Origin of the sequence: Vagococcus penaei (assembly GCF_001998885.1) — a bacterium.
Lineage (GTDB): Bacteria > Bacillota > Bacilli > Lactobacillales > Vagococcaceae > Vagococcus > Vagococcus penaei.
On the sequence record NZ_CP019609.1, the window covers coordinates 346,028 to 576,713 of the forward strand.

The following is a 230,686-nucleotide window of genomic DNA, read 5'->3' on the forward strand; positions in this document are numbered from 1 at the left end:
ACTTCCTTAGCATACTCTCTTGCTGGTACGACTGGTCGACGGTCTTCTTTTTTCAATTCCATCTCTTCCATGATTAATTGAATGCGATTTACAACTTCATCATCAACTAATCCGCGCTTATAATATGATTCAGTATCAAAACAACGACGAATAATCTCTTCTTTAGATGCCGCTTGGACTACTGCATCATCGATAATGCCAAAGCCAACACGGTTTACACCCATGTCAGTTGGAGACTTAAAAACAGATGGTTCATTTGTAATACGTTCGATGATTCGCTTAATTACAGGGAAAGTTTCCAAATCACGATTATAATTTACTGCAACTTCACCATATGCTTCATAATGGAAAGAATCAATCATATTAACATCTTTTAAATCAACAGTTGCAGCTTCATAAGCAATATTTACCGGGTGTTTTAGTGGTAAATTCCAGACTGGGAAAGTCTCGAATTTTGAATAGCCTGCTACACGGCCTAATTTATTTTCATGATAAATCTGACTAAGACTAGTAGCTAGCTTGCCACTTCCAGCTCCTGGTGCTGTTACTACAACGATGGGTTTTGTTGTTGGAATATAAGGATTTTTACCAAAGCCCTCATCACTAACAATTTGATCAATATTGTAAGGATAGCCTTCAATGGCTTCATGTGTATAAACTTTAATATCACGTTTTTCTAGTTTATTAATAAAAATTTTCGTAGCTGGTTGGCCAGTGTAACGCGTAATAAGCACACTATTGACTGATAACCCATATTCATTAAACTCGTCAATTGATTTCAAAATATCCATATCATAAGTAATTCCATAATCGCCACGAATTTTATTACGTTCGATATCACCAGCATAGACACAAATTAAAATTTCTGCTTTATCCTTTAATTTTTGTAAAATTTTAATTTTAGAATCCTCATCAAAACCAGGCAATACACGTTTTGCATGTTTATCACCAATCAATTTACCACCAAATTCTAAATATAACTTATCATAATGATTGACACGCTCTAAGATAAACTTAGACTGTTCTTCAATATATTTTTTTGAATCAAAACCTATTTTTTTAGCCATCTAAATTGCCTACCTTCAAATTAATAATCATGTAAAAAAATCTATCTTGTTATTAGAGATGTATTATCTCAGCTGATAACTACTCTATTATATATTTAAGTGTAACGCTGCCTCAACAAACGCTTTAATCAAGCGTTGTGGTCGGTTAGGTCGTGAAATCAATTCTGGATGGAACTGACAACCAACAAAGAAATCTAGCTCAGGAATCTCAACAATTTCAACCAGAGTATTATCTGGAGATACGCCTGAGAAGACCAAGCCTTTTTCTTCAAATAATTTACGATACTGGTTATTAAATTCATAACGATGACGATGACGCTCTTGGACTACATCTTCATGCTCATACGCTTTAGCCGTTTTAGTCCCTTTTTTAACTTTACAAGGATAAAGCCCTAGACGTAACGTACCGCCAAGATTCTCGATGTTTTCTTGATCAGACATTAAATCAATAATTGGATTCTTGGCATCTGGCTGTGTTTCAGCAGAATGTGCATCTTCTAAACCAACAACATTTCGACCAAACTCAACACAAGCCATTTGCATACCTAAACAAATACCCAAGAATGGTACATTGTTTTCACGAGCATAACGAATCGCTTCAATTTTACCTTCCACTCCACGATCACCAAAGCCACCGGGAACTAAAATTCCATCGACTTGACCTAAAATTTCTGATGCATTCTCGGCCGTGATTAAATCCGATTGGATCCACTCTAAATCAATATCAGCGTCAAAAGCAAAGCCTGAATGTTTTAAAGCTTCAACCACAGATAAATAAGCATCCGGTAATTCAATATATTTTCCAACTAAAGCAATTTTAACACGTTTACTTAAATTTAACACTCGGTTTTCTAAATTACGCCATTCAGTCATATCCGCTTCAGGTGTATCAAGTTTCAAATGATTACAGACAATCTGGTCCATTCCTTGAGCTTGTAAATTCAATGGAATAGAGTACAAAGTATCCACATCACGTGATTCAATAACAGCCTCAGGTGCGACATCACAGAACTGGGCTAATTTATTTTTCACACCTTGAGAAACTTCTTGTTCCGTGCGAATGACTAAAATATTAGGTTGAATTCCCAATCCACGTAGTTCTTTAACACTATGTTGTGTTGGTTTAGTTTTCATCTCACCGGCAGCTTTTAAGTATGGAATCAATGTTGTATGAATATACATCACATTATCATTCCCAACGTCCGCCTTCATTTGACGTAAAGCTTCTAAAAATGGTAGTGATTCAATGTCACCAACAGTACCACCAACTTCAGTAATAATCACATCCGCATCTGTTAAGGTTGCCGCACGCATGATTTTTTCTTTAATTGTGTTCGTGATATGTGGAATAACTTGAACTGTAGCACCTAAATATTCTCCACGTCGTTCTTTTTGCAAGACTTCCGAATAAATTTTACCCGTCGTAACATTTGAAAATTTGTTTAAGTTAATATCAATGAATCGCTCATAATGCCCTAAGTCTAAATCAGTTTCTGCTCCATCATCCGTTACAAAGACCTCACCATGTTGATAAGGACTCATTGTCCCAGGATCGACATTAATGTATGGGTCAAACTTTTGAATCGTCACTTTTAAACCACGATTTTTTAGTAGTCTACCAAGTGATGCTGCGACAATGCCTTTTCCAATTGATGAAACCACGCCACCAGTTACAAAGATATATTTTGTCATAATGTTAAAACTCCTTCGCTTCGTCAAATTAAGGAAAGTCTCAGAAAATAAGAAAAGCTCCCTATTTCATTACTGAAATAAGGAGCTCTTCGTCAACTGACTTCTGACCCTATTAAAAGGGTGCCCAAAAAGAATGATACAAGGTTACGTAGTTTAAGTCAAGGGAAATTATCAGAAAATAAGTGAAATTTTTCATTGACTATTTTTCAGTCGTTACACCATCAATCGTTATATCATCAATTGTGGTGATTCGACTGTCTTTATCAATCGTCGCTTCAAAACTAACTTTATCCCCCGGTGTTAAGAACATGCTGTACACATTATTTGAGGTGCTAATTGTATAAACAGTTGGATTATCTTTTAATAAGAAAGAAACTGTTTCATTGCCCTCAATAACCATTTTATTGACACGTCTAACTTCACCAGAGACTTTCTCTAAACCTAACTTATCAACGTTTTTATTTGAGCTACCTTTCATACCTAAGCGTAATTTATAAGCTTCTAGTGTTTTTTGAGCATCGTTTCCATCTACAACAATATCACTATCCGTTGCTGAGATATAGACATAACCTTTAAAAATACCATTGACATCTAATAAAGAGACGACCCAAGTTGGAACACCTTCAACGTTATAAAGAATTGGCATTTTTGCTTCCCATTTTTTTTCAGGATAAATTTTTTCAGCAATCTGGATAGCCCCATCACTGTCCATCATTCCTTTACCGTCACGATAATACTCCATAACACCAGTACGCGCATTAATTAGGCTATAACCTAGCGCGCTATCTTGTTTCGCATCATCACTGGTAAAATCAGTAAAGTACAATAATTCGCCAGATTTTGAGAGAAGTGGTGTTACTGCTCCTTTTGAATAAATACCGTTATTCGTTGGCTGTTTAACATCATCTTTCGTAAACAAGCTATTTAACCAACCTTTACCATATAAACCAAAATAACTATTCATACTACTTGCTACAGCACTTGTTAACGGCGCATCAATGTCCTTTGGTGTATCCTTTAGTTCATATACCTTAGTTTCACCAGTAACGCTGTTCAAAACACCAACTTTAAAGTCATCATAGCGTTTAATACCACTAACACCATACTCTTTATATAGTGTTTCCACATAATATGGCGTACCATCATTACCAATTTCTAAATTCACCGTACCAATCGTGGCATAGCGGCTAGCTTTTGCATAAATTTTGCGTTCCGCGTCTTGGCCTAAATAAGCACTCGGAATATATCTCATCTTTTTATTAATAAATTCTGGCTGGGCATTAATATCTGTCGCACTAATTTTAAAGTAACCAGGAACTTCTTTAAATCGATTCCATTTCCAAAAGCTACGATACTCCAGTGCAGCTACATATACATACTCACCATCAATCACTTGAGCTGTCGTAGAGCCTAATTGGTAGGCACTGTAATTCGGTACACTACTAATCATTTTTTGCATTTTATTTTGAGCACTTTGGATTGACATGGCGATTGGCGTCTCTTTCGTTGAAACTAATTCTTCTGTTTTTTTCACTTTTTTAACATCAATTGTGTTAAAAACGTCATCAATACTGATGATTCGTGCAATTGGTGTATAAATGATTAAACCGACTACAGCGATAACACCCCATACAAAAAACTTAGTTAATCGACGGTTAATTCCACCGGGACCATTAATAATCTGTTTATTTTTCAAACTAGGTTTGATAAAAAGATGGCTAATTTTATCTACAGAAATAAGCATCATAACGGCCATTCCAATTAAAAAGTTAATCCCATTTAACATTAATAAATTACTTAATGTTTGTGGCGGTAAGGCAAAGTAAACAATCGTCACAGCAATAATTAAATAAATAATAGAACTAATTAATGTTCGTTTAAGCATTTTGTTACGGTTAGGACTAAAGATTAAGCCTAAAATCAAAGCCAGTAAAAACCCTCCACTAAAACGACATGCGACAATCAAAAAATCTAATATTAATTCCATCATACACCCCTAATTTATGTCTTATTTTTATTCTAGTTGGTTGCTTATGATAAAACCAGAATAAAATACTTACCATTTAAATAAAACTGGCTAAACACACTATTCAATAAACTTTTTTAAAACATAGGACAATAAAAACCATAAAAAAATACTAATAAGGATGGTAATTATCCAGCCGAATGCATTATCTTCTAATGGTAATGGCATGTTCATACCAAAAAAAACCAGTGATAATCGTCGGAATTGTTAATAAAACCGATAAAACGGTTAAAATACGGATTGTTTCATTTAAATTATTATTTAAAACATTATTATAAGTACCGGATAATTGCTGTAAAATTTGCGAAGAAATTTGTGTCATCTCCATGACCTGTTTTGCTTCAATTAAAGCATCTTCTAACTCTTCTTTTTCAGCATCATTTAACTGCTTATAGACGATATGTATCTTAATTTGTTCAAGTAGGACTATATTTTGTTTAGAAGCAGAAATATAATAGACTATCCCTATTTCTAAATCAGAAAGAGATAACAAATTTTGTTTACTAGTTTTTTCCTTCAAGCGATTACTGACTTTAATTCGATCAGTATTCATTTCTTCCACATAAGGAAAAAATTGATCCGTAATCATCAATAGACAAGTAAATAAAAATTCAAACACAGAAATATTAGATGCTTTATTTAAATTATTTTGCATTTTTGAAACTAAATAATGATTACGGTTATTACTAATGGTAATTAAGGTATTATTTTTAATGATAAACGTCATTGGAATCGTTTCATAATGATTATCAATTTTCTCTTGATTTGGGACATTGTAAATTAACATAAAAATATTAGTATCTTTATCATAATCTAAATGAGCACGCTCATTCTTATCGAGTGAATAATTAATAATTTCTTCATCAATATCATAATCAGCATAAACTTTTTTTAATTGACGAGCATCATCCTGATCCGTGTTCACATTCAACCAATTATTTTTTTGTTGGTTAAATTGAATTTTCAGCATTCTCTTAACTCCTCCTCATGCACTATTAGGTTTATTTTTTTATTATACCATCTCTTGCAAACTTATTCAGTAATCATTAGATTCAATACTCAAAATAAAAAAAGAACCACTAAAAGTGATTCTCTTTACGTCCGGACAGATAGTACTCTATTAATTCAATTATTTGATTAATTATACGTGAATTGGTAAGCCTAATGCTAATTCAGCTGTATCCATAACCGCTTCAGCTAGTGATGGATGTGAATGAACTGTTAATGCGATATCTTCAGCATTCATACCAGATTCAATCGCTAAACCAATTTCAGCAATCATATCACTTGCGCCAACACCGACAACTTGTCCACCGACAATAACGTTGTCTTCTTTAGTTGTTACTAAGCGTACAAAACCTTCAGTTTGGTTTAATGATAAAGCACGGCCATTTCCACCTAAAGTGAATTTAGATGCTTTAACGTCTAAACCTTGTTCTTTTGCTTCTTTTTCAGTCATTCCGACTACTGCTAATTCAGGATCTGTAAAGGCTACAGCCGGCATCGCAATATAGTCATTGGCAACTGCTTTACCAGCAATTGCTTCAGCTGCAATTTTAGCTTCAAAACTTGCTTTGTGTGCTAATGCAGGTCCAGGAACGATATCACCAATTGCCCAAATACTTGGAACATTTGTACGTCCTTGATTATCAACGACTACTAACCCACGATCAGTTAACTCAACACCAGCAATTTCAAGTCCTAAATCATCCGTATTTGGACGACGACCAACTGTTACCATTACGTAATCAGCATCAATTGCTTCTTCTTTGCCATTTGCTTCATATTTAACAGTTACGCTATCACCATTATCAATCGCTTCTTTAGCCATTGCTTTAGTAACAACTGTAATACCTTTTTTCTTGAAGTCTGATTCGACAAATTTAACCATGTCTTTTTCAAATGTTGGTAAAATTTGTGGAGATCCTTCTAAGATAGTTACTTCAGCACCAAGGTTAGCATATGCACTACCTAATTCAGCACCGATAACTCCCCCGCCAACAATCACTAATTTTTTAGGTACTTCTGTTAAATTCAAGCCACCAGTTGAATCAATGATACGTTTACCGAATTTAAAGCCTTTAATTTCAATTGGGCGACTACCAGTTGCCACAATTGCATTTTTGAATTCATATGTTTGTGCACTATCTTCATGAATGACACGTAATGTGTTGGCATCAACGAAGAAAGCTTCCCCACGAATGATTTCGACTTTATTTTTTTTCAATAGGAATTCAACGCCCGCTGTTAATTTTGATACAACGCTATTGTTTTTCCATTCTTGTGTTTTAGCAAAATCTAAAGTGACATTCTCAGCTGTAACACCAAAAACCTCAGAGTGTTTTGCATCGTGTAATTTGTGACCAGCACTGATTAAGGCTTTTGAAGGGATACAGCCTACGTTTAGACAAACCCCTCCAATATATTCACGCTCAATGATTGCGACTTTTTGCCCCATTTGTGCGGCACGAATTGCTGCTACATAGCCACCAGGTCCTGCCCCAATGACAACTGTATCTAATTCTAATGCGAAATCTCCTACTACCATGCGTGTTTCACCTTAACCTTCCATTAATAATAATTCTGGATCTGCTAATAAACGTTTAATATTGTTCATAGCTTTTTGAGCAGTTGCTCCATCTACGATACGGTGGTCAAAGCTCAATGATAATTTCATCATACGTCCGACAACAATTTCACCATCTGCATTTACAACTGGTTGTTGTACAATCGTACCAACACCTAAAATTGCTACTTCTGGGTAGTTAATTACCGGTGTGAACCAGCTTCCACCAACAGAACCAATATTACTAATTGTTACTGTACCACCACGCATGTCAGCTGCAGTTAATTTTCCTTCAATCGCTAAAGCAGCTTTTGAATTAATTTCATCTGCAATATCAAACATACTCTTAGTATCAGCATTTTTCACGTTTGGTACATATAATCCGTGATCTGTATCTGTTGCGATACCAATATTGTAATAGTTTTTGTAGACAATTTCATCTGTTGAATCATCAATTGATGCGTTCATAATTGGGAATTTTTTCATTGTTACTGTTAAAGCTTTAACAACATATGGTAAGAATGTTAATTTTGTGTCGCGATCTGCTGCAACTGATTTAAATTTCTTACGGTGATCCCATAATTTAGACACTTCAACTTCATCGTGTAAAGTAACATGTGGAGCTGTATGTTTACTATTAACCATTGCTTTAGCAATTGCTTTACGTGTTGGTGTCATTTTTTCTCTAACTTCAGCTTCTGGTGCGCCAACAAATGGAGCTGGTGCTGCTTTTGGTGCTGCTGTTTTTGATGCTGCTGGAGCTGCTTCAGGAGTCGCTTGAGTTGAAGCTACTTCTGGTGCTGCTACCGGAGCGCCACCGAAGTTATCAATATCTTCTTTAACAACACGTCCACCTTTACCAGTTGGAACAACTGTTGTAATATCAATACCTTTTTCACGTGCATATTGTCGAACAGATGGCATTGCTAAGACACGCTTAGATGGATTACCTGTTGCTGCGCCAGTAGACGTTGCTTTTGGTGCTGCTGATGTTGAAGCTGCCGCAGGTGTTGCAGGAACTGCTGCCGGTGCATTGTTGTGACCAGGTGCATCAATCTCTACTAACACGTCACCAACATTAGCCACTGTCCCTTCTGGAACAACAACTTTAACAACTTTACCTGTTACTGGAGATGGAATCTCTTCAACAGATTTGTCGTTTTGAACTTCTAACATTGTATCATCTTCATTGATTGTATCGCCTTCTTTAACGAACCATTTTACGATTTCGCCTTCTGCAATACCTTCACCAATATCTGGTAATTTAAATTGGAATACGCCGCCTGCTGGTGCAGCTGGTGCTTCAGCTTTTGGAGCTTCCACTACTGGAGCTGGTGCACTTGCTTCGTCATCTTCATGACCAGGTGCATCAATCTCTACTAATACGTCACCAACGTTAGCTACTGTCCCTTCTGGAACAACAACTTTAATAACTTTACCTGTTACTGGAGATGGAATCTCTTCAACAGATTTGTCATTTTGAACTTCTAACATTGTATCATCTTCATTGATTGTATCGCCTTCTTTAACGAACCATTTTACGATTTCGCCTTCTGCAATACCTTCACCAATATCTGGTAATTTAAATTTAAACGCCATGTTTCATACTCTCCTTCTCTATCTGTTAAGCTCGTGATTAAAATTCGTAAACTTCTTTAACTTTCGCTTCAATGTCAGATGCATTTGGTAACCAAGTGTTTTCAGCTTGACCGAATGGGAATACAGTATCTGGCGCAGAAATACGTCCGATAGGTGCTTCTAATGAAAGAACAGCTCTCTCAGAAATTTCAGATACAACTTGTGCACCAACACCTGCTTGTTTTTGAGCTTCTTGAACCACAACAACACGGCCAGTTTTTTCAACTGATGCAATAATTGTATCAATATCTAAAGGAGCCACAGTACGTAAGTCGATAACTTCTACTGAAATATCTTGTTTTTCTAATTCTTCAGCGGCTTTAACTGATTCACGAACCATTGCACCATAAGTAATGATTGATACATCAGTTCCTTCACGAGTAACAGCTGCTTTATCTAAAGGTACTGTGTAAGCACCATCTGGCACTTCCTCACGGAATGAACGGTATAATTTCATGTGCTCTAAGAAGATAACTGGATCGTTATCACGGATAGCTGAAATTAATAGGCCTTTTGCATCATATGGATTACTTGGAATAACCACACGTAAACCAGGTGTTTGTGCCATTAAACCTTCTAAGTTATCTGAGTGTAGCTCAGGTGTATGTACCCCACCACCAAACGGAGAACGAATAGTGATCGGCATGTTACGAGTACCACTCATACGGTAACGTGTACGTGACATTTGGCCGGCAACTGAGTCAAAGACTTCAAACACAAAACCAAAGAATTGAATTTCAGGAACTGGGCGGAAACCTTCAAGTGCTAAACCAAAAGCTAAACCACCAATACCAGATTCTGCTAATGGTGTATCGAATACGCGGTCTTCACCAAATTTTTCTTGTAAACCTTCAGTGGCACGGAATACCCCACCGTTGTTACCTACGTCCTCACCAAATACTAATACATCTGGATTTAACTCTAATTCTAAAGCTAAAGCATCAGTAATTGCTTGAATCATTGTTTTTTGTGCCATGATTTATTTCGACTCCTTTGCTTCAAAAGTATCAATTTGTTCTTGAATTGATTTAGGTGTTACTTCAAACATATTTTTTAAGAAATCAGATACTTTTTGTTTTGGTGCTGCATCTGCTTCTTTAATTGCTGCTTTGATATCTTCTTTTGTTTGTTCGATGACAGCTTCTTCTTTTTCTTCAGACCATAACCCTTTTTCAGTTAAATAAATACGGAAACGAGTTAATGGGTCTTTTGCGTGCCACTCATCTTCAGTTTCTTTTGAACGATATCTTGTTGGATCGTCTCCAGATAATGTATGTGGACCATAACGGAATGTTAATGTTTCGATTAATACTGGACCATTTCCAGCAATCGCCCAATCACGTGCCGCTTTTGTCACTTGGTAAACTGCTAATGGATCCATACCATCAACTTGAATACTTGGAATTCCAGCTGCGATACCTTTTTGTGCTAATGTTTTAGCTGCTGTTTGTACTTCACGTGGTGTTGAAATTGCATACCCATTATTTTGAATAAAGAAAACAGCGTTTGCTTTGTAAGCACCAGCAAAGTTAATCCCTTCATAGAAATCTCCTTGTGATGAACCGCCATCACCAGTATATGTATAAGCAACATTGGCTTTACCGCGTTTTTTAAGTCCTAATGCAACACCAGCTGCCTGAACGTATTGTGCACCAATGATGATTTGTGGTGGTAATGCTTTCAAATCTTGAGGATAGTTGTTACCAGCTGCATGTCCTCTTGACCATAAGAATGCTTCAGTTAAAGGTAAACCATGTTTAATCAATTGAGGAACATCACGATATCCCGGTAATAAAACATCTTCCTTATCCATAGCAAATTGACTTGCTAATTGACTTGCTTCTTGACCAGCTGTTGGAGCAAAGAATCCTAAACGACCTTGACGATTTAGGGCTGTTGAACGTTGATCTAGGACACGTGACCATACCATATCAGTCATTAATTGTACTAACTCTTCATCAGTTAAATCTGGAACTAAATCTTTATCAACGATTTTACCATTCTCATCCAATACCTGAACAGTTGGAAAATCAGCATTGATATCTTCTAACAGTGCTGCAAAATCAAGTGGGTTTATTTTTTTCTTAGCCATCTTGTTACACAATCCTCTCTTTTTACAAATATTCGTGTTTGTCTTAAACAGAAAAGAAAACTGTATTACTCTTCTTGTTTCAACACCATAAATTTAACACGTTAAAACAACGATTGCAAGTAATAATACTTAATTTTTTTACCTAAAATTTGCGATATTTTAACTGTTATCAGCGATAGTGAAAACTGTAACTAACACCTGACCATTATGTCAGTTCAAAACAGTTTCTTTTTCGAACTGTTATAATCTGTCACACTTTCAAAGGTCGTCTGTTATAGGTTATTTTTCAGAAAACGCTTTTACACTAGATGTTTCCTCGATTATACCAAAAAAACAAAATTAAACAATCTTGTTTTTATAAAACGCTTTCTTTATAAACAATAAAAATGCACAAATTAAGAGCATTTTAGTTGTCAATCTTACTCTATCAGAACTTTCAACATGTGAATAAATTAATTTGTTTTTCTTTTACATTCTTAACAATTTTTTAATCAAAAAGAGCAAGCAACTATTTGTTGCTTGCTCTTGACAGCTAGATATAAAAATGAATTATTTTGTTGCTGCGTAGTTTTTATTTACTTGATCCCAGTTAACAACATTGAAAAATGCTTCAATATAATCAGGACGAACATTACTATATTTTTTGTAATAAGCATGTTCCCAAACATCAATACCTAATAAAGGCGTTTTACCTTCTGTTAAAGGTGAATCTTGATTTGGCGTTGACATAATTTCTAATTTTCCATTATTATCAACTAACCAAGCCCAACCAGAACCAAAACGGCCAACAGCTGCTGCTTTGAATTCTTTCTTGAATGTGTCAAAGTCGCCAAATGCTGATTCGATTGCACCTTTAATTGCTCCCGTTGGTTCACCACCAGCATTCGGTGCCATTACTTCCCAGAAGAAAGCATGGTTAGCATGTCCACCACCGTTGTTACGGACAGCCATCTGGATATCTTCAGGAACATCGTTTAAATTAGCAACTAATTCTTCAATTGTTTGTTTGCCTAATTCAGGGTGTTTTTCAATTGCTGCGTTTAAGTTAGTCACGTATGTATTGTGATGTTTATCGTGATGTAATTTCATTGTTAATTCATCAATGTATGGTTCCAATGCATCATAAGCATATGGTAATTCTGGTAATTTATAAGTCATAAGTAAATTCCTCCTAAAGAAATAAGTTATAATAATTCTAACATGCCTAATATAACATTATCCCTTCATAAAGACAAAATATTAGTCTGATAGATACTAACCTCTGCTTGTATCTTCTATATAAACACGATAAAATAAGGACGTATCTAAATTTGGGAAGGACGTCTTAATACCTATGAAAACACTCTTTACAACCATCAACAAGACCATTAAAAGTCCCGTTGAACTGTTACATTATCGCAATAAAAAAGGCTTCGCAGCTTTTGGTTACTTACTATTATTAACGTTAATTTTAAGCATTCCAATGATTGTTGAATCAATTAGTTTAGGCAGTATCTTTCAAAAAGATGGCGAATTAATTTTAAATAAATTACCAGATTTTTCAATTAAAGATGGGACGCTTACAACTGATAAAGAGGACTCAGGCTTTGTCTATCAAACAAACTCAATTATCTTTACTTTTGATCCAGAAAACAAACGCTCTGCCCACGACGTTACTGAAGACGGTGCAACAGGTGCCTTAGCAGTTGGCTTATTAAAAAATGAAGTAGTTGTTGGTCTACCAACAGTTGGTACAGCATCGGATATGGTCGAAAACCTAACATTTCCATATAAAAGTATGCCTTTAGCGCCTATTCTAAACAAATCAACTGTTTCGGCTATGCTAACCAATAAATCAAGTATGATAACTTTTTTAGTTGTCATGATTATAACAGCCTTTCTACTTGTCTTAGGTAATTTTGTCATGAATCTATTACTACTAACAATTGTTGCGAATCTATCAAATAAATTAAGACAGACAACTTTGACTTTTGGTCAAACATTTAAACTACTTATCTATTGCTCAACTATCCCTAGTATTCTATCGGTTATCCTGCAACTATTAGTGCCGACAGACTTGCCATATAGTACTTTTAGTGTCGTTCTAACCGTCTTTATTTATTTTAGTATGTTCCCAAGATTAACAAAAAAAAGCTAGCTTATAGCGCCTTACCTTGAGTTAGACAGCAATGTCTAACTCATTAGTATGGTACTATAGCTAGTTTTTTTATTGATACACGTAAGTTGGTTCATCATGTTCCAACTCAATTTTTAGTACATAGTCATCGAAAAACCATGCGTCAGTTTCTTCTATATAATACGTGATGCCATCTTTTTCAACGGAATAAGCTGGTTTGGTTGGCGCTGTCACGGTAATACCAGTGGATAGGCCAACATGTACATTTGTCGCTCCACCATATTTTCCATAAATACGCAAACTATCGCCTTTTTCTAATTCTAGCTCATTCACATACCAGTTATGAGCATCATTTGAAATATCTAACTTCATCTAAACAGCAACTCCATTCCATTTTCTTTAGTGACATTGTAACACACATAGAAAAAAAGCAATGAGTTATTTGCTCATTGCTAATCCATCTTATTATCAAAATAGTCGACAGCCTTGTTGTCACCAACAACTAAAAGTATGTCATTTTCTAAAATGACTTCATCGGCTTGTGGTGAAACAATCAATTCTTTTTTACCTCGGCGAATCGCTACAATCGTCAAATCAAAATTTTGACGGAAATTAATGTCTTGAATCGTTTTATCGAAGAATTTGCGATTTGTCACCATAACTTCTGCTAATGAGTAGTCCTCAGATAACTCAATAAAATCTAACATGTTATTCGACGTTAGCTTGTGACCAATCCGAATCCCCATATCACGTTCAGGATGGACAACCGTATCCGCTCCAACTTTTTCGAGTACTCGCGCATGGTACTCATTTTGTGCTTTTGCTGTAATTCTTGGCACACCCATCTCTTTTGCCATTAAAGTGACCAAAATACTCGCTTGAATATCTTCACCAATCGCAATAATGACATGGTCAAAGTTACGCAACCCTAACGAGCGCAAAGTCGCCTCATCTTGAGCATTTGCAACGACTGCGTGAGTAGCAATATTCATAAACTCATTCACTTGCTCCTCGCAGCTATCAATGGCAAGGACTTCTTGATCGGACTCGATTAATGTCCGACACACGCTACCACCAAAACGGCCTAAGCCGATAACAACAAAAGATTTTCTTAACATCTTGATTTTCCTTCTTTCTAGCTAATCCACTAAGCCATTTTTAAATGCATAAATCGTTGCTTGCGTCCGATCCTCAACATTTAGTTTTGATAAAATATTTGATACATGGGTTTTTACAGTTTTCAGCGTAATAAACAATTCATCTGCAATGTCTTGATTGCTTTTACCTTCAGTAATCAACAATAAAATTTCTCGTTCTCGGTTAGTTAAATCCTCATGTAAAACATGCACTTTTGGTTGTGAAAGACGCTCCATCATTTTATTCGTCACTTCAGGCTCTAGCACTTTATTTCCCGCATTTGCAGAACGAATCGCGTCAGCAATTTCCTTAGCAGACGACGTTTTTAATAAATAGCCAACTGCACCTGCTTCGATAGCTGGATAAACTTTTTCATCATCAATAAAACTGGTGACAATAATGATTTTGGCTTCAGGCCACTCAGCTAAAATCTTTTGTGTTGCAGTAATGCCATCCATCACATCCATCACTAAATCCATTAAAATTACATCTGGTCTCAACTCTAAAGCATGCTCATACCCTTTCAAGCCATTTTCAGCCTCTCCAACCACTTCAATATCCGACTGAATAGATAAATAAGACGATACACCTAAGCGTACCATTTCATGGTCATCAACTAACAACACTTTAATCACACAATTCACCTTCCTAAATTAACGGGATTTTAATTTCGATACTTGTACCTTGATTTTTAAAACTAACAATTTTCAGTGTGCCACCAATCCCAGTTACCCGTTCTTGGATGTTTCCTAAACCATAACTACCCACTTTATCTTGTTCCATATCAAAGCCAACACCATCATCCACGACTTTTAACAGAAGGTTTTGATCGATTGATTTTAAATACACTTCTAAAGTCGTAGCTTTAGCATGACGCAATGTATTCGATAATAATTCCTGAACAATACGGAATAAATGATCTTCAATAGCACTTTTAGTTGAAACATTTTCAATATCCCAAACTACTTCAATATTGATTTTAGTTTGTAACTCTTTTAATAATAATTCTACACCACTTTTTAGTGATTTGTTTTCTAAATTAATTGGACGTAAATGGAGTAATAACGCACGCATTTCAGATTGAGATGAATCAATAATACCAGTAATGACCTTTAATTGCTTCTCAATAATTTCCGGAATCTCACTTTCTGCGACAATCTCATTTAAAGTCGACAACATCATCGTTGCCGCAAAAAGCTGCTGGCTTACAGAATCGTGCAATTCTCTAGCAATACGATGACGTTCTTCTTTAATAATATTTTCTTTTGTTTGACCATCTACTAACTGCGGTCGTTGGCTAAGTTCTTGTAGATCTTTAGTCATATCAACTAACTTCATCCGAATCGATTGAATGTCTAAATCAATCTGTGTCGGATGATTTTCAAGACTTTCCATTGTTTTACGATGCTCATATTGACCTAGTGCCATCAAACGCAATTGCATTTCCACTTTGCCATAGATTTTATAATCGATAAAATAAAGAAAAGCCAGAACAACAAAACCCACCACAATTGAAATTAAAATGACATAAATCAAGAGAGGAATTTTAAACATTTGAACCGTTAATAATTCGCCCATCCAGTAATTTTGTTTTTTAGCAAAAAAGTACATATAAAGTGTCAAAATTAGAACTATAAACGTAAAAAGGAACGTATAAAAAAAGACTAACGGTCGATTTAATTTTTCCATCATATGCGTATTACCTCAACATCGCCAAATAATGAGTTAGTAATGACTTTTAAACGTCTTGTCGCATTATCATAGTCAGAACTATACAATTTGATTGACTCATTTGTTAGAGAATACTCTTCTCCATCAAAACTCAAATTACCAATCATTGTTGAATGCTCAACCACAATTCCAATGCCAGTTGGAACTAATAAACGCGTCCGACCAAAGCCTTTTCTCACTATCACTATATTATCATCTTTTGGCAACAAAGTATTCCCAAAATCAATAATCGTGTCTCCCGAAACAACCGCGATATTAATATCATTCCATTCGTACATTGCATCACCAAAACGTTGAGTACCTAACCATTTACGTTTAAAACGGCGACCAGATTTTGGTTCACTAGCAGTTGTCTTGACCATCATCATGTGTTTTTTATTCCACGGCGCATGAGAAAAAACGTTGACTCCTGATACTTCAATCCCTTTAGACCCAATAAAAACAATAGCGATAATGAGCATGAGCCAAATTGCTGGACTACTCAAAAGACATAAAATGACAATAATCACACTAGCAAAAAATTGAAATTGATTAAAGGATGTCCGTTGACTTTTCTTTGACACGTAATAAATATTTAAAAGTGCAAATAAGAAAAATAAGAAGATCGGTACGTTACTCAATAAGTGATAGGCTCCCCAAAGTAGTAACAATAACTCAATCACAATAAAAAACTTCCATGAGCTCTGCATGATCTATTTAACCCCTTTTCTAAGAATAACTTATACTTAATTATAACTAGCCCCTAAGTATCCAGTAAACCGCAAAAGAAGTAATCTGTACTCAGTCTTTAGTCTGATTTTCAAAAGAAAAAGCTATGCCAAAGCATAACTTTAAGAAATTTTTTGAATTTTAACGGTCATATTACCACCTGGTGTTGAGATAACGACTTCATCGCCTAATTTTTTACCTAATAAAGCTCGAGCAATTGGTGAGTCGTTAGAAATTTTACCAGAAAATGGATCAGCTTCTGCACTACCAACAATGATGTATTCTTCTTCTTCACCATCTGGTAATTCAATGAATGATACCGTACGTCCAAGTGCCACTTCATCTTTTGCTACGTTACCGTTATCAATAATTTGTGCAAAACGAATCATATTTTCAATCGTTGTAATTCGTCCTTCAACAAATGCTTGCTCGTCTTTTGCTGACTCATACTCAGAGTTTTCTGATAAGTCCCCAAAACTACGGGCAATTTTAATTCGTTCCACGATTTCAGGACGTTTCACCATAATTAAATGTTCTAATTCTTTTTCTAATTTGTCTTTACCTTCTAAAGTCATTGGATACGTTTTTTCCATTTTGTTGTCACTTCTCCTTAATCAATAATCCCTTATAATCCTTTATATAAAAGGAATAGCTTTTCTGATAAAGTATCAGAAAAGCTTAATTTGTTCAAGAAACAAGATACCACGTTCAAAAACAAAAGTAAACAAAAATTCGCAAATTAATTTTATTTGTTATTTTTTGTTATCGATATATTCTTGTTTGAGTGCTAAATGCTCTTCATATGTTTTAGCATAATAAACTTTACCAGTTGATACATCAGCTAAAAAGTAAATGTCATCGTTAGCACTTGGGTTTAAAACAGCTTCAATTGCCTGTTGACTTGGATTATTAAACGGCCCAGGACCATAACCTTTATTAATATACAAGTTATACGGTGATTCCACTTGAGTATCTTGATTTGATAAATGAACTTTATGCTCATCTAAAGCATATAAAATTGAAATATCAGATTGTAAAGGCATATCGATTTTAATCCGATTAAAGAAAACTTGGGCAATTTTTCGACGATCATCTTCATGAACGCCTTCTTTTTCAACTAATGAAGCTAAAGTTAACACTTCTTGTACCGTTAGATTTTTTTCCTTAATCGAGTCATAATAAGGGGTTAACACTTGATTTGTTTTAGCCACCATTTGATCAACTAAATCTTCTAATTTAGAATCTTCATAGTAATTATAAGTCGCCGGATATAAATACCCTTCTAAGCGGAACTTAACATCTTTCGCTTCTTTAGCACTTGTTAATAAATCCGGATACTTTTCAACTAATTGATTGAAAAACGTCTCATCTTTCATTAGTTTCAGAAAATCATCTTTTTTAACCGTTGTTTTCTTAGCTAATAAATCAGCAATTTGATCAATTGTATACCCTTCAGGAATAGTTATTTTAGCGTCAGCTAGAGCTTCTGGCTCATCTGTCCCACCTTGTTGTAAACTGCTAGCAATCTCAGATAACTTCATGCTAGGAGCCATTTGATAATATCCAGCTTGAAAATCAGATAAATTATTCATCTTCACATAATAAGAAAAAACCAAACCGCTCTTTATTACTTTATCTTTTTCTAGAATACGACCAATATCTTTACTTGAACTACCTACAGGGATTTCAACTTGAACTAATTTTTTATTATTAGGATTTAATGGTTGCAAACTAGACTTAAAAAAGTTATAAAAAGAAAATCCAGCTATTACTAAGGCCATAACAAGTAGGCCAATGACAATGGCAACAATTTTGCCAACCATTTTATTTTCTTTTTGTCGTTTATCATACTTTTTTTTACGTGAACGCTTTTCTGTATATGTTGGTTCTTGATTGTCAGTCTGCTCAGTTGCACCATTTCTAGATGTTTCTGGCTCTAAATTATTTGGGTCATGTTCATTTGCCAAAGGAGAACCTCCTCTACTTTCTTTTAAATAATTGCACTACTCATTATACATGATTCTCTATAAATTCCAACTATTCTACTTATTTTTATCAATTATTTTATTGATTATGCTACTCCCATGAAAAGTTTCAAACGTAACTAATTAAAAAAACAGATTTGTTCTTTATTTTTTTAACCACATGAGATAGAATGAGCATGACGACACAGAATAAAGGAGTGAAAGATATGGAAATGCCTCAATGCCCGATGTGTGGCTCAACATACACCTATGAAGACCGTGGATTATTTGTCTGTCCAGAATGTGGTCATGAATGGTCGGAGTCAGCTGCAGCACAAGAAGAATCAGGTTTAATCGTCAAAGATTCAAATGGGAATATTTTAACTGAAGGTGATAGCGTCACAGTTATCAAGGATTTAAAAGTCAAAGGTGCAAGCAATCCAATTAAACAAGGAACTAAAGTGAAAAACATCCGTTTAGTTGAAGGTGATCATAACATTGATTGTAAAGTCGATGGTTTTGGACCAATGAAACTAAAATCAGAATTTGTAAAAAAACTATAAACTCACCACATAAAAAACTTCGATTTGACTAGTATAATGACAGTCAATCGAAGTTTTTTATTAATTTTTTACGCTTTTTTTGTATAAAATAAAGCCTTTAAAACTGGATTTTTACTATTTGTTGCAAACATCCCTGTCGGTAAAACAGTACAAACACTAATAAATAGTGATATCAGGATAGTTATAAAAGTTAATAATGGTGATGAGACATAGTTCATCATCATTGGGATCGTCTCATGAGTACCATATGAAAATTGGTTTATCACGGAGCTAATAATACTACTATAAGATAGCATTGCCATAGTATAAGATAGCGCGAAGAAAACTAAATAAAGACCTAAAATTGTTTTACTCTGAATCCCAGTATCACGCAAGCGTCTAACCGATAAAGCTAGACTAGGAACAAGAATCGCTAAGGTAAAAAGACCTAATAACATAATACCAAAAATACTTAGTGCACTAATCGAGTCAGAAACCACCATTGTAATCATCATAATTAACATTACCACAGCATAGATAAGGCAAAGCGCTAATTGTGCCCACCAGTAGCCAGCACGTGTACTCCGACCTCTGAAGTCGATATATCCAAGCCAAAAATCTTTAAATGCTTGGCCAAAGGAAACCATTCCTTTTTCATTAATTTTTTTCATTTGTCTTTCCTCCTTATCATAATATAGTTATAGTGTACTCCAATTAATAAAAAAATGCATTTATCAAATATTAGTTTCATAAAACGTAATTTCCTAATTAGATTCAAATCAATAACCTGAAAATACAACAAAAAAATCAGTAGGTATCGAAACACCTACTGACTTAACAACTTTAGATAAGCCACCTATGAGGCTTGAACTCACGACCCCCACCTTACCATGGTGGTGCTCTACCAGCTGAGCTAAGGCGGCAAAATTAACTACAAATAGTATAATACCGATATTCAGATGGCTTGTCAATATCATATTTTAGTTTAGTCCAAGAATACTTTGGGTTTAAAATAAAGTCTTATAGAAAACAAAAAGCTAAGAAATAATTGAACTTACTCCTTAACCCTTTATCAGTATTTATTTAGCACTTGTTGAAGCTTTTTTCTTAGAGTCTGGTTTCTTTTGATATAACCCAATTGTTAATAATAAACTAATTAGCATGACACCAGAAGCAATACCAATCGTTTTTACGACGCTTCTTGTAAATGTATCATCTAATTTAGACACAATTTTTGTTTGTTCCTCTTTAGTAATGTGCATTGTTTCAGGATTGGCTTCTTTTAAAGCCTTAATCGAAGAACCAGCACTTTCTACCACAGATTTCTCTAGTGGTTTTTGCACCTCACTTGGTAAATTTAAGTTATCTAGTGAATGTGGCACATCCGTTTGTAACTGCATGACAAAAATAGTCCCAATAATCGCAATACCTAGAGCAGAGCCAATTTGACGAATCGTTGATTGAACGGATGACCCTTGACCCGATTCTTTTGGTGGTACGTCTTTCAAAACAATTGACGTTAATTGTGCTGAAGCAAAACCTAGTCCAATACCATAGACAATTAACCAAAAAATAATCCAATTAAGACTGCTTGTTGGTGAAACGGTCTTAAAGAATCCAAAGAAACCAAGCGTTTCTAAAAATAGACCAAGTGACACAACAAAGGCTGCAGACGTTTTTTGAACGATAAATGAGGCTAAACCTCCTGCGATAAATGCCCCAACACCCATCATAGCTAAAATGACACCTGATTTGATTGGAGATAATAGTAAGATGTTTTGTAAAAACAGTGGTAATAAAAATAATAACCCCGACTCACCAATTGCTACTACACCCGCAATCATATTTCCTAAAGAAAAACTCTTGAAGCGGAATAAGGAAATATCTAAAAGATGTGATTTATTCGCTTTATTTAAGTGACGTTCCCATACTAGAAATAGCACTAAGATAATGGCACCTACTCCAAGCATATAAGGAATAGCTGACAAATTACCAATTGTCCAGTGATCACCTTTTGGCTTCCACCATCCATAGTTACGACCCTCAATAATTCCAAAAATAAGTAAGCCTAATGAAACCGTTGATAAAATAAAACCAATAAAATCAAAACCATTGGTCATTTTTTGACCATACGTTTCCGGTAATACTTTTAATGCGCCAATAATAATGAAAATCCCAATCGGAATATTGATCCAAAAAATCCAATGCCAGGTTAGATAAGTAGTGAAAAAACCTCCTAACAGAGGACCAATAGCCGCCATTCCAGAAATAACCGAACCCCAGACAGCAAAAGCTGTAATTCGATCTTTACCAAAGAACAACGAATTAACAGCAGATAAAGTTGTTGGTAAAACTGTTGCTCCCCCAATCCCCTGAATTGACCGAGCAACCAACATTAACACTACGTTTGTTGAAAAGCTTGCCATGATAGAGCCAATACTAAAAATTATAATACCGGTAATCAGCGTTTTACGACGACCAATATGATCGGCAATTCGCCCCATTGTAATAAGTAAAGTTGAAAAAATGAGTGAATATAAAGTAATAATCCACTCAGCATTGGTAAATGTTAATTTTAAATCTTTCATAATGACAGGTAAAGACACATTAACAATTGTTCCATCAATAACAACCAAAGAAACCGATAATGCCAGTATGGTGAGTGCAAACCACTTATGTTTAAACTCCGTTACCTGATTTTCCATCTTCTTAGCCTCCATATTTCAATTTGTTCGTTATTAATTTTAACACTATCTCATAGTGATTGCACGATTTTAATTAAACTTAAACGCTTGATAACGTTCTCTATAAAGTTTTTTAACTTATCTAAAAAACACTTAATCAATACAGGAAACGTTTGAAGAATATAACAAGATAAAAAACAACATATCTTTAAACAGAGTAATAGTTGTCAAAAAGTATAAAACAATGTATTGTTAAATATAAATCAGACTAAATCGTTTGGGGGTTCGACGCATACTATGAAAATTAGAATAATTGGCTATGCTGGTAGCGGAAAAACATCACTCATGAAGAAACTTGAAGATAAATATGAAATCCCCGGTATTTCATTAGACGATTTTTTAAAAATTAAAGACAAACAAAAGCGATTTGACCGTGTCAATGAGACCATTTCACCACTTCCCTCTTGGATTGTCGAAGGTGTCCAAATTAGCCAGTGGACGAAATCATCGTTTGAAGAGGCTAATTTAATCGTGTTACTAGATTACCCACTATATGTGTCACAATCGCGAGTAGCTAAACGGTCAATGTCCCAATTATTAGAGCCTGGTAAAACATTAGAACAGCGAGATGCAATTATAAAAAGGATGTTTAAATTGTTTAAATGGAACCGTCGCTTTAAAGAACGCCTTCCAACTGTTAAGAGCACTTTATATAACTATCCTGTGACCATTATGATTTTGGAATCTCCAGAAGATGTCGGTCGCTTATATCGCTTTTTAAATCGAAATAAGGATAACATCATCAGTACTAAAAGAAAAAGTTATACCAAAAGCGTCGCTGTTAAAGATTAATGATTACAGCCAGATAAATAATCTTGGCTAAAACAAAAAACGTCCAACATTAGCGAGAACCAAATCTCGTCAATGTTGAACGTTTTTTGTTTTTTTAAAATTCCATTAATGCTAACATGTCATAGCCAGCGATTTTATCGCGACCATGTAGGTCCATTAACTCAACTAAGAATGCACAACCTACAACGATTCCACCTAGTTCTTCAACCATTTGAATTGTTGCTGCAATCGTACCACCTGTTGCCAATAAGTCATCACAGATTAATACTTTTTGACCAGGCTTAATAGCATCTTTATGTAAAGTCAGCGTTGCTTTACCATATTCTAAGCCATAATCTACTTCAATAGTTTCACGAGGTAATTTACCTTTTTTACGTGCGGGTGCAAACCCAATACCTAATTCGTATGCGACTGGACAGCCAATAATAAAGCCACGAGCTTCTGGCCCAACGACCATATCAGCATCCTTTTCTTTCGCATAAGCAACAATTTGACGTGTTGCTTCTTGATAAGCTGCGCCGTTACCCATCAATGGTGAAATATCTCTAAAAATCACGCCTTTTTCAGGGTAATCTGGGATACTCGCAATATAATCTTTTAAATTCATTATGTTTCCTCCTGTTGCAGCAGCCATTCTTTTATATCTGAAACATCACTATAAACAAATAGCTTTTCTGCGTCGATTCGTTTTAAATAGCTTTGATACTCTTGACTTTCTGTTAGCGGATGAGGCTCAGGGTTATCCACACGCTTCATCACACCATCATCTATTGTAACAAATCCTAATTCAAAAAACACTTTTATCATAAAAATTAATTGGTCTTTATCAATTTTTAAATAATTCGCTAAGTTAGCTAACTTGTATCGGATATCAAATTGTTGATGTTCTTTAATGACTTTAAACAATTTACCAAAATCGTCACGCTTAGGCATTCCTTTTAAATAATGCTCAACAGCCACATCACATTTTAAATAAAGACGATCTAACTGACAATAACTAACTAATTGACGAGCAGCATCTAATGACGTTGGACAATCCAATAACACAAGAGCATCATGTTTTAAACGTGCCTGTAACCCAGCATTATCTGCTATCTCAGAAAAAAGTACCACGTCTGATATCGTTGCATACCGACTACGCAACTGCTCATCAAACAACACACAGCACACGTTATGTGTATCAATGACCACATCGTTAGCTTTTTTACCTCGAATATCAAAAATCTGTAAGCCATTAATCTGGAAATCTTGCATCATTAATTGCGGTTTTTGTCGACCATTCCACTCATTAATGCTCAGTTGGCCAACCACTTCAAAAGAGTCACCAGCTAAAAACTCTGCATAGGATGACCCAGATGAAAAGCCAATACAATCGATTTGACTATCCGGTGTCGTTAAACTGAATTTTAAGTGCGACTTATCTGATCCAATTTGTTTTAATTGATCAATCCGCTCACCAACGACACGAATGATTGGCGCTTTATTATCAACACCAAATGGTCGCAAGCAATCAAATGATTTAATATAAGGAATGGTGACATCAGCTAAAGCTAATGTCTCATCAATTAATAAAGAATCCTTTTGCGTTAAATCAATTGGCATAGCTAGTAGTAAAGAAGCTAGTCGCTCCTTAACTGCTTCTAAATCAGTCAATGCAAAAGATAAGCCAGCAGCCATATGATGCCCACCAAAACCAATAAACAAATCTTTCGCTTGATTTAACAACTGAAATAAATCTAACGCTTCGATACTACGACCTGAGCCTTTAACAATTTTAGTTACAGGATCAACGGTTAAAATCAGAGCTGGCTTATGTGTCTGTTTGACTACATGATTGGCAACAATCCCTAAAACACCTTCATGCCAACCTTCTTTGACTAAAATATTAATCGGCAAATCAGCCGAATGATCAATCATGGCTAACGCTTCAGTAGTAATTTCTTTGACTATTGCCTGACGTTTAGTGTTAACCTCTTGAATCATCTCAGCCAAATTTTTAGCTTCATCCTCATCAAAGGTTGAAAGTAATTCCACTCCCGGTGTCGCATCGTCTAACCTCCCTAAGGCATTTAGACGTGGCGCAAATTGAAACCCAACTGTTTCTTCATTCGACTCAGATAATGACGTGCCAGTTACTTCGGCTAACGCATGTAAGCCAATCCGATCTGTTTGCTTCATTAAGTTTAAACCTAACTTAACTAGTATTCGATTTTCACCAGTCAAAGAAACCATATCTGCTATCGAACCAATCGCAACTAAATCTAGTGCTTCAACTGGAATTTCACCAAGTAAAGCTGTCGCAAACTTAAAGGCAACACCAACACCCGCTAAATCTTTAAATGGGTAATCAGCATCTGGATGTTTAGGATGCACAATTGCAAAAGCATTTGGCAATTCATCTGGCAACTCATGATGGTCCGTCACAATGACATCGACACCCTGTCCTTGCGCGTAAGCAATCGCTTCGTGACCACTAACACCATTATCGACTGTAATAATTAATTGAACTCCTTGTGTCTCAATCATCTCTTGATAAACTTTAAGATTAGGCCCATAGCCATCTTTAAAGCGATTAGGTAAATAGTACAAAACATTGGCACCTATTAACTCAAGCGTGTCTTTCATGACTGTTGTACTAGTAATCCCATCTGCATCATAATCGCCATAAATTAAAATCGTTTGATCCTCGGCAATTGCCTCTTGGACACGATTAATACTTTTTTCCATATCATGCAATAACATTGGATCATGTAAATCATTTAAGGTTGGCGCTAAAAAGGTCGCTAATTTTTCAGCCGTATCAACCTTGCGATGCAATAATAATGGTACAAGCTTTTCTGACAGGCCTTGCTCTTTTACCGCATCAGCCAAATCAGTCGTTGGATAATTTTGATCAAGCAACTGCCAGTCAAATTGTGAATTTCTCAAAAAAACACTCCCTTTTCAACGTAAAAAAAGACCTTTTTCAGTCCTTAGCTAATAAATTCTATCATAAATAATGGCATCTCACAATCACCAGAGTTCGACTTGCCAGCCGTTCAGAGATTTGATAAACTGAAAAGAAAAAACAAGGAGATTATCATGAAAAAATGGATTTGGCTCGTTTCAATCTTATTGATTGTTGAAGTAATGGTAGTTGGCATGTTCCTGATGAAAAACCGGACAAATTCAGCTAATCAAATAAAAAACAAATCGCAACAAGAAACAAAACTCATTGAAGTCGGTTCAGACGGGAAAATGACGACTGATACTTCAAGTGATTCCATATCTGACAAACAGAAAAAGGAAAAACCAGATACTAGTAAATGGTTATCAAGTGAAACAGAAATCGCTTTTCCTATTTTAATGTATCACAGTTTAACAACTAGTACTGATGGTAATACCTTAAAAGTACCACCAGCAGAATTCAAAGAACACCTGAAATGGCTCAAGGATAATGGCTACTATACATTATCAACTGAAGAAGCTTACCTGGTACTAACTGAACAGAAAAAACCAGCTGATAAAATCGTTTGGATTACTCTAGATGACGGTTACTTAAATAATTTTGAAGCTGGCTTCCCAGCGTTGAAAGAAAATAATCAGCATGCAACGATTAATTATATTACTTCTAAAATGGGATCTGACAACTACTTTAACTTAGATCAGATGAAGGAAATGGCCGATAGTTCGATCATCGACATTCAAAGTCACACAGTCAATCATCTTGAGTTAAACACCTTATCAGATGAACAAATAAAAACTGAACTGACTGATTCAATGGCTTTTCTAAATAAAAACTTAGATCAACAGACGTTAATGATTTGTTATCCTGTTGGACGTTATGATGAGCGTGTTGTCCAAATAGCTCAAGAAACCGGCTATAAACTAGCCCTAACAACTGAACCAGGACTGGCTCGACAGTCAGATGGGCTATTTGCTTTAAAACGTGTCAGAATTAATCCAGGATTATCTGGTGAGATGTTTGGCCAAACGATTACGGCTTACCAATAGGACAAAAAAAACACCTACACTTCAAAAAACGAATAGTGTAGGTGTTTTTTTGTCTGCATTTTTCAGTTTTAACTAAATAATTTTAGAAAAGTTAAATTCATTTTAACACTTTCCGCATATAAAAAGTTACCACCATTTTTATAAAGCATGCCTCGATTATTTAGTAAAGCCAATGGATGCTTATAAAAATATGTTTCTTTAGTATGATTACCTAGTAATGGTGCCAAGACATCTCTTGAATAGACCTTAGCTAGATCGATTGTTTCTTTGTGCCCATGACTGGCAACATAATCAATGTAGCTTGTCCCAAAGTTATAAGCCTGCACTGCTGTCCAAATATCACAATTTTTAGCCTCTGCAGCTTTGATAACTTCGGCTAAATGCTCCACACCCGAATCAATACTTTCTTCAGTTGTAGTAATTTGATTACGGACACCATAGCGGCTCTCGCTACTCTGCATCACATCAACATGATTACCCTTTGACTCAGTATAGATAATCGCTAAAGCAATTTCACTATACTCACTAATACCATATTTTTTACTAGCTTCCTCAACTTCAGGTTGCCATTTTCTAACCTGCTGCACTTGGCGATAAACGATAATTCCTGCAGCTAATACTCCACAAATAACCACTAGCAAAAATGTTATTCCTAATTTTTTGAGCCATTTTCTTTTTTTTGTCATAACATCTGCTAAACCTTTCTCTAAATAACTAGTTGATAGCTTCTAATGATTATATGCTGAACGCCAATCCTTACTCAAATATTTATCAGAATCGATACGATAATCAAGTGACTCTTGTTGTTTTAAAAACTCTTGTAATCGGGTATCTAAGTCTAGCCAACCAACCCAGCCAATATGAATGGTGTCTTGCATAAAGTAAGGCACATCTCGCTTATCCGTAAAATCAACAACTTGGTTGAAGCCTTGTGAAGTTAATTGCTCATTTATTTTTTCACTAAATGTATCTAACATTTCAGTTGATAAGCCCGTATAATTGGACCAGCGTTCATTCACAGGTGGGATCACAAATAAAGCATCAATATTATGTTTAGCAATTTCATTTAGCACAAGTTGGAAATCTCCGAACTCAGGTGAAGATAAGTAATTGAAATCTTTTTGTGAATTCTTTAATTGATTTTTAGCAGGTAATATACGTTTCGAATAAAAACTATTGCTAATCTCAAATTCGTTATTATTTGTCGCTTTTTCACCTAATTGACCAGCTAAATTTTGTAACTCAGAAAAATTATACTCAGCAGGTAGTTGTTTGGTTGTCCGTTCAATCTTTTCAATACGGTCTTTCAAGACAAACTTACTAAATAGCTTATCTTCATTGGCTAACATTTTAGAACGATACTTGATGGCACGTTGCTCTGAACGCGTCAAGTTTTTCCCAGACTTGATACGTTTTAATATCCCTTTTAATTCTGTATCAGATTTGACACTATCAAACGTTAGCAAGCGTTTAGCCAAGTAACGATCATTTTCGTCTGGTTTTTCAAGAGTTTGTAACCACTGAAAGACTTGCAAGGGAGAATAAAACAATGAAAACATCCCTTGACCAACACCCTCTTTTACAAACCACTGTGGTGAAATGATGAAAACAATTTTTTTACCATTTAACTCGTCACCCATTGAATTTAACATAAAAAAGTGTGTCAACGACTGTGTCCCAGGTGCACCTAATAAAAAAGGTGTGTAAGGTCGATTATATTTTTCGGCTAAAACAGACGGATGAAAGGCATCAATCCGGCTTAATTCAGATGAACCAAAAAATGGTAAATACTCATCAGTAGCCATTGCTGCATTTTTAACATTATCGCCTTTTAAAATATTCACCGACATAGATGAAGAAGCTTTTAATATTGACTCTGAAGACGGCTTATCAAAAAAGCGAAGTGGGGATAGAAAAATGATTCCTACTAAAATGATTGCCGCAATCAGGGGACCAATTGCTGTCCCTAATTTTTTCCATGAAATCATGACTGCAAGGCAATAATTTGGTCAATAATTTGTTGAGGTGTTCCCCATTCTTCACGCTCGTATTCAGAAACTGGTACAGTCACTCCTAGCTGACCATCAATTTCCACTAATAATTGAACCGTACCCATTGAATCTAAAATACCTTCATCATATAAATTCACATCTAATTGATCACTTACATCTGTTCCTGTTAAATCTTCTAAAATTGCTAAAATTGTTTCTTTTGTATCCATGACTGTGTCATCTCCTAATTAATTTTTTATTATAGCGCAAAAAAGTGTTTAAATAAAGTATCTAAGAATCCTGAGAAAATCAAGAAACTGAAACAAACCGCATTAAAGGTAATAAATACACCTAATGCATTAGTATAAGCATTACTTGGTAATTTGTCTTTATGTTTTTTCTTGTAACGTAGCCAAGCGTCATTAATACAAATCAAGCTAGCATGGTACAAACCGTAAACAATATAGTACCAAGTTAAACCATGCCAAACACCCATTAATAAGAATAAAGTAAAATACCCGACATTGGAAGCGACTATTCGACTTTTAAAGACTTTCTTTTTCATTAAGGTAAACATTAAGCGCATATAAACGTAATCTCTAAACCAAAATGATAACGTCATGTGCCAACGATTCCAAAATTCTTTAATATTCGCACTTAAAAATGGCTTATTAAAGTTAATCGGTGTTTCATAACCTAGTAGGTAACTAGTCCCTACTGCGAATAAACTATAGCCAGCAAAATCAAAGAACAGATACAAGCTATATACATACATATAGCCTAACGTTCCCATCCACACTCCAGCATCGGTCAAAGCGAAACTTTGAACGTGTGGCATTAATTGACTGCCTAGGAAATAGCCAATAATAAACTTATATAGAAAACCTAAGAAAATAAAGTGAATACCTTTACCCAATAAGATTGGATATTTTTCTTTATCCGGTGGATTTTTCATGTCTTTAAGGAAACGACGGTACCGATCAATCGGCCCAGATGAAATCGTTGGGAAAAAGAGTAAGAACTGAATGTAGTAACTCATTTTGTACTCTTTGATTAATCCGTCACGCATTTCCATTATTACTTGTACAGACTTGAATGTTAAATAAGAATAACCTAAAAAGCCAAACAAGGTTTTACCAATTGTAAATGGTTCAAGCTTGATGAATATCATTGGTAACAAACTAAGGAAGACGGCAAGATAGAACCAACCGGTCTTATTGTTTTTTTGGCGATACTCAAAATAAAGTTTGGTCAGAACACACTGCCAAATCACATAGACAATCAATGCAATTCCCTGGCGCAAATTAGGCCCAGCAAATCCCATCCATAAGAAAACAACGGTAATCAAATTTTGATACCATAACAGACGCTTGCCTTGCAATGAATAAATGATAGACGGTAAAACTAATATAGCAATTAAAATAAAATAATATGGCTTTTCATATGGTGTAAGATGAGGAAACCAACTAGCAAACTCACTCATCATTGACCGTTCACCTCTTGAATCAGTTTTTTCCGGTCAACCTTACCATTTGAAGTTAAGGGCAATGCATCAACTAAAACAAACTTTTGTGGCACCATATAATCCATAACTGTTTGTGATAACTGTGCTTTTAATTCTTTTACAAACTCTTTTTGTTCTAGATTAGCAAGTGATGATTCAACGACAACATACGCAATCAGCTGTTGCACTTTATGTAGTCGGTTATATTTCGGTACGACACACGCATTTCTGATACCCTCAATCGCTAGTAAGTGGTGATCAATATCACCTAACTCAATTCGGTAGCCATTCCACTTAACTTGGAAATCTAGACGTCCTTTGTAGAATAAATAACCATCTTTTATGACACCTACATCACCCGTATGATACGCTCGTTCGCCTTCATACGTAAAGAACGCTTCAGCTGTCTTCTCTGGATTATTAAAATAACCAACTGACACACTTGGGCCGACAATCACAATCTCGCCTAACTCGCCATCAGGTAAAACGTCGCCTGCGTCACTCATGATAAGTAAACGCGTATCAGATTTCACACGACCTAAAGGCAAACGGTCGACACTATCAATAATCTCAGAGGTTAACTGGACTTCTGTAATGGCAACAGTCGCCTCAGTCGGTCCATATGTGTTAAAAATATAGGCATTTGGAAAACGTTCCATCAATTTAATTGCTGTTTTGCGTGGCAATTCTTCTCCACAAAACTGGAAATTTTCTAACGTTGGTAAATGCTCGCTATCAAATTCTGGACTCAATAAACAAATTTCCATCATTGATGGGGTTGAGACCCAAACGTTTAAATCTAACGTTGGTAACATCTTAAATAGTGTTGGAAAACTGTCAACGACATCTTTTTCAAGTGGCACTAATGTCCCACCCGTCAGAAGCGCTGGATACAAATCCATTACGGACAAATCAAATGAAAATGGTGCCTGACATAAGAAGCGTTGTCCTTCAGTCAAATGAAAGTCTGCGACCATCCAATCCGTATAACTAATTAAATTATTATAAGTTATTTGGACCCCTTTCGGTTTACCAGTTGTTCCTGAGGTATAAATTGTATAATAAATTGCTTCATCCAAGACTGGTTGTAATTTAACTACGTTTGTTTCAGTATTCGCTGTCCCCTGACAAATGGCTGTTAATTGCTCTTGCTCAACAATCATTGATCCAGATGCTAACGGCCATTCTGCTACAGAAATAACAGCAGTTGCTCCCGATTCCTTAACAATCATCTCTAAACGATCAACTGGTGTATGCTGATCAACTGGAATATAGCCATGACCAGACTTAGTACATGCTAGAAAGCTAATAATCATTTGACTTGTCTGTCCTCCATAAACAACAATTCCTTGTTTATTGGGAAAATTCACAGCCAAATACTCAGCTAATTGGTTTGAATAATGTTCTAATTCTTGATAAGTCAACTGATCATTAACACCATCAAAACATAGCCTATCAGGATATGCCTGTGACCAATCTTGTATCTTTTTTATTATATGATTCATTTTTTTCACCTAACCCTACCTTAAAATTGATTATATATAAACGAGCCACCTCCAACATGGCTGTAATGATAAAGATAAATTAATCCCACTAAAATACCAGCATACAAAAAAGTTTTACCAGCAAATGTCAACCAATAGCGACTCTTGGATACTTGTTTTTCTTCGACCTTTTTCATATTACTCTCTCCTTTTCTTCATCATCTTTCTTACTAATACTAATTTACTAAATTTTGTCTAAGCTAAGAACGCACAAGAGCCCGATTATACACTACGACTTTAGTCTGATTTCATGACTCAACTTATCTATTAAATCATAGTTTGTTTACGATTTCTACTAAACTATCTATTAGTTATTAAGCAATTTTAGTACACACAAATTTCTGATTCTCACTTTTCCGAGTATACTAGATATTTACCAATTTTCAATATCTTAATTAGAAATTTTCATCTTGTTTTCATAATAAAAAGAGCAAGTAATGTCAAATCAATTACTTGCTCCCTTTTTATACATGATTGGACGATTCTTATCGTCTTGACAACTGCTGATAACGTTGATACCAAGTCTCGACATATTCGTCAGAAAAAGGCCCTTTTTCATTGTTAATCCAGTCAACTAAAGTCTTGACATTTTCTTTTAAAATCAAATCAATTTCACCAGAATAATGCATTTCTTTACGATGCTCTTCATACTCGTCAACATCTAGCAGACGCTTTTCACCATCAGGAAATACTTTAATATCCAAATCATAGTCGATATACTTTAATGCTTCCTCATCTAAAACAAATGGTGATGCTAAATTACAATAATAAGATACCCCTTTCTCACGTATCATAGCAATTATGTTGAACCAGTATTTTGTATGAAAATATAAAATCGCTGGTTCTCGCGTTACCCATCGCCTTCCGTCAGCTTCGGTTACTAAAGTATGATCATTCATACCAATCAGTGAACACTCGCTCGTCTTTAGAACCATAGTATCACGCCAAGTTCGATGCAAACTTCCATCATGCTTGTAACTCTGGATCGTTATAAACTCTCCTTCTTTTGGTACACGCATCCTGCCCCTACTTTCCTTGACATCAATCAGTCAATTTTACCATTAGGGTGTTCATTACACCGATATCAGAGTTATTATATCACAAATTAAAATTAATGGTCACTAATAATACCCTTTTTTTACAATAATCTCCCACATTTTATCTTGTGGTTTAGGAAAGGCATAATTTTTAAAATCTTCCGGTGTAACCCAAATACCATTAGGGAATTCTTGGAGCACCCTTTCTTTTGACAAGACACCATATGCGACTAAAATATGCCACTTGCGATGACTGAATAGATGCGTGATGGCTCCAACTGGTTGTGTCTGCCAAATAGCCTGAGGATAATGTGTGATTAATAGCTGATTTAAAGGGGTTAATGTCTCTAAATCACTCATCTCCTCAGCAGCTAACGCATCGAATAAATTTTCTTGACTAGGAAAAGACACAACCGCTTGTTCTTTTTCATATGATTGCCTCGATTTTTCAATCACTTGATAAGTTTCTTTAGGGACTTCAAGCATTGGAAACGTCCAAAAATTCGCTAACAAACCATCAGCTGGTCGTTGGACAAACAAGTACGCGCCCTCAGAATTTTTAAGCGCTAACCCAACATGATAACTTGGAACCGCTTTGGCTTTTTTCGTTTTAACTGGGAGCGTTGTCTCAATGCCACGTTGTCTAGCCTCACAAAAGGCTTTAATCGGGCATGTCTCACACTTAGGCTTAGTTGGATTACAAATATCTGACCCCAAATCCATCAACGCCTGATTAAAATCACCCGGTTCATTCTGGGAGATAGTCTGACGTACAACGTCATCAAATACACGACGACTTTTAACTTGTGCAATATCATCTTCTATACAGAAGAGCCGACTATAGACTCGCATCACATTACCATCAATTGCTGGCTCTGGTTGATTAAAAGCAATACTGGCAATCGCACCACCAGTATATGGTCCAATCCCCTTTAACGCTAAAATTGAGGTAATATCTGTTGGCATCTGACCTCCATGCTCGGCAACTATCATTTGTGCGGCCTTTTGCATGTTGCGCACGCGCGAATAATACCCTAAGCCTTCCCACGCTTTTAATAAACGATCCTCTTCCGCGTTAGCTAAATCAGTAATCGTTGGAAACCAATCCATAAAACGCTCAAAGTAAGGTATTACCGTCACAACTTGCGTCTGCTGTAACATAATCTCAGAGACCCATACACGATAAGGGTCAGTATTTTCACGCCAAGGTAGTACACGCTTTTCCGCATGATACCATGTTAATAAATGGTCTTGAAAGGCGGCGATTTTGGCATCAGACCACGTCACTTTATCTTTATTCTCTTTACTCATTCGTCTGTTAACTCTTTCTCACGAAGATAGTGTTGGATGGCATCATAGCTAAACCCTTTTTGCATTAATGAGCCAATAATTTTTTGTTTCCGTTTAAATCCTTCCAATTTGCGGTGACGTTGCCACAACTTATCTCCCGCTATCTGCAACAACTCTTGCTCAGATACTTCATCTTTTTCGATAGGCAACTCCGTCAGCACGTTATTAATGACCTCACTCGAAAAACCCTTGGTCATTAGTAATTGGCGCGTTTTATTTAATTTTTCTTGATGACTTTTCGTTCGATATTTTCTCAAGGCTTTTTCACCTACTTGATAAGCCACCTCAACTTGTGAATCAAAAGGATACTGTTCAAGAGCTTTTTGGAGTGTTTCTTCTATAATCCCACGTTTAATTAATTGCTGGCGAATAACTGAAGGACCTTTATCTGATGTCCTCACCATCGTCCGCACATAACTCTCAGCATAAATTAAGTCATTTAATAATGTTAATTCTCGCAGTCGAATAATAATATCAGGAATAATTTCCTCATCAATCTCTTTCCGAATCAAAAAATCACGTACTTCCTTCTCAGAACGTAATTGACTATTAAGATAGTATAAGGCTTTTTGGTAGCCGACTGTCATATTAGATTCCTTACGAACCATCTCAAGACGTGCATCATCAATCTCTTCACCCTTTAATAAACGGTGCCTGACAATCGCATCTTCTGAGACATCAAAGGCGATCCCAGACTCCATACGTAGTCGGTAGTTTTGCCCTTTTAACTTTTTGACAGATGCAATAATTTCCATGCCTAACTCATCCTTTTCTCGTAAACTGCTATTACTATACCATATCCAAGAAAATCTTACATAAAATCAATCCACTTATCAAACAACTCACGTGCCGAGAGACTCGTACTACCTTGAACATAACTTCTAAATAATTGAAATTCTTTCAAAGTTAACTTTTGAACTAACTGTATGAAGCGATTACGTTGATCAATAATATAACTTCCTTCCCAACCTTTAAAAATTAGATGAGGATACTCTTCGTCTAGTGAATGTAATTCATGAGTAAAGAAAACAGTATACAGTTTGACCGTCTGCCAAACTCGTTTTTTGATTGTTGGATAAGTCAGTGGGACTGTTATCTCAAGATGATTAGAAAACGTTAAAAATGGCAAGTCACGTGCTCGAGACGTGACATTATCCAAATAAGTCAGGTTAATTAATGTGGTATTTTTTCGAACCCCTCCATCTGTCAACATAAATAACGTTCCGACTTTCATATATGGAAACTTACGAAATTTCCGATTATACAACAAATGAATAATCTTTCGAATTGAATTGTGATTAAGTGAGCATGTTTGATCAAACTCTTTTAATAAAACTTGACTCGACTTATGCGTTAAAATCGGACAACCAACACGATTAATAATTAATGTTTGGTAGTCGGTTGCTATAGCGTTACTAGTCAAGTCAATCGCCATAATTGTATCGCCACTTAATACTGCACCGTTTTTTATGATAGCGCATTCAATTAGTGGCATCAAATTAAAATATTCCACAATATCACCATACAACACTCTTTGATACAAGTTTTCTTTTTCGACATCAGAATAACATTCTAGAATCATTTATACATCTCCTAATATTGATTTTTTGATATTAATCAGATTAATAATTAAAAATATCATAACATGTTTTATTTTGAATTTAAAGACATGTTATCGTTATTTTTTATGAATTATCAACACTTTTAGCGAATTATCGTCACGCTCAAATCTTCCCATTATTCTAAACTATTCTCGACTGGCCGGTCAGACTATTTGTCTAAAGGAGACGATCCCCATGTTGACAGAATCAGAACTAATTGAACACTATCATGTGTTACTTTTAGGTGCTTTAAAACGTTGTCATATCAAGTGTCATCATCCGGAATTTGACGATTACTTACAAATTGCCCGGTTAATACTACTGGAAACTTATCGCGAATTTAGTACCACGAATCAAGACACGTCAGGCTTTCATAATTTTGTCTACCAAAAAATTTATTGGCAACTAACTGATACCTTACGCAAGGAAGCCAGACGAACTACCACACAAGATGTCATTGACCCCTATGTCATGGATTACACTGACCTCCCAACAACAATCATTGATGAAGAAGCGATTGCTGTTAGCGAGCTAATTAGTGCCCTTAGTCCCGATTTAACTAAGCATGAGCGTCGTTACTTAATTGAGACGTATATTAATGACCTAACAGTCAAACAGCTAGCAGAAAAATATCAAGTCAATCGGACTGCCGTTTACAAGTGGCGACGTGGTGTCGCAAAAAAATATTTGAATTATTTAGCAAAACAGGGTGTACAAAATGACGACGGATTTCGTTAATAATAGTGTAAGGCGCGCAACTTACAAAACTAAAAAACAGAAAAGGAAGTGACTCAGATGGCTTCAACTTTCGCAGAGAAAAAAGTCCAACTAGTCTATGACAACTTAAACGACGAGAAAAAGAGAAAACAAGCTTTTACTAACCTCACCGAGGAGGCGAGTGATGAAAACATTATCGCATTTGCTAAAATTATTGGCAGCTTGGCTACCGACGAAGAGCCTCTTAACAGTCTATTTGTCATTGAAAGTACGCATCATACATTATAAAAGAAAGCAGGTAGATAACGATGAAAAAATTAACGATGACTTTCCAGATGAGTAACGGTAAACAGACATCCTTAAAACCAGCTGTCGCAAAAGACGACCTAGCTGCAGATGATGTCAAAAAAGCGATGGGTGAAATTTGTACCTTAGATATCTTCAAGAAAAATGGTATCGAACTATACCGAGCACCAAAATCAGCACATTATACTGAAACAATTGTCACAGAAATTTTCTAATTTCTAACTTCATTGGTTTCCCATTAAACGACAAACCTCTCAAGCTAAAAGCTTGAGAGGTTTTTTGTCCCTAAAACAAGTTAAAAAATGAAAATATTAGTCAGAATGACTGGGCTAGTATATAATAAAAGCAACTATAGAAAAAAGGTAGATTGATTATGACAACAGAAAAAAACTATATTAGTATCAAAACAAGCAAAACCAATGGTAAAAAAACTTTAATTATTAATAAAATATATGCCTTACCCAACCAAGCAGATGTCTTCGACTTAGTCACTGACCATCTAAAACTAGTCGGTTGTGTCGTTTTCTCAGAAAAAGGTGATTTATTACTTGATATTCGCCCAGAAGTAATTGATCATTTTAACTTTCAGCTAACTGAATTGCTAACAACGTATTTTGATTTAGCAAATGACACTATTTCTAATGGACAACCAGAATTTATTGCATTACATGAAAACAGTCGCATCGATGATATTTTTGAAGTTTTATTACAACACTAAAACAAAAAGCTAGGACTAATTTTTATAGTCCTAGCTTTTTGACGAATGAATATACTAAAACATATATTCCCCTTCCCATTTCATAGACGAACGAGCATCCCCTGTTTGTAAACTATCACTTAAAAGACTTTAAATGATAGTATCCCCCGATACATAATTAACACTACGTTATACAAACATCTACGATAACATTTAAGATATGTTATTGAATAATTAAATTATAACTCGAAATGTTGATTAAATCAATAACAAAATGTATTTTTTTGTGAACAAGGTTTTAAATAACTAATTAATTTAATATTATATTCGTTATTTAAATACCATATGGAAATATAAAACTACACAAAACATACTATATTAGTCAATAAAATAATAATAACACACTTTATATGAAAATGTATTTTTACAATAAAATAACCCACTATTATCACAATAAAATCTGATTTTTGTATAAGAAAATTACAAAAAATCAATAAGTCAAAATGATTACTTTGACTTATTGATTTTGTTTATTTTTTTACCATATTTTTTGTATGTAAATCTTTTTTAATTTGACTCGTTGAGATTTCTGGTGTTCGTTCTAGATAAACGACTTCAGCACCAGTTTCTTTAACAAAATCAAATTTACCTTTCCAGTCGTCCCCCATCACAAAGACATCGACTTTAAACTCATCAATGTCAGTAATTTTTTGTGTCCAACCTTCTTCAGGAATTACTAAGTCAACATAACGAATGGCTTCAAGCAACATTTTACGTTTTTCATAATCGAAATAACATTTCTTTTGCTTTTCGTTCCAGTTAAACTCATCTGTCGATAGAGCAACGATAAGGTAGTCTCCTTGCTCTTTTGCACGACGTAGTAGGTTAATATGACCATAGTGCAACAAATCAAATGTACCGTATGTAATTACTTTTCTCATGTCTTCACCTCTAATTGATATATTTCTAGGTTAGCATAGATTGGTGGGAAAGGGAACTAGGGATTATTTAACTATATACCTCTTTCTCAGGTTATCAAAAATTAATAATACATATTTTTTATTGTTTAGCATAATAAATAAGAATAAAATAAATTCGCTAAAATACATTATAATATTATTTTTAAAAATACAAAGTACTAGCCATTGTAATAAAACTATTACATTATTAAGTAAAAAAATTTTTAAATTAATATCTATTTTTATATATCTTTTTGTATCTTTTAACCTTAAAACAAACATACCTAAGAAACTCAATAAAGTTCCAATACCTGCCCCACTTATCCCTAAAAGTGGTATTAGCAACAAGTTACTACTTAAAGTTAAAAAAGCACCAAAAATTGAGGATATTAAGACACCTTTTGTATTCATTGAAGCAGTATAAACAGAACCAACAAATCCTGATAAGCTAGAATACAATGAAGCAATCAATAACACAGGTACTAATTGCCAACTTGCATAATAATCTTGAGAAACTAATATATATACTAAAAATTTTGTAAACACTATTATACCTGAACTCACTATAAATAGTATACTTGAATAAAAATTAAAAGTCTTAGAATAATATAAACTATTATCAGAAGAACTAACTTCTTCCATTGAAGAAAGTTGCCAAGCTTGAGCGAAAATACTTGTTATCATTGTTAATAAGGAAGGAATCTTGTTTGCAACTGCAAATAATCCGTTAAACGTAGCACCTAAATAATAAACTATAAAAAATCTTGTAGAGCCATTTATTAACCACCACATTATCATATTAGGTGTTAAAGGAATTGAGTATTTAAACATTTCTAAAATTAATTTTCTAGAGACTATGTTTTTAATTGATACTTTATTTTTTCTTAAATCTTTATTTACAAAATATAAATATACAATTGATACCATATTAGCAAATACTATTGATAATATAACACCATATATACCTAATTTGAATTTAATTAATAAAACCAGGTTAAAAATAAGAATGACTACTGACATTATAATACCATTTGCAGCAAAATTTTTAATCTTATCTACGGATCTAGTATACTGATCCAATTGTATTTGGAAAATTTGTAAGGCCATCAATAAAATTACCAAACTCCACAAATAATTGGATTGTAAAATAAACCAAATAAACAAAGGTAAAATAAAAATACTCGTCATAACAGTAATAACAAATAAACCATTATAATATATCGAAAACCTCTTTGTATAATCATCTTTTATAAATCTCAAAGTAGCATCTGATATATTTAAAGAAACAATTGGAATAAACAAACTTATTATAGTAAATAATAAATCAATTTTACCAAATTCAGTTGTTGTTAAATAATATGTTTGTAATGGTACTAAAAAAAAGTTTATGAATCTACTACCAAAGTTCCCAATTGCAAAAATAACAGTATTCCCAAGTAACTTTTTATATCTATTCACAATTATTCACAACCCTGTTAGTTTCTATCTTTCTGATTAAATTTTCAAATTCTAAAAGGTGTTGTTCTGAATTATTACTTTTATTTGAAATAAAGAAAGTATCCGATAATATATCTGATAGAATTCTCTGTTTATTAATTTCTAAATCACTATAATTATTAATATTACCCTTATAACCAATATCAGTCAAAAAATTGTTAGTTTTATTAGAGTAAGATATGGGATAAAAGGGGATCCCATATACGTCTGATATAATTAGAGAATGAAATCTTATCCCTATAATCCTATCACAAGATACAAAATTATTTAAAAAATTAATTTCATCATTTAAATATGGAACTATTTCAATTTCATTTGCATGTTTAGCATATTTTTTGATATAAAAAGCCGACACTAAATCATTTTCATTTTCAGAGTCAAATGAGAATAACTTTACTTTAGCCCCTCTTTTTTCAATAACATTATCGCATATATCTGCTAATACTCTATAAGATGCAATATTACTATCGCCTTTTATTGGTGATCTGTACGCTGAGATACCTAATATATATTTTTCATTGTTTGAATTAACCTTTTCCACATTTTCTAATATATAAGGTGTTTTTGCTATGTTATAAACAAAGTCATCAATTAAAAAACATGATTTTAGATTGAGATGACTTATTAATTTATAAGAATAATCATCTCTGACAGTAATTAAGTCATTTATTTTCATTTCACTCTCTAAAATTTTTTTCCAATCTTATGCTCTATTATCGGAAAATTAACTCCCATAGTCGCAACATAAATCTTTTCTTTTTTTAACTTTTTTAAAAGTCTAATTCTTTTCAAACGAAACAATTTGCCCATAATAGAATTTAGGTTATTAAATAATGAACCACCTATTGTTAGATATATAGATAAATCTTTTAACTTAGATTCAAATTCATTTTCATTATATATATATATATTATCATAATCCTTAAATTTTTCTCTAACAATGCTCCTATCAGAAAAAATAAAAAAATTATGATCTTGAAAATTTTTGACTAAAGTAATAATCATTAAATCATCACCTATATTGTTATCTAAGTATGCCGATATACAAATATTCACTAATTTTCTCCTTTATTATTATCTAAAGGTATTAATTCCTCAATAACCTTAGAAATTATTTTATCGTCAATCTTGTTATCAAACTTTCTTGAAAATAAATGACCGTGCAGTCTTGCTTTTTTTAATGTTTCATAGTCTTTTAATTTCCATACATATGGAGTTCCATCCCACCAATTAATGTATCTTAAATTACCTTGGAATTCTGTTTCTTTATTAATCATACTAACATTATAATAAATTGTATCTTCAAGTTTTTCTTTTATTATTACTGAAGGCATGAATAATTCATCCACAAGAAAACCATTGTTAAATTTTTGATATATCCATTCTTCATTTTTTAACAATTTCAATGCAAAGCTATGATTTAAAGAAACCCAATTAGAACCAAATCCCAAATACCTATCTTTTAATCTAGACTTAGTTACCATGACGGACAATTTATTTACCTTATGAAAAAAAAATTTTTTTATTTTCGAAGTTAATGTCTGATGAGATCTAAAATATTTAGTACCAAAATATTTTTTAGTTCTATTATTTAAGCTTTTTTTATCCACATCCTTAGAAAATGTAATAAATATTTTATTTTCATTCTTTTCAAAAAAATTATGAATAACTTCTTGTGAACATAATGGCAAGTCTAAACCCGACAAATAATGGTAGTAGTAGTATTCCCCGAAAATCGACTCTTTTATAAGATTTAATTGAGCTTGAACTTGACTATATGAACCCCAATAAATAGGTATTCTATCCAAAAATGTTACCTTAGAAAATTTTGTATAAATGGATAGATTTTTATCTATTTCATTTGACTTAGAGTCAATTAAAATAAATATATCATTTTTACTGCTATCTAATAAACCTACTAATAATTTTAATTGCTCTTGATTACGGTCAGCAATTATTAAATATGCATGTTTTTTTATAATGTTATTCATTTTTAAGCTCTCATTTCTTTTATAGCTTTTTCTACTCGCATACAAAAATAAAATAAGTGGAAACATTCTTTTTTCAAAATAATTTTATAAAAAATTATTCTTAGGCTAGTAGGTTTAGACTTTTTTAATAACTCGTTATATACTTTATTATTTTTTTCATTTATTAAAAATTTTTTAAAATCCCAGTAGCTATTTGATATAGCATAAAGTTTTAAACTAACAAACAGATAATTAAAATGTATATTTAAAACTTTTTGAAAATTATTTTTTTTATCATTATCAAAAGTTATAGTATTTTTAATCTGATTGTACATTAAATAATAAATATACAAATTATTTAAATTATATATTGAGCTTAAAGAATTAGATACATTATTTACTCTGTAATTATACAAACTGTCAGGAATAATTACTATTTTTTTTATATTTTTAAAATAATCTAAGTTAAATAAAAGATCTTCCCCTAGAGATATTTTTTCATCAAACATATTTTTAATAAGTTCTTTTTTATAAATTTTATTCCACGGACTATTCAACAAATTATTTTCATAAAGTGTCCCAAATATCTGATAAAACTGAGTGTTTGTTAGTATTTTTTCTTCATCTAAATAGATTTTTTCTTGTTTCATACCTTCATATGATATATTATATCCACAAATTACTAAGTCAGCATGATGAGTAACAATATACTTATACATAATATCTAAATAATTTTTCTCTATACTATCGTCAGAATCAATAAATACTATATACTTTCCATTAGCTTGTAAAAGACCATAATTTCTAGTACTTGATACCCCAGAATTATTTTTATAAAAATATTTAATATTTTTATAGTTATCTATAAATTCCTGACATATCTTTTTCGAATCATCATTAGATCCATCGTCTACTAAAATCAATTCAAAATCTTGAAAGCTCTGTTTAACTATGCTGTTAATACAAGTTTTTAATGTGCTCTCAGAATTAAAAATTGGAACAATAACTGAAATCATATTATACTCCTAAATTTAATTTTTTTAAATATTTTTAATAATATACTAGCTAATAATAAAGTAATTAAAAACGAACGAACTAATCCATAAAAAGCATCTCTCGTCCACCATAAAAAATTAACAAATAGTGGAACTATCACTACAAATTTTAAATAGCTTTTTGAACTTAAACAATTTGTAAAATAAGTTGATACGTATTGTATAAAAAAACCAATGATGGGACAGATAAAGAGACCAAAATATCTAAAATTATAATATACTTCTCCAATAATAGAGCCACCTAAAGCAGCACCTTTTAACTGTTTAACGTAATGGAGTGATTCAATCATACTCTCCATAAACAAACCTTTATTAGGAAATACTGAGAATACACTATTGATATATGTTGATCCCCAACCCATTTTACTAGAATCATCAATTTGAGATATAGCTTGATATACTGTTTGAATTGTACCACCCATCTCATTTACCAATCCTATTATAGGATTTTGTTTAAAACTTTGCATATAAATTTGAATAAATAATGATATATTTTTAGTTGTTTCTAGCCTAAAACTTGCAATAGAGACTAAAAAATTAAAAAAAATTATTCCCAATAAACTATATAAAACAATATTTTTCCAATTAATTTTTCTTATACTATTATTATATATATACATATATAATAATATATATATTACTTGTTTTCCTCTACCACCACTTGCCATACTTAATATTAAATATAAAACAACAGATATTAAAATAAAAGAAGATTTACGCTTATTATAGCAACTATAATAAAGAATTAAACCAGCAGTACCAGCAAAAAATAATAACCCTAATTCACTGACATAACCATTAACCTGATTATTAAAAACATCTAAATAATTTCCTGTAACAGCAGACTTATATTTTGTATAATCTATATAAACTTGAACAGGTAGACCTAAAATAATGAAAGCTAAACTAACCTTTTTTAAAATAAGAAAATTATCTTTTTTTCTAAAATTTTCTTTTATCTTTTCGTTTAAAAAAACTGACCCTAATAATATTCCAAAAACTATTAAATTCATAGAAATATATGAAAATAAATATGCTTTAGTTAAAATATTAAAATCTAAAATAAAAAAAAAGTTTTCTTTCATTACTTGAGCATCACCATTTGTCAAAACAAAAGATATTACTTGTCCAAAGTGAAAAAGAAAAATTAGAACAACAAACAGAAAACTTAAACTCATATAATTGATATGAAATATTTTAAACAAAAAAATTATTAAAATAAAAGTCATTAAAATTATAAAGAAAAAAATAGTAATCCATTTTTTTCCTGTTGACGTACTTAATAATAAAAAGCTTGTTGAACCAATTGTATAAATAACAAATAAAAAAAACTAATCAGCATATATTGATTAAATCTTATTTTTTCAAGCATATAATTACCTCATTTTAGATAAATAAATATTTTCCATTTTTTTATTTCTGTCATAATATCATATCCTGAACATTCAAACATTTCTTGTGTTACAATAATTCTTTTACTATCAACTATTTTTTTTATCCAAATATCAATGTTTTCTGACAAACTAATAAAATTAACATTTTTAAATATATCGACTTCACTACTAATGGTATCTGAAACAACACAGGGTAGACCATTTACCTGTGCTTCAACAAGTGTTAGGGGGACTCCTTCATATAAAGAAGGAAATACCATGACATCCATAGCAGATAAAAATTTACCAACATCCTGACGATTACCTAATAATTTAAATTGAGCATTTAAATTATTATCGGAAATTTTTTTTTGAATACTATCTTTTAAACTACCATCTCCAATTAATAAAAATTTTACTTTTATTTTTTTTTTATCAAACTGCTCGCATATTTTGATCAAAAACTCTTGATTTTTTACGACTTCCATTCTACCAACATGACCTATTAGAATACAATTTTCTTCACAAGCTAATTCATTTCTAATTTTTTTTCTATTAAACAAATCGAATTTATATAACAAAAAATCAATTCCATTATTAATAACATCGAAGGGACTATCATTATATAAATATTTACCTGCATCTACTCCACAAGAAATTAATAAATCTGAATCACGAATAATAAGCTTTTTCATAGTTTTCTCATATAAGTGATAAATAAAATTATTAGTTTCTTTGCCATTGTTTGTACTATGTGAGTGAGAAATAATTAAACGAATGTTTGTTTTTCTTGCAGCATATGCCACTACTCCGTTATTTAATAACGTATGGCTATGTATTATTTCATAATTATTATCTGTAATTATTTTTTTAATATTTTTAACAAACCTCATATAACCATCTTTTGGAAAAGGTATATGATGGACTTTACTACCTCTTTTTAATGCTTCATTTTCTAAATTACCAATCTTATCTCCAAATACTATAAAATCATTTTGAAAAATATCTTGGCTTGTATATCTTAAAATATTCATAGCGACAGTTTCTGCTCCACCCGTTCTTAATTGGCCAATAACATGAACAATTCTTATCAAAAAACATCCCACCTATAACTGATATATTATTTATACTAGAATACTAGAAAAAACTATTAAAATTAAAATTTTATATACTTCTATTTTTAGATTCAGTTAATTTTTTATTTTTTATAAAGAATAACAGTAAAGTTACATTTTTTATAAAAAAATCTTCTTAGTTTTAACAGGATAATATAAGATTCTTTCTTGTAATCCTTTTGGCTTAAAATCTTGACTAATTTGTTTAATCTTTTCGTCATTTAATAATTCATTTATTCTAGAAATTATATTGCCATCGTGTCTGTATGAATTATAAATATCTGAATAAAATATTTTAAGAAAATAAATACTTAAATCCTTCTTTACACCATAATTTGTATAAAAATTGTTCAAATGTTCCAAGGGTATTTTCCTATTATAAAATTCATTTTTTCTGATTTTAGTCGTTAAAAAACTATCTGCTGTATAATAATTTAAAACATTATATTCGATATAATGAATTTTATTAGTTGCACTAAAATATTGCAAATTAAACAGAAAATCTTCTCCAACTTCTAACTTTTCATTAAATAATAAATTATATTTTTTTATTAATATAACAGTGTACAATTTATTATTGATATTATTAAATAATTTTAACTCTCGTAAATATTCAAATTGGTCTACTTTATTGGTTACCTTAGAAAAAAGTATTTTAGGATTTTCATTTGAAATTTGTTGATTTTTTTGATTAAAAACTTTTATATTTCCAATTAATAAATCATTATTGTAACTATTTTTATAATATTTATCTAGTGTTTCACAATTATACTCATCATCTGCATCTAAAAAAGATAAGTATTCAGTATCAACTTTTTTAATTCCAAAATTCCTAGCACTCGAAACGCCACCATTTAATTTATTAAATAAATATAAATTTAAATTCGTTGTTTTTTTATATTCTTTAACTACCTTTTCACTATTATCTACTGATCCATCATTAACAACGATTACTTTAAACAGCTTTTTAGATAACGTCTGATTTTCTAAACTACTCAATGTTCTAATTATTGTATTTTCTGAATTAAACATTGGTATTACAACAGTGATTTTTTCCATTATATACTTCCTTAATAATTATTGATTTAAATTCCGGTAATCAGATAAATATCTTTCATTACTAATTCGACATTGCTTATATTAAATTGTTTAGCCAGTTCCCTACTAGAATCAGAATAATTTTCTAAAATTAATTTATCAGATTTCATATTAACTAATCTATCCATAAAATAATCTACATCATTTAGATTATAAACAAAACCATTTTCATTTGGTATTACTAAGTCCCTATTTCCCCTAATATTTGATAATAACAATGGTTTCCCCATTGCCATTCCTTCAATAACATTGACCGGTAAACCTTCTCTAAAAGATGCTGATACTAAAACATCTGTAATTTCTAATATGTTTTTTATATCTGTACGATAGCCTAATAAATATACGTTGTCTTGTAATCCTAATATATTAATTTTATCTTCTAATTCTTTTTTCAAGTCACCTTTTCCAACCAATAATAATTTGAAGTTATCACCATGTAATTTAGCATAGTTAACAACATCAACGAGAAATGTTTGATTTTTATTTGTATTAAGCTCCCCGACACAAGTTAAAATAAAATCTTCTGAATGTAGTCCCATCTCAGTTCTTATATTCTTTTTTTCACTGTCAGATAAAGTTGGTCTAAATTTTTCTATATCTACTCCAACTCCGTTTACTAGCTCAACATTTGTTTTAAACTTTGAAGAAGCAATGTCATAGTCTTCCTGATTTATTGTAATTAATTTATCCGTATACTTAGTCAAATACTTTTCTACAGGATAATATAATAACCAATTTTGTACAGGTGCACCTTTAAAAAAGTGAAAACCATGTGCTGTATAAATAACTTTTGTAGGATAATTTTTAAATACTAATCTGCCGATAACACCCCCAACTGGAGTATGCATATGAACTAGTGAATAATCCTCTGTATCTTGTAATATTTTCAACTTTTTAAATGCCTTAAAATTTGACAAGGAAAACGGCGATCTTGCAAAATCAATTTGATGATAACTTACATTTAAATCGTCTAAACTATATTTAAAATTGTTAATCAAATCGAACGTAGCATTTCCATAATCATTAAAATTACAAGCAACATGAACTTCATATCCCAATTCTTGTAGTAATTTTATATTAGGCATATTAAATTTTTCAATCATTGAAGGAACGGTTGCTAATACTAATGCTTTTTTCATGTATGCTTCCCTCCATTCTTTACAATACCATAATATACTTTATTGGATTCTTCGATATTTTGAAGAACTAATGATGCAGCACCAACAATAATATCATTTCCTATTGAAACATTATTTATTATCGTACTTCCAATTCCAATCCATGTCTGGCTTCCAATACTTACTTGACCACCTAACGCAACATTAGGCGATAAATGGACAAAATCATTTATTGTGTTCTCATGTTCAACAATCGTAGCTGTATTAATTATGCAACCTTTACCAATAGTTGAGTCTACATTTATTGTTACATTTTGATGAATACTAGTACCTTCTTTGATTAAAACATTTAAACCTATTGTAGCTGTTGGATGAATTAAAGTAGCTATTTTTTTATGCATTTTTTCCAATTCAACTATAATTTTTTTACGGACCTCATTATTACCAATAGCAACAAAATAATCGTAATCATCTGGTAGCATTGGTAAATCTTCCATACTGCCAATAATCTTAAATTCCAAGCACTTTTTTAATACTGAATAGTTGTCATCTATAAATTCAATGCTATCCCATTTTTTCATATCAAATGCTATATTAGCACAAACCTTGCCATGACCACCGGCACCTATAATAATTAATCGCTTCATTTTATTCACCTGTAAATTCTTTCATGGTAACAGAATTATCTGCAGAAATACCATCTTTTTTCACTACTTTTAATACAGTCAATAAAATAATTTTACAATCAAAAAAGAAGGATATATCATTAACGTATTGGACATCTAATTTAAATTTTTCAGACCAAGATAGCGCATTTCTACCATTAACTTGTGCCCAACCTGTCAATCCTGGCCTTACTAAATGTCTTTTTCTCTGTTCATCATTATATAGTGGCAGGTATTTTACTAATAAAGGTCTAGGTCCAACGATTGACATATCACCTTTTAGTATATTCCATAATTCAGGCAATTCATCTAGACTTGTTGAACGAAGTAATTTACCAAATTTTGTTAATCGTTCACTATCAGGTAAAAGATTCCCTTCACTATCTGTTACAGAAGTCATTGTCCTAAATTTATACATATTAAAAATTTTATCATTTTTACCAGGTCTTGCTTGCTTGAAAATAACTGGTGAACCTAATTTAGTACGTACTAATATGGCAACAATTAACAAAACTGGTGATAGAATGATCATGGCTAATCCTGATAGACTAATATCTAACAAACGTTTAACATATTTTTTATAAATCATCTTATATCTATTCTCCAAATAGTTCTTTAATAATTTTAATAACTTCTAATTGTTGTGATTCTGTCATTTTAGTATCACTTGGCAAGCATACTCCTTGATTAAACAGCGTTTCAGCCACATCAGAACCAACATAATCATACTCTTCAAAAAATGGTTGCAGATGCATTGGTTTCCAAACAGGACGACTTTCAATATTTTCTTTTTCGAGTGCATCCATCACTTCTGTTGGAGTAACTTTACCTGTTAATAGCATGGGTGACAACCAATGATTAGAATATTCATTAGGTAGTTCACTTATAAACTCAATACCTTCAATTTGACCTAATTCACGTTTATATAAATCAAAAATCGCTCTTTTTTTAGTAACACGAGCATCTAATACCTTCAACTGTCCACGACCAATACCTGCGACTACATTGCTCATACGATAATTAAAACCTAATTCAGAATGTTGATAATGTCTTGCTTGATCGCGACTTTGTGTAGCCCAAAAACGAGTTTTTTTAATAGCTTCTTCATCATTTGATACGAGCATGCCCCCACCAGACGTTGTAATAATCTTATTACCATTAAATGAGAAGATACCAAATTCACCAAAAGTTCCTGTATATTGATTATTAAATGTCGTTCCTAAACTTTCAGCAGCATCCTCAATTAATGGAACATTGTGTGCATCACAAATTTCTTTAATTTCATCAATTTTAGCTGATTGACCGTAAAGATGAACTACAAGTACTGCTTTCGGTTGATATTTTTCAAAAGCATTTTTTAAAGCAACTGGATCCATATTCCATGTATCCCTCTCGCTATCGATAAAAACTGGCGTTGCATGTTGATAAATAATAGGATTGGCTGTTGCTGAAAAGGTTAACGATTGACAAAAAACAATATCTCCTTCACCCACACCAACACTTTTTAAAGCTAAATGGATGGCAGCAGTTCCTGATGATAGCGCAGCTGCATGTTTAATACCTACTTTATCAGTTAATTCATTTTCAAACTCATTGACATTTTTACCCAAAGGTGCAATCCAATTTGTGTCAAATGCTTCTTTTACATATTCTTGCTCATATCCTTCATCGCTCATATGTGGTGATGATAAAAATAATCGGTCTTTCATTTACTTCCCCTCCACTATCCTTCACTCGATTTTTTCGCATAGGCGATTAGTTCTTTAGCTAATTCTTGGTCACTCACTGGTAAATCAGTGACTTTTTCGATGACCTCTTCATAACTAAAGCCATTAACAGTCCCCACAAATATTTTATCATGGATTTGTTCTGGCGAGCGTTCTTTATCGACTAATAACTCTTCATATAGTTTTTCACCAGGACGAATACCACTTTCAACAATTCGTATCTCATGTTCACTGTGCCCACTTAATTTAATAATTTTCTTAGCCAAATCAACAATTTTTACCGGCTCACCCATATCTAAGATAAAGATTTCGCCACCTTTAGCGACTTGTTCTTTAAAGATTGGGACTACGCTACCTCGACTACCTAGTACGTTTCCAAAGCGTACCGCTGAAAATTTGGTGACGCCATGTTTGTTTAAGCCAGTTACAATCATCTCAGCAATTCGTTTAGTTGCACCCATGACATTTGGCGGATTAACGGCTTTATCTGTAGAAATCATCACAAATGATTGTACTTGGTGTTTTAACGCCATTTCAGCGACGTTTTTTGTCCCAAAAATATTATTTTTCACTGCTTCAGATGGATTGTATTCCATTAAAGGAACATGCTTATGAGCCGCAGCATGATAGATGATTTTTGGCTGATACTTACCAATAATATCATCCAAGCGATGTCGATCTTGAATATCAGCAATCACTGGGACTAGTTCGGTGTTTTTTTCACGAAATGTTTGTTGTAATTCACGATGGATTTGATAGATACTATTTTCACCATGACCTAGTAAAATAATGCGCTCAGGTGAGAACATCATCACTTGACGACAAATCTCAGAGCCAATCGAACCACCAGCACCGGTCACCATAACTGTTTCTCCGGTTACTTGTTGTTTGATAGCATCTACGTCTAACTTAATTTCATCACGACCTAATAAGTCAACCACATCAATTTCTCTTAGTTGGGCGGGTGACGTATTACCATTCATTGATAGCTCCTCGATAGAAGGCATCGAACTTAGTTCAACATCTAAAGGATTGGTAATATCTAGTAACCGTTCGTACTGTTTAGCGGTCATTGATGGGATTGCCACAATTAATTTATCAACCTCATAGTCAGAGACTAACTCTGGCAATGCTCCAAAGGTTCCTAAAACTTTTTTGCCACCTAAAACCATACCCACTTTATTTGGATCATCATCAAGAAAACCGACAATTTTACATTGTTGTTGATGTTTTCTTAGAGCATTAAATAGTAGTTCGCCACCATCACCTGCACCAAGAATCAAGACATTTTCCATCTTTTTTTTAACGGAAATGTTTTCTCTAGCCCAAGGTGATTGATCGACAATAACACGCCAGATAATACGACTACCAATAATTAGAGCTAATGATAAAAAGTATGATGAAACAATTTGTGCGACTAATACTTCTGTATTAAAAACATCTAACATCACAAAAATAACTAATTCAAATGCTAACACAATAGTCAATGTGGTGAAAATAGAAATAATCGCATTCAATCCAGTGTAACGATTAATGCGATTAAATACGTTTAGCACTGATCCTAAAACTATATAAGCTACCCATGACACTACGACTTGATACAATACAAATCGTAGTGATACGGTAGCGTAGGATTCAATAAAAATATAACTTAGCATTGCCGAAAAAATAATAATCAATGAGTCCACACTCATTAATACGGCAATTTTCATTCGTCTCCCCATAAAACAACACTTCCTTCATTTTTTTAAAACAATCCTAAAAATTTCTTGCGGTACTCTTTCTCAGGAAGAGTATGCGTTCTATCACCATTAATCACATCTTTTGCGGTTTGTTTAAAGTATTCTAGCTTTTCTTCGCCAAATTCTTTTTCTAATTTTGCTAAAGCTTCAGCAGTGAAGAAACCACGTCGCTCAGTGTTATGAGCATCGGATGCAAGTAAGTGCGCGTAATTATGTTTGATTAATAATTTCGCTGTTTTTTCAATTTCTTTACCAAATTCACCTACATAACTTGCATTTGTTACCTGTGTGATACAACCCATTTCGATAAATGGCAATAAAATATTGGGATTATGGATAATCGCTGTATTTCTTTCGGGGTGAACGATGATTGGTGTATAGCCGTTTGTACAAAGGTCAAATAAGACTTGTTCGGCGTAAGCAGGAACAGTTGCAGCAGGAAATTCAATCAAAATATAAATATTATTCAAATCAGCAAATAATATCGTATCTTTTTTGATACGGTCTAGTAGGTCTCCAGATAGTCGGACTTCTTGTCCTTCTAGAACAATTAGTGGAATACCGGCATCGTCTAACGCATCTTGCAAGTCTTGCACTTGTGTGATGACGGTGTCTTTTTCATTCGTAAAGACGCCGTTATTGTGGTGAGGAGTACATAATATATGGGTAATACCTTCAGAGACGGCTACACGAGCCATCTCTAAAGAATCTTCTAACGTTTTTGCACCATCATCAACGCCAGGTAAAATATGACAATGAATATCAACTGTCATGTTGTCAGCCTCCTTTAGTTATATGTGTAAGCATAATAGCCATGGCTATCTTCCACACCAGTGTAAACTGCACCGATAACGTTAGCTTGTACTTGGTTCAGTAGCTCCATGGCTTTCGTTAACATAAGTTTATTAGTGATGCCTTCTCGAACTGATAGTACCACGCCGTCAACTTGGGACGCGATAATTTGTGCGTCTGTTACTTGGACGACAGGCGGCATATCAAAAATGACAAAATCATAGTATTGACTGATAATCTTGATGACTTTACGCATCCGTGCAGATGATAATAATTCAGATGGGTTCGGTGATTTAGGCCCACTAGTAATCACGGATAAATTACTGATTTCAGTTTTTTGTGTCACGTCTTGTAGTGACATGCTACGAATACTGATTAGATTAGATAACCCTTTAGTGTTTTCTAAATCAAATGTCATGTGACATGTTGGTCGACGTAAATCAGCATCAATTAATAACGTATTTAGTCCAGATTGGGCAAAAGCGACAGCTAAGTTAGCGGCAGTTGTTGATTTACCTTCCATAGAACCCGCTGAAGTCATAACAATCGATTTAATTGGATGATCACCCTGTGAAAACTTAATATTAGTCCGTAGTGTTTTATATTGCTCCGAGGTTGGTGACTTTGGATCGGCCACAGTAAATAAGACAGAGCCAGTCGGTCGACTTAATTTATTTTTTTCTTTTCTAGCCATTAGTGTAGTTCCCCCTGTTAAAATAGTTCGATAGCTATCGTGAGCGTCGAGATGGTAATTGACGATAAGGTGGTCTTGATGAATCCTCATGATCCTCTTTGATTTCAGATGTTAATTCTGAAAGATTAATATCTGATAAGTCAATAGTCTGATCATTAAACTCTAAATCACGGTCTAAGCCATCGACTTCCATCGAAATATCACGCATAACATTATCTGTCTCAAAAGTAATATTGCCTTCTTCCATGACAGAAATCTGTGTTTTTTTCAGCTGGTTCATATGACGTTTATCAAATGACGGTACTGCGGCCAAGATTGGTAGACCTAGCGTTTCTGTCACAAATTCTTGTGATTTAACCGTCCGATTAAAGAGTTCGGATAATAGTGCAATTCCCACCCCAATAATAAAACCTAAAATAACTCCAATCGCTAAATTGATTGTTTTATTTGGTGACACAGGCTGCTCGTTAACTTCGCCTTTTGAGATGATTGACACCTTATCAGCACTCGTATATTTTTTTGCTTCTTTTTGGAAAACTGATGCCACAACGTTGACCATATTAGCTGCTTCAACTGGATTTTCAGCTGTTGCTTTAATTGAAAACATTTGCGAGTTTTGTGTCTGTTCAACACTGATCATTTCGCTTAAGCTTTTACTGGTCCCCTTAAAACCAGATTCTTTTGCTAAAATATCAGTGGCTTCTTCCATAACGACGTTCCCCTTAATAAAATCTTTATAGGTATTAATCATTAATAGATTGGTATTAACCGCATCTTGCGTGACAGTCCCCGTTTTTGATTCTTGAGCTGTCGCAATCAATTGCGTTGTTGAACTATACTTTGGTGTAATAACGAAAAAAGTTAAAATAGCTGATATCCCCAAAGCAATAAAAATAAAGACCAAAATAATCAATATTTTTTTCTTTAATAATGACAAAATTTCCTGTAAACTAATTGTTTCTTCCATTTTTCCCCTCCGTAATCTGGCATAAGACAATTTTAACCATTTTAGTATATCATAACACAATCGTTATTTAATAAGAAATATCCGATTTACTCATAAAAACATCCGATTTTTAAATAAACTCTCATTATAGCAATTGTTTAATAATTGTCACGATATTCTGACTAGCATGACCATCTCCATAAGGATTATCGGCTAAAGTTGCTTGATTGTATAGGTCTTGATTCGTTAATAGCCGTTTTGCAGTTTGATACACTGTCTCGCCGTCCGTTCCAACTAAGGTCAAAATCCCCGTTTCAAGTCCTTCTGGTCGCTCTGTTGTATCGCGTAAAACAAGGACAGGTTTTTTTAACGAAGGCGCTTCTTCTTGGATGCCACCCGAATCACTCAAGATTAGGTCGACTTCCGCCATACAGTTATGGAAATCAATCAACTCCATTGGTTCAATAAGAAAGATACGTGGGTGATTAGCTAAATATTCTTCAGCTAGTGCCATCACTTTAGGATTGGGATGGACTGGATAAATCACATCAACATTTCCTAAGTCATCGACTAATTTACGGACGGCGGCAAAGACTTGACGCATCGGCTCACCGATATTTTCACGGCGATGCATGGTTAAGAGTATCTTTTGATGGCTGGCTGTTAATTTATCAGCAACCAGATGCGTAAAACCTTCACGCGTTGTTTGCTGTAAGGCATCAACAACTGTATTGCCAGTCACATAGATTTTTTCAGCGTCAATATTTTGTTTTAAAAGATTCTGACGGCTAAGTTCCGTTGGCGCAAAATAAATGTCCGTTAACACATCGGTCATTTGGCGGTTCATCTCTTCTGGAAAGGGTGCCGATTTATCCCACGTTCTAAGGCCTGCTTCAACATGACCAATTTTTATTTGGTGATAAAATGCGGCCAGACTCGCTACAAATGATGTTGTCGTATCACCATGGACTAATACTAAGTCTGGTTTTTCTTGGGTCAGAATATCGTCTAGTTGCATCAAGACACGACTTGTCAGCTGTGATAAGGATTGATTAGGTTGCATGATATTCAAATCATAATCGGGAACGATTGAAAAGCTATCAAGAACTTGGTCTAACATATCACGATGTTGTGCTGTTACCACGACTACTGAATCTAACGTATCTGACTTTTTTTCTAATTCTTTAACTAATGGTGCCATCTTGATTGCTTCAGGGCGTGTCCCAAAAATACTCATTATTTTTTTCTTCATAGTAGTTAGTTCCTTTCCAAACTTTTCTAAAAAAAAAGAGGGAAATTACTCCCTCTTGGAAATCTTTGTCAGACGTGCTTAAAACTGGATATATGCTAGATATTTTTCCAAGCCGTCTTTGACTGAGTAATGGCTCTTGTAGCCTAGACTTTGTAGCTGACTGATATCAGCATAAGATTCTTTTATATCCCCTTGACGTTCAGCTTCTTTGACTACGGGAACTGAGACATTCGTTAATTGCGCTAATAAATCTAATAAATCAGTCAAGGTGGTCTGATTGGTTGTCCCAACATTGAAAACATTTCCTCGAGCCACGTCTTTATCAGCAACTAATAGCAAGGCTTGAATGACATCCTCAATGTAGACAAAGTCGCGAGTTTGTTGACCATCGCCAAATAATGTGAAGCTTGTGTTTTCACCAGCCTTAGCCGCTGAAAAACGATCAATCATAATCGAAATTACACCAGAATATGGTGAAGCTGGATTTTGATTTGGTCCGTAAACATTAAAGAAACGGACAGCTGCTGTTGGTACCTGATATAAATTATTATAAGCCAATACATATTTTTCAGCAGCAAATTTATCAATTGCATAAGGTGTCAAAGGTCGAATAACAGATTCTTCGGCTTTTGGTAATGTTGGTTCATCCCCATAGACAGCTGCTGATGATGAAAAGACTAATCTTTTTAAATCAGGCTGATACTGACGAACTAATTCTAATAGTAAAAGAACACTCTCAAAGTTTACTTGGTGTGTTTCAACTGGACGTTCAACTGAATCAGCCACACTAGCAATCGCTGCTAGGTGGAAGATATAATCAAAGTTTGTTGTTTTTAACAATTCTGTCATTAAATGGGCATCCGTCACATTTCCTTCAATAAACTCTAAGTTTGCTGACGTCATTAGATTACTTTTTTTCCCCATTGATAAATCATCAACAACCACTACATGATGACCGTTAGTCATTAAATGATTCGCTAAGTTTGAGCCAATAAAACCGGCTCCACCGGTAATTAAGTAGTTACTCATGTATTAATTCCTCCTTGGATTCATGATTGATAAACTGGTAAAAGTGTTGAATCGCTTGTTGGTTATAAGCATAAGGATTAAATGATTCAAAGTGCACATCACCTTTAGCGACAACCGTCATGGCTTGCTTAACACCAGATACATCATTTGTCGCCGTTAAATAACCAAAGCGTCCATCCTCTAAGACATCTCGACAAGCAGGTATATCCGTTGAAATAATTGACATGCCGAGTGTCATTGCTTCTAATAATACCATTGGTTGTCCTTCATATAAAGAGGTTAAAACAAAAACATCGCATCGCTTCATGAATGGGAACGGATTAGCTATTTGTCCGACTAATTTAATACGATCTTCAAGTTGGTGTTTTTCAACAGCTTCTTTTAAAGCCTTCATTTCAGTACCAGCACCAATGATATAAAGATAGCCAGTTTGTTGCTCGGCATAATAGGCTGCAAAAGCATCAACTAATTGCACTTGATTTTTTTCGGGTGACAAACGTCCCATCGTAACAAAATTAATCTCATCAGCTTTCGGGTAAGGAATATAATAACCTTCGCTATTAAACATGCCATAGGCTAAGCTCTTTTCAGTATCCTCTTGATCTACCCAAACTAATTTATCGTGCCATTCAACTTGTAAATACACTTTAGCAGTTGTTACGACTAGCTCACGCACTACTTTCACTGTATCTAAAGATTTAACTAACTGACTTTGATTGCTTAAAATATTTTGTGGTGTCGAATACACGTTTATTTCACTAGGCAATAATGACACATAATAGAAAGTATCATTTTCTGAATAAATAGTCGGTTCATTGATTGTTGTTAAAGATAATTGATCTTGTGGCACCCAAACAAAAGTTTTATCCATTCTTTGAATTAAATACCAGTTACCGTAACTATTTGTATTTAATGAGTGAACGTACACTGTGTCCATTGTACCAAGAGAGATTTTTTCTGCTTCAGGATTTGGTGACACAAAACCTGTCAAATCAATTGGTAACGAATTGTGATAATAATCTAAGAAGTTAATTCGCTTGATTGTTTGCTCTTTTAAGCGAGCTAATTTTTTACGACGATTCACTCGATTAAACGTTGTGATGATCTTACGACCTAACTTTTTAGCGACTGAAACCTTACCTGTTGATGATTGATTAAATCGTTTTGATAAACGAATCGTTGATAGTGGTAAATAGCCGTAGTGTTTGCCATCAATTCTTACTGGAACTGATTGCATTGTATGTGTCGCGATAACATTAGGCACTGTCACATATACGTTACGCAAGTAGTGAGCATTCCCAAGCCTCACTGTTTCTTCTAAACCAATCGGCCCATCAAATAATTGATTACGAGAACTTGTCGCTATTTTACCAAAGTACGAAACTTCTTCTTGGCCCAACACACTATCTGGCAATACTTCAATATCAGTTTCTTTGACCCATCCAAGATAGCAATTAGACTGACTAATTTTATAATAGGTATCCTCGCCATCGGTAAATTCGCCTAAAACATCAACCTCTTGCTGTTTAATTTCAAGACGTTGTTCTTTAGCATAGCAAAAATCCGGTCGAGCATTATAACCGATTAAAACAGAATCCTGATCTATTAGTATACGGCCAGTTCTTGGTAAAATTTTTGTTTTAGCAATGACTGTTTCCGACTCATCGGTTACCTTGCCTAAAATACGGTCAGGATTAATCGTATTTGGGCTATAAACAAATTTTTCTGGTGCGGCATATTTTTGTAGATTGGTTACATTAACTTGTCGAGTAGTGTCAGACACCGATACTAAGTAATCAAAGCGGTGATAGAGACTAAACAAGCCGCGTAAATTAACCTTATGCACTTTACGTCCATTAACTGTACGATCCATATCAGATTGCATATCACTATGCATGTAACACATCTTAGTATTAGCTGTGCTAGCTAATAGAATTTTGGCCCAATAAAGGCTATACCCGCTAAAGTCAATAGCCACATCATAATGCTGATTACCTAATAAGCGTAAACATTCACGTTGATAAATTTCATTTGGGTACTGTGATTCGTGCTTAAATCCCCGTGCTTGAATCCGTAAATCTTGGTAAGCTTCTTTAACCGTATAATCAGATGCACCAAAACGAAAGAGTAAATGTGTGGTTTTTGGTAATTGGCGGATATTGGCAATTTGTTCAGCTGATCGTGGTTGGTCTAAGAAACACGTCACATCATATACAGTAGCATCAATATTTTGAATAAGATTAATTAAACTACTTGTAATGCCATTATTCCGCATGCCACCAGGATAAATCAATAACTTTGTTTTTTTAGGTGACTGGATAATATTAAATGGCTTTGTTTCTGGTAATTTACCATACAAAATATAGTCCACATAGCGTTTAGTCGTTTGACCGTCATCATACGGCACAAACCGTGTTTTAAATAACTCATAGTTGGCGCGACTTTTCTCAGTGACTTGCTCCAAATGACGAATATTTGTTTTTAACTCTTCTAACGTAAATGCAACAGGTCCAGGCAGTTCGTCGTACTCAAAATACTTGCCACGATCACTTGTGTATAAATCATCATCCCAACAATAAAAAAGAATTGGTTTGTCCGTAACTAAAAAATCAAAGAATATGCTGGAATAGTCTGTAATTAAAACATCCACAATACCAAGGACTTTATTTGTATCCAGACAATCTGGAATTAAGTATGGTGCTAATTTATCATATGTGCTAGCAGCTTTATATAAAAATGGGTGTACCTTAACTAAAACATTGTACTGGTCACCAAACTCTGATCGGATAGATGCCAATTCAGTATGGATTTGTTCTAAGTCATTTCGTGCACTTGAAATATTAGAGCCTTTCCAAGTAGGTGTGTACATAATAATTTTTTTACTTAAATCAATTTGTTTTTTAAATTCAAACAATAACTTTAATAGTTCATCATGATTGGTTTTAAACGTTTGATCAATTCGTGGATATCCAGCTTCTAATACTTGCCCTTCATAGCCACCACGTAAACGATAACTATCCAAGTACATCTGGCTAGTATGATCATTTGGACTAATTAAAAAAGAGGACATAAAAAAATTGCGCACAACATTTTTAGCACCAGATGGATTTCCAGGAATATCATATCCCATTGTTTTCAGCGGTGTGCCATGCCATGTATTAATATAAGTTTGCTCAGGTTTAATAATGACATATTGTTGGAATGTTGCATTATTAATTAAATACTGCGCTTGGCAAAGCCATTTTAGATACTCATCTGAATCGCGAACGACAAAATGGACATTACTCATGTTGACATATTTTCGCTGAATAATTGCTAATTCTTCTGATTGAACGACACTCCAGATAAATGTTTGTTTCTTATCGGTATCTTGCGCTAATAAATACTCAAAAATAGCAAGCGGAGAATCCGTCATTGACTGCCCGTCACGACTTTCAAATAAAAATGTCTCAGGGACGACACTCTCTGTTTTAAAATATTTTGTATACGTGTCAATAATCTTACCACTCGCAGATAACTTCGGCTTAAGCGCTGGTGTGACAAGACGTTTAACATTTTGTTTAACTCCCAATTAAATCCCTCTTTCATCTTTAAACACTTGTCGTACAATTAATTCCGCATTATGACCCGTTTCTCTTTCAGAGAATAGTTGTCTAAATTGCGTGTACGTATCAGTTTTTAGTTTTTCTGGATAGTGAATGAATTTCACTAATAAACGAAGTAAATCAGCTCGATGATTGGCAATTGGGCCAGGAATCAAGTGATCTAAATCAAAATAAAATCCTCGTAATTCTCTTTCGTATTCGGCTCTATCAGGTAAATAATAAATAATTGGTCGATTCGTTAGACTGTAATCAAACATACATGATGAGTAGTCAGTTATAAGTAAGTCACTGACAAGCAATAAATCACTCATATCTACACCAGTTGACACATCGAGAATATTGACTTGATCGCTAAAATCAAAGTCTTTCGCAACCAAATAATGCATACGGACTAGTAAAAATAAGTCATCAGTAAAATTATCCGTTATTTCATCGAATGGAAAATTTAATGTGAAATCATAACTGCGGCCATTATGTGTTTCAGTCTCACGCCATGTTGGTGCATATAAAACTACACGTTGATTAAATGGAATACCTAAGCGACGTTTAATAGCCATTATTTGTTGCCCTTGATCATCACTAGGATAAAGTTCATCATTACGTGGATAACCATATTCAAGCATAGCCCCTTGATAGTGAAAGGCTTGTCTAAAAATATCTTCACTATACTGGTTAGGCGCGATTAAATAATCCCAACGAGCAGCCTCTTGAGCAACTTCTTGATTATAGCTTTCTTTAGTGTAACCTGGAATTTTTACATCTTTAATATCACAACCAATTTTTTTTAGTGGTGTACCGTGCCACGTTTGCAGGTAAGTGGTTGTTTTAGGTTTTGTTAGCCACAACGGTGTCCGAGTATTGATGACCCACGTTTTTGCGCGTGGCATAATAAAAAACCACTTTATTGAAAAACGAGTCACATAAGGAATATGAAGAGACTCAAATAGCTCTTCATACCCTTTTGTCACTCCCCATACTAACTGATAGTCAGGATAGTTTTTTTCCATAAACTGGTAGATTGCTCGCGGATTATCACTGTATTGCTTGCCATGAAAGCTTTCGAAATAAACAAGTTTTGCTTTAGGGAAACGCCCAATAACGGTAAATAGTTGACTTATAACTTTTTCGATAAACTTTTTCATCTCTTTATCTCCTATTTTTAAATGAAATCAACGAAACGCGCTCTAAATTTCATATGAATGTGTGATCCAATAATCATTAACACCATCACGATTAACCAAAAGAAAATTGTCTGAGTTCCTTTTTCCCAGAACCACGCACGTGATAAGAAAGAATCTCTAAAACCATTAATAATATAATAAATCGGGTTTAATTCTAAAATATGGATAAACCAGGCATGTCTACCTTTAAACATTGAATTAGTCGAGAAATTCCAAATTGGACCCGAAATATAAAATAGTAACCGTAAAACTGATTGTAACATAATATGATAGTCACGCACTAAAACCGTAATTGTTGAATTTAAAATACCAAAGGCAAATAGAAAAGCAATCATACAAAAGAAATAGTATAAATACTGTAACCAATAAATCGTGGGATAAACGCCAAAGCCAAACATTGTCGCTAGTAAAACGACCATCATCGCACGATAACTCACAAAATTACTTGCCATATTAACTGTGGGTAAGATACTCACAGGAAACTTCATTTTTGAGACCATACCAACTTGCTTATAGATACTATTAGACCCACCTAAAATTGACGAGTTAATGAAAAACCAAGCAATAATCCCGATTAACATCCAAACAATATAAGGAACGCCATCTTCTTCACGTCCGTTACTTAAACCAATTCCAAACACAAGATAGTAAATCCCTATTTGAATAGCCGGATTTAAGAATTGCCAAATCAAACCTAAATAATGACTTTGATAAGTCGCCTTTTCCTCATATTTGGAAATTCGACGTGTAATACCAAAATTTTGAAACTGCTCTAATAAAACTGTCTTTACATCATTCAACTTATTAACTCTCCTTAATGTCTTTCTGTGCCGCATGCCAACGATAGGCTTTGCTAATAAACACAGGAATTTGACCCATTCGATTTAGTCGTTTTAAATCACTACAAGATCGGTAGACCCATTCTAAATTGGTCTTGATAAAAAAGTCGGGCGCTCGTTTGACGAACCCACTGATTACATCAAAACTGCCACCAACTGTCTGATAAATTAAACAAGGTAGAGCGTCAATATGCTCGGCTAACCATAATTCTTGACGTGGTGAGCCTAGTCCAACAAATAGCATATCTGCTTGACTTTCTTGAATCTTATTAACGATGGCTTCATCAGATAAATCAGTATAGCCATCTAGATAGCCACCTAATGTTAAACGAGGGAAGTCTTTTTGAATATTAGCTGCTGCTTGTTTTATCACGTCTGGCTTAGCACCAAAAAGAAAAATTGATTTTTGATGACGATTCGCATAGGCTAAAGCCTCATGCATGACATCGATTCCCGCAACTCTTGTGTGAATATTGCCACCAGTCCATTGAGACATTTTAACAATCCCGATACCATCAGGAAAACGATGTGTGGATGTTTCAATAAATTGCTTCACTTGAGGGTTTTCCTCAGACATTAAAATAATTTGTGGATTAACACTAGTTAAAGTCATCTTTTCATTTAAATTGAAGGCACGAGAAAAGTCAGCAATAATATCATTCATTGTCACAATATCAATCGTCGTATTTAAAATTTTCTCTGTTTGATACGCCATAGTTATGCGTCACCCATTTCTCTTGTAATTTTATCTAATAAGCGCTCAATTGCCTGCCCATCATTATAAGTATGCCACATTTGTTTGAAATCTGTTAAATCAGTGGTCTTTTCATCTAAAATACGAGCGATGACATCTGTTGTTGTGTGACACACTGTTGGTGGTAACATCGCTTTAATATTAGGTTGTAGACCAGTCGTTTGACCGTAAGTCGCTTCATCATACCAATAAAAGACTAAACGCCCATGTGGTTTAATAAGTGCGTAATCAAAGGCAACTGATGAATAATCAGTTAGTAAGACATCGGCTTGTTGAACCAAATCATCTGCGGAGACACTTGCATTCGCATAAGTGACAAATGATGATTGATACAATTCAGCTGTTTGCCACAAACTATGTGGATGCTCTTTAATAATCAATCGGTAATGATCACCAAGGGCTTGTTCCAGTTGCTGAATATCTAATGGGTAAGTTGGAGACAAATTCTCCCGATATGTTGGTAAATAAACGATGGTTCGTTTAGACATCTCATGATCAGTCTCCACACTTGTCTGCATTGCATTGACTAAATAATCCGTTCGTGGAAAACCAGTGAGCCAAATTTGCGAAGCGGCCACACCGTAGCTACGTTCAAAAACATCCGCCATAGCCTCGGATCCTACCACAATGTAGTCCATAGCTTGATAGACCCTAGTAAAGCGTGCCCTATCTTTTGAGGAACGCTTTTGAGCTGTCAAATCTTCATAACCAAATTGCTTGATTGCACCTGTTGCATGCCAAATTTGAATGACTCTTAACCCATTAGATTTATCAATATCACCTAAAAAAGCAAAATAGTTGTCACAGACACACACACGAACTTTTTTTAGCTGTCTAATGCAACGTGTCAGATGACTTAGCCCATCCAATGGAAGACAGGTTACAGCGACCAATCCTTGCAAACGCTTGACGTCTGGCAAACAATTCTTAGTATAAAAAACTGTCACTTTATAGCGCTCACTTAACGCGGCAATAAGGCCATAATCATTATTAGGAAAACTCATCAAATAGACAATTTCTTTTTGCTGTTCACTTTTACTCAAACGCGAGACAGCTCTAACATATTTGTCATAGATTTGTTTCGACGCACTAATCAATGTCGCTTTCATTTGGCTACACATGCTCCTCAATGGTTGACGGCTTGTCATTTATGTCGTCAGTTAGTTGAGAAAAAAGTTGACCTGGGTTAGTAATCACAGAATTAAATGATTTGCCACTAATATAAATTCCTCCAAAGAAAAATAAGCCAAGAATCATTAACACAAGCGAAATTTTGGTTAATAAGGACATTTTACCAATTGAAGGACCTTTAAGCGCTACGGCCTCGTGACCTCTTTCAGTCGCGACCTCCGCTAATTGCTCACGGTTAAAGTTCCGTTGTTTTTTCTTATAGTCTGCTTGATAATTCTTTTTTGTTTCCGCATTTTGGGCACGGAACCATTTAATAAATTCATTGTAATGAGCGACTACTTCTTTTGTTTCACCGTACTCACGTAATTCACCATAGTGAATCCAAGCAACTTTGTCACATAGTTTTTCAATTTGACCAATCGCATGAGACACAAAAAAGATTGTCTTCCCTTGTTCTTTAAAACTTAAAATACGATCGACACATTTTTGATAGAATGTATCATCACCAACCGATAGTGCCTCATCAATGATTAGCACGTCAGGGTTATTATGCACAGCGATTGAGAATCCTAGTCGAGCTTTCATCCCACTAGAATAGTTTTTAACGGGCTGATCAATAAAATCACCCAAATCAGCAAAGGCTTTAATATCTTCTAACATATCGTCGATTTCTTCGTTCGTAAATCCACTCATCAGACATTTTAAACGAATGTTTTCTAAGCCAGTTAATTGGCCTTTAAGTCCAGCACCAATTGCAATGATTGATGTCTCACCATTAATCGTCATTTGGCCAGTTGTTTGAGGGATAATACCGGCTAAAATATTTGATAGCGTTGACTTACCAGAACCATTGATACCAATTAAACCAATTGTTTCACCAGAATAGACGGTTAAATCAATTCCTTTGAGTCCCCAGAAATGTGGAACATCTTTTTGAGAAAACTTAAATAACGCTTTAATTTTGTCAGATTTCTTTTTATATAAATCAAATTCTTTTGTCACCATTGTTAATTTTACTTTGATATTATCTTCTTGTTTCACTTCGATCCATCCTATTCTGTCATACTGATCTATTGTATTGAAACCTCATAGAGATTTTACACTAATTCGTTGCATTTTTCAAAAATACTCTTTAAATTTATTAGAAACTAAAGATATTAGTAACAAAAAAGCCATTTTCCCCGAAAGAAAAACGGCTCTTAGTGTTAGTTGTCGACCGCTAATCCATCTTGCGGATACGTCTCAGGTGCTACAACACCATTGGATTCAAATTTAAATCCAGGTTCATCACGTTCATCTTTTTGATCTAATCCTAAAGATACGCGCATTTTGTGTGAAATATATTCAATACTATCTTTGTGTAAACCGACCATGCTAACTGGTTCGCCATACGGATTATAGTCAAAACTCATCCAAGAAAAGGTATAAGAATTAAATTTATATTTTTTCGTTAAACCAGATTGTACCACAGATAAAATCTTATCAGACGGCATATCCGTTTGAATATGACCATCCAATGCATTTAAAATATTTTTATACTTAGCAATCGATCCAACATCCATCGCCTTATGGGCAACAGCCTCTAAGACTTCTTGTTGTCGTTTTCCACGTTCGACATCATTATCAACATAACGTGTCCTTGCAAAGGCTAAAGCTTGTTCGCCATTTAATTTGTGACGCCCTTCTTTTAACTCGACAACTTTTTTACCTTGAGCATTTTGTTCAGTCAACGTAAATGGTACGTCAATGTCGACACCACCAAGTGCATTAACTACCTCTTCAAACGCCTGGAAATCAACTGTCACATAATAATTAATTGGAACGTCTAGTAAACTTTCGACAGAATCAATAGTCGTATCAATGCCACCGTAAGAAAAAGCTGAATTAATCTTATCTTTACCAGTAAATTCATTCGAATTAATCTGGGTATAGGTGTCTCGTGGAATACTCACCATATCAATAACTTCATGTGTCGGGTTCAACGTTAAAAGGAGCATCGAATCTGTTCGGGCACTACCAATATTTCGTTCATCGTTATCATCTAGTCCTAAAACTAAAATCGAAATAGGATCTTTTTGTACGTCGATATTGTCATTAATTTTATCTTTGCCACTTCGAGGATGATACGAATCATTTAAGAACTTATTCGAATCACTGAGCATTTTAACCCCATAGCCAACACCTGCCAAGATTAAAAGTAATAACATAATGCTAATTACTTGACCTATACGTACCGCTACATGTTTTGATTTTTGTTTACGACTTCTTCGTCTTTGAGTTTGCTGTTGCTCTCCTTCATTTAAGGTCGCAAGCTCATAACGCTTATGTCGATTATTTCTATCTTTTCTACTCAATGAAAAAACTCCCATATCTTCAATCTTTTTGTCCTAAGCGTTCTGTAGGTAGAACAATTATACATAATACTATACCATAGAGTTTTATTGAAATATATAACCAAATAAATATAACTAAATCTTAAATATTTTTTAAAACTTTATTTTTCCGTAATTGTGTCTCTATCACTAATCGGGTATAATAAAATTTGAATTGCGAAAGTAGGTATATGTATATGAGTTTTATAACCACCTTGCTGCTTCGCTTATTAATTACGGCAATCTTTGCGGCTGCAATCACGCCTCTCGTCCGATTATTGGCGTTTAAAATTGGTGCCGTAGATATTCCAAATAAGCGACGGATTAACAAAAAAATTATGCCTAGTGCTGGTGGATTGGCGATTTATATTGCTTTTTCATTGTCATTAGTTGTCCTTTTCCAAGACATAATCCCTTTATTTTATAGTTTAAATATCATTGCATCATCTGGTATTATTGTCATCACTGGTTTACTTGATGACGTTATTGAGCTCACACCAAGGCAAAAGCTTTTCGGGATGATTTTAGCTGCTGTTTATGTATGTTTCGTTTTTGATATTACCATTCAAACGGTGACCTTACCTTATTTTGGGACGATTACCTTAGGGATTTTAAGCTATCCTGTCACTATTTTATGGATTATCGCTTTGACCAATGCAATCAATTTAATTGATGGTTTAGATGGTCTGGCATCGGGTATTTCTATTATCGCCTTAACAAGTATTGGATTTGTTGGTTATATTGGTAGTTCGACTGGGGCCGTTAAGTTACAAGTACCCATTACGATTTTTATTTTACTATTCAGTATTATTGGTTTTTTCCCATTTAATTTCTTTCCAGCAAAAATATTTTTAGGTGATACTGGGGCACTATTTTTAGGCTTTATGATATCCGTCTTATCCATCCAAGGTCTCAAAAATGCAACGTTTATCTCTTTAATTACACCCCTAGTGATTTTAGGCGTTCCGATCACTGATACTATTTTTGCAATGCTTCGCCGAAAATTAAATAATCGACCCATTTCCTCCGCCGATAAAATGCATTTGCACCATCGTCTGTTGTCCTTAGGCTTTACGCATCGCGGAGCAGTTATTATGATTTATTGTTTAGCAATTGTTTTTTCTCTAATTGCTTTACTTTATATGTATACTAACACCTGGGCGACTATTTTACTGATTATTAGTTGTGCGTTTGGTATCGAACTTTTAATCGAGCTTTTAGGTTTACTTGGTACTGATCGACAACCGATGTTAACTTTATTTAAATTTATTGGCAATAGAGCCTATCGTCAAAAAAAAATGGCTAATTATCACGAAAAAAAGAACGATAAGTCGGAATAAGTGATACTCACTTACCTTCCAAGCTTATCGCTCTTTTTTTGTTTGTTGCCATGTCGATCTAGCACTTTTTTTAAATCAGCGTGCTCATCTTCTTCTTTGCTCAACCGATCTTCTATATAGTAGTCAATGACATTTTTCTTTTTCTGGATTTTGCCATAGACTAACTTTTCGACAGTGACATTAATAACGCCACCCAAAATAATCAATTTAGCAGCTAAATTCAACCACAGAATAAAAATAATGAATCCTCCAAGAATACCATAACTATTAATCCGTCTAAAAAAATAATTGATGTATAAGCTAAAGAATTGCGTCACAATCATCCACGACATTGTTGTAAAGATTGCTCCTGGAATAATCGTTCGTAAGTGAACTTTGGCATTAGGTACCCAATAGTAGAGCATAAATAGGATAACCAATAAAATCACAGATGTCACAGGCCAACGCAACTTGATAAATGTCGCTAAGATATCTTGTGGCAATCCGAATCGTGGCAAGGCATACTCCAATATCGTTTGACCAAAACCCATAAAAATCAATAGTAAGGAAATGACAAATAATAGGAAGAAAACCATTAAAAATGAAAAAATTCGCCGTAAAAATTGCATTTTTTGCTTAGGTATGCCGTATGCTTTGTTTAAACTAATTTGAATACCATTAATGCCTTTACTAACAGCCCAAAATGTCCCGATAGCTGAAACAGATAATAATCCACCATTGCTTTTAGCTAATAAATTTAAAATAGTATCCTTTAAAATCAAATAAATATCAGCTGGCAACAGCTCTTTGATATAGGGTAAAATATTTTCCTGACTAATATGCAGATATGGCAAGATATTTCCCACTGCAATTAGCAAAGGGAAAAAAGCCAATAATAAATAATAGGTGATAACAATTGAGTAAATCGTCATTTCCGCTTGTTTAAACGTCGTAGTAAATTCTTTCGCTGCTTGTTTAAACGTTACTTTATTCCCTTCACTAGACATAGGCTTCCCTCATTATTTCTGTTCTGTTAAAATTTGTGGGCCATCTTTAGTAATGGCAATAGTATGTTCATACTGACAACTCAATCCACCATCTCGAGTCCGAGCAGTCCAGCCATTATCATCCATTTTCATTTGCCAAGTTCCAGTATTTACCATTGGTTCGATAGTGATAACCATACCTTCTTTTAAACGCAAACCTTTTCCTGGTTCACCATAATGTGGCACTGATGGCGCTTCATGAATCGTTGGTCCAATACCATGACCGATAAAATCACGGACAACTCCAAGTTTTTCACCTTCAACGTATGTTTGGATAGCGTGACCAATATCGCCAATTCGATTGCCGACTTGTGCTTGCTCAATTCCTAGATATAAGGCTTTTTTAGTCACTTCCATTAAGTGATCGATTTCTGGTGTTGACTTACCGACAACATATGACCAACAAGAATCGCTCATTGCACCTTTTAAATCAATACACATATCGACTTTAATTAAATCGCCGTCTTTTAATTTTTCTTTACGTGGGAAACCGTGACAAATTTCATCATTAATACTGCAACACGTCGCATACTTATAGCCTTCGTAACCAATTTGTGCTGCGATCCCACCATGCTCTTCAATCATGTTACGAACGAAGACCTCAATATCCCAACTCGTAATCCCTGGTTTAATAAAACCGCGCAGCGCTTCATGGACACTTGCGAGTAATTCACCAGATTCTCTCATCATTTCTATTTCACGCGGTGATTTTAATGTAATCATTTTTACTTCTCCTCTCAATCAATACACATAACAGTCTTATTTTAGCACAAAGCTAGGTTCAGTCCAACCAATCATTCTGAGACTTTAAGAAAATGTCCTGAATTTCTTTTCATTGTTTTTCGGAACGTATCTGTTATAATTTCTTTAGATTTATAAATAAAAGGAGGCTCGTGTGAATGGCACTTGCTAAGATAGTCTATGCCAGTTTAACTGGGAATACTGAAGAAATTGCAGATGTTGTTTGTGAAGCATTAGAAGATTTGGGTCTAGATGTTGAAATGAATGAATGTACTCAAGTTGATGCAGCAGATTTTGAAGATGCTGATATTTGTATCGTGGCAACTTATACTTATGATGACGGTAATCTACCTGATGAAATAATTGATTTTTATGAGGAATTACAAGAACTTGATTTAACTGACAAACTATATGGCGTCGTTGGTTCTGGTGATTCTTTTTATGATTACTTTTGTAAATGCGTAGATGACTTTGATAAAGTCTTTGCGGCAACCAATGCCAAAAAAGGAGCAGAATCAGTTAAAGTGGAATTAGCTGCTGAAGAAAATGATATTGTCGCCTTAGAAGCTTTTGCAAAAGAGTTAGTTAGTAAACTGGGTTAGAGGACAATAAAAAAGCATAATCGTTTTTTAACGATTATGCTTTTTGTTTACATAGTTAATGCCATATTTGGATTGCTTTCAGAAAATTTCACACAATTTTCTACTATCTGGCTGATTTCTTCCTGTGTCGGATGAATTCTTTCAGATGAAATGAGTGACGCTAAACCTGTTACAATAATAAACATCCCAATGAACAATGATTCTTTTTGCTCATCACTTAAATTAACGTATTTTTCATCATTATTAATTTTTTCATAGTACAAGTTATGCGAAAATTTATTTAAATCTTTCCCACCATCATGATTTTCAACAAACAGTGACCGATATAAAATCTTTTCCCTTTTAGCAAACTCTAAGAAGTTCAGACATATATCTAATAGTGCGTCCCCCGTCACAACTTTAGAAAATACATCATCCGTTAAATATTTTTCAATATCTCTTAGAAATGCCTCACGTAAATCTTCCATATTTTTGAATTCTAAGTAAATTGGTTGCGTCGAGCTTTTCATTTTACTAGCAATATTACGAGCAGTAAAACCAGAAAATCCTTCAGTAGCGATTACTTGATACGTTGCATCTAAAATATGTTCCCGCGTAATTGTTTTTCTTCTTGCCATTTTTGTTTCCCCCTTTAAAATCTGATAGTAAAAATTTCGTGAAATTATCTACCACCATGTGAACATTGTATCATCAATCGTTACTTAAAAAAAGATGTTCTGTCAACTTTTTTGTCTTTTTAACAAAAAGTTAATGTTATACTATGACACTTTAAACAGATATAGAAATTGATACCCCTTTATAATTGTGCTATCATGATTTATTATAAATCACTTAAAAAGGAGTTTTTTTTATGACAATCAATCAATTCGATTCACTTTTAAGAAGTTATGCTCAAGTCATTACCAAAGTCGGTGTTAACGTCCAAAAATCTCACACTGTTGTGGTAACTGGTCAAGTGGAACAAGCACCTCTTGTTCGCTTAATTGTCGAAGAAGCCTATAAATTAGGTGCCAAACAAGTCATCACTCAATGGCAAGATGATATTGTTAACCGTCAAAACTTTTTATATGCCGATGAAGAAATTTTAACAACTGTTCCTGACTATAAAATTAGCGAAATGCATGATTGGTTAGATAAAGATGCTAGCCGGATTAGCATTGTTTCAAGTAACCCGGATGCTTTCTCAGGTGTTGACTCTCACCGTCTAGCTGAATTCCAAAAAGCGTCTGGCAAAGCAATGATGCCACTACGTCAAGCTACTCAAGCTAACAAAATTAGCTGGTTAGTTGTCGCAGCTGCTGGTAAAGATTGGGCAGCGAAAGTTTTCCCTGAATTAGATTCTAATGATGAGCAAGTTGACGCATTATGGACTGCCATCTTTGAAGCAACACGTATGTTTGAAGAAGATCCGATTAGTGCTTGGTATGCACATGAAAAATTACTGCAATCAAAAGCGGAAGAATTAAATGCTGAACAGTTTGATGCTCTACATTACACTGCACCTGGCACTGACTTAGTAATTGGCTTGCCTGAAGGACATATTTGGGAAGGTGCTGGTAGTAAAAATGCTCGCGGTGAAACATTTATCGCTAACATGCCAACAGAAGAAGTTTTCACAGCTCCCGACCGTTTACGTATTGATGGTGTCGTGTCTAGTACGAAACCACTTAGCTATTCTGGTACAACAATTGAAGGTATGGTTTTTACCTTCAAAAACGGTAAGGTCATTGAAGTCACAGCTGAAAAAGGCGAAGACGTCTTGAAAAAATTACTAGATACAGATGAAGGTGCGAAAAGTCTAGGCGAAGTTGCCTTAGTTCCAGATAGCTCACCTATCTCTCAATCAGGTATTGTGTTTTACAATACATTATTTGATGAGAATGCTTCAAATCACTTAGCCCTTGGTTCTGCTTATGCGTTTAATCTTAAAGGTGGAACTGAAATGACTGACGACGAATTGGAAGAAGCTGGTCTAAATCGTAGTCAAACTCATGTTGATTTTATGATTGGCTCAGACAAAATGTCAATTGATGGTATCAAAAAAGATGGCTCACGAGTACCAATTTTTAGAAATGGTGAATGGGCTTAAGGTTTAATATTTAAGACAAGTGCCAATGTAACGTTTAAAACAGACGTTACGTTGGCTTTTTTTGTACTTAAAATGAGAAATTCTCTCAACAATTTTTTATTTCTAGCCTTTTATTATATAATGGGTAATAGAATACAAGAAAGGAGATTATTATGAAAAAAATAATCGCGTTAGGAAAAAAATATAGCAATTACCTGAAAGTTATTTTTGTAGCTTCGGTAGTTCTAATCGTCATCCATGAATTAAAGGCGATTGCTAAGACCATTTCATTCAACCAGCTAAAAGATATTTTTGGCACGCTATCGTGGGAAACTATTTCACTAATGGCAATCATTGGACTTATTAGCGTTGTACCGATGTTAGGTTACGATATTATTTTAACCAAACTCTTAAATGTTGATGTTAAAAAACGTTATCTTATCGAAAGCAGTTGGATGATTAATACCACTAATAATATTGTTGGTTTTGGTGGGTTAATTAGTATGGGACTTCGATCACAACTTTATGGGCAAGGAAAACGTAATAAGGATGTTATTCAGGCTTTATCAAAAATTTTGCTCTTATTGATGGCAGGTCTTTCCGTTTATAGCCTACTAGCGTTAGTTTTAGTATTCTTTGGGCATACTACGGACTATGTAGAACAATATTGGCCTTGGCTATTAATCGGTGCCTTATACTTCCCAGTCGTCTTTGTTGTTTCCATTATCAAAAAAGATGACTATGTTGGCAACATGACCTCTGAAACACGCCTGGGCTTACTATTAACCTCATTTTTAGAATGGACTGGTGTTGCCGTTAGTTTTATTCTGATTGGTAAATTGATGGGGATTCATTTTTCGACTTGGCAAATCTTACCAATGTTTATCGCAGCATCCGTCATCGGAATTATTTCTTTGATTCCTGGAGAATTAGGCTCATTTGACGTTTTAATGATTTTAGGATTATCAGCGATGGGGATTTCTCGTGAACAAGTCGTCGCCTGGATTTTACTTTATCGGTTGTTCTACTATATCATTCCATTTTTAGTAGGTATCTTATTATTTGGCCGAACACTTAGCAGCCAATTAAACGACCGGTTTGAAGGAATTCCGGCTAAAATAACTTCCCAAGTGTCACTGAAAATAATTGTGTTTCTTATGTATTTTACTGGTTTTATGCTTTGTCTATCCGCGACAATTCCACAAGCTTTCATTGATCACACATGGTTGGTTCGCTTTGATCCATTCTACTTACCGATTATTTCACAATTCCCGTTACTCTTTATGGGTGCTGCATTCTTTATGATTGGTAGAGGCTTATCAAGTAAGATAAAACGGGCTTTTGTTCCAGCTCTAGTTGTACTCACACTCTCTATGCTCTATAGTGTTTGGCAATATTTCTACTGGCCATTTGTCATCTTTGTCTTAATTTTATTTGCATTAGCTTTTCTTGCTCGTCCCGAACTGTACCGAAAACAATTAATTTACTCTTGGGAAATGATGACGAAGGATGGAATTTTAGGCTTTGGTTTAGTTATTCTATATCTTATCGTCGGCTTCGTTACAATCAGAACACACATTTTCCATCACCATTCTAATCAGTCAAACTTTTTTATTTTCCCTTCGGATAAATTGTGGTTTGCTGGTTTAGTCTCAATCGTTATTATTTTTACCTTTATCTTGTTGTTAATGCGCTATTTTGAAAACAAGCGCGTTGTTATTGGCGACGAGTTGAATGACGAACGTGTTTTATCAGTTCTAACAACTTATGGTGGAAATACCGATAGTCAACTAGTCTTTTTAAATGATAAACGGGTCTATTTCTACCAAAATGCACAGGGTGAGGATACGGCTTACTTACAATTTGCGATTTATCGTGACAAATGTATTGTGATGTCCGATCCAAGTGGTGACTCTGCTGACTTTAAAGACTTACTGCTAAACTTCATTCAAGAGTGCGACGTGTATGGTTACTCCCCAATTTTTTATGAAGTATCTGAAAGCATTGTTTTACAACTGCATGAAGCTGGTTTTGGCTTTATCAAAATGGGTGAAGATGCACAAGTTAGACTACAAGACTTTACAACTACTGGTAAAAAGAAAAAAGGCTTACGTTCTGTGATGAATCAAGTCACCAAAGCTGGATGTACAATGGAAATGATTCATCCACCATTTTCAGCTGAAACAATGGCTGAATTACAGGCTGTCTCTGATGACTGGTTAGGTGGACGAACAGAAAAAGGCTTCTCACTTGGTTTCTTTTCTGAAGACTATTTACAGCGTGCTCCAATTGCAGTAGTTAAGGATAGTGAAGGTGCGATTGTCGCATTTGCTAATATTATGCCAACCTATACGGATGATACCATTACCATTGATTTGATGCGTTACAGCTCAAAAGCTCCTTCTGGAATCATGGATTATCTATTTATTTCGCTATTTGAACAATTGCGTGATGATAATTACCAACTATTTAATTTAGGCATGGCACCCTTCTCAAATGTTGGGACGACAAAATATAGCTTTGTTCAAGAACGAATTGCCTTTCTGATTTATAAATATGGCAATCGCTTCTATTCTTTCCAAGGTTTACGTGCCTACAAAGAAAAATATGCTTCTTTCTGGCGTCCACGCTATACTGCTTATTCTCGTCATGACTTCTTGGCTTATGTGATGTTATCACTTCTTTTAAACGATAATCGTCCTGTTACCAAAAAATCTAAAAAGAAAAAGAAAAAAAATTAATTAATTAAACTTAATAGACCAACAGACTGACAATATAAAGTTGTCGTCTGTTGGTCTATTTTTAGCGTAAAAGCAAGATTACATTCTTTCTTTAATGCCTTTTTTAATTAAAAACCAATTCATTGGATATGCTGTACAAAAACCGATAAGCATTGCGATTTGCATCATGAACCAAAAAACGGGTGTGTTTGCTTCAATACTACTACCAAACCAATTTGGGAATAACCACAACTGACAAAAAGCAACGGTTGCATACATACCCACTTGCCAGGCTGTTAATGATAACGTATCAGCTTTGATGGCAGCTTTAATTCCTTCTTTACGTCCTAGGTGTTTCATTGGCACGATAGCCAAGTATTGGAAAGTCACACCAATGATATAAGCTAGAACAAATGCCCAGACAAATCCAGCATAAAGCCGTTCTTGAAATAACCAGTGATACCCACCAATCACATATAAACTGGGGAAGAAAAATAATAAAGTTTCAATCATTAAATCAGCTAACGTACATCCTGCCCCACAATGACAGGTTCCAACAAAGACAGAAACTGGCATAGGTGATGGCGTCATATCAGACATATCCATTGGCATTGACTGATTGGTGGCACCCTCGGTCATTGTCATTTTCATCATAGAGTCATTAGATATCTCTTTCATTGACCCCAGTGATACTTGACTCATCGTCGTGTGTTTTTTCGCTTGAGGTCTGCCCCATTTTTGATAAGCTAAGACCCATAGTACAGAACCAAATAGTGTTGTAATCGGCCAAACATAAGTCATTACTTTCATCGATTGCGGATGTTTCCGAACATCATAGCTCACATAGATAAATGACACAACTGATAAAGCAAGACTTATCCAAGCAAGTATAACCAACCAATTAGGTATTGTTGATTCATTTAACATAGTATTCAACCTCTTTCTATACAATAAATCATCTTTAAATCTTATAAGATAATTATATATAGAAAAATAACGTTAGAACACTGATTTTTGTCTATTTACACGAAATTTTTGTAAAAAACGCGCCCGATACGAATTGAACGTACGACCTATCGCTTAGGAGGCGATTGCTCTATCCTACTGAGCTACGAGCGCTAGTTATTAAATCAACAGGGCTATTTTCTCACTAAATGGACAGCTTGTAAAGAGAAAAAAGATGGCTTTTGATCGCCATCTCTTTATTTGGGTTCTTTATTCCAATGAACCCCTTTATTTTTTTGTTTTTTGGTTCGGTTTTTCTTTTTCTTAGGTTTAACTGGTGTATCTGGCTGTTTATTAGTCACTTTTGATGCTGATTTAGCTGGGCGACTTTTGGGTTTCACCGTCTTAGGTGCCAAGACATCCGTTGCTAAAACTTCCGTTTCTACTTCAGACTCACCATCAGTTGGACGCTCCGTTAAAATTTGACCATGCGCTGCAAAGACCTCAATTAGTTCGCGATCAATTTCACGCATGATTTGTCTAAGGTTTCTTAACTCACGCTCATTGACTAAACTGATGACCATACCATCTTTTCCCATTCGACCAACACGACCAGCACGATGGACGTAATTTTCAGCCATTAACGGCACATCATGTTGAACGACATAATACAAATCACTAAAATCTAAACCACGTGCTCCAATATCGGTTGTTAATAATAAAGGCAAACGATTATTTTCAAAATCTTTAATAGCCGCTTTCCGTTCTGTTTGATGTTGATCAGAGGCTAATGTCGCATGAGACACATCAAAGTAATCCATTCTTTCAGAAACCGCACCTAATTCACTTACTTGATTAAAAAATACGAGAGCCTTAAAGTTAGGTGTATGGACTAAACGACGTAAAACGTCCGAACGTTTACGGCTTGGTGTTAGGATATAGGCATGCTTAATCGTGCCTTTAGTAGTGTCTTCCTTTGTCACATCAATAATCAGTGGTTCCGAAATAAAAATATGGTCTAACTCAGGAATGACAGCTTGACCTGTTGCAGATACTCCAACGATTTGGATATCTTTTTGCATTGATTTGATAATACTTTTAGCCGCATTGTATTCTGTCTGTGCCACTAAATCATCAATTTCATCAAGTACCAATGTTTTAATTAAATGTGCTTTAATACGTTTTGTTTTAATTAATTCTAATACCCTACCTGGTGTGCCAATAACGATTTCTGGTCGTTTTTTCTTTAAGCCTTCTACTTGGCGTCGAAGATTTGCACCACCTAAAATGGTTTGGACATTCAAGTTTAATGGCTTGGCCCATAAACGGGTCACTTCTGCTACCTGGGCAGCTAATTCTTGCGACGGTAATAAAATTAATAATTGGTTACCCTCATTTGGTACCAATTTTGCTAATAATGGTAATAAATAAGCAACGGTTTTCCCAGAACCTGTTGGTGAAATACCCAATACGGATTGATTGCTTGTTAATGGTTCGAACATTTTTTCTTGAATTAATGTTGGTGTTTGGTAACGTTGCTTTTCCCATAGTTCTTGCCAATTATCTGGTAATTGATTTTTCATGCTTTTTTAACTTCCTCACTCAATTTCTTATTTGTCTGCTTCAAACACTATATCATTTTGTTCGCGAATTGTCGTCATAATTTCGTGAACTTCTCGGCATAGCCCAATCCAATCTTGGTAACGTTTTTGCTCTTTGACACCATATGGATGCGTAATAATCTGACTAAACGCTCGTGCTTCGTCAATCATTGGATTTTCTTCTGGTTGAACGGCTAAACTGTGCTCAACCGTGCCATCTGACTTGCGTTTTTCATAGAGAATTTCTTCAATTGAATTAACCGCATCTAAACGAATCGTACCATCTGTTAAATAAATTTCTGATGGCAAATAGCTGTTAGCATGTTTACCTGTCATCATTGTGACGTCGAATGTTGGATAACGGAAAATCAAAGTTCCCATTACATCTACTCCAGTATCAAGTTTGCGGTCAAAATAAACGACCTCATCAGGACGACCAAACCAATCAACTGCAGCATAAATTAAATACACACCTAAATCCATTAATGCTCCACCAGAGTAAGTAGCTGAAAAAATATTAGGATTAGTTCCCTCTAAATAAGCATCATAGCGAGATGAGTATTTCATAAAGGTTAAATTAGCTCCGATAATTTTTGACTTGTCTTCTGCTAGTAATTTTTTTACCGTTTGAAAATTCACTTCATGTAGATGACGTGCTGCCTCGAACATAAAGACTTCTTTATCTTCTGACAAATTTATTAATTCTTTCAATTCACGGCTATTTGAAGCAATCGGTTTTTCAACAATAACATTTTTCCCAGCTTCCATCGCCTTCTTGGCTTGCTCATAATGCAAACTATTAGGTGAGGCAATATAAACAACATCAATCTCCGATGATTGAAAAAAAGCCTCTAAATCAGTAAATAATAACAATTCTCCAGCATTAGAGTAATGATCAGCAAAACGGCGTGCTTTAGCTTCATGTCGTGAGTACACTGCAGTCAGTTGATATTCCTCACTTTTCAAAGCCGCCTCCACAAATTCATGAGTAATCCAATTTGTTCCAATGATTCCTAGGTTTAACATATTTTGGCACACACCTTTCAAGTATTTAACATTTGATGTCACAAATACACTGAGTATCAAACGAGGGTTACACAAAAAAATGACAATTTTTCTGTCATTTTTAATTATAACAGAAAATAAGTTTTGCATAAATCATTCTGCTATTCTCGATTAAATGACAGAATAGTTAGACAACTTTTTTATATCACGAAATCGCCTTGTTCTTTTTCAGTCTCCTTAATGATTAATTTAACTCCTCTATTTTTACCAAGCAGTCAAGGAATGATTCTATACAATGACCACTAACTATGATAAAATGTACTGAGTATCAAAGGCTAATTTAGCTTTTGAAATAGACGGTGAATGAATAAAGAACCATTGATAGTGTATATTATTTGTGACTGCTTATGCATAATCATAGGCTTCTTTAGTCAATCATAGCTAACCAATTACTATTTATTAAAGGAGATATATATATGATTTTTAAAGTTTATTATCAAGAAGACAAGGCTTTTAGCCCACAAAGAGAAAAAACAAAATCACTTTACATTGAAGGTGAATCAGACGTTGCTGTACGTCGTTTAATTAATAAAAATACCCCTTACAATATCGAATTAATTCAACTACTTGAAGGCAATCATTTAGAATACGAAAAAGAAAACGCTGATTTTACATTAGTGGAGTTTGAATAATAATGAAAGTCCATATAAAAAATAACGAGACTGGTATTTTTGGTCTCGGCGGACTTGGTGAAATTGGAAAGAATATGTATGGGGTCCAATTTCAAGACGAGATTATTATTATTGATGCAGGAATTAAATTCCCAGAAGATGAATTATTAGGGATTGATTACGTTATTCCTGACTACCATTATATTTTAAAAAATTTAAATAAGGTCAAAGCGCTCGTTATCACTCATGGTCATGAAGATCATATTGGTGGCGTGCCTTTCTTACTAAAACAAGCAAATATTCCAATTTATGCTGGTCCACTTGCTTTAGCATTAATTCGTAATAAATTAGATGAGCATGGACTGCTAAGAGATGCAGAATTACATGAAGTGAATGAGAATTCTGTTATCAAATTCCGTAAGACAACTGTCAGCTTTTATCGGACAACGCATAGTATTCCTGAGGCAAATGGTGTTGTTGTCAAGACTCCATCAGGAAATATTGTGTATTCGGGAGATTTTAAATTTGATTTCACGCCTGTTGGAGAGCCAGCTGATTTACACCGAATGGCTCGCCTTGGTGAAGAAGGCGTTCTTTGTTTACTATCTGATAGTACCAATGCTGAAATTCCTGAATTCACTAAATCAGAAAAATTAATTGGCGAGTCCATTTTACGAATCGTTGAAAAAGTTGATGGGCGGGTTATTTTTGCGACATTTGCTTCAAATATCTTCCGTTTGCAACAAACTTGTGAAGCGGCTGTTAAAACAGGACGTAAAGTGGCTGTTTTTGGTCGGAGTATGGAAAATGCTTTAGTAAATGGACGAAGCCTTGGCTATATTACTGCTCCCGAAGAAACGTTTATTGATGGTCGTGATATCAATCAATATGCTGCCAATGAAATTATGATTTTATGTACAGGATCACAAGGTGAACCGATGGCTGCTTTAAGTCGGATTGCTAATGGAACTCACCGTCAAATCTCAATTCAACCAGACGATACTGTCATTTTCTCAAGTTCTCCAATCCCTGGTAACACAACAAGTGTGAATCGCTTAATCAACTTGTTATCAGAAGCTGGTGCCAATGTCATTCATGGGAAAGTTAATAATATTCATACGTCTGGTCATGGTGGTCAACAAGAACAAAAACTGTTATTACGTTTATTAAAACCAAAATACTTTGTTCCTGTGCATGGTGAATATCGTATGTTAAATGTTCACTCGCAATCGGCTCAAGCAACTGGAATCCCAAAAGAAAATTGCTTTATTTTGGGTAATGGTGATGTGTTAGCACTAACTAGTGACTCTGCTCGTCGTGCTGGTCACTTTAATGCCGATGATGTCTATGTCGATGGTAATGGGATTGGTGATATTGGCAATATTGTTTTACGTGATCGACGAATTTTATCTGAAGATGGCATTGTTTTAGCCGTGGCAACTGTTAATTATGCCACGCAAACAATCGTTGCCGGCCCTGATATTCTATCACGTGGATTTATTTATATGCGTGAATCAGGTGAATTAATTCAAGAAACACAACGGCTACTATTCAATGCTATTCGTAAAGCACTTAAACGACCAAATTGTGACGAAGCCATGTTAAATGAAGTCATCATTAGCGCCGTCCAACCTTTCTTAATCGAAAAAACTGAGCGTCATCCAATGATTATTCCAATGGTTTTAGAAGATCAATCATAAACTTAAAAACACCTTAGTTGGTAACCAACTAAGGTGTTTTCTGATTTTATTTATTCTTTTTTTGCTAAACAATCTGGACACGTTCCGTACAACTCTAAACGGTGCTCATCAATTTTAAATCCAGTTAATTGCTCAGTCGCTGCCTCAACATCTTCCAAACCTGGATAGAAAACATCAACTACTTTTCCACATTCACGACATACAGCATGATAATGTCTAGTCGAAGTAAAATCAAATCGACTTGATGCATCACCAAAAGCCATTTCCGTTACAAAACCAATATCAGTAAATAAACGCAAATTATTATACACAGTTGCGACACTCATATTTGGAAAGCGATGCTCTAGATGCTTATAAATTTCATCAGCGGTTGGATGACTATCACTTTCAACTAGATATTCTAAAATAGCATACCGTTGTGGTGTAATACGAATATCTGATTGTTTTAATTGTTCAACAACTTTTGTTACAGTTGGATTGGACATATTCACATCACCCTCATCTATTCTTTATGACTTTATATTACTATCAAATTCACTAAATAGCAAGGTGATAATTAAACCTAGGCGTCATAGATGCCGACTGATAGGTAGCGTTCACCATTATCAGGTATAACCGTTACAATGTTCGATTTAGCCCCCATTTTATCTGCTAATTGTTTCGCAGCAACTAGAGCTGCTCCTCCTGAAATTCCTGCAAGAATTCCATCGGTCTGTGCAATACTACGTGCCATTTTGAGAGCTTCTTCACTTGAAACTGGTAAGACTTCATCAATCAAGTCTTGATCTAGCACATCAGGTACAAAACCAGCACCAATTCCTTGGATTTTATGTGGATGATGTGTTCCACCACGTAATACTTCGGATTCACTCGGTTCAACCGCATAAATTTTCACATCAGGATAAACTGCTTTTAGTGCCCGTGCGACACCAGTTACCGTACCACCAGTTCCAACACCTGCTACAAAAGCATCGATTTTTTCACCAGCAAAAGCATCAATAATTTCAGGACCCGTTGTTTTTTCATGTACATTTGGATTTGCTGCATTAGCAAATTGTAATGGCATAAAGTAACCATCTTGTTGTGATAGTTCAGTCGCTTTAGCAATCGCGCCTTTCATCCCTTCAGCACCTGGCGTTAAAATTAATTTAGCACCGTAGCCTTTCATCAATAATTGACGTTCTTTACTCATAGTATCTGGCATTACAATAATGACTTTATAACCCTTAGCTGCGCCAACCATAGCTAAACCAATCCCAGTATTACCACTTGTCGGTTCAACAATGGTCCCACCAGCTTTTAATAGACCCTCTTGTTCAGCTTTTTCAACCATTGCTAGTGCAATTCGGTCTTTAACGCTACCACCAGGATTAAAATACTCTAATTTTGCATAAACCGTCCCGCTAGTATCACCAGTGTTTTTCACAGCCACTAACGGGGTGTGACCAATTAAATTTGTAATAGTTTGAACTTTTTTCATACAATTACCTCCTACGGTTTATTTTATTTGTTTGTCTTCTTTTCCTTCGATAAATAAGATGTAGACAAACATACAGATTACTCCAATATTCAATGCGATATCCGCGACATTAAAAATCGGAAAATTAATAAATTCTACTTGGAACATATCAACGACGTAGCCAATGCGTAGGCGATCGATAAAATTACCTAATGTCCCACCAATGATTAAACTCAAGCCTATCGTTAACCACTTACTACTGTGGCGATTTTTATAAAGTAATGTTGGAAAAATAATCAGAGCTACCAATGTGATTAAAACAAGTACCCACATACGTCCTTCCAAAATACTCCACGCACCTCCACGGTTTTGAATATATGTCAATGACATAACCGGATTATGACCAATTGTCTCAAATAATGGAATGTTGGCAACTGTCCACCACTTAACTATTTGATCGACAAGAATGGTTCCTAAAATTACTAATACATAAACTAGCATAACTTCCCCCTAGACTCAATTCTGGATTAACAAATAGACTCGCTTCGTCATCTACTCATAGTATATAATATATCATATTATTTATACAGTAGAAGCATTTACGACAACGTTACGACTAAAAAAACAAATCTGTTTGACGGAACTTTTTTTTAGACTTATAATGGAGTTGTGTTAAATCTTTTTTATGGAGGAATGTGAAATGAAAACAGGTACTGTAAAGTGGTTTGACGTCAAAAAAGGGTACGGATTTATTTTATTTGGTGAAGATGATGAAGTATTTGTTCATTTTACAGCCATCGATCAAGAGGGATTTAAAACATTGTTTGAAGGGCAAACAGTCGAATTTGACATAAAAGAAGGCGCTCGTGGTTTACAGGCCTCTAATGTTAAAGTACAAGAAACACTATAACTAGCCTATGCTTAATATGACTATTTTACTAACTAAACACCCCATAACTAGCTCACGGAAGCTTTAGTTATGGGGCTTTTCGGCGTGTTTAAATTTGACCATAAAGCTTTCCATTAAACATGACTTGTTGATTAATAGTTTTTACGAAAGATTTTTTCGAGGGTGGCAACATTATATACGTATATATCTGATTATCAACTATAATCGTTACACCCATTTTACCAATTGAAATTTCACTAATTTCTGATATATCAATCTGATAACAATTTTTAGGTAAAATTGCATACACCTTTAATTGGTTACCAGTTAAAATCATTTTTCGTCTTGTTCCTAGATAGCCAATTATCAAAAAAATAATGAATGTCACGATACTAAATAAGTTAATGGCACCTTGGTGTTCCAACAAGCCAATGATACTTAAAAATAATACAACACCAGTCAGTGACCAGTAAATAACGGTACCGGCTAACTCTGGCTGGTATCTGAACATCTGAATTTTACTTGTGCTCATATTGCCCTCCATGACTATTCCCTATACAATGTCCTTATACTAACATATCTTGAACAAATAAAAAATAATAAAGTGGAGGTCTTATGCTAAAAATTTATATTGATGCAGCTACGCATCCGAAAAAAGAACAAAGCGCTGGTGGTATGGTACTTGTACATAATGGCCAACAGTCCCAATTGAAAATTCCACTGCTTGCTCCTAATAATCACTTAGCTGAATTTGAAATATTGGAATACGCCTTAACTTACTGCCTAACACATCATTTAGAACAAGAAACGATTTTCCTCTATTCTGATAGCAAGATTGTCGTCCAGTCCTTAGATAAGCATCACGTTCAAAACTCTGACTTCAAATCAATTTTTGAGAGAATCTTAGCCTTACTACCCAAATTCCCAATGTTACTAATCGATTGGATACCGGAAAAAAAATAAAGGCGCTGACCAACTCGCTCGACAAGCCTTACATAAAAAAATTGGTACCTAAAAAGAACAAAATAACACCTCTTCAAGTATTTTTTGTTATAATAAAGGATATTATACTTTGGAGGTGTCCACTTTGGGAACTTTAGTCTTTACTATTTATTTACTTAACTTTATTTTTGCTTTTTACCTTGTCTTTTATCGTGAAAAAGATACCTCAGTCACTTGGGCGTGGCTACTCTGCTTTATTATGGTACCAGTCGTTGGCTTTTTACTCTACATATTCTTTGGCTATGGATTAAAAGGTGAAGTCTTTGAAGACGTAAGAAACCAGTTAAATCAAGAATTTAAAGCACTCGATTTACCAGAAAATCGTCAACATGATCTTTATAATAATCGAGCGAGTGCACACGACAATCAATTACTAGTCAATTTTTTAGATGACTTAACCGACTTTCCTCTTACTCACTACAATTCTTTTGATTTGTACACTGATGGTAAGAAAAAATTTGATGCTTTAAAAGCTGATTTGGAAGCTGCTACTGAAACAATTCATATTGAATATTACGCTTTTGTAACCGATGAACTTGGCATGTCAATTGTCGATATTTTAACTAGAAAAGCACGCGAAGGCGTGGCAGTTAAGTTACTCTATGATGCACTTGGCTCAAAAGGTACCGATGTTAAAAAGCTAAAACCGTTAAGGGATGCAGGTGGCGAAGTAACGATTTTTATCACCTCACAACGCTCACTGAAATATTTCCGTGCCAACTACCATGATCATCATAAATTAGTGATTATTGACAGTAAAATTGGTTATATCGGTGGCTTTAACGTATCTGACCAATATGCTGGAACCACTCGGAAATTTGGCTATTGGCGTGACACCCATGTCCGTTTATATGGTCCGATTGTCTCCCTTATGCAATTAAAATTTTTGACTAACTGGAATGTCTCAGTTCCTAAAGAACGACGTGTCCAATTAACGCGCAATTTATTATTTGTCGATCAATCACTTGAACTGTCCGAAGGCGTTGATATGCAATTGATTTCTAGTAGCCCTGATAGTAATCGTCAGGAAATTAAATTAACGTTTATTAAAATGATTTTTGCTGCTAAAAAAAGAATTTGGATTCAAACACCTTATCTAATACCTGATGACTCTGTCATTGATGCATTACGAATTGCTCAAAAATCAGGAATTGATATTAAAATTATGATTCCTAATAAACCGGATCACCCTTTTATTTTTCGTGTAACACAATTTTATGCGGAAGTGTTGATTAAGGAAAATGTTGATATTTTTAGTTATCAAGGTGGTTTTTTACACTCTAAAGTCATGATTATCGACGATGATATCTCGATTGTTGGTTCTGCTAATCAAGATATCCGTAGTTATAAACTAAACTTTGAAGCAAGTATTGTGAGTTTTTCAAAAGAACTTAATCATGAATTATCACAGGCCTTTGACAAAGATCTACTCATCTCTGATCAATGGACACAACAAACATTTGATCAAATGTCTGTCTGGCTTAAATTTAAACAAAAAGTATCTCGTCTTGTATCACCTATTATGTAATCTATGATTTTGATAATAGCTATGAAAAGCTTTTGATTTCCGGTTAGACTCTAACATAGGAAGCAAGAGCTTTTTTAACGTCAGCTTGATATGCATTGTTACGGACACTTTGCTATACTGTATGTAATAACTTAATGATAGAAGGTGTACTCATATTGAATCGAAAGTTACTGTTCTTCAATTTAAAACTGAATCGTGACAAATTTATCAATACACATTTTTCAACTATTCAAATTATTTTTTCTTATTATGTCATCATGACATTTGTGGCATTTATTTTGCTTAATTTGTCTTTTTTTCAAAAACCGGGTGCAAGTGTCTCCTTCTTTGATACTTTTTTTATGGCAGTTAGTACAGTTAGCGTTACTGGCCTAAGCACTTTCAATATCCATGAAGTCTATAACCAACGTGGAATCGTCCTATTAGAAATTATGTTTCAAATTGGTGGATTAGGAATCATGATGTTTTCAACCTTTTTCTTTATTTTATCTAGGCGTAAAGTCTCGTTAAAACAACGACAATTAATTATGACTGATATGAATCAACCTCGCTTAAGTGGAACTGTGCGTTTAATTAAAAATACAGTTTTTACGCTAGTCATTATTCAACTACTGTTTGGGATTATCTTCGCTATTCGTTTTTACGTGAAAGGGCTACATCCATCGATTCCTGACGCTCTTTTTAATGGATTTTATCAGTCAATTTCTGCAGTAACTAACTCTGGGTTTGACGTTACTGGTGAATCAGCAACGCCTTATGCAAATGACTACTTGTTTATTTTTATTTTGATTTTTTTAATTATGATTGGTGGGATTGGCTTTCCAGTCTTAATGGAAGTTAAAGATTGGTTAATGTCAAAACGACAAAATCGTCGCTATCCATTTCGTTTTTCACTATTTAGTAAGCTTGCAATCAGTATGTATTTGATGCTTTTTGTCTCAGGTGCGGTTTTTATTTATTTACTTGAACGTCATCATTTATTTGCCGATATGTCTCCAATAAAACAATTAGCTAATTCATTGTTTTATTCAGCAACTACGAGAAATGCCGGGCTACAATTAAACGACTTATCCTTATTTCAAACACCAACTCTGCTTCTGTTCTCCGTCTTAATGTTTATTGGCTGTAGTCCAAGTTCTGTGGGTGGTGGTGTACGGACAACTACGGTTGCGATTGTCGGGCTCTACATGTTGTCATTTATTAAAGGTGAAGAAAATGTCAATATTTTTAGCCGTCGCATTAATAAACTCGACATTCAAAAAGCCGTTATCGTTTTAAATTTGTCCTTAACCATGTGTTTTATTGCCACCTTAGTCTTAGCAATTACCGAGAATCACTCACTCATCTCTATTATTGTTGAAGTTGCGTCTGCTTTTGGGACTACTGGTCTCTCGCTTGGAATTACTGCTGACTTAACAACAATTGGCAAAATCATTATCGCCTTACTTATGTTTATTGGGCGCATCGGTATGTTATATACCTTGATGATTTTTGTTCCAAAAGAGCGACAAGACCAAGGTTACTTGTACCCAACAGAACAAATTATTATTGGCTAAACAGGCTTTGACTTATTGAATGATAAAAAATCAACAATCATGGTATCCCAGAACGCGGTTGTTGATTTTTTTGCTTTAATTTTCAATAACTTCCTTTAAACCTATCTATTTAAAACAACACTTTTATACGGATTCGACCTACTGAGCTTTATTACTAAAAAGACTTTCTAATAACTTCTTAAATCGTCATATTTTTTTACCATTTTTTTCAGAATATGATATGATAAATTAGTTATTAATGTTGAGGAGGAAACAGTATGAGCATGCGTAGTGCTTTGGCAACTTTTGTTGGTAAATCGTCGCTTTGGTTTTTAAAAACTTTTTACAAAGGTGGCAGTAGTTTACCAGGTAAAATTGCCTTGAAAATTGATCCAAGTATTTTAGATTCATTGGCTAAGGACTATCAGGTCATTGTCATTACAGGCACCAATGGTAAAACGTTGACGACTGCTTTGACTGTTAATATATTAAAACAAGAATTTGGTGAAGTTTTGACCAATACAACAGGGGCTAATATGTTGCAAGGAATTGTTTCTACTTTTTTGTCAGGCAAAAAAAATAAACATGGAAAAAACTTTGCTGTATTAGAGATTGATGAAGCTAGTTTAAGTAAGGTCACTAAATTTATCAAACCCGAGCTCTTCTTATTTACAAATATCTTCCGTGACCAAATGGATCGTTACGGTGAAATTTATACGACCTATCAATTAATTGTCGATGGTGCAAGTCAGTCACCTGATGCGACAATTTTAATGAATGGAGATTTACCAATCTTTAATTCGATTGATACCGTCAATAAGCGTGAATACTATGGCTTTAATCACGAGCTAGACCACGAACAGATGGCACACTATAATACCGATGGTGTCCTATGTCCTAAATGTCAACATATTCTACATTATAAAATGATTACTTATAGCAACTTAGGTAAGTATTATTGTCCAAATTGTGATTTTAAACGCCCGGAATTAGATGTTGCCTTAACGGAATTACATGAAATCACCAATACTTCAGCGTCATTTTCAATTGAAGGTGACACATATGGTATCGAGGTTGGTGGTTTGTATAATATCTATAATGCCTTAGCTGCCACTGCTGTTGCTAAGCACTATGATATTTCAACTGATGCTATTCGAAAAGGCTTAGCTTATGATGAGAAAGTTTTTGGTCGTCAGGAAGTAATTAATATTAATGGTAAAAAATGCACCCTTGTTTTAGTCAAAAATCCTGTTGGTCTCAATCAGGTTATTGAAACGATGAAATTGGCACCCTATAATTTCTCATTAGTTGCTTTATTAAACGCGAATTATGCTGATGGTATTGATATTAGTTGGATTTGGGATAGTCAACTCGAAGAATTAGCTGCTTTAGATATCCCAGAAGTTGTTTCTGGTGGCGAACGCCATAGAGATATGACTTTACGTTTAAAAGTAGCCGGAATCTCTGAAGACCGTCTAACAGAAGTCACTTCTTTATCTGATGTTATTAAAAAAATTGACGATTTTTCTAGTGATCATGTTTATATTTTAGCTACTTATACTGCCGTCTTAGGGCTTCGTAAAGAATTAACACAACAAGGTTTTATTAAGGAGGACAACTAAGATGACACAACCTAACTTAAAAGTTTGCCACCTTTATGGTAACTTATTAAATACATATGGTGATAATGGGAATTTATTGGTATTAAGCTACTTAGCTAAAAAAAGACAAATCAATATGGATATTGAGATTGTTAGTATTTATGAAGAATTCGACCCGAAAAAATACGACTTCGTCTTTTTCGGTGGTGGACAAGATTACGAACAAGTCGTTGTCTCGCGTGACATTCAATCAAAAAAACAAGCCTTAATTGATTATATTGAAAATGATGGTGTCTTATTAGCTATTTGTGGAGGCTTTCAATTTTTAGGTGAGTATTATATTGGTGCTAAAGGCGAAAAAATTATGGGCATCCACGCCCTCCCTCACTACACAATTAGTCAAGAAAACAATCGCTTCATTGGTGATATTGAAATCTATAACGAAGAATTCGATGAAACATACTACGGTTTTGAAAATCATAATGGTATGACCTTTTTAGGAAAAGGCGAACGACCTTTAGGAATTGTCAAAAAAGGAAACGGTAATAATGATCAAGATAACACAGAAGGTGTGCGCTATAAAAACGTCTTCGGCTCTTACTTCCACGGGCCATTGCTTGCGCGCAATGAGAACTTAGCCAAACGTTTACTTGATTTAATTGTGACTAAAAAACAAGAAAAACTGTCTTGATCGAACTTTTTTATTATATAGAAACCCAACTATTACGCTAAAAACAGATTCAAACGTCTGTTTTTAGCGTTCTTTATTGAGCTTTGAGACTTTTAAAAAATAATATGTGTGATATAATTAAAGAGTATTAAATAAACTAACTATTAGAAAAGGTGTGAAACGATGAAAATCGGAATTCCAAAAGAAATTAAAAGCAATGAAGATCGCGTATCACTAACTCCCCCATTTGTTGGAGAACTTGTTGCGAAAAAGCATGAGGTATTCGTTGAAGCAGGCGCTGGCGTTGGTGCTGGTTTTGCTGATGACGCTTATCAAAAACAAGGAGCAACGATTGTTAACTCGGCTAAAGAAGCTTGGAATGTTGATATGGTTCTGAAAGTTAAGGAACCTTTACCATCTGAATATACCTATTTTAAAGAAGATTTAATTTTATTTACCTATTTACATTTAGCTCCTCAAAATGAATTGACTGATGAATTATTAAATAAAAAAGTTAATTCAATCGCTTATGAAACAGTTGAATTACCAAATGGTAGCCTACCATTACTAACACCAATGTCTGAAATTGCTGGTCGGATGGCTCCTCAATCAGGTGCTTACTTCTTGCAAAAAATGAATGGCGGTTCTGGTGTCTTACTAGCTTCAATTCCTGGTGTTGCTAAAGGAAATGTCGTCATTATTGGTGGTGGTAACGCTGGTATGAATGCTGCAAAAGTTGCTATCGGTCTAGGTGCCAAAGTCCGTATTCTAGATGTTAACCAAGCTCGTTTAGCTCAACTCGATAATATTTTTGGTAACCAAATTGAAACAGTTATGTCAAATGCTGTCAACATTGAAGAGTCTGTTAAAATGGCTGACTTAGTTATTGGCGCTGTATTAATTCCTGGACATAAAGCGCCAATTCTTGTAACAGAAGATATAATTAAACAAATGAAACCTGGATCAGTTTTAATTGATATTGCCATTGACCAAGGTGGGATTTTCGAAACAACTGATAAAATCACAACCCTTCAAGATCCAGTTTACATTAAACATGGTGTTGTCCATTATGCTGTTGCTAATATGCCCGGTGCTGTTCCAAAAACAGCTACTTTAGCATTAACAAATAATACTTTGCCATATATCATTCAATTAGCAGATAAAGGCTTTAAACAAGCTGTGATTGATAATGCTGCCTTAGCACATGGTGTGACAACTTATCAAGGTCATCTAACGAACGAAGCAGTCGCAAAAGATCAAGATAAACCTTATACACCAGTTGATAAATTAATAAAATAATTAGTTGACTATGAAAAAGATGAACCAAACAGTATCGTGTTTGGTTCATCTTTTTTCATATTTTTCTTTTTAGCGATTTTTAAGTCCAGGTTCTGACGCAATCAACTTTAAGTCACCTTCAAAACGCCAGCTATTAATTGTATTAGGCAGAATAAAATGAATGCCTTTAGCCAATTCATAAGGACTTGGGTCATCATCACAATACAGATAACCAAAACCATCAATGACACTCACAAGTGTATATGGTGCCGATTTTGTTAACTGTAAAATACCTTGAACGTCCCATTCAAAGACATTGAAATAGTCCGATTCAATATATTTAGTAATACTTGATGACATAATATTTAATTGATTAATCGCTAACTCTGGGACTTGATTAGGAACAGTCGTTACATCAAGCGATTGCTCAATATGGAGTTCGCGTGGATTACCCGCATCGTCTAATCGATTGTAATCATAGACACGATAAGTTGTGTCACTACTTTGTTGTGTCTCTAAAATCATAATTCCTTTACCAATTGCATGAATTGTCCCACTTGGAACAAAAAAGAAATCGCCACGTTTGACTGGTACACGACGCAATAAGGCATCCCACTCACCAGAATCAATCATTTCGCTTAATTCCTCTTTTGTTTGTGCGTGGTGACCATAAATAATTTCTGCACCTGGGTCGGCATCAATGATATACCAACATTCTGTTTTACCTAACTCTCCCTCATGCTTTTGTCCATAAGCATCATCAGGATGGACTTGAACCGATAAATCATCTTCCGCATCTAAAATTTTGGTTAAGAGTGGGAAAACTGGTTCACTTGAATTACCAAATAATTCTTGATGATTCTTCCATAAATCATCTAATCGTTGGTCCTGGAATTCACCATTTAAGACTGTACAAACTCCATGTGGATGTGCGCTAATTGCCCAACACTCTCCAATAGGACCAGTTGGTAATTGATAATGAAATTCCGTTTCTAATTTACGCCCGCCCCAAATTTTTTCTTGAAAGACAGGTTTTAAAAATAATGGTTCGTTCATCTTCGTCACCTCTTCTATAAAATCACTTACAGTATAACACGCTTTCTTTAGTCAGTCTTTCTTTTTTTGTATAGACCAATCAATTCATCACGTTTAGCTAAATAATCCAAGCGCTTATCAACCGGATGGACACGATTAGACAAAAAAATAAAAGCTTCTTGACACGCTAAATCAACTATCATAAACGTACCGGTATATCCTGTATGATATAAAACATTATGTCCTTTATGATCATCAAATAATAAATCCCAACCTAATGATCTATGTCCTTGTCGTGTGGGTGTCCAATCCTGATAAAGTCCCTCAATCGTTTTAGCTTGTAAAAAAACTGCCCCATCTGGCAATTGACCTCGTTTTAACAACATGTCGACAAATTTTATACTATCTTCTAACGTACTAAATAAACCAGCACTACCGCAAGAATCTTCTAGTACAAAAGCCTTTGGATCATGCACATCACCTTGAATTAACCCCCTATTTGCAGTTAATTCAGTCGGTGCCGCAAGTGTCTTGTCAACTAATTTAAATCCACTCTGAGTCATGTTAAGCGGTCTTAAAACCTCATCTATAAAAATTTGCTGTACTGGTTTTTGATATAACTGTTCAAGTAAAAAGCCAATTAATAACGTACCAGTATCGGTATAAACAACTTTTTGACCAATACTATCTCCCGATTTTAATTGTAACAAGGCTTGACGTAACTCTTGCTTATCTAGCTGAGCACGATTCTTAATATAAGGATTGATATCAGACGTATGTGTCAATAAATGACGCAACGTCACAGCAGAATCTGTCCAACCTGCTAGATAATTTGTTAGTGGCCGATTTAAATCAATCTGTTCGCTTTCTAAAAGCTTTAACAGGACAGTCGTTGTACAAACAACCTTAGTCAATGATGCCATATCATACCTAATATTGGGTGCAATTGGTTTTGGCACTGGTAAAATTTGTTTTAGCCCCTCATAATGACAATCAATTGTTGCGCCTTTAATAACAGCATAAGACGCTCCAGGAAATACTCCGTCATGACATAATTCTTTAATTTTTTGTTGAATTATAGGATACATATACTTTACTCCAATCAGTCATTATATTTATGTGACTATTTTTACACAAATTAAGTAAAATACCAACTAAAAACCTGAATTCATAGTTGACTAGAATTCAGGTTTTTTAGGTAAAACGGTTTAATCAAGATAATCTTGGTAACTTTGGCTTATTTTTGCCAAAACTGTCGCCTTAGTCAGTGAATCTGCAAATGAGTACGTCATTGCGCACTGATTAATCTCCATCATTTCACGATAAGTTAAGCCGAAATGTGTCGCTAAAAGCATGTATTCATCAGTCAGTGTTGTATTTGATACTGTTCGATTGTCTGTACTAATCATAAAAGGCACCTGCTTGGCAAAAAAAGTACGCAAGGGAAACTCATCTAAAGATTGAATGGCTTTACTTTGTAAGTTACTAGTTGGGCACATCTCCAATAATACTTTTTCTTTGGCACAAAGCGCCATCGCTTCCTCACTGTCTTTAATTGCTATCCCATGACCAATACGTTTTGCCCCTAATTTTACAGCCTCAATAACATTTTGGTAACAGCCACATTCACCTGCATGTAAGGTTAAATTAAGACCGGATTGATGGACGACGGAAATACTAGGTGCAATTGATAAAGTATCGTGAGCCGCTTCATCACCTGCAAAATCAAATCCAACAATTGACTCTTTTGTACTAGCTAAAACGTCTGCCAACAAAGCTTCATGTTCTTGATGAGTATGATGACGCATTCCAATAATTAAAAGGTTAGTTTTCGTTAAATACTGCGTACGACCTTGTTCGACTCCTAAAACGACTGCATCAATCACTTCGGTTAGACTGAGCCCAGCTTGCTGATGCAATAGCGGTGCTACACGGATTTCAAGATAGGCAACATTCTCTAAAGCAGCTTGACGTATAACATCAAGAGTTGCCAAAGTAAGATTTTCCGCACTTTGTAAAAAAGGTAAGATGTGCTCGAAACAAGATAAATATTCTTTTAAACTGGTGCAATCATGGCTTGTCTGGACACTCTTAGGATCAAAACCTGCCACACCATCTTTTTGAGCTAACTCTTGTAACAATTCAACACTAACTGATCCATCTAAATGACAATGCAACTCGATTTTAGGTAATTCTTTCACAATACGATAGTCCATTAATATACCTCACTCCATTTTTGATTTGTAAACGCTACAAATTTTATTTATTATAGCATTCTCTATGGCTTGGGACAAATTAAAAATGAATAAAAAAACCAGGACAAAATTTGTCCTAGCTTCTAATCATTAATTGTTATGTCCACACTGTCTTTATCTTTAGCAATCATTAAAACACCATCACCTAGAGGCAAGATTGTTACGGTTAAATCTGGATGTGCTAATACAGTATCATAAAGTAAGTTTAATTTCCGATGAATCGTGCGTTGACTTTTAGGTATCTCAGAACGCTCGTGCATGACAGTACCTGCTTGAAAGATATCATCAATCATAACAACACCATCTTTTTTTAATAATCGTAAACATTCTGGTAAAAATTCAATGTATTTTGATTTGGCACTATCCATAAAAATAAAATCATATGGCCCTTCTAATGTAGGTAACACATCCTTTGCGTCACCTTCAAGTAGTGTTACTTGTTTTGCAACACCTAATTTTTCAAAATTGGCTTTTGCTTTACGAATCATTACATCAAACCGGTCAATCGTATCAACGTGTCCATCTGGGCTCATGGCTAATGCCATTAAACTACCAGAAAAACCTACTGCTGTTCCGATTTCTAAGACGTTCTTTGCTTTAATTTGTTTGACGAAAAAATTTAAAAAGGTTGCTGTTTCATTTGGTATAATTGGCACACCATCTGCAGTTGCCTGTGCTTGAAGTTCTCCAAGTTGACCAGGCATACCTGGTTGACGGTGACGCATTAATGTTAAAACGTCCTCTTGAATGACTGGACGATGCATCATTTCATTTCTCATGTGATTACGTTCTTCCTTTCTCTGATTCCCTCACTGATTATACAAATTTTCGCCACGTAATTCAAATTTCTTAGCTAAAAAATTGGTATATTTAAATTAAATGATGTATCATTGTTTTTGTAAACAAATAAAAAGAAGAGGTATAGTTTCATTATGAAAAAGGATAAGTATTATGAGTTACTAAAAAAACAATATCCAACGAAAAATGATATTGTAAGCGAAATCATTAATTTGAAAGCGATTTTAAATTTACCGAAAGGGACGGAGCATTTTGTTAGTGACATTCATGGGGAATATCGGGCCTTTCAGCACATTTTGCGGAATGGTTCTGGTAATATCAAAGCAAAAATTCACGATTTATTTAAAGGTGAATTGAGTGATGTTGCTCAAGGCGAGCTGGCAACTTTAGTGTACTATCCTGAAAAAATACTGGATATGAACCAATATGATGATGACTGGTACAAAGTAAAAATCGACCAACTTGTTCGTCTAACTCATTTTTCATCTTCAAAATATACGCGTTCTAAGTTGCGTAAATCAATTCCAAAACGCTTTTCTTATATTATTCAAGAATTACTTTATCAAAGCATGAGTTCTGAAGATAAAGCAGATTATTATGAACAAATCATCCAAACAATCATTGATTTAGGACAAGCAGATGCAATTATTATTGATTTAAGTTATATGATTCAAAAATTAGTAGTTGATCATTTACATGTTGTAGGCGATATCTATGACCGTGGACCAGAACCGGATAAAATCATTGAAGAACTGATTCATCATCACTCAGTGGATATTCAATGGGGAAACCATGATATTATCTGGATGGGAGCAGCCGCTGGGTCACCTATTTGTATGATGAATACGATTCGAATTTCTGCTCGCTATAATAACCTTGACATTATTGAAGACGTTTATGGAATTAATCTACGTCCATTGCTAACCTACGCAGAAAAATATTATGAAGATAACCCAGCCTTTCGCCCTAAATTAAGTGGCGAGTGTCAGGTTAGTGAAGAAGAGTTACTTGAAACCACAAAAATTCATCAAGCTGCAGCTGTTTTACAATTTAAACTAGAGGAGCGTTTGGTTAAACGTCGCCCAGAATTTAAAATGGAGCACAGACAATTACTGAGCCGGACTAACTTTGATACAATGGAAGTTGAGATTAAAGGGCAAACCTATCCGCTAACAAATACTTGTTTTACAACAGTTAATCCTGACAATGTGGAAGAATTAACTGTTGAAGAATTTGACGTGATTCAACGCTTACTAAAAAACTTTATTAATTCGGAAAAATTAAAACGTCACATCGACTTTTTATTTGAAAAAGGCAATATGTATCTCGTCTATAATGATAATTTACTGGTACATGGCTGTATTCCATTGAAAGAGGATGGTAGTTTTAAAGCCTTCCCAGTTGATGGCATTCATTACGCTGGTAAAGAGCTCTTAGACTTATTTGAATATTCACTACGTAAAGCCTATAAACAGCCCGATGTCATGAATGATTTTGACACCGATTTAATTTGGTATTTATGGTCTGGCGAATGTTCATCTTTATTTGGTAAGAAAGAAATGACTACTTTCGAGCGTTACTTTATTGAAGACAAAGAAACCCATCTCGAACCAAAAAATCCTTATTATGCTTTACGTGAAAATCCTGAGATTATTCATCGTATTTTAAATGAGTTCGGTTTAAATAGTCCCGATAGTCACTTGATTAGTGGCCATACTCCTGTCAAAGAAATTAAAGGTGAAAATCCAATTAAAGCTAATGGGAAAATGCTTGTAATTGATGGTGGCTTTTCTAAACCATATCAAAAAACAACTGGTCTAGCTGGTTACACTCTGCTCTATAATTCATATGGGATGCAACTAGCAGCGCATAAGTCATTTTCAACTATTGATACAATTTTTACTGATCATGATGATGTAATTTCTGTTCGCCGTGTGGTTGACAAGCCACTTAAACGAAAAAAAGTCCGTGATACCACTATTGGGCGTCAGCTACTAGAAGAAATTCGTGATTTAGAGAATTTACTTGCCTACGAAAATAGACGCTAAAAAAGTAACGACTAACTGACAAACTGTCAACTAGTCGTTACTTTTTTACTTAACTGATTTTTTCACTTCATTGATTGTATTCATTTTATGTTCCCAACACTTAGGAGACAAATCAACTGGGTATTTTTGTGGGTTTAAATTCCGCTTGTATTCTTCCCATAATGATTCTTGGTTAGCGGTTGCCCGTTGTTTAATTTCTTCGATATTTGGTAGTTTGTAAATTCGCTCTCCATTCACATAAATATCTTGTAAAATCGGACGAGCTTCAAAATTAGTCACTGTTTTGTTTATAAATGTATGGATCGGGTGGAACATGTACAGCTCTTCTTGCTCACGAGGGTCTTCTTCCCATAGAGTAATATAATCTCCTTCAGACTTACCATCATCTTTACCAGTAATACGCCAGACTTGTTTTTTTCCTGGTGTTGAAACTTTTTCAGCATTATTCGATAATTTAATCGTATCGACCATTTTACCTCTTTTATTTTCAATTGACACTAATTTATAAACGGCACCAAGAGCTGGTTGATCATAGGCTGTGATTAACTTCGTCCCCACACCCCAAACATCAATTTTAGCGCGTTGCATCTTTAAGTTTAAAATCGTTGACTCATCTAAGTCATTTGAAGCATAGATTTTGGCTTCAGTGTAACCAGCTTCATCTAATTGTTCGCGTACACGTTTTGAAATATAGGCCATATCACCACTATCAATACGTACACCTAAAAAGTTAATCTTATCGCCCATCTCATTTGCTACGCGAATCGCATTAGGAACACCTGACTTCAAAGTATCATAAGTATCGACTAAAAAGACACAATTTTTATGAGTTTGAGCATATGCCTTGAATCCTTCGTAGTCATCACGATATGCTTGGATTAAACTATGTGCATGTGTCCCTGAGATTGGAATGTTAAATAGCTTACCTGCTCGAACGTTACTAGTAGCATCAAAGCCACCAATATAAGCCGCTCTGGTACCCCAAATTGCAGCATCCATCTCTTGTGCTCGGCGCGTGCCAAACTCCATTAAAGCGTCATTCTCACATACTGCACGAATTCTTGCAGCTTTAGTCGCAATTAAAGTTTGGTAATTAATAATATTTAAAATAGCTGTTTCAACTAACTGACATTGTGCTAAGGGCCCTTCCACTTGTAAAATAGGTTCATTATTGAAAACCATTTCGCCTTCTAGCGCTGAGCGAACAGTACATCGGAATTTAAGCTCTTTTAAATAGGTTAAAAATTCTTCAGGATAATCTGTGACACTACGTAGATAGTCGATATCACTCTCACTAAATTTTAAATTATCTAAATAATGTATCACACGTTCTAATCCGGCATAAATGACGTAACCGTGTTTAAATGGCATCTGTCTAAAATAACATTCGAACACTGCATTTATGTTATCATTACCTAACTCCCAATAAGTTTTCATCATATTTAATTGGTAAAAGTCCGTGTGTAAAGCAAGACTGTCATCGCTGTAATTTTGAGTCATATCTTTCTCCAACCTTTATTATTTATATACGTTCCATTTTACGTGTCTTTTTAAACTTTCTCAACCTTTTTCGCTTTTTTTACAAGTATCTGTCCCTAATCTTTTAAAGGAGGTTATTTTATGTTACTCTATTTCATAATTGGTCTATGTGGTAGTAGTTTTATTAGTTTTATAGGTTATAAGCTAAATGCTTTAACCACAACAGGTGCATTAGCAACCATTTTCACTGGAACTATGGTCGCAACTTTTGGTACTATTACAACATGGGGAATTATTATTTTATTTTTTGGTGGTTCTTTAGCTATCAAATTATTAAAAAAAATATTAAGAGCTACAATACAACCCGACACTATTACAGAAAAAAGTGGTGCACGCGACGCTTCACAAGTTTTCGCTAATAGTCTTGTGGCAATTATTAGTTTAATTTTTGCGACTATTTTTAAAGATATTAATTTTTTCGTCATTTATACAGCAATTTTAGCTGGATCAACGGCCGATACCTTAGGTTCAGAAATTGGCGCTTGGTTCAAAGGGAAGACGTATAATCTCCTTACATTTGAGCCATTAACACCTGGCGTTTCAGGTGGTGTTAGTGTAATTGGGAGTTTGGCATCAATGGTTGGGAGTGCCTTGATAGCTTGTGCCTTCGGAATATTGCAATGGTTATTTCAGGATCCTGTTAGTTGGAGTGACTTACTCATTATTTTCCTATCTGGGTGCTTTACGTCACTCATCGACAGTCTACTAGGTGCAAGTGTTCAAGCACTCTATCTTGACTCAAAAACCAATCAACCGACTGAAAAACGTGATAATCACTACAAACAACCCAATAAATTAATTAAAGGGTGGCCTTGGATGACTAATGATACGGTCAATTTTTTAAGTACTGTTTTGACTTTCTTCTTAGCTTATTTACTACTAACTATTTAAAATTAATTAAAAAAAGACTCACAAAAGTTAAGCCAACGCGCCAACCTTTGTGGGTCTTTATAATTAGTAACTCTATTTGTCACTCTAAAATTAAATGACTCAGCGTGTTATTGATTCATCTAAGATAACTTTTAAACAATCAAATAATATCGCACTTGATGCTGCTCCTGGGTCAATATGACCAATTGCTCGTTCACCTAGGTAAGAAGCCCGGCCTTTTTTAGCGACTAAATCTTTGGTATGATTTTTGGCTGCCAGGATGGTTTCTGTGGTTAAACGTCCTTGCAATAATTCATTCACAACCGGTTCCCACACATCAACCATTGTTTTATCATCAAATTCAGCCTTACCGCGAGCCTTGATACCTTCTAAACCAGCTTGAACTACTTGGCCTAACTCTTCAACAGAAGTCATTGTTGTCAACCCTTGACTAGCTTTTGCCATCGCCATAAAAGCTGAGCCATACAATGGTCCAGAAGCTCCACCAACTTTCGAAATTAACGCCATTGAGAGAACTTTAAATGTCTCACTGATTGTTGTTGGATGATTCTTTACTAAAGCTTCTTGGTATGCGGCCACACCTCGCGCCATATTATTTCCATGATCACCATCGCCAATCGATGAATCTAAATCACTGAGATAAGTTTTATTTGCTTCAATTTCAGCAGAAAAATTATTGAGCCATTTTTGGCTATCTGTTACCGTAAACTCCAATTGTCGTCATCCCTTCTTATTTACCATGAAATCGTATTTACTTGACTATCTAAGGCATCTAACCAGTCAGTCTCTGACAAGTTAATAATAGTCAGTGATAGCCCTTGCATATCAAGGGAAGTCATATAATTACCTACCTTATGAAAGACAACATCAACCCCGCGCTCAGATAATAAACGTAAACAATCATTCATATAAACAAACTGTTCCATTAAAGGTGTACCACCCATACCATTCACCAATACACCAATACGTGTTGGCACTGTTTCATAATCAGCTAAAATTTTATCTAGCATATTCTGAGCCAGAATTCGTGATGGTTGGATTTTTTCACGGTGATACCCTGGTTCACCATGAATTCCTACCCCATATTCAATGTCATCATCTGCTAAGTCAAAACCTGGCTTTCCTACTTCTGGTACAGTCGCTGCTTTTAAGGCAATACCAATTGTTTTAATTTCTTTTACTACTTGCTCACCAATAGTTTTTAGTTCTGATAGGGATGTCCCTTGGCGTGCTAAATGTCCTAAAATTTTATGAACTAAAATAGTCCCCGCAACACCACGTTTACCAGCTGTATAAGTGCTGTTTTCAACAGCAATGTCATCGTCGACAACGATTATCTCAACAGCGATATCTTCCATCTCAGCCATATCTAGAGCCATTTCAAAGTTTAGGCAGTCACCCGTATAATTTTTGACAATTAATAAGACACCTTGCCCTTGATTTGCTTCTTGAATAGCTAGTAGAATTTGATCCGGTGTTGGTGACGTGAAAACATCTCCAAGAACAGCTGCACTAAGCATGCCTTCACCAATAAAGCCGGCATGAGCAGGTTCGTGTCCACTACCACCGCCTGAGACTAGTCCAACTTGTTTCTTTGCTTGATTTTTGGCAATTACTCGCGAGTCAGCTACGCGATGGACAAGTGACGCATAGGATTGAACGATTCCTTCAAGCATTTCTTCTATAAGCGATGCGGGATGATTCATAATTTTTTTCATCTTAACTCCACCCTTTTTCTCCAGCATTTTTTGCTTCGTGAATAATTTGCTCAATATCATCTGTTACTCCTGCTGTAATTGCTGCAGCAAAAGCGCCTTCGACTAAAGGAGCATCAACTAAAATATAACGTGCTCTTTTTTCTTCATCAATCATGTCTACCACCATTTCGACATTCATCACGGCACTACCTAAGTCCGCAAAAGCAAAAAATATATCAGTAGTATCAAGTGTGTCTAATGCATCTAAAATCAACGTCGGATCTGAACCCAATTCACCATCTGCCGTTCCGCCAAGAGACAAGACTTCGACTTGATCCGTCTGACTCATTTGGTCAATCATTTCTTTAAGACCATCTGTGATTTTTTTGCTATGTGAGACTAAACCTATTATTTTACGCATATTATGTATCATTCCTTATACATTAGAATTTTAGTAACTTAATTATGATAGTCCATTACGATTTTTGTAGTCATGACCTAATTTATCAGCCACAATAATAGCATTTGCTACTTCTTCTTCCACAATTGGGAATGGCATTGAGTGAATTGATTCTTCAGGAATACACGCAATTTTGGCTACTGCTAATGCTTCTTCATAGGTAATAGATTCAACACCTAAATCTGCTAAAGTCATTGGTAATCCAATGGAAGCGCAGAAAGCTAAAACAGCGTCTAACTCATTTTTATCTGCATCTTCTAATACTAATTGAGCGATTGTGGCAAATGCTACTTTTTCACCATGTAAGGCGCCATGTGCACCATGTAAAACTGTCATACCATTATGAATTGCATGTGCAGCCGCTAAACCACCACTTTCAAAACCTAAGCCTGACAATAAAATATTTGTTTCAATAATTTTATTAAACGCCTCAGTGACAAGACCAGCATCACAGGCAATTTTTGCTTGAAGGCCATCTTCTTGTAGATATTTCCAACATAAATGTGCCATTTCAAGTGCAGCATATGTACCACTTGCATTAGGTGTTAAACCTTCGCGTGATCCCATTGGTAAACTAGCATTAACACGTGAATATGAATTATGTGTTGCTCTTGCTTCAAAATAAGTTGATAGCGCATCACCCATACCAGCCACTAAGAAACGTGTTGGTGCTTTAGCCACAACTTTAGTATCAACTAAGACAACACTTGGACTTTGTTTAAAATAAGCATAATCATCAAACGATCCATCTGCATGATATAAAACAGCTGAGTGAGATGTTGGTGCATCTTGAGCAGCAATTGTTGGTACGACAATTAAGTTTTCACCCTCAGCAACGACTTTAGATGCATCAATTGCCTTACCTCCACCTAAACCAATCACACAATCTGTTTTTTCTTTTTTAGCTACTTCTTGTAATCGTTTGGTCTCTTCACGTGTTACTTCACCACCGAAACCGCCTTCAACAAAGCGAATACTAAATTTTTTAGCTGTTGCTTCTAACTGTGGGCGCACACGCTCAACATCACTTGGGTGTCCAATTAATAAAGCGGATTCACCAAACGTTGAAACAAAATAACCTAGATTTAGTAATTCATCTTCCCCTTGAACATATTTAGTTGGTAAAATTAGTGCTTTTCTCATCATTTATCTCCCTTTCTTGTTGACATCTTTATAATAAAACGTTTTCACTAATTAATCATTGGATTCTATTGTCACTTTCTTATACAATAGAATTGACTTATATTGCTAAATAGCATTAATTTGCTTTTTGTGAAATAAATATCAAAAAGAGGGTAAGGTGAAAATTAATGGGAATGACTTTTGAACTAAAAAAGGTGTTAGATTTAGAAAAGTGGGAAAAAGTTCAAGAATCAATTGCGATTGCTACTCAATTAGCCATTATTTTAGTAGATTACAAGGGGAAACCAGTCACACAGCATAGTCAAGTTCAACCTTTTTGTCAATTAGCTAGGCAAACACCAGAACTAGCAAAATTCTGTGAAAAATGTGATGCTCGAGGTGGCTTAGAAGCCGTACGAACTGGGCAACCTTTTATTTATCGTTGTCATTTTGACATTATTGATATGGCCATACCAATCATTTTAAACGGGGATTACGTTGGTGCCATTATGGCAGGTGAGATTCACTTAGAAGATGGACATGAACAGTTAGAACAAGTCTTAACACTTCCTGATAATAAAGTGCTACAAGATTTTAAACTAGCGCATCAAGATCTTTATCAACTTTACCCAAAATTATCATTGGATGATTTAAAAAAGAGTGCTAATATGCTCGAAAGAATCAGCGAATACATCGTATCAGAAGCTATAAAAAAAGACTATTTAGTTAACGCTTATAAGCATAGCCTTCATCTAAGTTCAACTAATGATATTAGCGATATGGACTCATTGCATACTGAGTCACTAGAATTTTTAAAGAAAGATATCGATGCAACACTACTAGATCAAAAATTAAAAACACAACGAGATAGCATCAAAGTCAGTAATCAGCAATTGCAACCAGCAATTGATTATCTCTATGTGAATAAATCAAAACTGGTCAGTTTAAATGATTTAGCGACTATCACACATCTCAGTCCTAGCTATCTAAGTCGTTTACTAAAAGAAGAACTAGGTGAATCTTTTCAAGTTGCTTATATTAAATTAAAACTTAGTTGGGCAAAAGAACTACTCGAAACAACGTCTCTTCCAGTCCAATCAATTAGCGATAGTTTAGGGTATATTGACACCAGTTATTTTGTTCGCTTATTCAAAAAACACTTAGGCGTGACACCATTAGCCTATCGTAAGCTACACAAAAAAAGCCTAACTACACGAATGTAGTTAGGCTTATATTCTTTAATAAGAATTATTTTACAGTGATTGAAGCGCCAACTTCTTCTAAAGAAGCTTTTAATGCTTCAGCTTCGTCTTTAGAAATACCTTCTTTTAATGCCGCAGGAGCGCCATCAACTAAAGCTTTAGCTTCTTTTAATCCTAAACCAGTTGCTTCACGAACTGCTTTGATTACTTTAACTTTTTGGTCGCCAGCAGCTGTTAATTCAACAGTAAATTCAGTTTGCTCAGCAGCAGCTTCAGCAGCTCCACCAGCAGCAGCTACAGGAGCAGCAGCAGATACACCAAATTCTTCTTCAATAGCTTTAACTAAGTCATTTAATTCTAAAATAGTTGATTCTTTTAAATCAGCAATAATTTGTTCAATATTTAATGCCATTATAGTTTCCTCCGTAAATAATCTTTAGATTATTGTTTATTTTTTTGTTTTAGGCAGCAATTAAGCTACTTCTTCTTCTTTTGCTTCTGCAACAGCATTGACAGCGTAAGCCACATTGCGTACAGGTGCTTGTAGTACAGATAGTAACATAGAAAGTAAACCTTCGCGGTTTGGTAATTTTGCCAAAGCGATAATTTCTTCGATTGAAGAAACGTCTCCTTCGATAACGCCACCTTTGATTTCTAATGCTTCTGCAGTTTTAGCAAAATCATTCATGATTTTAGCTGGTGCTACAACATCTTCGTTACTGAAAGCTACGGCAGTTGGTCCTACGAAAGATTCGTTTAAACCAGATAAACCAGCTTGTTCAGCAGCACGACGTAAGATACCATTTTTGATAACTTTCATCTCAACGTTTGCGTCACGCAATTGTTTACGTAATTCTGTTACTTGTTCTACTGTTAATCCACGGTAGTCAACGACTACTACAGATGCAGCTTCTTTAAACTTAGCAGCGATTACTTCAACTTCTTGCGCTTTTTTAGCGATTGATGCTTCACTCATTATATTTTCACCTCCTGAATTAATAGATGGTGAGATTTTTCAACAAAAAAAACCCCATGCCACCGTTGACATAGAGGGACTATTGATTTCATTCAATATGGTCCTCGGTAGGAAATTAAGACTTGCGTCACCTACTGTCTTCGGCTAGTTATTAAGATTAACCTAGGTAACTATACCATAGCTAGTTACCTAAGTCAAACTATTTTCAGTTAATTTTTAGAAAGAAAATTTATCTACTTTGACACCAGGTCCAAAAGTAGTCGTGATTGTTAAGTTAGTGATATATTGTCCTTTAGTTGCAGCTGGTTTAGCTTTAAGGATTACATCGTTAATTGTGCGGAAGTTTTCGATTAATTTATCATCTTCAAATGATACTTTACCGATTGGTACATGGATGTTACCTTGTTTGTCAACACGGTAAGTTACTTTACCTGCTTTTACATCTTCAACAGCTTTTGTTACATCCATAGTAACAGTTCCAGTTTTCGGGTTTGGCATTAAGCCTTTAGGTCCTAAAACACGTCCTAATTGACCAACTTGTGCCATCATGTCTGGTGTTGCAACGATAACGTCGAATTCAAACCAGCCACCTTTAATTTTTTCAACTAAGTCTACATCACCAACGAAATCAGCGCCAGCAGCTTCTGCTTCTTTTGCTTTTTCGCCTTTAGCAAATACTAAAACTTTTTGAGTTTTACCAGTACCGTTTGGTAGTACAACAGCACCACGAATTTGTTGGTCAGCTTTCTTAGGGTCAACATTTAAGTTGTAAGCAACTTCAACTGTTGCGTCAAATTTTGCAATGTTTGTATCTTTAGCTAAGGCTACAGCCTCCGCTAATGCGTATTCTTTAGTTGTATCTACTTTTTTTAATGCTTCTTGCATTTTTTTACTCTTTTTAGCCATGTTTGTGTTTCCTCCTTGATTGTGGTTATAGCGGCTTAACCTCCCACGCATTTATATTTTTCAATATAAATCGACTGAGAAGCTACTTCTAGGTTAGTCGTTAGACTGATTACTCAACAACGATACCCATGCTTCGTGCAGTACCTTCTACCATGCGCATAGCTGCTTCAACGTCAGCTGCGTTTAGGTCTTGCATCTTAGATTCAGCAATTTCTTTTACTTGATCTTTTGTTACAGTTGCAACTTTTTTAGAGTTTGGCTCACCAGAACCTTTGTCAATTTTAGCTACTTTTTTCAATAAAACTGCAGCTGGTGGAGTTTTTGTAATAAATGTAAATGAACGGTCTTCATATACAGAGATTACAACTGGAATAATTAAACCTGCTTGGTCTGCTGTACGAGCATTGAATTCTTTAGTGAATCCCATAATGTTGATACCGGCTTGACCTAAAGCTGGACCTACTGGTGGAGCTGGAGTTGCTTTCCCTGCAGGAATTTGTAATTTAACTAATTTTTCTACTTTCTTTGCCACGAGACATACCTCCTTGAGTCCGTGATGTGGTTTAATGGAGATGAAAATTTCTCCTCCCACGCTTCCATAAAAAAGAAGCACGTGTCATTACACGCACTTCATAATTATATCTGACAAAATCCAAAATGGCAAGAGTTTAATTTGCTTTTCCACAATTTATTTTAGCAATTTTTGCCTGTTTCAGAATAACACCTTGATTACTTGTTAATTCTAGATTTTGACCAACCTCTTTTTGATAGAACGTAAAAGTCATAGCATCACGATTATTAATGAATAACTCAATCGAAGCATTATCACGGACAAATTCCAATGTTAATTTTCCATCAACTAAAGACGCACTCATTGATCGTTCAAACAACGGTTCTTGTTCCGCACCAATAATCTCGTAACCTAATTTCCCTCGATTCACAGTTAAAATTTCATTCGTTACATCGTAGGTCACCAATAATTCATCACGATCAATCGCAAATAAACGTAAGTTAACTTCTGTAGACATTTCTGGTTGAATCACTAATTTAGCATAACTTTGGGTACTTAGTAGTGGCGCACTTACCCACTTATCTTCACTTGACAGCACACGATTTTCTTCCTCTTCACCGACTATTAGTTGATTATAGAGGCTTTCTACCGGTCGCTGACAAAGACGATTGTTGATAACTGATAACTCTCTAGCAAATGTCATTGCTCCAGCCCAACCATGGCCTAAATCATGTGTTGGAATATTACGTTTCCACATTTGCATCCAGGCAATCATGATACGTTGACCTTTATCATTCTGACACGTTTGTGGTGCATAAAAGTCTAATCCACCATCAATTTCATGATAATTCTCAACCGCTAATGTCCCTTTTTCCCAGTCCATTTGACCGATAAAAGCCACTGTTGAACTCATATTGTGATAACTATGGCCATCTTCTTCCATTTCAATTGGTGACATAATCAAAACATCTTTTCCATCTAAATGGAATAAATCAGGACATTCCCACATAATGCCTTGATGAGACTCACCCTCTAAAACAACAGAATAAAAAGTCCAATTTAACAAATCTTTCGACTGGAACATCAAAATTCGACCACGTTCATTTTCAGTTTTTGTGGCAACTACGGTAAAATAACTTTCTCCTCGTTGAAATACTTTAGGATCGCGAAATTCTTGAATATCACCATAATTTTTTAATTGTCGCTCGTCAATCACCGGATTACTAGCAATTTTTTCAAAGTGAATCCCATCATCTGAAACAGCTAAACATTGAACTTCACGACGTTTGCCTTCTCGTTCATAATGGCCTGTATACATCAAATATAAACGGTCATCTTTAACAATGGCACTACCTGAAAAACACCCATCAAGTTCATAATCTAACTCTGGCGCTAGAGCAACAGGCAATTCTTCCCAGTGAATTAAATCCTTTGACTTTGAGTGTCCCCAGTGCATTGGTCCCCATTCACTTGCATAAGGATAAAATTGATAAAATAAATGATACTCCTCTCGAAAGTAAACAAAACCATTGGGATCATTTAACCATCCTATTGGTGGCATAACGTGAAATGCGTGACGATAGGTATCAACCACTTTTTCACGTTCAGCATTGATATACTGATTGGCTTTTTCTAATAAATTCATTCATTATTCATCCTTTCACCGGCAAACTTTATTTAATTCCTGTTCCTGATCCACCTAAACCATCTAAAATATATTTTTGTGCCACAATATAAACAATAATTAATGGAATAGTCGAAATTGTTAAGACCGCCATTACTTGATTGATTAAGACCGGTTGCGTTGTATTAATTGTGGTAATCGCGACTTGTATTGAAAATTTACTTTTATCGGTTAACACCATTAGTGGCCAAATATAATCATTCCAACTTGTAATGAAAGACAAGACACCTACTGTGGCAATTGCTGGTTTAGCCATTGGTAACATAATTCTAAAGAAAATTTGGACAATTGATGCACCATCTAATTTTGCTGATTCGATGATTTCTTCTGGAATCGCGATAAAGAAGTTTCTAAATAGATAGATATTAAAAGCACTCGCCATCGCTGGTAAAATGACTGCTAGGCGCGTATTAACTAAACCTAAAGCATTCACTACCGTAAATTGTGAAATCAAAATCGTTTCAACTGGAACAATTAAAAGTGCTAATAGTAAACCAAAAATCACTTTTTTACCAACGAAATTAATTTTTGCAAAAGCAAATCCCGCTAGTGAGTTAACTAAAATCGACCCTAAGGCAAACGTTGTACCGTAAAAAATACTATTTAATAGATAAGTACCCACACTAAAGCGACTAACGACTTCTTCATACGTTTTAAACCAATTAGCAGGATTAAAACTAGGTAAAAAAGCTTTAATGGAAGTTAAATTATGGTACACATCGGCTTCTGGTTTCATTGACGACACAATCATCCAAATCATTGGAAATAAAAACAGGGCTACTATTAAGAATAATAACACATATTCTAATATTTTTGTCGGTTTAATTCGCTTTTTCATTAGTCTTTATCCTCCTTAATCAGTTTTCGTTGCGTAATAGTAATCAAGCCAATTAATGTCGTAAAGACTAAAGCTATTGAGCTTGAATAGCCAACTAGACGGTCGGTAAATCCTGTTTGGTAAATATAGTACACCATCGTCATTGTTGAGTTCATTGGTCCACCTTGAGTCATAATCATTGGTTGAACAATCAGCTTAAATGCTGAAATTAGTGTTGTTAACAAGACGAAAATAGCAGTTGGTTTAAGTAATGGTAGGGTAATGTACCGAAATTGTTGGAACTTTGTGAAGCCATCCAATTCTGCTGCTTCATAGACATCTTGCGGAATATTTTGCATACCACCCAATAGTAATAACATTTGATAGCCTGCTCCTTGCCATGCTGATACAAACACAATTGTATACATTGATTGACTTGGACTAGTTAAGAACGGTAAAGACTCAATTCCAAAACGATTTAAAATCGCATTAATCAATCCTTCATTTGGGTTCAACAAATATAACCAAAGAATCGAAATAACAACTAAAGACATAACAACTGGTGCAAAGAATGCAACTTTGAAGAACATATTACCTTTACGCTTTTTATTGATTAATAGAGCCATTCCTAGGGCTGCACCTAATTGAACTGGAATAATCCAAATTACAAATTTCGCTGTGTTAAAAATACTTTTCAAGAAAATCGGATCGCCAATTAACCTTTTGAAATTATCTAAACCAATAAACTGGCGAGCATCAGGTGTTAATAAATAATAATCAGTAAAAGCATAGTAGAAAACCATTCCTACTGGAATAATTAAAAAGATAGTCAATAAAATCAATGCCGGGGCTAAAAAACCATAGCCAATCAAATTTTCTTTTAGTGTTGATTTTTCTCGCATGATAATCCTCCTTGACTGAACAACCCTAAAACTTTTTCGTTCAGTATTATTTGTTTAATAAATTATTAATTGCTTGTTGCATCTCTTTCGCCCGAATATCCGCTACTGCTTGAATATCAGGATTTTCTTTATAGTACGTAATATCTTGAATCGACTGTTGGAAGGCTCTTGACACTTGTGGATAAGCCACGACAACTGGTCTAGCACGTCCAGATACTTGATTTTGTTCCATTAACATCTTCATACCTTCTGGAACGTCATTTTTAATTAAATCAATCGTTGAATTTCTGATTGGTAAGACACTGTTACCTAAGCTCATAATCTTACTTGACTCAGTACTTGTAGCAAATTTAATAAATTCAGCAGATGCATCTTTTTTCTCCGTATTCGTCGTCATCCCTAAAGCCCAACTACCTGTTGGTGACACTAATTTTTTCGTCTTATCTGACACTGGGTAAGGTAGAATACCATAATCGATGTCTTTATAATTGCCTTCTAAATCAGCCATTGTCCATGAACCACTTAGTAACATTGGGTATTTACCCGTTTCAAAACCTTTTTCTACTGGGGTCACAGGAACATAATCATTTTTGATTAATTCTTGAATATAGCTTAAAGCGCCAACTGTTTCTTTTGAATTATAATAGCCTATTGTTTCTGTCCCTTCTTTATTTACAATGCTTCCACCATTTGACCAGATGAATGGTGTATAAGCATACGTTAACATCTCATCTTTATTGGCTAACTGCATATTAAAGACCGGTGCTTCAAACTCCTTATGCAAGCGTTCTAGCACATCTTGAAACTCTGTCCATGTCCATGGATTATCTAAAGTTGGTAATTCAGAGTCTTTAATGCCAGCTTGCTTAAACATTTTTTTATTATAATAAAGACCAACACTCGATTCAGAATAACCAAAGGCATAGAATTTTCCATTATATGTTCCTTGCTGTTTAATACTTGGCAGAACATCAGCCATATCATCATCATCCAAATACTCATCTAACGGTTCTAGTACTTTGGAATGTGCATAAGCTGCTGTATTCGGTCCGTCTAGTGTAATCACATCTGGTAAAGTCTTTGTTGTGATTGCAGCATTCACTTTATCTTCATAACCGCCACCACTCCCACTTCTAGGAATGTATTCTGTGACCGCCTTATATTTACCATTGAACTCTTGATTAAAATTATCTACAATTTCTTGCCAAGCAGCTCCTTCAGCAGTCTCATCCGAAAATTGTACCCATACTTTAATTTCGCCTGGGTCTGAACTCGTATTGCTTTGATTACCTTTTTTACCACAGGCAGAAAGTCCACCTAAAACTAACGCAACCGTCGCAGAAAATAACACTAGCTTTTTCATTTTCATTCTCCTTTTATCTAAATTTGGAACGTTTTAAATATCTTGACCTAAAAATTGGAACGTTTCAATTATTTTATTCAAAAAATAGGAAACGTTTCAATTATTTCGCACTAGAAAATTTGGAAACGTTTCCTTTTTATGATATAAAATTAACACCCTTTTTATTGGATGTCAATCTTTTTTTATCATTTTTTCAAAAGTTGTTTTACCTTCATGAAAAGTAACGGGTAAAACCGAACGTTTAATAACTTCCTCACCGGAGATTAGTTTTAAAATATTTTTAACAGACACTTTTGCCAACTCTTGGACTGGTTGTGCAATTGTCGATAGCAACTTGCTACGTCCTTTAACTAAACTAGCACCATCAAATCCAATAATTTGAATTGTCTCACCAATCTTTTGATTCGTCTCAAGCATTAAATAATCAATCACATCAACTGCCATCAAATCATTCATCACAAACAACCCATCTAGTGAAGGATTCGCAGTAAAAAAATCAGTCACTTGCTGTTCAAAATCATTAATTGGTTCGATCATTTCGAGAACAGCGTAATCAATAGCATTTCCTTCACAATATTCCTTAAATCCTGACAAACGTTTAGTCGTTTCATTGTGATGAGCAGAGATACTACCAATAAAACCAATTTTTTTCGATCCACGTGTGATTAATTCTTTTGCAGCTAACTGACCTCCTGCAAAATTATTCGATGTTACATAGCACACATCCTCAGTAAAATGGCGGTCAATGCTAACAATCGGTAAATCTGCTGAGACAAAAGGGTCAATATCCGAATAAGTAATAGCAATTAAGCCATCAACTTTATTTTGCTTGACCATTTGAATGTAGTCTCGTTCTTTTGCCAAATCATCATCGGCATTGCATAGTAGCATTTTATAATTTGATTTTGTCAATTCTGTCTCAACATAATAAGCATATTCTGAAAAAAAAGGATGCCAAATCGTTGGCAAAATTAATGCGACTGTATTCGTGCGATTCGTTTTCAGGCCTCTTGCATACTCATTAGGCTCATAGTTCAACTCTGCGATGGCTGCTTCAACTTTTTCTCGAGTAACATCTTTTACTTTCACGCCATTAATAACACGTGATACAGTCCCCAGCCCGACATTTGCTAAAGCGGCAACGTCTTTCATGGTTGCTTTCATTTTATCACCTACAGTTTTTTAATGTAGTAACTATACGACTATTGTATAACAGAACACAACAAATTAATATTAATTTTAAGTTTAACAGATATTTCCAATAATATTTTTTCTATTTTTGAAATCATAACAAAAATTACTATCTATTTTTATTTTAACCAATATTTTTCATAATGTTTGCCCTTTTTTTGAGGGCGTGATAGAGTTGATTAGTATAAATTTTAGGAGGATGTTACATGATTCGACAAGCTCAACCAAAAGATGTCACAGATGTGATTAACTTAGTTATGATTATTTTAAAAGATATGGAATTGGCTGTTTTTGATAAGCTATCTGATGAAGAAGTTCTAAACTTACTCGAAGAAGCCTATACTAAATATCCAACTTATCGTTACGGGTACCAAACAATGATCGTTAAAGAAATTGATGGTCAAGTTGCTGGAATTGCTGTGGGTTATCCAGATAAACGCGAAAAAACAATTGATGCTGATTTTATCACCTTACTAAATGAACATGGTTTATCCGATGATTATCGTTTCTTTACTGAAATAGAAGCATTTCCAAACGAATGGTACCTCGATACTTTGGTAACGTCACCTGATTTTCGTCGTCAAGGAGTAGCAAACTCATTATTAGATGCTTTACCCGAAATTGCACGTCAACAAGGATGTGATAAGATTGGTTTAAATTGTGATCAAATCAATCAACAAGCACAACAAGTTTATTTAAAAAAAGGCTTTAAAAAAATGGGCGAAACAACCCTATCAAACCATCGCTATGACCATTTACAATGGCTTATAAACTAAAAAAGAGGCTGTGACATAAGTCTCTGAATAAAACAAAAAAGCGATCAAATTTATGAGTAAAATTCATTTATTTGATCGCTTTTTTTAGTTAAAATAAAAACGTACAGGTGACACCCTGTACGTTAAGTCATTCTCCCGAAAGGAAAACTAAAAATGTATACAAATTATAACATGAATCAACTTACTTTAGATATAACAACTTCTTATGTTCCTAAAAAAGATAACACCGCATGGTTTATTAATGAACTAGTTGAGTCACTGGAGCTTAGCGAACCATATCTATTTGGAAGACCTAGAAAATATGATTTAAAAGTAGTTCTTAAATTAACTTTATTTGCCTATACTAGAAGTGTTTTTACTAGTCGTAAAATTGAACAACTAGCAGAAGAAAGCCTACCGGCTCGTTGGTTAACTCAAGAACAAGTTCCGAGTTATCGGACAATTGCCCGTTTCAGAACATCTAACGATATTGATAAATTATTACAAAGAAGTTTAGACTCCTTAGTTACTTATTTACGTGAACAACAACTTATTAATGATGCTATTTTTATTGATGGAACTAAACTATTAGCTGATGCCAATAAATATAGCTTTGTTTGGAAGAAAAGTACTATTAAGTTTGATCAAATGAATCGACAACAAATCATCAACCTATCAGCTGAATTAAAAGAAGCATATGAGACAAGTTCTATACCAGAGGGATCACATTTAACTTTGGATATGGTAGATGAAATATTAACCCAATTAGAACTTAGATTAGATGATTTAGAAGAAAAAGTTATCAAAACAGCTAAACTTTCACCTAACCCGTTTAAGGTAAAACGACGTACCTTAAAAAGTAAAAAAAGAAAGTTGAAAATTCGACGTGATAAAATGAATGAGCATCAGGATAAATTAGCTATTTGTGGTAATAGAAATAGTTATTCAAAAACCGATCATGACGCCACTTTTATGAAAGTTAAAGAAGATCCGATGCAAAACGGTCAGTTAAAACCAGCATATAACTTACAAATAGCCACTAGTAATCAATACATTATTGGATATGATATCTTTCAAAATCCTACAGATACTAAGACACTTCAACCATTCTTAGAAAAGTTAAAAATAGAAAATAGAGTCCCTAAATACATTGTTGCAGATGCTGGATACGGATCAGAATCAAACTATCGCTACCTAGAAGACAACTTTTCAGAACACATTGCAGTTATCCCTTATGGGACAATGCTTAAAGAAAAAAGTAAGAAATGGAAAACGGATGAAAGAAAAGTCATGAATTGGAGCTATAATGATAAGGAAGATTATTACGTAGACCCGAAGGGAGTCCATTTTAACTTTATTGGGTATCGAAAAAGAACAGATAAAGATGGGTTTACTCGTGATTTTAAAGAATATCAAGCAGAAAGATATGATGAAAATAAAGATGTCATTCCTGAATCACTTACTCCAAAAGGCCACACTCGAAAAATAATGGTCAATCCTTCTTGGGAGTATCATAAAACTAAACAAAATGACCAACTTTCAAATGAAATAATCGCTAAGGTCTACAGCCAAAGAAAAATTGACGTTGAGCCAGTTTTTGGATGGATGAAGGCTTGTTTAGGCTTCAATCGATTTCATATTCGTGGGATCAACAACGTCAAAAAAGAATCAGGAATACTCGTATTAGCCTTAAATATAATGAAATTGGCTGTAAATCAGAAAAATAAGCCAATAGATAACATAAAAAAATCGGAATCCAAAAATCTTTTTAAGATTTTCGAATTTCGATTCTTTTATTTAAGAACTGTAACTACTTATGTCACAGCCTCTTTTTATTTTATGCAAGCTTACCAAAACATACCTACATAAAAAAATAGGACAGAAGTAAGCTAATCGCTAGAAAAATAATTATGTAAAAAGTGATATAACATCAAATCACTAATCATGCCACCCAAAATAAACCAAATTAGATTGGTTGCCTACTGTGACATCTCTTTATGAACAACTAGTGACAATATCAAACTAATAATCAGTGAAATTTGGAAACAATAAAACACCTATTAAGATAAAAATCTTTTAACCATTTTTCCTAACGACACAAACATCTCAACTTTTCTATAGGGTAGTAATAAAATTGTCTAAGCGGTTCATACATATCGAATCTTCTTGTTCTAAACTCTGTACGACTTCACGGTTAGTTGCTTGTGATAAAACATACGCTCCGCAAGCATCAAACCAATTTGATTGACCATTAAAACCTTGTTTAACGAGCTGTCTTGCATGAGTTAAGCGTTCATCAGTAAAAATAATATAACCGGTATAAACCTCTTCATTTTTCCTTAAGGCAATAGCAATTTGATGTTCTAGCCCGTAATCATTAATCCATTTAGATACCACATAATCCATCGCATTTAATAATTCAAGCGGTTGACTGCTAGATAGAGAAAGAGCAGACTGATTCCAAATCAGTGACCGAATAGTTACCGTTGGAAAGAGTGTTAACGTCATTAATTCGGCATTTTTAGCTGACTCGATTGGAAACAATTGATTAGCACCTTCTAAATAACTATGCTTCTCTATTAAATTCGAATCGGCTACTTCATCAAAACCAATCATGTAACTTGAAAAAACATCCACTAGTTGGATCATGCGACTTAATTTTTCACGTCGAGTAATCACACTGTGCTCTTCAGATAGAAAAATGGCTTGTTGTTTTTGATAGCTGACTGGCGCAAAACGGAAAAACCAACTATCACCTAGTAAATTTAAACGAATAAAACGCAATGCATGTTCAACTATCGGATAACGTTGAGTAGAGTATCCTTCATTTGTCATACATACTGAACATTTTGGATAGTCAGCATTCGTAATAGTGACTTTAGCTGGTAAGTCAGTTGATAAAGTCTTCAAATTTAAAGGATAAGGTGCTGTTAACTCGTCCGTTCGGCTAACGGATGGGACTTCAACTTGATGATTTTGCAAGCAAATTGTATAAAAATAATCAAGTGCCACTTGTGGCTCGTCATTGTAATGTTGAGAAAACATAGCATTAACAACTGATGGTGGTGGTGTCAGAAAATCCATTAGTTGTGCAACAAATTGACTTTGTTCATTCGTTGCTGCCTCAATAGGTAATACGCCATTCTCTTTCGCAATAATGATAAATTGTTCCACTAATTCCATTGCAACAGGTGGGATTTCTTTTGTGACTTGCGTTGCATCGAAAGTTGATTCATTTATTAAATCCATCAATCGATTTTGAAGATAAATACGGTCCATCTCCATCCAACCACCGGATTGAATGGCCAATGTCACAAAATTTTCAATAACTTGATGTTTATTCATTTTACCTGACACATCCTTTTCTATTTATTTTGAATACCCATTAGGATGACTTGAATGCCATGCCCAAGCAGTCTTAAAAATATCAGTTAAGTTTGTATAAGTTGGTTTCCATCCAAGCACGCGACACGCTTTTTCAGGTGTTGCCACTAAACTAGCTGGGTCACCAGCACGTCTTGGCCCGATAATTGATGGTATGTCACATTGCGTTAATTTTCGAGCTTCATCGACCATTTCCTTTACAGAAAAACCATTGGCACTCCCTAAATTAAAGACGTCACTTGGATTACCTTCTTCTAAATAATCTAGCGCCAAGACATGAGCCTCGCTCAAATCGACGACATGAACATAATCACGAATACATGTACCATCTGGTGTTGGATAATCATCACCAAAAATCGTGATTTCAGTTCGTTGACCTAGAGCTGTTTGTAAAATAATTGGCACTAAATGTGTCTCTGGTAAATGGTCCTCACCAATTGAGCCGTCTAAGCTAGCACCTGCAACATTAAAATAGCGCAAAGCCACATATTTAATACCATATGCTTCATCACACCAGTGCATCATTTTCTCCATCATTAACTTACTTTCACCATATGGATTTTTAGGATTGGTTTGTGCCGTCTCATCAATCGGCACACGCTTGGGTTCACCATAAGTTGCTGCTGTCGAAGAAAAAACAATATGCTTAATCGCAAGCTCTTGCATTACTTCTAGCACAATTTGTGTCCCATGGACGTTATTATTAAAGTAGGTTAATGGTTTTCCAACAGATTCACCTACTAAAGAACTGGCTGCAAAGTGTACCACCCCACTAATGTTTTCCTCACGAAAAACATCTAGTAAAAACGATTTATTACGGATATCTCCCTCATAAAACCGAACCGTATCATCTATAGCTTCACGGTGACCTGTCAGAAGGTTATCAATCACAATAACGTCTCTTCCCGATTTTTTCAGTGCTTGAACAGCATGTGAACCGATATACCCTGCACCACCTAATACTGCAATTGTCATAAATCATTGACCTCCCTAATTATTTCTATTTGTCTATTCTACACTAATTCACTCAATAACTCTATTCAAACAAAAAAGGCTCTATGTCAAATGATGTGGACAGATAAAATAAGTGCGTTTAAGCAGCGAAAGCCGATTGGCTTTTGTTGCTTATTTGTTTGTCTTTAAAACTGAGCAGTACTCTATATTTATAGTTTTGAAAGTTTCTGTATCCATACGCTATTCGCTTAATTAACTTGATTTTATTAATAGATCCTTCTAGCGGTCCATTAGAAAAAGTGGATAGGCTACACTTGACTAGACAGAAAAAATAAGGTGTGATGAGAATAAGAAAACACACTGGAGGAAATGTCATGTTAGAACGTAAACCAAGAAGAACTTTTACCAAAGAATTTAAACAACAAATGGTAGATCTTTACCAATCAGGAAAACCTAGAATAGATATTATTCGTGACTATGAGTTAACTCCTTCAACTTTTGATAGGTGGGTAAAACAAGGAACAACCACAGGTTCATTCAAAGAAAAAGATAATTTAACACCTGAACAAAAGGAATTAATCAAACTCAGAAAAGAACTTAAAATGCTTGAAATGGAAAATGATATTTTAAAGCAAGCGGCGCTGATATTCGGACGAAAAGGCAAGTAATTAAAGCCAACAAACATAAATATTCTATATCAGCGATGTGCCGAGTCCTTAAAATATCAAGACAAACTTACTATTATCAGGAAAAGAAGCCATTACTAGAAAGTGAACTAGAAGAAATTGTGGAAATGATTTTTCGCCAAAATAAAAAAGCTTATGGCGCTCGTAAAATAAAAAAAGCACTTAGTTTAGAAGGCATCATTCTCAGTAGAAGAAAAATTAGAAGGATTATGCGACACAGAAACCTCGTTTCTGTGTATACGAAAGCTTATTTTAAGGTGGTATCTTCTAATGTGAATGAGTCTAAAATAACCAATCAATTAAAACGTCATTTTAACTCCGTTATGCCATTAGAAAAAGTTGTCGCCGATTTAACTTATGTCAAGGTTGGCAATCGTTGGCACTATGTCTGTTTAATTCTTGATTTATTTAATCGAGAAATCATTGGATTTAGTTGTGGGGCATCAAAAGATGCCGAATTAGTTAAACAGGCATTTTATACGATTCCGTACGCCTTAACAAACATTCAGTTGTTTCATACTGATAGAGGAAAAGAATTTGATAACCAAGTGATTGATACCATACTAAATACATTTAATATCAAGCGATCGTTGAGTAGAAAAGGAAATCCCTGGGATAATGCCGTCGCCGAGTCAACTTATAAATCCTTTAAAGCAGAGTTCGTTTATCCCAATCAGTTTGAGACACTAAAAGAATTATCTGTGGCTCTTTATGACTATGTTCATTGGTGGAATCATTTCAGAATACACGGAGCATTGAATTATGTCACTCCGCTTAGTATCAGAGCTCAGAGATTAGCGATAGCTTCCCTTGAGGATGAGTCAAACTGTGATACGTGTGAGATAGCGGGTTGATTTTTATAAGTCAACACACCGCGAAAGAGTCACAGTTTGAGAGGCTCATGGTCAAGGGTAATCGGATAACAGTACCAATGTTTTGACACCTTATAATATTTGTCAAAAAAAGTGTTGCCATTCCAAAACCATTTTTTACAATGGAATAGTCTTCATTTTTAATCCCGCAACAAGGACAAGCCAAAGGCTTATACGTAAGTGTTCCTTTAAAGATTTTGGATTTAACTCCTTTAATGACATTTTCTTCGCAAAAAATAGAATCAAAATAAATATTTGTATCTTTCAAATCAAGTGATATTCGTATACAATTGTTGTGAGACATATGAATCTTCCTTTCTAAAATTGGGTTTGGTCACTTTAATTTTACCAGGAAAATTCGTATGTTTCTTTTTTTGTAAAAAAAGATGTAAATGAATTTCTTCATCCACATCAAAAATTATACAGCCACAAAAAAAGCACCTGAGATAAAATATCTCAGATGCTCAATAAGCAAGAATTATGCTTTAACGATGTTTGTTGCTTGAGGTCCACGTTGACCATCTTCAACGTCGAAAGTCACTGCTTGACCTTCTTCTAAAGTTTTGAATCCGTCACCTTGGATTGCTGAAAAGTGAGCGAATACGTCTGATCCGTCCTCTTGAGTGATAAATCCAAAACCTTTGTCTGCGTTAAACCATTTTACTGTACCTTGTGCCATGTTGCTTCCTCCTTATGCATACTCTTGTATGCGTATTATGTTGCAATATATGTGATGCATAAAAAAGGAAACTATAAAACAATATATATAATTATTCCTAATTTGTATCAAAATACTACATGAATTAATATACCATATGTTTTAGATTTAAGCAACCTTTTTTCAAAATCTTTTTTCAAATAATACGATTAAATTTTTTTGCTGCAGCTTCATCCACAATAATCGTCACATTAGGATGTAATTGTAAGACACTTGCAGGAACATCTTCTGTCACCGGACCTTTAACCGTTTGGTAGATGGCGTCCGCTTTTTTATCACCAAATGCTAACAAAATAATTTTTTTCGCTTGCATAATTGATTTGATTCCCATAGAAATGGCTTGTGTCGGTACATCGTCAATTGACTCAAAATTTCGGCTATTGGCTTTGATTGTCGATTCTGTTAAAGCAACGTCACGTGTCACACTTCCAAATGGTGAACCTGGCTCATTAAAACCAATATGACCATTCTCACCTATCCCCAAAATCTGAATATCAACTGGATGAGCAGCAAGAATTTCTTCATAGCGTTGACACTCAGCAGCAATATCTGTTGCTTGACCATTTGGTAAATAATTAACTTTAAATGGTTTGGCTTTAAATAAATGTTCCATCATAAAATAATGATAACTTTGTGGATCTGTTGGTGCTAAGCCAATATACTCATCTAAATTCACAGAGTTCATTGTACTAAAATCTAAATTACTTGCCACAAGCTCTTGATAAAGTGGTAATGGCGTACTACCAGTTGCTAGTCCTAATGTCTGAATATGATGATGAGTCATCGCATCAGCAATTATTTGATAAGCTTCTTTGCCACCTTGTGTTTGGTTTTCAACCTTAATAAGTTTCATACGTTTTCTCCTCGCACTTTTGGTATAGTCCAATTATAACGCTTTAGCTTATTTTTGGCAACCGTTTTATATGAATTACTTGTCAACATATCGTTGATTACTCTACTAACTCTTGCGTTAATCGTGACCAAGTCGTCAATGCATCACGCATTCCTTTGACTTGATGAACACGAACAATATCAACTCCTTGAGACATTGCATATAAAGAAGCCGTTACAGAGCCGTAATCACGTTCTTTGGGACGACTTTCATCAATAATATGGGCAATGGTCCTTTTTCGCGAGACACCATATAACAATGGGTATTCTTCAAATCGACATAGCTTTGGGTTAGCTAAAATAACTTGATTTTCCTCTAACGTCTTATGGAAACCAATACCTGGGTCAAAACAAATAAGTTCTGACGGCACACCTAATGACTGGCAAAGTTGCACTTTTTCTTGATAAAATTCTTGCAAATCAGTGATAACGTCAACATCAGAACGACGTTGTCTTGAGTGCATCAAAATGATTGGTGTTTGATAATGAGCAATAACTTCACCCATCCCAGGTGTATCAAATCCTTTAATATCATTTATAATACTAGCACCAGCTTGAATGACAGCTTCTGCGACACTTGGAAAATAAGTATCGACGGAGATCGGTATCTGACTTACTTTACGTAAAGCTTTAACAACTGGTAATACACGCGATAACTCTTCTTCCGCTGAAATTTCAGTATAACCAGGTCGTGTGGACTGCCCACCTAAATCAATAATATCTGCACCTTCTTCAATAAGGGTTAACGCATGGTTCACTGCCCGGTCCGTCTGACTAAAATCACCACCATCTGAAAATGAATCTGGTGTCACATTGACAATCCCCATAATTTGACCTTTATTAAACATTTTCTTTCACCTTCTTAATTAATTCCTGACAGGCTTGAATCCTTGGACTAAGCGTTTGACGAGTCTGTAAAGATAATTCAGCCAATGTCTTATTGTAACCATCTGGTACTAAAATAGTATCAAAACCATACCCAGCCTGACCACGTTCTGACTGTGCAATCGTTCCTGTCAGATTTTTTTCAATAATGATTAGCGGTTTTTGTGGTACGTAATAAGCTAAAGTTGTATTGAGTGTGAAAGCCCGATTATCTGTTTCTTGGAGTAATGCTAAAATTTGTTGATTCATCTCACTATCAGATGAATTTTTTACAAAAAAACGTGCTGTTTTCACTCCTAATAAATCTGGAAAAGCAGCTAACATCAAGCCGCCATCATCACCAACTACGGGGCGATTTAACTGACTACCGATTTTTTCTGCCTTTAACTGTGCATTAGCAATAAAAGTATCACCTGTTTCTTGCACATGAATTTCTGGTGACATACAACGATAGGAAGAAAATTGTACCATTTCCGATAATTGCTGCATTTCTTGAATTTTTTGCAAATTATTACTTGCGACTAATAACTGTATCATTAATCTAACGCTCGTAAAAAGTCATTTTTTAATTCACGATCAGATTTAAACGCACCTTGATAATGGAATGTTTTTGTCACACTACCTCTAGCCTTGGCCCCACGCATTGACATACACATGTGCTCCGCTTCAATAGATACAGCAACTCCCTTAGTATTTACCTTTTCATTTAATAAATTGGCAATTTGAATAGTTAAATCTTCTTGAACATTTGGTCGTTTCGCACAAAAATCTACCATTCGTGCCACTTTACTTAAACCTAAGACTTTGTTATCGCTAGGTATATAAGCGACATGGGCTTTTCCATAAAATGGTAATAAATGATGCTCGCACATCGAATAAAACTCAATATCTTTAACTAAAACCATGTCATCATCGTTCATACTTGGAAAAACTTTATAATTTGTAAACTCTTTTTCTCTCACTGAAGAAAAAACTTCTGCATACATTTTCGCCACTCGTTTGGGTGTTTCTTTTAATCCATCTCGATTAACATCTTCGCCAATTGCCTCTAAAATGACTTTGACTGCTTCTTCAATTGCTTGATAGTTTTCTTGATTCATTGCCATTTACCAACTTTCATCTGTCTTTCTAACTTCATCTGCGTTACCACTTTCAGTAATCCACGTCTCCAATGTTTTTCCTAATAATTGCTCTTCAGAAAAAATATCTTGTAATGGAATTAATACAAAAGAGCGCTTGGTTAACTCTTTATGTGGAATAATTAATCGGTCAGTTGTTAACGTTACACCCGAAATCCACAAAATATCAATGTCAATCGTACGTGGTCCCCAACGGATGGTTCGTTCACGGCCTAAAGTCGCTTCAATGACATGAATTTTTTCCAGTAGCACGTCAGGTGATAAATCTGTTGTTATTTCAATCACACTATTTAAATAATTATCTTGTGGAACGGGCCCATAAGGATCTGTTTCATAAATTTTGGCTTTTTTCTGTACCTGAATCCCTGGTACAGCATTTAATAATATGACAGCTTGTTTTAAATAATCAAGACGATTATCTAAGTTACTGCCTAACGCTAGATATGCCTTCATTTTAGTAGTCGCGCTCCATTTCAACTTCAACGTTATCAAAAAAACCTGGGATTGGAACATGATATTTACGAACACGCACAAGTGCATGTGTCAATTGCTCACCATATTTTTCGCCTAATAAATCCAAGACATGATACGTTACTGCTTCAATCAAATCAAAAGATTGGCTTTCTAGATAAGTTTTTACATCTGTGTACACATCTGCATAACTAATTGTTTTAGTCAAATCATCATTTTTTCCTGCTTCTGACATTGGTAAAGTTAATTCAATATCCAACTCTAACTTTTGTCCTAAAACTTTTTCCTCACCTAATACACCATTGTATGTGTATACTAACATATTATTAATACGTACTTTCCCCATAAAAGTCACTCCTTCATATTTTTAAATAAACCTCTTACAGTATAACTTTATTTTTATTTTTTTACATCTCAATGCTTAAAAAAAATCGCAAAAATGAATTTGTCTTAACTATTAACTAGTTATTTATTAACTGACAAATATATGGTAATCTATCTTTGATTTCAATTTAATTCATTTAATATCGACCACTAAACGTAGCGTAGGAGGAAAACATGCTTTTAATCATCGATCATTATGATTCATTTACTTATAATTTGTATCAATATTTTTTAGAATTAGATGAAAAGGTTTCCATTGTTCCTTATCATTTACTCAAAACACTAGATAATTTCAATGATTATTCTGCGGTTATTTTATCACCTGGTCCAGGCAGTCCAACAGACTATCCTGATACCTTAAATTTTTTAAAGGAACATCTGACCAATTTTCCTATTTTAGGTGTCTGTCTTGGCCATCAAATGTTGGCAGAATTTTTTTCTGGAAAAGTCGTTCATTCCACTCAAGTTCAGCATGGAAAAAGGAGCCTAATCACTCATAACGGGGATTCTCAGTTATTCCAACAGTTACCGAACACTTTTTATGTTGGACGCTACCATTCGCTTATGGTCACAGACATTCAATCGCCATTAGTTCCAACCGCTTGGACTTCTGATAACATTATCATGGCCATGGAACACGTCTCGCTACCAATTATGAGTGTACAATTTCACCCTGAATCAGTATTAACTGAAAACGGACACGATCTATTAAGAAACTTTTTAACTACTAGGAGGCAAGCATGTTAAATACGGTACGATTAGATTTTGAAAATGAACTATTCGATTTTAAAGAACCTATTGCTGTTCTAAGTGCCAAAACGCTTAATGATGTTAGCACGCTTTTTAACCAACTAACAGATTACCAAGAACAAGGTTACTATATTGCTGGCTTCGTCAGTTATGAAGCAGCTAGCGCTTTCAACCCTAATTTAAAAACACACCAATCTCTATCCGATTTCCCATTAGCATTGTTTGGTATCTACGCCGATAAAACTTGTCCAGATCCACAACAGTTAACTAGCAACGACAGTCCATTTTTCTTTGAGAAAGATACTGATTTTACTAATTATCAGCAAAAAATCAAGCGAATTCACAATGAAATCAAAGATGGTAACACCTACCAAACGAATTATACCATCCGTCTGAATAGTCAAGTATTCACTGACTATGATGGACTAAGTGTTTACCATGATTTATTAAAACATAGTGCCGTCAAATATTCATCTTTTTTTGATTTGGATAATCACCAAATTTTGTCAGCCTCACCTGAATTATTTTTTAAAGTGACCAATCAAACGATTGAAACTCGCCCGATGAAAGGGACTGTCAGACGTGATTCAAATCCCGAAATTGACCAGAAGAATCAACAATTTTTAGCAGCCGATGAAAAAAATCGTTCAGAAAATATTATGATTGTTGACCTTTTAAGAAACGATCTCGGACAGATTGCTCAACCTGGGAGTGTTTCAGTCACTAAGTTATGTACGATTGAACCTTATCCTACCGTTTGGCAAATGACTTCAACTATTAAGGCATCTATTACGCCAACAACAACTATCTTAGACTTATTTAAAGCACTATTTCCATGTGGTTCGATTACTGGTGCACCAAAGAAAACTACAATGGATTTAATTACTGAATTAGAAGATAGCCCACGTGGCGTTTATTGTGGAGCAATTGGTGTCATCAAACCAAATGGTGACATGATTTTCAGTGTTCCTATCCGAACAATTCAAGTCGATAAAAAAGCACAAACAGCTCGTTATGGGGTTGGCGGAGGCATTACGTGGGAATCAACTGCACATGATGAATTTGATGAAATTTCAGCTAAAGCAAACGTACTATCGACTATATTTCCTCAAATTAAGCTAATTGAATCTTTAAGACTAGAAAACGGTACATTAAAACGTCTAGAAAAACATCTCGATCGTTTAGAATCGAGTGCCAAACAGTTTAACTTTCCTTTTAATCGAGAAAAGACAAGGTCCCAATGGTTAAAAGCTATCAAACCTTATCAAGACGGTCTATTTAAGTTTCGTTGTGAATTATCAAGCGATGGTAACAAAGTCACTGAAGTCCTTCCTCTAACTTCTGATACAACGATAAAGACTGCCCATTTAGCCAAGAAAGCTGTATCTAAGACAATTTTACTAGCACATAAAACATCTTATCGACATCTTTACACAGTTCATCAAGAAAAGCCCATGGTGGAAACAATCTTATGGCAAGCAGATGGTCGACTAACAGAATTAATGACAGGGAATTTAGTTGTGCAATTGGAGGGAGTGCTCTACACGCCAAGACTAAATCACCATATTTTACCTGGTGTCATGCGCCAAGAACTGTTAGCCCAACAAAAAATTGTTGAAAAGGATTTAACGGTTGATGATTTAAATCAAGCAGAAGCACTCTATCTCATCAACAGCGTTCGCGAATGGGTTCCAATCCAATTAATCACAAACGATGATTCTCTGTAATCACACAACAAAAAAACCGTTTGGCACATATTGCCAAGCGGATTTTTTGTTAACTCACTTTTTTATCTTAATTAGTACCATTACCATCTTATATACCAATGATTTGCATTTGTTTAAGTACCCTTTCCATGCGTTCATCCATCGGTAACATCTCCGGCAATGACAACTCGCTAACCAATTGACCATCTAACATAAACAGCACTCGTTTTGAACGGGCTGCAACTTTTGCATCATGGGTTACTAAAACAACCGTTGTCCCTGCTTGATTAATTTTTGTTAGCACATCTAAAATATCATCTGCTACTTTTGAATTTAAAGCACCAGTTGGTTCATCGCCAAAAATAATAGCTGGATTTGCCATTAATGCTCGGCAAATACCCGCTCGTTGTAATTGTCCACCCGAAACTTCTGTTAGTCGACGATTAGCAAGTTCACCAATTCCCACCTGATTCATTAATTCCTGGGCACGTTTTAACAATTGATTTCGCTGCCGGCGATTGTCGCGCATAGTTGGTAAAATAATATTATCAATCAAATTTAAATTAGCTAACAAAGTTGGTTGCTGAAAAATAAATCCCATTTGTTGACGTCGAATATCAGCTAAAGCTTGTTCACTAAGTCCAGTCAAATCTGTACCAAGAAATTCGACAGCACCACTATCAAAAGTATCCATACCACTTAGAACATACATCAAGGTTGATTTACCAGACCCAGATGGTCCCATAATAGATACAAATTCACCTTCAAAAACATCTAATGAGATGGAGTCTAAAACCGTATTCTTTTTGTCAGTCATAGCGTACGTCTTAATAATATCTTGTGCTGTTATTATTTTTTTCATTGTTTACTCCCTCATGCTTTCGCAAATTTTAATCTGTTTAATGCTTAAAGTACCAAGCAATGTCGCTATAACAACCGAACATAAAATAATTAGAGGACCAATTAAATACGTCATAACTGGTTGGATGCTAAGGTCAAATGCTGATGCTCCAAACGACCCAATCACTAAGCCAATCAGACGTTCACCCAATATATTTGCTAGAACTACACCACTGACTAGTGCGATTATAGCGATAAAGACTGTTCGTGTTAAATACTGCTTGATAATATCCGTTGTCGTAAAACCAAGTGCTTTTAGTGCTCCAATAGTCGGTGTTTCTTGGCTAATAAGAAGTCTAGTAAATAAAGTTGTTACTAAAAGCGTTATCAAAATAGCAATCATCCCACCGATATACGCTGCTCGATTCACTGAATGAATCGTTGATTGGAATGTTTGCTGAATAAATTTGTTAATGCTTGTCGTTTTCGCAAATGGAAACTGTTGTGTATAATCTATCGTCAACTCTTCAATCAGCTCTTTATCCACTAGATTTACGTAAATAACACTCCACATCGTATCATCAGAACTAGTGGTGAAAGCTGCTTTCGCTGTTTTTCCACCATTTGTAATATCAGAGTACGTCCCACACACGACCATCTCACGTGCTTGATTATCAACAACCAAAGTTAACGTGTCGCCAACTTTTTTACCTAACTCCTCTGCACTGATGACTGAGAGTGCTATCTCGTGTTCCTTTTGAGGTGCCTTACCTTCCGCATAGGTCAACGGAAAAACTTGATGATTCCCTAATTCAACTTTTAAGCGCTCATCTAACCCATTCGAACCTTTAGTTTTAAGCATTTTGGTCGTTAAAACTGTTTGCTTATCCACTCTTGAATCTTGTGCTAATGATTGAGAAATTTTCGTTGCCCGATCAGGAATATCATTTATTTGTTGTAAATCGATACGGATGTCACTATCCCCAATTCCCATATACGTCACAAACTCTTTTGAGGCAATGGTATGCTTTAAATTTTGCGGTACAATCATCATGAATAAAGCCATTATCATGACGAATAATAACGTTACATATAAACGTTTTTGCGCAAAAATATCTTTTATACCTAAATAAACGGTTGTCGGTACAACTGACGATTGTGTCACATACACTCGTTGACGCTTTTTAAATCTAACAGGAACTTGACCAAATCGTAGTGCATCAACTGCAGACAATTTACGGAAGCGATTTAATAAATGATTGACATATAAACTGTTAATTAGAAAGACCATTAAAATACCGAGAGCACCAACTAAAAAAATCGGCGTTTGTGATGTCATATGCCCCATAAATAATTGACTATTCGCCAATAATTTCCCTTTAAAAACCAATGAGCCTACCAAACCAATAAAACTACCAAACCAATAAAACTACCAAACCAATAAAACTACCCAAAGCAATCATTGTCACGTATTTAGCCAAATAAATTTTTTTAATATCCGTCACACGTAAACCTATCGCTTTCATCACACCAATTTCTCGATAATCGGCTGCTATCCGAGCTAAAAGTGTAAAACGAATGCACATAAACGCAATCAAGACAACTAATAAACTAACAAAAATAAGCACTGTAATCACTAGACCATCAGAAATCGCATTCAATAATTTAAACAATGGATATGTTAATGTCGGACCGTTAGCTTCCAAACCTGCTGTGGCATAAACTGATTCAAACGCACCTAACTGTGCTAGATCATGTAATCTAAACTCAATTAATTGTTCACTAGTACCGTACTTTTTTAGCGAATTGAACTCTTGCTCAGCAACTAAAAAACGCTTTGACGACGCTAACAGAGAGTTCATCTGTGAATCACGTAAAAACCCCGCAACAAGTAAAGTCGTATCACCTATTTGAATATTATCGCCTATTTGAATGGCATTATTTTGACTATAATTAACTGGTACATAAACCTCGCCTGCATTCACTTGAATGACTTGGCCAGTTAAATCTAACAAATAATCAAATTGCTCGCTTTGAGTACTAAAACCATTGTCTTGGCCTGTCCCTACAAACGGTTTACCATTTACCTTAAACTGAGACTCGTCAATATTCACAAATTCTTGTACTTGATGCAGTGCAATTTCAGAATTCTGTTCAACAAATTTTTTTAGACGTTCTTGATTAATTTCACCCTGATGCATTTGCATAAAATGAGGTGTTTTAGCTTCTTCCATTAAGGTATCAATCGAAGAAGTCACTGTACTGATAAAGACACGAGCATCGCTGCAACGGCAACAAACATCGTCATAATCAGTGTGATTACCTTACTTTTCGCAATATCTTCTTTAATTAGCCTATAATACATACGTCACCTCTTTTTCTAACTGTTTAATTGACTGTAATCGATAAATAACTAGAGCTAAAATACAAAGGAATAATCCTGCTGTCATAATGAGTAAGCCCATACCACGCCCTTGACCAGTACCAATTAATTGCCCTAGGCTACTTGCTAAAGCGCCATCTTCAAGTAATAACGGAGTAAAGACATAATCAGCTAATAGTCCAGAAAAAGCATAAGCAGCCACAAACCCTAATTGTGAAACTACTCCAATCAGAGACCAAACTCGTCCTTGTAGCGATGGAGAAACGTTAACACGAATCAAAAAATCCAAAGTTGTATTCGCAAAAGGCATCATAGCAAAAAATAAAAAACCGGATAGACACAAAAGAAAAATACTTTCACGCCAGCCAAAAAGAATCATAAAGAATCCTTCACCAAATAACGACCATGCTAAATATTTTGTAAATGATTTTTTTATGGGTACAATACTTAGCAATACACTTGAAACAAGCATACCAGTTGCGACTATGGCTTCAATAGTTCCAACTACGGCAGTATTAGCAAATGATAAAATCATCGGGACCGATAATAATTCAATAAAGCCTAATAAAAAAGTTAAAATAGCAGATAATAAGACTAAAATAACCAGTCCAGATTGTTGAGTAATCGCTTGCCAAGCTAACTTAAGATCAGCACTCACCGTTGAATGCTCGTATGATTTATCGATCTTCAGTCCTTTACGAACAACCATTGTAGTAAAAATTGTCATAATAATTGTGCCACTATCTAAAAGAATTAATAACTCAATATTTGCAATCGTTAATAGTAATCCTGCAATCACCGGTGAAATTAGGTACTTTGCAGAACTTGTCAACTGCATTAATCCGCTCGCTTTTGTATAATCCTCAGCTAATAGCATATCAGAAACAGTTGCTTTATATGCTGGCTCAATTAACGTAGAAAAAGTCGCACTGATCATAACTCCCAAACAAATTTTCCAAAGAGTCACATTAGGCGATTGAACAACAACTAGCAAATAAATCAGACCAATTAATGAAAGACTATCACCTAAAATCATGAGTAAGCGACGGTCATAACGATCAGCTAGTACACCCGCTAGTGGGCTTAAAATGAGCATTGGAATGAATCCACACAATGTCACAAGTGCCATTAACGATGCTTTGTTAGTCTGTTCATACACGTAGATACCTAGACCAAACGACGTTAAACCACTCCCAATAGCAGAAATAAACTGCCCCACCCATAGCAATAAAAAGCGGCTAAATGTCTGCTGACCACCTTTTTTTGTTGTCATATTACTTGTCACCTCCAGTATCAAACATTGTCATCATGTGTGTTAGACTCCCTTGTTCAACACCTAATAGGCGTTCGATATTAAACATCAAAGCTTGAATACGTGACATAATATCCGCTCCTGTTAACTCAATCATGTCAGTATCAAAAATCGTATCTGTATAAATAACAATCATCTCCATACATTCATACGGATAAGGTGTATCAAACAAACCTTGTTCAACTCCCTCGCAAATAATATCAGCTAAAATTGGTGGAATAACCGTAATCATCGCTCTTTGAATTTTTTGATGCATGAGAGCATTTTGCGGTTGATGAATGTGTTCCATGACCTCATTACTTGGTCCATCTTGACTATTTAGGGACATCACCACTCGAATAATTCGCTCATGAACGGGAATTGTCCGGTCTTGACCGATGTGTTTTGCTTTTTTCAATAGTTGCTCTGTATAGCGTTCAATCAAAGCATCCATAATATCTTCTTTTGATTTAAAATGGTAGTACAGCGTACCACGCGCAATACCAACCGTTTCAAGAATGTCATTTGTACTTGTTCCATCAAAGCCTTTTTGTTCAAATAATTCATTAGCAGCATCTAAAATAGCATTTTTACGTTTTTCGGCTTTTGTCATGTCTTTCATTAAATCAACTCCTTTTATCGACCGACTGTCTGTCGGTTTTATAATTATCATAATAGCACATCTGTTTCTTAAAGAAAAGACTCTTTTAAAATAAAACAACGGCTCATTTAAGTAATAAGGCTTTATCGGTATTTCTTCATCTTGAAAACAAAAAAACAATCTTATCAGAGACGTTCTCATCAAAGATTGTTTCATTTATTTACTTTTGGACAAACTAATGTTAGTTTAAAATAAAGTTTGATCAAAATACGTAGGTTTGATTTTTGTATGGGTTTAGAATTTATAAAAAAGATTGATTAAAATTTATCCCTTCTAAAGCTACCTATTAATTAGTAACGAAATTTAGATTATAAATACTTCTTAAATTACGTTTCATATCCCGAATATTTTTTTCTGTTCTTGTGAAGTCAACTTTAATTGTTCTTCTAATATCTCACGTGCATTATCTATGTATATTTTTGCATCTTGAGAAGTAGATTTCTTAAAATACTCTAGAGCCGGTTCTGCATATTTTTTTGCATGATAGGCTTTGCGTTGAGAGTCAGATATACATTTTTCTAATATCTCCATACTTTGTTGTGATTGCTTTATCACAGCTACATTAGTGAAATCTTTCCCTATATTTGCTTTAAATAAGATTGTTGCATAAACATTTTGTATAGAAAAAATTGGGTTACTACTTTTACTGATTTCTTTATCCATATATTTAAATGCAGATTCAAAATCACCTTTTAAACTAGCATACAGAGCTGCGTGTTGATGAGTATTGAATTGGCAACACTTTTCTGTACAAAAATTATAAGGTCTTTATTTTAAACGGTACGACTTTATTTCAAATCAACAACTAATCAATTATCAAAAATCTATCTACTCAACTGTTACACTTTTAGCTAGATTTCTTGGTTTATCTACATCTAAACCACGTTGTAAACTAGCATAATACGCAATTAACTGCAAAGGAACGACACTAACAAGTGGTGTTAGTAGTTCATGAATAGTAGGAAGAACGATTTGATCCTGTGCTCTGTCTAGTCCATCCATTGAGATGACCACAGTGTTTGCGCCACGGCTTTCAACTTCTTTTAAGTTACCGCGTGTATGATTAGCAGTCATTTTGTTCGTGATAATTGCTAAAACTGGTGTCCCTTCTTCAATTAAAGCGATGGTACCATGTTTTAGTTCACCAGCTGCAAAACCTTCTGTTTGGATATAAGAAATTTCTTTTAATTTTAACGCTCCTTCTAAAGATACAGCGTAGTCTAAGCCACGTCCAATGTAGAATGCGTTACGTGTTTTTTCTAAGTAATCTTGACTAATTGCAGCAATTTGTTCTTTTTCTGCTACTAATGTATCCATCGCTGCTGCGACTAAACCTAATTCGTGTGCCACATCTAATTCACTAGCCTGATTAATTTGTTTTTTAACCCCAATTGCTTTCGCTAAAAATAGCATGACAGCAATTTGAGATGTATAAGCTTTTGTTGAAGCAACAGCTATTTCAGGCCCAGCATGTAATAATAAGGTATCATCGGCTTCACGTGATAACGTTGAGCCTTTAACATTCGTAATTGTTAACGATGGCAACCCTAATTCATTCACTTTTACTAAGACTTGACGACTATCAGCTGTTTCACCACTTTGACTGATAAAAATGAAATATGGTTTTTCTGATAATAATGGCATATCATAACCAACTTCACTCGCTAAATGAACCTCAACTGGAATTTGCGCTAATTTTTCAAGCATTTTAGCCCCAACTAGACCAGCATGCCAGCTCGTTCCGCAGGCTACGATATAAATACGATCGCTATCAGAAATACGATTAATTAATTCAGAATTGATTACAATATTTCCAGCTTCGTCTACATAATTTTCAACTAATTTACGCATAACAGATGGTTGCTCATCAATTTCTTTTAACATATAGTGTGGATATAGGCCTTTTTCAGTGTCATTTGCATCAATTTCAGCAATATAATAATCGCGAGTTTTAACCTCTAACTCTTTACTATAAATTGTCATTGAATCTTTGGTTAAAACAATCCGTTCGCCATCCATAATTTCCACAAATTTATCTGTTTCATTTATCATTGCCATCGCATCACTACCAACTAAATTATAACCATCCGCTAAACCAACTAGTAATGGGCTTTTATTTTTCGCTAAAAATAGTGTATCGCGGTCTTCTAAGTCAATCAAGGCAAATGCATACGAACCTTCGACAACTTTTAGCATACTATTAAACGCATCAAAAGCTGATTGTCCTTGGCGTGCAAAATAATCAACAACTTCAACAATCACTTCACTATCTGTATCACCGACTAAAACGATATCTGATAAGTAATCCATTTTTAATTGCTCAAAATTTTCAATTACACCGTTATGTACTAAACCAAAACGACCACTTTTTGAGACATGTGGGTGCGCATTATTTTCACTTGGTGCACCATGTGTCGCCCAACGTGTGTGCCCAATACCAGTTCCATTACTAGCTTTATTAGCCACTAAGGCTTCTAATTCAGCGACACGACCTGGTGTTTTGACAACATAAGCCTCATTAGTATTAGCTACCATAATTCCCGCTGAATCATAACCACGGTATTCTAATTTATGTAAACCATTTAATAAGATTTCTTTTGCTTGATTACTTCCAACTACTCCGACAATTCCACACATTTTACTTTCCAACTTTCCTAAGTTCTCAAATTAAGTTGTTTCTATCTGCTCGAGTCACTGTTCTGTTATAGTGTCACCACTAACTTTTTACCATGCTCTTTAAGAGTGCAGACCCTTAGGACCACCCGCCGAATACTCGATAAGCCCTATCCTCGTCACCTGTACTAAAACAGGTCTGGCGCTATCCATTATTGGTATATATCTATCCCCCTATAAAATAATTCAATAGAAACAAGAATATAGTACTATTTTACCTAAATAATGTCAATCATTTTATCAAATACCTTAATTAACGTCTGATTGGTATAGTTATAAAAATAAAAAGAAGGAAAGTGTAAGCTATGTCTCGCCTACACTTTCCTTCTTTTTCAACTTTTTTATCTATAGACCAATTTCTTCGACAACAACTGCTGCAATCTTATCAACATAATAATTAACTTTTTCAACCGTTGGTGCTTCAGCCATTACACGTAATAAAGGTTCAGTCCCTGAAGGTCTTACTAAGATACGACCATCACCATCCATCTCAGCTTCTGCTTCTTCAATAACAGCCTTAATCGCTGGAACATCCATTGCACCATATTTATTGGATACTTTGATGTTAACTAACTTTTGAGGATACTCATCCACATCACTAGCTAATTCAGATAATGTTTTTCCAGTTTTCTTCATGACGTTCATCAACTGAATACCAGATAATAATCCATCACCAGTTGTATTGTAATCTAAGAAAATGATGTGACCCGATTGTTCGCCACCTAGATTATAACCAGATTTTTTCATTTCCTCAACAACATAACGGTCACCAACTTTAGTTGCTAATGTTTTCATACCAGCCACTTCAACTGCTTTGTGGAAACCTAAGTTACTCATGACAGTTGCAACAATTGTGTTATCGTTTAATTGATTGTGTTCTGATAAATATTTACCGCAAATATATAAGATTTTATCACCATCAACGATATTACCTTTTTCATCAATGGCAATTACACGGTCGCCATCGCCATCAAAAGCTAAACCTAATGATGCCCCTTTTTCAACGACAAATTCAGCTAATTTTTCAGGATGTGTTGAGCCAACACCGTCGTTAATATTTAAGCCATCTGGTTTAACACCCATCGTACTAAATTCAGCGTCTAAATCAGCGAATAGTAAGTTAACGATTGGTGTTGTTGCGCCATTAGCACCATCTAGACAAACATATAAATCAGATAAATCACCATCAATCGTTCCTTTTAAGAATTCGACATATTTTTGTAAGCCTTCAGGATATTCATTAACCGTTCCTAATCCTTTAGCTGATGGACGTGGTAAGGTATCCGTTTCTGCATCTAATAATGCTTCAATTTCTGCCTCTTCAGCGTCTTCTAATTTAAAGCCATCTGGACCAAAAAACTTAATCCCATTGTCTTCAGCAGGATTATGTGAAGCAGAAATCATTACACCAGCTGCCGCTTTTTGTGTACGTGTTAAGTAAGCAACACCGGGTGTCGAGATAACACCTAATTGTAAAACTTCAATACCAACAGATGTTAAACCAGCAATTAACGCTTGTTCTAACATTTGACCAGAAATACGTGTGTCGCGTCCAACTAAGACTTGAGGCTTTTTGTCTACATCAGTATTATGCTGACAAAGGACATATCCTCCACAACGGCCAACTTTAAATGCTAATTCTGGTGTTAGCTCCTGATTAGCAATTCCTCTAACTCCATCTGTTCCAAAATATTTACCCATAATTTATCTGTCTCCTAACTTCTTATTAAACACTAATTGATTTTATCAGTCGATTTACTCTGACTTTTTTTCTCTGACTCTTCAGACTTACTACTCTTATCAGAATCAGATTTATTTGGTGTGACTGTCACAAAAACCGTCTCAGGACTAACTTTAACATTTTTTGGTACAACCACCACATACGAGCCACTCAACGTTTCACGAATATTACTTGTATCAATTTTCAAATCAATCCCGCTAATCTCATCAATTATCGATTTTGGTCCTTCAATCTCAACCTCATTATCCTTAATCGAAAATGTATAATCTTTAATGCCTTGAGGAATCGTTCCAGACTGAACTGGATTAACTTTAACTTTTTTACGTGGGGCCGTCACAACAACATTTACTTTAACTTCATCCGGTTTAATTTGAACATCTAGTGTTTCGCCTTTTTTATTGATTGCATAAAGTTTCACTGTTTCAGAAAAGTCACTAGAGATATTTTCTTTGTCACTCACACCAGCAATCACTCGGTCAACCTGACTGAGTGTCCCGTCTCCAGCTGATAATTCCACAATTGGTGGATCAGTAGTTGCTTCTTCTAATTCGTAGCCTGTTGCAAAAATATTACTATCAATTGCTGGCTCCACTTGGAACGTATTTTGTTTCCGTTTTTCAATGGTGACATGAATTTTGGCTGGTTGCACACTCGCTTTAACGGAAGCTGGTTTACCAACTACTTCTAAAGGCACTTCATAAGTTCCTTCTTTATAGTTGGTCAAGTCCATCACAACAGAAAAAGTTCTCGTCTCAGAATTCGATTCTTTATCCAGTAAAATTTTATTCGCACTTGTCAATTTTACACTAACTGCTTTCTTATAACCAGAAATAAAATATTTATCTTGATTATAAGTGACATTAACTGGCACATTGATGGCTGTTGCTTCTAAATCATTTAGACCAACCGTCGGCTCTCCTCCTTGGTTAGAGGTATTTGCATTAAAATATAACAGGATTGCAAAAAATAAAGAAAGAATTTTTAATAGCCATGGTAGGCGTTCTTTAGATTTCATCATTTTTTACCTCCTTTTGAAATAGAAAAACTTTCAAAAAATTGGTATAAACTCGATTTTTTCATTTCTTTATCATCACTAATTAATTCTTCACGCAAAATTTTTAAATACTGTTCACGTGTCAAATGCGGCTTGAAGTGATTACGATACGTTAAACTAACGTCACCGGTTTCTTCGGAAACAACAATCGTTAAAGCATCTGTTACCTCGCTCAAACCAATTGCTGCCCGATGCCTAGTCCCAAATTCTTTAGGAATACGCATACTATCTGATAACGGTAAATAAGAACAAGCAGAAGCGACTTTATCCCCTTGAATGATTACAGCTCCATCATGTAATGGTGTATTAGGAATGAAAATATTGATTAATAATTGATTGGAAATATCTGAATCTAAAGGAATACCAGTATCAATGTATTCATTTAAGCTACTATCCTGTTCAATCGAAATTAACGCACCAATTTTACGTTTCGACATGTACTGAATAGCTTCATCTAAATCATCAATTAATTTATCTTTATAATCAGTTTCTTTAACAGAAGGTCGGAGTAGCGCACCTCGTCCCAGATGTTCTAGCCCACGACGGACTTCTGGCTGAAAAATAACGATTGCTGCAATTGCTCCATATGTGATGACTTGACTCATTAACCAAGAAACAGTATTAAGACCAATCCAACCACTAATAATCCGGATAACAATAATAATGGCAATCCCTTTAAATACTTGAATAGCTTTTGTTCCATTCAATAATTGTAATAATTTATAGATAAAGTACCACACAACCACAATATCTAATAAATGAACTAGGGTTTTCCATGACAACAGATTATCTAACAGACTTTGCCAACTCATTGATTTTACTATATCTAATAATTGAATCATTTTATCCCCCTTCCTTAGCTATTTGATTTTTATGCGGTCTAACTTATTTGTTAAAAAAGACAAAGTTCAGCTATCTTCACAAGGAAAACAGTGTCTTTGTCTCAATTATTAATTTTTAGCACGTTTAAGGTAAGTACCTTCTGATGTATTAATTTCTAGTTTTTCGCCAACTTCAATAAAGTCAGGTACATTGACCACTAAACCAGTTTCCATTGTTGCTGGTTTACCAGAACCAGTCACAGTTGCTCCTTTAATTGACGGTTGTGTTTCAACAACTTCAAGCACAACAGAAGTCGGCAAACTAACACCAACTACTTCGTCACCGTAGAATTGAATTTTTACTTCCATGTTATCAAGTAAATATTTTAATTCTTCTTCAATCACTGCAACAGGAATTTCATATTGTTCATAAGTTGATAAATCCATAAAGACTGCAACATCTTCTTGTGTATACAAGTATTGAACAGACTTACTGTCAATATGCGCTTTTTTCACTTTTTCATCTGGGCGCATTGTTGTATCAGTTGTTGAACCAGAACGAACATCTCTCAGTTTCAAACGCATAACAGTATTACCTTTTCCAGGTTTGTGGTGGCTAGATTCAATTACTTTAATTAATTTACCATCTTTCTCAAACGTCATTCCTGCTCTTAAATCTGCTGCTGATATCATATTAAAATCTTCCTTTCATTGAAATACTTTATAATTGTACCATAAAACTAGGCTTTTTGACTGAAATATCGAAAAAATTTACGAATCTATTACCAATTTTACTCCATTTACGTCACCTTTTTAAGACTTTCTTAAAGAACACACAAAAAAAATGAGAGGGGTGTCTCTCATCTTTTTTAGTTGCTATTTTTAATTTTAATTGGTGTTTTTTTAATATTGTTCTAAATATTGTTCACGTTCCCATTCAGAGACTTGTTCTCTAAATGCTGACCACTCCATTTGTTTTGCTGCCACAAAGTTACGATAAATATGATTTCCTAAAGCTTCTTGGACCACTTCATCTTCGCGTAATGCTTTAACAGCATTGTGTAATGTTGATGGTAAGTCAGTAATGTGAGCTTCACGTCGTTCTTCTTCTGTCATGACATAGATATTACGGTTAACTTCAGCTGGTGGTGTTAATTTTCTCTCAACGCCATCTAAACCAGCTCGTAATAATGTTGCCATTGCAAGATAAGGATTAGCTGTTGGGTCAACAGAACGTAATTCTAAACGTGTTGACATGCCTCGTGAACTTGGAACACGAACTAATGGTGAACGATTTTTACCGCTCCAAGCCACATAAACAGGTGCTTCATAACCAGGAACTAACCGCTTATATGAGTTAACGATTGGGTTACAAATTGCTGTATATCCACGTGCGTGTTCTAATAAGCCAGCTAAGAAATGATAAGCCGTTTGACTTAATCCATCCTGACCATTCTCATCGTAGAACGCATTACCATCTTGATTGAATAGGGACATATTAATATGCATGCCTGAACCAGCAATTCCGTGTAATGGTTTTGGCATAAATGTCGCGTGTAGACCATGTTTACGAGCAATTGTTCGGACAACTAATTCAAAGGTTTGAATTTTATCACATGCTTCAACAGCATCAGCATATTTAAAATCGATTTCGTGTTGACCTGGCGCACATTCATGGTGAGAAGCTTCAACTTCAAATCCTAAACTTTCTAACTCAAGTACAATGTCACGACGACAATTTTCACCTAAATCGATTGGGGCATAGTCAAAATAACCACCATTGTCATTTAATTGATTAGTTGGGCGATTGTTTTCATCCATTTTAAATAAAAAGAATTCTGGCTCAGGTCCAATGTTAAATTCAGTAAAGCCCATTGCCTTCATATCTCTGATAATACGTTTTAAATTACCACGTGGGTCACCTTCAAACGGTGTACCATCTGGTTTGTACACGTCACAAATCAGACGAGCTACCTTGCCTTTTTCGCTTTCCCAAGGGAAGACCATCCAAGTAGAAAAGTCTGGATATAAATACATGTCGCTTTCTTCAATTCGAACGAACCCTTCGATTGACGACCCATCAAACATCATCTTGTTATCTAATACTTTTTCAATCTGACTGATTGGCACTTCCACATTTTTAATCCGTCCTAAAATGTCGGTAAACATTAATCGTAAAAATCGAACATTCTCTTGTTTAGATGCCTCAATAATTTGTTCTTTTGTCGTATACTTGCTCATGTACGTGTCCCATCTTTCCATTATAGATTTAAAATTTTTTCTGTTGGTTTAACCCACTTTCACGCAATAAATCATTATACAGAGCAATTCGAATCTTTTCTTCAGACACTGCTTCCTGTTTTTTCTTAACAGCATCTAGCTCTTGATTGATTTCTTTCAACGTAAAACCAGACTCAATCATCTCTTTGATTTCCAGTAATTGGTCAATGTCCTTTAAAGAAAATAGACGATTGTTTCCCGCATTGCGCTCTGGTTTGATTAATCCTTGTGCTTCATAATAACGAATTTGCCGAGCCGTTAATTCGGTTAACGTCATCACCGAACCCATTGGGAAGACAGCCATTGTCCGCCTAAATTCTTTATTAACCATCTATACCACTTCTTTCGTATCAAAGGTTATACAGATAATAACAATCATCAAAAAAAAGTCAACAACTCATGTCAGATAATCTAACATGAGTTGCAACTTTTTTTGATTACTGTTGATAAAACTGCTCATTTAGCCATTTCGAGCCACTTTTAGCGTACCCATTAACAAGATAAGTACCAGTTTCTTCTTGATATTCCCAATGGTCAACAATTGTCTTCAAAGTCATTTCATTTAACAAATAAGCCTTATCCTCACTTAATTCAGCTTGATAAGGTACTAAGACCAATTTCATTTCTTTAATAATTGCCGTTTTCAACTCATCGGCATCTGCGGGGTTCAAAGCCGAAATTAAACAACTTGGAAAAAGTGTCGGAACAAAACTATCTTGGTCACACAAATCGGCTTTATTATACACTGTCAAAACAGGTATTTCTTCCATATCTAACTGTTTCAATAAGTGTAATACCGTCTGTTCTTGTTGCAAACGGTCGGTCGAACTAGCATCGACAACATGAAGCAATAAATCCATTCCACGACTTTCTTCAAGTGTTGATTGAAAAGCTTCAATTAACTGTGTTGGTAAGTCTTGAATAAAGCCAACAGTATCTGTTAACGTCATTTGCATGCCACTTGGTAGCGTCCATTTTTTAGTCAACGGATCAAGTGTCGCAAACAATTGGTTCATGGAATACGTATTTGCTTCTGTAATCAGATTCATAATTGTTGACTTACCTGCATTAGTATAACCAATTAAGCCAATTTGAAAGACTTCTGATTCTTGTCGTTTCTGACGAATACGACCACGATGGGCAGCAATTTCTTTTAGTTCATGTTTAATTTGTGTCATTTTACTTCGAATATGTCGACGGTCAGTTTCTAATTTTGTTTCACCTGGACCTCTAGTCCCAATACCACCACCTAAACGAGACATTGCGATTCCTTGACCGGTTAATCGTGGCAAAAGGTAATTTAACTGTGCTAACTCAACTTGTAATTGCCCCTCTTTGGAGCGTGCACGCAAAGCAAAAATATCTAAAATTAATTGAACACGGTCGATTACTTTAACTTGAACGGCTGCTTCTATTTGTGAAGCTTGTCTTGCAGTTAACTCATGATTAAAAATGACAATATCGGCTTCACGCGCAAGTACTAACTGATTCAATTCTTCTAGCTTGCCTTTACCAACAATTGTTTTATTACTGACAGATGGTAATTTTTGGGTTAATTCACCAACTACTTCACCTTGTGCTGTCTCTGTTAAATTAACTAATTCTTTCATTGATTCGGTAAACACTTGGTAATTATCTTGTGTTTCAACACCGACTACTATTACTCGTTCGATAAGCTATCACTCTCTTTCGTTGTCTACAACCCAAGTTGCGACATCTTTTTTAATCTCATCTTGTTGCTCTGGATGTTGAATGATGTCCCACCATTCGACAGGCATGCGGTTTCTAAACCATGTTAATTGGCGCTTAGCATACTTTCTTGAATGCTGTTTCACTAAGTCGACTGCATCATTAAGTATCATTTCACCAGTGAAATAAGGGAAAAACTCTTTGTACCCAATTCCTTGTTTAGCTTGGACATCACCTAACTGATAGACATATTCTGCTTCTGCTAATAGTCCATTGCCCATCATCTCATCCACACGTAAATTAATCCGGTCATATAAAACAGAACGATCACTTGTTAAACCAATAATTTTACAGTCATATTGACTCTGTGATAAATCAGTCAAATCAAGTTGTTGTTGAGCGGTAATACTAACACCAGTTATGTCAAAAACTTCTAACGCTCGAATCACACGCTTTTGATTATTAGGATGAATAACTGCTGCAGCCGAAGGATCCATCTCTTGCAAAGTTAACCAAAGTCTTTCTGCCCCGTGTGTAGCAGCGAAACTTTCCCACTTTTTACGACACTCTTTTTCAAATGACGTTAAGTCTTTTTTCCCTAAGTTAAAATCAAATAATAGTGATTGAATATACATTCCAGTCCCACCAACAATGATTGGCAATTTACCACGGCGACTTATTTCATCAATTTTTTGTTCCGCCATACATTTAAAATCATGTGCGGTGTATGACGCATCTGGCTCAATAATATCAATCAAAAAATGTGGAATACCTTGCATTTCTTCTTCAGTCACTTTCGCTGTCCCAATATTTAACTGTCGATAGACTTGTAGGGAGTCACCACTAATTATTTCTCCGTCAAATTTTTGAGCCAATTGAATACTAAGTGCAGTCTTACCCACACCAGTTGGTCCGACAATGACTAATACTTGTTGTTTTTCGTTCATTTAATTTCCTCGTTCTCTTAATTTAAGTGCTCTCTCTGGAAAATCCGTGTGACAGCCCGCTAATTGCAATTTAAAACAGGTTAACAATTCAGCCTCACTATTAACAGTCCAAGGACGTACCGACTTTGGTGACTGTTTAGCTAAATCCAGATGAGCTTCAACCCATGCCATCGATGGGTGAAATCCTTCATATTTTGACTCACTTAATGCTAAATTAATTTTAGCTTGAGATTGCCCCATAATCAATGCTTTCGGGTAGGATTGGTTATTTTCTGATAAACGGTCTATCGTTTCAGAATTAAAGCTTGATAACATAATCGCTCCCTTTTCAAAACGATTAGCAATTGTTTCTAAAACGAAGTCTTCAATTCCATAATACGCAAATTTATCTGTTTTTAATTCAATATTTAATAAACCTGTGTACTCCAAATCTTCTAATAACGTTAACACCTCAACCAATGTTGGTACACGTTCACCGGTAAAACACTTTGAAAACCATGCACCGGCATCTAACTCTTTTAATTCTGCTAATGTCAATTCTTTAATCAGACCCGACCCATTTGTCGTACGGTTGACCTCTTCATCATGCATCACAATCAAATGATTATCCTTTGTCAATTGAACATCCAACTCAATTCCATCACTTTGAACGATACACGCTTCTTTGAAGGCTGAGAGTGTATTTTCTGGATGTGTCCCTTTACTTCCACGGTGTGCAATAATTTTTGTCATGACGAAATCCCCCTCTTTAATTTTACCATTTAATCCAAAAAATAAATGGAAAACACTCCAAAATATGTCCATTTTATGTTAAACTTACTGTATAGTCTTAGTTATTACTTTGAAAGGATGATGAGTGTCCATGAAAAAATTTACAACAGGTTACTTAGTAGGAACAGCTGTAACATTAGCAGCATTAACTAGTTTAGCTTACGGTTTAAAGAAAATTGTAATTGAACCAGTTGAAGAAAAAGAAGCAATGATTGACGATAGTCGCAAAAAAGCGATGCGTAAAAGTCGCGCACGATAAAAATAAAAAGAAAAACTACTTCAAGCGAAGTAGTTTTTTTATTTTTTCTTGGTTTTCCCAGTCCAGTTACTGTAGCCACCTTTTAATACGTAAATATCTGTATAGCCTTCTTTTTTCAATAAGCTAGCCATATTAATTGAGAATACTTTTTTATTGTCATAAAGATAGACAGGTGAATCTTTACGAATAGCCGTTAGATACTCTTTATGTGCTCGAGCAATAGTATAAGGTACACTACGAGCCCCTAAAATATGCCCACGATTAAATTCTTCTTTTTCACGAACATCAATCAACTGTCCCTTACGCATATTCTCTTGCAATTCTTCTTGCGTAATATACTTAGCAGAAGCTTTCAATTTTAAATAAAAATATAATTGATACAATCCAATCCCGATTAGTGTGATGATAATGATTGCATTAAGTGTGTAAATAAAGCCCATAATACTTAAAAACCTCTTTCATAAAATTTTTATTTGAAAATCAATGCTAGTGAAGCAGCACCGATAACTCCTGCTTCATTACCTAATTGAGCAAGTTTTATTTGTGTCGACTCTGTCACTTGAGGGTATGAAAACTCATTAAAATAGGCTTGAACCCGTTCTAATAAAAACTCACCCGCAGCAGAAACACCGCCACCAATCACAATATCACTTGGATTTAAAATGTTTCCTAAATGACCACATGCTAGACCTAAATAGTAACATACTTTATCAACAACGGATAGAGCAAAATGATCGTTTGCAACCGCTAAATCAAAAACATCTTTACTCGAAACTTCTTGGCCATCATCAATCATAAATTTCAATTTAGAATCGCCTGCATACTCTTCAGACATTGTTCGTGCTAAACGTACTACACCTGTCGCGCTAGCAACCGTTTCTAAACAACCTTTTCGTCCACACGTACATTGAAAACCATCTTTAGGTTCAACTACCATGTGCCCAATTTCTCCACCAGCACCTGTTACCCCGTGTACTAACGACCCATTGGTAATAATCCCACCACCAACGCCAGTTCCTAGCGTAATAAAAGAGACATCGGCCGAATTTTCACCAGCACCACGCCATTGCTCACCAAGTGCTGCAACGTTTGCATCATTATCTAACGTAAAAGGAATATTTAATGCTTCTTCTATTGGTGCTTTGACTTGTTGTAATTCTCGCCAATTTAAATTATAGGCTCCAATAACCGTTCCTAATTCACGATCAACCGTTCCAGGTGTTCCCATTCCAATACCGATAAATTCATCTGAAGTCATGTTGTATAAATTCAGACGATGTTTAATAGATGCAATGATATCTGGTACAATGTGTGATCCTTGATCGTTAATATTTGTTGGTATACTCCAGCGCTGTTGGATTTCGCCATCTGCTGTTAAAATAGCAAATTTTGCTGTTGTTCCACCTAAATCAATACCGATTAATTTTTTATCCATTACGATTCCTCCTGATACAGAATTTCACGATAGTGTTCCTCCTTGAGTACTGCCATCGCTAAAAGATACGTTTGGCGCTCAATGACCGTTGCTTGATATAAATGTTTGAGTTCAATCATCATGAGTTCAATATCCCACAAGCGATTACCTACATAAACAAAAATACCAAAGCGTTTTAATAATTGTTGCACATCATATAACGTTTTCATCGAAACACTTCCTACACTATTATAACGGTAACCCCTTTAAAATCATAGAGTGTTTTTAGTCTTTCTAGTAAGTTACCGTTACCAATATTTCATTTTTGAACCATTTACTTAAATTTAAACCCATAAAATAAGCAGAATACCGTCACAAAAACAAAGATGATTCCTGCTAAAATGCGAATATGTGGGTTCATTTTTTCTTGATAATGACGTATATTTTTCGGTACACCTACAATCACCATCAACAAGACACCGCCAATTACACCGCCAATATGACCTAAAATATCAACTCCAGAACTAAAAACGTTCATCCCCAAATTCAATACGATAAGTAATAACATATTACGACTCACCTGACGAATAATTGGTTGGTTTGGAAAAAGTCTTCCTAAAACAATAAAGGCTGCAAATAATCCAAAAAGCGATGTGCTAGCTCCAGCAGAAATTGACAATGGACTACTAAAAGCAAAACTGACTAAATTACCCATAATACCACTTAATAAATACAAAATAAAAAAGCGTGTATGACCAATTAACGGTTCCAATAAGCGTCCGGCCAAAAATAAAGTCAAAGAGTTCACCGCTAAATGTACTAAGCCAATATGAATAAAAATCGGTGTAACGAAACGCCAAAACTCATGATTATAAATGACATCACCCGCAACCATGGCACCAAACTGTTGTAAAATAGCGCCATTCTCTGAACCAGAAAAAATCCCTTGCCTAATTCCTTGAAATTCCATTAATAAAAAGACAATAATTTGAATGCTTAAAAACAGATACGTGATATATGGTCCATCTTTAATTTTATCCCACTGCGTTTGTCGTTGATACATTGTATCATCCTTTCTGATACTGATAAATTTTTTGAACTGCTCGATCATATTTTTCTGGCTCCCAATCATTACTCAGCTGAAGATCAAAAACTAAACTACAAGTTGACTGTTGATAACCATCTAAATAGCGATCATAAAAGCCACCACCATAACCAATTCGGTAACCAGCATCTGAAAAAACCACTCCAGGTACAATAATTAAATCTAAATCATTTTGGGCAATTGTTATTGGATTATTTGGTTCTAGAACTCCAAACGAAGATTCTACTAAGCTATCACCAAGCCGATAAGGATGGAACGTCATTAATCCCTTACCAACAACTTTCGGTAGGTAAATTTGTTTCCCCATTGACAGAGCTTGCTTAATCAATGGATAAGTATCAAATTCATGTGACATTGGCAAAGTCATTGCGATAGTCGTTGCTGATTGCCAGGTAGCACTAGTAACTAATTGAGATTGAATATTTTGTTCATACTCACTCTTCAGTTCTGGATTGTCAATTGCTAAACGCCTCATTGCTGCTAATGTTGTTTGTCTTAACACTTTTTTGGCATAATCCCATCCCCTTCTACATGAAAACTAAAGTGTGTTTATTATATCATGAATTACCACTCAAAAAATATTTTCACTAGACGAATACCGATTTTTTTAATTTTTCCTAATAGTTCATAAGGGGCATAATACGTTAAGACACAAATAAACACCGTAGAAATTAGATAATCTCCATGGCGTTTATTATTCTCTAAATATTATCGTGCTAAGTCTGTTAAATAATCAAAGAAAGCATCATGTGCAACATCGTGAACCAACTCAACCGGCCGACCAGTAGACTGACGAATCGTTCGACCTTGACTAATCCCAGTGGCAATGACACTAGATTGAACACACTCAGATTGAACTAAATCAGGTTGCCCAAATGCAATCGCCGTTAATACATCCCATAAAAAATAAGTTGAATTCGTTTGAAAATGGACTAATGGTGGGACAATTGCATAACATTGCCCTAAAAAATCAATTCCTTCATAACGTCGTTGACTAGCCCACATTTGACGAATATCATTTGTCAATGGAACTTTATTGGTGCTCTCTAATGCAACTAAACTAATTGGAATCTTACTGTTCCAAACAGTAGCGACCGCTTCAGGATCCCAAAAAGCATTCCATTCCGCCGTACCATCATGTTCTGGTTCCTCGACATTACCTTTATCTAAAAAGGTACCTCCCATCCAATATAGACGTCTGATTTTTGTTTGGATACTTGCATCTTCTAATAATGCCCGTGCTAAATCGGTTAATGGACCTACAAACACTAAATCGAGTGGTTCTTCATTAGCATGTAATGTTTCAATTAGATGACGATGTGCTGGTAAAGATGATAGTGGCGTATTAATTTCACCAGATTCATTGAGAATCGGTAAGGCATCAACAGTAAATGCATGCATCTGCCAATCTTTCGGAAATGGATTAACTGGACGCGAGTTAGATGCTGCTACTTCAATCTTATGTTGACTAGGGCCAAACTTATCAATAATTTTCCGGCTCGCAGACACTGCCGGTTCTAAATAACAATCTGCTGGAATTACTCCAACACCAGTTAATTCAACATTTTCCATTTTTAATAATAAAAATAGTGATACTAAGTCATCCACACCACCATCGTGATTTAAATATACCTTTCTGACCATCTTCTCATCTCCTTATTTTTTACTTGGAACAATCAAGTCACCAGCAATAATTTTATCTTTTGCTTGTTTTACTGCTTGAATCGTCTTGTCGTCCATATTACCATCAATTAATTCTAAACCATCATTTGACAGTCCGTATTCCAAATGTTCACCACCAGGAAACTCACCATCATTCGCTTTATTAGCAATATCTTTCAATGCGGATCCGACTCGTTTCACTGCAGAAGTCAACGTTAAATTATCTGCTTTTCCAGATTTATTTTTATAATTACCATCTTCTGTTTGATCTTTATCCGCACCAATTATCCAAACTTTTTTATCTGCACTTGATTCATTTAAAGCTTTTGCTTCCTGAAAGACACCAGCACCAGTTCCACCAGATGCGTGGTAGATAATATCCGCACCATCTTGATAAATACGTGCTGCTAACATTTTACCTTTTGCTGGATCAGCAAAAGATGCTGCATATTTTACATCCACTTTAACTGATTTATTCAATGCTTCTGCAGCATCTTGTACTCCTTTTTTAAAACCAACTTCAAAGCGGTCAATAATCGCACCTTCTTCTCCACCAATAAACCCAACGTGATTTGTTGTTGTCGTATATGCCGCTGCAATTCCGGCTAAGTAGGCCACTTCACCATCTCTAAATGTGGCTGAAACAACATTATTTTTACCTTCAATCACAGAATCAATAATCGCAAACTGCTGTCTAGGGTGTTGAGTTGCAACAGTTTCAATCGCATCACGAATTAAAAAGCCGACGCCAGCGATAGTATTGAATTCTGCTGTCAGAGCTTGATCAATGTTCGTGGTAAATTCTGAGGCATCATTTGATTGAATATAATCATAACCTGTCGTTCCTTTTTTAGCGCCCGTTTCTTTCCCCCAATCAACTAATCCTTCCCATGCTGATTGATTGAATGACTTATCATCAACACCATTGGCATCAGTCACCATGACAATTGATTTAACTTTCGTTTCATTTGCTTCAACTTGCTTTGCTTCTTTTGCTCCGCAAGCAGTTAGTAGCATAGCTGAACCCATTAAACTGATAGATGTGATAACTTTCGATAGTGATTTCATTAGTTTCTCCTTTTTAAAAACACGAACATTTTTATTTATTTTTATTTAAATTGTTAATTTATAATATGATTATATGTATAAAAAAGAATTATTACAAGTATTTTTTTATTTTTTACAAAAAATGACGAATAATAAAAAAAGCAGAAGATTATAATCTTCTGCTTAATTGACAATAGCCACCTTTTAAAAGGTGGCTATCTAACTAATTTTTTATTTATATTTAAAGTGTTCCAAAACTATTACTCGATTATAAATTTTTTCTCGTTCAAACAGTGCAAACCCAACCTCTTAAGCACCTTCTGTAGTTCCTTAACTACGCCAAAAAGAATAAACTTCTTAAAATAAACTTACATGTTGCGTATAAATATCATTAATATGTATTTATTATACCATACTATTACGTGATTACCTAATGACACTATTTTAACTAAATAAAGAAAAGGTCAATTAATTTCATTAATACAGGGAAAATAACAAGATAAGCAAGCAATGAATACGTTAAAGATGAATCCGTCACATCCACGTCAATATTCCGTTCACCAGTTAAAATAGCGACTGAATTAGAAACTGGTAAACTGGCTTGAATCAGGCAAACTGCTGCCATCATTGAGGAAACATTTAGTAATTTCGCAAATACTACAACAATGATTGGTGCTACAATAAAACGTCCAACTAGAATACCTAAAACTTCTTTTGTAAATTTCAACTTGCTGAGACCAATTTCATAAATTGACATACCAATAAAAAGCATAGCGAGTGGTGAGGTTGTTTCACCAATATAGTTAAAGAATGTTTGACCAATTGTAGGTAAGTGCCAACCCATAAAAACAAAAATACCCGCTATAATAAAGGCTATTACTGGGGCACTGAAAACTTCTTTGACCAACTTCATCACACTAAATGTTGTTTTAGTACCATTAATTCGGTCGCCGTCCTTATTTATCAATGTGACACCAACTGTCCATGTCGCAAGACTAGTCAAAATATAATAGAGTAACGCATAAGGCAAACCTCGGTCGCCATACAATCCTAATATAATTGGAAAACCGATAAAAGCAGCACTCGGTGAAGCAAAGCACAGAATAAAACCACCAGACGTTTGATTTCCTTTATTAAAAATTTTTGCTAAAAAGAAACCAGATAGAAACAATAAGATAATAACTAATAAAGGCAACAAAGCATCCTTAAAAACAGCAATGAGATCATTCTTGGTAAATTCACGTGTAATCCTTAAAAAAATTTCTGCAGGTAAAGAAAACGTAATAACAAAGAAAGACATCGCTGCGCTAATTTCTTTAGTAAATTTCTTCTTTCTAGCAATTAGATAGCCCATAGCGATAATTGCAAATAAAACAATAATCGTTGAGTAATTAGCAAGCATATAAAAGTCACTTCCTTTTCTGAACTTAAAACACATCTTGTTTAAAGGTTAAAATGTGTATAACAGCTTAAAAAAACAACACCTAAATAATTAAACAAAAATATTCAAACCACTAATAATCTGTTGTTTTCTCATAAAACTAATTGATAACACCTTCTTTCATAAACTATTTAATCTACTACAATTTTAACAATTAAATAGATGTTTGTCTAAAAAACGATAAGAAATATTTCAAATTATCAATTAGTATCGTAATCTATTTAGAAAATAAATCCTTCTAATATCTAAACCAGTTAAATTTTGCGATTAGCCAATTACGTCTTTTGTCATGATGCTATTGTCTATCTTGACTATAATAACCCTAAACCCATCAGCACAATGATTGCTTGGCGTTTAAATTTCACTACTATTTAGGATAATGATAAGAAAAAAGTCAATAAATCAGAGTCTATCGGACTAAACAATCACGCATTTTTACTTCTCAGCTAGAGGAAATTAAAGAGGGAAAAATAGGTTAAAATACCTAGAAATTAATTGGAAAAGAATTTGGTGACGCAACATGCAACAATTAAGTAATTATCAGTTGCTTTAAACGTTACTTTTTATAAATTAAGCAAAAAAAATAGCTAGAAACCTTATTAAAAAAGGCTTCTAGCTTATTATCTACACTGATTATTTAGTTTCACGGTGTAAAGTAACTTTACGTTCACGTGGACAATATTTTTTAACTTCTAAACGGTCAGGGTTGTTACGTTTGTTTTTATTTGAAAGATAGTTTCTTTCTTTACATTCTGTACATTCTAAAGTAATGTTTACGCGCATGTTAATTTCCTCCATATATGAATATTCAAGTATCACTTGACACTTGAATATCATATCATCTTTTAAATGAAATTTCTACCCTTTTCCCAAAATTTGTTAAGTAGTTTTACTTTACAAATTTTTAATCTTTTTTTGACTCAACTGCAATTGGTGTCGGATTTGCTTGAATTTCAAAATAAGCATTGATAACGTCTCTTAAAATATCAGCATTTACCCCATAGTCATCATTTGTCAAATTAGGAATCACAATACTTACAGCAATCTCTGGATTGTCTAAAGGTGCATAACCAACGATTGTACTATTGATTGTCGAAATAAACTCTTTGGAGTTATTCGGATTAGCGATAACCGTTTCAGCAGTCCCAGTTTTCGCAGCAATTGGCTGAATGGTCGCACCATTTAGTTTATTAGCCGTCCCCATTGGACCTGTAATAACCCGACGCATACCATTTTGAATAATTTCAAACTCTTTATCCCTACCCTCAATAGTACTCATTACCTTAGGTTCAACTTTACTTTTCAACTTACCAATTGTCCCATCATTTGCAGTGTCATAAACACCTTCAACAATATGTGGAGCAACTCGTTTACCACCGTTAGCAACAGTTGATACATATTGATTTAACTGCATCGGTGTATAAGTATCATAGTTTCCATAAGATAAATCGAGTAAGTTCCCCATAATACCAGGAATATAATTACCATTTTTATCTTTATACGTTTTATTAATTACCCCAACTGTTTCGTTAGGTAAATCGATACCTGTTGGCACACCGAGACCAAACTCTTCATATGTTTTTCGTAATTTTCCATAAACATCGGTTCTCATTGGTAACGAAAAATTAGGAACATACTCTGTATCCATCATACCTAAAGCAATTTTCATCATATAAGTATTTGAGGAGACTTCCAAAGCTTGTTCAGTTGTTAATGGAACAGAGCCATATGGGTTAAATAGTGACGACTTGACTTGTCCACCATCTAAAATAATTGGTTCATCAATCATTGTTTGATTGCCTTTGATTACACCATTCTCATATCCAGACATAATTGTAGCTGCCTTAATTGATGATCCAGGAACATATGCTTTATTAAAAGTACCAATTGTATCATCCGTCAAATTTCCACTTTTAATATCATGATTTAATCCTACCATCGATAGGATATTACCATTTTGTGGATTAGTCACAACCACATAAATACCATCTGAATATTTAGCTTGTCCAGATGCAATCAAGCCATTATAATATTGTTTCGTGATAGCTTCCACACGTTTTTGAAATTCTAAATCTAATGTTAATTTCAAATTATCGCCTTTTTCACTGTCTTTGATTGCTTTTTTGGAAAGGATTTTTTGATTTTTATCAATAACAACTTCTGACTCACCTTTTTTACCACGTAATACATCTTCATATGATTCTTCTAGATAGCTTAAACCAACACGTTCATTGCGTTCGTAACCTTTTTTAAGATACTTTTCAAGTTTATCTTCGGGTAAACCTTGCTTTTCTGATGAAACAACGCCTAAAACTGATCGAATTTGATCTTCTTCTGGATAATCACGATCCCAATCAGCCCCTGCACTAATACCTGGAATGTTGGATGAATTTTCACCAACAATAGCAATTTCTTCAGGTGTCACTCCGTCATTTTTTAATACAACAGATTGTAAACTACCAGCCCCGTTTATTCGTTTAAACACAGTAGCGCGCCTTAAATCATCTTGATTAAAGTTCACTTCATCGTCTGTAACTTTCTCAACAATTTTCGAATAAAGTGCCCCTTCAGATAACTGTTCCCCATGTTTATTTAACTTCTCAGTACTCTTGACACGTTTAGCTGCTTGCTCAAAGTTTTTTGAATCAGACAACCAATAATCACGCTTATCACGATCAGATAATTTATCTGGTTCAATAGCAATTAATGAAACAATTTTATCACTTAACTCTCTAATATCACCAGCAGACATACCCGGGCTTCTTGTAAATATGATTGATTGCTTTGATGTATTACCAACCAAAACGCGTCCTCTGGCATCATAGATGGCACCCCTTGGAGCATTCTCTTTTACAACTGTTTTCTGTCCGGATTCGACAATTTTTTGAAATTTATCTTTCTGCATGATTTGCAAATCACCTAATCGAACGACTAATATAAAAAAAAGAAGAAACACAATAAAAAATAAAATATTTAGTCTTAATGGAATATGGCTTTTACGTTGTGATTTATTCTTCTTAGATTTTAGCGAAGATTTATTATTTTTTTTATTATTTACCATGAATCAATTAATCCTTTCAATCCTACATTTAACTATCAAATAATGTTTTATTAAAGAAAAAATATTTGAGAGTTCTAGTTAAAACACTCTATGAGTATCTCACGTCTAGTCAAGTTTTTCAATGAGAAAGAATGTAATTTAAAAAGTTATTAAACAAATAAAGTTTGAGTTAAAACATATAGAAATATGCTTAACTCAAACCTAAATTAATCGATTTAATTTATAATAATGGTGAAAACACACCAATGACTGCACGTAAAACTTTTTTAAACCATGGCACATTCTTCGCCTCTTTTAATGTAATTAGCTGACTTTTTTCTTCTGTCGCTAAATGATCTTTTAATAATTCTACTACAGACTCTGTCTGATACATCCAAACACCACATTCAAAATGTAAAAATAAACTACGATAATCTAGATTCACAGTTCCAACAGTAGCATACTCACCATCAACAACAAAAGTTTTCGAATGGATAAATCCAGGTGTATACTCAAAAATTTTAATTCCGACTTCAATCAAACGAGCATAATTAGAACGTGTAATTTCATGAACATACCATTTATCAGGAATATGTGGGGTGATAATTCTAACATCTATGCCACTTTTAGCTGCATTACTTAACGCCTCTGTCAATGTATTATCAATAATCAGGTAGGGTGTCGTAATATAAATAGATTCTTTTGCACGACTAATCAAGTTTAAATAAACATTCATGCCAACCGTTTCTTTATCAAAAGGTGAATCGACATAAGGTAAATAGTAGCCAATAGATTCTGGTAATTCACCAGGACGATAATCAGGACGATAATCATAAGGATTGTCTGTTGACGTCTTATCAACGAAACGCCACAATGATAGGAATAAAAGTGTAAAGCCCCAAGCCGCTTCACCACGAAGTAAAATCCCATTATCCTTCCAATGCCCAAAGCGTTCAATTTTATTAATGTACTCATCTGCCAAATTAATCCCGCCTGTAAAGGCAACTTTACCATCAATCACCGTAATTTTACGGTGATTTCGATTATTGAAAATTGACGATAAAATCGGTGAGAATTGATTAAAAACACCACACTTAATACCTAGACTTTTTAATTTTTTATCGTAATTAGCAGGTAGCGTAAACAGACAACCCAAGTCATCGTAAATAAATCGGACTTCGACACCTTCGTTCACTTTTTTTACGAGTGCTTCCAATAGCGTATCCCACATGTAACCTTCCTGAACAATAAAATATTCCATAAAAATATAGTGTTCGGCTTTTTCAATTTCTTCTAACATCGCAACAAATACGTCTTCACCGAATGGAAAATAATGACTGGTTGTGCGATTAAATAGCGTACTTTCACCACGACCAGCCAGATAATTAACTTGGAGTTGCGCGTCAATGTTATCCTCAATTCTTAATTCACTACAAGTACTTCTTAATATTCTTCGTTCCTCTGATTGAATATGGAGCATCTCACGCTTATCTTCACTACTAAAGCGGATTCGACCAAAAACCAAATATATAATTGTCCCAAAAACTGGTAAAATCATAATAGGAATAAGCCAAGCTATTTTATAAGCGGGATTACTCCGGCTATTAATAATTTTTAAAATAACGGCAACAGAAATCAAAAGATAAATAAAATAGAAGTAAACAAAGTACTCACTAAAGCGATACACAATTGAAAATAAAACCGCTAATTGAATAACCATTAACAAGCCAACGATAATGGCTCGGTTAGTTAGAATTTTTAACAATTTGTTCATCACATTTCTCCTTTAAATTATAGTTTCAAATGATACTTAAATATTTTTAGGATTTGTGGCGCTCACTACGATTGCGATATCTTGATTTTACTCGTTTTTTTCTCTTTTTATTTGACACAATAAAAATAAATAAACCGATAAAAACAATTACGATAAAGCCTGCACCTAAATACTTAATATTTTTAGTAATAAATTGTAATTCTTTTTGTTCTGTTGGAGTCTTTAAAAAGCCATCGTTTTCTTTTGTCGCCAATTTAACTGATGTTTCTTTAATTAATGGCGATATCGTCGGCAATGGATTTTTTAATTCAATGGTTGAATCATCAACAATTTTAAAAGCTGCAGGTTGATTTTTTTTCACTGTATCTTTAAACGATTCAGTAAGTTCGACTGCTGTTCCGTCAATCTCATGTTTTCCTTTTGACAATACTTCTTGATACGCAAAATTATTAAAGCCATAATTAAATAAAGCATTCATAAATGGATGACGATAGTACTCACCATTTTGATCGGACCAATTGCCAACACCTAAAACAATCGCAATTAGGCGCATATCACCACGTTTAGCAGTCCCATCAATATTAAATGCACCAGATACCGAAGATCCCGTTTTTAATCCATCGACTCCTTCAAACGCATATTCAAGACCAGGCAATGAATAATTGTAGCTTTCAAATGATTCTTCGTAAGCTGTACCAGACATCACTTTTACCTCTGATTCACTTGTATAAGTCAAAATCTCAGGATATTTTATTAATAAATCACGGGTAAAAATGGCTAAATCACGAGCTGTTGTTTTATTATCTTGTGTCATTTCTAACTCTGACTCAGTTTCATTATTTGCAGCATATAACCCCTGGAACGCAGAAATTTGTGCCCCAGTCGCATTATAGATTGTCGTATTGGTCATCCCTAAATCTTGACATAATTGATTTAATTCTTTTAAATAAACAGCCGCATCTGGTTCAACCAATTCAGCTAACATGATTGTCGCAACGTTAGAAGATGGCACTAACATCATAGATAAAAGTTCTTTTACTGGATATGCTACGTTATTTTTAATTTTATTATTGCTCAATGCATAAATACCAGCTATTTGCTCATATCTAGGTGTCGCAGTTACTTTAGTTTCTAACGTGAATTTACCTTCTTCAATTGCTTCAAAAACCTTATAAGCAGTTAATAATTTGATAATACTGGCGGGATTATGACTTAAATCTGCTTCTTTTTCCCAAAGTAATTTACCAGTATTAACATCAATTAAAACAGCAGCTTTCGGTTCATTTTTAGAATCAACTTTAGCCTGGGTTGCTTGGACTAATTCAAGCATCGATGGCTGCTCCTCAGCGCCTAAAACAGTTATGCCACCTAAAAAAACAAACAAACTAATAACAATAACACTCACTAAATTTTTCATTATAACCCTCTTTCTATATTTCTATTATTTATACCTAATAATAAAAGACTCTTTCCTATCATACCATAAGTAAATCATTAGGTTAAAACAAAAAAATACATAACCTTTGCTTGAAACAAAGGTTATGTATTTGATTAATTGACTAACAATTAATAATCTACTTTATCAGGATCTGGTGCTTTACCAAATTTACCAGATAAACCATCAATCAATTTAATATCGTCATCGCTTAAAGAAAAATCAAAGATATCAAGATTTTCTTTGATTCGTGATGGTGTTACTGATTTTGGTAAAGGTAAAAAGTTATGGTGTAATCCCCAACGTAAAACAACTTGGGCAACAGATTTATTGTAACGAGCTGCAATTGTCTTTAATTCATCCAATTCAAAAATTTTACCGGTACCTAAAGGACTATAAGCTTCTAAAAGAATATCGTGCTTAGTCGCATAATCAACAACTTCAGGTTGTAAATCACTAGGATTTAAAAAGATTTGATTAATTACTGGCTTGATAGTTGCAGTTTTCATCAAAGCATCAATATGATGTGGTTTAAAATTAGATACCCCAATACTCTTGATTTTACCAGCTTTAACAGCATCTTCCATTGCTCGCCAAGCCTCACTATTTGCTTTTTCCCAATCATCTCGATAGGCAAGTGGATTTGGCCAATGAATTAAATACAAATCTAAATAATCCGTTCCTAATTTCTTCAACGATTCATCAATAGCGGCAGAGGCTTTATCATAGGTATGTTCAGAATTCCATAATTTGGTAGTTAAGAAGATTTCTTCACGGGGCACACCACTATCTTTAATGCCTTCTCCAACACTTTCTTCATTACCATAAATGGCTGCTGTGTCAATATGACGATAGCCATCAGCTAAAGCTGCCATAACTGATTCTTTTGCGACTTGACCACTTGGTGTTTGCCAAGTTCCGAAACCAATCACTGGAATTTCATGACCATCATTTAGTTTAAATGTACTTGTTGCTGTTAACATAAAACATTCCTCCTCGTATTGAGTATGGTTATAGTATACATTTTTAATATACATAAATCAAATAAAAAGTATTTTATATATGTAAAAACAACTATAAAAAGCCATTAATGACTTTTTATAGTTGTTTATTTTATTAGCATATTTAGTACAACTGGCATAACAAAAGAAATAGCAAAAATTAACCCAATAATAATTAGATGTCGATTTCTAGTCATTTGCAAATAGCCAATGTATTCACGAATAAAAGCAGTAGGTAAATAATAAAGGCGCGTTTTCGAACCAACTGCTCTTGCCAAGATTCCTTGTCTAGCTGCAATCTTTCCGGCACGTAAAACATGATAGTTATTTGATGCTATCACAATGGAAACATTACTTGTATCCATAATATCATCATTTCTTGAGATAATAGCTTTAGACAATTTTATGTTTTCCCAAGTATTTTTAGATTCTTCTTCTAAGTAAATTTTTTCAATTGTTTTCTCTTGGCTCATAACGTAATCCATCATTGCTTGTGCTTCTGAGACTTTCTCATCTGCACCTTGTCCGCCAGATAAAATAATCGTTGGATGATGATTCAACTTAGCAACTTGTTTATCGTATAATTTAAGGCCTGCATCGATTCTTGATGCTAGAAGTGGTGTCACTCTCTCTCCGTTAATTAAACCAGCACCTAAGATAACAATATAATCGACGGGTTTATGTAAAGGGAACTTATTGTAAACTATAGAAGTCAGAGCATACATAAAGAAAACAAATACCATATACACAAAAACTGTCGTTAAAAAAGAAGCAAAACTTTTAACAATATTATTATGACTACTAAACGCAATGTAACCAATTAACACTTGAAAAGCAATTAACGCAATTGACAATAGTGCCGGTAATAGATTGGCTAGCGATAGTCCCTCACGTTTTAAAAGGACGCCTTCATTCCAAAAAAGCATAATAACAACTGCAAAGATACCAAAAAAAGCTACCGCAATTAATAGTAAGACAATTGGTATCGCAAGAATTAATGCCCAAATCTGGCTAATTTGCTCTACTTGTAAGACTAAGCTCAAATACAATCCCCCGATTAAAATCAAGAAAAAGAAACCTGTCCACAAACTTGTTGGTCGGTAATAGACCCAATAACCAAAAAATAAAAGTGGGATAAAAAGAAGAAAAAACAACTGATAAATTAGTAATGACATATAACTCACCTCATTTATTTCTTAAGTAAAATTTAATATATGTCATATTATAGCATAATTCATTGCTCACTCTCAGCTATTTGACCATTTACTAGTCTAACAACTTGGTGGCAGGTTGTCTGAATAAACTCAATATCATGTGTTATGATAATCACAAATGTTCCTAAATCATGTAGCCACTGAATCACTCGACTCACTTCAAGCATATTTTTCAAATCTAAACCACTTGTTGGTTCATCTAAAATAATGACTTTTTTCCCGGATAAAACTGCAATACCAATAGCGACACGTTGTTTTTCTCCACCAGATAGTGATTGTGGATGACGATCTAATAACTCAGATAAATTAAGTCTCTCCACAACGTCAGCAAAGAGCTCCATACGCTTTGCTTTAACAGTAAGCTCTTTGTAAACTGATTCGAAAAATAATTGTAAATTAACATCTTGCATTACAAGAAAACTTTGGTTTATCAATTGTTTGTGCGTCAAGGCCTGTCCGTTGAGCATAATTTTACCTTTTTTAAAACGTGTTAATCCAGTTAACAGATAGGATAACGTACTCTTTCCAGAGCCATTTGGCCCCACAATACCAACAATTTTTTGATTAGACAAATGTAACTCATCAATCATTAAATGAAAATCTTGATTCTTTTTAGGTGTGTAATGGAGGTTACTAATGACTAATTCGTCAGCAGTCACAGTATTGTCAATCACAGCCGAAGCTTTTAATTGAATAGGTGTCGTTATTAGTTGTCGTAACCCTAACGTTTTTAAATCATCATGGGTCAATTCAAGTAACTGCTTTTTAGACCAATCCGCTTGTATTCGTCCACTATCTAAATATACAAAACGATCAGCAACATCCATCAAATAAGCTAGACGGTGTTCTGCAACAATAATTGTCGCACCAGTCGTTTTTAGCCATTGAATATACTCTTTTAAAATCGCAATCGTGGGTAAATCTAGATTACTTGATGGTTCGTCTAATAAATAGACTTGATGTGGCATCATGCATACCGAAGCAAATGCAATTCGTTGCTTTTCACCACCAGACAAATGAAACATACTCTTGTCCAAGTAATTAGATAAACGAAATGTTTCACTAATTGAAGCAATCCGTTCTTGCATGATACTAGGTAACGTACCATAATTTTCCATATTAAATGCCAACTCTGAATAAACATTATTGGTAAAAAATTGCGTTTTAGGATTCTGAAATACAACGCCTATTTGCTTAACATATTCTTCAAAATCAACTGGTGGTAAAGTCATATTAGCCACAGTTGCCTCGCCTGTGATTGTTCCAGTATAAAGTTCAGGAATCAATCCCGTTAACAAACGAATCACTGTTGATTTACCCGAACCACTCGCACCACATAGAACCACGCATTGTCCTTTTGGAATCGTTAAATCAAGTTTCGTTAGGGTAGACTCATCCACATAAGAAAAATTAACTTGTTTAAATGTAATCATCGATAATACACTCCTAATCCCACAAATAAGCCCATAATACAGATTAGCAAATAGTCTGACCAACCAAATTTAATGACATAGACACTAGTATGAGTGCCTTTATTCCCCAATCCTCTGACTAAAGCTGCTGCCGATAAATCGAGCGAAGTATTTTCAACCGACATTAAAATTGGCACAATAAGATATTCTAATGTATTGAGGGGTTGCTTAAATAAGGAAAGATTAGATGTTGCAATCCCACGTAAAATCATCGCCTGACGAATTCGTTTAACGTCGGCCATTAACGTGGGAAAAAAGCGACAAACAACAATGAAGGGAATTAATATAAAGTTTGGGACTCTCGCTTTCTTTAGCGCCGCAATCCACTCACTTGTTGCTGTTTGATTCGCGGCGAAAGCTGAGGCCATTACAGGTGGTAATAATAATTGATACGCTACCAATAAAAAAGCTAAAAAAGCCGTGATTGGTCCTGTAATTGTTGTTAGAACTATCCGATTAATCAGTAATAATGTTAAATACATCGTTAGTAACCAGCTAGCCTTTCGTAGCCCACCATTCAAACCTAACAGAACGGAGAGGCAAAGCACAAAACTTAGTTCCACTTGCCAATTAACCCGTAACATTAAAAGCAAACTAGCAACAAAAACTGTCACTAATTTGCTTCGCGGATCAAAAGCAATGACTTGCTTTTTTTTCATTCGTTTTACTCCTATTTACTGACTTTTGCAAAATGTTTCGCATAAATCTTTTTCGCAATAATTAGGCCAATCACCCCACCAAGAATTGTCACTAAAAATGACACAAAAAATGTTCCCGTGGTGATAGGTGCAAAGACGCTATCAATATAGGTTTGGTCTTTACCATGTTTTATTAAAACATTGATATAGGAATCCTTCATGAACCATAATGGGATAATAGGCCCCGTTAAACCAAAGCCGAAAATAATGTAACTAAGGGGCAATTTCATTTCTTTAACTAGGCTAGTCTTATACATAACAATATCCGCTAATAACGGAAAAAGAACGCTTGGTAAAAAAGCTAATGGAAAATAGCCAAAGACTAAAAAGAAAAGCGCCATCACCGAGCCAACCAATGTAATCGCACCAAATTTGGGGATTTTATTGATGACTAATAGATAGACTGTTCCGGATAAAAGAGCCGAAAAACCAGGAATTAAAATTGAATTAAATACTGGAACAGTAAATCTTAGCAACATTGTTGCAATAGCAACCATTAAAAAATAAATTGCGGCATAAATACCAACAGAAATTAAATCGTGAACCTTCAACTGCTTCATTTGTACTCTCCTCTTTACAACTAATCTTATTGATACTAATGATAATTAGAACAAAAGAAAGTATAACATAAATTATGCAAAAAGAATGCTTTTTAACTTTAGTTTTTTTCCTGACTAAAGCGGTCTTAACCATTGGTAAACAAGGCGTTCACCATTTTTAATAGGTAACAAGATGTCACCACACTCAACAAAACCTGCCCGTTTAATGACTCGTTGCATGGCTAAATTTTGGGAATGTGTGTCAATTCTAACATCATCATAACCTAAAGAGATGGCAAAAGAGAGCAGATACCCCATAAAAATATGTCCCATTCCTTTAACACCTATATCTGAACAAATAGCAAACCGATGAATAGTTGCATAATGTGTCTCACTAGTTAGCCATGCCCCAGAATTTAATGTGTCATATGACACTTCCGGTAATGTTTGTAAACAGGCAACACCGCTAATTTTACCGTCTATAATTAAAACATGGCAAGTGTCTTCAGCAATATCAGCTGATATTACTGTAGTATTAGGCTGATTTTCTGCTTGCCACTGAGGTACTCCTCTTTTTTTTAGTATCTCAACTCCAGAAGCAATCACATCCATAATAGCTGGTAAATCTTCTAATGTTGCACGGCGACTATAAAAATTAGCCATCGTCTCCCACACTCCCTTCACTTATCTATGTTATTAGAATACACAATTCTTCGTGAAAAAGACAGATACAAAAGAAGCATGACTGGCAAAAATTAACATTTGTCAGTCATGCTTTTTATTCACATGTTAAAGAGATTTTGCTTGGCGGACACGTTCAGTCACATCAACGGGATGTCCGGCTTTTTTCAAATCATAAAATTCAGCTGTTGCTGCAAACAATAAATCACTTGCTGAGTTAACGGCTGTTTCGACAGAATCTTGAATAACGCCAATAACAAAACCAATACCCACTACTTGCATAGCAACATCGTTGGGAATATTAAATAAACTACATGCTAAGGGAATTAAAAGCAAACTACCTCCGGCAATACCCGAAGCACCTGTTGCAGCAATTGCTGATAACAAACAAAGTAAGAAGGCTAATAAAAATGGAATTTCCATATTTAATGTATGCGCTGCTGCCAAAGTCATAATGGTAATAGTCATAGCGGCACCACCACTATTTGCACTAGCTCCTAAGGGAATGGAAATTGAATACGAGTCACGGTCTAAGCCTAATTTTTCACACAACTCCATATTAATTGGAATATTCACCGCTGAACTTCGAGTGAAAAAAGCAGGAATACCACTTTCCTTCATTGTATCGAAAGTTAATGGGTAAGGATTTTGTCGCAATAAAAGAAAAACCATCAACGGATAAACGACAAAAGAAACGAATAGCATTGAACCTACGACTAATATAATTATTTTGACGTAATCTGCCATACCAGATAATCCAACAGTAACAACTGAATTATATACCAAACCGATAATTCCTAGCGGAGCAAATTTAATAATGACTTGAACAATGTCACTGACTGCATCACCAATATCAGAAATGACTCGTTTAGTCTCTTTAGATGCCACTCGTAGACCAAGTCCCATTAAACATGCCCAGAATAAAATTGATAAATAATTACCATCAATAATCGCTTTAAATGGGTTGCCCACAGCATTTAATAAAATACTTGAAATAATTTCTTGTATGTTATCCGGAACTTGCTGAGCTTCAACTACTTCTGGTAATACTAAAGCAACAGGAAAAAGATAACTAGCGATGACAGCAACCAAAGCAGCTACAAATGTCGCAATTAAATACAAAGAAATAACAGTTTTCATATGCGTTTTTTGACCTTTTACATGCCGAGAAAGCGATGCTAAGATTAAAAAAAAGACTAATACTGGGGCAATACCTTTCAATGCTCCAATAAATAGTTCCCCAAGTAAACTAATACCACTCCAGGTTGGCAAACTTAGTCCTAATAAAATCCCAATTCCAATTCCAATAATAATTTGTTTAATTAAAGACAAACTCCGCCACATTTTTATCATATCCACAAAACCCTTCTAATCATTTTCTCATTTTAAATGATTATAACAGACTTCTTCACAATTAAAAACCTTTTCTGAAAAAAATGTCAAAAAAACTGTAATAAAAAAATTATTCCAGAAAATTTATCATTCGATAATCATTCTATTTTCATTAAATTTTTTGGCTTCTTGATTGATTACTTTCAAATCAATTTCTTGCTGCTTAGCCGCAAAAACACAGCCACAATAACATTGACGATAAATATCGTATGTTCGACACATCTCGATTGACCGTTGATAACCACCGTTCTTCTTAAAATCACTTGGTAAATAATTGACTTGATAAATTTTTTGCACGTCTAAGCCAATTTGATTGATGAGTTGAGCATTTTTTTGAGGCGAAATAGTTAACGCACTACCAAAATAATCAAATCCTCTCGTTAACGCCTCATCAGCAACTAAATCTAAACGCATCTGAAAACACGCTGTACAACGCTTACCTTTTTCAGGTTCATTTTGTAAGCCTTGGGCCTGCACCATTTTGATGAATTCATTTGGCTGATAATCGGCCTCAATGTAACCAACATTTTTCCCAGTTTGATAATTAAATTGACTAATAAATTCTTGTTGAACTTTAGCACGTCTGAGATATTCACTTCGCGGATAAATATTTGAGTTGGCAAAATAAATGGTAACATCAGCAAAATCAGTCAAGAACTCCAACGTATATGTACTACATGGTGCACAACAACTATGTAATAAAATTTTAGGTCGCTGATTATTATTCTGCCAATCTTTTATAACTTTTCTTAGGACACTATCATAATTAACCGTTTGATTGGTTAATTTTTCAATCATTTTAGCTGCATCTAGCATATTTTATTCACTCCCACTAATAACTACGCTTAATGACTTTATTATACAGGACTAAATAAAAAAAAATACATAACTAATCTAATTTAGATTAGCTATGTATTTAACCAATTGACTATACTCTTTAATTTTTTTACATTCAATAAATAGATTTGCTTATTTTTTACTTCAATCAAGCCATCTGCTACAAGCTCATTAATGACACGGTAAACACTCCTCGTTGATGAGTTAACCAAGTTACAAACTTGATGGCTAGTAATCTTAATATTCGCATTATGCAACTCTAATAAAGCCACGACTACTTGACTTTTAATGCTCGACAGGCTGAACTTTGCTGTTTGTTTCAGCAAATAATCAATTGTTCCACATAAATAAATTAAGAGATGCTTTGAAAAATTCGTATCAGTTTCGCGCCATTCTAAAAAAGTTTGTTGGGGAATTTTAATCACTTCCACATCAGTCATACTTTGTGCAGATAGGCGATAATATTCCCCTGAACAAACCTCGTAGCTCCCAATCATTCCACCAATTGTATCAATTTTAACTGTCACTTCTCTACCACTATCATTAAGCATAGAGCGCTTAATTGTACCGGAAACAATGATATACACATAATTGCTTAAATCACCCTGGTGAAATAATATCTTTTTCGATTTATAACTTTCAATCGTCATTTGATTGATTAATCGCTCCGGACAATTTTTAAAAATTTTAGAGAGAATTTGATTTGGTTGAACAAGTTCATAAATATCAGTCATCACGTAATCCCCCTAGCTTTGTCAAAAATTTCCTAATAGTTAAAATTATTTTTGAAAAATCCATTTATCTCATCATTATCAATACGGGATGACGGTTGATACTCAATCGATAAAAAAAGCTACATAAAGGACTCTGTACTAATGGTGATTATCTAACATACTAAAAGTAACCAATGAATAATCACATTAGGCACATCCGCCTTCCCCCTTACATATTATGTCAAACTACCTATTTATTAACAATGAAATATGTCGTTAAAACAAGGCTAAATTTAGTCCAAATGTCTTATTTTTAAGACATAAGGCAAAATAAAAACACCTCACGAAAACAAACCTACGTTATTTTAACAAATAGACTTAATTTTATATCTACATTCATCTCAAGTACAAGCTTAATGGATAGCGACTTAATGTAATACATCCCTTATGAGCGCCGCTAAATGGCTAATCTTAATCTATCAGGAAAAGATTTACTGATTGTAACAAATTTCATTTTTCTTAGCAAATAATATGGTGAAATCATTATCGTGTAAAACTAAAAACTCACTCGCTTAATAAGTGTGAGTGAGTTTAGTAACGAAAAATTTATTTAAATAGGTTGGCAAAAAAATCTTTAATGCTTTGCCAAATGCCAGTCGCTCCTTCTTTTGCTTTTGCGACATTTTCATCAGACAATAAGTTGTTTTTAAATTCTGTTCCATTTTTAATCAAATCATCTTTAAAATTTGTTAATTGTTTTGTCATTTCTTTGTCGTTAATGGCATTCGTACTAGAAAAATTCACCATATTATTAACTACTTCCGTTTTTAATTCTGGTGTGATAGCATTTTGCAAGCCGTTTTGCTCAATTTGTTGGTCAACGACTTTCGTCACTTCACTTTCTTTTTCAGCTTGAGACATTTTAGCTAATTTGTCATTTATTTTTTGTAATTCGAGCTGAATATCGGCTAACATGACCAAAATATTTTCAGATGAGTAGTCTTTGTTGTCTTTATTCTGGCTGTCAATATTTGATACTACTTGCATTTGTTCTTGTGCGACTTCGCGTTTTTCATCCCGAGCTGTTTGATCGGCTTGATTTGCTGCTGGATCGACTTCATCATAAATCTTATAGATACCGGCTAAAGCACCACTACCATCCATTGTGCGAACACTAGCAATCCGGATATAAGCGTCGTACACACCACTCGTAATGGCTGCAGAGCGATACATTGCTTCCGTACGGGCAGTAATATTTTGTGGTGTAACAATATCAACAGTCACACCAGTCCCAGACTTAGTTCGTGCCATATAAGCACTTGAATAAGCTTTAGATTGACTGGTAAAATCGGGGACATCAGTCACATATTTAACTAAATCATTACCATCAACAATGTATGTATTATATTTTTTGGTATCAATTCCTTTTAACTCGGATACTTTATTTAAATCCTTAGTCAAAATATCAATTGTTTCAGTTCTTTCAGTCTCAGTCAAGCCATTTCCTAAGGCAATATTAGGGACATTCCAGCCTTCATCTTTTGCTTTCTCATTTGCGGCATAAGCTTTGGTACCGACTAATAAACCGGTCATTAGCATTATTGCTGCTAACCATTTATGTGTTTTTCTCATAAAAATAGCTCCATTCATTAAGTTTTTGACTTGCTATCATTATATCATTTGGTGAGCTAATGTCATCCATCTCAAGAATGAGTTTTGAGATTCTTAAACTTTTAGATAAATGAAAAACGCAGCGACTATTTCTCATTAGTCACTGCGTTTTTTAAAACTGCTTATCTCTCTGAAGGTAAGACTTTATTTAAAATAATGGCCACAATAGATGCTGTTGCAATTGGCGAACCAAATAGATATTGTAAAAACTGTGGTAATGTTGTAATAAAATCTTGTGGAATCAAAATTAAACCAAGCGTCACAATCATAGGTACTGAAATGACGTACATTTCTTTTTCACGAATCGGAACTTCTTTAATCACTTGCATCCCACTAATTGCGATTACTCCACACACCACAACAAACACTCCTCCAATAACTGCTGAAGGAATTGAAGAAATTAACGTCGCTAACTTACCTGAGAAACCAAAAATTACAAACCAAATCCCAGCTGCCGCAAATACTTTTTTACTGGCTACACCTGTAATTGAAATGATACCGGCATTAGTTGAGTAACCTGTCACTGGTGTTGAACCAACTAGTGCTGATACGATACAGCTAATCCCTTCACCGATTACACCACGATTAATTGTTTCTGGCGATAAGTCCGATTCTGTTGCTTGACTGATAGCGAACCATGTACCAGTTGTCTCAGCCAATAATACCATGTAAATAATGACCATGGTCACAATAGCAGATAAATCAAAATGTAAGCCAAAATTAATGAATGGTAAACGTGGAATAGAAAAAGCTGATGCTTGATTAACGGCACTTAAATCAAGAACACCTAAATACTTCGCAACGAAAGAACCCACAACTAACGCAATGATTACCGATGATACACGTAGCCAACGACCCTTAACTGGAAAGCGTGATCCTAACATTGTCAACGTTATTAACGTCGTTGCTGTAATAATCGCCATTAATAAATTGTCTGTGATTTTGCCTGGTGCATTAAACACATTCCCAGTCATCGCAACCGGCATTAAGGATAGCCCGACGACATAAATAATTGTCCCACCAACGATTGGTGGAATAAAAGAAGCCACGAATTTGTGGAATAATCCAGATAAACCTAGTAACGTCACAATAATTGCACCGATTAAACTAGCACCTAGAACCGTTCCCCAACCCATATCTCCAGATTGATTTGCAAAATAAATACCGATAATCGCACCAATTGGAATAAACGATGGCCCTTGGGCAATTGGTAATTTCATAAAAAGAAACGTCTGAATGAATGTCCCAATTCCCGCAGCGATAAATGTTGCTTGAATTAAACTTGAACTATCTTTGGCACTCATACTGACAGCTGCTGCAATTAAAAATGGGACAACGTACACATCCATTGCCAAAACATGTTGAATTCCTAATAAAATTGCTTGACCAGTTGATACATGGTCATTAACCCCGATTGTTAACTTTGTTGTTGCTTGTGACTTTTCCATCTACTTTGCTCCCTTATTTGAATAAACTAATTCGCCTTGAACAAACACTTGTTTAATATCTTCTGACTCAGTTAGATACAAACTCTTTTGAAAGACCTCGTCCAAATCCGTTTCTTCAATAAACGGAAAACGTGTCACATCAATAATTTGTGCATCAAAAGCATAACCAACATCTAATTTACCAATTGGTAACGACAAAGCCTCACCCCCACCAACTGTTGCTAAATAAAACACTTCATTTAATGACAAACGACTCTCAGCTTTGCCACGTTGTTCAGCTGATAAAAGAGGATTAACACCGTCCTCTAACATACGTGACGAAATAACGGCTTGTTTTAAATTATCGTATAAACTTGGTGAAAAGCCACCTGAAATATCACTACCAAGACCTACTTTTACCTGATAGTCATCCATTAATTGTTTGACACGTGTCACAGCATTGCCAAAATACGCATTAGAGATTGGACAATGTGCCACCGCAGCTCCAGTATCCGCAAATTGCTGCATATCTGCATCTGATAATAGTCCCGCATGAGCCATCACTGATTTATCTGTTAATAAACCAAATGAATGCAACATCTCGGTATCTGACTTTCCGTAACGATTATAAGCGTACTGATGCTCCCAGTCACTTTCACTACAGTGTGATTGAATATGCGTATCATACTTTTCTGCTAGTTGACCTAATCCCTGTAAAGCTTCATCCGTACAACTTGGAATAAAGCGTGGCGTTACCACAGGATAAACACCTTGTTTGGTTGTTTGATTTAGTTCCTGCACTTCTTGAATAAAGGCTTCCGTATCACTAAGCGCTTGCTCCGTTGACGCATCACGATAATAACTTGGATTTTCATTTGGATGATCCATCACGACTTTCCCAACTAATCCACGTTGTCCTTTTGTTGCACAAGTTTTCGCCAGAACAACACTCGCTTCTTTATGAACCGTCGCAAAATATAAGGCAGTGGTTGTTCCTAAAGACAATAAACGATCCACTAAATGGCTATAAACTTTCTCAGCAAACTCAACATCTGCATATTTTGCTTCCAATGGAAACGTGTAAGTATTTAACCAGTCATGTAATGGACGGTCTAATGCTAGTCCTGCCTGTGGCCACTGTGGTGCATGCACATGTAAATCAATAAAGCCAGGTAATAAATACTCACTTGACGCTAATTCTTTTAATATTCCATCAGACTTAGCTGCTACTAACACTTGCTGATAGTTCGGCTCTTCAGGTGAAATAATTTTTTCAATTATGCCTTCTTCATTAATACAAAACAATACGTCGACTAAACTATTAACCATGGTTTTAGACTGGCTAGTAAAGGCCGTCCCTTTAATAATTTGTTTAAACACGAACTATATTCTCCTCTTCATCTTTAATAGTAAAGTTATTATAGCAAATTAATGAATTAAGGGCTATTAATTTTTGATTTTTGAAAATAATTAATAAAATACAATCGTTTTATTAACGGTATTTTTTATGCAAAATCATCTATTATTAATAATCAATGATTTAAAAAACAACAAAAAAACCATTAGTTAACAAACATGTTAACTAATGGTTTTAACTAATTGATGAAATAATTTAGCGTTAGACTCATTGATTTTTAATTTTAGTTCAGTAAAAATTTTTTAATTAGCTAGGTAATGAAAAAACTTTTATTATATTCATCGAGTATTTATTTAGTATATCTATAAAAATAACTATTATTTTCTATCTAATCCCTAACGAAATCCTCGCATATCTACTCATTCTATCAGTCGTCCATGCCGGGTACCACACTAATTTTACTTCGACTTCTTTGACTTCTTCAATGTCACGTAATGCTTGATGGATTTCTTCTGTGATGACATCTGCTAAAGGGCACCCCATAGTTGTCAATGTCATTTTGACTTCACAATAACCATCATCATCTAAATTCACTTCATATATAAGTCCTAGGTTGACAATATCAATCTCCTCGCCAGCAGAATGCAGTTGGTAATATGACCAACTCAAGTTCATTACAACGCAAAATTTCACAAAGATTCTGATACTCTTTTATTCAATTTTTATAGTTAAATTATACCTTAAAAACAGCTAAAAAACACTCAAAAATGGCATGGACTACTGACACAAAAGATAAAAAAATCGCTATTTGGTCAGTAGTCCAGAGAATTTTATTAAAAAATAATAAAATCAGATAGATGTATTTTTAATTGTTAGCTAATCAAAATTATTCAATAACATTATAGTAATTTAACTTCAACTTTCGATTCAGGTTTATTTCGTTTTACATATACACTAAGTTTTTCTGGTTCTTTTTCTTTGTAAGATGAAACTATTCCGACATCTATTAAATTATCCAATAGTTCCCTTATCATACTGTTATTTTCAAGTACAATTTCACGCATTCTACCATCTATGTACAATTGATTATAAGGGATTTCTTGTTTTTCAGCCAAGTTTCTACAATTTCATATTGTTCATCGGTGTACTTAAATTTTCTAAATACAAAATTCATATACTTGACAAATAATTCACTGTCAAACGATTGACTAAAAATCACTTCAAAATCGTCTGATGTCAATGTATTAATAGACGTTTCATAGATAGTAGTTAATACAGTTTCTATAGTTTCCTGGTCTAACATTCCCTTATTTATATTGAAAATAAAATACTCTTGAATTGAATCAATACTTGAATTTAAGTTTATTAGTTTATTCATCTGCTCATCTGTGATTATGATTTGCTCAGATAAAAGAGTGTCTATAAATTTCTGGTCTACGAATAGTTCTGGGAATTCTTTGGTAAATAGTAAATTAATTAACCTTAATAAATCAGATGTGTTCCATCCTTTAATTAAACCAATAATTTCATTGATAGTTAGCATGATTTCATTTGCATTTTCTACATAATCATCTTGGAAATTTAAAAGTAATTTATCTTTTAAATCAAAATCTCTAAATTCATCAAGTGTTTCAATATCAAAAACTACTAAGTCATTACTAATTAAAAATTTAACACTTGTTGCATCCAAATGATAAGCTTCATATTTTGAAAGTTTTAAAATTTCTAAATTATTTTCATTTACATCTATTATTTTTTTATCAACTAATCCTTTCAGTAAGTTTTCAGTATCAGATTTAGTTTTATCAGAAAATTGTTCATAATCACTTTTAAGATACGGAATGATACTTGAATCATTAAAAATAATTCTTAAATATTCCAAATCAACTTTTTCAGAAGTCTTGAAGGTCATTAAATTTAACCAATTTAATTTATACTTTTCAAATTCAAATATTTTATTCCATAATTTCTGATTCTTAATCCTTGAAATATCAAAAATTTTAGTATTCGCACGACTGATTAGTTCCCCATATCTAATATACTCAGCATCTTCTTCATCATATAAATTTAACATTTCTATGAAACTCTCTTCGGTCTCATGTAATACTTCTAACTCCAATAACACATCTCTTATAAATTCATCTAAATTATCTTGAATATTAGTTATTAAATCTTGATTTTCCATTTGTAAAATATTCTCATAAGATACTTCCTTAACCATTTCATTCTCACCATAATTTAAAATAGATTCAAATATTTTCGTGTTAAAATCAAATAATTCTAATTCAATAAATAATTTAAATTCCTGACCACTTAAGTCTCCCATGTCGATATCTTCAAATAATATTTTGGCATCATCATACGTTTCATCATTATTATTAAAACTTGCAAGACTTTCAATTAGTTTACTTTTCTCTATAAAATTTTCCATTTCACTAAAGAAATGAGGTCTTGATATTATATTTTCTCTTAATAAATATTCTGGTTCTGGTTCTGGCTCCTCATTAAAATAAGGTTCATTCAATATAGTATTAAAAGGAACTCCATCTCGGTATCCGAAATAACTCTCTTCCAAGATAGTTGAACTAATTATTAAATTCACTAATTTTGATTTCATACTTTCCTTAGATTTTCTAAAAAAATCTACACCGAAAATCTCAATCATTTTAAATATTACTTTAGATATTTTCTCTTCATTTAGTAAAATATCTAATTGTTCTAAATAGATATTCTCATCTTGATTAAACCAATTTTTCAAAACTACATCACGAACATTTTCTTTATCCTTATACTTATCAGAAAACAAATACAGCAACATATTCTTGTTAAGTATACCGGGGCTTTCAAAGTCTTTGATAGATAGGTTTTCAATAACAACCGAGGAATCAGATAAATCTTCATTAAATTCTATTCTTTGATTTGATTTTATCTTAACCAAAACGTTTTTATCATTCGCTGTGAGGCTTTTTCCTTCATAAAAAATTGATAAGTAAGAAGAGTAATCTTCTGCTAGGTAACCATTTGTTATTAAAAAAAGGATAAAAGCTTTCTCCCTAATTGTAACTTTTAATTTATGATATGAAGGAATTTTAATTAAAATATTCTCTTGACTTTTAGTATCGTTTGAATATTCCGTTGGTAAGTCGAAGATAGAATTCGCTAAGTTAGGATATAACCTCAATTTTTCTTGTAGTGACAGTCGCTGAAAAGCTGTTATTTTATCCTTTAATTGATTTACTTCATTAATTTTTTTATCTCGTTTTTTCTTAAGTAGACTACTTGGTTCTTTAATATCTATAAGCAACTTTGTAATGTCAACATTAAATGCACCTTTTTCATATGTTTTTACCCTAAGCTCGTTATCTTCGGCTTCAAACAACATTTCTAATTCTTCTAAAGTTATATTTGACAATAACTTCCAATCTTCATCAATGTACAACTCGTCTTCTCCAGAAAGTCCTTTTTCAAAAAAGAATAGCTTAGCAGTACCTATTTTATTAACCATCAAATCAAATTGAATATCTTCTAACTCTGCTTCTAAATCTTGCAATTCTTGTTTCAAATGACTTATCAATTCATTGTCATATTCATCTGTAGCAATAGCTTTATACAACGCACCTTCGGATTTTTGTAATTTTGTATATACTGATGGAATGAGATTTTTTAATGTAATTAGAGAAAATAATCTCTTTTTGTCAAAACTATCTGATAACTTTCCATGCACGTCTATAAATGTATAGTATTCATTTACAATATTATTTAATAATCTTAAATCATGTATATGTAATGAAATATCACTTAAAAAAAGTTCAAACTCTTTTTCTAATATAATATCGTTTGGATAATTAGCAGCAAGTTCTGATTTTTCTATTTTAATCGAGTCCTTTTCCTTCAACACCTTAATTTTACGCTCTTTTTCTTTACTTTCTATTAATGGAATTAAATAATCTCTTGAATTAAATCCATCTAATACAGGAATTACTGGGATAATCAGTTCAAAAAACTTAGTTCTCAACTCAGATTCATGTTCTTCTACTTCATCTTCAATTTTCGAAAAAATATCCTCTTTTAAAGCATAGATAAAAGTAATATTTCTATTAATTTGTTTCGCATTATTTAAAAGTATGTTTAGTTCTTTTAAATGTTCAAAAACTTTGATACTTCCAAATCTGTCAACATCTTCAATAACTACTACATTAAAGTTATTAGTTTCAAAGTAATATATTATTTCATCTATATACTTGTTAAAATAGGAAGTACTTCCTTCATTACCTTCTATTGTAATATTTCCAACACTCAATTTTGATAAACTAAACTGCTTAAGTATTATATTGATTAAAATAGCTAAAAGTACAAATAGACCTAATAAAAATAAGAAGTAAAAAATAAAATTTACCATTTCAATATTCTTCTGAATAAATTCAAATCTATTTTTCAACATAGTCTGTAGATTCAGAAAATCATTTAAAAATAAAAAACTCAAAATAGATAAAAACTCTGTTAATAAAAAAAACACTATTTTCCCTTTCGAGATATTGTTTATTTTTTTAAATCTTGAATGTGGTAGTTTAGCTTTTTTTTCACGATAAATCATTTGTTTAACTAGACTATTTTCTAATTTTTCACTTAAATCAACAGTTATCTTATTTCCTCTTTCATCAACAAATTCTTCGTGGTCTTTCTTAGAATATGACCCTAATGAAAGATTTAAATAATTATTTTCATCATGTGCATTTTCAAAATTTCTAAGTATAGTACTCTTACCTGCTCCATATGAACTCATTAAAGCCACATTATGCACATCAGGCATTCTAACACTTTCGTCTAGCCTATCAATATATGGTTGAATTTTTTTTAGGTCATCGCCTTCCAACAATTTTGGAGCTAAACTATTCTGCTTATAACTTTCTGTCTCCATAATTTTCTTCTCACTGATTTTTCTTGACGAAACACGATTAACCCATTTTAAAAATCCAACGTAATTTTTCTTAAAGTACCTCGTTATTATTGCTAATGACAGAACTATTATTACTGACCAAAACACCTTCAACAAATACACCCCTTTAAATTTATACATAATTATCTTTTATAAACTTCGTTATTCTTCTGGCATATGAACTATCAATTATTAGGTCATTTCCAGTACCTGGATACTTAACTTTTCTTCTCAATCAAATCTTTTACATATTCTTTTATAACAAATAACTCCTCAAGTGACATATTTTGCAGTTTTGATTTAATATCGGTATTATTTGGATTACTCATGTATTGCCAAATTGAATTATCAATGATTGCAACAGGTGTGTCCATTTCCTTAGCAACAAACGTTAATAAATCAATGGCTTCCTGCTCTTTTACTTTTCTGCCTAGTGCATTGCTAATAAATTTAAGTATATGAACATCAGGTTTTACGGTATCTACGTTTAACAGAATTGCTAAATATCTAGCTGTTGCTATTCCAATACCATTTACTTTCTGAATGTCTTTATAAAAATTAGGACTTTCAGCGAATAATCTCATTGATTCTAAATCATCAATACCTAACTTGTTGTCATTAAATACCATTGCCGTATCTAATAGCACTTGTCCCAGTTGCTTGAAACGGTAATCTAAATACTTAGGAGCAAAATTTTCAGGTCCGTCTCTTTCTATCGTATCTATTAATTTTTCAAGGGTATTGATATCTGAATAATTCTCTTTAAAATACTTGATTTTAGGGACTACTGTTTTTTCATATACTCGTGAACGTGACATCACAGCATCCAATATTATTAAACAAGGATTATCATAATACTCTAGTGCTGGTACAAGTGTTATGTGTTCTAACTCACTTTTTATCTTCTCAATATCATTAGTACTATTCACTATTTCTCCTCCAAAAAAACACTTATTAATCTAAATTAGTTCATTAACAATTAGTATATCAAAGTTTAATTTAAAATAACTGAAAATATATAAAAAAGCCACAGTATTTAAATATTATCATTCCACATAATAATATTTAAAACACTATGACTAGCTATTCTATACTGGTTTAAAACCTCGTTGTAACATTTTCTTTTGAAGGAAACTATTTAACTATTCCCAATCTAAGCGATAATTAATCGGGGATTGCTACCCAAGTTTTCCATGTTTTCTAAACTTGTTCCACCAATTGACATAATCCATTAACTCATACTGTAATTCAAACAAGGAATCAAAAGATTGTTGGTGAATCAACTCAATCTTAAAGGCTCGATAAGTTGCTTCTGCCACGGCGTTATCATAGGGACAACCTGGACGTGATAAAGAACGTTTAATCTTAAATGCATCTAATAATTCGTCAATACTTTGGCTATCGAATTCTTTTCCACGGTCTGTATAAAAAATTTCAACATCATCTAATGGTTGTTCAATCGTTCCGATTGCCTGTAATACAAGGTCCACATATTTGTAGGAACACTGGAATATCGAACTATTTCTCTATATAATAAATCAAGAATAAAACAAACGTAATGCCATTTTTGGTCTACTTTAACATAGGTTAAATCTGTCACTAAAGTTTCGATAAGTTTCGTTCTATCAAATTGACGTGATAAAATATTAACGATTTCCTGTTCATTTTTGTTAGTTACTTGAGGTTTAAATATCAGTTTTGTATAGCTCGAAACAAAATTGAGTTTTTCCTAGCAACTTCTACTTTCGTCCGACTATCAGCGCTGCTTGCTTTAAACTATCATTCTCCACCATCAGCTCTTTATTTAGTTTTCGTCATTCACACAATTCTTTTTCTTCTGGTGTCAAATTATTTTCCTCTTTTAATGACCCTGATTGATTATATTGTTTCACCCATCTATCAAAGGTTAATCGTGTTAAATCGTATTCTCTTAAAATATCTTTTCTAGGTTTTCCTGATTTGTGGAGTTCCACCATTTGTTTCTTAAATGATTCTTTGAATGTCCGTCTTGTTTTTCTATTAGTTATCATGAGATAAGCACCTACTCTGTTTTTTATTAAGTATAAACACCTTATCTTTTTTGTTCAACTAAGTGTAACCTATCCATATTCATTAAGCATCTCTTTTAATTGTGGATAACTGTTATCTTGAGCACTTAATTTATCCAAAGTATTATTCAACACCTTTAAATCACTTATTGGAAATTGTGTAGTTAAGACTACTCAAAATAAAAAAATACCACGTATTGTAAATAGATTTAATCATATCCAGTAATTACTTTTTTATATTTTTGTATTTTTTAGATAAATCTATAATTCTATTCCAATTACTAGTTACTCTAACAAACCCTTTAATAGTAAACGTTACAAAAAAACTCCTCCATTAACTTATTAGTTAACGAAAGAGTGTATTAATTCTTGTAATTTTAATTTGGTAGTCATTCAATATTTGACTCTTTTAGTCAGTAATCCAAACTATGAGAAATTTATCTTGGACACTGTATTCGGTGAATATAGTTCACTCACCACACTGTTAATCAAATAACCTATAATTGTTTCTGTAATTCTTATCTAATCCCTAACGAAATCCTAGCATATCTGCTCATTCTATCAGTCGTCCACGCCGGGTACCACACTAGTTTTACTTCTACTTCTTTGACTTCTTCAATGTCACGTAATGCTTGATGGATTTCTTCTGTGATGACATCTGCTAAAGGGCAGCCCATAGTTGTCAATGTCATTTTAACTTCACAGTAACCATTTTCGGCTAAGTTAACTTCATAAATCAACCCTAAGTTAACAATATCAATGCCTAACTCAGGATCAATGACGGTTTCTAAGGCAGCTAATATATCTTCTTGGATTGCTCCAAGTTCTTCTGTTGTCCATTTTTGTTCACTCATGTTAAGTAACCTCCTACTTATAATCCTCTTAATCATAACTGAGTTTTTCATGTTTGTAAATCATCAAACACTGGACATTTTCTCTATAAAAAACCTGGAGTAGCCACAATTACGGTGACTACTCCAGTATCTTATCAATTATAATTGTTGATCGAGCATGATTAAGTCGACTAATGTTTCACGACGAATAGCTAATTTACTTTGTCCATCTTCCACAAAAACGACAGCTGGTTTTGGGTTTCGGTTATAATGATTAGCCATTGAGTAACCATAAGCCCCAGTTGTTAGCATGGCAAACAAATCGCCAACTTCAGCATGTGGTAAGTCAATTGACTCAATTAATCGGTCACCACTTTCACAATATTTGCCAACAATGGTCACTGTTTCTGTCGCTGGTTCTAAGGCACGATTAGCCAATAATCCTGTATATTTTGCTTGATATAATGCTGGACGAATATTATCGCCCATACCACCATCCACTGCAACAAACTTTCTAATCCCTGGGACGTCTTTTCGTGAACCAATCGTATATAACGTTGTCCCAGCTTCAGCCACAATCGAACGACCTGGTTCAATCCAAATAATTGGTAGTGGATAATCAGTCGCACATGCTAATTTTTTAACCTCAGATACGACATGGGTTACATAATCTTGTGGTGGTAACGGTGTGTCCGTCTCAGTGTAACGAACACCAAACCCACCACCTAAGTTTAAAATAGTCGCTGTATAGTCATATGCTTCACGCCATTTGATTAATAGGGCCATCATACGCTCAGCAGCAGCTGTGAATCCTGCGGTATCAAATATTTGAGAACCTATATGACAGTGTACACCAGCAACTTGAAGTGATTGATGCGTCAGTGCTTGTTGTAGTGCTTGATCAGCTTGACCACTTTTAACATCAAAGCCAAATTTAGAATCTTCTTGACCTGTCAAAATATAATCATGAGTATGTGCGTCAACACCTGGTGTCACGCGTAATAAGATTTGTTGTGTTTGTTGCTTAGCTTCGGCAATCTCTGCAACTAGATTAAGTTCATAAAAATTATCCACAACGATTGTACCAATACCTTCGTTGATTGCATAAGTCAGTTCATCTGGTGTTTTGTTGTTACCATGAAACTCTAAATCAGACGGACTAACCCCAGCAGACAATGCCGTATAGATTTCACCGGCAGAGACGACATCAAATCCTAGACCTTCTTTTGCTAATAATTGATAGATTGCCTGACAAGAGAATGCTTTACTCGCATACATCACCTTATGTGGAACAGCTAGTTCAGTAAATGTTTGTTTAAAGCCACGCGCCATTTCTTTGATTTTTGCTACATCATAAACGAATAGTGGTGTACCGTAAGTCTTAGCTAAATCAGTCGCCAAACAACCACCAATCTTCAACTGGCCATCCTCTGTAAGTTGGCTTGTTCCAAATAATAAGTGTGACATCCTTCATTCATCCCCTTTAATTGACATAATTTTAATCATTCTATCATATTATTTTAATTTCCCCAATAGTTTATGGAAAATACTTTTTAAGCTATAAAAAAGTGGGTAAGCGACTAGGGTTAAAGGTAAGTAGAGTACCATTAAGCGAATATTGACTAATGATACAAGTGAAAATATCTGTTGTCCATACACAAAGACAATCAAGAAAACAGCAAATAGACTACCTATCATGAGTTGGATCTTACGACTTAATGGTCGGGCAATATAAGAAAGTGCCACAAAACAAACAATTCCAGTTAACCAAACGGTAACAGTTGATTTTTCAGCATAGCTCCATTGATTTAATCGGCCAAAAACTTCGGTTATCAGCGTCATTATGACCACACTGAACCCACTCGCTAAAGCTGGCTCAAACACATTTTTCAAAAATTTACCTTTGATTGGCGCAGTATTCGGTCTTAATGCTAAAAAGAAAGACGGAATCCCTACTGTTAAGGCATTAATTGGACTCAGCTGAATCGGTTGAAATGGATAAGAAGTTGATAGAAAAATAAAGACAGCGGCCAAAACCATTGAATAAATCGTCTTGGTCAAATAAAGCGACGCTACTCGTTGAATATTATTAATGACTTTACGTCCCTCTAATACGACATTTACCATTGAATCAAAATTAGAATCTAGTAACACAAAATCGGCAATTCCCTTAGCTGCGTCACTGCCATTAGCCATCACAATACTACAGTCGGCCTTTTTTAAAGCCAAAATATCATTCACACCATCACCAGTCATTCCAACCACATGTCCCTCGTCCTGTAAAGCTTGAACAAGCAAACGTTTTTGTTCTGGTGACACACGACCGAAGACCCGATAATGTTTGACTAATTCTGGAATTTCGTCGTCTGTAACTTGCGTCATATCGACTTTTTTATCGGCTTCACTCACTCCTACTCGAGCCGCAATTTGACTAACCGTTTCTGGATGATCACCAGAAATAATACATACCTCAACCGCTTGTTGTCGGAAGTAGGCAAGTGTTTGTGGTGCTTCCGGACGAACTTCATCTTCTAAAAAGATAAACCCAACTAACGTTAAATCTTCTGGTAAATCATTAGATAGCTCAGTTGATTGATTGTGTGCTACCGCAATAATCCGTAATCCTTGACTCATGGCCTCTGACATTTTTGCTTGTTGTTTTTCAGTAAATGTTGAAAATAGATATTCGGGCGCACCCATATAAAAATTACCTAAATTAGCAAAAGAAACGGCACTCCACTTTCTAGCGGAAGAAAAAGGAACCTGCTTTGTGGTCACCAAATCTGACGAATACTCACTAAAATATGACATCAAGGCTTGGCCTGTTGCATTGTCTTCGTTTAAACGATAAATAATCGTTCCCACTAATGTTTCAAATGACAAATCGGCAGTTACACTTTGAATGACCTCATACTCTGTCACTTGAAGTTTTCCACTTGTCAAAGTTCCTGTCTTATCCAAGCAAAGAATGTCTACACGAGCCAGTGTTTCAATTGAGCCCATTGTTTGCACGAGAACATTTTGTTGGCTTAGCTTAATGACACCGACAGCCAAAGCAACCGACGTTAGCAAAACTAATCCTTCAGGTATCATCCCAATGATTGCTGCCGTACTACCTAGAATCGCTTCATCCAAATGCGTCCCATTTAAAATACTACTAATCATCAGAATGGCACCAACTGGAATAATCACAAAACTTAATAAACGAATGAGCTTTTTCATCATTTGAATTAACTCACTATAAATTCCAGTGTCTTGCTTAGCTTCAACGGTTAATTTGTACGAGTAGCTCTCTTGCCCAACATGGACAGCTTGCATAATGCCATGACCGCTAATCACAAAACTACCGGAATACATTGTATCACCAACTTTTTTAGGGATTGGCAATGATTCACCAGTAATCTGCGATTCATCACATTCTAACCCCTCCGTATCAATAATGACACCGTCGACAATAATTTGTTGCCCACGACGAATAACAATTAAATCATCTTTAACAACTTCATCTTGGAAAATGGTCTCGACGTGATAATTTCTAATAACGTCGACTTTAGGTTGATGTAATAACGTTAGCGAATCAATATTTTTCTTCGCCTTTAACTCTTGGTAAATTCCGATACCGGTGTTGGTAATAATTACTCCTAGAAAAAGTAAATTTTTATAGCTACCAGTATAAATAATAAAACTAGCAATAATAAGGTTAATTAGATTAAAAAGGGTCACACTATTATCTAAAATAATCTGACTTAATTTACGAGTTGTTGTTGGAATCGCTTGATTCACTTCACCTAAAGCAACTCGACGTAACACATCTTCTTCATTTAGTCCGGGGTAATTAGTTTTCTGACTCATACATAAATCCCTCATTTTTCACACTATTTGATACCTTTAGAATAGCAGATTTTACTAATTTTCTAAACAAAAAAGACAGATGGTATCACTTTACTTAGAAAATGATACCATCTGTCAATCCATTTATTTAACAATTAATTGGGTAATACGTTGAATACTAAAAGCAATTTCATCTGTCGCTTCATCTTGTTTCGCTTCAGATGCATTGAAAGCTTCCACATCAACTTTAGCATCATCAACTAAAATTGAATTAAGCATCTCTTTGCAACCAGCAACATAGTGACTGAATGCTTTTTCAAATTTTTTATGAATACCTAGGACTTTAACAGGCGCTTTTAACTTATTAATTTCGTCCATTAGTACATCGTATTTAACAGTCCCTTGAGAAAAAATACTATATATTTCACTTAACTTTTCTTGACTTAAGCTATCTAATGTATTGTTATCAATGGATTGACGTACAACTTCATATGATGCATTCATCTCTTCACCGATATTTTCCGACTCAGTAACAATGCTATTAATCATACGAATGTAATATCCCGTATTTGGTTTCTTCATCAAACTTCCTCCTTGTTTCACTTACCGTATCCATTTTACACTGTTTGTCCAATAAAGCCAACTACTGTTTCAAATTTTTATCAATTTTTATGTGATTTTATAACATATCAAATAGTGATAGTTGATTTTCATCTGGTAAATCAGTTAAAACGCTATTTTCAGTCATATACTCAATAATTGTTTTACTGACTTTTCCACGATTAGCTAAATCCTCTTTTGATAAGAATGGTTGTTCTTCACGAGCAACCATAATTTGTTTTGCTACGTTAGCTCCCAAACTTGGTACCGACCGGAATGGCGCAATTAAACTATTGCCTTCAATGACAAAATTTTCAGCATCTGATTTATATAAATCAATCATTTTAAACGTAAATCCACGTTCTAACATTTCATTCGCTAATTCTAAAACAGTTAGTAAGTTTTTCTCTTTCGTTGATGCATCCATACCTTTATCCATGATTTCCTTCATGCGTGCTTTGACAGCATCTTTTCCTTGGCTCATAGCGACAATATCAAAATCATCGGCACGAACTGAGAAGTAAGCTGCATAATAAAGGATTGGAAAATGGACTTTAAAGTATGCAACCCGTAAGGCCATCAAAACGTAAGCTGCCGCATGGGCTTTCGGGAACATATACTTAATTTTCAAGCAAGAATCAATGTACCATTCGGGAACATTATTTTCACGCATAGCTGCTTGCCAATCATCTGGTATCCCTTTACCTTTACGAACACTTTCCATAATTTTAAAGGCTAATCCATCTTCTAAACCAGCATGCATCAAGTAGACCATAATATCATCACGACAACCGATTACCTTCGCTAAAGTTGCTTCACCACGTCTCACAAGTTCCTCTGCATTACCTAGCCACACGTCAGTCCCATGGGATAGTCCAGAAATTTGGAGTAACTCAGCAAATGTCGTTGGTTTAGTTTGTTCTAACATGCCACGAACAAATTTTGTTCCAAACTCAGGAATTCCGAGTGTACCTGTTTTTGAATAGATATCTTTTTCATTAACGCCCAATACATCAGGTCCAGCAAAAATACGCATCACATCAGGATCATCGGTTGGGATGGTTTTCGGGTCAATTCCCGATAAATCTTGTAACATTCTGATAACGGTTGGATCATCATGTCCTAGGATATCGAGTTTCAAAACATTGTCATGAATCGAATGAAAATCAAAATGTGTTGTTTTCCATTCAGAATTTTGATCATCGGCTGGGTATTGAATCGGCGTAAAATCATAAACATCCATATAGTCTGGAATAACAATAATTCCCCCTGGATGCTGTCCAGTCGTTCGTTTCACGCCAGTTGAACCTTTCGCTAGACGGTCAACTTCAGCGGCTCGGAAATTCAGATTATTATCCCGTTCATAGCCCTTCACAAAACCAAATGCTGTTTTATCAGCAACGGTACCAATTGTCCCGGCACGAAAAACATAATCTTCTCCAAATAAAACTTTAGTGTAATTATGCGCTTGCGGTTGATAGGTTCCCGAAAAATTCAAATCAATATCGGGTACTTTATCGCCATGGAAGCCTAAGAACGTTTCAAACGGAATATCATGACCATCTTTTGCTAGACGATGACCACATTTTGGACACTCTTTTTCAGGTAAATCAAAACCTGATCCATAAGAACCGTCTTCAAAAAACTCTGAATAGCAACAACTTGGACAACGATAATGTGGTGGTAAAGGGTTAACTTCAGTAATTCCCGTCATTGTTGCAACAAAACTAGACCCAACTGAGCCCCTGGACCCAACTAAATACCCATCTTCTAAACTCTTATGAACTAATTTTTGCGAGATTAGGTAGATAACGGAGAAACCATTACCATTAATACTTTTTAACTCTTTTTCGATTCGCTTCTCAACAATTTCAGGTAATTCTTCACCATATAGTCGATGGGCCTCGGTATAACTTAAATTAGTAATCTCATCTTCTGATCCTTCAATTTTTGGTGTATACAAATCCGTTTTAACTGGAACAACATCGTCACACATATCCACAATTTTTTGCGAATTCGTCACCACAACTTCCTTGGCACGTTCTGCACCTAAAAACCTAAACTCATCAAGCATCTCATTAGTCGTTCTAAAATGAACTTTCGGTAGTGACTGACGGTTTAAAGGATTGGCTCCACCCATTGAATTAATTAAAATTTTACGATAAATCGCATCTTCTTCGTTGATATAGTGAACATTACCGGTAGCAACAACCGGTTTATCTAACTCATCACCAATCATAACAAGATTTTTAATAATATCTTCCATATCCGCTTCATTTTTTACCAATTCGGCCTCAATTAATGGCGCATAGACGGGTTTAGGCATAATTTCAATATAATCATAGAATTTCGCCCGCTTTTTAGCTTCTTCGACCCCTTTTTGCATCATTGCTTCAAAAATTTCACCTTTGCTACAAGCCGAGCCAACTAATAAGCCTTCACGGTACTGACTTAATAGTGATCGCGGAATTCTAGGAACACGGTAAAAATAATTGATATTTGATTGAGATATTAACTTGAAAAGATTTTTTAAACCAGCTTGGGTTTGAGCTAAGATAACCGCGTGGAATGGTCGTGCCCGCTTATACGCGTCTCCTTCACCAATATGTTGATTGAATTCATCATGATACTCAACGCCAAAATCTTCTTTGGCTTTTTTCAAGAAAATCCAACACAATTGACCGGTTGCTTCCGAATCATAAATCGCACGGTGATGTTGTTCTAAATTAATATTGTATTTTTTCGACAACGTATTTAAACGATGTGACTTCATATCTGGGTGAAGTAAACGTGATAACTCTAGCGTATCAATCACAGGGTTAGGGGCTTCTGGCATGTCATATTTTTCATAACTTGTATTTAAAAATCCCATGTCAAAGCTTGCGTTATGGGCAACTAAGATACTATCGCCACAAAATGTTTTAAATAATTCTAAAACCTCTTTTTCAGACTTCGAGCCACGGACCATTTCATCTGTAATTCCCGTTAAATTAATTGTCGTTTGAGACAAGGGATGACCAGGGTCAATAAATTGTTCAAACGTATCAATTACATTACCTTTGTGCATTTTAACCGCTGCTAACTCGATAATCGTGTCATACACCGCTGATAAGCCTGTTGTTTCCACGTCAAACACAACATAGGTTGCATCACTTAGATGCTCATGTTTTGGATGATATGCAATTGGCACACCATCATCCACAATATTAGCTTCAACTCCGTATAAAATCTTAACGCCATGCTTTTGTCCAGCATGATAGGCATCAGGAAAGGATTGTGCGCCACTGTGATCAGTAATAGCGACAGCAGGGAGGCCCCATTTACCTGCTTGCGCAACTAAATCGGTCGCACTATTAGTTGCATCCATAGTACTCATATTAGTATGTAAATGTAGCTCCGCACGTTTTTCACCAGCTGGTGCCGTGTCTTGACGAGTCGCATGCTTCACCTCTAATAAATCTTGACAATTCATAACCAAATCGCGCATAAATGTATCTTCCTGAATGCTTCCCCGAACGCGTAACCAACTACCTTTTTTAATTGCTTCAAATACGGCGACGTCTTTATCATTATTGGAAAACTTCTTAACTGAAAAAGAAGATGTGTAGTCTGTCATTTTAATAATCAAGATTTTACGACCTGAACGTAAATCTCTAACTTCTTTATCAAAGACAAAACCCTCAATCGTCACTCGGCGTTCTTCCTCAAAAATATTCCCCATTGGTGTAATTGGTTCATCCACCGGAATCGAACGACCTAATTGTATTGGCCCTTCTAAAGCAGGTACATCTTGATCGCGCTGTTGCCGTTGCTTTTCATTTTTTTCGATAGCTTCCGCAGCTTGCCTCATAAGTTGTTCTGTTTGCTCTAATTGTTTTTCACGAAAAGCTTGTTGTTTTTGCTCTGCTTGTTGTTCATCAATAACTGCCTTAAAGGCTAACTTAGGAAAGCCGTACTCTTGATAATTAGCAATAATAATTGGGAAATATTGTTGCGCTAAATACTCTTGCATCCCTTGATTTTCAACCGCAACGGTTACACATTTATCCGTGTAACTTGGTACTTGCTTTAATAGTATTTGACTGACCACAGGACTAAGACAATTATCTGCTTGTAGCACTTTTGTCCAGTACTGTTGAATAAGTGTTTCCGTTACTTCAACTGTCTCATTTGTAATAATAGATAGCTTAATATTGGCAATATGCTTAAATGCCATCGCTAAATTTTGGCTAAACGTTTGATAAGTATCAAGTGGTAGAATAGCTGGAAAAAAAAGATTAAATGACCATAAACGACTTTGCTTATGAACGGTTACTTTTTTTATTTCCCCTTGCTTTAAGATGGGGTACTGGTCAATTTCTTCCCATAACCCAATCTGTTGCAATAATTTATCAAATAACTCTTTTGGACTTAATGACACAATTGTCCCCCTCACTTTCCTTACCCATTTTACATGAAAAAAGGTTCTAGCACACGTTTTATATGCTAAAACCAAATTTATTTTAATGATTTAAAATCTTAATCGTTTCCAATAATTCTTCCCTACGGACCTCTAAAATCGAACCAGTTTTACGGATATTGACTTCAACGATACCTTCCTCCGCTTTTTTACCGATAATAATTCGAAATGGTGCACCAACCAAATCAGCATCTTTAAATTTAACTCCTGCTCGTTCATTACGATCATCAATTAACACATCTTTGCCTTGATTTTCTAGTTCAACTGCAATTTCATTTGCTAATTGCCATTGATTTTCATCTTTCGCGCAAATAGGGATGATATGAGCATCAAAAGGAGCTACTGCTTCCGGCCAAATAATTCCTGTCTCATCGGCATGTTGCTCAACAATCGCAGCTAGTAACCGACTAATACCAATACCATAGCATCCCATTTGAATCGGTACTTGACGACCTTTTTGATTCAGAACATTTGCATCAAATCTTTCACTATAAAAAGTGCCTAATTTAAAGATATGTCCTAATTCTATACCTTTAGCAAATTTTAATATACCCTGACCATCAGGTGAGACTTCACCTTCAGTCACTAGCCGTAAATCCACATAGTCTATCGTTTTTAGATCACGACTAGGCGTAACATTCGTTAAGTGATAGTCAGTTTCATTTGCACCAACGGTAATATTTTCAGCTTGCTGAATAAATAAATCTCCAACCAAGCGTACGCGTTCATCTGCGCCAATTGGTCCAATTGAACCAAATTCCGTGCCAAAATATTTTTTAACCGTTCGTTCATCAGCAGGTTTAAGTTGTTTGGCACCTAAGTAATTGAGCAACTTAACTTCATTCAATTCATGATCACCACGAATCAATGCTAAAACTGGTTTACTATCAGCTAAATACACTAGCGATTTTGCAGTTTTTTCAGGTTTGATGTCTAAAAATTCACATAACTCTGCAATCGTCCTAACACCCGGCGTTTGAATTTTTTCACTATCAATAAGTGACTCATAAGATTTTTTAGGATTAAACAGGCTCGTAGCCATCTCTAAATTAGCTGCGTAATCACTGACATCAGAATAAACAACGGTATCTTCACCAATCTCCGATAACGCAATAAATTCTTTAGATTCTTGACCACCCATAGCACCACCATCCCCAATCACTACTCGATAAGTCAGCTCACAGCGATTAAAAATAGTTGTATAGGCTCGTTCAAATTCACGAAAACCCTCATCTAAGCTTTCAATTGATTCATGAAAAGAATACGCATCTTTCATGATAAATTCACGGCCACGTAATAACCCAGAACGCGGACGCTTTTCATCACGATACTTTGCTTGAATCTGATACAGCGCTAAGGGCAATTGCTTATAAGATTTGATATCAGACGTAATCAAACTAGTAAATGTTTCTTCATGAGTTGGTCCTAAAATAAATTCTTTATCAGCCGAGTCAGTAAAGGTTAAAAGGTCATCACCATATGTTTGATAACGACCTGATTGTTTCCATAAAGCTGCGGGTACCACCGCAGGCATTAAAACTTCATTTGCATGAATGGCATCAAATTCTTGACGCATCATGGTTTCAATTTTTTTTATCACGCGATAAGCCAATGGTAAATAGCTATAATACCCACTCGCTACTTGCCTGATATATCCGCCACGTATCAACATCTGATGACTGATAACTTCAGCCTCACTTGGGACTTCTCTCAGTGTCGGCATGAATAATTTTGACTGTTTCATTTAACTCCTCCTAAGTTATCTCTTACCTAATAAAGAAACGTTGAATATCATTCCATGTCACAGCGACCATCAACACAACCAAGACAACAACCCCAACCATTGTTATCATCATTTCTTTTTCTTGACTTAGTGGTTTACCACGAATCCCTTCCAACAAGTTTAGAATAATTTTTCCACCATCTAACCCAGGTAATGGAACTAAGTTCATAATTCCTAAATTGACGGATAGCATTGCCGTAAATGATAAAACTGCAATGAGTCCACTTTGTGATACTGATTCAGAAATTTTAAAAATCATCACTGGACCGCCTAGTTTGTTCAGACTAAATCCTGTAATTAAATCACCTAGCGCTTTAAAAATTAAAAGTGAATTAGCGGCTGTTTGCATAAAGCCTTCTTTAATTTTTCCAAAAAATGATAAAGGTACTAATTCATTTGACATATTAACACCGATAACACCTTTTTTATCATCGGTTTCACTTTTCATCGGTGTTATCGTTACGTCTTTATCTTTGCCTTTTTCAGTTTCAAGCGTCATTGCAACTTTTTTATCAACATTATTTGAGATGATTTTAGTCATCTCGTTGTAATTACTTACTTTTTCACCATTGATACTAGTAACTTTATCGCCAGGCTTAATATTAGCAACTGCAGCAGGACTATCTTGAATCACACCACCAATAACCGTACTAGGAGCGTAAGTACCACCGCGCATAAATGCCACAATAATAAATAAAACCACAGCTAAAATAAAATTATTTAACGGACCAGCGAAATTAGTCATTAAGCGACGGCCTAAGCTCGCTGATTGAAATTGTACGTCTTTTGGTGCGATTTGAATCTCCACACCGTCTTCCTCAATAATCGTTGCATCATGATTCACAGCAAAGATTTTTTCTTGCATCTCATTGCCATTTTCATACGCTCGAATAAACAGTTTATCTTCTAAATCAGTTTCTAAAATTTCAACAGGAATACTATTTTCTAATTGAATCTTTTTACTTAAATTAATTCGTACCACTTCATTGTGTTCATTTAAAACAAGTGATACTGGCATACCTGGTGCTAATTCAACATCTTCATCACCAGCACCTGCCATACGCACGTAGCCCCCAACTGGTAATAACCTTATTGTATAAGCTGTACCGTTAACCCGGTGTGAGAATAGTTTTGGTCCCATCCCAATTGAAAACTCACGAACAAGAATTCCACCACGTTTGGCAAAAATAAAATGACCAAATTCATGGACAAGGACGATTAAACCAAAAACGAATATAAATGTAATAAATGTTTTCATTCAGTAATCCCTTCTATAAGTTAATATGTCACGTTTAAAATAATCCGAATAGGTGCATTAGCGGAAAAACAAAAAGTAAACTATCAAAGCGATCTAGAATCCCACCATGACCTGGTAAAATATTTCCTGAATCTTTAAATCCATAATGACGTTTATAAGCCGACTGGACTAAATCGCCCATTTGACCAACAATTGAAAAAAGTACAGTGAGCACCATCATAACGATAAGTGAATAATTGAATGGGAAAAATAGTAAGTAAACAAAACTTACCACAACTGCACTTAAAATCCCACCAAGTGCTCCTTCAATTGATTTATTTGGAGAAATATGTGGAGCCAATTTATTTTTACCAAATTTCACGCCAAACATATAAGCGCCAATATCTGTTGCCCAAACAACAAATAAAGCAAATAATAAAATACTTAGACCCGCCTCACGTGCTAATACAAAGTTTTTAAACCCCATACCGACGTATAAACTGACTAAAACAGGAAATGCTGCTTCATCAAACGTATAAGCATTTTTAGAAAAAACTGACAGCATTAAAATTCCCATGATTGGTAAATAGAATAACGAACCTGAATCAAAAGAATTAGGTAAAAAATTTAATGAATCTGTTCCACCTAGAATAAGAAAAATGACTGCCAATAAAGCCAGTACACCTTCAAAACTTTTTAACTCTAACCCTTTCATATTGAATAACTCATACACTCCAACAGCTCCAAGTAGAGCTGCTACTAATTGTAACGGAATTCCACCAATTATAATCAATGGAATAAAAAGAATTAACGCAATAACTGCTGTAATAACGCGTTGTCGCATTAGTTTCCATCCCCTTTACTAGTTTCATTTAAACCACCGAATCGGCGATTTCGTGTCTGAAATAGACCAATTGCCTGTTCGAAGTTTTCGATTGAAAAATCTGGCCAAAACTCATTGGTAAAAACAAGTTCACTATAGGCAATTTGCCATAATAAAAAATTACTAATTCTTTCTTCACCACTTGTGCGGATTAATAATTCTGGATCTCTTAATGATGGGTCTAATGTACCTGTCATTAAATAGTCAGAAAAAATTTCTTCTGTAATCTCTTCCTTAATGCGATTTTCTTTCGCATCAGAAATCATCTGATTAACAGCGGTTAAAATTTCTGCTCGACTACCATAATTTAAGGCAAAATTTAAAATCATTCCAGTATTATTTTTTGTCTGCTCAATGGCATTTTCAACTGCTTTTTGAGTATGTTTTGGTAAGTAATCTGTATACCCCATTACTTTAACTTGGACATTCTCTTTAATGAGTTCTGGAACAAATTCATCAAAAAAATCGACCGGTAAGCGCATCAAAAAATCGACCTCATCATTGGGACGTTTCCAATTTTCTGTTGAGAAAGCATACAACGTTAAGACTTTAACACCTAATTTGCTTGCGTGCTTTGTAATACGCTTAACATTACTCATACCTTCTTTATGACCTGCGATACGTGGCATAAACCTTTTTTTTGCCCAACGCCCATTGCCATCCATGATAATAGCAATATGTTGAGGAATTGGTTTATGACAATCAAACAACTGCTCATTTTCATTATTCTTCTTTTTATTTAAAAAATTTAACATAAGAAGCCCCCTAAAAAAGACTTAGACCATCTTTATTATTGTAGCAAAGACTTGTAAAAAAGCCTATAAAAAAACGATAATTAAGGAGTTTTTTAAACTTTAACTAATAAAAAGAAAAAAGCCGTAGTCAAAACTACGACTTTTGTTCATAAAATCTAGACTTCTAAAAGTTCTTTTTCTTTCTCTGCGATAATCGCATCGATATTTTTAGTACTCGCATCAGTCAATGCTTGAACGTCTTTTTCTAAGCCACGTAAATCATCTTCTGTAATATCTTTTGATTTTTCTAATTTTTTCAATTCATCAATAGCATCGCGACGAATATTACGGACTGCTATTTTAGCACTTTCACCATTTTTTCCAACTTCTTTAGCTAATTCTTTACGGCGTTCTTCTGTTAATTGTGGAATTACCAAACGAATAACTGTTCCATCATTAGCTGGACTAATCCCAATATCACTAGTTAAAATAGCTTTTTCGATATCACCAATAATTGATTTATCAAATGGCGTAATCATTAAGATTCTTGCTTCTGGAATCGTAATTGATGACATTTGATTTAACGGTGTGGCAACACCATAATAATCAACAGTGATGCGGTCTAATAAACTAGCATTGGCACGACCAGCTCTGATTTGACCAAGGTCACGTTGTAAACTTTCTTCAGTTTTCGTCATTTTTTCTTTTGCATCATTTAAAATCATTGTTTGCATATTATTTCCCCCTTACGGTTGTTCCGATTTGTTCACCTAATACAACACGTTTAATATTTCCTGGTTCATTTATGTTAAAGACAACTAATGGAATATCATTATCCATACTTAAACTACTTGCTGTAGAATCCATGACAGACAAACCTTTTGAAATCACATCTAAATGAGTTAATTCTTCAAATTTAGTTGCTGTTTTATCCAGTTTTGGATCAGCAGAATAAACACCGTCAACGTTATTTTTAGCCATTAAAATAACATCTGCTCCAATTTCAACAGCACGTAATGCAGCAGTAGTATCCGTAGTGAAATATGGATTACCTGTACCACCAGCAAAAATCACGACACGCTCTTTTTCTAAATGACGAATGGCGCGGCGTCTGATATATGGTTCAGCTATTTGACGCATTTCAATCGATGTTTGAACTCGCGTTGGCACACCTAAATTTTCCAAAGTATCTTGTAACGCAAGTGCATTCATAACTGTCGCTAACATACCCATATAGTCCGCTTGAGAACGTTCCATACCCATTTCTGCGCCAATTGTTCCTCTCCAGATATTTCCTCCACCAACAACAATTGAAATTTGTGTCCCTAAACTATGGACTTCTTTAATTTCTTTAACTAGTTCATTTACAATTGCTGGGCTGATGCCAAAACCTTTGTCACCTGCAAGAGCTTCGCCACTTACTTTTAATAAAATTCGTTGATACTTGGGTTTATTCATTTTTGTTTACCTCCGCTTATTACTTAATTTAAAAACACGATGATTCTTATGAATTTTGTCTAAAAAAAAGAACGCATATATCATCTAATAATAATAAATGCGCCCCTCCAATCAAAATCAATCTATTTCATTTGATTTTTAACTTCATCAGCAAAGTTTTCTTCGCGTTTTTCAATTCCTTCTCCAACTTCAAAACGTACAAATCCTTTAACAGTTGCACCTTTAGAGGCAGCATATTTTTCAACTGTCATATCTGGATCTTTAACGAATGGTTGGTCTAGTAAACAAATTTCAGATAAGAATTTGCTCATACGGCCTTCAACCATTTTTTCAACGATGTTAGCTGGTTTGCCTTCGTTAAGTGCTTGTTCAGTTAGAACTTTTTTCTCGTGTTCTAATTCTTCAGCAGATACTTGATCTTTGTTGATGTAACGAGGGTTAATAGCCGCTACGTGCATTGAAATATCTTTAGCAACTGTTTCATCTGTTGTTCCATCAACAACTGTTAATACAGCAATACGTCCACCCATGTGTAAGTATCCGCCGAAAGCAGCGTTATCAGATTTTTCAACAATTTCGAAACGACGGAAGCTAATTTTTTCACCGATAACAGTTGTTGCTTCGATTAAATCAGATTCGATTGTTCCACTTGCAGTTTTAATTTTCATTGCTTCGTCCATGTCAGCTGGTTTATTTTCAGCTACTAATTTAGCGATTTCTTGTACTAAATTTTGGAATTTTTCATTTTTTGCAACAAAGTCTGTTTCAGAGTTAACTTCAACGATTGCTGCAACATTACCATCCACATAAACGTTTGCTAAACCTTCAGCAGCGATACGGTCATTTTTCTTACCAGCTTTGGCCATACCTTTTTCTCTTAACAAATCAATAGCTGATTCAATATTACCTTCAACTTCAACTAACGCGCGTTTAGCGTCCATCATACCAGCGCCTGTACGGTCACGTAATTCTTTTACTAAAGAAGCAGAAATTTTACTCATTATCAATATCCTCCTCAAATTTTAAACACATATTATGGTAGTCATTTTAAACAAAAACTGTCTTAGACAACAAAGTCAGTGGCTACTTTGTTCACCTTGACCCCGCAGCCTAAGACAGCCAATTATTAGTAATTAATTATTATTAAGCGTTTTTGCCTTCAACAACTTCAACGATTTCTTCGATTGAAGGTGCTTCTTCAGAAACTTCTTCCGTTGCAACAAACGTTTCTTCAACGACTTCATCTTCACCTTGACGGCCTTCGATGAATGCGTCTGCCATTTTACCAGAAATTAATTTCACGGCGCGGATAGCGTCATCGTTAGATGGGATTACAACATCGATCTCATCTGGATCACAGTTAGTATCAACCATAGCAACGATTGGAATATTTAATTTTTGAGCTTCTTGAACAGCAATACGTTCTTTACGAGGGTCAACAATAAACATTACGTCTGGAATTCTTGGCATATCAGCGATACCACCTAAGAATTTTTCTAAACGTTCACGTTCTTTGTTTAATCCAGCAACTTCTTTTTTAGGAAGAACATCAAAGATACCTTCTTCTTCCATTCTTGAAATTTCTTTCAAGCGAGCAATACGTTTTTGGATTGTATCCCAGTTAGTTAAAGTTCCACCTAACCAACGGTGGTTAATATAGTATTGACCAGCGCGAGTTGCTTCTTCTTTAATTGCTTCTTGTGCTTGTTTTTTTGTTCCAACAAACAATGCAATGCCGCCATCTTCAGCAACATTTTTCATATAGTTATATGCATCGTCTACTAAACGAACTGTTTTTTGTAAATCGATGATATAAATACCATTTCTTTCAGTGAAGATGTATTTCTTCATTTTTGGGTTCCAACGACGAGTTTGGTGACCAAAATGTACACCAGCTTCTAAAAGTTGTTTCATTGAGATTACTGCCATGTTTTGTTTCCTCCGATTTGGTTTGTATTTTCCTCTTTTGATTCTCAACTTTAACAGGAACTACTAAGCGTAGCACCACCTGATAAATCAAATCAAAATGTGGATTAATGTGTAGTTAGACCACACACCTCAATCATTATACTGTATCTTTTATTTATTTGCAACACGGAACTCTGACTTTTATCAACTTTATACTTTATTGTTATGTCCAAACACTCTTAGCGATAAATTTTTGCTTATTAAAAAAATAGTTATATAATAGTAATTACTTTAGGATGAAAGGAATTTGTTGAATGACTACTTTTTATTGCGTGAGACATGGTAAAACAGAATTTAACCGAGATGAAATTTTTCAAGGAGGTCTAGTTGACTCTCCACTATTGCCCGAAGGAATAGAAGGGGCAACATTAGCAGGTAAAGCGTTAAAGTCGATTTCTTTTGATCAAGTCGTGGTTAGTCCACAAAAACGGGCGCAAGATACGGCTTTAGCCATTATCAATCAACACTCTGAGCCTTTGACTATCAATACTCTTGAACATTTACGAGAAATGACATTTGGTGAATGGGATGGAAAAAAACAAGCAGATTACGAAAACCATCCACAATTTATATCATTAGTGAATGCACCAAATTTATATGATCCATCTGAGTTTGGTGGCGAAACGTATGAAGCTTTAATTGATCGAACAACGAATGTTTTCCGTACCCTAGCGACAGACTATCCCGACGACACAATTTTAGTTGTCGCGCATGGATTAACTCTTTTAGCTAGTTTACATTCATTAACTGGTGGAAAAGTTGCTGATATCAGAAAAAATGGTTTCTTGGATAACACTAGTATTACTGTTATGGAACACAATATAGACACTGATAGCTTTACAATAACTGACTGGAATAATACCAATCATTTAAATTAGTAATACCTTTTCCTCTTTATTCGTGCTAAACTAGCTTAGTTGACTTTTAGACTTAGAAGGGGAAATTTTTATGAGGAAAAAAATCAATTTCATCTTACAACATTTTGATCGACTTGATTGGTCATTATACGCAGTAACATTTGGGACTTTTTGCTTAAGCATTGTATCATTTATTAACTTTAATGCTTCTTTAAAAAGTTTTATTGTACCAATTGGCATGCTGGCTATTTTTACAGGTTTTTTAAGCTTTGTTTTCTTTTACCGAGTATGCACGTTTCTATCTATTACAGATGCTAAATATTTGTACTTGATTCATGCGTTTATTAGTATTAGCCTCGGTTTAAGCATGATTTTCAACTTATTTACCAATATACCTGTTGCCACTTTTTTAATTACATTGTGGCTAATTATCAATACGTTGATTCATTTGGCGATTACACTTTTAGTTGAAAAAAACACACTTAAAAATGGCATAATTGAAAGAGTCCTTTCAGGTGCCTGCTTAATTTTAGCCATTGCTATTAATATTAATGGGTTAACCAAATATATTCACGTACCTATTTTAATTGGCTTTTACCTATTATTGAGTAGTCTAATTTTGCTGATAACTTATATTTTGCCAAATTATAAAAAAATAAAAGACAATACCCTGTCATAAGGATATTGTCTCAGATTGAAGACAAACCAGTTGCTCATAAAGGGTAATTGGTTTGTTTTTTTGTATCTTATCATTATTTTTGATAAAATTCCCAAAATAGATAAAAAAATAGAGCCCTTCAGGTCTCTTAATTTAAGCATTTTTGCTAATTTTTTAATGTTAAGGCATGCGAAAGTGAGCCCAATTTTCATGTGCATTTTTTCTTTCCCAATTAAATTAGTGTAACGTAAGCCATGAAATTCTTTTGCCGTTCCAAATAATCGCTCAATTGTTTGTTTTCGATTATTATATATAGCTTTCATTCCAAGGGAATGACGTATGTCTTCACAACGTTCCATATCATTTTCCCATAAATGTCGTTGAATTAATTTCCTCTTTTCTTTTGACTCAGTACAATAGGCAATCAAAGGGCATTGACTACAATCAGACGTATTACTTTTGTATTCACGATATCCGTCTCTGTTAGTTGTTGTATAGCTTAAAATTTTCACATTAGGGCAGATATATTGATCGTAGTATTCATCGTAAACATAATCATGTTTTTTATAAAATCCTTTTTTGGTCATAGGTCTTTTATATGGAAAAATAGGTGTTAAATTATTTTGAAATAATAAATGGGCTATACCAGGTGTTTTGTATCCAGCGTCCATTACTAATTTATCTAAGGTAAAGTGACTTTGTAATTTATTATAGATATCGATGAATGTCCGACTATCATGTTGATTACCAGGATGAGTTGTATATCCTAAAACCCAACCATTCTTGTCACATGCTACTTGTGCAGCATAAGCAAAAACCTGTTTATGCTCTCCTTTATGGAACCAACCACTCTCATCATCTGTTTTACTAATTTTTTTATGTTTTACCTGATTTTCACTTTCCTCTCTTCTTTTTAAGGGCTTTTTTAATCTTTTTTCTCTATCTATTTCAACTTCTTTTTGTAGTGATTCCACATAAAAAAGAGTTTCTTCAGTAACTTCGTTACTTTCATATTTTTTATTATTTGCATGTGCTTTTATATGAGTACCATCAATAAATACTTCAGAAGTATCCACTAATTCAGCTTCAATACACTGTTCTAATATGCCGTAAAATATTTGTTCAAAGATATCTGTACCACGAAATCTTCTAGAATAATTTTTGCCAAAGGTTGAGAAGTGAGGAACAGCATCTTCGATATCCAAACCTAAAAACCAGCGATAAGCCATGTTAACCTCAACATCTTTAATAGTTTGTCTCATACTTTTTATACCATAAAGATACTGAATCAACGGAAGTTTAATTAATAGAACCGGATCTATACTAGGGCGGCCATTTGATTCATCGTATTTATCTTCAACTAACTTATAAATAAAATTAAAATCTACATATTTATCAATATCTCTTAATAGATGTTCCTTGGGAACTAAATCTTCTAGAGAATAAAAACCAATTTGATTACGTTTGCTCATATCTTGTTTTTTTAGCATGGAAGCAACTCCTTTTCTCTATTTTACCAAGAAAAAAAGACAAAGTATCAAATTTTTGATACTTTGTCTACAGTCTGAGACAATACCCTGTCATAAGGATATTGTCTTTTTTCTTAGTTAAAAAATGGGTTAGTTTGTTTTTCTTTACCAATTGTTGTCGGCTCTCTATGTCCAGGATACACAACCATCTCATCCGGCAAAGTAAATAACTCACGTTGGATACTATCAAGTAGTGTCTGACTATCTCCAAATGGTAAGTCAGTCCTGCCAATACTTCCACTAAACAGAGCATCTCCAGAAACAACAAATTCATCAAAAATAAAACTCACACTACCGGGAGAATGACCTGGTGTTGGGACAACTTTAAACCCTAAATCACCAATTTTATAAGTGTCGTAATCAATAAATTCAAACTCAGCTGGCTGAACAATGATGTCAGGCATGTCATCGTGTTTAAAAAGACCAGAAAAATTTAATTTTGGATCTGTTAACCATTCTTGCTCAATTGGACTAATGTAAACAGGTACATCATATGTTTTGCGTAATTCTTCCACAGCACCAATATGATCATAATGCGCATGCGTGATAAGAATAGCTTTAGGACGAGCATTGATTTTAGCAATCTCTGCTTTAATTTTTTCGGCATCATTGCCTGGGTCAACAATAAGTAATGTATTTCCACCATATATTAAGTAGCAATTTTCTTCGATTTGTCCAGTAATAATTTGTTTTACATGTGTCATTCTATTACCTCCAATAGTCTAATGTCTACATTATAAAGGAAAATTGTATAATAGTAAAAAAGGATGCACTTCTCACAAGTAAACAATGATATCTCTTAGTGATTTTTATGATAAACTAATAGTAACTCTAAAATACAAAAAAGGTGTAAAAAATATGACAACTAAATTAGCTTCCAATAAACGTTTGAACTTTCGCTTTATCTCGTTTGTTATGACAAATGGTATGAATACGTTCCCAATTTTGATTTTATCGCAATTTTTTTTACAGCACAAACGCTTAGAAACCTTTGTTTTACCTTTAATTATGTTTTATTGTTTTAAAACTACCACTCTCTTTTTAATTCGCCTAAAACCAGTTAGCATGCCTTTTTTACTTAAAGCATCATTAACGTTTGGCCTAGTCGGCTGTAGTTTAGGTGTCCTTTCTGACTTGCTAGCTTCATCAAATATGGTACTAATTTTAGCAATTTTTGCTGGGATTTGCTTAGGGATTTGCTCTGGGACACTTATGCCAAGTTACTTTACTATTCAATTTCATGAAAAAACACTTAATAATTTTGGTTCAAGTGCCAAAGATCAAGTACGTTCACTCGCTTATGCCATTGTTTTACTAAGCTTATTAATTACATTTTCTCATCATTCTTTAGTTGCCGCGTTTTTATTTTTGGGCTTAAATTTAGTTGCCTTATCCATTGTATTGACTGCTTATCCTAGCTATCATTTGACAGATGACACGCCATATCCAACTTATTCGTTGATTGAAACACTCTTTTTATTTATCGTTGGCTTCTTCTCCATTTTTATTCTTAAAAGTGCTAAAAAAATTGATATGGGTGACCTTATTTTTCCACTATTAGTTTTTTTAATTTTGATTGCCGCTCTTTATTTACTCTATGTTTTATTTTTAAAAAAAAGACCGGAAATTACCCTTATCATTGACCGGCGTGATTATATTCAAAGGCATGCTGACTAATTATATTTTTGTATTTTGTACATTTTATCAGTTATTATACCGAGGACCTTATGCCTTTTACGCTGTTTATATTGTCTATTTAATCGCAACAATTGTGGCTCCTTTTGTTACTAAATTGATGACTAAAAATTTTCCGAGTTTATCCACTCGGACCTTTTTAATCAGACTATTTATCGTTAGTTTTTTATTATTAGCCAATCATTTTTCATTTTTTGCAGGTGTGTTCTTACTAAGTCTTGCCAGTGCCCAGTTAAACCATCATCTGAATGTCATTAGCTATCACTTACCTATCTTGCCACAAGATTATCGACTCATTGCTAAGTATCGCCTAAATAATATTGGGTCAATATTACAACAAATTATCGTCTTTTTTACACTTTACATGGTAACAATTTGGTTAAACAGCCTGTCGTTTACGCAAATGCTACAAGATTATAGCACTAAAACAGTAAACACCGAGACACTATTTCCACTAGTTGTGACCAATTTGATTCTATTGGGCTTATTTACATTATTCATTCCAATTATTAACCAATCATTCAAAAATCCTCAAGATTTTCATTAAAATAAGACAAGTGCGTAACTGTTAATCTCAATTAGCTACGCACTTGTCTTATTTTTATGCTTTTAATGTTGCTTGACCAACTGCTTGACTTGGTTCAACAGGGCCTAGTGTGTTAACAGTTAACTCTTCATTGCCACTTGTGAAGATAACAATCAAATCATTGTCTTTCTCAGCTGTAGCTAGCGCTTCTAAATCAACAGTTGCTAAAAGAGTGTCACCCGTTACACGATCGCCCTCTTTTACATGAACATCAAATGGTTTCCCATCTAATTCAACTGTATTAATACCCATATGGAGTAGCACTTCAATCCCACTATCCATCTTAATACCGATTGCATGCTTTGTGGGGAAGACATTTAAAATCTCACCAGTTACTGGTGAGTAGACAGCACCTTCAGTTGGAACAACAGCATATCCATCCCCCATCATTTTTTCAGAAAATACTGGATCTTTAACATCAGTAATCGCGATTAATTTACCTTTAGCAACAGCATAGACTTGGTTGTCTACTACAACTTCTGGCTCAGTCGCAGACTCTTTTTTATTTTTTTTGAAAAAATTAAACATTGTTAGATTCACTCCTATAGATTCATTTTAAGTAACTCTTAGTTAAGTTATAACATAATCTGTCAATGTGTACAATTATATATAATTTAATTTTACCACATTTTGATGTATACTTAGCAGTGATTATCATTTGTTAAAAGAAAGGTTGTTATTATGGATTTTTATAATATTCTTAAAGTAGTCATTCTAGGGATTGTTGAAGGCATTACCGAATGGCTACCAATTAGTAGTACTGGTCACCTCATTTTAGTTGATCAATTTATTAAATTAGATGCCTCTCCAGCATTTAAAGAAATGTTCAACGTTGTCATTCAGCTAGGTGCTATTATGGCTGTAGTTGTCCTCTATTTTCAAAAATTAAATCCTTTTGCGTTTAAAAGCAAGACACTCGATGAACGACAAGCAACATGGGTTCTTTGGTTCAAAGTCGTTGTAGCTTGTATTCCAGCAGTGATTGCCGGTCCGCTATTAGATGATTTTCTCGAAGAACATTTCCACAAATTTTTACCGGTTGCATTAATGCTAATTTTATATGGTATTTTATTTATCGTCGTCGAAAACTACAATAAAAATCGACAACCAAAAACGACAACACTTGCTAGCTTATCCTATAAAACGGCATTTATTATCGGTTTATTCCAAGTATTAGCACTGATTCCTGGTACATCACGTTCTGGAGCAACGATTATCGGTGCTATCATCTTTGGTTGTTCACGTTTTGTCGCTGCTGAATTCACATTCTTTTTAGGAATTCCCGTAATGTTTGGTGCCAGTTTATTAAAGATTGGTAAGTTTTTATACCGAGGTAACTCATTTGGTTCCACTGAAATTGTTTTATTAAGCGTAGGTAGTATTGTTGCCTTTGTCGTATCAATCATTGCAATCAAATTCTTAATGGGCTATATTAAAAAACATGATTTTAAAGCCTTTGGTTGGTATCGTATCATTTTAGGTATCATCATTATCATTTACTGGTTAACAACTCTTAATTAACAGTGTTATCTATTCAATGACTAAAAGCAAGACAAACCTTTATTTTAAAAGGCTTGTCTTGCTTTTTTTAATAATTATTTTAATTGATAACGATTATCGTTACCATCTAGATTATAACTATTACAATCTAGTTTTTTTTATGCTATACTCTTTGTAGGAGGGAATACTATGAAAAAAATAACTGCATTACCCTTAAGTATGTGGACAACAATCATCTGTGGTGCCATGATGATTATCGGATTTATCATGCAAAAACAAGGGCTTACAATATATCCATGGATTTTCGTTACCGGTATGATTATTGGTGGCTTTGAACAAACAAAAGAAGGAATTTTAGAAACACTTGAAGATCGTCATTTAAGCGTCGACTTACTGATGGCACTAGCTGCAATTGGTGCTTGCTTAATTCAATACTATTTTGAAGGCATTATGCTAACCTTTATTTTTTCTTTAAGTGGCGCTCTTGAAGAAATGACAACTAACCAAAGTCGAAAAGAAATTGAAAATTTAATCAAAATTCAGCCTGTCAATGCTTTCTTATTACAAGCTTCCGGTGAAACTAAAGAAGTACCTGTTGATAGTTTAAGTATTGGTGATACTGTTTTAGTCCCAAAAGGAACAAATGTTCCTATTGATGGCACAATTAATAGCGATTTCGCAACGATTGATGAAGCAAGTATTACTGGTGAATCAATTCCAGTTGATAAACATATACATGATGATGTTTTTGGAGGAACAATCAACGTTGGGCATGCTTTCCAAATGACTGTTACCAAAGAAGCAAAAGATACTTTATTTAGTAAAATTATTAAATTAGTTGAAGAAGCACAAAATACTCCTTCTAAAACTGCTAGCTTTTTAGATCGGTTTGAAAATGTTTACGTTAAAGCTGTCTTAATCATCGTCCCATTGGTCATTTTCTTATCTTATTTCTTATTAAATTGGACCTTCCAAGAAAGTTTTTATCGTGGCATGGTACTATTAGTTGTTGCATCACCTTGTGCTTTAGTCGCTGCTGCAACACCAGCTACTCTTGCCGCAATTTCAAATGGTGCGAAACACGGTATTTTATTCAAAGGTGGTGTCTTCTTAGAAGCTCTAGCAGATTTACGTGCGATTACTTTTGATAAAACAGGAACCTTGACTAACGGAACTCCAGAAGTTACAGATGATTATTTTGACACAGAAAATCGGGATGACATTATTCAAATGCTGCTGTCTATTGAAACGAGTTCAACACATCCCCTTGCAAATGCTATTACTAGACATTATCGTACTCAGAGCCAATTACTTTCTCATCTAAATGTTGAAGAAATTTCTGGTTCAGGTATGCAAGTTTTAGTTGATGGTAACCTCTGGAAAGTTGGAAAATTAACTTTTGTCACAAACAAAATGGTTAGTGACCTAATTATGACACAAGTTAGCCAATGGCAAGAAGAAGGTAAAACGGTTATTTTCATTTCTAGAGATGATCTTATTGTTGGCTATGTTGCCTTACTTGATGTACCTAAAAGAGATGCCTTTGAAACTATCGAATATTTCAAACAACATGGCATTGAAACAACCATGCTGACTGGTGATAATAAGCAAACCGCTAGTGCAATTGCAGCAACTCTTGCTTTAGACAACGTTCTGTCTGAATGCTTACCAGAAGATAAAACAGATTTTATTAAAAAACAAAAAGAAATGGTTGGAACAAACGTTATGGTTGGTGATGGGATTAATGATGCTCCAGCACTAGTGAATGCCTCTATCGGCATCGCTATGGGTCAAGGAACGGATGTAGCTGTCGATGTCGCCGATATTGTTTTAATGAAGAATTCTTTAGCACGTATCACGTATAGTCATAAGCTAGCCTTAAAATTAAAAAAAATTATCACTCAAAATATTATCTTTGCCTTACTTGTCATTACACTACTAATTATTTCCAACTTTATGGGAACAATTAATTTACCATTAGGTGTTATTGGACATGAAGGGAGTACTATTTTAGTTATTTTGAATGGTTTAAGAATGCTAAAACCACTTAAATAGGTATTTTATGATTTTATTTAACAAACCCTTGATTATTTATTGCAAACTGAGATAGCTTTCTGTATAATGAGAATGTTGAATTATATTTGAACTATTATCAAATATAAACCCTACGTCGGAGGTGAATTTAAAATGCCAAACATTGAATCTGCAATCAAACGTGTTCGCACGAATGAAAAAGCTAATCAAGCAAACTCTGCTAAATTAAGCTCTATGCGTACTGCTATGAGAAAATTTGAAAAAGCAGTTGAGTCTAATGACGAAAATGCAAAAGAGTTACTAGTAGCAGCTACTCGCGAAATCGATATGCTTTCTGCTAAAGGTCTTATCCACACAAATAAAGCTAACCGCGAAAAATCTCGTCTAGCTAAAAAATTAGCAAAATAAGAAAAACTTGATGATACTCAATCCTTTGATTAGTATCCATCAAGTTTTTTTATTTATTTAAGTTCCTAAAATAAATAATTCAAATAATAATTTTTGATCCATAAAACCAGTTTTAAATTTAAAATCATTTTCTACTAATTGATCAAATATATTGCCTAAATCATCGATACTAAATCGCTTGACTTGTTGACAAGCTAGCTTGACTCGATATGGATGAACTTTCAACATATCAACCATATTACTTTGTTGGTAATGGATTGATAATAATAATTTTACTTGAAGGTACAAACGAAATTGACTAATTAAAATCGCATTAATTTTGATTGTCTCCTCACCCTGCTTTAGTAAATCCTCATACAACTGTAAAGCTTCTTCCTGTTTTCCACTCATTACATAGTTAACCATATCAAATATATTATGCTCTAACGATTTGGGTACTAACTCCTTAACTGCAGACATACTTATATCCTTTGTTTCTTGCGCATATAAAAATAGCTTATCTAGTTCATTCATTAATCGCGATAAGTTCATATCACACAGATAACATAAATAATCAAATGTTTTTGGGTGAATCCCAAATCCTTCATTGTTTATATAATCAGCAACATATTTTTTGGTCTCTTTTTCACTTAAAGGCATTGTATTAACAATGATTGCTTCTTTTTTTAATAGCTTCACTGTTTTTTTACGCTCATCAAATTTTTGATATGGGGCAATAAATACGATTACAGATGTTGGGGATGGCTCTTTTAAGTAATTTAGTAAACTATCTGTCTGATGAATTAACTCATTTTTACGTTTTTCTCCGGTAAAAAAATATGGCTGATCAATAATAATTAACTTGTAATCGCCAAAAAATGGCATCATTTCAGCTTCTTCAATTGCTACTGCTAGTTCAGTTTCTTCCATATTAAATCGAATTACGTTAAATGCTTCATCATCTGGTGTTAAAATTGTCTGTTTTAATGTAGTAATAAATTCATCAATTAAAAATGACTCCGTTCCTTGTAGAACATAAATAGGAGCAATCTGTTGTTTTTTTATTTTAGCTAATTCGGTTTGAATTGACACATAATTCCCCCTGACATTTATTTTTTGACAGTTTTTAAGGTCATTTTAGATGACTGAAATGGTAACCATTTAAAATAAACCATGCCATCAAGGTCTGTTCGATAGAATGTCACTTTTTCAGTAGCTAACCGCTCGATAATTTCTGGAGATGGATGTCCATAACGATTCTTAAGCCCACAAGAAGCAATAGCGGCACGTGGTGATGTTGTCTGTAAAAACGTTAAATGACTAGATGTTTTACTACCATGATGACCAAGTTTTAGTATATCACAATTCAACTCAGTTTCTGAATAATTTGTCAAGAGACTTTGTTCACCAGATGTCTCCAAATCCCCCATTAAGAGTAGCGTCTCACTCGGTAACGAAATTTTTAAAACAAGTGAGTCATCGTTACCACCATCACCAATCTCCATTGGATAAAGACTTTGAATAGTCAAAAAATGGCTCTCATAACTATAATGATTAAGTGTAACAGTCATTTTTTGACTCGCTGATTTTTGTAACATCTGTTGCAAGACTTTTTTGCGAGCTGAACCAGCTGGTATCACTAATTCTTTTATCCAAATATCTTTAGTAACTGCTGAAAGATCACCAAAATGATCATCATGTGCATGAGTTAAGAAAACCTTAGTTAACTCATGGTTACCTTGACTTTTTAAAAAAGGAATTAAGGTGTAATTAGCTGATGCAGTCTGACGCTTGGGCTGTCGCCAAGTATCACTTTTTTGAAATTTTTTTCTACCACCTGTATCAATTAAATAACTTCCACGATTAAAGGGTTCCCGGATATAAATTGCATCACCTTGACCAACATCGATAAATGCTACTAATCCAAATGGGTTGAAAAATTTAAAACAAGCGAGTCCACTAAAACACATACTAAAGACTACTATTCTTTGCCAACGTAAGGTACATTGAGTCAATTCATGCAAAATTATTAATTGGCATACAATTAATAAGCAAACGATAACTAATGGTGGTTTACCCATCACCATTTGGCACCCAGTTAATTGCGCACAAACATCACGAATACGATGTAACAACCCAATGAGACCATCTGTTAGTACAAAAAGACCTGAAAATGAGCACGTCAGCTCAACAAGTAACGCTCCCAATAAAAATGGCATTAAACCATACAAAAGTGCTATCGCAAAAAACGCACTAAATAAAAAGGTTAACACATTCCACTCATAGAAATAATACCAAATTAAAGGTAATGACAAGCTCGCAAGTAACAAATCAAATAATAAAAAACTGAGCCATCGTTGCTGATATTTTTTTAAAATGGGTTGAATCAATAAAATCATAAAAGATAAGTAATAAGATAATTGACCACCAACACTTAATAATACATATGGATTCAGTAAGCTATGTAGGAATAGAGTTAATGCCCAAATATCAAATAGCGATAATGGCCACTGTCGTAAAGTTACACTACGTTTTAAAAATGTTTGCATTCCTGCTCGGATCATTCCCACAGCATAACCCGTTAACAAACAAAGTAGGACGATAAAAATACCTTCTAATATAAGTTCATATTCAATTACTACGCCACATCGTAACATGAGATAGCGAAATATTGTCAAAAAGAAAAAAATATGCATTCCGGATAAACTAAAAATATGTAATATACCTAACTTTTTCCAATTTTCTTGTATATCAGAATCAGCTATTTCTTGATAGCCTAAAAAAAAGAGTTTCGTATAATAGGCCGATTCTTTTGGTAAGTGAGTATCCACATACCAAATACATCTCTTACGCCATGTTCGTACCACTAATAAAGGATTTGAAGCAGCTGTTGTGCCATTTTTTGACTGGTCAAAAGTCTCTACTAAAACCCGACCACGAATATTTTTACTAGCTAAATATGCTTGATCATTAAATCCATGTAAGTTTCTTTGTGAAGATATTGGTTGATATTTCCCAGTCACTGCGACAATCTCAGCTTGATTTAATTGTATAAAAGCCTTTTGTTGTGCCTCACTTGTCAAATAATACGTAAACTTAAAATTCTTATTTGTTTGCTTATCCTGTCCTAAAAAAGTTATCAGATCACCAGTAACGCTTACAGTATCTGGCAATATAATCACCGCTTGACTGGTAAAATTTTGCTCCATTGTCACAACTGGACGTACCAAATAAATACCCAACAATCCGCCTAAACAACTACTAATAAGCGAAGTAGTTAGTAAGACTAAGCTTTTGACAAATATAATGCGAATCAGACACAAACATAATAATAAAACGCCAAACCAGTTCACATGTAAACCACAAGCTAGCGTTAACTCAAAACATATAATTGGAAAAATTAATACCCCTTGTAACTCTTTAATCCATCGCTTCCAAGTCATCTCCAAATTGAATTTCAGCAAAGTATTTTTTTGAAAGTATTACTTGCTCAACTTCAACGCCAGCTTGTTCAATTAAGCGTAACGCATAATCGTTGTTATGATAATCTTTAAGATAAACTATTTTTTTATACCCGCTTGAATAATCATTTTAGTACATTGTAAGCAAGGAAAATGTGTCACATATATTTCGGCTTGATCCGTTTCAACGCCAAATTTGGCACATTGTAAAATAGCATTCATTTCAGCATGAATAGTTCGTACACAATGATTATCTACGAGGTAGCATCCTTCATCAATACAATGAACATCACCGCTTACTGATCCATTATATCCACCAGCAATAATCCGTTTATCACGGACAATAGTCGCACCGACGGCTAATCGTGTACAGGTACTTCTTAAAGATAATAATAGACTTTGTCCCATAAAATATTGGTCCCATGGTATTCTTTCAAACGTCAATTTTTTCTCCTACTTTCACATGGTTTTATCTTATATTGTAACGGACTCTGCCAAACTTTCAAATGTTTTTTCGCCGATTCCTTTCACTTTTTTTAAGTCCTCAATTGTTTGAAACCCATTATTCGTCTCACGATACTCTATAATAGCTTCAGCTTTCTTTTGACCGACTCCTTTTAACGTCATTAAATCTTGTAAACTAGCTGTATTTAAATTGACTTTCCCCATTTCTTGAGAGCCAGCATTATTAGTTATCTTACTCGGTACTCTCTGTGTGATTTCCGAGATAGTTTCACCTTTTTTAGGAACGTAAATCACCATTTGATCGCTAACTTTTTCTGCATTATTGATTTGATTCATATCAGCGTCATCAGTCTCACCACCAGCTAATTGAATAACATCATGGACACGCATCGTATCAGAAACTTGATACACTCCTGCTTTTTTAACAGCTCCTTTAATGTCAACCATCCAGAGTTTATCTGACTGTTGCTCTACTACTCTATTTTTAGTTATTTCTGCTTTTTTCTGACTCGATTGGCTACTGCCAACTAATAACTGATTAAGCTCATGATTACTTTCTTCTGGATGATTCGTTATTTTTTTAGAAAAGAAAAAAGTAATCATAATTGCTAAAATAATTATTAGACCACTTATTAATTTAACATAGCGTAAGTATTGCCTTTTTTTCGTTTTCGTTTTGGCACTGACCAACACCTCCTGACTTTTTTGTTCTTATCAATAAGATACAAAAAAAAGCTTAGTTTTCACTAAGCTTTTTCGGGAAGATTATTTAAAAAATTCAACGCGTCATCAAACGTTTTAATCGGGATGACTTTTATATCTAGATGATGTTTTTTAACACTCTCTTGTGCTACATCATAATTCGACTGCCACTCGGATAGCTTTTCTTTTTCTTCTGCGCTAGGTGAATCGTCTGGTGCAAAAAAGTAATCAGCACCTGCTTGCGTAGCTGCTATAACCTTCTTATCAATCCCACCTATTGCTCCAACTTCACCAGCTTGATTGATTGTTCCAGTTCCAGCAACTAAGTATCCTTTAGTAATATCTTGATTGCTGAGCATTCCATACAACTCTAAAGCAAACATTAAACCGGCAGAAGGCCCTCCAATATCTTCAGTATTAAATCGAATATCCTTTTCAGTCTCAATAACGGTTTTATCAATTAAACTAATACCAATACCAGCACGATCTTGTTTGGGTAATTGAATTAATTTACCTTGAGCTTCTTTTTCTTTTTGTTCAGCAAGATAATCAATTGTGACTGAATCGCCTGCCTTTTTATCTTTTAATAAATCAATAAACTGTTGTGCAGTTTTTGCAGGTTCATGATTAATTTTGATAATAATATCGCCTACCGCTAGCTGGGCTCTAAAAGGTGATTCTTCTAAAATACTTAAGACATAAACACCATCATTAACTAATTCATAAGGTTCCTTTGCTTTCTCTAAAGCCACTTGAATTGCCTGATTTTGAGAATTTTTCATATCAATATCTTGAACTACTTCATACTCTTGATAATCACCATCACCGATTAGTTCTTTTTTAGCGATTAAATCAGTTGTGTCAGAAAAAGATTGTAATAAATAATTGGCAACCGTTGCTTGTCTAATCGAAACGGTTGTCATCATAAGTTCACCTTTGAACCTATCACGTTTCTGATCAACTGACACATAATCACGTAGATGATCTGCCGAGCCTGGTGTCTCCAAATAATAAGGAATAGGAATAACTGTGCTCAACGCGACTAACAGAATAATTGTTAGTATTATATAGGGTAGCAGATAACGTTTTGATTTACTCGTTTTTAATTGAGTCATCCGTTTACGCCTCCTATCATATCAGTTTTTCCTTAATGGCTTGGTTAACTCCTTGAGGAACAAATTTTGAGATATCACCATTGAACTTAGCAATTTCTTTAATCATTGTTGAACTAATACTACTGTACTGCTCATCTGCTAATAAAAAGACTGTCTCAATCGACTCATTTAATTGTTTATTCATAAATGCAATGCTTTTTTCATATTCAAAATCTTGATGATTACGGATACCACGTAGTAAAAATTGAGCATCTAATTGTTTAGCTTGCTCAACTGTTAAGCCAAATGACTGTAGACAAACCGAAATATTGGGTAAGTGGCTCGTTGCTTGCTCAATTAACCGTTTTTTTTCTTCTGGTGTAAACAAGGCTTGTTTGCTTGTATTCGTTGCCACACTAATAATAATTTCATCAAACATTGTACTTGCGCGTTCAACTGTATTTAAATGCCCATTAGTGAATGGATCGAAACTACCAGGGAATAATGCTTTTTTACTTGTCATTTTTCGACTCCTCAATTTTTTTGGTAAATAATAATTTTAGTTAAACTATATGATTGTTCTTTAATTTTTTCTAGTTGTCCCTTAATGTCATCTGGTAAATCAAATTTTTTGTCGACTTCACAAACAATTAAGCCACTATCATTCATCAGTTTTAATTCAAGCATTGTTTCCATTTGCTCCACAATTTTTTGCTTTGCATAAGGTGGATCTAAAAAAACTAAGTCAACAGTAATTTCATTAGCCTTAAGCCATAATAAAGCTTTGTCAGCATCCATTTTAGTGACAGTAATTTGCGATTCCGATTTAGTTAAAGCCACATTCGATTGAATCACCTTAATTGCTTGAAAATGGTTATCAAAACAATAGGCTTTGGAACAACCTCTAGAAATGGCTTCAATTGCTAAGTTTCCACTACCGCTATACAAATCAAGGACTATATCACCGTCAAAATATGGACCAATGCGATTGAATATAGCACCTTTAATTTTATCGCTTGTGGGACGAGTATTACTTCCTTGTAACGAATTTAGCTTCCGACCTTTAAAGTCACCTGCAATTACTCTCATTCATTAATTTCCTTCCTTCTTTTAAACCGTCACTCTTATATCTATTTTTAAGCATTTAGTTTCTCACGTAATAACTGTTGATTAATCAACACATTCCGCTAATCTAATTTCCGTTGTTTGTTCTTCAAATTCTAGTGGTTCGCCTGACTTTGTCTTTGTCTTATTACCTAGGCGATTGTCAAAATTCATATTAATATCCGGACGATACGATAACTCAACACATCGAACAAAAAATAAACGATTAATTTTTTCCTTTAACTCGTCAACATCGACTTCATCAATATAAAGGACGACATATTTCATTTTTTTTGATACATAGTGTACATAACCAAAACGTTTTAATTGTTTCAATTGTTTCAAACTATAAACCCAAATAATTAATGAACGTCTGGGATTGATTGCAAAATTATCTAACTCTTTATTTTTTTCCATGACAACTACCTCCACAGCCACGACTAGCAAACTCAAAAAAGGGATTGCCTGCGTCGACTTTTATCTTTTCTGACACACATTTGGATAAATCTAATGCCAAATAGTCTAATACATTTTGCAAGGCGGTCTCACTCTGTTTATAAGTCATGACTAGTTCATGTGTATCGAGTGCACGTTTTTTCTTGCGTAGTTCACGCCTAGTCTCTTTAAAACCAGGGGCATAATTTCCATAACTTTCAATTGATTCAAAACGGTGTTTGACTTCTTGAAATTCTTGAATTAATTGTTCTACATCAGTACTGGCTTTAATTTCTTCATGATGTCTGACATAATCATCAACCAAGCTACTATCGAGTAAACACTCTTTTAGAGCTAATACTTCATCTTCTAGTTTAAAAAGTTTATCATCAACAATCATTCTATTCCCCACTACTTTCTTGTGTTTTAATTGTTGCTGATGTCTCTTTATCTTGACTAAATAACATTAACATACTATTTTTTTGAAAAGAAATCCCAATATACTTATCAGAGTTATGTAATAATTCTTCATGATAGGAACGACTACCATAAAGTGAACTAATCATAAACGGTATATCAGTTGCGGGATGATAAAACAAACCATGGACCGTCTTTTTATTCACACGTGCTTCCTTAAATAAACTATCCATTTCTTGAGATGTCAAACCAAATGGCGTTGAGTGGTTGACTCGATCTTTTTGTCGTTGCCAATAGTCTTGTTGTTCATCCGTCGTTAAGACTTTATTTGGTGCTTGATTAAATAACTCGATAGCTTTAGTTGTCTTTTCTTGTAAAGGGACATCAAATACATATGCTGATTTATTTTCACTTGACCTCAATAAATTGAGTAATTGAAGTGTCTGTTGGCGATTATCTTCATTAATAACTGACCAATCTAAATTTTCAGCAATTTTCGCTTGATACATATTTTGATCATCAGATGTATAGGGCATTAAATCTAAAAGCGATTCCTTATCTAAGTAACGAATGGCAATTAATTTTCCATTGATTTGATTTAGATGAAGCATAGCAAAAGTCCCATTATTGAACGATATCAAGGGGCGATAATTCATATCATCTTCCGTTAGTTCCATCCGATAATTTTTACCATCTTGCTTAATTAAAAAACTCGAAAAAATTGTGGTAATTTCAGATAAATCAGATAGATTCATATCAATTTGAAATGGTGCAGTATCTAACTGATGCCCGAGAACAAAAATATTTGTGACCCGACTATTTTTGATCCCAACCTCAAAAAAATCATCAAGATCATCGCCATAAACTAACCATTTGATGCCTAAGGCTGATTGATAACTTTTTTTAGGATTCGGGTATTTTTTTAACCACTCATCTTCTGTTTTACCAATATCATTAGCCATTCCACTAGTATTTAATTCAGTATGTGCCATGTTAGCAGGCTGAAAAGAGGATTCCGTTACTTCTAATTGGTGTTTCTCTTGCGGGATTTTTTGAGAAGTAATCACCGGTTTCATGTAAACTGCAATTAGTACCAAAATAAAACAAATCACAAATTGCCAAAATCGTTTCATACTTCTCACTCCTCGCTATATATTATTTTTTAAAGACTTAATTCGATTAATAAATCACCAGATTGAATTGGTTCGCCAGCCACAACATGAATGCGTTGGACCTTACCAGTTCGACTAGCGTTAATCGTTGTTTCCATCTTCATCGCTTCAGTAATTAATAATGGTTGGCCTTCAACAACATCATCACCAACTTCAACTAAAACATCTAACACTGAACCAGGCATAGTAGCACCAATATGATTTTTATTTGTTGGTTCAGCTTTTTGTTTTAATATCACTTGTGTTTTAACTTGCTGATCTTTAACTGAGACTTCCCGACGTTGCCCATTTAAATTAAAGAATAAAATCCGATTGCCTTCGATATCTGCTCGACCAATCTCATCTAATGTAATAATCAACGTCTTGCCTTTTTCAATCTGTACCTCAATTGTTTCACCTTCACGCATACCATGGAAAAAAGTTGGGGTATCCAATAATTCGACATCACCAAATTTATCATGTGTCTTAACATAATCTAGGAATACTTGTGGATACATTAAGTAACTAATGACATCAAGTTCTGTTGCTGAATAACCAATTTTTTCACTCAACTCTTTTTGAACTTCTGCAAAATCAGCCGGCTCAGCTAAACTACCAGGTCTGACTTCAATCGATGGTCGACCATTTAAAATAATTTCTTTTAACTTAGGTGGAAAACCTCCAGTCGGTTGACCTAGATTTCCTTCAAAGAAATTAATTACTGACTCAGGATAATTCAAAGTACGTCCGGTTTCATAAATATCTGTTTCACTTAGTTCATTTTGAACCATAAATAAGGCCATATCACCTACTACTTTAGAAGATGGTGTGACTTTCACAATATCACCAAACATCTGATTAACCGTTGCGTACATCCCTTTAATCTCATCCCATTGATCCTCTAATCCAACAGCTTTTGCCTGTTGCTGTAAATTAGAATACTGACCACCTGGCATTTCGTGTGAATAAACTTCTGTTTGAGCAGCACTGATACCATTTTCAAAAGGCGCATAAAATTTTCTAACATCTTCCCAATAATGGTTTAACTCTTGAACGTTATCGCTATTAAGGTGTGGCTTGCGGTCATCGTTACCTAAAGCAAAATATAAACTACTCATACTTGGTTGACTTGTTGCACCACTCATTGCACTCATCGCAACGTCAACAATATCGACTCCCGCATTAATAGCTGCTGAATAAGTCATAATGCCATTACCTGCAGTATCATGAGTGTGTAAATGAATTGGTACATTGACAGTTTCTTTTAATGCCGTAATTAATTGATAAGCAGCTTGTGGCCGTAATAAACCAGCCATATCTTTGATTGCAATAATATGAGAACCCATATTTTCTAGCTCTTTTGCCATATTTTGATAATAAGCCATATTATATTTTGAGCGATTTGGATCTAAAACGTCACCAGTATAACAAATCGTTCCCTCTGCAATTTTTCCAGCATCACGCACATATTGAATACTTTTTTCCATTTGTGGTAACCAGTTTAAACTATCAAAAATTCTGAAAACATCCACACCTTCTTGAGCAGCTAAATGAATGAATTCTTTTAAAACATTGTCCGGATAGTTTTGGTACCCAACTGCATTAGAACCTCTAAACAACATCTGGAAAAGTGTGTTCGGCATTAACTTGCGTAACTGGCGCAACCTTAACCATGGATCCTCATTTAAAAAGCGATAAGCCACATCAAACGTTGCTCCACCCCAAACTTCAGCTGAAAATAATTCAGGAATACCAGAGCCAGTTTGTTCAGCAATATGCGCTAAGTCAGTCGTTCGTACTCTTGTTGCTAGTAAGCTTTGATGCGCGTCTCTAAATGTTGTATCTGTTAAAAGGACCTCATTTGTTTGCTTAACAAAATCGACCACAGCATCTGGTCCTTTTTGATCCAAAATCATTTTAGGTGTCACAGCACTGTCTAACCGTACTAATTTTTTAGGCAATCGGGCAGGTTTCACATATTTTTTTTCTACTTTTTCAATTCCTGGGAATCCATTGACCGTAATCTCAGAAATATAACGCATAGTTTTATTGCCACGGTCACGGACTCTTGGAAAATTAAATAGTTCAGGTGAATTATCAATAAAAGTTGTAATCGCCTGACCTGAGGTAAACTCAGAATGTGAAATTACATTAACTAAAAAAGGTATATTGGTTTTAACCCCACGAATTCGGAATTCTTTTAATGCTCGTAACATTTTTTGAATGGTATGCTCAAAGGTTAAAGCATGTGTACAAACCTTAACTAACAAGGAATCAAAGTAAGGAGTTACAACGGCACCTGAAAAAGCATTCCCTACGTCTAGACGAATACCATAACCACCGGGTGAACGATATGTATCAATTTTTCCGATATCTGGTAAAAAATTATTCAATGGATCTTCTGTGGTAATACGGCATTGTATGGCGTAACCATGAATACTCAATTCTTCTTGCTTTGGAATGCCAATTTCTTGATGTAAATCCATTCCCATTGCAATTTTTAATTGTGATGTCACAATATCAACATCGGTAATTAATTCAGTAATTGTGTGTTCCACTTGAACACGTGGATTTACTTCAATAAAATAAAACTGACCGTCTTCCACTAAAAATTCGACCGTTCCTGCATTAACATAATTAACATGTGACATTAACTGTACAGCGGCCTGACAAATAGCCTGACGTTGCTCATCAGTCAATGAGACACAAGGAGCTACCTCAACTACTTTCTGATGACGACGTTGCACGGAACAGTCACGTTCAAACAAGTGCACCACATTACCATGTGTATCCCCTAAAATTTGAACTTCGATATGTTTTGGATTAGAAATATATTTTTCAACATACACCTCATCACTACCAAAAGCCGCTTTAGCCTCACTCTTAGCACGCTTGTATCCTTCAACAGCTTCTTGTTCATTGTGAGCAACACGCATACCACGACCACCACCACCTAAAGCGGCTTTAATCATCACTGGATAGCCATGAACTGATCCAAAATCTAAGACTTCATCAATAGACTCTACTGGGCCATCTGTTCCAGGAATTGATTGGACACCAGCTGAAACTGCGGCTGCTTTAGCTTTAATTTTATCCCCAAAAATATCTAAATGATGTAGTGTCGGCCCGATAAAAATAATTCCTTCTTCTTGGCAGCGACGAGCAAAATCGATATTTTCAGATAAAAAACCATATCCTGGATGAATTGCATCCACGTGACTTTCTTTCGCGATACGAATAATATCTTCAATATCTAGATAGGCATCAATTGGTTTCTTACCAGAACCAACTAGATAAGCTTCATCAGCTTTGAAACGATGAACGGAACGATCATCCTCAGCAGCATAGATAGCCACCGTTTTTATATTTAATTCAGTACATGCGCGAAACACCCGAATCGCGATTTCTCCCCGATTTGCAACTAGGACTTTTTTCATACCCAACTTCCCCCAATAACCTATTTATTTTTTATCTTCTTCTTGTTGAACTAATTGAAGTGCATAATGTTCTTGGTAAGCTATTTCGCGCTTTTTCTCAAATTGCTTACGCTTTTCATCTGCACTAATATTTAATGCAATACCAATACTGACCGATAAAGTAATCAAACTAGAACCACCTTGACTTAAGAAGGGGAATGTTACACCAGTTAATGGAATAATCCCAGTAATTCCACCAACATTGACAAACGTTTGAATTAATAGCATACCGCCTATTCCAATACACATTAATGAATTAAAGGTATCGTTTGAACGAATTCCCACAAGTAAAATTCGTATAATTAAAAATAATAAAACAGCTAAAATAAAAATTGAAATAATTAGGCCCAATTCTTCTAGTACGATTGAAAACATAAAATCAGTTTGGGCTGCACTTAGAAAGCCTTTTTTCTGAATACTATTCCCAATGCCACGGCCAAACCAACCACCGTTGCTCATGGCATAATATGAATTGACCATTTGATGACCATCACCAAGCGGATCAATAAAGGGATTAGAAAACGTTCTGAATCGCTGATAGACATAACCAAAGCGTTTTGGAAAAATAAAACCACCAGTTAACGTAATTAACTGAATGGCTAGGAAAGAAAATGTTACTCCCCCAATTAAACAGACCGTCGTATACATATAATTGATTCCACTAGCTAAAATAATAACTAACGCAATTAATAATAGGATTGCTGCTCCACCATTATCCGGTTGAATAATAACAAGAGTAATTAATCCGCCAATTAAAATCATCGGCTTTTTAATCGCTTGTTTAAAATCACGAGCTATCAGATTTTGACGTCGTGATAAAATATAAGATAGATACCAAATAATAATAACTTTTAAAAATTCAATTGGTTGTAAAGTAATTGGTCCTAACCTAAGCCAACCATCTGCACCACCACCAGATGTTCCTAAGTTACTGAACTTTGTCAAGACCAGCATGGCACTAATAAGAAAAATGCCAGTCATAATCAGCTTTTTATCACGAAAATTAGCTGTTTTCATTTTGTAAATAAAAACAACACCAATTAAACCAACAATAAAAAATCCTGCCTGCTTAATCGCATCTTGAGCTGGATTTAATCCCTTTGATGCTAAAGTGGCAGAACTCGCGCTATACACCATAACAATCCCTAAAATAGATAAAAATAAATAAGGAATTAGGATACTATAATCTAGATAGAAGCGTTTCTTTACACGCTGATGCAAAGGGATCACTTCCTTTCATTTACCTCTTTTTGTCCATCATAAATTTTATTATAAACATCATTTAATTCAGCTTCTAAATCTTTAATTAACTGGTAGCCAGTTTCTTTTGTAATCACACCTATTTTTTGCGCATAATCTAATTGTTTTGAGTAGCCATACATTTGTGTATCAATGACTTCTTCAAAGGCTCGACACTGTGCGATACATTCGTAATTATGTTGTTTTTTAATCAATCGCTTAATTTTTTCGGCTTCTTCTTGCAAAACAATTAATCCGGCTTCTTTAGAACTATCTAACATGATGATAAGCCTCCTTCATTGTGTTTCATTATATCATAAAAAAGCAAATGGACTCCACCGAATTTCACGGATATCGCTAAAAATTCACGGATGAAAAACGTTTTCTTATCTTCCTTCGTATTAGTTGCGTTATAAAACATCTAAACGCACCATAAAGGCTATGGTATACTTAACTTATTCTTTCATTAGGAGGTCAGTTATGATAGAGAAAGCTTTAACTATTTCTTACTCTAATGCATCTAGTCAAAGTGGTATCCAAGCTGATTTAACAATATTTCAGGCTTTCCATGTTTTTGGTTTTACCACCATAACAAATTTACTTTTACCAAACAAATCTTCAAATTATCCGATACAAAAATATCCGATACAACCAACTATTATTAATCAACAACTTACAACCGTTTTATTAGGCGGCCCAATTAATGCCGTTAAAATTGATATATTAGACGTATCTGATTTACACATTCTTACTTTAATTTCTGACTATCATGAACAATTCAAACATATTGTAATTGATTTATTTCCTTTAATTCACCAAAATGAAACCGATGCCCTCACTATTAATCCATTTAATATGCTACGTCCGTTATTTTTATCTACAACTTGTATCATTTTAACACCTGACATAGTCTCCTTAATGATTAATCAAATGAATGTCAGTTTGGAGAAACACTTATTAGTCGCTATTCATAAATTAATTGAGGCCGGTTTGACAAACATTATTATTTTGGACCAGTCACTTTCTGAACTAAATTTTCAATTACACCGCTCTAATTCGCAAATCCTTAGTCGTTCCCTCAAAAAAAGTGATGTACCATCCGAAATGTCAATTCGAGCTTGTTTTTCAGCAGCTCTAACAGCTAACTTAGCAAAAGAATTACCGATTGAAAAGGCCTTTAAACAAGCCATAGATTATATTGAAAATGACTTGTGAATTTATCCTCTCATTGCACTCGATCAACTTTAAAAAATAAGCAACCCGTCATTTTTAATGAATGACGGGCTGCTTATTTAAACTGATTATTTTCGAAATTAGCAATGCCCTCTACCAGGATTGAACTGGTGTTCCCGGGTTACGAATCCGATGTTCTACCACTGAACTAAAAGGGCAAAAGATTATATAACTAGTGTAATCCTTTTTTGAAATTTTTCAAGCCCTTCTAGCTAATTTACATTATTTCAGGTAATTTTTTATAAGCTAATTTTTTAATAATAGACTCATGTTCTGGATAATCCGTTAACAACTCACTTTGTGTAAATAATTCAAAATCTTGAAAATCAAATCCTGGAATCACAGCACAGCTGACTAGTGCATAATCATTAACGACAGTCGAACCAAAAATTGTTCCTGCTGGTACCACAAAATGTAAACGGTCACCTGGTTGTTTTCCTAAAGAAACAGCTGCATATTCTCCATTAGGATAAATACAATGAACGGTCAAAGTCTCACCTTCATGAAAATACCACACTTCATCTGCAATTAAACGATGAAAATGTGAGGGGCTGTCAGGCGTTAATAAAAAATAAATACTTGTATACAATGCTCTGTTTTTTTGATTAGCTAATTGATACCGATTTTGACTTTCTTCCGTACGGCGGTAATAACCACCCTCTGGATGTGGTTCTAAGTCTAATTGTTTAATCCATTCATCTTTAGATTTCATTCATTAACTTCCTTTCATTGATAGACAACTGGTCGACGGTAATAATCTTGTGGTTGACCAGAAAGTAATTCATATATTTGACCACCTTTGATATCGAGCGATAACCAAGCTTGATTTTTTTGATTAACATTCGTAATTATTGGACAAGTCACTTGTTTTTTTGTTGTTTTAAGAAACGTTGGCCTAGTTTATCAAAACCTAATACACGTAGATAAGGATGTTGTTTGGTTTCTTCAATTTCTTTAGTGGTAACTTGTAAGAGGATATAGACACATAATCGCTGTAACCTTGCCCATGTATAACGTTTTGATTTGACCAATTCAATTAATTCAGCAAACGTTTGAGCATGATTCACTGCTTCTTTTAATCGATATTCTAGACCTTCAGACATCTGATACACTGTGCGTAATTGCTCAATATCAGTTACTTGGATCTGGTATTTTAAAAATGGCCATAGCTTTTGCCAAGTCACTTGGTGTTTCATTATTAAATCTTGATAAGTAATCTCAGGAACAACTGATTCTAGCTGAGTCACTTGACCATTTGCAAATGCTTGACGAATAGCAGTTGCACTAGCAAATCCCTCAGTTCCTAGTTTAGTATCATGATATCCACCACCTTGTCGATTAATCGGTAACAATGACATAGGACTAGGTAAACTAGCATTGGCTTTTGCATAGGCCATTCCTAAAATATGATTAGGTGACGAAAAATCAAGAGTCCATTCTGGAAATAAGTGGCGATAAATGGTTGTCATTTGTTGTGGATAACTCTGCCCATTATTTTTTAATGATTGGTACAATGCATCAATTTGCACTTGATTCTCTTGATGAGAACGACCAAATGCCTCATAATCCAACTGGTCTGATGTATCAGTACCAAAACAAAGTGTATTAACACCAAGTAATTGGAGTAAATTGACAGCACCTTTAGCAAAATAATCAGCAGACTGAACAGCGTGTGCAAAAGGTAATTCAATAACTAAATTTACCCCATTAGCCAAAGCTTGGTTTGCGCGAGTCCACTTATCATAACAAGCAGGTTCACCACGTTGTAAAAAATTTCCACTCATCACTGCGACAATCACATCATCGCCACTAAGCTTTTTAGCTTGTTCAACATGATACTGATGCCCATTGTGAAAAGGATTATACTCAACAATGACCCCGCAACTACTTAACATAACAAATCCTCCTTTAAAAAATAATAGACTGGTTCAAAACCGATTAGTTTCGTTCCAGTCTATTATCATGATGTCGTTGTAACTTACTTATAGCACACAAAAAACCAGCGAGTCGATTGATCAGTTGGTGCATCATTTGTAAAATCAGCACATACGTCAACTGCTGAAAAACCAGCCTCTTGTAGTAAACCAATGTAGGTATCAATCTCATATGTTCGCTCTTCATGTAATTCATCAAAACGAGAAAATTTCCCATCTTCTTCTTGGATAAAGAACGTTAAAAAATGCTCTACACTAAATGGATGCTCACCTGGATATGATTCCCATAAAAAGGCGAATTCTTCCGTTTGATAGTGATAACTATATTCTTTAAATAATTCTTCTACTTGATAGATAGAATGAACGTCAAAAATAAATTTCCCTTGATCTTTTAGGCCTTGATGAACGCCTTGAAAGACTTTTAGAACCGCGTCTTCATTAGGCATGTAACACAGTGAATCTGAATAACAGGTGACTAAGTCATACGTATCCTGTTCCTCTAAAGCCAACATATCGCCCTCACTAAATTGTGCAGTTGACTGACAGGCAATACCACGTTTTTTAGCTAACTCAATCATCTCTTTTGATAAATCAACGCCAGTAACTTGGTAACCTGTATCCGCCAATTTAGTCGATAGAATACCTGAGCCACAAGCTAACTCTAAAATAGACTCACACTTTTTTGGTACATGAGCTAACGTAAATTCTAGCCATTTGTCATATAGCGTGTCATCCATGACTTCATCGTAGATTCTAGTAAATGTTTCATAACTTGCCATAATATTATTCAACCATTGCTGAAATATCAACTAATGGTGCATCACGCCATAATTTTTCTAAATTATAGAATGAACGTTCTTCCCCATAAAAGACATGGACAATGACATCATTTAAATCAATTAATACCCATTTTGCTGAGTCTTTTCCTTCAATTCGGCTAATCTTGTAACCAGCTTTTTCTGCCTTTTCTTCAATTTCATTGGCAATTGCCAAGACTTGACGGTCATTGTTTCCATGACAAATAACAAAATAATCTGCCAATAATGAGACTTTAGATACATCCATTGCTATAATTTCTTCTGCACGTTTATCATCAGCTGCTTTCACAACTAATTCAACTAATTTTTTACTATCGATGATGATTCCCTCCTAAATTTACTTTGCCACCCAACGATTATAAGTGTCAATCGTCTTTGGGTATATTTTATGATTATTTTCGATTAAATACAACAGCGTTTGTTGCGTTTCAAATGCAACAGCTAAATCTAATGACTGTTTAGCCAACTCTCGGGCTTGATTTACGACCGGAAAATCACGACCATCTTCCACATAATCTGCGACATAAATTATTTTATCTAGTGTCGACATTTCTTCAGAACCCGTGGTATGAACACGAATCGCTTGTAAAATGCTAGAATCGGTTATCCCTAGCTCATCACGGACAATCTCTGCTCCAACGAGACCATGCCAAATTTGATTACCGTAACTAATTAATGATAAATCAAATCCACGTGTTTCAATATAGTGAATCATCTCTGAATCTGGGCGCTCTTTGGCGTAATCATGCGTTAAAGCAGTAATACTCACACGTTCTAAGTCAGAATAATCAAATCGTTGCGCTAATTCAAGTGCTTTTTTCTCCACACGACAAATATGAGCAAAACGCGATGCTGATAGTTGATTAGATACGCGTTCCAATAATTCTGTACGACTGCCAATAAAATAATTACCAGTATAAATTACTTCAGTCATCATGACGATATAATCCTTCTTTCTCAATGTAGTCAATTACTGCGTCAGGTGTGTAATATCTAACCGAGCATCCTTGTCTAATTTTTTGTCGAATCATACTTGAACTAATGTCGAGCAATGGCACATCGACCCATATTAATGGATAAGGACTTTCCACTGCATAACCCGGTCGATTAACACCAACAAATTGGACTAATTGCACTAACTCATCAATTCGGTGCCACTTTGGTAGATACTCAACCATGTCACCACCGATGACGAAATAATAGCGCGTGTCAGGATTTTCGTCAACTAATTGCTTAATTGTCTCATAAGTAAAACTTTTTCCTTGACGCGTAATTTCACAGGTTTCAATTGCGAGTGTTGGATTATCTTTAATCGCACACTCCAACATTTTCAAACGATGTTGGGCTGAAATTACTTTTTTTTCATCAATATGCGGGGATAGATAAGATGGCATTAAATAAAATTCATCCAAACCTAATTGCTCACGAACTTGGTCAGCTATAATCAAATGACCATGATGAACAGGATTAAAGCCCCCACCTAGAATACCAACAGCTTTTTGATAAGCGGCTGTTAGCTCTTGATTTTGTTGTTCTTGTTCAACTTGGCAGCGGGATAAATGTTGCTGATACACTGGATATCACCTCGATTAAATTTTTGCCACTTGCTGAGAAATCTTTTGAAATTTTTCTTTTGATGATGGACGATAGACCACAAGTACACGACCAATAATTTGAACAACCTGACAATGTAGTGTTGTTTCAAAAACTTCTGCTACTTCAGTTGCTTCTTCATCTGTATTTTGTAACAAAGTAACTTTAATTAGTTCACGTCTTTCTAAAAGTTCATTGACTTGTTCTAATAAAGTTTCACTAAGACCACCTTTTCCAATTTGTACTAATGGATCTAAGTGATGCGCTTCACTTCTTAAGAAGCGTTTTTGTTTTCCTCTAAGTTTCATCTATTTATTCCGACCTCTCTTGTCTCTTTAAATTAATGCTTTACGAATCACAACATCGACACCTTTAGGCGCCCAACCAGCAACTACACATGGTGACTTCACAGTAATCCAACCCAGTCCAGCAAAGACTAAATCAGTTGGTTCTTTAATTGAAAATTCAAAACGAACCAATTTTGGAAAATCTCCTAATTCATTTGGACGAGGTGGTTGTAATAATCCGCCCGCATGTTTAGCATAAAACTCATCTGCGGTTGCCGTCTTCGTACGATGGATATCTAAATCATTTGATACATAAGCAATAAATGCTGTTTTATCACCTTGTAGATAATCAAACCGCGCAACTCCACCTAAAAATAGGGTTTGCTCAGCATTTAATTGATAGACTTTTGGTTTAATTTCTTTTGTAGGTGAGGTTAATTTTAAATCTTTATTACCTAGATAATGTGCCATTTGATGACGATGGATAATTCCTGGTGTGTCGATAATAAAATGACCATCTTCTAATGGAATCTCAATTTTATCTAATGTTGTACCAGGAAATTGTGAGGTCGTAATGACGTTATCAACACCAGCTGTCGTACTAATAATAGCATTAATCAATGTTGATTTACCAACATTGGTCACGCCAACGACATAGACATCGCGACCCTCACGATACGTTTCAATTAAGTCTAATAAATCTGACATCTCATTTTTTTTCTTTGCACTAGTTAATGCAATATCGATAGGGCGTAATCCAGCCTCGTGCGCCCGTTCACGCATCCACTGAATTAATTTACCTCTTTTCAATGATTTCGGCAAAATATCCACTTTATTTCCGACCATTAAGACAGGATTATTCCCTACAAAACGATGTAATCCAGGAATTAAGCTTCCATTAAAGTCAAAAATATCGACCACATTAACAATAAGTGCATCTTGCATACCAATGCCATTTAGTAATCTTAAAAATTCATCATCTGTCATATTCACATCTTGGATGTCATTATAGTGGCGCAAACGGAAACAACGTTGGCAATAAACTTCATTTGTTTCTAAACCCTTTTCTAAAGCTGATTTTGGTGTATATCCAATCGTTTCCGGTTCCTCAGTTTGAATATGGGCACCGCACCCAATACATTGTAAATCTTCAGTCATTCAACGATTTCCTCCATTTCATTTCTTCTGGATATAATTCAATTAATCGGCGCATCACACGTCGTTCACGTGCACGATTAAACTTAGTATTCCAGGCATCACTTGTTACAATTGGTTTAACTAAAACGGTACGGATCCCCGCCCGATTAGCACCTTTAATATCTGTCATTAGTTGATCACCGACCATAATTAATGATTCTTTGGGTAAGTTATACCGTCGTTCGACAATTTTAAAACCACGTTGAAACGGCTTCATCGCACGCGATACAAAGTCTAGCTGTAAATGTTGAACAGCACGTGCAACCCTTGTAGCTTTGTTATTTGATACAACAATAACAGGGATTTCTGCTTGTTTCATTGCGTCAATCCACTTTAGTAATTCTTCTGTGCCATCAGGATTGTTCCATGCAATTAAGGTATTATCTAAATCTGTTAAGACAGCCTTAATGCCTAACTTTTTTAATTGGTCTGGCGTGATATCATAAATGGCATCAATCATCCAAGTTGGTTTATAAATCTGATACATGGCTAATTCCTTTCATAAAAAAAGGAGTAACTTAGTCAGTCCTCCTCGGTCTTTTCTTCATTATACGTTAAAACGCCATAAAATTCACCTAAAATATCTGTAGAATGCGAAATAAAAAAAGGCAGAGACTAGCATACTAGTCTCTGCCTCAGATTGAAGACAAACCAGTTGCTCATAAAGGGTAATTGGTTTGTTTTTTTGTATCTTATCATTATTTTTGATAAAATTCCCAAAATAGATAAAAAAATAGAGCCCTTCAGGTCTCTTAATTTAAGCATTTTTGCTAATTTTTTAATGTTAAGGCATGCGAAAGTGAGCCCAATTTTCATGTGCATTTTTTCTTTCCCAATTAAATTAGTGTAACGTAAGCCATGAAATTCTTTTGCCGTTCCAAATAATCGCTCAATTGTTTGTTTTCGATTATTATATATAGCTTTCATTCCAAGGGAATGACGTATGTCTTCACAACGTTCCATATCATTTTCCCATAAATGTCGTTGAATTAATTTCCTCTTTTCTTTTGACTCAGTACAATAGGCAATCAAAGGGCATTGACTACAATCAGACGTATTACTTTTGTATTCACGATATCCGTCTCTGTTAGTTGTTGTATAGCTTAAAATTTTCACATTAGGGCAGATATATTGATCGTAGTATTCATCGTAAACATAATCATGTTTTTTATAAAATCCTTTTTTGGTCATAGGTCTTTTATATGGAAAAATAGGTGTTAAATTATTTTGAAATAATAAATGGGCTATACCAGGTGTTTTGTATCCAGCGTCCATTACTAATTTATCTAAGGTAAAGTGACTTTGTAATTTATTATAGATATCGATGAATGTCCGACTATCATGTTGATTACCAGGATGAGTTGTATATCCTAAAACCCAACCATTCTTGTCACATGCTACTTGTGCAGCATAAGCAAAAACCTGTTTATGCTCTCCTTTATGGAACCAACCACTCTCATCATCTGTTTTACTAATTTTTTTATGTTTTACCTGATTTTCACTTTCCTCTCTTCTTTTTAAGGGCTTTTTTAATCTTTTTTCTCTATCTATTTCAACTTCTTTTTGTAGTGATTCCACATAAAAAAGAGTTTCTTCAGTAACTTCGTTACTTTCATATTTTTTATTATTTGCATGTGCTTTTATATGAGTACCATCAATAAATACTTCAGAAGTATCCACTAATTCAGCTTCAATACACTGTTCTAATATGCCGTAAAATATTTGTTCAAAGATATCTGTACCACGAAATCTTCTAGAATAATTTTTGCCAAAGGTTGAGAAGTGAGGAACAGCATCTTCGATATCCAAACCTAAAAACCAGCGATAAGCCATGTTAACCTCAACATCTTTAATAGTTTGTCTCATACTTTTTATACCATAAAGATACTGAATCAACGGAAGTTTAATTAATAGAACCGGATCTATACTAGGGCGGCCATTTGATTCATCGTATTTATCTTCAACTAACTTATAAATAAAATTAAAATCTACATATTTATCAATATCTCTTAATAGATGTTCCTTGGGAACTAAATCTTCTAGAGAATAAAAACCAATTTGATTACGTTTGCTCATATCTTGTTTTTTTAGCATGGAAGCAACTCCTTTTCTCTATTTTACCAAGAAAAAAAGACAAAGTATCAAATTTTTGATACTTTGTCTACAGTCTGAGGCAGAGACTAGCATACTAGTCTCTGCCTTTCAAATTTGCCTCTTTAATTCATCATAGTGAAAAATCATGAGGGACTTCTTCACCAGACAATACTCTTAACGCGCCATTTCTTAAAGCTTCCATTTCAAATTCACCTGGATGAGTCGTCACTGGTGCGATAAAAGATACACGTTCTGTAATCCAATCTGTTAATAAATTAGAATATGCTAAACCACCAGTAATAACAATCTGATCAACATTTCCCTTTAAAACAGTTGCTAATTCTCCAATTCCTTTAGCTACTTGATAGGCCATCGCTTCAAAAATAAGCTTAGCCTCCTCATCACCTGCTGCAATACGTTGCTCTACCTCGATACCACTATTTGTACCTAAATAAGAAATCATGCCACCTTTTTTACGTAACCAAGTCATCATTTCTGCTTGTGACATCGTATAGCATAACGGAATAATTTCTTTTAATGATAAACTGCCCGTACGTTCCACTGAAAATGGACCTTCGTCATCCAACGATAAATCGATCATTCGGCCATGTTCATGTGCACTAATTGTTGACCCGCTACCTAAATGTGCCACAATTAAATTCAAATCATTATAATCTTTATTTAAATCTTGTGCTGTTTTCATTGCAATTGCCCGCATATTTAACATGTGGCCAATACTACGGCGTTTTACACCTTTTAGACCTGAAACACGAGATAATTCATGGTATTGATCGACTGTAATTGGATCATAAATCATTGCAATACAATCCTCTTTGCTTTGTTCTTGAAAACCTTTAGCTAACATTGCACCTAAATTAGATGCATGATGAACATCTGTTTTATTAACCAACCAATCAATCATTGTATCATTTACTAAGAATGCTCCTGCTTCAACAGGTGGTAAAGACCCCCCACGTCCAACAACTGCATCAAAATCGGTTCGATCAATTTTTTTATCATCTAAAAATGATTGAATCAATGCTAAACGATATTCGTACTGATCAGCAATTGTGTCAAATTTTTCTAGTTCCGTCGTTTCATGATGCACGCTCTCGTTTAAACACTCTTGCTTATCTTCATAATAGGCTACTTTTGTTGAAGTTGACCCTGGATTAATTACTAATACTTTTTTCATCATAGCCTCCCTACATTGCACACGCAATCATTAATGAATTAATTTTTTCTTCAGTTGTTGATCCTCGTGACGTGATAATAATAGGTACAGTAGCTCCCAATACCAAACCAGCCATTTTACCTTGACCAAACGTAATCATACTTTTTCCTAAAAGATTGCCAGAAACAATATCTGGCACTAATAAAATATCCACTTCACCAGCTACTGGACTGTCATACTCTTTTTCCACAGCTATTTCTTTACTAAGAGATAGATCTAACGAGATAGGCCCTTCAACAGTTGCATTCACAAATTCCCCTGCTTCATTAGCTTCTTTTAATGCTCTAGCATCAAGTGAAGCTTGTAATTTAGGATTGACACTCTCGCTAGCATCTAATACAGCGACATTAGTGTGTGTGTAACCTAGTTTATTAGTTAAATTTAATGCATTTTGTAGAATGGCTTTTTTCATATCTAAATCCGGAGTTAACATCATCCCCCCATCAGTTAAAAATAATAATTTATGATAATAGGGGATTTCATTGATTGCTACATGTGATAAAGCCTCTTGTTCTCTAATCCCGTGTTCTTTATTAACAACTGCCTTTAATAAATCTCTAGTTTGTATATGACCCTTCATTAATACATCACCATATCCACTACGGATCAAAGAAACAGCTTTTCTAGCTGTTTCTTCATCTCCTTTAACATCAACTATCTCTAATTTTTCTAAAACATCAACCGAAATAGCTAATTTATCAAGTAGTGGTAAAATAAGCTCTTTGTCACCAACAAATATCGGTGTCAAAATGTTGTCTGCAAATAAAGTTAAAACTGCCATTACTGTTTGTTCATCTGTTGGATTTGCGACAACGACTTTTTTTGGTTCTTGTGTATTAGTTGAAAGGTGACTCTTTAATTGTGCAAATGATGTGACAACCATTTGAGCACCTCCATAACTATTTATTTAGTTTTTTAATAACATTAAGTTTGGATCGCCTAATGCTTGTTTAAAGACTGCCAAAGCATTTTGTGCTTCAACTCCGTCAACTAAGCGGTGATCAAAAGCAAATGATAGACGCATAATTGATGCCACTTCAACTTCTCGCTCAGCGTTAACTACTGCTTCATCAGAAATTCTTGAGATTCCCATAATCATTGATTCAGGATAGTTAATGATTGGTGTTGACCAAATACCACCTGCATCTGGCATACCACCAATATTTGTAATCGTTGCTGAGCTATGACTCATATCAGCTTTTGTTAGTTTGTTATTCAATGCTTTTTCTGATAGTTCAGAGATTTCTTGAGCAATTTCAAACACACTCTTGCGATCAGCATGTTTAATAACTGGAACAAACAAACCATGCTCAGTATTCGTAGCAATTCCAATATTGATGCTACCACGGTGAATAATTGTCGAATTCTTCATATCAACTGATGCATTCAATGAAGGATAAGCTTTTAACATTGCCACCATTGCTTTCACAACATATGGTAAATAAGTTAAACGAACATTTTCAGCTTTTGCAATTTCTTTGTACATAGTCCGGTGCTCTACTAATTTCTCAGTACGTAATTTATCGAACACGGTTACATGTGGAATTTCAGTACGACTAGTTACCATTGCTTTAGCAATTGCACGACGAAGTGGTGACATTTTTTCTACCCAGTCGCCATTGTCATTTTCTAATGCCGGAGCAGGTTTTGGTGCTGTAACTGTCTCAGATTTCACTTCATGAGTAGCCTCAACTGTCTCTAGTACTGGTTTTGGTGCGACAGTCTGTCCTCCACTTAAGTAAGCATCGATATCTGATTTTAAAATTTTATGATTTGGTCCAGTTGGTGTAACACCTGTTAAATCTACACCATGTTGTCTAGCATACCGTCTAACCGATGGTAATGCGCGGACATTCGTAGTTCTAGTCGCATTAATTGGTGTTGATGCCACAGTTTGAGTTCCAACTGAGACAGTATCATTTGCAAAGTCTTGTGTAGTCACTTGACCATCAGTTGTTTTAATTTCTACAATTCCTTCTTCAACTTTAGCCACACCATCTGGTACTAAAATCTTAACAATCGTTCCTGAAACTGGTGATGGAATTTCCATTGTCGATTTATCATTTTGAATTTCTACTAATGAATCATCTGCTTTAACGACATCGCCTTCTTTAACAAACCATTGCAAAATATCTGCTTCAACTAATCCTTCACCTACGTCTGGTAGTTTAAAGATATAGTTAGCACTACTTACAGTTTGTGGTGCTACTTGAGGCGCTACTTGAGGCGCTGCTTCATCAACTGGTGTCTGTGTTGCTTCACTCGCAACTTCATCTGTTTCAATTTCGACAATTCCTTCTTCAACTTTCGCTACCCCGTCTGGCACTAAAATTCTGATAACTTTTCCAGAAACTGGTGATGGGATTTCCATCGTTGATTTATCATTTTGAATTTCTACTAATGAATCATCTGCTTTAACAAAGTCGCCCTCTTTAACAAACCATTGCAAAATATCTGCTTCGACTAATCCTTCACCCACATCAGGTAATTTAAATATATAAGCCATAAGTCCATTCTCCTCCTAATTTGATTATTACTCTGCTATTATTTTTCTTACTTCATCTTCAATCAATTTAGCATTTGGTAACCAAATAGATTCTGCCTGACCAAATGGGAAATGACTATCTGGTGCTGCAACACGTCCAATAGATGCTTCTAAATCATACATTGCACCCTCAGCAATTTCAGCCATAATTTGATTACCCACACCTGTTAAACGTTGTGCTTCTTGAACCACTACCACTCGACCTGTTTTCTTCACAGAAGCAAGGATTGTATCAATATCAAATGGTGCAACTGTTCGTAGATCGATTAACTCTACAGAAATACCATCTTTGGTCAAAACTTCCATTGCTTTTTTCGATTCATGTACCATCGCACCGTACGTAACGATTGTAATATCTGTTCCTTCTTGAACGATGTTAGCTTTATCCAACTCAATGACATATTGTTCTTCAGGAACTTCTTCTTTCACTGAACGATATAACTTCAAATGTTCTAAGAAATAAACTGGATCGTTATTACGAATTGATGCTGTTAATAAGCCCTTCGCATCATAAGGTCCACTTGGAATAACTACACGTAAACCAGGCGATTGACTAAATAGTCCTTCTAAGTTATCTGAGTGAAGTTCTGGTGTTCCAACGCCACCACCAAAAGTTGAACGAACTGTTACTGGAACGCCTTCAGTTCCACCCATGCGGTAACGGTGACGGGCTAATTGTCCTAATAACCCATCAATTGCTTCCATTGTAAACCCTGAGAATTGGATTTCTGGAATTGGACGATAACCACCTAAAGCAAGACCCATTGCTAAGCCCATAATACCTGATTCTGCTAACGGTGTATCAAAGACACGGTCTGCGCCTAGTTCAGCACTCATACCGTCTGTTACACGGAATACGCCACCATTTGTTCCAACGTCTTCTCCAAAAACTAAAATTCTTTCATCGTTTTTCATTTCTTGTGTTAAGGCTTCATTAATCGCCTGTACCATATTTTTAACTGCCATTATTATTTCTCCTCCTTAGCGCGATACATTTCAATCTCTTTTTGGATTCTTGGT

Annotated in this window: 215 protein-coding genes, 3 tRNA genes, 5 pseudogenes and 1 other annotated feature (2 of these 224 cut by a window edge); of the genes and pseudogenes, 38 read left to right on the top strand and 185 right to left on the bottom strand. The window is 34.6% G+C overall.

The window, feature by feature from the left end; genetic code table 11:
• The 9 genes and pseudogenes from BW732_RS01615 to BW732_RS01655 all read right to left on the bottom strand — a co-directional run.
• A protein-coding gene (locus tag BW732_RS01615; protein ID WP_077275150.1) for a DUF1846 domain-containing protein crosses the window boundary here: on the bottom strand, positions 1-1,067 show its 5' portion. 454 nt of this gene lie to the left of the window's left edge; 1,067 of the gene's 1,521 nt are visible here — the first part of the coding sequence; the start codon lies at positions 1,065-1,067; its stop codon lies off the left edge, out of view.
• Between the two features lie 87 nt (positions 1,068-1,154).
• The gene (locus BW732_RS01620; RefSeq protein ID WP_077275151.1) at positions 1,155-2,759 is read right to left on the bottom strand and encodes a CTP synthase; all 1,605 of its coding nucleotides are present in this window, start codon (positions 2,757-2,759) and stop codon (positions 1,155-1,157) included.
• A gap of 199 nt (positions 2,760-2,958) precedes the next feature.
• On the bottom strand, positions 2,959-4,749 hold the full coding sequence (locus BW732_RS01625; RefSeq protein WP_228414955.1) for a DNA-binding protein: 1,791 nt from the start codon (positions 4,747-4,749) through the stop codon (positions 2,959-2,961).
• A 96-nt stretch (positions 4,750-4,845) separates the two neighbouring features.
• Positions 4,846-5,755, bottom strand: a pseudogene (locus BW732_RS01630) (magnesium transporter CorA family protein).
• A gap of 171 nt (positions 5,756-5,926) precedes the next feature.
• Positions 5,927-7,333: a dihydrolipoyl dehydrogenase gene (gene lpdA / locus BW732_RS01635; protein ID WP_077275153.1), complete on the bottom strand. Its 1,407-nt coding sequence runs from the start codon at positions 7,331-7,333 to the stop codon at positions 5,927-5,929.
• Positions 7,334-7,345: 12 nt separating this feature from the next.
• Entirely contained in the window at positions 7,346-8,950 is a 1,605-nt protein-coding gene (locus BW732_RS01640; protein ID WP_077275154.1) for a dihydrolipoyllysine-residue acetyltransferase, read from the bottom strand.
• Between the two features lie 37 nt (positions 8,951-8,987).
• A complete protein-coding gene (locus BW732_RS01645) occupies positions 8,988-9,965 on the bottom strand; it encodes an alpha-ketoacid dehydrogenase subunit beta (protein ID WP_077275155.1) in 978 nt (325 codons plus the stop codon).
• Between the two features lie 3 nt (positions 9,966-9,968).
• Positions 9,969-11,081: a pyruvate dehydrogenase (acetyl-transferring) E1 component subunit alpha gene (pdhA, locus tag BW732_RS01650; protein ID WP_077275156.1), complete on the bottom strand. Its 1,113-nt coding sequence runs from the start codon at positions 11,079-11,081 to the stop codon at positions 9,969-9,971.
• A gap of 549 nt (positions 11,082-11,630) precedes the next feature.
• Complete coding sequence (locus BW732_RS01655) at positions 11,631-12,239, bottom strand: superoxide dismutase (protein ID WP_077275157.1); 609 nt, start codon at positions 12,237-12,239, stop codon at positions 11,631-11,633.
• A 175-nt stretch (positions 12,240-12,414) separates the two neighbouring features.
• Here BW732_RS01655 and BW732_RS01660 point away from each other — a divergent pair, with 175 nt between their 5' ends.
• On the top strand, positions 12,415-13,218 hold the full coding sequence (locus tag BW732_RS01660; protein WP_077275158.1) for a DUF1189 domain-containing protein: 804 nt from the start codon (positions 12,415-12,417) through the stop codon (positions 13,216-13,218).
• A gap of 69 nt (positions 13,219-13,287) precedes the next feature.
• Here BW732_RS01660 and BW732_RS01665 read toward each other — a convergent pair whose 3' ends face one another.
• The 7 genes from BW732_RS01665 to mltG form a co-directional block, all read right to left on the bottom strand.
• Complete coding sequence (locus tag BW732_RS01665; protein ID WP_077275159.1) at positions 13,288-13,569, bottom strand: HesB/YadR/YfhF family protein; 282 nt, start codon at positions 13,567-13,569, stop codon at positions 13,288-13,290.
• Between the two features lie 80 nt (positions 13,570-13,649).
• Positions 13,650-14,315 (bottom strand): potassium channel family protein, encoded by a 666-nt coding sequence (locus tag BW732_RS01670; RefSeq protein ID WP_077275160.1) that lies wholly within the window; start codon positions 14,313-14,315, stop codon positions 13,650-13,652.
• Positions 14,316-14,336: 21 nt separating this feature from the next.
• Complete coding sequence (locus BW732_RS01675) at positions 14,337-14,969, bottom strand: response regulator (RefSeq protein ID WP_077275161.1); 633 nt, start codon at positions 14,967-14,969, stop codon at positions 14,337-14,339.
• A 13-nt stretch (positions 14,970-14,982) separates the two neighbouring features.
• Positions 14,983-16,026: a sensor histidine kinase gene (locus tag BW732_RS01680; protein WP_077275162.1), complete on the bottom strand. Its 1,044-nt coding sequence runs from the start codon at positions 16,024-16,026 to the stop codon at positions 14,983-14,985.
• Entirely contained in the window at positions 16,023-16,754 is a 732-nt protein-coding gene (liaF, locus tag BW732_RS01685; protein WP_077275163.1) for a cell wall-active antibiotics response protein LiaF, read from the bottom strand. The genes BW732_RS01680 and liaF overlap by 4 nt, the downstream gene beginning before the upstream one ends.
• A gap of 141 nt (positions 16,755-16,895) precedes the next feature.
• On the bottom strand, positions 16,896-17,366 hold the full coding sequence (gene greA, locus BW732_RS01690) for a transcription elongation factor GreA (RefSeq protein WP_077275164.1): 471 nt from the start codon (positions 17,364-17,366) through the stop codon (positions 16,896-16,898).
• Between the two features lie 159 nt (positions 17,367-17,525).
• Positions 17,526-18,740 carry an endolytic transglycosylase MltG gene (gene mltG / locus BW732_RS01695; protein WP_228414956.1) on the bottom strand — a complete coding sequence of 405 codons (1,215 nt, stop codon included), beginning with the start codon at positions 18,738-18,740 and terminating at the stop codon, positions 17,526-17,528.
• A 230-nt stretch (positions 18,741-18,970) separates the two neighbouring features.
• On the opposite strand from mltG, the gene BW732_RS01700 reads away from it, so the two are divergent.
• Positions 18,971-19,300, top strand: a complete 330-nt coding sequence (locus BW732_RS01700; RefSeq protein WP_077276843.1) for a zinc ribbon domain-containing protein YjdM — start codon at positions 18,971-18,973, stop codon at positions 19,298-19,300.
• A gap of 68 nt (positions 19,301-19,368) precedes the next feature.
• Here BW732_RS01700 and BW732_RS01705 read toward each other — a convergent pair whose 3' ends face one another.
• The 3 genes from BW732_RS01705 to BW732_RS01715 all read right to left on the bottom strand — a co-directional run bounded on the left by BW732_RS01705 (position 19,369) and on the right by BW732_RS01715 (position 21,984).
• Positions 19,369-19,950 carry a DUF805 domain-containing protein gene (locus BW732_RS01705; RefSeq protein WP_077275165.1) on the bottom strand — a complete coding sequence of 194 codons (582 nt, stop codon included), beginning with the start codon at positions 19,948-19,950 and terminating at the stop codon, positions 19,369-19,371.
• 179 nt (positions 19,951-20,129) lie between these two features.
• Positions 20,130-20,202 (bottom strand) — tRNA-Thr (locus BW732_RS01710).
• Between the two features lie 156 nt (positions 20,203-20,358).
• Positions 20,359-21,984: an MFS transporter gene (locus BW732_RS01715; protein ID WP_077275166.1), complete on the bottom strand. Its 1,626-nt coding sequence runs from the start codon at positions 21,982-21,984 to the stop codon at positions 20,359-20,361.
• 276 nt (positions 21,985-22,260) lie between these two features.
• On the opposite strand from BW732_RS01715, the gene BW732_RS01720 reads away from it, so the two are divergent.
• The gene (locus BW732_RS01720; protein ID WP_077275167.1) at positions 22,261-22,815 is read left to right on the top strand and encodes a P-loop NTPase family protein; all 555 of its coding nucleotides are present in this window, start codon (positions 22,261-22,263) and stop codon (positions 22,813-22,815) included.
• A 94-nt stretch (positions 22,816-22,909) separates the two neighbouring features.
• Here the strand turns inward: BW732_RS01720 and BW732_RS01725 are convergent, their stop codons facing one another.
• Together BW732_RS01725 and recJ are read right to left on the bottom strand one after the other, a co-directional pair.
• Positions 22,910-23,422, bottom strand: coding sequence for an adenine phosphoribosyltransferase (locus BW732_RS01725; protein WP_077275168.1), 513 nt, complete (start codon positions 23,420-23,422; stop codon positions 22,910-22,912).
• The gene (gene recJ, locus BW732_RS01730) at positions 23,422-25,743 is read right to left on the bottom strand and encodes a single-stranded-DNA-specific exonuclease RecJ (RefSeq protein WP_148112213.1); all 2,322 of its coding nucleotides are present in this window, start codon (positions 25,741-25,743) and stop codon (positions 23,422-23,424) included. Before recJ ends, BW732_RS01725 begins: the two co-directional genes overlap by 1 nt.
• Before the next feature lie 153 nt (positions 25,744-25,896).
• On the opposite strand from recJ, the gene BW732_RS01735 reads away from it, so the two are divergent.
• The gene (locus tag BW732_RS01735; protein WP_077275169.1) at positions 25,897-26,808 is read left to right on the top strand and encodes a polysaccharide deacetylase family protein; all 912 of its coding nucleotides are present in this window, start codon (positions 25,897-25,899) and stop codon (positions 26,806-26,808) included.
• Positions 26,809-26,876: 68 nt separating this feature from the next.
• Here BW732_RS01735 and BW732_RS01740 read toward each other — a convergent pair whose 3' ends face one another.
• From BW732_RS01740 to BW732_RS01785, 10 genes are all read right to left on the bottom strand, one after another.
• The gene (locus BW732_RS01740; protein WP_077275170.1) at positions 26,877-27,494 is read right to left on the bottom strand and encodes a lysozyme family protein; all 618 of its coding nucleotides are present in this window, start codon (positions 27,492-27,494) and stop codon (positions 26,877-26,879) included.
• A 42-nt stretch (positions 27,495-27,536) separates the two neighbouring features.
• Positions 27,537-28,796, bottom strand: a complete 1,260-nt coding sequence (gene dltD / locus BW732_RS01745) for a D-alanyl-lipoteichoic acid biosynthesis protein DltD (protein ID WP_077275171.1) — start codon at positions 28,794-28,796, stop codon at positions 27,537-27,539.
• Positions 28,793-29,029 (bottom strand): D-alanine--poly(phosphoribitol) ligase subunit DltC, encoded by a 237-nt coding sequence (gene dltC, locus BW732_RS01750; protein WP_077275172.1) that lies wholly within the window; start codon positions 29,027-29,029, stop codon positions 28,793-28,795. The genes dltD and dltC overlap by 4 nt, the downstream gene beginning before the upstream one ends.
• A 29-nt stretch (positions 29,030-29,058) precedes the next feature.
• The gene (gene dltB / locus BW732_RS01755) at positions 29,059-30,282 is read right to left on the bottom strand and encodes a D-alanyl-lipoteichoic acid biosynthesis protein DltB (protein ID WP_418369027.1); all 1,224 of its coding nucleotides are present in this window, start codon (positions 30,280-30,282) and stop codon (positions 29,059-29,061) included.
• On the bottom strand, positions 30,282-31,808 hold the full coding sequence (gene dltA / locus BW732_RS01760; protein WP_077275174.1) for a D-alanine--poly(phosphoribitol) ligase subunit DltA: 1,527 nt from the start codon (positions 31,806-31,808) through the stop codon (positions 30,282-30,284). The genes dltB and dltA overlap by 1 nt, the downstream gene beginning before the upstream one ends.
• A gap of 20 nt (positions 31,809-31,828) precedes the next feature.
• A complete protein-coding gene (locus BW732_RS01765; RefSeq protein WP_077275175.1) occupies positions 31,829-31,984 on the bottom strand; it encodes a teichoic acid D-Ala incorporation-associated protein DltX in 156 nt (51 codons plus the stop codon).
• A 348-nt stretch (positions 31,985-32,332) separates the two neighbouring features.
• Positions 32,333-32,866 carry a nucleoside tri-diphosphate phosphatase gene (gene ntdP / locus BW732_RS01770; RefSeq protein WP_077275176.1) on the bottom strand — a complete coding sequence of 178 codons (534 nt, stop codon included), beginning with the start codon at positions 32,864-32,866 and terminating at the stop codon, positions 32,333-32,335.
• 102 nt (positions 32,867-32,968) lie between these two features.
• Positions 32,969-34,195, bottom strand: coding sequence for an A/G-specific adenine glycosylase (gene mutY, locus BW732_RS01775; protein ID WP_077275177.1), 1,227 nt, complete (start codon positions 34,193-34,195; stop codon positions 32,969-32,971).
• Positions 34,192-34,989 carry a recombination regulator RecX gene (recX, locus tag BW732_RS01780; RefSeq protein ID WP_077275178.1) on the bottom strand — a complete coding sequence of 266 codons (798 nt, stop codon included), beginning with the start codon at positions 34,987-34,989 and terminating at the stop codon, positions 34,192-34,194. The genes mutY and recX overlap by 4 nt, the downstream gene beginning before the upstream one ends.
• Positions 34,990-35,045: 56 nt before the next feature.
• Positions 35,046-35,816 carry a hypothetical protein gene (locus BW732_RS01785; protein WP_077275179.1) on the bottom strand — a complete coding sequence of 257 codons (771 nt, stop codon included), beginning with the start codon at positions 35,814-35,816 and terminating at the stop codon, positions 35,046-35,048.
• A 214-nt stretch (positions 35,817-36,030) separates the two neighbouring features.
• Here BW732_RS01785 and BW732_RS01790 point away from each other — a divergent pair, with 214 nt between their 5' ends.
• The 4 genes from BW732_RS01790 to BW732_RS01805 all read left to right on the top strand — a co-directional run bounded on the left by BW732_RS01790 (position 36,031) and on the right by BW732_RS01805 (position 37,576).
• Positions 36,031-36,573: a sigma-70 family RNA polymerase sigma factor gene (locus tag BW732_RS01790; RefSeq protein ID WP_077275180.1), complete on the top strand. Its 543-nt coding sequence runs from the start codon at positions 36,031-36,033 to the stop codon at positions 36,571-36,573.
• A 57-nt stretch (positions 36,574-36,630) separates the two neighbouring features.
• The gene (locus tag BW732_RS01795; RefSeq protein WP_077275181.1) at positions 36,631-36,840 is read left to right on the top strand and encodes a DUF1659 domain-containing protein; all 210 of its coding nucleotides are present in this window, start codon (positions 36,631-36,633) and stop codon (positions 36,838-36,840) included.
• A gap of 20 nt (positions 36,841-36,860) precedes the next feature.
• Entirely contained in the window at positions 36,861-37,073 is a 213-nt protein-coding gene (locus tag BW732_RS01800; RefSeq protein WP_077275182.1) for a DUF2922 domain-containing protein, read from the top strand.
• 158 nt (positions 37,074-37,231) lie between these two features.
• Complete coding sequence (locus tag BW732_RS01805) at positions 37,232-37,576, top strand: hypothetical protein (RefSeq protein WP_077275183.1); 345 nt, start codon at positions 37,232-37,234, stop codon at positions 37,574-37,576.
• Positions 37,577-38,085: 509 nt separating this feature from the next.
• On the opposite strand, the gene tagD is transcribed toward BW732_RS01805, so the two are convergent.
• The 26 genes from tagD to BW732_RS01935 form a co-directional block, all read right to left on the bottom strand.
• Entirely contained in the window at positions 38,086-38,496 is a 411-nt protein-coding gene (tagD, locus tag BW732_RS01810) for a glycerol-3-phosphate cytidylyltransferase (protein ID WP_077275184.1), read from the bottom strand.
• A gap of 63 nt (positions 38,497-38,559) precedes the next feature.
• Complete coding sequence (locus BW732_RS01815) at positions 38,560-39,972, bottom strand: oligosaccharide flippase family protein (protein WP_077275185.1); 1,413 nt, start codon at positions 39,970-39,972, stop codon at positions 38,560-38,562.
• Complete coding sequence (locus BW732_RS01820) at positions 39,965-40,687, bottom strand: polysaccharide pyruvyl transferase family protein (protein WP_077275186.1); 723 nt, start codon at positions 40,685-40,687, stop codon at positions 39,965-39,967. Before BW732_RS01820 ends, BW732_RS01815 begins: the two co-directional genes overlap by 8 nt.
• Positions 40,688-40,695: 8 nt before the next feature.
• Positions 40,696-41,016 carry a hypothetical protein gene (locus BW732_RS01825; RefSeq protein ID WP_152023765.1) on the bottom strand — a complete coding sequence of 107 codons (321 nt, stop codon included), beginning with the start codon at positions 41,014-41,016 and terminating at the stop codon, positions 40,696-40,698.
• 50 nt (positions 41,017-41,066) lie between these two features.
• On the bottom strand, positions 41,067-42,002 hold the full coding sequence (locus tag BW732_RS01830; RefSeq protein ID WP_161485495.1) for a beta-1,6-N-acetylglucosaminyltransferase: 936 nt from the start codon (positions 42,000-42,002) through the stop codon (positions 41,067-41,069).
• A gap of 2 nt (positions 42,003-42,004) precedes the next feature.
• Entirely contained in the window at positions 42,005-42,997 is a 993-nt protein-coding gene (locus tag BW732_RS01835) for a glycosyltransferase family 2 protein (RefSeq protein WP_077275189.1), read from the bottom strand.
• Entirely contained in the window at positions 42,994-44,352 is a 1,359-nt protein-coding gene (wzy, locus tag BW732_RS01840; RefSeq protein ID WP_077275190.1) for an O-antigen polysaccharide polymerase Wzy, read from the bottom strand. The genes BW732_RS01835 and wzy overlap by 4 nt, the downstream gene beginning before the upstream one ends.
• A 65-nt stretch (positions 44,353-44,417) precedes the next feature.
• A complete protein-coding gene (locus tag BW732_RS01845; protein WP_077275191.1) occupies positions 44,418-45,503 on the bottom strand; it encodes a glycosyltransferase in 1,086 nt (361 codons plus the stop codon).
• A 141-nt stretch (positions 45,504-45,644) separates the two neighbouring features.
• Complete coding sequence (locus BW732_RS01850; RefSeq protein ID WP_077275192.1) at positions 45,645-46,583, bottom strand: glycosyltransferase family 2 protein; 939 nt, start codon at positions 46,581-46,583, stop codon at positions 45,645-45,647.
• Positions 46,584-46,609: 26 nt separating this feature from the next.
• A complete protein-coding gene (locus BW732_RS01855) occupies positions 46,610-47,761 on the bottom strand; it encodes a glycosyltransferase family 4 protein (RefSeq protein ID WP_077275193.1) in 1,152 nt (383 codons plus the stop codon).
• The gene (locus BW732_RS01860) at positions 47,758-48,387 is read right to left on the bottom strand and encodes an acetyltransferase (protein WP_077275194.1); all 630 of its coding nucleotides are present in this window, start codon (positions 48,385-48,387) and stop codon (positions 47,758-47,760) included. Before BW732_RS01860 ends, BW732_RS01855 begins: the two co-directional genes overlap by 4 nt.
• Before the next feature lies 1 nt (position 48,388).
• Positions 48,389-48,994 carry a sugar transferase gene (locus BW732_RS01865; protein ID WP_077275195.1) on the bottom strand — a complete coding sequence of 202 codons (606 nt, stop codon included), beginning with the start codon at positions 48,992-48,994 and terminating at the stop codon, positions 48,389-48,391.
• 7 nt (positions 48,995-49,001) lie between these two features.
• Positions 49,002-50,114: a DegT/DnrJ/EryC1/StrS family aminotransferase gene (locus BW732_RS01870; RefSeq protein WP_077275196.1), complete on the bottom strand. Its 1,113-nt coding sequence runs from the start codon at positions 50,112-50,114 to the stop codon at positions 49,002-49,004.
• Between the two features lie 14 nt (positions 50,115-50,128).
• Positions 50,129-51,856: a nucleoside-diphosphate sugar epimerase/dehydratase gene (locus tag BW732_RS01875; RefSeq protein ID WP_077275197.1), complete on the bottom strand. Its 1,728-nt coding sequence runs from the start codon at positions 51,854-51,856 to the stop codon at positions 50,129-50,131.
• A 23-nt stretch (positions 51,857-51,879) separates the two neighbouring features.
• Positions 51,880-52,647 (bottom strand): tyrosine-protein phosphatase, encoded by a 768-nt coding sequence (locus BW732_RS01880; RefSeq protein ID WP_077275198.1) that lies wholly within the window; start codon positions 52,645-52,647, stop codon positions 51,880-51,882.
• 14 nt (positions 52,648-52,661) lie between these two features.
• Entirely contained in the window at positions 52,662-53,360 is a 699-nt protein-coding gene (locus BW732_RS01885) for a CpsD/CapB family tyrosine-protein kinase (protein ID WP_077275199.1), read from the bottom strand.
• Between the two features lie 34 nt (positions 53,361-53,394).
• A complete protein-coding gene (locus BW732_RS01890; protein WP_077275200.1) occupies positions 53,395-54,327 on the bottom strand; it encodes a YveK family protein in 933 nt (310 codons plus the stop codon).
• Positions 54,328-54,451: 124 nt separating this feature from the next.
• Positions 54,452-55,558, bottom strand: a complete 1,107-nt coding sequence (gene wecB, locus BW732_RS01895; RefSeq protein WP_077275201.1) for a non-hydrolyzing UDP-N-acetylglucosamine 2-epimerase — start codon at positions 55,556-55,558, stop codon at positions 54,452-54,454.
• Positions 55,559-55,636: 78 nt separating this feature from the next.
• Entirely contained in the window at positions 55,637-56,587 is a 951-nt protein-coding gene (locus tag BW732_RS01900; RefSeq protein WP_077275202.1) for an NAD-dependent epimerase/dehydratase family protein, read from the bottom strand.
• On the bottom strand, positions 56,580-60,158 hold the full coding sequence (locus BW732_RS01905) for a CDP-glycerol glycerophosphotransferase family protein (protein ID WP_077275203.1): 3,579 nt from the start codon (positions 60,156-60,158) through the stop codon (positions 56,580-56,582). Before BW732_RS01905 ends, BW732_RS01900 begins: the two co-directional genes overlap by 8 nt.
• Entirely contained in the window at positions 60,159-61,334 is a 1,176-nt protein-coding gene (locus BW732_RS01910) for a CDP-glycerol glycerophosphotransferase family protein (RefSeq protein ID WP_077275204.1), read from the bottom strand. It lies immediately after the preceding gene.
• Between the two features lie 17 nt (positions 61,335-61,351).
• Positions 61,352-62,173, bottom strand: coding sequence for an ABC transporter permease (locus tag BW732_RS01915; protein ID WP_077275205.1), 822 nt, complete (start codon positions 62,171-62,173; stop codon positions 61,352-61,354).
• A gap of 4 nt (positions 62,174-62,177) precedes the next feature.
• Positions 62,178-62,927 carry a WecB/TagA/CpsF family glycosyltransferase gene (locus BW732_RS01920; RefSeq protein ID WP_077275206.1) on the bottom strand — a complete coding sequence of 250 codons (750 nt, stop codon included), beginning with the start codon at positions 62,925-62,927 and terminating at the stop codon, positions 62,178-62,180.
• Between the two features lie 2 nt (positions 62,928-62,929).
• On the bottom strand, positions 62,930-64,075 hold the full coding sequence (locus tag BW732_RS01925; protein ID WP_161485496.1) for a CDP-glycerol glycerophosphotransferase family protein: 1,146 nt from the start codon (positions 64,073-64,075) through the stop codon (positions 62,930-62,932).
• Between the two features lie 4 nt (positions 64,076-64,079).
• Positions 64,080-65,102 (bottom strand): ABC transporter ATP-binding protein, encoded by a 1,023-nt coding sequence (locus BW732_RS01930; protein ID WP_077276845.1) that lies wholly within the window; start codon positions 65,100-65,102, stop codon positions 64,080-64,082.
• A gap of 200 nt (positions 65,103-65,302) precedes the next feature.
• Positions 65,303-66,451 carry an LCP family protein gene (locus BW732_RS01935; RefSeq protein WP_161485497.1) on the bottom strand — a complete coding sequence of 383 codons (1,149 nt, stop codon included), beginning with the start codon at positions 66,449-66,451 and terminating at the stop codon, positions 65,303-65,305.
• A gap of 215 nt (positions 66,452-66,666) precedes the next feature.
• On the opposite strand from BW732_RS01935, the gene BW732_RS01940 reads away from it, so the two are divergent.
• Positions 66,667-67,809, top strand: coding sequence for a glycosyltransferase family 4 protein (locus BW732_RS01940; protein WP_077275209.1), 1,143 nt, complete (start codon positions 66,667-66,669; stop codon positions 67,807-67,809).
• A gap of 11 nt (positions 67,810-67,820) precedes the next feature.
• Here the strand turns inward: BW732_RS01940 and BW732_RS01945 are convergent, their stop codons facing one another.
• Both BW732_RS01945 and map read right to left on the bottom strand, forming a co-directional pair.
• Positions 67,821-68,795 (bottom strand): YihY/virulence factor BrkB family protein, encoded by a 975-nt coding sequence (locus tag BW732_RS01945; RefSeq protein WP_077275210.1) that lies wholly within the window; start codon positions 68,793-68,795, stop codon positions 67,821-67,823.
• A gap of 12 nt (positions 68,796-68,807) precedes the next feature.
• On the bottom strand, positions 68,808-69,557 hold the full coding sequence (map, locus tag BW732_RS01950) for a type I methionyl aminopeptidase (RefSeq protein WP_077275211.1): 750 nt from the start codon (positions 69,555-69,557) through the stop codon (positions 68,808-68,810).
• Positions 69,558-69,733: 176 nt separating this feature from the next.
• Between map and BW732_RS01955 the strand changes: the two genes are divergently transcribed.
• On the top strand, positions 69,734-70,177 hold the full coding sequence (locus BW732_RS01955; RefSeq protein ID WP_077275212.1) for a flavodoxin: 444 nt from the start codon (positions 69,734-69,736) through the stop codon (positions 70,175-70,177).
• Between the two features lie 47 nt (positions 70,178-70,224).
• On the opposite strand, the gene BW732_RS01960 is transcribed toward BW732_RS01955, so the two are convergent.
• Entirely contained in the window at positions 70,225-70,794 is a 570-nt protein-coding gene (locus BW732_RS01960) for a TetR/AcrR family transcriptional regulator (protein WP_077275213.1), read from the bottom strand.
• A 233-nt stretch (positions 70,795-71,027) separates the two neighbouring features.
• Between BW732_RS01960 and BW732_RS01965 the strand changes: the two genes are divergently transcribed.
• Both BW732_RS01965 and mprF read left to right on the top strand, forming a co-directional pair.
• On the top strand, positions 71,028-72,266 hold the full coding sequence (locus BW732_RS01965) for an aminopeptidase (RefSeq protein ID WP_077275214.1): 1,239 nt from the start codon (positions 71,028-71,030) through the stop codon (positions 72,264-72,266).
• Positions 72,267-72,418: 152 nt separating this feature from the next.
• Entirely contained in the window at positions 72,419-74,986 is a 2,568-nt protein-coding gene (gene mprF / locus BW732_RS01970) for a bifunctional lysylphosphatidylglycerol flippase/synthetase MprF (protein WP_077275215.1), read from the top strand.
• Between the two features lie 78 nt (positions 74,987-75,064).
• Here the strand turns inward: mprF and BW732_RS01975 are convergent, their stop codons facing one another.
• From BW732_RS01975 to BW732_RS01990, 4 genes are all read right to left on the bottom strand, one after another.
• Entirely contained in the window at positions 75,065-75,892 is an 828-nt protein-coding gene (locus tag BW732_RS01975) for a DUF4396 domain-containing protein (protein ID WP_077275216.1), read from the bottom strand.
• A 118-nt stretch (positions 75,893-76,010) separates the two neighbouring features.
• Positions 76,011-76,084: transfer RNA gene (locus BW732_RS01980), tRNA-Arg, on the bottom strand.
• Positions 76,085-76,167: 83 nt separating this feature from the next.
• Complete coding sequence (locus BW732_RS01985) at positions 76,168-77,493, bottom strand: DEAD/DEAH box helicase (protein WP_077275217.1); 1,326 nt, start codon at positions 77,491-77,493, stop codon at positions 76,168-76,170.
• Between the two features lie 27 nt (positions 77,494-77,520).
• Positions 77,521-78,537 carry a Gfo/Idh/MocA family protein gene (locus BW732_RS01990; RefSeq protein WP_077275218.1) on the bottom strand — a complete coding sequence of 339 codons (1,017 nt, stop codon included), beginning with the start codon at positions 78,535-78,537 and terminating at the stop codon, positions 77,521-77,523.
• Positions 78,538-78,992: 455 nt separating this feature from the next.
• Between BW732_RS01990 and BW732_RS01995 the strand changes: the two genes are divergently transcribed.
• Both BW732_RS01995 and rnjA read left to right on the top strand, forming a co-directional pair.
• Positions 78,993-79,208: a DNA-dependent RNA polymerase subunit epsilon gene (locus BW732_RS01995; RefSeq protein ID WP_077275219.1), complete on the top strand. Its 216-nt coding sequence runs from the start codon at positions 78,993-78,995 to the stop codon at positions 79,206-79,208.
• A gap of 2 nt (positions 79,209-79,210) precedes the next feature.
• Positions 79,211-80,887 (top strand): ribonuclease J1, encoded by a 1,677-nt coding sequence (rnjA, locus tag BW732_RS02000; protein WP_077275220.1) that lies wholly within the window; start codon positions 79,211-79,213, stop codon positions 80,885-80,887.
• A gap of 50 nt (positions 80,888-80,937) precedes the next feature.
• Here the strand turns inward: rnjA and BW732_RS02005 are convergent, their stop codons facing one another.
• The 3 genes from BW732_RS02005 to lspA form a co-directional block, all read right to left on the bottom strand.
• Positions 80,938-81,372: a Fur family transcriptional regulator gene (locus BW732_RS02005; RefSeq protein ID WP_077275221.1), complete on the bottom strand. Its 435-nt coding sequence runs from the start codon at positions 81,370-81,372 to the stop codon at positions 80,938-80,940.
• Positions 81,373-81,449: 77 nt separating this feature from the next.
• Positions 81,450-82,367 carry a cysteine synthase A gene (cysK, locus tag BW732_RS02010; protein WP_077275222.1) on the bottom strand — a complete coding sequence of 306 codons (918 nt, stop codon included), beginning with the start codon at positions 82,365-82,367 and terminating at the stop codon, positions 81,450-81,452.
• An 18-nt stretch (positions 82,368-82,385) separates the two neighbouring features.
• Positions 82,386-82,847: a signal peptidase II gene (lspA, locus tag BW732_RS02015; RefSeq protein WP_077275223.1), complete on the bottom strand. Its 462-nt coding sequence runs from the start codon at positions 82,845-82,847 to the stop codon at positions 82,386-82,388.
• Between the two features lie 199 nt (positions 82,848-83,046).
• Between lspA and BW732_RS02020 the strand changes: the two genes are divergently transcribed.
• Entirely contained in the window at positions 83,047-83,256 is a 210-nt protein-coding gene (locus BW732_RS02020) for a cold-shock protein (protein WP_077275224.1), read from the top strand.
• 88 nt (positions 83,257-83,344) lie between these two features.
• On the opposite strand, the gene BW732_RS02025 is transcribed toward BW732_RS02020, so the two are convergent.
• A complete protein-coding gene (locus tag BW732_RS02025) occupies positions 83,345-83,767 on the bottom strand; it encodes an EbsA family protein (protein WP_077275225.1) in 423 nt (140 codons plus the stop codon).
• 83 nt (positions 83,768-83,850) lie between these two features.
• Between BW732_RS02025 and BW732_RS02030 the strand changes: the two genes are divergently transcribed.
• The 6 genes from BW732_RS02030 (at position 83,851) to ald (ending at position 90,870) form a co-directional block, all read left to right on the top strand.
• Positions 83,851-84,198, top strand: coding sequence for a reverse transcriptase-like protein (locus BW732_RS02030; RefSeq protein WP_077275226.1), 348 nt, complete (start codon positions 83,851-83,853; stop codon positions 84,196-84,198).
• A 124-nt stretch (positions 84,199-84,322) separates the two neighbouring features.
• Positions 84,323-85,765, top strand: coding sequence for a cardiolipin synthase (cls, locus tag BW732_RS02035; protein WP_077275227.1), 1,443 nt, complete (start codon positions 84,323-84,325; stop codon positions 85,763-85,765).
• A 155-nt stretch (positions 85,766-85,920) separates the two neighbouring features.
• Positions 85,921-87,321 carry a TrkH family potassium uptake protein gene (locus BW732_RS02040; protein WP_228414957.1) on the top strand — a complete coding sequence of 467 codons (1,401 nt, stop codon included), beginning with the start codon at positions 85,921-85,923 and terminating at the stop codon, positions 87,319-87,321.
• A 257-nt stretch (positions 87,322-87,578) separates the two neighbouring features.
• A complete protein-coding gene (locus BW732_RS02045) occupies positions 87,579-88,922 on the top strand; it encodes a Mur ligase family protein (protein ID WP_077275229.1) in 1,344 nt (447 codons plus the stop codon).
• A gap of 1 nt (position 88,923) precedes the next feature.
• Positions 88,924-89,592 carry a type 1 glutamine amidotransferase gene (locus BW732_RS02050; RefSeq protein ID WP_077275230.1) on the top strand — a complete coding sequence of 223 codons (669 nt, stop codon included), beginning with the start codon at positions 88,924-88,926 and terminating at the stop codon, positions 89,590-89,592.
• 162 nt (positions 89,593-89,754) lie between these two features.
• The gene (gene ald, locus BW732_RS02055) at positions 89,755-90,870 is read left to right on the top strand and encodes an alanine dehydrogenase (protein WP_077275231.1); all 1,116 of its coding nucleotides are present in this window, start codon (positions 89,755-89,757) and stop codon (positions 90,868-90,870) included.
• Positions 90,871-90,939: 69 nt separating this feature from the next.
• Here the strand turns inward: ald and manA are convergent, their stop codons facing one another.
• The 4 genes from manA to BW732_RS02075 form a co-directional block, all read right to left on the bottom strand.
• On the bottom strand, positions 90,940-91,905 hold the full coding sequence (manA, locus tag BW732_RS02060) for a mannose-6-phosphate isomerase, class I (RefSeq protein ID WP_077275232.1): 966 nt from the start codon (positions 91,903-91,905) through the stop codon (positions 90,940-90,942).
• A 47-nt stretch (positions 91,906-91,952) separates the two neighbouring features.
• The gene (locus tag BW732_RS02065) at positions 91,953-92,972 is read right to left on the bottom strand and encodes a serine hydrolase domain-containing protein (RefSeq protein ID WP_077275233.1); all 1,020 of its coding nucleotides are present in this window, start codon (positions 92,970-92,972) and stop codon (positions 91,953-91,955) included.
• A 120-nt stretch (positions 92,973-93,092) separates the two neighbouring features.
• Entirely contained in the window at positions 93,093-94,100 is a 1,008-nt protein-coding gene (add, locus tag BW732_RS02070) for an adenosine deaminase (protein WP_077275234.1), read from the bottom strand.
• 122 nt (positions 94,101-94,222) lie between these two features.
• Positions 94,223-94,918, bottom strand: a complete 696-nt coding sequence (locus tag BW732_RS02075; RefSeq protein WP_077275235.1) for an O-methyltransferase — start codon at positions 94,916-94,918, stop codon at positions 94,223-94,225.
• A 153-nt stretch (positions 94,919-95,071) separates the two neighbouring features.
• Between BW732_RS02075 and BW732_RS02080 the strand changes: the two genes are divergently transcribed.
• Positions 95,072-96,985, top strand: a complete 1,914-nt coding sequence (locus BW732_RS02080; RefSeq protein ID WP_077275236.1) for a fructose-1,6-bisphosphatase — start codon at positions 95,072-95,074, stop codon at positions 96,983-96,985.
• Positions 96,986-97,030: 45 nt separating this feature from the next.
• Here the strand turns inward: BW732_RS02080 and BW732_RS02085 are convergent, their stop codons facing one another.
• Positions 97,031-98,485, bottom strand: coding sequence for a nicotinate phosphoribosyltransferase (locus BW732_RS02085; protein WP_077275237.1), 1,455 nt, complete (start codon positions 98,483-98,485; stop codon positions 97,031-97,033).
• Between the two features lie 120 nt (positions 98,486-98,605).
• On the opposite strand from BW732_RS02085, the gene BW732_RS02090 reads away from it, so the two are divergent.
• On the top strand, positions 98,606-99,415 hold the full coding sequence (locus BW732_RS02090; RefSeq protein WP_077275238.1) for a DUF92 domain-containing protein: 810 nt from the start codon (positions 98,606-98,608) through the stop codon (positions 99,413-99,415).
• A gap of 99 nt (positions 99,416-99,514) precedes the next feature.
• On the opposite strand, the gene dhaL is transcribed toward BW732_RS02090, so the two are convergent.
• The 4 genes from dhaL to BW732_RS02110 are packed head-to-tail and all read right to left on the bottom strand — an operon-like array spanning position 99,515 to position 102,715.
• Positions 99,515-100,129, bottom strand: a complete 615-nt coding sequence (gene dhaL / locus BW732_RS02095) for a dihydroxyacetone kinase subunit DhaL (protein WP_077275239.1) — start codon at positions 100,127-100,129, stop codon at positions 99,515-99,517.
• 20 nt (positions 100,130-100,149) lie between these two features.
• A complete protein-coding gene (gene dhaK / locus BW732_RS02100) occupies positions 100,150-101,133 on the bottom strand; it encodes a dihydroxyacetone kinase subunit DhaK (RefSeq protein ID WP_077275240.1) in 984 nt (327 codons plus the stop codon).
• Between the two features lies 1 nt (position 101,134).
• Positions 101,135-101,533 (bottom strand): dihydroxyacetone kinase phosphoryl donor subunit DhaM, encoded by a 399-nt coding sequence (gene dhaM, locus BW732_RS02105; RefSeq protein WP_077275241.1) that lies wholly within the window; start codon positions 101,531-101,533, stop codon positions 101,135-101,137.
• Positions 101,534-101,575: 42 nt separating this feature from the next.
• Positions 101,576-102,715 carry a glycerol dehydrogenase gene (locus BW732_RS02110; RefSeq protein WP_077275242.1) on the bottom strand — a complete coding sequence of 380 codons (1,140 nt, stop codon included), beginning with the start codon at positions 102,713-102,715 and terminating at the stop codon, positions 101,576-101,578.
• A gap of 173 nt (positions 102,716-102,888) precedes the next feature.
• Between BW732_RS02110 and BW732_RS02115 the strand changes: the two genes are divergently transcribed.
• A complete protein-coding gene (locus tag BW732_RS02115; RefSeq protein ID WP_126844115.1) occupies positions 102,889-103,917 on the top strand; it encodes a PocR ligand-binding domain-containing protein in 1,029 nt (342 codons plus the stop codon).
• A 25-nt stretch (positions 103,918-103,942) separates the two neighbouring features.
• Here BW732_RS02115 and rplL read toward each other — a convergent pair whose 3' ends face one another.
• The 9 genes from rplL to BW732_RS02160 form a co-directional block, all read right to left on the bottom strand.
• Positions 103,943-104,308, bottom strand: coding sequence for a 50S ribosomal protein L7/L12 (gene rplL / locus BW732_RS02120; RefSeq protein ID WP_077275244.1), 366 nt, complete (start codon positions 104,306-104,308; stop codon positions 103,943-103,945).
• 60 nt (positions 104,309-104,368) lie between these two features.
• Positions 104,369-104,872 (bottom strand): 50S ribosomal protein L10, encoded by a 504-nt coding sequence (rplJ, locus tag BW732_RS02125; RefSeq protein WP_077275245.1) that lies wholly within the window; start codon positions 104,870-104,872, stop codon positions 104,369-104,371.
• Between the two features lie 36 nt (positions 104,873-104,908).
• Positions 104,909-105,034 (bottom strand) — a sequence feature (ribosomal protein L10 leader region).
• A 54-nt stretch (positions 105,035-105,088) separates the two neighbouring features.
• Positions 105,089-105,778, bottom strand: a complete 690-nt coding sequence (rplA, locus tag BW732_RS02130; RefSeq protein WP_077275246.1) for a 50S ribosomal protein L1 — start codon at positions 105,776-105,778, stop codon at positions 105,089-105,091.
• A 109-nt stretch (positions 105,779-105,887) separates the two neighbouring features.
• Positions 105,888-106,310, bottom strand: a complete 423-nt coding sequence (rplK, locus tag BW732_RS02135; protein ID WP_077275247.1) for a 50S ribosomal protein L11 — start codon at positions 106,308-106,310, stop codon at positions 105,888-105,890.
• 136 nt (positions 106,311-106,446) lie between these two features.
• Positions 106,447-107,934, bottom strand: coding sequence for a glycoside hydrolase family 32 protein (locus tag BW732_RS02140; protein WP_077275248.1), 1,488 nt, complete (start codon positions 107,932-107,934; stop codon positions 106,447-106,449).
• 28 nt (positions 107,935-107,962) lie between these two features.
• On the bottom strand, positions 107,963-108,811 hold the full coding sequence (locus BW732_RS02145) for a carbohydrate ABC transporter permease (protein WP_077275249.1): 849 nt from the start codon (positions 108,809-108,811) through the stop codon (positions 107,963-107,965).
• The gene (locus BW732_RS02150) at positions 108,811-109,692 is read right to left on the bottom strand and encodes a carbohydrate ABC transporter permease (protein ID WP_077275250.1); all 882 of its coding nucleotides are present in this window, start codon (positions 109,690-109,692) and stop codon (positions 108,811-108,813) included. Before BW732_RS02150 ends, BW732_RS02145 begins: the two co-directional genes overlap by 1 nt.
• Before the next feature lie 46 nt (positions 109,693-109,738).
• Positions 109,739-111,055, bottom strand: coding sequence for an ABC transporter substrate-binding protein (locus tag BW732_RS02155; protein WP_077275251.1), 1,317 nt, complete (start codon positions 111,053-111,055; stop codon positions 109,739-109,741).
• Between the two features lie 171 nt (positions 111,056-111,226).
• Positions 111,227-112,219 (bottom strand): LacI family DNA-binding transcriptional regulator, encoded by a 993-nt coding sequence (locus tag BW732_RS02160; RefSeq protein ID WP_077275252.1) that lies wholly within the window; start codon positions 112,217-112,219, stop codon positions 111,227-111,229.
• A 233-nt stretch (positions 112,220-112,452) separates the two neighbouring features.
• Between BW732_RS02160 and BW732_RS02165 the strand changes: the two genes are divergently transcribed.
• Positions 112,453-113,022 carry a GNAT family N-acetyltransferase gene (locus BW732_RS02165; RefSeq protein ID WP_077275253.1) on the top strand — a complete coding sequence of 190 codons (570 nt, stop codon included), beginning with the start codon at positions 112,453-112,455 and terminating at the stop codon, positions 113,020-113,022.
• A gap of 153 nt (positions 113,023-113,175) precedes the next feature.
• Positions 113,176-114,870, top strand: a complete 1,695-nt coding sequence (locus BW732_RS02170; protein ID WP_077275254.1) for an IS1182 family transposase — start codon at positions 113,176-113,178, stop codon at positions 114,868-114,870.
• A gap of 246 nt (positions 114,871-115,116) precedes the next feature.
• Here the strand turns inward: BW732_RS02170 and BW732_RS02175 are convergent, their stop codons facing one another.
• From BW732_RS02175 to BW732_RS02185, 3 genes and pseudogenes are all read right to left on the bottom strand, one after another.
• Complete coding sequence (locus BW732_RS02175) at positions 115,117-116,346, bottom strand: hypothetical protein (RefSeq protein WP_077275255.1); 1,230 nt, start codon at positions 116,344-116,346, stop codon at positions 115,117-115,119.
• 24 nt (positions 116,347-116,370) lie between these two features.
• Complete coding sequence (gene galE / locus BW732_RS02180; protein ID WP_077275256.1) at positions 116,371-117,360, bottom strand: UDP-glucose 4-epimerase GalE; 990 nt, start codon at positions 117,358-117,360, stop codon at positions 116,371-116,373.
• Between the two features lie 118 nt (positions 117,361-117,478).
• A pseudogene (locus tag BW732_RS02185) lies at positions 117,479-117,634 on the bottom strand (transposase); the annotation flags it as partial.
• 79 nt (positions 117,635-117,713) lie between these two features.
• On the opposite strand from BW732_RS02185, the gene BW732_RS02190 reads away from it, so the two are divergent.
• Positions 117,714-118,879, top strand: a protein-coding gene (locus BW732_RS02190) for an IS3 family transposase (RefSeq protein WP_126844577.1) whose coding sequence is annotated in 2 segments (ribosomal slippage) — positions 117,714-117,993 and positions 117,993-118,879 — 1,167 coding nt in all. Because the reading frame shifts where the segments join, the coding sequence is not laid out codon by codon here.
• 496 nt (positions 118,880-119,375) lie between these two features.
• Here the strand turns inward: BW732_RS02190 and BW732_RS02200 are convergent.
• From BW732_RS02200 to folB, 7 genes are all read right to left on the bottom strand, one after another.
• Positions 119,376-119,576, bottom strand: a complete 201-nt coding sequence (locus BW732_RS02200; RefSeq protein WP_077275259.1) for a cold-shock protein — start codon at positions 119,574-119,576, stop codon at positions 119,376-119,378.
• 175 nt (positions 119,577-119,751) lie between these two features.
• Positions 119,752-120,468, bottom strand: a complete 717-nt coding sequence (nagB, locus tag BW732_RS02205; protein ID WP_077275260.1) for a glucosamine-6-phosphate deaminase — start codon at positions 120,466-120,468, stop codon at positions 119,752-119,754.
• Between the two features lie 97 nt (positions 120,469-120,565).
• The gene (gene folP, locus BW732_RS02210; RefSeq protein WP_228414958.1) at positions 120,566-121,354 is read right to left on the bottom strand and encodes a dihydropteroate synthase; all 789 of its coding nucleotides are present in this window, start codon (positions 121,352-121,354) and stop codon (positions 120,566-120,568) included.
• The gene (locus BW732_RS02215) at positions 121,347-121,928 is read right to left on the bottom strand and encodes a non-canonical purine NTP pyrophosphatase (protein WP_077275261.1); all 582 of its coding nucleotides are present in this window, start codon (positions 121,926-121,928) and stop codon (positions 121,347-121,349) included. Before BW732_RS02215 ends, folP begins: the two co-directional genes overlap by 8 nt.
• A complete protein-coding gene (gene folE / locus BW732_RS02220) occupies positions 121,928-122,491 on the bottom strand; it encodes a GTP cyclohydrolase I FolE (protein WP_077276847.1) in 564 nt (187 codons plus the stop codon). The genes BW732_RS02215 and folE overlap by 1 nt, the downstream gene beginning before the upstream one ends.
• 6 nt (positions 122,492-122,497) lie before the next feature.
• Positions 122,498-122,983: a 2-amino-4-hydroxy-6-hydroxymethyldihydropteridine diphosphokinase gene (gene folK, locus BW732_RS02225; RefSeq protein ID WP_077275262.1), complete on the bottom strand. Its 486-nt coding sequence runs from the start codon at positions 122,981-122,983 to the stop codon at positions 122,498-122,500.
• 1 nt (position 122,984) lies between these two features.
• Complete coding sequence (gene folB, locus BW732_RS02230; protein WP_077275263.1) at positions 122,985-123,347, bottom strand: dihydroneopterin aldolase; 363 nt, start codon at positions 123,345-123,347, stop codon at positions 122,985-122,987.
• A gap of 212 nt (positions 123,348-123,559) precedes the next feature.
• On the opposite strand from folB, the gene BW732_RS02235 reads away from it, so the two are divergent.
• On the top strand, positions 123,560-124,132 hold the full coding sequence (locus BW732_RS02235) for an anthranilate synthase component II (RefSeq protein ID WP_077275264.1): 573 nt from the start codon (positions 123,560-123,562) through the stop codon (positions 124,130-124,132).
• Positions 124,126-125,862, top strand: a complete 1,737-nt coding sequence (gene pabB / locus BW732_RS02240) for an aminodeoxychorismate synthase component I (protein WP_077275265.1) — start codon at positions 124,126-124,128, stop codon at positions 125,860-125,862. Before BW732_RS02235 ends, pabB begins: the two co-directional genes overlap by 7 nt.
• 88 nt (positions 125,863-125,950) lie before the next feature.
• Here pabB and BW732_RS02245 read toward each other — a convergent pair whose 3' ends face one another.
• The 16 genes from BW732_RS02245 to BW732_RS02315 all read right to left on the bottom strand — a co-directional run bounded on the left by BW732_RS02245 (position 125,951) and on the right by BW732_RS02315 (position 142,953).
• A complete protein-coding gene (locus tag BW732_RS02245; protein ID WP_077275266.1) occupies positions 125,951-126,703 on the bottom strand; it encodes an ABC transporter ATP-binding protein in 753 nt (250 codons plus the stop codon).
• A 3-nt stretch (positions 126,704-126,706) separates the two neighbouring features.
• Positions 126,707-128,050 (bottom strand): ABC transporter permease, encoded by a 1,344-nt coding sequence (locus BW732_RS11505; protein WP_211329916.1) that lies wholly within the window; start codon positions 128,048-128,050, stop codon positions 126,707-126,709.
• A 43-nt stretch (positions 128,051-128,093) separates the two neighbouring features.
• Complete coding sequence (locus BW732_RS11510) at positions 128,094-128,915, bottom strand: FtsX-like permease family protein (protein WP_228414959.1); 822 nt, start codon at positions 128,913-128,915, stop codon at positions 128,094-128,096.
• Positions 128,916-129,035: 120 nt separating this feature from the next.
• Positions 129,036-130,337, bottom strand: coding sequence for an MFS transporter (locus BW732_RS02255; RefSeq protein ID WP_126844417.1), 1,302 nt, complete (start codon positions 130,335-130,337; stop codon positions 129,036-129,038).
• A 1-nt stretch (position 130,338) separates the two neighbouring features.
• The gene (locus tag BW732_RS02260) at positions 130,339-130,977 is read right to left on the bottom strand and encodes a TetR/AcrR family transcriptional regulator (protein ID WP_077275267.1); all 639 of its coding nucleotides are present in this window, start codon (positions 130,975-130,977) and stop codon (positions 130,339-130,341) included.
• A 372-nt stretch (positions 130,978-131,349) separates the two neighbouring features.
• Positions 131,350-131,679: a hypothetical protein gene (locus tag BW732_RS02265; protein WP_077275268.1), complete on the bottom strand. Its 330-nt coding sequence runs from the start codon at positions 131,677-131,679 to the stop codon at positions 131,350-131,352.
• A gap of 165 nt (positions 131,680-131,844) precedes the next feature.
• A complete protein-coding gene (gene glmS / locus BW732_RS02270; protein WP_077275269.1) occupies positions 131,845-133,653 on the bottom strand; it encodes a glutamine--fructose-6-phosphate transaminase (isomerizing) in 1,809 nt (602 codons plus the stop codon).
• 381 nt (positions 133,654-134,034) lie between these two features.
• Positions 134,035-135,390: a phosphoglucosamine mutase gene (gene glmM, locus BW732_RS02275; RefSeq protein WP_077275270.1), complete on the bottom strand. Its 1,356-nt coding sequence runs from the start codon at positions 135,388-135,390 to the stop codon at positions 134,035-134,037.
• Between the two features lie 32 nt (positions 135,391-135,422).
• A complete protein-coding gene (locus BW732_RS02280; protein ID WP_077275271.1) occupies positions 135,423-136,448 on the bottom strand; it encodes a CdaR family protein in 1,026 nt (341 codons plus the stop codon).
• The gene (gene cdaA / locus BW732_RS02285; RefSeq protein WP_077275272.1) at positions 136,445-137,326 is read right to left on the bottom strand and encodes a diadenylate cyclase CdaA; all 882 of its coding nucleotides are present in this window, start codon (positions 137,324-137,326) and stop codon (positions 136,445-136,447) included. The genes BW732_RS02280 and cdaA overlap by 4 nt, the downstream gene beginning before the upstream one ends.
• A 108-nt stretch (positions 137,327-137,434) precedes the next feature.
• A complete protein-coding gene (gene efp, locus BW732_RS02290) occupies positions 137,435-137,998 on the bottom strand; it encodes an elongation factor P (protein WP_077275273.1) in 564 nt (187 codons plus the stop codon).
• Positions 137,999-138,208: 210 nt separating this feature from the next.
• Positions 138,209-139,546, bottom strand: a complete 1,338-nt coding sequence (gene glnA, locus BW732_RS02295) for a type I glutamate--ammonia ligase (RefSeq protein WP_077275274.1) — start codon at positions 139,544-139,546, stop codon at positions 138,209-138,211.
• Positions 139,547-139,574: 28 nt separating this feature from the next.
• A complete protein-coding gene (locus BW732_RS02300; RefSeq protein WP_077275275.1) occupies positions 139,575-139,916 on the bottom strand; it encodes a MerR family transcriptional regulator in 342 nt (113 codons plus the stop codon).
• Between the two features lie 106 nt (positions 139,917-140,022).
• Positions 140,023-141,195 carry a GTPase HflX gene (hflX, locus tag BW732_RS02305; protein WP_237301597.1) on the bottom strand — a complete coding sequence of 391 codons (1,173 nt, stop codon included), beginning with the start codon at positions 141,193-141,195 and terminating at the stop codon, positions 140,023-140,025.
• A gap of 69 nt (positions 141,196-141,264) precedes the next feature.
• Positions 141,265-142,221 (bottom strand): tRNA (adenosine(37)-N6)-dimethylallyltransferase MiaA, encoded by a 957-nt coding sequence (gene miaA, locus BW732_RS02310; RefSeq protein ID WP_077275277.1) that lies wholly within the window; start codon positions 142,219-142,221, stop codon positions 141,265-141,267.
• Positions 142,222-142,953 (bottom strand): glycerophosphodiester phosphodiesterase family protein, encoded by a 732-nt coding sequence (locus tag BW732_RS02315; protein WP_077275278.1) that lies wholly within the window; start codon positions 142,951-142,953, stop codon positions 142,222-142,224.
• 130 nt (positions 142,954-143,083) lie between these two features.
• Between BW732_RS02315 and BW732_RS02320 the strand changes: the two genes are divergently transcribed.
• Positions 143,084-143,251, top strand: a complete 168-nt coding sequence (locus BW732_RS02320; RefSeq protein WP_077275279.1) for a DUF3042 family protein — start codon at positions 143,084-143,086, stop codon at positions 143,249-143,251.
• 38 nt (positions 143,252-143,289) lie between these two features.
• Here the strand turns inward: BW732_RS02320 and BW732_RS02325 are convergent, their stop codons facing one another.
• The 41 genes and pseudogenes from BW732_RS02325 to rpsB form a co-directional block, all read right to left on the bottom strand.
• On the bottom strand, positions 143,290-143,691 hold the full coding sequence (locus BW732_RS02325) for a rhodanese-like domain-containing protein (protein WP_077275280.1): 402 nt from the start codon (positions 143,689-143,691) through the stop codon (positions 143,290-143,292).
• Between the two features lie 29 nt (positions 143,692-143,720).
• Complete coding sequence (locus BW732_RS02330; protein ID WP_077275281.1) at positions 143,721-144,686, bottom strand: ROK family glucokinase; 966 nt, start codon at positions 144,684-144,686, stop codon at positions 143,721-143,723.
• Positions 144,686-144,895 (bottom strand): YqgQ family protein, encoded by a 210-nt coding sequence (locus BW732_RS02335; protein WP_077275282.1) that lies wholly within the window; start codon positions 144,893-144,895, stop codon positions 144,686-144,688. The genes BW732_RS02330 and BW732_RS02335 overlap by 1 nt, the downstream gene beginning before the upstream one ends.
• 104 nt (positions 144,896-144,999) lie before the next feature.
• A complete protein-coding gene (locus BW732_RS02340) occupies positions 145,000-145,728 on the bottom strand; it encodes a rhomboid family intramembrane serine protease (protein ID WP_077275283.1) in 729 nt (242 codons plus the stop codon).
• Positions 145,729-145,732: 4 nt separating this feature from the next.
• A complete protein-coding gene (locus BW732_RS02345) occupies positions 145,733-146,272 on the bottom strand; it encodes a 5-formyltetrahydrofolate cyclo-ligase (RefSeq protein ID WP_077275284.1) in 540 nt (179 codons plus the stop codon).
• A gap of 206 nt (positions 146,273-146,478) precedes the next feature.
• Positions 146,479-147,414: a nucleoside hydrolase gene (locus BW732_RS02350; RefSeq protein WP_077275285.1), complete on the bottom strand. Its 936-nt coding sequence runs from the start codon at positions 147,412-147,414 to the stop codon at positions 146,479-146,481.
• Positions 147,415-147,426: 12 nt separating this feature from the next.
• On the bottom strand, positions 147,427-148,500 hold the full coding sequence (locus tag BW732_RS02355) for a BMP family lipoprotein (protein ID WP_077275286.1): 1,074 nt from the start codon (positions 148,498-148,500) through the stop codon (positions 147,427-147,429).
• A 427-nt stretch (positions 148,501-148,927) separates the two neighbouring features.
• On the bottom strand, positions 148,928-149,881 hold the full coding sequence (locus BW732_RS02360; protein WP_161485498.1) for an AEC family transporter: 954 nt from the start codon (positions 149,879-149,881) through the stop codon (positions 148,928-148,930).
• Positions 149,882-150,553: 672 nt separating this feature from the next.
• Positions 150,554-150,703, bottom strand: coding sequence for a 50S ribosomal protein L33 (gene rpmG / locus BW732_RS02365; RefSeq protein WP_077275288.1), 150 nt, complete (start codon positions 150,701-150,703; stop codon positions 150,554-150,556).
• Positions 150,704-150,824: 121 nt separating this feature from the next.
• Entirely contained in the window at positions 150,825-152,825 is a 2,001-nt protein-coding gene (locus BW732_RS02370; protein ID WP_161485499.1) for a penicillin-binding transpeptidase domain-containing protein, read from the bottom strand.
• Positions 152,826-153,201: 376 nt separating this feature from the next.
• Entirely contained in the window at positions 153,202-154,734 is a 1,533-nt protein-coding gene (gene cls, locus BW732_RS02375) for a cardiolipin synthase (protein ID WP_077275290.1), read from the bottom strand.
• A 46-nt stretch (positions 154,735-154,780) separates the two neighbouring features.
• Positions 154,781-156,151, bottom strand: coding sequence for a D-alanyl-D-alanine carboxypeptidase family protein (locus BW732_RS02380; protein ID WP_077275291.1), 1,371 nt, complete (start codon positions 156,149-156,151; stop codon positions 154,781-154,783).
• A gap of 149 nt (positions 156,152-156,300) precedes the next feature.
• Positions 156,301-157,152, bottom strand: coding sequence for an aldo/keto reductase (locus BW732_RS02385; protein ID WP_077275292.1), 852 nt, complete (start codon positions 157,150-157,152; stop codon positions 156,301-156,303).
• Between the two features lie 125 nt (positions 157,153-157,277).
• On the bottom strand, positions 157,278-158,345 hold the full coding sequence (locus tag BW732_RS02390) for a YdcF family protein (RefSeq protein WP_077275293.1): 1,068 nt from the start codon (positions 158,343-158,345) through the stop codon (positions 157,278-157,280).
• Between the two features lie 59 nt (positions 158,346-158,404).
• Positions 158,405-159,817: an ABC transporter ATP-binding protein gene (locus tag BW732_RS02395; protein WP_077275294.1), complete on the bottom strand. Its 1,413-nt coding sequence runs from the start codon at positions 159,815-159,817 to the stop codon at positions 158,405-158,407.
• Positions 159,814-160,515, bottom strand: a complete 702-nt coding sequence (locus BW732_RS02400; protein ID WP_077275295.1) for an energy-coupling factor transporter transmembrane component T family protein — start codon at positions 160,513-160,515, stop codon at positions 159,814-159,816. Before BW732_RS02400 ends, BW732_RS02395 begins: the two co-directional genes overlap by 4 nt.
• An 11-nt stretch (positions 160,516-160,526) precedes the next feature.
• Positions 160,527-161,114, bottom strand: a complete 588-nt coding sequence (locus BW732_RS02405) for an MptD family putative ECF transporter S component (protein ID WP_077275296.1) — start codon at positions 161,112-161,114, stop codon at positions 160,527-160,529.
• Positions 161,115-161,228: 114 nt separating this feature from the next.
• A complete protein-coding gene (locus BW732_RS02410; protein WP_077275297.1) occupies positions 161,229-161,756 on the bottom strand; it encodes a GNAT family N-acetyltransferase in 528 nt (175 codons plus the stop codon).
• A 126-nt stretch (positions 161,757-161,882) separates the two neighbouring features.
• The gene (gene sstT / locus BW732_RS02415) at positions 161,883-163,127 is read right to left on the bottom strand and encodes a serine/threonine transporter SstT (RefSeq protein WP_126844421.1); all 1,245 of its coding nucleotides are present in this window, start codon (positions 163,125-163,127) and stop codon (positions 161,883-161,885) included.
• A 126-nt stretch (positions 163,128-163,253) separates the two neighbouring features.
• Positions 163,254-163,982: an epoxyqueuosine reductase QueH gene (locus BW732_RS02420; RefSeq protein ID WP_077275298.1), complete on the bottom strand. Its 729-nt coding sequence runs from the start codon at positions 163,980-163,982 to the stop codon at positions 163,254-163,256.
• Between the two features lie 92 nt (positions 163,983-164,074).
• Positions 164,075-164,737: a Crp/Fnr family transcriptional regulator gene (locus BW732_RS02425; protein ID WP_077275299.1), complete on the bottom strand. Its 663-nt coding sequence runs from the start codon at positions 164,735-164,737 to the stop codon at positions 164,075-164,077.
• Positions 164,738-165,322: 585 nt separating this feature from the next.
• Entirely contained in the window at positions 165,323-166,348 is a 1,026-nt protein-coding gene (locus tag BW732_RS02430; protein WP_077275300.1) for a DUF1002 domain-containing protein, read from the bottom strand.
• A gap of 161 nt (positions 166,349-166,509) precedes the next feature.
• Positions 166,510-167,835: a uracil-xanthine permease family protein gene (locus BW732_RS02435; protein ID WP_077275301.1), complete on the bottom strand. Its 1,326-nt coding sequence runs from the start codon at positions 167,833-167,835 to the stop codon at positions 166,510-166,512.
• The gene (guaD, locus tag BW732_RS02440; RefSeq protein WP_179946100.1) at positions 167,836-169,194 is read right to left on the bottom strand and encodes a guanine deaminase; all 1,359 of its coding nucleotides are present in this window, start codon (positions 169,192-169,194) and stop codon (positions 167,836-167,838) included.
• 361 nt (positions 169,195-169,555) lie between these two features.
• Entirely contained in the window at positions 169,556-169,840 is a 285-nt protein-coding gene (locus tag BW732_RS02445) for a metal-sulfur cluster assembly factor (protein ID WP_335673630.1), read from the bottom strand.
• A gap of 403 nt (positions 169,841-170,243) precedes the next feature.
• Complete coding sequence (locus BW732_RS02450) at positions 170,244-174,089, bottom strand: YobI family P-loop NTPase (protein ID WP_152023767.1); 3,846 nt, start codon at positions 174,087-174,089, stop codon at positions 170,244-170,246.
• A 236-nt stretch (positions 174,090-174,325) separates the two neighbouring features.
• Positions 174,326-175,036 (bottom strand): hypothetical protein, encoded by a 711-nt coding sequence (locus BW732_RS02455; protein WP_077275304.1) that lies wholly within the window; start codon positions 175,034-175,036, stop codon positions 174,326-174,328.
• A 249-nt stretch (positions 175,037-175,285) separates the two neighbouring features.
• A pseudogene (locus tag BW732_RS02460) lies at positions 175,286-176,137 on the bottom strand (integrase core domain-containing protein).
• Positions 176,138-176,673: 536 nt separating this feature from the next.
• Entirely contained in the window at positions 176,674-177,009 is a 336-nt protein-coding gene (locus BW732_RS02465; protein ID WP_077275305.1) for a metal-sulfur cluster assembly factor, read from the bottom strand.
• A 138-nt stretch (positions 177,010-177,147) separates the two neighbouring features.
• Positions 177,148-178,455, bottom strand: coding sequence for a diaminopimelate decarboxylase (gene lysA / locus BW732_RS02470; RefSeq protein ID WP_077275306.1), 1,308 nt, complete (start codon positions 178,453-178,455; stop codon positions 177,148-177,150).
• 48 nt (positions 178,456-178,503) lie between these two features.
• On the bottom strand, positions 178,504-180,840 hold the full coding sequence (locus tag BW732_RS02475) for an HAD-IC family P-type ATPase (protein ID WP_077275307.1): 2,337 nt from the start codon (positions 180,838-180,840) through the stop codon (positions 178,504-178,506).
• A gap of 123 nt (positions 180,841-180,963) precedes the next feature.
• Positions 180,964-181,401 (bottom strand): hypothetical protein, encoded by a 438-nt coding sequence (locus BW732_RS02480; RefSeq protein WP_077275308.1) that lies wholly within the window; start codon positions 181,399-181,401, stop codon positions 180,964-180,966.
• A 97-nt stretch (positions 181,402-181,498) separates the two neighbouring features.
• The gene (locus tag BW732_RS02485; protein ID WP_077275309.1) at positions 181,499-185,839 is read right to left on the bottom strand and encodes a PolC-type DNA polymerase III; all 4,341 of its coding nucleotides are present in this window, start codon (positions 185,837-185,839) and stop codon (positions 181,499-181,501) included.
• Between the two features lie 82 nt (positions 185,840-185,921).
• Complete coding sequence (locus BW732_RS02490) at positions 185,922-187,622, bottom strand: proline--tRNA ligase (protein WP_077275310.1); 1,701 nt, start codon at positions 187,620-187,622, stop codon at positions 185,922-185,924.
• Positions 187,623-187,644: 22 nt separating this feature from the next.
• Positions 187,645-188,919, bottom strand: coding sequence for an RIP metalloprotease RseP (gene rseP / locus BW732_RS02495; protein ID WP_077275311.1), 1,275 nt, complete (start codon positions 188,917-188,919; stop codon positions 187,645-187,647).
• A 34-nt stretch (positions 188,920-188,953) separates the two neighbouring features.
• On the bottom strand, positions 188,954-189,742 hold the full coding sequence (locus BW732_RS02500) for a phosphatidate cytidylyltransferase (RefSeq protein WP_077275312.1): 789 nt from the start codon (positions 189,740-189,742) through the stop codon (positions 188,954-188,956).
• Positions 189,742-190,536, bottom strand: a complete 795-nt coding sequence (locus tag BW732_RS02505; protein WP_077275313.1) for an isoprenyl transferase — start codon at positions 190,534-190,536, stop codon at positions 189,742-189,744. The genes BW732_RS02500 and BW732_RS02505 overlap by 1 nt, the downstream gene beginning before the upstream one ends.
• A gap of 155 nt (positions 190,537-190,691) precedes the next feature.
• A complete protein-coding gene (gene frr / locus BW732_RS02510; RefSeq protein WP_077275314.1) occupies positions 190,692-191,249 on the bottom strand; it encodes a ribosome recycling factor in 558 nt (185 codons plus the stop codon).
• Between the two features lies 1 nt (position 191,250).
• Positions 191,251-191,973 carry a UMP kinase gene (gene pyrH, locus BW732_RS02515; protein ID WP_077275315.1) on the bottom strand — a complete coding sequence of 241 codons (723 nt, stop codon included), beginning with the start codon at positions 191,971-191,973 and terminating at the stop codon, positions 191,251-191,253.
• A gap of 122 nt (positions 191,974-192,095) precedes the next feature.
• Positions 192,096-192,974: a translation elongation factor Ts gene (gene tsf / locus BW732_RS02520; protein ID WP_077275316.1), complete on the bottom strand. Its 879-nt coding sequence runs from the start codon at positions 192,972-192,974 to the stop codon at positions 192,096-192,098.
• A 142-nt stretch (positions 192,975-193,116) separates the two neighbouring features.
• The gene (gene rpsB / locus BW732_RS02525; RefSeq protein WP_077275317.1) at positions 193,117-193,902 is read right to left on the bottom strand and encodes a 30S ribosomal protein S2; all 786 of its coding nucleotides are present in this window, start codon (positions 193,900-193,902) and stop codon (positions 193,117-193,119) included.
• Between the two features lie 293 nt (positions 193,903-194,195).
• Between rpsB and BW732_RS02530 the strand changes: the two genes are divergently transcribed.
• Both BW732_RS02530 and BW732_RS02535 read left to right on the top strand, forming a co-directional pair.
• Positions 194,196-194,819, top strand: coding sequence for a histidine phosphatase family protein (locus tag BW732_RS02530; RefSeq protein ID WP_077275318.1), 624 nt, complete (start codon positions 194,196-194,198; stop codon positions 194,817-194,819).
• 70 nt (positions 194,820-194,889) lie between these two features.
• Positions 194,890-195,477 carry a hypothetical protein gene (locus BW732_RS02535; protein ID WP_077275319.1) on the top strand — a complete coding sequence of 196 codons (588 nt, stop codon included), beginning with the start codon at positions 194,890-194,892 and terminating at the stop codon, positions 195,475-195,477.
• On the opposite strand, the gene BW732_RS02540 is transcribed toward BW732_RS02535, so the two are convergent.
• Together BW732_RS02540 and BW732_RS02545 are read right to left on the bottom strand one after the other, a co-directional pair.
• Positions 195,444-196,946 carry an IS1182 family transposase gene (locus BW732_RS02540; protein WP_228414960.1) on the bottom strand — a complete coding sequence of 501 codons (1,503 nt, stop codon included), beginning with the start codon at positions 196,944-196,946 and terminating at the stop codon, positions 195,444-195,446. The genes BW732_RS02535 and BW732_RS02540 overlap by 34 nt on opposite strands.
• A gap of 113 nt (positions 196,947-197,059) precedes the next feature.
• Positions 197,060-197,689 carry an MBL fold metallo-hydrolase gene (locus BW732_RS02545; protein WP_077275320.1) on the bottom strand — a complete coding sequence of 210 codons (630 nt, stop codon included), beginning with the start codon at positions 197,687-197,689 and terminating at the stop codon, positions 197,060-197,062.
• A 154-nt stretch (positions 197,690-197,843) separates the two neighbouring features.
• On the opposite strand from BW732_RS02545, the gene BW732_RS02550 reads away from it, so the two are divergent.
• Both BW732_RS02550 and BW732_RS02555 read left to right on the top strand, forming a co-directional pair.
• A complete protein-coding gene (locus BW732_RS02550) occupies positions 197,844-198,662 on the top strand; it encodes a hypothetical protein (RefSeq protein ID WP_077275321.1) in 819 nt (272 codons plus the stop codon).
• The gene (locus BW732_RS02555; protein WP_077275322.1) at positions 198,652-199,227 is read left to right on the top strand and encodes a hypothetical protein; all 576 of its coding nucleotides are present in this window, start codon (positions 198,652-198,654) and stop codon (positions 199,225-199,227) included. The genes BW732_RS02550 and BW732_RS02555 overlap by 11 nt, the downstream gene beginning before the upstream one ends.
• 54 nt (positions 199,228-199,281) lie before the next feature.
• Here the strand turns inward: BW732_RS02555 and BW732_RS02560 are convergent, their stop codons facing one another.
• Positions 199,282-199,794, bottom strand: a complete 513-nt coding sequence (locus tag BW732_RS02560) for a PTS sugar transporter subunit IIA (RefSeq protein WP_077275323.1) — start codon at positions 199,792-199,794, stop codon at positions 199,282-199,284.
• A 153-nt stretch (positions 199,795-199,947) separates the two neighbouring features.
• On the opposite strand from BW732_RS02560, the gene BW732_RS02565 reads away from it, so the two are divergent.
• The 3 genes from BW732_RS02565 to rpsT all read left to right on the top strand — a co-directional run bounded on the left by BW732_RS02565 (position 199,948) and on the right by rpsT (position 203,208).
• Positions 199,948-200,787 (top strand): undecaprenyl-diphosphate phosphatase, encoded by an 840-nt coding sequence (locus BW732_RS02565; RefSeq protein ID WP_077275324.1) that lies wholly within the window; start codon positions 199,948-199,950, stop codon positions 200,785-200,787.
• Positions 200,788-200,955: 168 nt separating this feature from the next.
• Complete coding sequence (locus BW732_RS02570; protein ID WP_077275325.1) at positions 200,956-202,821, top strand: heavy metal translocating P-type ATPase; 1,866 nt, start codon at positions 200,956-200,958, stop codon at positions 202,819-202,821.
• A 132-nt stretch (positions 202,822-202,953) separates the two neighbouring features.
• Positions 202,954-203,208, top strand: coding sequence for a 30S ribosomal protein S20 (gene rpsT / locus BW732_RS02575; protein WP_077275326.1), 255 nt, complete (start codon positions 202,954-202,956; stop codon positions 203,206-203,208).
• Between the two features lie 57 nt (positions 203,209-203,265).
• Here the strand turns inward: rpsT and holA are convergent, their stop codons facing one another.
• The 13 genes and pseudogenes from holA to BW732_RS02640 form a co-directional block, all read right to left on the bottom strand.
• Positions 203,266-204,279 (bottom strand): DNA polymerase III subunit delta, encoded by a 1,014-nt coding sequence (holA, locus tag BW732_RS02580; protein WP_077275327.1) that lies wholly within the window; start codon positions 204,277-204,279, stop codon positions 203,266-203,268.
• Between the two features lie 17 nt (positions 204,280-204,296).
• A complete protein-coding gene (locus BW732_RS02585; protein ID WP_077275328.1) occupies positions 204,297-206,630 on the bottom strand; it encodes a DNA internalization-related competence protein ComEC/Rec2 in 2,334 nt (777 codons plus the stop codon).
• Positions 206,608-207,056: pseudogene (locus BW732_RS02590) on the bottom strand (ComE operon protein 2). The gene BW732_RS02585 and the pseudogene BW732_RS02590 overlap by 23 nt, the downstream one beginning before the upstream one ends.
• Positions 207,057-207,122: 66 nt before the next feature.
• The gene (locus BW732_RS02595; RefSeq protein ID WP_077275329.1) at positions 207,123-207,803 is read right to left on the bottom strand and encodes a helix-hairpin-helix domain-containing protein; all 681 of its coding nucleotides are present in this window, start codon (positions 207,801-207,803) and stop codon (positions 207,123-207,125) included.
• A gap of 56 nt (positions 207,804-207,859) precedes the next feature.
• The gene (locus BW732_RS02600; RefSeq protein WP_077275330.1) at positions 207,860-208,930 is read right to left on the bottom strand and encodes a SepM family pheromone-processing serine protease; all 1,071 of its coding nucleotides are present in this window, start codon (positions 208,928-208,930) and stop codon (positions 207,860-207,862) included.
• A 16-nt stretch (positions 208,931-208,946) separates the two neighbouring features.
• On the bottom strand, positions 208,947-209,432 hold the full coding sequence (gene coaD, locus BW732_RS02605) for a pantetheine-phosphate adenylyltransferase (RefSeq protein ID WP_077275331.1): 486 nt from the start codon (positions 209,430-209,432) through the stop codon (positions 208,947-208,949).
• A gap of 11 nt (positions 209,433-209,443) precedes the next feature.
• A complete protein-coding gene (gene rsmD / locus BW732_RS02610) occupies positions 209,444-209,998 on the bottom strand; it encodes a 16S rRNA (guanine(966)-N(2))-methyltransferase RsmD (protein ID WP_077275332.1) in 555 nt (184 codons plus the stop codon).
• 81 nt (positions 209,999-210,079) lie between these two features.
• Positions 210,080-210,430, bottom strand: a complete 351-nt coding sequence (locus tag BW732_RS02615) for a YlbG family protein (protein ID WP_077275333.1) — start codon at positions 210,428-210,430, stop codon at positions 210,080-210,082.
• Positions 210,417-210,848 (bottom strand): YlbF/YmcA family competence regulator, encoded by a 432-nt coding sequence (locus BW732_RS02620; RefSeq protein WP_077275334.1) that lies wholly within the window; start codon positions 210,846-210,848, stop codon positions 210,417-210,419. Before BW732_RS02620 ends, BW732_RS02615 begins: the two co-directional genes overlap by 14 nt.
• A 1-nt stretch (position 210,849) precedes the next feature.
• Positions 210,850-211,998, bottom strand: coding sequence for a CAP-associated domain-containing protein (locus BW732_RS02625; RefSeq protein WP_077275335.1), 1,149 nt, complete (start codon positions 211,996-211,998; stop codon positions 210,850-210,852).
• Positions 211,999-212,027: 29 nt separating this feature from the next.
• Positions 212,028-215,453, bottom strand: coding sequence for a pyruvate carboxylase (locus BW732_RS02630; RefSeq protein ID WP_077275336.1), 3,426 nt, complete (start codon positions 215,451-215,453; stop codon positions 212,028-212,030).
• Positions 215,454-215,477: 24 nt separating this feature from the next.
• Positions 215,478-216,713, bottom strand: a complete 1,236-nt coding sequence (locus BW732_RS02635) for an FtsW/RodA/SpoVE family cell cycle protein (protein ID WP_077275337.1) — start codon at positions 216,711-216,713, stop codon at positions 215,478-215,480.
• 5 nt (positions 216,714-216,718) lie between these two features.
• Positions 216,719-217,012: an Fpa/YlaN family protein gene (locus BW732_RS02640; RefSeq protein WP_077275338.1), complete on the bottom strand. Its 294-nt coding sequence runs from the start codon at positions 217,010-217,012 to the stop codon at positions 216,719-216,721.
• 199 nt (positions 217,013-217,211) lie between these two features.
• Here BW732_RS02640 and BW732_RS02645 point away from each other — a divergent pair, with 199 nt between their 5' ends.
• The gene (locus tag BW732_RS02645; protein WP_161485500.1) at positions 217,212-217,946 is read left to right on the top strand and encodes a bifunctional hydroxymethylpyrimidine kinase/phosphomethylpyrimidine kinase; all 735 of its coding nucleotides are present in this window, start codon (positions 217,212-217,214) and stop codon (positions 217,944-217,946) included.
• A gap of 105 nt (positions 217,947-218,051) precedes the next feature.
• On the opposite strand, the gene BW732_RS02650 is transcribed toward BW732_RS02645, so the two are convergent.
• From BW732_RS02650 to pdhA (BW732_RS02725), 16 genes and pseudogenes are all read right to left on the bottom strand, one after another.
• A tRNA-Thr gene (locus BW732_RS02650) sits at positions 218,052-218,122 on the bottom strand.
• 59 nt (positions 218,123-218,181) lie between these two features.
• Positions 218,182-218,676 (bottom strand): cupin domain-containing protein, encoded by a 495-nt coding sequence (locus BW732_RS02655; protein ID WP_077275340.1) that lies wholly within the window; start codon positions 218,674-218,676, stop codon positions 218,182-218,184.
• 14 nt (positions 218,677-218,690) lie between these two features.
• Positions 218,691-219,859 (bottom strand): annotated as a pseudogene (locus BW732_RS02660) (nucleotidyltransferase).
• An 83-nt stretch (positions 219,860-219,942) separates the two neighbouring features.
• Entirely contained in the window at positions 219,943-220,677 is a 735-nt protein-coding gene (locus BW732_RS02665) for a class I SAM-dependent DNA methyltransferase (RefSeq protein WP_077275341.1), read from the bottom strand.
• 4 nt (positions 220,678-220,681) lie between these two features.
• A complete protein-coding gene (gene rsfS, locus BW732_RS02670) occupies positions 220,682-221,038 on the bottom strand; it encodes a ribosome silencing factor (protein ID WP_077275342.1) in 357 nt (118 codons plus the stop codon).
• Positions 221,039-221,053: 15 nt separating this feature from the next.
• A complete protein-coding gene (yqeK, locus tag BW732_RS02675; RefSeq protein ID WP_077275343.1) occupies positions 221,054-221,653 on the bottom strand; it encodes a bis(5'-nucleosyl)-tetraphosphatase (symmetrical) YqeK in 600 nt (199 codons plus the stop codon).
• Positions 221,643-222,203: a nicotinate-nucleotide adenylyltransferase gene (locus tag BW732_RS02680; RefSeq protein ID WP_237301605.1), complete on the bottom strand. Its 561-nt coding sequence runs from the start codon at positions 222,201-222,203 to the stop codon at positions 221,643-221,645. The genes yqeK and BW732_RS02680 overlap by 11 nt, the downstream gene beginning before the upstream one ends.
• Before the next feature lie 102 nt (positions 222,204-222,305).
• Complete coding sequence (yhbY, locus tag BW732_RS02685; protein ID WP_077275345.1) at positions 222,306-222,617, bottom strand: ribosome assembly RNA-binding protein YhbY; 312 nt, start codon at positions 222,615-222,617, stop codon at positions 222,306-222,308.
• A 27-nt stretch (positions 222,618-222,644) separates the two neighbouring features.
• Positions 222,645-223,754, bottom strand: a complete 1,110-nt coding sequence (gene yqeH / locus BW732_RS02690; RefSeq protein ID WP_077275346.1) for a ribosome biogenesis GTPase YqeH — start codon at positions 223,752-223,754, stop codon at positions 222,645-222,647.
• Positions 223,747-224,280, bottom strand: a complete 534-nt coding sequence (locus tag BW732_RS02695) for a YqeG family HAD IIIA-type phosphatase (protein ID WP_077275347.1) — start codon at positions 224,278-224,280, stop codon at positions 223,747-223,749. Before BW732_RS02695 ends, yqeH begins: the two co-directional genes overlap by 8 nt.
• Positions 224,281-224,408: 128 nt before the next feature.
• Positions 224,409-225,887: an IS1182 family transposase gene (locus BW732_RS02700; protein ID WP_077275348.1), complete on the bottom strand. Its 1,479-nt coding sequence runs from the start codon at positions 225,885-225,887 to the stop codon at positions 224,409-224,411.
• A 130-nt stretch (positions 225,888-226,017) separates the two neighbouring features.
• On the bottom strand, positions 226,018-227,085 hold the full coding sequence (buk, locus tag BW732_RS02705) for a butyrate kinase (RefSeq protein ID WP_228414961.1): 1,068 nt from the start codon (positions 227,083-227,085) through the stop codon (positions 226,018-226,020).
• 7 nt (positions 227,086-227,092) lie between these two features.
• Positions 227,093-228,004: a phosphate acyltransferase gene (locus tag BW732_RS02710; protein ID WP_077275350.1), complete on the bottom strand. Its 912-nt coding sequence runs from the start codon at positions 228,002-228,004 to the stop codon at positions 227,093-227,095.
• Between the two features lie 24 nt (positions 228,005-228,028).
• Positions 228,029-229,627, bottom strand: a complete 1,599-nt coding sequence (locus BW732_RS02715; protein ID WP_077275351.1) for a 2-oxo acid dehydrogenase subunit E2 — start codon at positions 229,625-229,627, stop codon at positions 228,029-228,031.
• A gap of 27 nt (positions 229,628-229,654) precedes the next feature.
• The gene (locus BW732_RS02720; RefSeq protein WP_077275352.1) at positions 229,655-230,632 is read right to left on the bottom strand and encodes an alpha-ketoacid dehydrogenase subunit beta; all 978 of its coding nucleotides are present in this window, start codon (positions 230,630-230,632) and stop codon (positions 229,655-229,657) included.
• Between the two features lie 2 nt (positions 230,633-230,634).
• Positions 230,635-230,686, bottom strand: the end of a protein-coding gene (gene pdhA, locus BW732_RS02725; protein ID WP_077275353.1) for a pyruvate dehydrogenase (acetyl-transferring) E1 component subunit alpha. Its footprint extends 1,052 nt past the window's final position; the window shows 52 of its 1,104 coding nt (coding positions 1,053-1,104); the start codon falls outside the window, past its right edge; it ends in the stop codon at positions 230,635-230,637.

Excerpts from the sequence above, each read along its gene's own strand:
- rpmG (WP_077275288.1), bottom strand. The coding sequence starts at position 150,703 with ATGCGCGTAAACATTACTTTAGAATGTACAGAATGTAAAGAAAGAAAC.
- rsmD (WP_077275332.1), bottom strand. The coding sequence starts at position 209,998 with ATGAGAGTAATTGCAGGTGACTTTAAAGGTCGGAAGCTAAATTCGTTA.
- rpsB (WP_077275317.1), bottom strand. The coding sequence starts at position 193,902 with ATGGCAGTAATCTCAATGAAACAACTTTTAGAAGCTGGTGTACATTTT.
- BW732_RS02350 (WP_077275285.1), bottom strand. The coding sequence starts at position 147,414 with ATGGTCAGAAAGGTATATTTAAATCACGATGGTGGTGTGGATGACTTA.
- BW732_RS02435 (WP_077275301.1), bottom strand. The coding sequence starts at position 167,835 with ATGGAAAAGTCACAAGCAACAACAAAGTTAACAATCGGGGTTAATGAC.
- BW732_RS02245 (WP_077275266.1), bottom strand. The coding sequence starts at position 126,703 with ATGAAAAAAATAATAACAGCACAAGATATTATTAAGACGTACGCTATG.
- BW732_RS02430 (WP_077275300.1), bottom strand. The coding sequence starts at position 166,348 with ATGAGAAAAACACATAAATGGTTAGCAGCAATAATGCTAATGACCGGT.
- BW732_RS01975 (WP_077275216.1), bottom strand. The coding sequence starts at position 75,892 with ATGTTAAATGAATCAACAATACCTAATTGGTTGGTTATACTTGCTTGG.
- BW732_RS02065 (WP_077275233.1), bottom strand. The coding sequence starts at position 92,972 with ATGTATCCTATAATTCAACAAAAAATTAAAGAATTATGTCATGACGGA.
- BW732_RS01680 (WP_077275162.1), bottom strand. The coding sequence starts at position 16,026 with ATGATGGAAAAATTAAATCGACCGTTAGTCTTTTTTTATACGTTCCTT.
- dltC (WP_077275172.1), bottom strand. The coding sequence starts at position 29,029 with ATGGATACAAAAGAAACAATTTTAGCAATTTTAGAAGATTTAACAGGA.
- BW732_RS02335 (WP_077275282.1), bottom strand. The coding sequence starts at position 144,895 with ATGAAAACGTTATATGATGTGCAACAATTATTAAAACGCTTTGGTATT.
- BW732_RS01880 (WP_077275198.1), bottom strand. The coding sequence starts at position 52,647 with ATGACAGTTGATATTCATTGTCATATTTTACCTGGCGTTGATGATGGT.
- BW732_RS02150 (WP_077275250.1), bottom strand. The coding sequence starts at position 109,692 with ATGCGAGAAAAATCAACACTAAAAGAAAATTTGATTGGCTATGGTTTT.
- dhaM (WP_077275241.1), bottom strand. The coding sequence starts at position 101,533 with ATGCGTAAAATAATAGGTTTAGTCTCACATAGCAAAAAAATCACAGAT.
- BW732_RS02370 (WP_161485499.1), bottom strand. The coding sequence starts at position 152,825 with ATGCAGAAAGATAAATTTCAAAAAATTGTCGAATCCGGACAGAAAACA.
- BW732_RS02720 (WP_077275352.1), bottom strand. The coding sequence starts at position 230,632 with ATGGCAGTTAAAAATATGGTACAGGCGATTAATGAAGCCTTAACACAA.
- BW732_RS01715 (WP_077275166.1), bottom strand. The coding sequence starts at position 21,984 with ATGGAAAATCAGGTAACGGAGTTTAAACATAAGTGGTTTGCACTCACC.
- glmM (WP_077275270.1), bottom strand. The coding sequence starts at position 135,390 with ATGGGTAAATATTTTGGAACAGATGGAGTTAGAGGAATTGCTAATCAG.
- BW732_RS01670 (WP_077275160.1), bottom strand. The coding sequence starts at position 14,315 with ATGTTAAGAAAATCTTTTGTTGTTATCGGCTTAGGCCGTTTTGGTGGT.
- rnjA (WP_077275220.1), top strand. The coding sequence starts at position 79,211 with ATGAAAGTCCATATAAAAAATAACGAGACTGGTATTTTTGGTCTCGGC.
- BW732_RS01820 (WP_077275186.1), bottom strand. The coding sequence starts at position 40,687 with ATGAAAATAAATGACTTAATTACTGTCAGAGATGATTATTCTTATAAA.
- tagD (WP_077275184.1), bottom strand. The coding sequence starts at position 38,496 with ATGAGAAAAGTAATTACATACGGTACATTTGATTTGTTGCACTATGGT.
- BW732_RS01985 (WP_077275217.1), bottom strand. The coding sequence starts at position 77,493 with ATGAAAAATCAATTACCAGATAATTGGCAAGAACTATGGGAAAAGCAA.
- BW732_RS02075 (WP_077275235.1), bottom strand. The coding sequence starts at position 94,918 with ATGAGAAATGAAATGATGCATCGTCCAGTCATTCAAGAGGACGTTTTA.
- BW732_RS01825 (WP_152023765.1), bottom strand. The coding sequence starts at position 41,016 with ATGATTATTACTTTAGTCAAAAATTTTCAAGATCATAATTTTTTTATT.
- BW732_RS01735 (WP_077275169.1), top strand. The coding sequence starts at position 25,897 with ATGAAAAAATGGATTTGGCTCGTTTCAATCTTATTGATTGTTGAAGTA.
- BW732_RS02420 (WP_077275298.1), bottom strand. The coding sequence starts at position 163,982 with ATGCTAGATGCAGCTAAAATGATTGAAAAATTAACCAATCAAACGGTT.
- BW732_RS02410 (WP_077275297.1), bottom strand. The coding sequence starts at position 161,756 with ATGGCTAATTTTTATAGTCGCCGTGCAACATTAGAAGATTTACCAGCT.
- BW732_RS02665 (WP_077275341.1), bottom strand. The coding sequence starts at position 220,677 with ATGGCAAGTTATGAAACATTTACTAGAATCTACGATGAAGTCATGGAT.
- BW732_RS02555 (WP_077275322.1), top strand. The coding sequence starts at position 198,652 with ATGCTGACTAATTATATTTTTGTATTTTGTACATTTTATCAGTTATTA.
- liaF (WP_077275163.1), bottom strand. The coding sequence starts at position 16,754 with ATGCAGAGCTCATGGAAGTTTTTTATTGTGATTGAGTTATTGTTACTA.
- BW732_RS01740 (WP_077275170.1), bottom strand. The coding sequence starts at position 27,494 with ATGACAAAAAAAAGAAAATGGCTCAAAAAATTAGGAATAACATTTTTG.
- BW732_RS01920 (WP_077275206.1), bottom strand. The coding sequence starts at position 62,927 with ATGGCGTATCAAACAGAGAAAATTTTAAATACGACGATTGATATTGTG.
- BW732_RS02380 (WP_077275291.1), bottom strand. The coding sequence starts at position 156,151 with ATGAAAAATTTAGTGAGTGTTATTGTTATTAGTTTGTTTGTTTTTTTA.
- folB (WP_077275263.1), bottom strand. The coding sequence starts at position 123,347 with ATGGGGAAAGTACGTATTAATAATATGTTAGTATACACATACAATGGT.
- BW732_RS02155 (WP_077275251.1), bottom strand. The coding sequence starts at position 111,055 with ATGAAAAAGCTAGTGTTATTTTCTGCGACGGTTGCGTTAGTTTTAGGT.
- BW732_RS02475 (WP_077275307.1), bottom strand. The coding sequence starts at position 180,840 with ATGAGTCAGAAAACTAATTACCCCGGACTAAATGAAGAAGATGTGTTA.
- BW732_RS01625 (WP_228414955.1), bottom strand. The coding sequence starts at position 4,749 with ATGATGGAATTAATATTAGATTTTTTGATTGTCGCATGTCGTTTTAGT.
- greA (WP_077275164.1), bottom strand. The coding sequence starts at position 17,366 with ATGGAAAAAACGTATCCAATGACTTTAGAAGGTAAAGACAAATTAGAA.
- BW732_RS02425 (WP_077275299.1), bottom strand. The coding sequence starts at position 164,737 with ATGACTGATATTTATGAACTTGTTCAACCAAATCAAATTCTCTCTAAA.
- BW732_RS02480 (WP_077275308.1), bottom strand. The coding sequence starts at position 181,401 with ATGAAGAAACCAAATACGGGATATTACATTCGTATGATTAATAGCATT.
- BW732_RS02405 (WP_077275296.1), bottom strand. The coding sequence starts at position 161,114 with ATGAAGCAGTTGAAGGTTCACGATTTAATTTCTGTTGGTATTTATGCC.
- BW732_RS02545 (WP_077275320.1), bottom strand. The coding sequence starts at position 197,689 with ATGACACATGTAAAACAAATTATTACTGGACAAATCGAAGAAAATTGC.
- BW732_RS01940 (WP_077275209.1), top strand. The coding sequence starts at position 66,667 with ATGAGTTTTATAACCACCTTGCTGCTTCGCTTATTAATTACGGCAATC.
- BW732_RS02385 (WP_077275292.1), bottom strand. The coding sequence starts at position 157,152 with ATGTTAACAGCAACAAGTACATTTAAACTAAATGATGGTCATGAAATT.
- BW732_RS02175 (WP_077275255.1), bottom strand. The coding sequence starts at position 116,346 with ATGAATAAACATCAAGTTATTGAAAATTTTGTGACATTGGCCATTCAA.
- BW732_RS02020 (WP_077275224.1), top strand. The coding sequence starts at position 83,047 with ATGAAAACAGGTACTGTAAAGTGGTTTGACGTCAAAAAAGGGTACGGA.
- BW732_RS01800 (WP_077275182.1), top strand. The coding sequence starts at position 36,861 with ATGAAAAAATTAACGATGACTTTCCAGATGAGTAACGGTAAACAGACA.
- BW732_RS02300 (WP_077275275.1), bottom strand. The coding sequence starts at position 139,916 with ATGGTTAATAAAGAATTTAGGCGGACAATGGCTGTCTTCCCAATGGGT.
- BW732_RS01660 (WP_077275158.1), top strand. The coding sequence starts at position 12,415 with ATGAAAACACTCTTTACAACCATCAACAAGACCATTAAAAGTCCCGTT.
- BW732_RS01725 (WP_077275168.1), bottom strand. The coding sequence starts at position 23,422 with ATGAATTTAAAAGATTATATTGCGAGTATCCCAGATTACCCTGAAAAA.
- BW732_RS01640 (WP_077275154.1), bottom strand. The coding sequence starts at position 8,950 with ATGGCGTTTAAATTTAAATTACCAGATATTGGTGAAGGTATTGCAGAA.
- BW732_RS02330 (WP_077275281.1), bottom strand. The coding sequence starts at position 144,686 with ATGGATAAAAAATTAATCGGTATTGATTTAGGTGGAACAACAGCAAAA.
- BW732_RS02535 (WP_077275319.1), top strand. The coding sequence starts at position 194,890 with ATGAGGAAAAAAATCAATTTCATCTTACAACATTTTGATCGACTTGAT.
- glnA (WP_077275274.1), bottom strand. The coding sequence starts at position 139,546 with ATGAGCAAGTATACGACAAAAGAACAAATTATTGAGGCATCTAAACAA.
- cdaA (WP_077275272.1), bottom strand. The coding sequence starts at position 137,326 with ATGATTCAATTATTAGATATAGTAAAATCAATGAGTTGGCAAAGTCTG.
- BW732_RS01870 (WP_077275196.1), bottom strand. The coding sequence starts at position 50,114 with ATGAAAGACCGATTATTTTTATCATCACCACATATGAGCGATGAAGGA.
- BW732_RS01910 (WP_077275204.1), bottom strand. The coding sequence starts at position 61,334 with ATGAAAAAGTTTATCGAAAAAGTTATAAGTCAACTATTTACCGTTATT.
- add (WP_077275234.1), bottom strand. The coding sequence starts at position 94,100 with ATGGACTATCGTATTGTGAAAGAATTACCTAAAATCGAGTTGCATTGT.
- BW732_RS02255 (WP_126844417.1), bottom strand. The coding sequence starts at position 130,337 with ATGACAACAAAAAAAGGTGGTCAGCAGACATTTAGCCGCTTTTTATTG.
- BW732_RS02655 (WP_077275340.1), bottom strand. The coding sequence starts at position 218,676 with ATGAAATCTAAAGATGAATGGATTAAACAATTAGACTTAGAACCACAT.
- BW732_RS02110 (WP_077275242.1), bottom strand. The coding sequence starts at position 102,715 with ATGAGAAAAGCACTAATTTTACCAACTAAATATGTTCAAGGGGAAGAT.
- BW732_RS11510 (WP_228414959.1), bottom strand. The coding sequence starts at position 128,915 with ATGGAAGAAGCTAAAACACCTCATTTTATGCAAATGCATCAGGGTGAA.
- rseP (WP_077275311.1), bottom strand. The coding sequence starts at position 188,919 with ATGAAAACATTTATTACATTTATATTCGTTTTTGGTTTAATCGTCCTT.
- BW732_RS01700 (WP_077276843.1), top strand. The coding sequence starts at position 18,971 with ATGCCTCAATGCCCGATGTGTGGCTCAACATACACCTATGAAGACCGT.
- BW732_RS02030 (WP_077275226.1), top strand. The coding sequence starts at position 83,851 with ATGCTAAAAATTTATATTGATGCAGCTACGCATCCGAAAAAAGAACAA.
- BW732_RS02645 (WP_161485500.1), top strand. The coding sequence starts at position 217,212 with ATGATAGAGAAAGCTTTAACTATTTCTTACTCTAATGCATCTAGTCAA.
- BW732_RS01955 (WP_077275212.1), top strand. The coding sequence starts at position 69,734 with ATGGCACTTGCTAAGATAGTCTATGCCAGTTTAACTGGGAATACTGAA.
- BW732_RS02700 (WP_077275348.1), bottom strand. The coding sequence starts at position 225,887 with ATGCTAAAAAAACAAGATATGAGCAAACGTAATCAAATTGGTTTTTAT.
- mprF (WP_077275215.1), top strand. The coding sequence starts at position 72,419 with ATGAAAAAAATAATCGCGTTAGGAAAAAAATATAGCAATTACCTGAAA.
- yqeH (WP_077275346.1), bottom strand. The coding sequence starts at position 223,754 with ATGACTGAAGATTTACAATGTATTGGGTGCGGTGCCCATATTCAAACT.
- tsf (WP_077275316.1), bottom strand. The coding sequence starts at position 192,974 with ATGAGTAAAATTTCTGCTTCTTTAGTAAAAGAATTACGTGACCGTACA.
- dltB (WP_418369027.1), bottom strand. The coding sequence starts at position 30,282 with ATGAGTGAGTTTGCTAGTTGGTTTCCTCATCTTACACCATATGAAAAG.
- BW732_RS01995 (WP_077275219.1), top strand. The coding sequence starts at position 78,993 with ATGATTTTTAAAGTTTATTATCAAGAAGACAAGGCTTTTAGCCCACAA.
- BW732_RS01960 (WP_077275213.1), bottom strand. The coding sequence starts at position 70,794 with ATGGCAAGAAGAAAAACAATTACGCGGGAACATATTTTAGATGCAACG.
- BW732_RS01665 (WP_077275159.1), bottom strand. The coding sequence starts at position 13,569 with ATGAAGTTAGATATTTCAAATGATGCTCATAACTGGTATGTGAATGAG.
- glmS (WP_077275269.1), bottom strand. The coding sequence starts at position 133,653 with ATGTGTGGAATTGTCGGAGTAGTTGGAAGTAATCAAGCAAAAGAAATC.
- rplJ (WP_077275245.1), bottom strand. The coding sequence starts at position 104,872 with ATGAGTGAAGCATCAATCGCTAAAAAAGCGCAAGAAGTTGAAGTAATC.
- BW732_RS02395 (WP_077275294.1), bottom strand. The coding sequence starts at position 159,817 with ATGATTACATTTAAACAAGTTAATTTTTCTTATGTGGATGAGTCTACC.
- BW732_RS02695 (WP_077275347.1), bottom strand. The coding sequence starts at position 224,280 with ATGTATCAGATTTATAAACCAACTTGGATGATTGATGCCATTTATGAT.
- BW732_RS02570 (WP_077275325.1), top strand. The coding sequence starts at position 200,956 with ATGAAAAAAATAACTGCATTACCCTTAAGTATGTGGACAACAATCATC.
- rplA (WP_077275246.1), bottom strand. The coding sequence starts at position 105,778 with ATGGCTAAAAAGAGTAAAAAAATGCAAGAAGCATTAAAAAAAGTAGAT.
- BW732_RS02620 (WP_077275334.1), bottom strand. The coding sequence starts at position 210,848 with ATGATTGTTGATGATAAACTTTTTAAACTAGAAGATGAAGTATTAGCT.
- BW732_RS02260 (WP_077275267.1), bottom strand. The coding sequence starts at position 130,977 with ATGAAAGACATGACAAAAGCCGAAAAACGTAAAAATGCTATTTTAGAT.
- map (WP_077275211.1), bottom strand. The coding sequence starts at position 69,557 with ATGATTACATTAAAATCACCGCGTGAAATAGAAATGATGAGAGAATCT.
- dhaK (WP_077275240.1), bottom strand. The coding sequence starts at position 101,133 with ATGAAAAAAATTATGAATCATCCCGCATCGCTTATAGAAGAAATGCTT.
- BW732_RS02640 (WP_077275338.1), bottom strand. The coding sequence starts at position 217,012 with ATGTTAGATAGTTCTAAAGAAGCCGGATTAATTGTTTTGCAAGAAGAA.
- BW732_RS02450 (WP_152023767.1), bottom strand. The coding sequence starts at position 174,089 with ATGGAGACAGAAAGTTATAAGCAGAATAGTTTAGCTCCAAAATTGTTG.
- pdhA (WP_077275156.1), bottom strand. The coding sequence starts at position 11,081 with ATGGCTAAGAAAAAAATAAACCCACTTGATTTTGCAGCACTGTTAGAA.
- BW732_RS01835 (WP_077275189.1), bottom strand. The coding sequence starts at position 42,997 with ATGATTTCAGTTATTGTTCCAATTTTTAATTCTGAGAGCACATTAAAA.
- BW732_RS01790 (WP_077275180.1), top strand. The coding sequence starts at position 36,031 with ATGTTGACAGAATCAGAACTAATTGAACACTATCATGTGTTACTTTTA.
- BW732_RS02540 (WP_228414960.1), bottom strand. The coding sequence starts at position 196,946 with ATGCTAAAAAAACAAGATATGAGCAAACGTAATCAAATTGGTTTTTAT.
- pyrH (WP_077275315.1), bottom strand. The coding sequence starts at position 191,973 with ATGAATAAACCCAAGTATCAACGAATTTTATTAAAAGTAAGTGGCGAA.
- galE (WP_077275256.1), bottom strand. The coding sequence starts at position 117,360 with ATGACAATTGCAGTATTAGGTGGTGCAGGGTATATCGGTTCACATGCT.
- BW732_RS01945 (WP_077275210.1), bottom strand. The coding sequence starts at position 68,795 with ATGTCTAGTGAAGGGAATAAAGTAACGTTTAAACAAGCAGCGAAAGAA.
- pabB (WP_077275265.1), top strand. The coding sequence starts at position 124,126 with ATGTTAAATACGGTACGATTAGATTTTGAAAATGAACTATTCGATTTT.
- BW732_RS02530 (WP_077275318.1), top strand. The coding sequence starts at position 194,196 with ATGACTACTTTTTATTGCGTGAGACATGGTAAAACAGAATTTAACCGA.
- BW732_RS02340 (WP_077275283.1), bottom strand. The coding sequence starts at position 145,728 with ATGTATCAACGACAAACGCAGTGGGATAAAATTAAAGATGGACCATAT.
- ntdP (WP_077275176.1), bottom strand. The coding sequence starts at position 32,866 with ATGCGTGTACCAAAAGAAGGAGAGTTTATAACGATCCAGAGTTACAAG.
- BW732_RS02710 (WP_077275350.1), bottom strand. The coding sequence starts at position 228,004 with ATGGTTGTCACATCATTTGCACAATTAAAGAGTCACCTTTCAACTAAT.
- BW732_RS02560 (WP_077275323.1), bottom strand. The coding sequence starts at position 199,794 with ATGTTTAATTTTTTCAAAAAAAATAAAAAAGAGTCTGCGACTGAGCCA.
- BW732_RS02025 (WP_077275225.1), bottom strand. The coding sequence starts at position 83,767 with ATGAGCACAAGTAAAATTCAGATGTTCAGATACCAGCCAGAGTTAGCC.
- dltD (WP_077275171.1), bottom strand. The coding sequence starts at position 28,796 with ATGATTTCATGGAAAAAATTAGGGACAGCAATTGGTCCCCTGATTGCG.
- BW732_RS02090 (WP_077275238.1), top strand. The coding sequence starts at position 98,606 with ATGTTACTCTATTTCATAATTGGTCTATGTGGTAGTAGTTTTATTAGT.
- BW732_RS01875 (WP_077275197.1), bottom strand. The coding sequence starts at position 51,856 with ATGGGGAGACGAATGAAAATTGCCGTATTAATGAGTGTGGACTCATTG.
- BW732_RS02160 (WP_077275252.1), bottom strand. The coding sequence starts at position 112,219 with ATGAAAGCAACCATGAAAGACGTTGCCGCTTTAGCAAATGTCGGGCTG.
- wecB (WP_077275201.1), bottom strand. The coding sequence starts at position 55,558 with ATGAAGAAAAAAATAATGAGTATTTTTGGGACACGCCCTGAAGCAATC.
- BW732_RS01655 (WP_077275157.1), bottom strand. The coding sequence starts at position 12,239 with ATGACTTATAAATTACCAGAATTACCATATGCTTATGATGCATTGGAA.
- BW732_RS02400 (WP_077275295.1), bottom strand. The coding sequence starts at position 160,515 with ATGAAAAAAAAGCAAGTCATTGCTTTTGATCCGCGAAGCAAATTAGTG.
- BW732_RS01805 (WP_077275183.1), top strand. The coding sequence starts at position 37,232 with ATGACAACAGAAAAAAACTATATTAGTATCAAAACAAGCAAAACCAAT.
- BW732_RS02550 (WP_077275321.1), top strand. The coding sequence starts at position 197,844 with ATGACAACTAAATTAGCTTCCAATAAACGTTTGAACTTTCGCTTTATC.
- BW732_RS01890 (WP_077275200.1), bottom strand. The coding sequence starts at position 54,327 with ATGGAAGAAACAATTAGTTTACAGGAAATTTTGTCATTATTAAAGAAA.
- BW732_RS02140 (WP_077275248.1), bottom strand. The coding sequence starts at position 107,934 with ATGAATTTATTAGAAAAAGCCAATCAGTATATCAATGCTGAACGTGAA.
- BW732_RS02080 (WP_077275236.1), top strand. The coding sequence starts at position 95,072 with ATGAAAAAGGATAAGTATTATGAGTTACTAAAAAAACAATATCCAACG.
- cysK (WP_077275222.1), bottom strand. The coding sequence starts at position 82,367 with ATGAAAAAAGTTCAAACTATTACAAATTTAATTGGTCACACCCCGTTA.
- BW732_RS02165 (WP_077275253.1), top strand. The coding sequence starts at position 112,453 with ATGATTCGACAAGCTCAACCAAAAGATGTCACAGATGTGATTAACTTA.
- folP (WP_228414958.1), bottom strand. The coding sequence starts at position 121,354 with ATGTTTAATAAAGGTCAAATTATGGGGATTGTCAATGTGACACCAGAT.
- BW732_RS02050 (WP_077275230.1), top strand. The coding sequence starts at position 88,924 with ATGACACAACCTAACTTAAAAGTTTGCCACCTTTATGGTAACTTATTA.
- recX (WP_077275178.1), bottom strand. The coding sequence starts at position 34,989 with ATGGAAATTATTGCATCTGTCAAAAAGTTAAAAGGGCAAAACTACCGA.
- BW732_RS01645 (WP_077275155.1), bottom strand. The coding sequence starts at position 9,965 with ATGGCACAAAAAACAATGATTCAAGCAATTACTGATGCTTTAGCTTTA.
- yqeK (WP_077275343.1), bottom strand. The coding sequence starts at position 221,653 with ATGATGACTGAAGTAATTTATACTGGTAATTATTTTATTGGCAGTCGT.
- BW732_RS02715 (WP_077275351.1), bottom strand. The coding sequence starts at position 229,627 with ATGGCTTATATATTTAAATTACCTGATGTGGGTGAAGGATTAGTCGAA.
- buk (WP_228414961.1), bottom strand. The coding sequence starts at position 227,085 with ATGATGAAAAAAGTATTAGTAATTAATCCAGGGTCAACTTCAACAAAA.
- BW732_RS01965 (WP_077275214.1), top strand. The coding sequence starts at position 71,028 with ATGACAATCAATCAATTCGATTCACTTTTAAGAAGTTATGCTCAAGTC.
- mutY (WP_077275177.1), bottom strand. The coding sequence starts at position 34,195 with ATGAGTAAAGAGAATAAAGATAAAGTGACGTGGTCTGATGCCAAAATC.
- BW732_RS01885 (WP_077275199.1), bottom strand. The coding sequence starts at position 53,360 with ATGGCTAGAAAAGAAAAAAATAAATTAAGTCGACCGACTGGCTCTGTC.
- BW732_RS02500 (WP_077275312.1), bottom strand. The coding sequence starts at position 189,742 with ATGCGACAACGCGTTATTACAGCAGTTATTGCGTTAATTCTTTTTATT.
- frr (WP_077275314.1), bottom strand. The coding sequence starts at position 191,249 with ATGCAAACAATGATTTTAAATGATGCAAAAGAAAAAATGACGAAAACT.
- dltA (WP_077275174.1), bottom strand. The coding sequence starts at position 31,808 with ATGAATCATATAATAAAAAAGATACAAGATTGGTCACAGGCATATCCT.
- BW732_RS01860 (WP_077275194.1), bottom strand. The coding sequence starts at position 48,387 with ATGAAGCGATTAATTATTATAGGTGCCGGTGGTCATGGCAAGGTTTGT.
- lpdA (WP_077275153.1), bottom strand. The coding sequence starts at position 7,333 with ATGGTAGTAGGAGATTTCGCATTAGAATTAGATACAGTTGTCATTGGG.
- BW732_RS01620 (WP_077275151.1), bottom strand. The coding sequence starts at position 2,759 with ATGACAAAATATATCTTTGTAACTGGTGGCGTGGTTTCATCAATTGGA.
- BW732_RS02170 (WP_077275254.1), top strand. The coding sequence starts at position 113,176 with ATGTATACAAATTATAACATGAATCAACTTACTTTAGATATAACAACT.
- BW732_RS02625 (WP_077275335.1), bottom strand. The coding sequence starts at position 211,998 with ATGAAACGATTTTGGCAATTTGTGATTTGTTTTATTTTGGTACTAATT.
- BW732_RS01930 (WP_077276845.1), bottom strand. The coding sequence starts at position 65,102 with ATGGTGACAAAAGAATTTGATTTATATAAAAAGAAATCTGACAAAATT.
- cls (WP_077275290.1), bottom strand. The coding sequence starts at position 154,734 with ATGAACAAATTGTTAAAAATTCTAACTAACCGAGCCATTATCGTTGGC.
- lspA (WP_077275223.1), bottom strand. The coding sequence starts at position 82,847 with ATGCTAGTTTATGTATTAGTAATTTTAGGAACCATTCTTGTCGATCAA.
- BW732_RS02280 (WP_077275271.1), bottom strand. The coding sequence starts at position 136,448 with ATGATGAAATCTAAAGAACGCCTACCATGGCTATTAAAAATTCTTTCT.
- BW732_RS02490 (WP_077275310.1), bottom strand. The coding sequence starts at position 187,622 with ATGAAACAGTCAAAATTATTCATGCCGACACTGAGAGAAGTCCCAAGT.
- BW732_RS02200 (WP_077275259.1), bottom strand. The coding sequence starts at position 119,576 with ATGGCACAAGGTACAGTAAAATGGTTTAACGCAGACAAAGGTTTTGGA.
- BW732_RS02045 (WP_077275229.1), top strand. The coding sequence starts at position 87,579 with ATGAGCATGCGTAGTGCTTTGGCAACTTTTGTTGGTAAATCGTCGCTT.
- efp (WP_077275273.1), bottom strand. The coding sequence starts at position 137,998 with ATGATATCAGCAGCAGATTTAAGAGCAGGAATGACGTTTGAGAAAGAT.
- manA (WP_077275232.1), bottom strand. The coding sequence starts at position 91,905 with ATGAACGAACCATTATTTTTAAAACCTGTCTTTCAAGAAAAAATTTGG.
- coaD (WP_077275331.1), bottom strand. The coding sequence starts at position 209,432 with ATGACAAGTAAAAAAGCATTATTCCCTGGTAGTTTCGATCCATTCACT.
- BW732_RS02630 (WP_077275336.1), bottom strand. The coding sequence starts at position 215,453 with ATGAAAAAAGTCCTAGTTGCAAATCGGGGAGAAATCGCGATTCGGGTG.
- BW732_RS02505 (WP_077275313.1), bottom strand. The coding sequence starts at position 190,536 with ATGTTAAATTTTTTAAATAAAAAGAAGAATAATGAAAATGAGCAGTTG.
- BW732_RS01720 (WP_077275167.1), top strand. The coding sequence starts at position 22,261 with ATGAAAATTAGAATAATTGGCTATGCTGGTAGCGGAAAAACATCACTC.
- BW732_RS02265 (WP_077275268.1), bottom strand. The coding sequence starts at position 131,679 with ATGGATAAAGAAATCAGTAAAAGTAGTAACCCAATTTTTTCTATACAA.
- lysA (WP_077275306.1), bottom strand. The coding sequence starts at position 178,455 with ATGTCACACTTATTATTTGGAACAAGCCAACTTACAGAGGATGGCCAG.
- BW732_RS02115 (WP_126844115.1), top strand. The coding sequence starts at position 102,889 with ATGACTTTTGAACTAAAAAAGGTGTTAGATTTAGAAAAGTGGGAAAAA.
- BW732_RS02315 (WP_077275278.1), bottom strand. The coding sequence starts at position 142,953 with ATGACAAAAATTATTGCACACCGTGGAAGTAAAGGGACACATCCAGAA.
- BW732_RS01830 (WP_161485495.1), bottom strand. The coding sequence starts at position 42,002 with ATGAATAACATTATAAAAAAACATGCATATTTAATAATTGCTGACCGT.
- BW732_RS01900 (WP_077275202.1), bottom strand. The coding sequence starts at position 56,587 with ATGAGTAACTACTTAATTACCGGTGGAGCCGGTTTTATTGGCTCAAAC.
- nagB (WP_077275260.1), bottom strand. The coding sequence starts at position 120,468 with ATGAAACTTATTAAGGTTGAAAACCAAACACAAGGTGGCAAAGAAGCT.
- BW732_RS02215 (WP_077275261.1), bottom strand. The coding sequence starts at position 121,928 with ATGATACAGTTATTAGTCGCAAGTAATAATTTGCAAAAAATTCAAGAA.
- BW732_RS02145 (WP_077275249.1), bottom strand. The coding sequence starts at position 108,811 with ATGAAAAAGCGAATTAAACCGACAAAAATATTAGAATATGTGTTATTA.
- rpsT (WP_077275326.1), top strand. The coding sequence starts at position 202,954 with ATGCCAAACATTGAATCTGCAATCAAACGTGTTCGCACGAATGAAAAA.
- BW732_RS01705 (WP_077275165.1), bottom strand. The coding sequence starts at position 19,950 with ATGAAAAAAATTAATGAAAAAGGAATGGTTTCCTTTGGCCAAGCATTT.
- BW732_RS02360 (WP_161485498.1), bottom strand. The coding sequence starts at position 149,881 with ATGCTTGCTAATTACTCAACGATTATTGTTTTATTTGCAATTATCGCT.
- BW732_RS01865 (WP_077275195.1), bottom strand. The coding sequence starts at position 48,994 with ATGATTTATAAAAAATATGTTAAACGTTTGTTAGATATTAGTCTATCA.
- sstT (WP_126844421.1), bottom strand. The coding sequence starts at position 163,127 with ATGATAAAAATGTGGCGGAGTTTGTCTTTAATTAAACAAATTATTATT.
- BW732_RS01785 (WP_077275179.1), bottom strand. The coding sequence starts at position 35,816 with ATGATTCTAGAATGTTATTCTGATGTCGAAAAAGAAAACTTGTATCAA.
- folK (WP_077275262.1), bottom strand. The coding sequence starts at position 122,983 with ATGAAGGCATATCTAGCGTTAGGCAGTAACTTAGATAATCGTCTTGAT.
- BW732_RS01765 (WP_077275175.1), bottom strand. The coding sequence starts at position 31,984 with ATGAAAAAGGTCGAAGAAAAACAAGTATCCAAGAGTCGCTATTGGTTG.
- BW732_RS01850 (WP_077275192.1), bottom strand. The coding sequence starts at position 46,583 with ATGGAAAAAATCACTGTTGTAATACCAATGTTTAATTCAGAAAATACA.
- miaA (WP_077275277.1), bottom strand. The coding sequence starts at position 142,221 with ATGAACGAAAAACAACAAGTATTAGTCATTGTCGGACCAACTGGTGTG.
- folE (WP_077276847.1), bottom strand. The coding sequence starts at position 122,491 with ATGAATCAAGAAAACTATCAAGCAATTGAAGAAGCAGTCAAAGTCATT.
- BW732_RS02355 (WP_077275286.1), bottom strand. The coding sequence starts at position 148,500 with ATGAAATCACTATCGAAAGTTATCACATCTATCAGTTTAATGGGTTCA.
- rplL (WP_077275244.1), bottom strand. The coding sequence starts at position 104,308 with ATGGCATTAAATATTGAACAAATTATTGCTGATTTAAAAGAATCAACT.
- BW732_RS02615 (WP_077275333.1), bottom strand. The coding sequence starts at position 210,430 with ATGGAAAAAAATAAAGAGTTAGATAATTTTGCAATCAATCCCAGACGT.
- yhbY (WP_077275345.1), bottom strand. The coding sequence starts at position 222,617 with ATGAAACTTAGAGGAAAACAAAAACGCTTCTTAAGAAGTGAAGCGCAT.
- BW732_RS02320 (WP_077275279.1), top strand. The coding sequence starts at position 143,084 with ATGAAAAAATTTACAACAGGTTACTTAGTAGGAACAGCTGTAACATTA.
- BW732_RS02005 (WP_077275221.1), bottom strand. The coding sequence starts at position 81,372 with ATGTCCAATCCAACTGTAACAAAAGTTGTTGAACAATTAAAACAATCA.
- hflX (WP_237301597.1), bottom strand. The coding sequence starts at position 141,195 with ATGAAAGAATTAGTTAATTTAACAGAGACAGCACAAGGTGAAGTAGTT.
- BW732_RS02235 (WP_077275264.1), top strand. The coding sequence starts at position 123,560 with ATGCTTTTAATCATCGATCATTATGATTCATTTACTTATAATTTGTAT.
- BW732_RS02390 (WP_077275293.1), bottom strand. The coding sequence starts at position 158,345 with ATGTCATTACTAATTTATCAGTTGTTTTTTCTTCTTTTTATCCCACTT.
- BW732_RS02600 (WP_077275330.1), bottom strand. The coding sequence starts at position 208,930 with ATGACTCAATTAAAAACGAGTAAATCAAAACGTTATCTGCTACCCTAT.
- BW732_RS02565 (WP_077275324.1), top strand. The coding sequence starts at position 199,948 with ATGGATTTTTATAATATTCTTAAAGTAGTCATTCTAGGGATTGTTGAA.
- BW732_RS01925 (WP_161485496.1), bottom strand. The coding sequence starts at position 64,075 with ATGAAAGCGACATTGATTAGTGCGTCGAAACAAATCTATGACAAATAT.
- BW732_RS01990 (WP_077275218.1), bottom strand. The coding sequence starts at position 78,537 with ATGTTAAACCTAGGAATCATTGGAACAAATTGGATTACTCATGAATTT.
- BW732_RS02085 (WP_077275237.1), bottom strand. The coding sequence starts at position 98,485 with ATGACTCAAAATTACAGCGATGACAGTCTTGCTTTACACACGGACTTT.
- BW732_RS01855 (WP_077275193.1), bottom strand. The coding sequence starts at position 47,761 with ATGAAAAAAGCATTAGTATTAGCAACCGTTCCTTCAATGATTGAAAAA.
- BW732_RS02585 (WP_077275328.1), bottom strand. The coding sequence starts at position 206,630 with ATGACTTGGAAGCGATGGATTAAAGAGTTACAAGGGGTATTAATTTTT.
- BW732_RS02325 (WP_077275280.1), bottom strand. The coding sequence starts at position 143,691 with ATGGGCTTTATTTACACACTTAATGCAATCATTATCATCACACTAATC.
- BW732_RS01795 (WP_077275181.1), top strand. The coding sequence starts at position 36,631 with ATGGCTTCAACTTTCGCAGAGAAAAAAGTCCAACTAGTCTATGACAAC.
- ald (WP_077275231.1), top strand. The coding sequence starts at position 89,755 with ATGAAAATCGGAATTCCAAAAGAAATTAAAAGCAATGAAGATCGCGTA.
- BW732_RS02465 (WP_077275305.1), bottom strand. The coding sequence starts at position 177,009 with ATGAGTGAACAAAAATGGACAACAGAAGAACTTGGAGCAATCCAAGAA.